The organism is Flavobacterium sp. AED (assembly GCF_000812945.1).
Lineage (GTDB): Bacteria > Bacteroidota > Bacteroidia > Flavobacteriales > Flavobacteriaceae > Flavobacterium.
Genome location: NZ_JSYM01000001.1, coordinates 634,388 through 865,073 on the forward strand (window position 1 = coordinate 634,388; position 230,686 = coordinate 865,073).

Annotated in this window: 206 protein-coding genes, 1 tRNA gene, 1 other RNA gene and 1 pseudogene (1 of these 209 only partly in view); 94 read left to right on the forward strand and 115 right to left on the reverse strand. The window is 32.8% G+C overall.

What is annotated here, in order from left to right:
* Positions 1-440 precede the first annotated feature (440 nt).
* From OA85_RS02890 to OA85_RS02905, 4 genes are all read left to right on the forward strand, one after another.
* Positions 441-926 carry a histidine phosphatase family protein gene (locus tag OA85_RS02890; protein ID WP_039107998.1) on the forward strand — a complete coding sequence of 162 codons (486 nt, stop codon included), beginning with the start codon at positions 441-443 and terminating at the stop codon, positions 924-926.
* Between the two features lie 5 nt (positions 927-931).
* Entirely contained in the window at positions 932-3,001 is a 2,070-nt protein-coding gene (gene ppk1 / locus OA85_RS02895) for a polyphosphate kinase 1 (RefSeq protein WP_039107999.1), read from the forward strand.
* 68 nt (positions 3,002-3,069) lie between these two features.
* A complete protein-coding gene (locus OA85_RS02900) occupies positions 3,070-3,960 on the forward strand; it encodes a Ppx/GppA phosphatase family protein (RefSeq protein ID WP_039108000.1) in 891 nt (296 codons plus the stop codon).
* Positions 3,961-3,968: 8 nt separating this feature from the next.
* Positions 3,969-4,550: a TMEM175 family protein gene (locus OA85_RS02905; RefSeq protein WP_039108001.1), complete on the forward strand. Its 582-nt coding sequence runs from the start codon at positions 3,969-3,971 to the stop codon at positions 4,548-4,550.
* 22 nt (positions 4,551-4,572) lie between these two features.
* On the opposite strand, the gene OA85_RS02910 is transcribed toward OA85_RS02905, so the two are convergent.
* From OA85_RS02910 to OA85_RS02925, 4 genes are all read right to left on the reverse strand, one after another.
* Complete coding sequence (locus OA85_RS02910) at positions 4,573-4,947, reverse strand: DNA polymerase III (RefSeq protein ID WP_231557071.1); 375 nt, start codon at positions 4,945-4,947, stop codon at positions 4,573-4,575.
* A 278-nt stretch (positions 4,948-5,225) separates the two neighbouring features.
* A complete protein-coding gene (dnaX, locus tag OA85_RS02915; protein ID WP_039108003.1) occupies positions 5,226-6,311 on the reverse strand; it encodes a DNA polymerase III subunit gamma/tau in 1,086 nt (361 codons plus the stop codon).
* 236 nt (positions 6,312-6,547) lie between these two features.
* Positions 6,548-7,660, reverse strand: coding sequence for a class I SAM-dependent methyltransferase (locus OA85_RS02920; protein WP_039108004.1), 1,113 nt, complete (start codon positions 7,658-7,660; stop codon positions 6,548-6,550).
* 98 nt (positions 7,661-7,758) lie between these two features.
* Positions 7,759-8,058 (reverse strand): hypothetical protein, encoded by a 300-nt coding sequence (locus OA85_RS02925; protein WP_039108005.1) that lies wholly within the window; start codon positions 8,056-8,058, stop codon positions 7,759-7,761.
* A 119-nt stretch (positions 8,059-8,177) separates the two neighbouring features.
* Here OA85_RS02925 and rnpB point away from each other — a divergent pair.
* Positions 8,178-8,495, forward strand: an RNA gene (rnpB, locus tag OA85_RS17000) — RNase P RNA component class A.
* A gap of 178 nt (positions 8,496-8,673) precedes the next feature.
* Positions 8,674-9,594: a ketopantoate reductase family protein gene (locus OA85_RS02930; protein ID WP_039108006.1), complete on the forward strand. Its 921-nt coding sequence runs from the start codon at positions 8,674-8,676 to the stop codon at positions 9,592-9,594.
* 9 nt (positions 9,595-9,603) lie between these two features.
* Here the strand turns inward: OA85_RS02930 and OA85_RS02935 are convergent, their stop codons facing one another.
* Together OA85_RS02935 and OA85_RS02940 are read right to left on the reverse strand one after the other, a co-directional pair.
* Positions 9,604-10,293, reverse strand: a complete 690-nt coding sequence (locus OA85_RS02935) for a response regulator transcription factor (protein WP_039108007.1) — start codon at positions 10,291-10,293, stop codon at positions 9,604-9,606.
* An 11-nt stretch (positions 10,294-10,304) separates the two neighbouring features.
* A complete protein-coding gene (locus OA85_RS02940; RefSeq protein ID WP_039108008.1) occupies positions 10,305-11,663 on the reverse strand; it encodes a sensor histidine kinase KdpD in 1,359 nt (452 codons plus the stop codon).
* A gap of 137 nt (positions 11,664-11,800) precedes the next feature.
* Between OA85_RS02940 and OA85_RS02945 the strand changes: the two genes are divergently transcribed.
* A complete protein-coding gene (locus OA85_RS02945; protein ID WP_039108010.1) occupies positions 11,801-13,915 on the forward strand; it encodes an outer membrane beta-barrel family protein in 2,115 nt (704 codons plus the stop codon).
* A 78-nt stretch (positions 13,916-13,993) separates the two neighbouring features.
* Here the strand turns inward: OA85_RS02945 and OA85_RS02950 are convergent, their stop codons facing one another.
* Together OA85_RS02950 and OA85_RS02955 are read right to left on the reverse strand one after the other, a co-directional pair.
* A complete protein-coding gene (locus OA85_RS02950) occupies positions 13,994-14,590 on the reverse strand; it encodes an RsmD family RNA methyltransferase (protein ID WP_039108011.1) in 597 nt (198 codons plus the stop codon).
* Positions 14,587-15,408, reverse strand: coding sequence for a DUF3822 family protein (locus OA85_RS02955; RefSeq protein ID WP_039108012.1), 822 nt, complete (start codon positions 15,406-15,408; stop codon positions 14,587-14,589). The genes OA85_RS02950 and OA85_RS02955 overlap by 4 nt, the downstream gene beginning before the upstream one ends.
* Positions 15,409-15,561: 153 nt before the next feature.
* On the opposite strand from OA85_RS02955, the gene OA85_RS02960 reads away from it, so the two are divergent.
* From OA85_RS02960 to OA85_RS02990, 7 genes are all read left to right on the forward strand, one after another.
* Entirely contained in the window at positions 15,562-16,983 is a 1,422-nt protein-coding gene (locus OA85_RS02960; protein ID WP_039108013.1) for an ATP-dependent RecD-like DNA helicase, read from the forward strand.
* A 20-nt stretch (positions 16,984-17,003) separates the two neighbouring features.
* The gene (ygiD, locus tag OA85_RS02965; protein ID WP_039108014.1) at positions 17,004-17,834 is read left to right on the forward strand and encodes a 4,5-DOPA dioxygenase extradiol; all 831 of its coding nucleotides are present in this window, start codon (positions 17,004-17,006) and stop codon (positions 17,832-17,834) included.
* Positions 17,835-17,915: 81 nt separating this feature from the next.
* Positions 17,916-18,416 (forward strand): hypothetical protein, encoded by a 501-nt coding sequence (locus OA85_RS02970; protein ID WP_039108015.1) that lies wholly within the window; start codon positions 17,916-17,918, stop codon positions 18,414-18,416.
* A gap of 48 nt (positions 18,417-18,464) precedes the next feature.
* A complete protein-coding gene (locus OA85_RS02975) occupies positions 18,465-19,145 on the forward strand; it encodes a GNAT family N-acetyltransferase (RefSeq protein ID WP_156129404.1) in 681 nt (226 codons plus the stop codon).
* A gap of 78 nt (positions 19,146-19,223) precedes the next feature.
* Positions 19,224-19,949, forward strand: a complete 726-nt coding sequence (kdsB, locus tag OA85_RS02980; protein ID WP_039108016.1) for a 3-deoxy-manno-octulosonate cytidylyltransferase — start codon at positions 19,224-19,226, stop codon at positions 19,947-19,949.
* A gap of 194 nt (positions 19,950-20,143) precedes the next feature.
* Complete coding sequence (locus tag OA85_RS02985; RefSeq protein ID WP_039108017.1) at positions 20,144-21,457, forward strand: pitrilysin family protein; 1,314 nt, start codon at positions 20,144-20,146, stop codon at positions 21,455-21,457.
* A gap of 4 nt (positions 21,458-21,461) precedes the next feature.
* The gene (locus OA85_RS02990) at positions 21,462-22,862 is read left to right on the forward strand and encodes a pitrilysin family protein (protein ID WP_039108018.1); all 1,401 of its coding nucleotides are present in this window, start codon (positions 21,462-21,464) and stop codon (positions 22,860-22,862) included.
* Positions 22,863-22,989: 127 nt separating this feature from the next.
* Here OA85_RS02990 and OA85_RS02995 read toward each other — a convergent pair whose 3' ends face one another.
* The 23 genes from OA85_RS02995 to OA85_RS03110 form a co-directional block, all read right to left on the reverse strand.
* Positions 22,990-23,655, reverse strand: a complete 666-nt coding sequence (locus OA85_RS02995) for a spermidine synthase (protein ID WP_039108019.1) — start codon at positions 23,653-23,655, stop codon at positions 22,990-22,992.
* A gap of 319 nt (positions 23,656-23,974) precedes the next feature.
* Positions 23,975-24,934 carry a fumarylacetoacetate hydrolase family protein gene (locus OA85_RS03000; RefSeq protein WP_039108020.1) on the reverse strand — a complete coding sequence of 320 codons (960 nt, stop codon included), beginning with the start codon at positions 24,932-24,934 and terminating at the stop codon, positions 23,975-23,977.
* 10 nt (positions 24,935-24,944) lie between these two features.
* On the reverse strand, positions 24,945-26,084 hold the full coding sequence (locus tag OA85_RS03005; RefSeq protein WP_039108021.1) for an FAD-dependent monooxygenase: 1,140 nt from the start codon (positions 26,082-26,084) through the stop codon (positions 24,945-24,947).
* Positions 26,085-26,108: 24 nt separating this feature from the next.
* A complete protein-coding gene (locus OA85_RS03010) occupies positions 26,109-27,224 on the reverse strand; it encodes a S9 family peptidase (protein ID WP_039108022.1) in 1,116 nt (371 codons plus the stop codon).
* Positions 27,225-27,319: 95 nt separating this feature from the next.
* Positions 27,320-28,309, reverse strand: coding sequence for a VOC family protein (locus OA85_RS03015; protein WP_039108023.1), 990 nt, complete (start codon positions 28,307-28,309; stop codon positions 27,320-27,322).
* Positions 28,310-28,467: 158 nt separating this feature from the next.
* Complete coding sequence (locus tag OA85_RS03020; protein ID WP_039108024.1) at positions 28,468-29,235, reverse strand: SDR family oxidoreductase; 768 nt, start codon at positions 29,233-29,235, stop codon at positions 28,468-28,470.
* A gap of 34 nt (positions 29,236-29,269) precedes the next feature.
* The gene (locus tag OA85_RS03025; RefSeq protein WP_039108025.1) at positions 29,270-30,040 is read right to left on the reverse strand and encodes an SDR family NAD(P)-dependent oxidoreductase; all 771 of its coding nucleotides are present in this window, start codon (positions 30,038-30,040) and stop codon (positions 29,270-29,272) included.
* 142 nt (positions 30,041-30,182) lie between these two features.
* Positions 30,183-30,671, reverse strand: coding sequence for a cupin domain-containing protein (locus OA85_RS03030; protein ID WP_039108026.1), 489 nt, complete (start codon positions 30,669-30,671; stop codon positions 30,183-30,185).
* A gap of 15 nt (positions 30,672-30,686) precedes the next feature.
* Positions 30,687-30,998, reverse strand: coding sequence for a DUF3861 domain-containing protein (locus tag OA85_RS03035; RefSeq protein WP_039108027.1), 312 nt, complete (start codon positions 30,996-30,998; stop codon positions 30,687-30,689).
* Between the two features lie 64 nt (positions 30,999-31,062).
* On the reverse strand, positions 31,063-32,661 hold the full coding sequence (locus tag OA85_RS03040) for a glycoside hydrolase family 43 protein (protein WP_039108028.1): 1,599 nt from the start codon (positions 32,659-32,661) through the stop codon (positions 31,063-31,065).
* Between the two features lie 12 nt (positions 32,662-32,673).
* Positions 32,674-34,983: a glycoside hydrolase family 3 C-terminal domain-containing protein gene (locus OA85_RS03045; protein WP_039108030.1), complete on the reverse strand. Its 2,310-nt coding sequence runs from the start codon at positions 34,981-34,983 to the stop codon at positions 32,674-32,676.
* 50 nt (positions 34,984-35,033) lie between these two features.
* On the reverse strand, positions 35,034-35,903 hold the full coding sequence (locus OA85_RS03050; RefSeq protein WP_039108032.1) for an alpha/beta hydrolase: 870 nt from the start codon (positions 35,901-35,903) through the stop codon (positions 35,034-35,036).
* An 18-nt stretch (positions 35,904-35,921) separates the two neighbouring features.
* On the reverse strand, positions 35,922-37,370 hold the full coding sequence (locus OA85_RS03055; RefSeq protein WP_197056049.1) for a glycoside hydrolase family 1 protein: 1,449 nt from the start codon (positions 37,368-37,370) through the stop codon (positions 35,922-35,924).
* 87 nt (positions 37,371-37,457) lie between these two features.
* Positions 37,458-38,690, reverse strand: a complete 1,233-nt coding sequence (locus OA85_RS03060) for an MFS transporter (protein ID WP_052257130.1) — start codon at positions 38,688-38,690, stop codon at positions 37,458-37,460.
* Between the two features lie 40 nt (positions 38,691-38,730).
* Positions 38,731-41,583 carry a TonB-dependent receptor domain-containing protein gene (locus tag OA85_RS03065; protein ID WP_039108033.1) on the reverse strand — a complete coding sequence of 951 codons (2,853 nt, stop codon included), beginning with the start codon at positions 41,581-41,583 and terminating at the stop codon, positions 38,731-38,733.
* Between the two features lie 733 nt (positions 41,584-42,316).
* Entirely contained in the window at positions 42,317-42,628 is a 312-nt protein-coding gene (locus tag OA85_RS03070) for a Dabb family protein (protein WP_039108034.1), read from the reverse strand.
* A complete protein-coding gene (locus OA85_RS17470; RefSeq protein ID WP_052257131.1) occupies positions 42,625-44,349 on the reverse strand; it encodes a TIM barrel protein in 1,725 nt (574 codons plus the stop codon). The genes OA85_RS03070 and OA85_RS17470 overlap by 4 nt, the downstream gene beginning before the upstream one ends.
* A 131-nt stretch (positions 44,350-44,480) precedes the next feature.
* Positions 44,481-45,389, reverse strand: coding sequence for an AraC family transcriptional regulator (locus tag OA85_RS03085; RefSeq protein ID WP_039108035.1), 909 nt, complete (start codon positions 45,387-45,389; stop codon positions 44,481-44,483).
* Positions 45,390-45,425: 36 nt separating this feature from the next.
* Positions 45,426-46,181 (reverse strand): cyclase family protein, encoded by a 756-nt coding sequence (locus OA85_RS03090; protein ID WP_039108036.1) that lies wholly within the window; start codon positions 46,179-46,181, stop codon positions 45,426-45,428.
* A 73-nt stretch (positions 46,182-46,254) separates the two neighbouring features.
* The gene (locus tag OA85_RS03095) at positions 46,255-46,995 is read right to left on the reverse strand and encodes an SDR family NAD(P)-dependent oxidoreductase (RefSeq protein WP_039108037.1); all 741 of its coding nucleotides are present in this window, start codon (positions 46,993-46,995) and stop codon (positions 46,255-46,257) included.
* Between the two features lies 1 nt (position 46,996).
* A complete protein-coding gene (hisD, locus tag OA85_RS03100) occupies positions 46,997-48,292 on the reverse strand; it encodes a histidinol dehydrogenase (protein ID WP_039108038.1) in 1,296 nt (431 codons plus the stop codon).
* Between the two features lie 7 nt (positions 48,293-48,299).
* Positions 48,300-48,596, reverse strand: a complete 297-nt coding sequence (locus tag OA85_RS03105) for an antibiotic biosynthesis monooxygenase (RefSeq protein ID WP_039108039.1) — start codon at positions 48,594-48,596, stop codon at positions 48,300-48,302.
* A gap of 225 nt (positions 48,597-48,821) precedes the next feature.
* Entirely contained in the window at positions 48,822-49,715 is an 894-nt protein-coding gene (locus OA85_RS03110; protein WP_039108040.1) for a helix-turn-helix domain-containing protein, read from the reverse strand.
* A gap of 153 nt (positions 49,716-49,868) precedes the next feature.
* Between OA85_RS03110 and pcaH the strand changes: the two genes are divergently transcribed.
* The 10 genes and pseudogenes from pcaH to OA85_RS03155 all read left to right on the forward strand — a co-directional run bounded on the left by pcaH (position 49,869) and on the right by OA85_RS03155 (position 60,485).
* Entirely contained in the window at positions 49,869-50,576 is a 708-nt protein-coding gene (pcaH, locus tag OA85_RS03115) for a protocatechuate 3,4-dioxygenase subunit beta (RefSeq protein ID WP_039108041.1), read from the forward strand.
* 29 nt (positions 50,577-50,605) lie between these two features.
* Positions 50,606-51,124: a hypothetical protein gene (locus tag OA85_RS03120; protein WP_197056050.1), complete on the forward strand. Its 519-nt coding sequence runs from the start codon at positions 50,606-50,608 to the stop codon at positions 51,122-51,124.
* Positions 51,125-51,146: 22 nt separating this feature from the next.
* A complete protein-coding gene (gene pcaB, locus OA85_RS03125; RefSeq protein ID WP_039108043.1) occupies positions 51,147-52,457 on the forward strand; it encodes a 3-carboxy-cis,cis-muconate cycloisomerase in 1,311 nt (436 codons plus the stop codon).
* A gap of 6 nt (positions 52,458-52,463) precedes the next feature.
* Positions 52,464-53,204, forward strand: a pseudogene (gene pcaD / locus OA85_RS03130) (3-oxoadipate enol-lactonase); the annotation flags it as partial.
* A gap of 3 nt (positions 53,205-53,207) precedes the next feature.
* Positions 53,208-53,588: a 4-carboxymuconolactone decarboxylase gene (gene pcaC, locus OA85_RS17755; protein WP_369699880.1), complete on the forward strand. Its 381-nt coding sequence runs from the start codon at positions 53,208-53,210 to the stop codon at positions 53,586-53,588.
* A gap of 20 nt (positions 53,589-53,608) precedes the next feature.
* Complete coding sequence (locus tag OA85_RS03135; RefSeq protein WP_197056051.1) at positions 53,609-54,799, forward strand: 4-hydroxybenzoate 3-monooxygenase; 1,191 nt, start codon at positions 53,609-53,611, stop codon at positions 54,797-54,799.
* A gap of 55 nt (positions 54,800-54,854) precedes the next feature.
* Positions 54,855-56,201 (forward strand): 3-oxoacid CoA-transferase, encoded by a 1,347-nt coding sequence (locus tag OA85_RS17155; protein WP_082014108.1) that lies wholly within the window; start codon positions 54,855-54,857, stop codon positions 56,199-56,201.
* 6 nt (positions 56,202-56,207) lie between these two features.
* Positions 56,208-57,425 carry a 3-oxoadipyl-CoA thiolase gene (pcaF, locus tag OA85_RS03145; protein ID WP_039108045.1) on the forward strand — a complete coding sequence of 406 codons (1,218 nt, stop codon included), beginning with the start codon at positions 56,208-56,210 and terminating at the stop codon, positions 57,423-57,425.
* A 59-nt stretch (positions 57,426-57,484) separates the two neighbouring features.
* The gene (locus tag OA85_RS03150; protein ID WP_039108046.1) at positions 57,485-59,779 is read left to right on the forward strand and encodes an NADP-dependent malic enzyme; all 2,295 of its coding nucleotides are present in this window, start codon (positions 57,485-57,487) and stop codon (positions 59,777-59,779) included.
* A gap of 154 nt (positions 59,780-59,933) precedes the next feature.
* Positions 59,934-60,485, forward strand: a complete 552-nt coding sequence (locus tag OA85_RS03155) for a 1-acyl-sn-glycerol-3-phosphate acyltransferase (protein WP_039108047.1) — start codon at positions 59,934-59,936, stop codon at positions 60,483-60,485.
* A 62-nt stretch (positions 60,486-60,547) separates the two neighbouring features.
* Here the strand turns inward: OA85_RS03155 and OA85_RS03160 are convergent, their stop codons facing one another.
* The gene (locus OA85_RS03160; RefSeq protein ID WP_039108049.1) at positions 60,548-61,024 is read right to left on the reverse strand and encodes a helix-turn-helix transcriptional regulator; all 477 of its coding nucleotides are present in this window, start codon (positions 61,022-61,024) and stop codon (positions 60,548-60,550) included.
* Positions 61,025-61,335: 311 nt separating this feature from the next.
* Here OA85_RS03160 and OA85_RS03165 point away from each other — a divergent pair, with 311 nt between their 5' ends.
* The 4 genes from OA85_RS03165 (at position 61,336) to OA85_RS03180 (ending at position 66,256) form a co-directional block, all read left to right on the forward strand.
* Entirely contained in the window at positions 61,336-62,490 is a 1,155-nt protein-coding gene (locus OA85_RS03165) for a M14 metallopeptidase family protein (protein ID WP_039108050.1), read from the forward strand.
* Between the two features lie 77 nt (positions 62,491-62,567).
* Positions 62,568-63,047, forward strand: coding sequence for an Lrp/AsnC family transcriptional regulator (locus OA85_RS03170; protein ID WP_035672404.1), 480 nt, complete (start codon positions 62,568-62,570; stop codon positions 63,045-63,047).
* Between the two features lie 96 nt (positions 63,048-63,143).
* Positions 63,144-65,729, forward strand: coding sequence for a phosphoenolpyruvate carboxylase (locus tag OA85_RS03175; RefSeq protein ID WP_039108051.1), 2,586 nt, complete (start codon positions 63,144-63,146; stop codon positions 65,727-65,729).
* An 11-nt stretch (positions 65,730-65,740) separates the two neighbouring features.
* Positions 65,741-66,256, forward strand: coding sequence for a DinB family protein (locus tag OA85_RS03180; RefSeq protein WP_039108052.1), 516 nt, complete (start codon positions 65,741-65,743; stop codon positions 66,254-66,256).
* Position 66,257: 1 nt separating this feature from the next.
* On the opposite strand, the gene OA85_RS03185 is transcribed toward OA85_RS03180, so the two are convergent.
* From OA85_RS03185 to aroB, 6 genes are all read right to left on the reverse strand, one after another.
* Complete coding sequence (locus OA85_RS03185; RefSeq protein ID WP_039108053.1) at positions 66,258-66,734, reverse strand: DNA-deoxyinosine glycosylase; 477 nt, start codon at positions 66,732-66,734, stop codon at positions 66,258-66,260.
* Positions 66,735-66,742: 8 nt separating this feature from the next.
* Positions 66,743-68,854 (reverse strand): DNA helicase RecQ, encoded by a 2,112-nt coding sequence (gene recQ, locus OA85_RS03190; protein ID WP_039108054.1) that lies wholly within the window; start codon positions 68,852-68,854, stop codon positions 66,743-66,745.
* 82 nt (positions 68,855-68,936) lie between these two features.
* Positions 68,937-69,347, reverse strand: a complete 411-nt coding sequence (locus tag OA85_RS17335) for a hypothetical protein (protein WP_039108055.1) — start codon at positions 69,345-69,347, stop codon at positions 68,937-68,939.
* Positions 69,348-69,356: 9 nt separating this feature from the next.
* Positions 69,357-70,328, reverse strand: coding sequence for a deoxyhypusine synthase family protein (locus OA85_RS03200; RefSeq protein ID WP_035672419.1), 972 nt, complete (start codon positions 70,326-70,328; stop codon positions 69,357-69,359).
* Positions 70,329-70,420: 92 nt separating this feature from the next.
* Positions 70,421-71,821 carry a decarboxylase gene (locus OA85_RS03205; RefSeq protein ID WP_039108056.1) on the reverse strand — a complete coding sequence of 467 codons (1,401 nt, stop codon included), beginning with the start codon at positions 71,819-71,821 and terminating at the stop codon, positions 70,421-70,423.
* A gap of 290 nt (positions 71,822-72,111) precedes the next feature.
* Positions 72,112-73,179, reverse strand: a complete 1,068-nt coding sequence (gene aroB, locus OA85_RS03215; protein ID WP_039108058.1) for a 3-dehydroquinate synthase — start codon at positions 73,177-73,179, stop codon at positions 72,112-72,114.
* A 92-nt stretch (positions 73,180-73,271) separates the two neighbouring features.
* Between aroB and OA85_RS03220 the strand changes: the two genes are divergently transcribed.
* Positions 73,272-74,441: a proline dehydrogenase family protein gene (locus OA85_RS03220; protein ID WP_039108059.1), complete on the forward strand. Its 1,170-nt coding sequence runs from the start codon at positions 73,272-73,274 to the stop codon at positions 74,439-74,441.
* A 95-nt stretch (positions 74,442-74,536) separates the two neighbouring features.
* Here OA85_RS03220 and OA85_RS03225 read toward each other — a convergent pair whose 3' ends face one another.
* Entirely contained in the window at positions 74,537-76,324 is a 1,788-nt protein-coding gene (locus OA85_RS03225; protein WP_039108060.1) for an ABC transporter ATP-binding protein, read from the reverse strand.
* Positions 76,325-76,537: 213 nt separating this feature from the next.
* On the opposite strand from OA85_RS03225, the gene OA85_RS03230 reads away from it, so the two are divergent.
* The 4 genes from OA85_RS03230 to OA85_RS03245 all read left to right on the forward strand — a co-directional run bounded on the left by OA85_RS03230 (position 76,538) and on the right by OA85_RS03245 (position 77,932).
* Positions 76,538-76,615 (forward strand) — tRNA-Val (locus tag OA85_RS03230).
* Between the two features lie 103 nt (positions 76,616-76,718).
* Positions 76,719-77,192 carry a GNAT family N-acetyltransferase gene (locus tag OA85_RS03235; protein ID WP_039109326.1) on the forward strand — a complete coding sequence of 158 codons (474 nt, stop codon included), beginning with the start codon at positions 76,719-76,721 and terminating at the stop codon, positions 77,190-77,192.
* A gap of 101 nt (positions 77,193-77,293) precedes the next feature.
* Positions 77,294-77,644, forward strand: coding sequence for a hypothetical protein (locus OA85_RS03240; protein WP_039109328.1), 351 nt, complete (start codon positions 77,294-77,296; stop codon positions 77,642-77,644).
* A 6-nt stretch (positions 77,645-77,650) separates the two neighbouring features.
* Positions 77,651-77,932, forward strand: coding sequence for a hypothetical protein (locus OA85_RS03245; RefSeq protein ID WP_039108061.1), 282 nt, complete (start codon positions 77,651-77,653; stop codon positions 77,930-77,932).
* Between the two features lie 26 nt (positions 77,933-77,958).
* Here OA85_RS03245 and OA85_RS03250 read toward each other — a convergent pair whose 3' ends face one another.
* From OA85_RS03250 to OA85_RS03260, 3 genes are all read right to left on the reverse strand, one after another.
* Positions 77,959-79,416: an NAD(P)/FAD-dependent oxidoreductase gene (locus OA85_RS03250; protein WP_039108063.1), complete on the reverse strand. Its 1,458-nt coding sequence runs from the start codon at positions 79,414-79,416 to the stop codon at positions 77,959-77,961.
* Positions 79,417-79,631: 215 nt separating this feature from the next.
* On the reverse strand, positions 79,632-80,966 hold the full coding sequence (locus OA85_RS03255) for a PAS domain-containing sensor histidine kinase (RefSeq protein WP_039108064.1): 1,335 nt from the start codon (positions 80,964-80,966) through the stop codon (positions 79,632-79,634).
* Position 80,967: 1 nt separating this feature from the next.
* On the reverse strand, positions 80,968-82,317 hold the full coding sequence (locus OA85_RS03260) for a sigma-54 dependent transcriptional regulator (protein WP_039108065.1): 1,350 nt from the start codon (positions 82,315-82,317) through the stop codon (positions 80,968-80,970).
* Positions 82,318-82,457: 140 nt separating this feature from the next.
* Between OA85_RS03260 and OA85_RS03265 the strand changes: the two genes are divergently transcribed.
* The 6 genes from OA85_RS03265 (at position 82,458) to OA85_RS03290 (ending at position 93,129) form a co-directional block, all read left to right on the forward strand.
* Positions 82,458-83,696, forward strand: a complete 1,239-nt coding sequence (locus OA85_RS03265) for an efflux RND transporter periplasmic adaptor subunit (RefSeq protein ID WP_156129405.1) — start codon at positions 82,458-82,460, stop codon at positions 83,694-83,696.
* A gap of 46 nt (positions 83,697-83,742) precedes the next feature.
* Positions 83,743-84,444 carry an ABC transporter ATP-binding protein gene (locus OA85_RS03270; RefSeq protein WP_039108067.1) on the forward strand — a complete coding sequence of 234 codons (702 nt, stop codon included), beginning with the start codon at positions 83,743-83,745 and terminating at the stop codon, positions 84,442-84,444.
* Between the two features lie 115 nt (positions 84,445-84,559).
* Positions 84,560-86,983 (forward strand): ABC transporter permease, encoded by a 2,424-nt coding sequence (locus OA85_RS03275; protein WP_039108068.1) that lies wholly within the window; start codon positions 84,560-84,562, stop codon positions 86,981-86,983.
* 2 nt (positions 86,984-86,985) lie between these two features.
* A complete protein-coding gene (locus OA85_RS03280; protein WP_039108069.1) occupies positions 86,986-89,415 on the forward strand; it encodes an ABC transporter permease in 2,430 nt (809 codons plus the stop codon).
* 2 nt (positions 89,416-89,417) lie between these two features.
* A complete protein-coding gene (locus tag OA85_RS03285) occupies positions 89,418-91,838 on the forward strand; it encodes an ABC transporter permease (protein WP_039108070.1) in 2,421 nt (806 codons plus the stop codon).
* Positions 91,831-93,129 carry a TolC family protein gene (locus OA85_RS03290; RefSeq protein ID WP_039108072.1) on the forward strand — a complete coding sequence of 433 codons (1,299 nt, stop codon included), beginning with the start codon at positions 91,831-91,833 and terminating at the stop codon, positions 93,127-93,129. The genes OA85_RS03285 and OA85_RS03290 overlap by 8 nt, the downstream gene beginning before the upstream one ends.
* A 46-nt stretch (positions 93,130-93,175) precedes the next feature.
* Here OA85_RS03290 and OA85_RS03295 read toward each other — a convergent pair whose 3' ends face one another.
* The 7 genes from OA85_RS03295 to OA85_RS03325 all read right to left on the reverse strand — a co-directional run bounded on the left by OA85_RS03295 (position 93,176) and on the right by OA85_RS03325 (position 98,895).
* A complete protein-coding gene (locus OA85_RS03295) occupies positions 93,176-94,108 on the reverse strand; it encodes a hypothetical protein (protein WP_039108073.1) in 933 nt (310 codons plus the stop codon).
* 20 nt (positions 94,109-94,128) lie between these two features.
* Positions 94,129-94,980, reverse strand: coding sequence for a substrate-binding domain-containing protein (locus OA85_RS03300; RefSeq protein ID WP_039108074.1), 852 nt, complete (start codon positions 94,978-94,980; stop codon positions 94,129-94,131).
* Between the two features lie 5 nt (positions 94,981-94,985).
* Positions 94,986-95,219, reverse strand: coding sequence for a hypothetical protein (locus OA85_RS03305; RefSeq protein WP_039108075.1), 234 nt, complete (start codon positions 95,217-95,219; stop codon positions 94,986-94,988).
* Between the two features lie 113 nt (positions 95,220-95,332).
* Positions 95,333-96,457: an SDR family oxidoreductase gene (locus tag OA85_RS03310; RefSeq protein WP_039108076.1), complete on the reverse strand. Its 1,125-nt coding sequence runs from the start codon at positions 96,455-96,457 to the stop codon at positions 95,333-95,335.
* A gap of 97 nt (positions 96,458-96,554) precedes the next feature.
* Positions 96,555-97,424, reverse strand: a complete 870-nt coding sequence (locus OA85_RS03315; RefSeq protein WP_039108077.1) for a nucleoside phosphorylase — start codon at positions 97,422-97,424, stop codon at positions 96,555-96,557.
* A 52-nt stretch (positions 97,425-97,476) separates the two neighbouring features.
* Positions 97,477-97,806: a translation initiation factor gene (locus OA85_RS03320; RefSeq protein WP_039109329.1), complete on the reverse strand. Its 330-nt coding sequence runs from the start codon at positions 97,804-97,806 to the stop codon at positions 97,477-97,479.
* Positions 97,807-97,944: 138 nt separating this feature from the next.
* Complete coding sequence (locus OA85_RS03325) at positions 97,945-98,895, reverse strand: isopenicillin N synthase family oxygenase (RefSeq protein ID WP_039108078.1); 951 nt, start codon at positions 98,893-98,895, stop codon at positions 97,945-97,947.
* Positions 98,896-99,069: 174 nt separating this feature from the next.
* Between OA85_RS03325 and OA85_RS03330 the strand changes: the two genes are divergently transcribed.
* Positions 99,070-101,046 (forward strand): thiamine pyrophosphate-dependent enzyme, encoded by a 1,977-nt coding sequence (locus tag OA85_RS03330; protein WP_039108079.1) that lies wholly within the window; start codon positions 99,070-99,072, stop codon positions 101,044-101,046.
* 216 nt (positions 101,047-101,262) lie between these two features.
* On the opposite strand, the gene OA85_RS03340 is transcribed toward OA85_RS03330, so the two are convergent.
* Positions 101,263-102,156, reverse strand: coding sequence for a LysR family transcriptional regulator (locus OA85_RS03340; protein WP_039108082.1), 894 nt, complete (start codon positions 102,154-102,156; stop codon positions 101,263-101,265).
* A 96-nt stretch (positions 102,157-102,252) separates the two neighbouring features.
* On the opposite strand from OA85_RS03340, the gene OA85_RS03345 reads away from it, so the two are divergent.
* Complete coding sequence (locus tag OA85_RS03345; protein WP_039108083.1) at positions 102,253-102,846, forward strand: NAD(P)H-dependent oxidoreductase; 594 nt, start codon at positions 102,253-102,255, stop codon at positions 102,844-102,846.
* 2 nt (positions 102,847-102,848) lie between these two features.
* Positions 102,849-103,139, forward strand: a complete 291-nt coding sequence (locus tag OA85_RS03350) for a putative quinol monooxygenase (RefSeq protein WP_039108084.1) — start codon at positions 102,849-102,851, stop codon at positions 103,137-103,139.
* Positions 103,140-103,286: 147 nt separating this feature from the next.
* Here the strand turns inward: OA85_RS03350 and OA85_RS03355 are convergent, their stop codons facing one another.
* Positions 103,287-104,831 (reverse strand): hypothetical protein, encoded by a 1,545-nt coding sequence (locus OA85_RS03355; RefSeq protein ID WP_039108085.1) that lies wholly within the window; start codon positions 104,829-104,831, stop codon positions 103,287-103,289.
* 154 nt (positions 104,832-104,985) lie between these two features.
* Here OA85_RS03355 and OA85_RS03360 point away from each other — a divergent pair, with 154 nt between their 5' ends.
* The 14 genes from OA85_RS03360 to OA85_RS03425 all read left to right on the forward strand — a co-directional run bounded on the left by OA85_RS03360 (position 104,986) and on the right by OA85_RS03425 (position 121,271).
* Complete coding sequence (locus OA85_RS03360; protein ID WP_082014141.1) at positions 104,986-106,161, forward strand: 2-isopropylmalate synthase; 1,176 nt, start codon at positions 104,986-104,988, stop codon at positions 106,159-106,161.
* A 45-nt stretch (positions 106,162-106,206) separates the two neighbouring features.
* Positions 106,207-107,322, forward strand: a complete 1,116-nt coding sequence (leuB, locus tag OA85_RS03365; protein WP_035672497.1) for a 3-isopropylmalate dehydrogenase — start codon at positions 106,207-106,209, stop codon at positions 107,320-107,322.
* Between the two features lie 270 nt (positions 107,323-107,592).
* Complete coding sequence (gene ilvD / locus OA85_RS03370; RefSeq protein ID WP_039108086.1) at positions 107,593-109,266, forward strand: dihydroxy-acid dehydratase; 1,674 nt, start codon at positions 107,593-107,595, stop codon at positions 109,264-109,266.
* Positions 109,267-109,415: 149 nt separating this feature from the next.
* Positions 109,416-111,110 (forward strand): biosynthetic-type acetolactate synthase large subunit, encoded by a 1,695-nt coding sequence (gene ilvB, locus OA85_RS03375; RefSeq protein WP_039108087.1) that lies wholly within the window; start codon positions 109,416-109,418, stop codon positions 111,108-111,110.
* Between the two features lie 4 nt (positions 111,111-111,114).
* Positions 111,115-111,636 (forward strand): acetolactate synthase small subunit, encoded by a 522-nt coding sequence (gene ilvN / locus OA85_RS03380; RefSeq protein WP_039108088.1) that lies wholly within the window; start codon positions 111,115-111,117, stop codon positions 111,634-111,636.
* Between the two features lie 88 nt (positions 111,637-111,724).
* Complete coding sequence (gene ilvC, locus OA85_RS03385; protein WP_039108089.1) at positions 111,725-113,194, forward strand: ketol-acid reductoisomerase; 1,470 nt, start codon at positions 111,725-111,727, stop codon at positions 113,192-113,194.
* A gap of 483 nt (positions 113,195-113,677) precedes the next feature.
* Positions 113,678-115,585: an acetate--CoA ligase gene (acs, locus tag OA85_RS03390; protein ID WP_039108090.1), complete on the forward strand. Its 1,908-nt coding sequence runs from the start codon at positions 113,678-113,680 to the stop codon at positions 115,583-115,585.
* Positions 115,586-115,743: 158 nt separating this feature from the next.
* Positions 115,744-116,874 carry an NAD(P)/FAD-dependent oxidoreductase gene (locus OA85_RS03395; RefSeq protein WP_039108091.1) on the forward strand — a complete coding sequence of 377 codons (1,131 nt, stop codon included), beginning with the start codon at positions 115,744-115,746 and terminating at the stop codon, positions 116,872-116,874.
* Positions 116,875-117,588: a methyltransferase domain-containing protein gene (locus tag OA85_RS03400; protein ID WP_039108092.1), complete on the forward strand. Its 714-nt coding sequence runs from the start codon at positions 116,875-116,877 to the stop codon at positions 117,586-117,588. It abuts the gene before it with no gap.
* On the forward strand, positions 117,585-118,637 hold the full coding sequence (locus OA85_RS03405) for a type III polyketide synthase (protein WP_039108093.1): 1,053 nt from the start codon (positions 117,585-117,587) through the stop codon (positions 118,635-118,637). Before OA85_RS03400 ends, OA85_RS03405 begins: the two co-directional genes overlap by 4 nt.
* Positions 118,638-118,670: 33 nt before the next feature.
* Positions 118,671-119,099: a 3-hydroxyacyl-ACP dehydratase FabZ family protein gene (locus tag OA85_RS03410; protein WP_039108094.1), complete on the forward strand. Its 429-nt coding sequence runs from the start codon at positions 118,671-118,673 to the stop codon at positions 119,097-119,099.
* 54 nt (positions 119,100-119,153) lie between these two features.
* Positions 119,154-120,422 carry a beta-ketoacyl synthase gene (locus OA85_RS03415; protein ID WP_039108095.1) on the forward strand — a complete coding sequence of 423 codons (1,269 nt, stop codon included), beginning with the start codon at positions 119,154-119,156 and terminating at the stop codon, positions 120,420-120,422.
* A gap of 106 nt (positions 120,423-120,528) precedes the next feature.
* On the forward strand, positions 120,529-120,783 hold the full coding sequence (locus tag OA85_RS03420; protein WP_039108096.1) for an acyl carrier protein: 255 nt from the start codon (positions 120,529-120,531) through the stop codon (positions 120,781-120,783).
* Positions 120,780-121,271 (forward strand): 4'-phosphopantetheinyl transferase superfamily protein, encoded by a 492-nt coding sequence (locus OA85_RS03425; RefSeq protein ID WP_039108097.1) that lies wholly within the window; start codon positions 120,780-120,782, stop codon positions 121,269-121,271. The genes OA85_RS03420 and OA85_RS03425 overlap by 4 nt, the downstream gene beginning before the upstream one ends.
* Before the next feature lie 42 nt (positions 121,272-121,313).
* On the opposite strand, the gene OA85_RS03430 is transcribed toward OA85_RS03425, so the two are convergent.
* Both OA85_RS03430 and OA85_RS03435 read right to left on the reverse strand, forming a co-directional pair.
* Positions 121,314-121,910 (reverse strand): PolC-type DNA polymerase III, encoded by a 597-nt coding sequence (locus OA85_RS03430; RefSeq protein ID WP_039108098.1) that lies wholly within the window; start codon positions 121,908-121,910, stop codon positions 121,314-121,316.
* A gap of 2 nt (positions 121,911-121,912) precedes the next feature.
* Positions 121,913-123,829 carry a DUF294 nucleotidyltransferase-like domain-containing protein gene (locus OA85_RS03435; protein WP_039108099.1) on the reverse strand — a complete coding sequence of 639 codons (1,917 nt, stop codon included), beginning with the start codon at positions 123,827-123,829 and terminating at the stop codon, positions 121,913-121,915.
* A gap of 186 nt (positions 123,830-124,015) precedes the next feature.
* Here OA85_RS03435 and OA85_RS03440 point away from each other — a divergent pair, with 186 nt between their 5' ends.
* Positions 124,016-124,513 carry a DUF2911 domain-containing protein gene (locus OA85_RS03440; RefSeq protein WP_039108100.1) on the forward strand — a complete coding sequence of 166 codons (498 nt, stop codon included), beginning with the start codon at positions 124,016-124,018 and terminating at the stop codon, positions 124,511-124,513.
* A 297-nt stretch (positions 124,514-124,810) separates the two neighbouring features.
* A complete protein-coding gene (locus OA85_RS03445) occupies positions 124,811-125,236 on the forward strand; it encodes a hypothetical protein (protein WP_156129406.1) in 426 nt (141 codons plus the stop codon).
* 123 nt (positions 125,237-125,359) lie between these two features.
* Here the strand turns inward: OA85_RS03445 and fucP are convergent, their stop codons facing one another.
* From fucP to OA85_RS03465, 4 genes are all read right to left on the reverse strand, one after another.
* Positions 125,360-126,724: an L-fucose:H+ symporter permease gene (fucP, locus tag OA85_RS03450; protein ID WP_039108102.1), complete on the reverse strand. Its 1,365-nt coding sequence runs from the start codon at positions 126,722-126,724 to the stop codon at positions 125,360-125,362.
* 8 nt (positions 126,725-126,732) lie between these two features.
* Complete coding sequence (locus tag OA85_RS03455; RefSeq protein WP_039108103.1) at positions 126,733-127,677, reverse strand: carbohydrate kinase; 945 nt, start codon at positions 127,675-127,677, stop codon at positions 126,733-126,735.
* Between the two features lie 64 nt (positions 127,678-127,741).
* The gene (locus OA85_RS03460; protein WP_039108104.1) at positions 127,742-128,587 is read right to left on the reverse strand and encodes a sugar phosphate isomerase/epimerase; all 846 of its coding nucleotides are present in this window, start codon (positions 128,585-128,587) and stop codon (positions 127,742-127,744) included.
* A gap of 46 nt (positions 128,588-128,633) precedes the next feature.
* The gene (locus OA85_RS03465; RefSeq protein WP_039108105.1) at positions 128,634-130,016 is read right to left on the reverse strand and encodes a carbohydrate porin; all 1,383 of its coding nucleotides are present in this window, start codon (positions 130,014-130,016) and stop codon (positions 128,634-128,636) included.
* 472 nt (positions 130,017-130,488) lie between these two features.
* On the opposite strand from OA85_RS03465, the gene OA85_RS03475 reads away from it, so the two are divergent.
* Entirely contained in the window at positions 130,489-131,226 is a 738-nt protein-coding gene (locus OA85_RS03475; RefSeq protein WP_039108107.1) for an NUDIX domain-containing protein, read from the forward strand.
* A gap of 149 nt (positions 131,227-131,375) precedes the next feature.
* Here the strand turns inward: OA85_RS03475 and OA85_RS03480 are convergent, their stop codons facing one another.
* From OA85_RS03480 to OA85_RS03495, 4 genes are all read right to left on the reverse strand, one after another.
* The gene (locus OA85_RS03480; protein WP_039108108.1) at positions 131,376-132,248 is read right to left on the reverse strand and encodes a hypothetical protein; all 873 of its coding nucleotides are present in this window, start codon (positions 132,246-132,248) and stop codon (positions 131,376-131,378) included.
* A 73-nt stretch (positions 132,249-132,321) separates the two neighbouring features.
* The gene (locus tag OA85_RS03485) at positions 132,322-132,747 is read right to left on the reverse strand and encodes a hypothetical protein (RefSeq protein ID WP_039108109.1); all 426 of its coding nucleotides are present in this window, start codon (positions 132,745-132,747) and stop codon (positions 132,322-132,324) included.
* Positions 132,748-132,853: 106 nt separating this feature from the next.
* Positions 132,854-133,333, reverse strand: a complete 480-nt coding sequence (locus tag OA85_RS03490) for a hypothetical protein (protein WP_039108110.1) — start codon at positions 133,331-133,333, stop codon at positions 132,854-132,856.
* A 43-nt stretch (positions 133,334-133,376) separates the two neighbouring features.
* Entirely contained in the window at positions 133,377-133,943 is a 567-nt protein-coding gene (locus tag OA85_RS03495) for an RNA polymerase sigma factor (protein ID WP_039108111.1), read from the reverse strand.
* A 300-nt stretch (positions 133,944-134,243) separates the two neighbouring features.
* On the opposite strand from OA85_RS03495, the gene OA85_RS03500 reads away from it, so the two are divergent.
* Positions 134,244-135,473 carry a multidrug effflux MFS transporter gene (locus OA85_RS03500; RefSeq protein ID WP_039109334.1) on the forward strand — a complete coding sequence of 410 codons (1,230 nt, stop codon included), beginning with the start codon at positions 134,244-134,246 and terminating at the stop codon, positions 135,471-135,473.
* A 13-nt stretch (positions 135,474-135,486) separates the two neighbouring features.
* On the opposite strand, the gene OA85_RS03505 is transcribed toward OA85_RS03500, so the two are convergent.
* The 4 genes from OA85_RS03505 to OA85_RS03520 form a co-directional block, all read right to left on the reverse strand.
* Entirely contained in the window at positions 135,487-136,767 is a 1,281-nt protein-coding gene (locus tag OA85_RS03505) for an NAD(P)/FAD-dependent oxidoreductase (RefSeq protein WP_039108112.1), read from the reverse strand.
* A 488-nt stretch (positions 136,768-137,255) separates the two neighbouring features.
* A complete protein-coding gene (locus tag OA85_RS03510) occupies positions 137,256-138,593 on the reverse strand; it encodes a DEAD/DEAH box helicase (RefSeq protein WP_039108113.1) in 1,338 nt (445 codons plus the stop codon).
* A 141-nt stretch (positions 138,594-138,734) separates the two neighbouring features.
* Positions 138,735-140,279: a DEAD/DEAH box helicase gene (locus OA85_RS03515; protein ID WP_039108114.1), complete on the reverse strand. Its 1,545-nt coding sequence runs from the start codon at positions 140,277-140,279 to the stop codon at positions 138,735-138,737.
* Between the two features lie 108 nt (positions 140,280-140,387).
* A complete protein-coding gene (locus OA85_RS03520; protein ID WP_039108115.1) occupies positions 140,388-140,915 on the reverse strand; it encodes a DUF6155 family protein in 528 nt (175 codons plus the stop codon).
* Between the two features lie 148 nt (positions 140,916-141,063).
* Between OA85_RS03520 and OA85_RS03525 the strand changes: the two genes are divergently transcribed.
* The 3 genes from OA85_RS03525 to OA85_RS03535 are packed head-to-tail and all read left to right on the forward strand — an operon-like array spanning position 141,064 to position 143,005.
* Positions 141,064-141,348, forward strand: a complete 285-nt coding sequence (locus tag OA85_RS03525) for a DUF3817 domain-containing protein (RefSeq protein WP_039109336.1) — start codon at positions 141,064-141,066, stop codon at positions 141,346-141,348.
* Positions 141,341-142,594, forward strand: coding sequence for a mechanosensitive ion channel family protein (locus OA85_RS03530; RefSeq protein WP_039108116.1), 1,254 nt, complete (start codon positions 141,341-141,343; stop codon positions 142,592-142,594). Before OA85_RS03525 ends, OA85_RS03530 begins: the two co-directional genes overlap by 8 nt.
* Before the next feature lie 18 nt (positions 142,595-142,612).
* Positions 142,613-143,005, forward strand: coding sequence for an ACT domain-containing protein (locus OA85_RS03535; protein ID WP_039108117.1), 393 nt, complete (start codon positions 142,613-142,615; stop codon positions 143,003-143,005).
* A 19-nt stretch (positions 143,006-143,024) separates the two neighbouring features.
* Here OA85_RS03535 and OA85_RS03540 read toward each other — a convergent pair whose 3' ends face one another.
* On the reverse strand, positions 143,025-143,408 hold the full coding sequence (locus OA85_RS03540; RefSeq protein ID WP_035672571.1) for an acyl-CoA thioesterase: 384 nt from the start codon (positions 143,406-143,408) through the stop codon (positions 143,025-143,027).
* Between the two features lie 69 nt (positions 143,409-143,477).
* Here OA85_RS03540 and OA85_RS03545 point away from each other — a divergent pair, with 69 nt between their 5' ends.
* The 15 genes from OA85_RS03545 (at position 143,478) to OA85_RS03615 (ending at position 159,542) form a co-directional block, all read left to right on the forward strand.
* On the forward strand, positions 143,478-143,882 hold the full coding sequence (locus OA85_RS03545; protein ID WP_039109337.1) for a hypothetical protein: 405 nt from the start codon (positions 143,478-143,480) through the stop codon (positions 143,880-143,882).
* Between the two features lie 229 nt (positions 143,883-144,111).
* Positions 144,112-144,825, forward strand: a complete 714-nt coding sequence (locus OA85_RS03550; protein ID WP_039108118.1) for an esterase family protein — start codon at positions 144,112-144,114, stop codon at positions 144,823-144,825.
* Positions 144,826-144,880: 55 nt separating this feature from the next.
* Positions 144,881-145,828: a RimK family alpha-L-glutamate ligase gene (locus OA85_RS03555; protein ID WP_039108119.1), complete on the forward strand. Its 948-nt coding sequence runs from the start codon at positions 144,881-144,883 to the stop codon at positions 145,826-145,828.
* A gap of 168 nt (positions 145,829-145,996) precedes the next feature.
* The gene (locus OA85_RS03560; protein WP_039108120.1) at positions 145,997-147,103 is read left to right on the forward strand and encodes a carboxylate-amine ligase; all 1,107 of its coding nucleotides are present in this window, start codon (positions 145,997-145,999) and stop codon (positions 147,101-147,103) included.
* Positions 147,104-147,144: 41 nt separating this feature from the next.
* Positions 147,145-147,975 carry a type 1 glutamine amidotransferase gene (locus OA85_RS03565; RefSeq protein ID WP_039108121.1) on the forward strand — a complete coding sequence of 277 codons (831 nt, stop codon included), beginning with the start codon at positions 147,145-147,147 and terminating at the stop codon, positions 147,973-147,975.
* A 15-nt stretch (positions 147,976-147,990) separates the two neighbouring features.
* A complete protein-coding gene (locus OA85_RS03570; protein WP_039108122.1) occupies positions 147,991-149,181 on the forward strand; it encodes a hypothetical protein in 1,191 nt (396 codons plus the stop codon).
* A 359-nt stretch (positions 149,182-149,540) separates the two neighbouring features.
* Positions 149,541-150,101 (forward strand): gluconate 2-dehydrogenase subunit 3 family protein, encoded by a 561-nt coding sequence (locus OA85_RS03575; RefSeq protein ID WP_039108123.1) that lies wholly within the window; start codon positions 149,541-149,543, stop codon positions 150,099-150,101.
* 107 nt (positions 150,102-150,208) lie between these two features.
* Positions 150,209-151,912 carry a GMC oxidoreductase gene (locus tag OA85_RS03580; RefSeq protein ID WP_035672590.1) on the forward strand — a complete coding sequence of 568 codons (1,704 nt, stop codon included), beginning with the start codon at positions 150,209-150,211 and terminating at the stop codon, positions 151,910-151,912.
* Between the two features lie 10 nt (positions 151,913-151,922).
* The gene (locus OA85_RS03585) at positions 151,923-153,086 is read left to right on the forward strand and encodes a Gfo/Idh/MocA family protein (RefSeq protein ID WP_039108124.1); all 1,164 of its coding nucleotides are present in this window, start codon (positions 151,923-151,925) and stop codon (positions 153,084-153,086) included.
* Between the two features lie 32 nt (positions 153,087-153,118).
* The gene (locus OA85_RS03590; RefSeq protein WP_039108125.1) at positions 153,119-154,171 is read left to right on the forward strand and encodes a sugar phosphate isomerase/epimerase; all 1,053 of its coding nucleotides are present in this window, start codon (positions 153,119-153,121) and stop codon (positions 154,169-154,171) included.
* A gap of 85 nt (positions 154,172-154,256) precedes the next feature.
* Positions 154,257-155,723, forward strand: a complete 1,467-nt coding sequence (locus tag OA85_RS03595; protein ID WP_052257134.1) for a Gfo/Idh/MocA family protein — start codon at positions 154,257-154,259, stop codon at positions 155,721-155,723.
* Between the two features lie 58 nt (positions 155,724-155,781).
* Entirely contained in the window at positions 155,782-156,426 is a 645-nt protein-coding gene (locus OA85_RS03600; protein ID WP_231557072.1) for a DUF1080 domain-containing protein, read from the forward strand.
* A gap of 77 nt (positions 156,427-156,503) precedes the next feature.
* Positions 156,504-157,742: a nucleoside permease gene (locus OA85_RS03605; RefSeq protein ID WP_039108127.1), complete on the forward strand. Its 1,239-nt coding sequence runs from the start codon at positions 156,504-156,506 to the stop codon at positions 157,740-157,742.
* Positions 157,743-157,753: 11 nt separating this feature from the next.
* Positions 157,754-158,647, forward strand: a complete 894-nt coding sequence (locus OA85_RS03610) for a hydroxypyruvate isomerase family protein (protein WP_039108128.1) — start codon at positions 157,754-157,756, stop codon at positions 158,645-158,647.
* A gap of 19 nt (positions 158,648-158,666) precedes the next feature.
* Positions 158,667-159,542 (forward strand): sugar phosphate isomerase/epimerase, encoded by an 876-nt coding sequence (locus OA85_RS03615; RefSeq protein WP_039108129.1) that lies wholly within the window; start codon positions 158,667-158,669, stop codon positions 159,540-159,542.
* Between the two features lie 55 nt (positions 159,543-159,597).
* On the opposite strand, the gene OA85_RS03620 is transcribed toward OA85_RS03615, so the two are convergent.
* Positions 159,598-160,593 carry a phytanoyl-CoA dioxygenase family protein gene (locus tag OA85_RS03620; RefSeq protein ID WP_039108130.1) on the reverse strand — a complete coding sequence of 332 codons (996 nt, stop codon included), beginning with the start codon at positions 160,591-160,593 and terminating at the stop codon, positions 159,598-159,600.
* A gap of 156 nt (positions 160,594-160,749) precedes the next feature.
* On the opposite strand from OA85_RS03620, the gene OA85_RS03625 reads away from it, so the two are divergent.
* Entirely contained in the window at positions 160,750-161,586 is an 837-nt protein-coding gene (locus OA85_RS03625) for an AraC family transcriptional regulator (RefSeq protein ID WP_039108131.1), read from the forward strand.
* Between the two features lie 50 nt (positions 161,587-161,636).
* Here the strand turns inward: OA85_RS03625 and OA85_RS03630 are convergent, their stop codons facing one another.
* The 20 genes from OA85_RS03630 to OA85_RS03725 all read right to left on the reverse strand — a co-directional run bounded on the left by OA85_RS03630 (position 161,637) and on the right by OA85_RS03725 (position 185,243).
* Positions 161,637-163,292 carry a M1 family metallopeptidase gene (locus OA85_RS03630; RefSeq protein WP_039108132.1) on the reverse strand — a complete coding sequence of 552 codons (1,656 nt, stop codon included), beginning with the start codon at positions 163,290-163,292 and terminating at the stop codon, positions 161,637-161,639.
* A 54-nt stretch (positions 163,293-163,346) separates the two neighbouring features.
* On the reverse strand, positions 163,347-164,561 hold the full coding sequence (locus tag OA85_RS03635; RefSeq protein ID WP_039108133.1) for an acetyl-CoA carboxylase biotin carboxylase subunit family protein: 1,215 nt from the start codon (positions 164,559-164,561) through the stop codon (positions 163,347-163,349).
* A 3-nt stretch (positions 164,562-164,564) separates the two neighbouring features.
* Positions 164,565-165,998: a M17 family metallopeptidase gene (locus OA85_RS03640; protein WP_039108134.1), complete on the reverse strand. Its 1,434-nt coding sequence runs from the start codon at positions 165,996-165,998 to the stop codon at positions 164,565-164,567.
* 55 nt (positions 165,999-166,053) lie between these two features.
* A complete protein-coding gene (locus tag OA85_RS03645) occupies positions 166,054-167,199 on the reverse strand; it encodes an alpha/beta hydrolase (protein WP_231557073.1) in 1,146 nt (381 codons plus the stop codon).
* Between the two features lie 128 nt (positions 167,200-167,327).
* Positions 167,328-167,927, reverse strand: a complete 600-nt coding sequence (gene hisIE, locus OA85_RS03650) for a bifunctional phosphoribosyl-AMP cyclohydrolase/phosphoribosyl-ATP diphosphatase HisIE (protein ID WP_039108135.1) — start codon at positions 167,925-167,927, stop codon at positions 167,328-167,330.
* A gap of 98 nt (positions 167,928-168,025) precedes the next feature.
* A complete protein-coding gene (gene hisF, locus OA85_RS03655; protein ID WP_039108136.1) occupies positions 168,026-168,781 on the reverse strand; it encodes an imidazole glycerol phosphate synthase subunit HisF in 756 nt (251 codons plus the stop codon).
* A 33-nt stretch (positions 168,782-168,814) separates the two neighbouring features.
* On the reverse strand, positions 168,815-169,174 hold the full coding sequence (locus OA85_RS03660) for a four helix bundle protein (protein WP_039108137.1): 360 nt from the start codon (positions 169,172-169,174) through the stop codon (positions 168,815-168,817).
* A gap of 9 nt (positions 169,175-169,183) precedes the next feature.
* Positions 169,184-169,915, reverse strand: a complete 732-nt coding sequence (gene hisA, locus OA85_RS03665; protein WP_029286473.1) for a 1-(5-phosphoribosyl)-5-[(5-phosphoribosylamino)methylideneamino]imidazole-4-carboxamide isomerase — start codon at positions 169,913-169,915, stop codon at positions 169,184-169,186.
* A 36-nt stretch (positions 169,916-169,951) separates the two neighbouring features.
* The gene (gene hisH / locus OA85_RS03670) at positions 169,952-170,533 is read right to left on the reverse strand and encodes an imidazole glycerol phosphate synthase subunit HisH (RefSeq protein WP_039108138.1); all 582 of its coding nucleotides are present in this window, start codon (positions 170,531-170,533) and stop codon (positions 169,952-169,954) included.
* A gap of 58 nt (positions 170,534-170,591) precedes the next feature.
* Positions 170,592-171,179: a GNAT family N-acetyltransferase gene (locus tag OA85_RS03675; protein WP_039108139.1), complete on the reverse strand. Its 588-nt coding sequence runs from the start codon at positions 171,177-171,179 to the stop codon at positions 170,592-170,594.
* Between the two features lie 15 nt (positions 171,180-171,194).
* Positions 171,195-172,331, reverse strand: a complete 1,137-nt coding sequence (hisB, locus tag OA85_RS03680) for a bifunctional histidinol-phosphatase/imidazoleglycerol-phosphate dehydratase HisB (protein WP_039108140.1) — start codon at positions 172,329-172,331, stop codon at positions 171,195-171,197.
* Between the two features lie 16 nt (positions 172,332-172,347).
* Positions 172,348-173,403 carry a histidinol-phosphate transaminase gene (gene hisC / locus OA85_RS03685; protein WP_039108141.1) on the reverse strand — a complete coding sequence of 352 codons (1,056 nt, stop codon included), beginning with the start codon at positions 173,401-173,403 and terminating at the stop codon, positions 172,348-172,350.
* Entirely contained in the window at positions 173,393-174,685 is a 1,293-nt protein-coding gene (gene hisD, locus OA85_RS03690) for a histidinol dehydrogenase (protein ID WP_039108142.1), read from the reverse strand. Before hisD (OA85_RS03690) ends, hisC begins: the two co-directional genes overlap by 11 nt.
* Before the next feature lie 88 nt (positions 174,686-174,773).
* On the reverse strand, positions 174,774-175,631 hold the full coding sequence (gene hisG, locus OA85_RS03695) for an ATP phosphoribosyltransferase (protein WP_039108143.1): 858 nt from the start codon (positions 175,629-175,631) through the stop codon (positions 174,774-174,776).
* Positions 175,632-175,921: 290 nt separating this feature from the next.
* Positions 175,922-176,452, reverse strand: a complete 531-nt coding sequence (locus tag OA85_RS03700) for a hypothetical protein (RefSeq protein ID WP_039108144.1) — start codon at positions 176,450-176,452, stop codon at positions 175,922-175,924.
* A 72-nt stretch (positions 176,453-176,524) separates the two neighbouring features.
* Entirely contained in the window at positions 176,525-177,643 is a 1,119-nt protein-coding gene (locus OA85_RS03705; RefSeq protein WP_039108145.1) for a VIT1/CCC1 transporter family protein, read from the reverse strand.
* Positions 177,644-177,650: 7 nt separating this feature from the next.
* Positions 177,651-178,769 (reverse strand): efflux RND transporter periplasmic adaptor subunit, encoded by a 1,119-nt coding sequence (locus tag OA85_RS03710; protein WP_039108146.1) that lies wholly within the window; start codon positions 178,767-178,769, stop codon positions 177,651-177,653.
* Between the two features lie 9 nt (positions 178,770-178,778).
* Complete coding sequence (locus OA85_RS03715; RefSeq protein WP_039108147.1) at positions 178,779-183,122, reverse strand: CusA/CzcA family heavy metal efflux RND transporter; 4,344 nt, start codon at positions 183,120-183,122, stop codon at positions 178,779-178,781.
* Positions 183,123-183,195: 73 nt separating this feature from the next.
* Positions 183,196-184,575, reverse strand: coding sequence for a cell wall metabolism sensor histidine kinase WalK (locus OA85_RS03720; RefSeq protein WP_039108148.1), 1,380 nt, complete (start codon positions 184,573-184,575; stop codon positions 183,196-183,198).
* Positions 184,576-184,580: 5 nt separating this feature from the next.
* Positions 184,581-185,243, reverse strand: coding sequence for a response regulator transcription factor (locus OA85_RS03725; RefSeq protein WP_039108149.1), 663 nt, complete (start codon positions 185,241-185,243; stop codon positions 184,581-184,583).
* Between the two features lie 201 nt (positions 185,244-185,444).
* On the opposite strand from OA85_RS03725, the gene OA85_RS03730 reads away from it, so the two are divergent.
* Positions 185,445-187,544, forward strand: a complete 2,100-nt coding sequence (locus OA85_RS03730) for an LTA synthase family protein (RefSeq protein ID WP_039108150.1) — start codon at positions 185,445-185,447, stop codon at positions 187,542-187,544.
* Positions 187,545-187,600: 56 nt separating this feature from the next.
* Here the strand turns inward: OA85_RS03730 and OA85_RS03735 are convergent, their stop codons facing one another.
* A complete protein-coding gene (locus tag OA85_RS03735) occupies positions 187,601-188,599 on the reverse strand; it encodes a zinc dependent phospholipase C family protein (protein ID WP_039108151.1) in 999 nt (332 codons plus the stop codon).
* A gap of 95 nt (positions 188,600-188,694) precedes the next feature.
* On the opposite strand from OA85_RS03735, the gene OA85_RS03740 reads away from it, so the two are divergent.
* A complete protein-coding gene (locus tag OA85_RS03740) occupies positions 188,695-189,426 on the forward strand; it encodes a YoaK family protein (RefSeq protein WP_039108152.1) in 732 nt (243 codons plus the stop codon).
* Between the two features lie 21 nt (positions 189,427-189,447).
* On the opposite strand, the gene OA85_RS03745 is transcribed toward OA85_RS03740, so the two are convergent.
* The 19 genes from OA85_RS03745 to OA85_RS03830 all read right to left on the reverse strand — a co-directional run bounded on the left by OA85_RS03745 (position 189,448) and on the right by OA85_RS03830 (position 208,934).
* The gene (locus OA85_RS03745) at positions 189,448-190,365 is read right to left on the reverse strand and encodes a YeiH family protein (RefSeq protein WP_369699881.1); all 918 of its coding nucleotides are present in this window, start codon (positions 190,363-190,365) and stop codon (positions 189,448-189,450) included.
* 135 nt (positions 190,366-190,500) lie between these two features.
* Positions 190,501-191,397: a LysR family transcriptional regulator gene (locus OA85_RS03750; RefSeq protein WP_039108154.1), complete on the reverse strand. Its 897-nt coding sequence runs from the start codon at positions 191,395-191,397 to the stop codon at positions 190,501-190,503.
* 31 nt (positions 191,398-191,428) lie between these two features.
* Complete coding sequence (locus OA85_RS03755) at positions 191,429-193,456, reverse strand: hypothetical protein (protein ID WP_039108155.1); 2,028 nt, start codon at positions 193,454-193,456, stop codon at positions 191,429-191,431.
* A gap of 67 nt (positions 193,457-193,523) precedes the next feature.
* On the reverse strand, positions 193,524-194,270 hold the full coding sequence (gene fabG / locus OA85_RS03760; protein WP_035672321.1) for a 3-oxoacyl-[acyl-carrier-protein] reductase: 747 nt from the start codon (positions 194,268-194,270) through the stop codon (positions 193,524-193,526).
* A gap of 261 nt (positions 194,271-194,531) precedes the next feature.
* A complete protein-coding gene (locus OA85_RS03765; protein WP_039108156.1) occupies positions 194,532-197,231 on the reverse strand; it encodes a T9SS type A sorting domain-containing protein in 2,700 nt (899 codons plus the stop codon).
* A 138-nt stretch (positions 197,232-197,369) separates the two neighbouring features.
* Entirely contained in the window at positions 197,370-197,792 is a 423-nt protein-coding gene (locus OA85_RS03770; protein ID WP_039108157.1) for a hypothetical protein, read from the reverse strand.
* Between the two features lie 216 nt (positions 197,793-198,008).
* Positions 198,009-198,881 (reverse strand): succinate--CoA ligase subunit alpha, encoded by an 873-nt coding sequence (gene sucD, locus OA85_RS03775; protein ID WP_035672307.1) that lies wholly within the window; start codon positions 198,879-198,881, stop codon positions 198,009-198,011.
* Between the two features lie 86 nt (positions 198,882-198,967).
* A complete protein-coding gene (locus OA85_RS03780; protein ID WP_039108158.1) occupies positions 198,968-199,330 on the reverse strand; it encodes a hypothetical protein in 363 nt (120 codons plus the stop codon).
* 1 nt (position 199,331) lies between these two features.
* Positions 199,332-200,261 (reverse strand): UDP-3-O-(3-hydroxymyristoyl)glucosamine N-acyltransferase, encoded by a 930-nt coding sequence (locus OA85_RS03785; protein WP_039108159.1) that lies wholly within the window; start codon positions 200,259-200,261, stop codon positions 199,332-199,334.
* A gap of 69 nt (positions 200,262-200,330) precedes the next feature.
* On the reverse strand, positions 200,331-200,897 hold the full coding sequence (gene efp / locus OA85_RS03790; RefSeq protein WP_039108160.1) for an elongation factor P: 567 nt from the start codon (positions 200,895-200,897) through the stop codon (positions 200,331-200,333).
* A 134-nt stretch (positions 200,898-201,031) separates the two neighbouring features.
* Positions 201,032-201,817: an acyl-ACP--UDP-N-acetylglucosamine O-acyltransferase gene (gene lpxA, locus OA85_RS03795; protein ID WP_035672295.1), complete on the reverse strand. Its 786-nt coding sequence runs from the start codon at positions 201,815-201,817 to the stop codon at positions 201,032-201,034.
* 84 nt (positions 201,818-201,901) lie between these two features.
* Positions 201,902-203,290 (reverse strand): bifunctional UDP-3-O-[3-hydroxymyristoyl] N-acetylglucosamine deacetylase/3-hydroxyacyl-ACP dehydratase, encoded by a 1,389-nt coding sequence (locus tag OA85_RS03800; RefSeq protein ID WP_039109340.1) that lies wholly within the window; start codon positions 203,288-203,290, stop codon positions 201,902-201,904.
* Positions 203,283-204,326: a UDP-3-O-(3-hydroxymyristoyl)glucosamine N-acyltransferase gene (gene lpxD, locus OA85_RS03805; RefSeq protein ID WP_039108161.1), complete on the reverse strand. Its 1,044-nt coding sequence runs from the start codon at positions 204,324-204,326 to the stop codon at positions 203,283-203,285. Before lpxD ends, OA85_RS03800 begins: the two co-directional genes overlap by 8 nt.
* A 40-nt stretch (positions 204,327-204,366) precedes the next feature.
* Entirely contained in the window at positions 204,367-205,596 is a 1,230-nt protein-coding gene (locus tag OA85_RS03810) for an HD domain-containing protein (protein WP_039108162.1), read from the reverse strand.
* A gap of 150 nt (positions 205,597-205,746) precedes the next feature.
* Positions 205,747-206,541 (reverse strand): DUF1080 domain-containing protein, encoded by a 795-nt coding sequence (locus OA85_RS03815; RefSeq protein WP_039108163.1) that lies wholly within the window; start codon positions 206,539-206,541, stop codon positions 205,747-205,749.
* An 84-nt stretch (positions 206,542-206,625) separates the two neighbouring features.
* Entirely contained in the window at positions 206,626-207,750 is a 1,125-nt protein-coding gene (gene chrA / locus OA85_RS03820) for a chromate efflux transporter (protein WP_039108165.1), read from the reverse strand.
* Entirely contained in the window at positions 207,737-208,231 is a 495-nt protein-coding gene (locus tag OA85_RS03825; RefSeq protein WP_052257135.1) for a hypothetical protein, read from the reverse strand. The genes chrA and OA85_RS03825 overlap by 14 nt, the downstream gene beginning before the upstream one ends.
* A gap of 160 nt (positions 208,232-208,391) precedes the next feature.
* The gene (locus OA85_RS17340; RefSeq protein ID WP_156129407.1) at positions 208,392-208,559 is read right to left on the reverse strand and encodes a FeoB-associated Cys-rich membrane protein; all 168 of its coding nucleotides are present in this window, start codon (positions 208,557-208,559) and stop codon (positions 208,392-208,394) included.
* A gap of 96 nt (positions 208,560-208,655) precedes the next feature.
* On the reverse strand, positions 208,656-208,934 hold the full coding sequence (locus OA85_RS03830) for a toxin-antitoxin system YwqK family antitoxin (RefSeq protein ID WP_039108166.1): 279 nt from the start codon (positions 208,932-208,934) through the stop codon (positions 208,656-208,658).
* A gap of 479 nt (positions 208,935-209,413) precedes the next feature.
* Between OA85_RS03830 and OA85_RS03840 the strand changes: the two genes are divergently transcribed.
* The 5 genes from OA85_RS03840 to OA85_RS03860 all read left to right on the forward strand — a co-directional run bounded on the left by OA85_RS03840 (position 209,414) and on the right by OA85_RS03860 (position 213,636).
* Positions 209,414-210,967 carry a bifunctional response regulator/alkaline phosphatase family protein gene (locus OA85_RS03840; RefSeq protein WP_039108168.1) on the forward strand — a complete coding sequence of 518 codons (1,554 nt, stop codon included), beginning with the start codon at positions 209,414-209,416 and terminating at the stop codon, positions 210,965-210,967.
* A gap of 73 nt (positions 210,968-211,040) precedes the next feature.
* Positions 211,041-211,448: a tRNA (adenosine(37)-N6)-threonylcarbamoyltransferase complex ATPase subunit type 1 TsaE gene (tsaE, locus tag OA85_RS03845; RefSeq protein WP_039108169.1), complete on the forward strand. Its 408-nt coding sequence runs from the start codon at positions 211,041-211,043 to the stop codon at positions 211,446-211,448.
* 11 nt (positions 211,449-211,459) lie between these two features.
* The gene (locus OA85_RS03850) at positions 211,460-211,933 is read left to right on the forward strand and encodes a GNAT family N-acetyltransferase (RefSeq protein ID WP_039108170.1); all 474 of its coding nucleotides are present in this window, start codon (positions 211,460-211,462) and stop codon (positions 211,931-211,933) included.
* Positions 211,934-212,025: 92 nt separating this feature from the next.
* Positions 212,026-213,225 (forward strand): alanine dehydrogenase, encoded by a 1,200-nt coding sequence (locus tag OA85_RS03855; protein ID WP_039108171.1) that lies wholly within the window; start codon positions 212,026-212,028, stop codon positions 213,223-213,225.
* A 36-nt stretch (positions 213,226-213,261) separates the two neighbouring features.
* Positions 213,262-213,636: a DUF4258 domain-containing protein gene (locus OA85_RS03860; RefSeq protein ID WP_039108172.1), complete on the forward strand. Its 375-nt coding sequence runs from the start codon at positions 213,262-213,264 to the stop codon at positions 213,634-213,636.
* Between the two features lie 354 nt (positions 213,637-213,990).
* Here OA85_RS03860 and ung read toward each other — a convergent pair whose 3' ends face one another.
* Positions 213,991-214,671: a uracil-DNA glycosylase gene (ung, locus tag OA85_RS03865; RefSeq protein WP_039108173.1), complete on the reverse strand. Its 681-nt coding sequence runs from the start codon at positions 214,669-214,671 to the stop codon at positions 213,991-213,993.
* A 112-nt stretch (positions 214,672-214,783) separates the two neighbouring features.
* Here ung and OA85_RS03870 point away from each other — a divergent pair, with 112 nt between their 5' ends.
* The 3 genes from OA85_RS03870 (at position 214,784) to OA85_RS17700 (ending at position 217,698) form a co-directional block, all read left to right on the forward strand.
* Positions 214,784-216,949, forward strand: a complete 2,166-nt coding sequence (locus OA85_RS03870; RefSeq protein WP_039108174.1) for a DNA mismatch repair protein MutS — start codon at positions 214,784-214,786, stop codon at positions 216,947-216,949.
* A 130-nt stretch (positions 216,950-217,079) separates the two neighbouring features.
* Positions 217,080-217,496 carry a thiol-disulfide oxidoreductase DCC family protein gene (locus tag OA85_RS03875; RefSeq protein ID WP_039108175.1) on the forward strand — a complete coding sequence of 139 codons (417 nt, stop codon included), beginning with the start codon at positions 217,080-217,082 and terminating at the stop codon, positions 217,494-217,496.
* 76 nt (positions 217,497-217,572) lie between these two features.
* Positions 217,573-217,698 (forward strand): hypothetical protein, encoded by a 126-nt coding sequence (locus OA85_RS17700; protein ID WP_255350536.1) that lies wholly within the window; start codon positions 217,573-217,575, stop codon positions 217,696-217,698.
* Between the two features lie 67 nt (positions 217,699-217,765).
* On the opposite strand, the gene ettA is transcribed toward OA85_RS17700, so the two are convergent.
* The 3 genes from ettA to holA form a co-directional block, all read right to left on the reverse strand.
* Complete coding sequence (ettA, locus tag OA85_RS03880; RefSeq protein WP_039108176.1) at positions 217,766-219,460, reverse strand: energy-dependent translational throttle protein EttA; 1,695 nt, start codon at positions 219,458-219,460, stop codon at positions 217,766-217,768.
* A gap of 43 nt (positions 219,461-219,503) precedes the next feature.
* Complete coding sequence (locus OA85_RS03885; RefSeq protein WP_039108177.1) at positions 219,504-219,686, reverse strand: CAL67264 family membrane protein; 183 nt, start codon at positions 219,684-219,686, stop codon at positions 219,504-219,506.
* 73 nt (positions 219,687-219,759) lie between these two features.
* Positions 219,760-220,764, reverse strand: a complete 1,005-nt coding sequence (gene holA / locus OA85_RS03890) for a DNA polymerase III subunit delta (protein WP_039108179.1) — start codon at positions 220,762-220,764, stop codon at positions 219,760-219,762.
* 91 nt (positions 220,765-220,855) lie between these two features.
* Here holA and OA85_RS03895 point away from each other — a divergent pair, with 91 nt between their 5' ends.
* From OA85_RS03895 to OA85_RS03905, 3 genes are all read left to right on the forward strand, one after another.
* Positions 220,856-221,302 (forward strand): type I restriction enzyme HsdR N-terminal domain-containing protein, encoded by a 447-nt coding sequence (locus OA85_RS03895; RefSeq protein ID WP_039108180.1) that lies wholly within the window; start codon positions 220,856-220,858, stop codon positions 221,300-221,302.
* Positions 221,303-221,366: 64 nt separating this feature from the next.
* Positions 221,367-222,353 (forward strand): glycosyltransferase family 2 protein, encoded by a 987-nt coding sequence (locus OA85_RS03900; RefSeq protein WP_039108181.1) that lies wholly within the window; start codon positions 221,367-221,369, stop codon positions 222,351-222,353.
* A gap of 74 nt (positions 222,354-222,427) precedes the next feature.
* A complete protein-coding gene (locus OA85_RS03905) occupies positions 222,428-223,261 on the forward strand; it encodes an OmpA family protein (RefSeq protein ID WP_039108182.1) in 834 nt (277 codons plus the stop codon).
* Between the two features lie 133 nt (positions 223,262-223,394).
* Here the strand turns inward: OA85_RS03905 and OA85_RS03910 are convergent, their stop codons facing one another.
* The 3 genes from OA85_RS03910 to OA85_RS03920 all read right to left on the reverse strand — a co-directional run bounded on the left by OA85_RS03910 (position 223,395) and on the right by OA85_RS03920 (position 227,319).
* On the reverse strand, positions 223,395-224,015 hold the full coding sequence (locus tag OA85_RS03910) for an L-threonylcarbamoyladenylate synthase (protein WP_039108183.1): 621 nt from the start codon (positions 224,013-224,015) through the stop codon (positions 223,395-223,397).
* Between the two features lie 81 nt (positions 224,016-224,096).
* Entirely contained in the window at positions 224,097-226,433 is a 2,337-nt protein-coding gene (locus OA85_RS03915; RefSeq protein WP_039108184.1) for an ATP-dependent helicase, read from the reverse strand.
* Between the two features lie 118 nt (positions 226,434-226,551).
* A complete protein-coding gene (locus tag OA85_RS03920) occupies positions 226,552-227,319 on the reverse strand; it encodes a TSUP family transporter (protein ID WP_039109342.1) in 768 nt (255 codons plus the stop codon).
* Between the two features lie 131 nt (positions 227,320-227,450).
* On the opposite strand from OA85_RS03920, the gene OA85_RS03925 reads away from it, so the two are divergent.
* Entirely contained in the window at positions 227,451-227,972 is a 522-nt protein-coding gene (locus OA85_RS03925; protein WP_039108185.1) for a hypothetical protein, read from the forward strand.
* A 159-nt stretch (positions 227,973-228,131) separates the two neighbouring features.
* Here the strand turns inward: OA85_RS03925 and OA85_RS03930 are convergent, their stop codons facing one another.
* Positions 228,132-230,195: a M1 family metallopeptidase gene (locus OA85_RS03930; protein ID WP_039108186.1), complete on the reverse strand. Its 2,064-nt coding sequence runs from the start codon at positions 230,193-230,195 to the stop codon at positions 228,132-228,134.
* A gap of 104 nt (positions 230,196-230,299) precedes the next feature.
* Between OA85_RS03930 and OA85_RS03935 the strand changes: the two genes are divergently transcribed.
* On the forward strand, positions 230,300-230,686 hold the 5' portion of the coding sequence (locus OA85_RS03935; RefSeq protein WP_039109343.1) for a diphthine--ammonia ligase. It continues 351 nt past the right edge of the window; the window shows 387 of its 738 coding nt (coding positions 1-387); it begins with the start codon at positions 230,300-230,302; its stop codon lies beyond the right edge, outside the window.

Consider the following 230,686-nt stretch of genomic DNA (forward strand, 5'->3'; position numbering starts at 1 on the left):
TACTTACATAAAATTATTATTTACAATTTTATCTTTAAACAACCTAAATACTCGTTGAAACGACATTTCTTGTTAAAAAATAATAATAAAAGATGTTATAATGAATATTTCTGATTTATTTTTTACTTAAACTGATGATGAGTGTTAAAAATTTAACAATTCAAAGCTATATTTTTTATTTTTTATTAACAAATAAAAAAGACGATTAAATGCATAAATATCGGATTAAGTGCATTTTTTGATAAATTAAGCTAGGAATAATCTTATTTAAGTTATTTTTAGAAACAATTTTGCTTCAATTTTTTTTGTAAGAAAAATAATTTAAAATTATTTTTCTATTTCAAAATAGTATTTTAATAAAAATTAGAATTAAAAAAAAAATTGTAATTTGTAATCTCAAAAAAACTGACAAAAATATTTTTATATAAAAAAATAGAAGCATGAAAAACTTAATATTAATTCGGCATGCGAAGTCAAGTTGGGAGGCTCCATTACATGATAAAGATAGACCTTTAACAAATCAAGGAATGAAAGATGCACACCTTGTTTCCTCACATATTAGTGATTTTATCCCTAAAACGTATATGATTTGGAGTAGTTCGGCAGAAAGAGCCTCGGAAACGGCAGTAATTTTTGCGCAAAACATATCATATCCCATAGAATGCATTGATTATAAAGACGAGCTTTACACCTTTGATGAAAATAAATTAGAAAAAGTTATTAAATCTTGTGACAATGGTATAGAAAGTGTGATTCTTTTTGGACATAACGAGGCTATTACAAATTTTGTTAATAAATTTGGAGATGCTTTTATTAATAATGTTCCTACAGCTGGATTTGTGTCTTTACAATTTGACACCGACAACTGGGATAGGATTAAAAAAGGCAAAACAAAAAAAATAATATTTCCCAAAGAATTAAAATAAAAAAAGTGTTAGAACATAAATATATTGATAGAGAAAAAAGTTGGTTAGCATTCAATGCAAGAGTACTTCAAGAAGCCGCAGATGATTCAGTACCGTTATTGGATAGATTACGATTTTTAGGTATTTTTTCGAATAATATGGATGAATTTTTCAGAGTTCGTTTTGCCGCTATCAGAAGATTAAGTCTCTCAGGGATATCCGGAGAGAAATATTTAGGTGGGATATCAGCGCAACAATTAGTAAAAGATATCACCGAAATAGTAATTCAGCAACAATCCGAAAGTCTACGTATTTTAAATATTATAGAGGCAAAATTAGAGACGGAAAACATATTTATTATAAATGAAAATGAAATCTCCAGAGAACAGGAAAATTATTTAAAAGATTTTTTTATTCAAAAATTAAGTCCGGAATTAGTGACCATTATATTAAATGATTTAGCTGAATTTCCTTTGTTGAAAGATACTTTAGGATATTTGGCTGTAAAATTGGTTATGAATCATACCTCTGAAGTTCGATATGCAGTTATTGAAATTCCAAAAACAATTAATCGATTTGTTGTTTTGCCTTCTAATAATGAAAAACAATATGTGATTCTTCTTGATGATGTGATTAGACATAATTTGAAAAGTATCTTTAATATTTTCGATTACCAAAGTGTTTCAGCGCATATGATTAAAATTACCAGAGATGCGCAATTAGACATCGATAGTGATTTGAGTAAAAGTATGATTGAAAAAATTTCTACAAGTGTAAAAGACAGAAGAATAGGAGAGCCGGTTCGTTTTATTTATGACCAGTTGATAGAAAAAGATACACTTCAATTTTTTCTCGATAAGATGAAAATTGTTACTACTGACAGTATTATTCCTGGTGGTAGATATCATAATAGACGTGATTATATGAATTTTCCAAATCTGGGCAGATTCGATTTATTGTACCAAACTAATGAACCTTTGCCGATTCCTGGATTAAGTCTCGAAGGAAGTATATTAGAAAAAATTAGTACTAAAGATTATCTTTTAAATGCGCCTTATCAATCTTTTTCTTATCTCACTAAATTTTTACGGGAAGCGGCTCTTGATCCAAAAGTAACTTCTATAAAAATTACGTTATACCGATTGGCAAAAAATTCTCAAATTATAAGTTCACTTATAAATGCTGCCAAAAATGGAAAAAAAGTGACTGTTCAAATCGAATTACAAGCTCGTTTTGATGAAGCTTCTAATATTTCGTATGCAGAACAAATGAAAACGGAAGGAATTGAACTTATTTTTGGAATAAAAGGACTAAAAGTTCACAGTAAAATATGTGTTATTGAAAGAACCGAGAATGATAAAATCAAACGTTATGGTTTTATTTCTACCGGAAATTTTAATGAATCAACGGCAAAAGTATATACTGATGTGACTCTTTTTACAAGTCACCAACAAATTCTAAAAGACATTACAAAAATTTTCGAATTTTTCGATATTAATTATAGAGTACATCGATACAAACATCTTATAGTTTCTCCTCATTACACCCGAACTAGATTTTATAAACTGATAGATCGAGAAATTTTACATGCTTCAGCGGGAAGAAAGACACATATAAAATTAAAAATGAATAGTTTATCAGATTTTAAAATGATTGATAAATTATATGAAGCCAGTAATGCAGGAGTAAAAATACAACTGGAAATTAGAGGTATTTGTTCATTGATACCTGGAATTCCTGGGATGAGTGAAAACATTGAAGCAATAAGTATTGTGGATAATTATCTGGAACATTCCAGAATTTATATTTTTGGGAATGCCGGACAAACGGAGGTTTACATTTCCTCAGCGGATTTTATGACTAGAAATCTGGATGGTCGTGTAGAAGTTACTTGCCCTATTTATGATCAGGAAATTAAAAATGAACTCATTGATAATTTCGATTTAGGTTGGAAAGGAAATGTAAAAGCGAGATATCATTCTTATAAATTAGATAATAAATATAGAGTAAGAAATCACAATCCAGTTTTTAGAGCGCAATTAGAAACGTATAAATATTATCGAAATAAAATTGACGTTTTAGAAGAAATTGTTTAAAAAGTGGTTTCATATTTGCTATTGTCCTCGAATAAAATAAGAAACTAAATTCAAATCATAAATTAAGAATGATTAAATTAAAAAAATATGCTGCAATAGACATCGGTTCAAATGCGATGCGTCTATTGGTTGTAAACATAGTTGAACAAGAAGGAAAAGAACCACAATTTAATAAAAGTTCCCTTGTACGTGTACCAATTCGTTTGGGACAAGATGCTTTTACGGTAGGTGAAATTTCTCAAGAGAATATGGAAAGAATGTGTGACGCCATGAAAGCATTTAATCTATTAATGAAAGTGCATAAAGTAGAACGTTATATGGCATTTGCAACTTCGGCGATGCGTGAAGCCTATAATGGCAAAGAAGTTGTGGCAATGATTAAGAAAAAAGCAGATATCAAAATAGAAATCATCGATGGGAAAAAGGAAGCAGCAATAATCGCTTCTACTGATTTGCATCATTTATTAAAAACTGATCAAACGTATCTTTTTGTGGATGTTGGTGGTGGGAGTACTGAATTTACCTTGTTTTCTAATGGTAAGATGATAAATTCCAGATCATTCAAAGCGGGAACAGTTCGGTTGTTGAATGATATGGTTTGTGATGTTGTTTGGGATGAAATTGAAAAATGGATAAAAACAAATACTCTAGAATATGATGAAGTTACTTTGATAGGTTCTGGGGGAAACATTAACAAACTTTTTAAAATGTCTGGGAAAATTCAGGAAAAACCTTTGTCTTATATTTATATGAATTCCCAGTATGCTTTCTTGAATTCTCTTTCTTACGAACAAAGAATTTCAGAATTAGGATTGAATCCAGATCGTGCCGATGTAATTCTTCCAGCGACCAGAATTTATCTAAATGCGATGAAATGGAGTGGAGCTAGAAATATATATGTACCTAAAATTGGACTTTCGGATGGTATAGTAAAAGCCATGTATTACGGTAAAATATAAATTTTAAAATGAATAAAAATAGACTTGAAGCTTTTAGTGATGGAGTTTTGGCTATCATAATTACCATTATGATACTGGAAATAAAAGTTCCAGAAGGAGAAAATTTTAGCGATTTGCTATCCCTTTTCCCTAAATTTATAAGCTACATATTGAGTTTTGTTTATGTAGGCATATACTGGAATAATCATCATCACATGCTGCAAAGTGTTACTAAAGTAAATGGTAAAATTCTTTGGGCAAATCTTCATTTGTTATTTTGGTTGTCACTAATTCCAGTTTCTACAGGATGGATGGGGGAACATAATTTTGCTAAAGCTACCATTACATTGTATGGAGTAATTCTGTTTTTCGCAGCAGTAGCCTTTTGGTTTCTTCAAAATATAATTATATCTAGTGAAGGAGAAAATTCTATATTGGCAAAAGCACTTGGAAAAAATTTTAAAGGGAAAATATCAAACCTTTTGTACCTAAGCGCAATAGTAATTTCCTTTTTTTATGAAATGCTAGCTGCTTCAATTTATATTATAGTAGCAATAATTTGGCTAGTGCCTGATAAAAGAATTGAAAAAGTTATCAATTCAAAGGAATGAGATAATTTTTTATTGCATAAGATTATACATCTAAATCTAATCCAAATGTTGTTCGTAAGAGTTCAATATTTGGATTTATTTCAAGAAGCCTGTTGTATCGGTCTTGGTCATTAAAGCTTCTTTTGATTTCAACACTTTCATTTACAATAACGTCTATAGTAATATCATGATTGTGTAAATGACCTTTCAAATGCCCTAAAAGTCCATTCAATTCTTTTTCAAAATCCAATTTAGAACCTTCATTTGGCAATTCAATCGTGATGGCAGTTCCGTTTAATTTAGGATCGTTGATAAGTAATAACGATTCCATAATTTTATATCCTTTGTCCCCTAAACGTTGTGCATATTTATTCCAATACAATAACATTTCCGTTTCGGTAAAAGATTCCGTTGGCAAATGAACAGCTTCTTTTACTATTCCTTTATTGCTTTCTTCTAATGCTTTTTTTGCACGAATACTAGCTAATGAAAAAGCAGAAACCTTTGGTTCATTATATTGTGGAATGTCAATTTTTACTGCAGGAGTTGGAACTGGAATTGCAGGGGTACTAACTATAGCTTCCGGCTCTTTTTCTTGAACTGTCGCTGCAATTAGAGTGTTTGCACTACTTTCTACTTTAGCTTTTGGACTTTCTACAATTGAGTAATCGTTCTTTCTAAAATAAGTAGGAGGAATTATAAATTGCTCAACTTTTTTTTTTCTCCATCAAAAGTGATAGAGGCAAGTTGCATCAGACAAAGTTCAACAAGAAGTCGTTGATTTTGACTCAGTTTGTATTTTAAATCACAATCATTTGCAATTTCGATTCCTTTTAAAAGAAAGTCTTGGCTGCATTTTTGTGCTTGCACGCCATACATTTGTTGCGCTTGTTCTCCAACTTCTAATAAAGATAAAGTAGAAGGTGTTTTAGAAACCAATAAATCTCTAAAATGGGAAGCTAATCCGGATACAAAATGATGCGCATCAAATCCTTTGGCAAGGATTTCATTGAAAGCGATTAATAAATCTGGGATTTTATTTTCCAGAATCAAATCAGTTACATTGATGTATGTTTCGTAATCCAAAACATTTAAATTCTCCGTAACGGCTTGACGTGTTAAATCTTTTCCGCAAAAAGAAACTACTCGGTCAAAAATAGACAAAGCATCACGCATCGCTCCATCCGCTTTTTGTGCAATAATATGCAAAGCATCATCTTCGAAATTTACACCTTGGCTGGTGGCAACTTCGGCAAGATGTTCTTTGGCATCTTTTACAGTAATTCTTTTGAAATCAAATATCTGACAACGAGAAAGTATCGTTGGAATAATTTTATGTTTTTCGGTCGTGGCCAATATAAAAATGGCATGCTTTGGCGGTTCTTCCAGTGTTTTCAAGAAAGCATTGAAAGCTGCCGAAGACAACATGTGTACCTCATCAATAATATACACTTTGTATTGTCCCGTTTGTGGCGGAATACGGACTTGGTCAATTAAATTCCTGATATCATCAACAGAATTGTTTGAAGCAGCATCTAATTCGAAAACATTAAAAGCGAAATCTTCATTTGGATCATCATATCCTGGCTGATTAATTTTTCGGGCCAGAATACGGGCGCAAGTTGTTTTACCAACCCCACGAGGTCCTGTAAATAATAGGGCAGAAGCAAGGTGATTGCTTTCTATGGCATTCAATAAAGTATTGGTAATGGCTTTTTGCCCTACAACATCTTTAAATGTTTGAGGACGATATTTACGTGCCGATACTACAAATTGTTCCATAGAATTTTTATTCGAAAGCAAATATAGGTTTTAATTTAATGATGGAAAAATTTGCAGCTTGAAAGATTTTATAATTTTTCAAATGGTTTTTAGTTCCCAAATTCCCTAGCCCAGATAAAAGTGGAAATCCTTGTGAGCCGGGGTTCGGCGAATAAGATTGCAGCGGATAGCTGGAAATTGCTCCTAATAAATTGTAATTTCAAAAATATCAAATATTTCGAAATCTGATAGGATTGTTAACTAAGAACGGTTCTTGATGAATTCGAAAGTTTTAAACCAGATAGTTGATATTCAGGTACTCCTTTTTGTTGTATCAATACTTTGAATTTCATTCCCATATCGATCAGTAATCTATAATTAATAAGTGATTCTTGCATGGCCAATGCCAAATTATTTGAGTTGTTATTTAAAATTGAATTTTGATATTCTTTGATACCCAGTGCCAATAAAAATTGTGCCTGATCCACGATTCCACAACTATCCATTCCGAATTGCGAACCCCAATGCGATATTGCTGAAAAGTTGATGTGCGTTGTTATGTCTTGTTGTCCAATAAATTGATATGGATTGTCGTTTTTGTGGTGTTTGTAATAGCATAAAAGCGTACCGAAACTCCTACGACTGTTGTATAATTCAGATGATAATGAACCATAATCGATGGTAATTACATACCCTTTTTGTAAATATTGAGAAACTTCCTTAATCCAAGATACGGCCTCCAAATTAATTTCGGTGCGAAATCCTTCTGGCAATTGTACTTTTAATGCAGTTAAATAATCGGTGAGTTCTTTTTTTGCAGGTTTCAGAATTTCAATAAATTCCTCTTTATAGTCTACGAACACTTCTTTAAGTTCTTTTTCCATAATTACCTGATGAATGGAGAAATTATCAATCAATTCATTGGATAAAATACAGCCGTTTATTTCAGGAATATCTTGAATGGAGTTATACCAGTTTACTTTTTCATGCAAGTGTTTCTTTTGTATTTCCCGCATGCTGGCACTTTTCTCGATAATGCAATAGGTTACGTTTTTATATAAAGAGTTATTATTCTTGAGATAGTCTAAAATATCATGACACAATAATCCTGTACCGGCACCATATTCAACAATTTTAAAAGGTTTTTTTTCTAAGTTTAGCCACATTTCTTCTATTTGGCGCGCAATCATAGCTCCAAAAGCGGCAGTAAGATTGGCACTGGTGTAAAAGTCACCGTCCGCCCCAATCTTGTTTTGAGCAGAATTATAATATCCCAATTCCGGATAATATAATGCCATCTCCATAAAATCCCGAAAAGATATTGGACCTTCTTTTTTGATTCGTTCTATTATTATTTCGGAAAGCAACATGGGATTTATAAATTAAATCATGAAGTTTTTCTGATAAATAAATTACAAATAGCCTTTATAAAACTAAAAAAAGAGGCCGAAATAAACCAAATATATTTTTATTTGTTTCTTCCTTTAATGCTGATTTCATTCAAAACTCTTGCCGCATCATTCTCTGAATTTGCCGCAAAACCAGCTACAAAAACTCCTTTTTTACCGGAACTGGATTTTATACCGTAAACAGTTGCTTCATCATCAGGACTACTATCTCCTTCGTATCGATAGATGTGTTCGATTTCATAGCGATGTGGGTTTTTGATAATGTCTTCCTCATGAAGATTAAAATCAAACGTAAATCCCATTTCACTCAAGTCATCTAAGGCTTTAGAAACACTGGCATAATGATATATGTTTGACATAATAGTAGATTTATGGTTAATGCTTAAAGGTAACTATTTTATTATGAATTCATTGTCAAAGAGTTGTTAAAGTAAATAATCTAAAACCAAAATAAAGGATTATAATGTTGTAAATTCGCACCGCAGACCGCCTTATCGTCGTTTTGAGCAATCAAAAGGGAGGAAAGTCCGGACACCATAGGGAAGCATAACGGGTAACGCCCGTCGGGTTGAGCAATCAATTCAGGACAAGTGCAACAGAAAGTATGTACAGGTAATGCTGTAGTGAAACCAGGTAAACTCTATGCGGTGAAATATCAAGTATATCAGCATTTAAGGGCTTCTCGTCCGTTGTTGAAGGGTAGATAGCTTGAGTCCCGTAGTAATACGGGATCTAGATAAATGATAAGGCTCCGATTTATCGGGGACAGAATCCGGCTTATAGGTCTGCATTTTTTTATTTTTTTGCCGCAAAGGCGCAAAAACACTACCTTTTTTTCTCTCCTTTTTATACTTTATATTTTTAGAATTATTTGCCAATAACTCAATTTCTTTGAGCCTTCGTACCTTTGTGGCAAGTTTGATTAATTATCTTTGTGGTTCACTTTGAATATTGATTTATAATAGACTTATACTATGAGAACAAGAATAGGAATTTTAGGATTGGGTGGAGTAGGTGGTTATTTCGGAGGATTATTGGCCAAAGCTTACCTTGATTCTGATACAATAGAAATCATATTTATTGCTCGTGGTGAAACCCAAAAAATAATAGCCCAAAATGGATTAAAAATTATTTCTGATACTAATGAAGTTATTGTTTTTCCAAATTTAGTTTCTAACGATCCAGAAGAAATAGGGGGACTGGATTACCTTATTTGCGCTACTAAAACCTATGATATCGAATCCAGTTTTGAATCTATAAAAAACTGTATTACTCCAGATACGGTAATTTTTCCTTTATATAATGGTGTTGATGCTACGGAACGCATACAATCGTTATTTCCTAAAACTACCGTATTACAAGGTTGTGTTTACATTGTTTCGATGATTGAATCGCCAGGGATTATCAAGAAAATTGGTCACTATGAAAAATTATTTTTTGGCTCAAAAACTGCGTCAATTTCAAAATTAAATCAATTGCAATCCATTTTCGAAAAGGCTGCTATCGAAAGTTATCTAGTTGAAAACATCGAAGAAACGGTTTGGGAAAAATTTATTTTTATTTCAGCCTTGGCTTCGGCTACTTCGTATTTGAATCAGAATATTGGAGGAATTTTAAAGAATCCTGCTAACAAATCAATTTATATTTCATTGCTAAATGAGATTAGTGCAGTCGCTGCCGCAAAAGAATTAGCGATGCCAAATGATATTATTGCACAAACGATTGTCAAACTGGAAAAATCTCCGCAAGATGCCACTTCATCGATGCACAGGGATTTGTTGGCTGGTAGAAATACCGAAGTAGTTTCCTTGACAGAATATGTGGTAAAGGAAGGTTTAAAATACGGTGTTGCAACACCAATATATCAAATGATTTTAGAGAAGTTGATGGGATAAAAAGAAATTTTAGTTTTCAATCTTAAATTCTAACCCAATATTCCGAACGCTTTCAATACTGATTCGAGAATCATCTTTGAAATATTTTCGAATTTTACTGATATAGACATCCATGCTTCTTCCCGAAAAGAAATCGTCATTGCCCCAAATCGCTTTTAGGATTTGTTCTCTTTTTATCATTTGATTTTTATAGATGTAAAAAAAATGAATGAGAGCCGCTTCTTTCTCTGTAAGTTGTTGTATTTTAATACTGTTTTTTAAGGACAGACGTTTCGTGTCGAATACATAAGAACCAATTGGCAATTCATCTATTTTTGAAAAAAGAGTTTGTTTTTGTTGACTTCTTTTTAAGATATTATTCAATCGTAAAACAAGTTCTTCCGCCTCAAAAGGTTTAGCAATATAATCATCGGCACCTAATTTTAATCCAATGATTTTGTCCTCTTTTAGCTTTCTTGCCGTTAGAAAAATGAAAGGAATTTCAGGATTGATTTTGATGATTTTTTCGGCAAGAGTAAACCCATCCATTTTTGGCATCATGACATCAAAAACACAAATATCAAAGGTCTCCGATTGGAAAATAACCAATGCTTCTTCTCCGTTTTGTGCCCAAGTTACTTCATACTCATACAACTCTAAATATTGTTTTAGAACACTTGCAAAATCAAAATCGTCTTCGGCTAAAAGTATTTTTTTCAATTGTGAATATATTAGACTTTAAACATAATAGTAAAAACAGCGCCTTTTCCTAAATCACTGATAACCGCGACTGAACCTTGATGTGCTTTTATAATTTGATTTACATAATAAAGTCCTAATCCCAGTCCCTTAGTATCATGCAAATTGCCTTGCTCAACTCTATAAAATTTATCAAATAATAAAGAATGCTTATTTTTAGCAATCCCAATTCCATTGTCTTTAATACTGATGTTAAATTGGTTTTGGATTAATTCTGTTTTAATGGTGATAGTGGTGCTGCCATATTTCACTGCATTTTCAAGTACATTTTGAATGGCAGTTGTTAAATGGAATTGGTCTAATGACAAAGTTGTTTTTGAAGTATTGAAGTCTGTTATGAGATTGATTTTAGGGTTTGAAATTTTGAAATCTCCAATAATTGTGTTCAAAAAAATATCCGAATCAATTGCTTCTTTTCGTAATTCAATTTCGTTTTCACCCAATGAATTTGACATTACTTGGTCAATCAAATTTTGCAAACGATTATTTTGACGTGTAATTGTATGAAGAATAGTGTTGAATTGGACTTCATTGTCCCGAATGTCTTTTCGTTCCAATATTTTAGTGGAAATCCCCAAAGTGGTCAATGGTGTTTTGAGTTCGTGGGTGATGTTATTGATAAAATCAGTTTTAACATCATTTACCTTTTTTTGTTTTATTAATGCTTTGATAGCTATTACGAAAAGAGTGATTAAGGTTAGAATTGAAAGTAGGGATAAAAATAAAACCATTCTCATTCTTTTTAGAATTATGGTTTCCCAATCCATTACAGAAACATACATAGAATCTTCAGTAAGCAATTTATAATCCTGCATTTGTGAAGAGCCACTGGTTGTTCCAACATAATTTCGGACTAAAAAGGCATTATCCAAAGAAGCTAAATTTCCATATAATTTATTTTTTATAAGTGGTTTTTCTGAAAAAATAGTGTCTGTTTTTTTTCGACTGTTATAAATGATAAACTTGTTAAGGACAATGGCAAAATCTATTAAGATATTTGGAATTTCTCTTTCAAATTTAAGCTGTAATTTTCGGGTCAATTCGCCTCTGAATTGATTTTGAAGCAAAGCACTTTTAATTTTAAATTTGGTTTTTTTATCACGAATATAATGCTCCGCTAACTGTTTATAAAGCAAGTCTTTTTTGTTGACAATCGTCGAATCAATATCGCTATAATCATTTGAAATAGTAGCAATTTCCTCTTTAATTTCCGAATGAAACTGAGCCACTTTATAATCGTAAGTTGTTTTTACCAAATAACATTGCACAACCGATAACGCTATCAAAGCGATGACAGAAAACGCAATTAATAAATTGATTCGTTGTTTCATTTGTTAAAAAATACAATTCAAAAATAAGTCTTTTATTATTCAATTTAGTCATTAACCTCGCATTAACCTTCGATTAACTTATGTAGTGTGTATTTAGAAGCATTTTTGCAATGTTTTGAACATAATTACAATTTTACATGAAAAGAACCACTGGAATTAAATATAGCATCATTGCAATTTGTCTCTTTATATCAGGATTTGGATATGGACAAAGCGGAACTCCAAAAGACAGTATTTCTACCAAATTAAACGAAGTAATTGTAAGTGGCCAAAGTAAATTGTTTACCAACAAAAATGGAAATATTAAAGTTGACATCGCCAATTCTATTTATAATTCAATTCCTAATACAATAGATTTATTGGCAAAATTACCCAATATTCAAGTTAGTGCTGATAAGGAAAACATTACGATTATAGGAAAAGGAAATCCTTTGATTTACATCGATAATCAAAAAGTAGGAATGAATGATTTGAATACCTTATCAGTTGATGCAATTAAAACTATTGAAATTATTAATAATCCATCTTCTAAATATGAAGCATCGGGAAGAGCAGTTATTTTAATTACCAGAAAGTTTAGTAAAAAAGAGGGTTTCCAAACTACTTTATCTGAAGTGGCATCTTTTAAAAAACATTTCAATAATTATTTAGGAATTAATTCGAGTTTAAAGAAAAACAAATTCGAGTTTAAAGCTAATTTTAACTACAATCAAATTAAAGTTTGGGAAAGTAACGGCAATGATTTTGAGATTCCATCGAATGCTATTATTTCAAATTATTTGGTTACAGCAGTTACGAAACGACCACAATTTATTTTTGGAGGTGGTGTTTTCTATAAAATTAATGAAGATGATTATTTGTCTTTAAATTTTAACAGAAGAACTCAAAAAGACATTTTTAATATTATAACTGATACCTATAATGAGCAGCAAAGTACAATTAATACAGTCAATACTTTTAATGCTAATGACGAATATAGAAACTTTTCTAATGGATTTTTAAACTACAATCATAAAATAAAAAGTATCGATGGGGTTTTATTTTCGGGTTTTCAATATTCTAAGTTCAATCAGGAAGTTGCCAGCATAATTTCTAATAATTATAATAATACCGGTTTTCAACTATCACAAAATAGAAATCAAAAAATAAGTATTGGAGTTTTTTCGGGAAGATCTGATTTCGAAAAAGAGTTTAAAAATAAAATGAAGTTGGAACTTGGAACACTTTACCTTCAGGCAAATTCTAACACTAACTTTTTAGTAGAAAATGTAAATCCAAGCAGTACAATAAATTCAGATTATAAATATATAGAAAAGAACATTGCTATTTATTCCCAACTTTCCGGAAGCATCAAAAAAGTAAATTATTCCTTTGGTTTGAGAGCGGAAAATACCATTGCAAAAGGGAAATATCAATCAGAAAAGGCTTTATTAATCGATAAAAATTACATCAATCTATTTCCAAAAGCTACAGTCGAAATTCCGATAGACAGTACAAATACAATTAATTTCAATTATGCTAAAAGTATTTTAAGACCTAACTTTTCGACTACAAGTCAAGTTTCAGCATATATAAATCCCTATTTTGTTTGGTCTAATAATATCAATCTGGATCCAACAATTACGGATGAAGTTGCTTTAAGTTATCAGTATAAAGACAAATCGGTAAAAGTGAGCTATAACAAAATTAACAATCCGGTTTATTACGGTTCTTCTTATGATACTTCTCAAAACATATTGACTTTCAAAACCACAAATTTTCAGAAAGAAACCAGTTTTAATTTAGAATTTACGCTTCCATTTAAACATAAATTTTGGACAACAACCAATACTTTAAATTTTTCCTTGAGTAAAATTGAAGATAAGCAAGCCATTTTAAATGATGTCAAACCATATTTATATTACTATTCTAATCATTCGTTCCAATTGCCAAAAGGAATAAAAGTAGCATTAACAGGTTGGGGTTTGACAAGACAACAGCAAGGAGTTTTTGAAAGAAGTGCTTTGTTTACAATGAATTTTGCAGTTTCTAAAACGCTCTTTAAACACTTTGATTGTGCAATAAATTATAATGATATTTTCAGGCAAATGAAATTTTATGAAAATTTTACTATTAACAATATATCCGCAAAAGGAATTTATTATACCGATTCAAATTTAGTTTCCTTTTCAGTAAAATATTCCTTTGGAAAAATAAAAAACACTGAATTTAAGGAGAAAAATATTGATGAAAACTCGAGTAGAATTCGATAGATTAAATTTTTTGGACTTAATAAAAACAGAAAAGCTCTTGTTATTACAAGAGCTTTTCTGTTTAATATATTATCGAAATTATTCTTCTTCACCATCGTTTTGGTCTGATTCACTTTCAGAATCTTCTTTATCACCAGAACCAATTTCGAAGAAACTAAAAATAGAACCTCCGTAACTTTTTTGGAACGAAAAGTGAATCATGTGATCTAGTTTGGTATATTTTGAATGTTCGATTACCATCATTCCTTCTTCATTAAGCAATTCTTTTTCGAAAACTAATAAGATAATTTTCTCGAAAGTCTTTTGATCTAATGCATAAGGTGGGTCAGCAAAAATAATATCATAAGACGTTTTGCATCTTTCTAAATAGGTAAAAACATCACTTTTGGTAGCTGCAATATTAAAATCATATTCGGCTGCGACTTGCTTAATGAATTTTACACAACCAAAATCACCATCAACAGAGGTAATCGGCGTGCTTCCTCTGGAGGCAAATTCGTAACTGATATTTCCGGTTCCGGAGAATAAATCTAATATTTTTAGTCCTTCAAAACTGAAATGGTTGTTCAAAACATTGAATAATGCTTCTTTAGACATATCGGTAGTGGGACGAACGGGTAAGCCTTTTGGTGGAAAAATGCGTCTTCCTTTGTATTTTCCTGAAATGATTCTCATGAGTTGAAAAGTATAAAATGATTTCTGTTTTCGGCCTCAGAAAAATAATTGTTCCATCGCAAATCTTCCACATCTATGAGGGAAACGTTACGAATGTATTTGTAAGCGATTTTAAAATAATCACTTTCGGCATCAATATTTCCGATTAATTCCAATGGGAAGTTTTCGGGATTTAAATTCAATTGTTCGGCAGTAAATAAGATGTAATACAAGAAATCTTCTGGCGTGTTGTAATCAAAAGAATTGAAAAGCAATAATTTTTGGTTCTGAACCACAATGATTTCAAAATGACCAGAATTGATGTGAATGAACATCTTTTTCTCATCCTTATTTTTGGAGGCAACCAAAAGTTTCGAAACCAAAATACTATTGGCATGCTTGTAATCAAAAGAACCAAATTGGTCAATAAAAAAATTATTGATATTCACATACGGAATATAAACCGCATTCATTTGATAGTTTGGAATTTCATCAAAAGCAAAAAAATCAGTTTCAAAAACCTTGGTATTGTATTGCAAATAACTTCCTAAAAAGTTCTCATCAAAAAGAGCTGTGGGAACAAAAGTAGAAAGATTATTATTGTGAATAACTAAAATTTCATCATACGAATCCTTTAATTCCGGATAATCCCGAAATGCATCACCAAACAATTCTTCAATTTTTGTGGCTTTATGAAACGTATCAAAATGCACTTCGTTAAATGAAGTTACGGTATTGTTTAGCGTGTCAAAACAACAAAAAGAAAGCCCAGTCAAGGAAACTTGAATGGACAGTTTTTTATATTTTTTTTCGGTGATGTTCGTATTTTGTATTGACATAATTTGATTTTCAATCCATTTCTACCTTATATATAGTACAAGAATTAAATGCGGTCACAAACTTACAATTTTTTTTGATTCTAATGCCAATTTATGCGATTGCCTCGATTTTCATACTTATATTTGATGTTCATTTATAGCAATCAACTTCACATGAATTCCTCCTTGTTTTACAGTCTTTTACAAAGAAAATTTCCTTTTCAGCCCACTTATAAACAAGATATTTTTTTTCAAAAAATCGCTATTTTTTTAACCGAAGCCGATAATAAGACCATTTTCGTCTTAAAAGGATATGCAGGAACTGGAAAAACAACCGTTATTTCTACGATTGTAAATAGTTTATTGGACATCAATAAAAAATATGTCTTGTTGGCGCCAACTGGTCGTGCAGCAAAAGTGATTGCTAATTATTCGAACAAACCTGCTTTTACGATTCATAAAAAAATCTACTTTCCCAAGAAATCTTCCGGTGGTGGCGTTTCGTTTACGTTGCAACAAAACAAACACAAGAATACGATTTTCATAGTCGATGAAGCTTCGATGATTTCGGATACCAATTCCGATTCTAAGTTATATGAAAACGGTTCTTTATTGGATGATTTGATTTCGTATGTATATTCGGGAACTAATTGCAAAATGATATTATTGGGTGATACCGCTCAGTTGCCTCCGGTGAATTTGGATATTAGTCCCGCTTTGGACATTCGTACTTTGGGAATGAATTATGATAAGGAAATAGAACATATCGAATTGGACGAAGTCATGCGTCAGGAAGAAAGTTCCGGGATTTTGCATAACGCAACCGAACTTCGGGAGTTATTGAAAGATTCCTTTATCGATGAATTCAAATTTGATATCAAAAAATTTAAAGATATTGTTCGGTTGACCGATGGGTATGATATTCAGGATGCCATCAATTCCGCCTACAGTAATTACAGTATTGAAGATACCGCTTTTATTGTTCGTTCCAATAAAAGAGCGAATCAATATAATGAGCAAATCAGAACTAAAATCCTCGATAAAGAAAGCGAACTCTCAACCGGAGATTTCTTGATGGTGGTAAAGAACAATTATTTTTGGTTGAAAGATTCTGATGAGGCGGGTTTTATTGCCAATGGTGATATTATCGAAATATTGGAAATTTTCAATATCAAAGAATTATATGGTTTTAAGTTTGCCAAAGTAAAAATACGAATGATTGATTATCCCAATCAGATTCCGTTTGAAACGGTATTGTTAATGGACACCATAAAAAGCGAATCGCCATCTTTAACCTATGAAGAATCCAACCGATTGTATCAGGAAGTCTTGAAAGATTACGAAGGCGAAACCAAATTCCAAAAATTCCAAAAAGTAAAAGCCAACGAATATTTCAACGGTTTACAAGTGAAATTCTCGTATGCAATTACGTGTCATAAATCACAAGGTGGACAATGGAATACTGTTTTTATAGAACAACCGTATTTACCGGATGGAATTAATAGAGATTACATTCGCTGGTTGTACACTGCAATGACCCGAGCAAAAAATAAATTATATTTGATAGGCTTTAAGGATGAAAATTTTGTAGAGTAATTTTTTTAAAAAATATTGAAATGAATACATTAAACGACTTACATAAAATTTCAGGTTCTTTTTCGAATACCGAAAAAATGCCGGTGCTGTTTTTAGGACATGGAAGTCCGATGAACGCGATTGAGGAAAATCAGTTTGTGACTGGTTTTCGAAACTTGGCTAAAACTTTACCGCAACCGAATGCCATTTTGTGTATTTCGGCGCATTGGTTTACCAAAGGAACCAAAGTTACCGCAATGGAAATGCCAAGAACGATTCACGACTTTGGAGGTTTTCCGCAAGCGTTATTTGATGTGCAATATCCAGCGAAAGGAAGTCCTGAATTAGCGATAGACACCAAACAATTATTGTCGCCGGTAGAAGTAGAGCTAGACGAACATTGGGGTTTGGATCACGGTGCTTGGAGTGTCATTAAACATTTATATCCCGAAGCGAATGTTCCCGTAATTCAGTTGAGTATTGATTATACAAAATCCGGGCAATACCATTTTGAGTTGGCTCAGAAATTAAGTGCGTTGCGTACCAAAGGAATCCTGATTGTAGGCAGCGGAAATATTGTGCATAATTTAAGATTGGTCGATTATCATAATTTCGATAAAGACAATTACGGGTACGATTGGGCAATTGAAGCAAAGGAAACAATAAACAATTATTTAATGGATGGAAATTTTCAACCATTGATTGATTTTGAAAAACAAAACAAAGCATTTCAATTAGCGATTCCTACGCCAGAACATTATTTACCTTTAATATACACGCTGGGATTAAAAGGAAAATCCGAAGAGCTGAGTTTGTTTAATGATAAGTTATTGGCGGGTTCTTTGAGTATGACTTCGATGAAGATTATGTAGGATATTTTTGTGAGAATAAATCTCACTTATTAATTTGTTGATATTATAATAATGAATTAGTGGTTAGTTAAAAAAATAACAATGAAGAAAATAATTTGTTTACTACTTCTAATTTCTTTTAAAATATCATACTGTCAAAATATAAAACCGAATGATATAGAAATTAAAATTTTGAAAATCGATAAATTACAACAACAAAGTAAATTAGAGATTTTAGGAATTGATGATATGAAAACTTGCGGTGGAAATTTAATAGGGTATTTTTATAATAACAAATTAGTGCTTTTAATTTCTCAAAATGGTGGAGAGACTGGAACAATAACAAATAAATATTATCTTGAGAACAATAAAATAATAAAAATTGAGAATTTGGAATATTATGCATTTATGAATAATAATTCAAATGCTCACACATCAAAGACAAAAAAAATTATAGAAAAAAAAGAGTTTTACTTTACTCCTAAAATATTTATTAAAAAGAGTTTTAAGAAAGAAAAAATAATTACTTATTCTGATGAACAAATAATTACTTGTGGAAAAAATATGATTAAATTATTGAATGAAAGAAAAACAATAAACTAAATATTACTATTATCATTAACAATAAAACCAACCTTCAAAACAATTATTGTGAAAATACAAGACGATAAAAAATTAGATAATCCAGTTTGGTTTTCGGTATCAGAAACGCATCAAAGTTTTGCTGTAGATTATGGCAGTGTAAAATTCTATCATCCGGATTATTGTCCGTTTGGTGGTTTTGAAAAAGCAAATGCGATTGTAAAGTCTATCGATGAATATTCTGAGATGGTTGATAGTTTTTTTATTGTTGGAGAAAAGCCTGAACTTTCAAATCTATTAAAGTTAAATAAAGAATTGGTTTGCTTTCAAATGATTGTTTACAATCCAATCGATATTGTAATTAATGATACAATCGTAAAACTCACAGAGGAACATATTGATGCTTTATATGAGTTGGTGAATTTGGTCCAACCGGGATATTTTAAAAGGAAAACCGCTTTATTAGGTAATTATTACGGAATTTTCAAAAATGAGGAACTTGTTGCCGTGACAGGTGAGCGCATGCAAATGAATGATTTTATTGAAGTCAGCGCTGTAGTTACACATCCCAATCATACCGGAAAAGGATACGCTAAACAATTAGTTGCTCATGTTGTAAATGAAGTTTTCAACCAAAATAAAACTCCTTTTTTACATGTGATTGAAGATAATCGTGGAGCAATACAATTGTATGAGAAATTGGGTTTTACAATTAGACGAAAAATTAGTTTTTGGAATATCACAAAGTAAACTTAGGTTGATAATTAAGAACAATTTTGTAAATCCTAAAAACATACTAACTTAGCGCTTTAGCAATTCCATATAAAAATGAAAATAATAGCAGTCATTCCCGCCCGTTACGCTTCGACCCGATTTCCCGCTAAACTAATGCAGGATTTAGGTGGCAAAACGGTCATTTTAAGAACCTATGAAGCAGCCATAAACATGCAATTGTTTGATGATGTTTTTGTGGTAACCGATTCCGATTTAATTTATGATGAAATCGTTTCTCATGGTGGAAAAGCCATTCGAAGCATCAAAGAACATGAATCGGGGAGTGATCGAATTGCGGAAGCAGTCGAAAATCTGGATGTTGATATTGTAATCAATGTACAAGGTGACGAACCATTTATTGATGCAGAACCTTTGGCAAAAGTGATTGAAGTTTTTAAAAATGATTTGGATAAAAAAGTGGATTTAGCTTCGTTGATGCGTGAAATTACAAATGAAGACGATATTAATAATCCCAATAATGTAAAAGTCGTGGTGGATCAAAACGGATTCGCTTTGTACTTTTCACGTTCGGTAATTCCATATCCAAGAGAGAAAAATGTGGGCGTTCGTTATATGCAACACATCGGGATTTATGCCTTTAGAAAACAAGCCTTATTGGATTTTTACAGTTTACCGATGAAATCATTGGAAGCATCCGAAAAACTGGAGCAATTACGCTATTTAGAATTTGGAAAACGAATCAAAATGGTCGAAACCACTCATGTTGGAATCGGAATTGATACTCCGGAAGATTTAGAAAAAGCAAGAAAAATGCTTTAAGAATAACCATGAATTCACGAATTTTTTTAAACTTTATTTGGAAAATTACGTGAATTCGAGGTATAATAGTTTGTTAGCATTTACTAAATCATTCCTTTTATTGTTATAAATAAATCCTCATTTAAAGGTATTGTTATAAAATTTTAAATAGTCAATAAAATGTAGTAGTTTTAGCCTAACTAATTTATTGACTTATGAAAAAAATAATGCTCCATCTTATTCTTTTGGGATCCATTTATGGACATGCACAAATGAAAGCAGATGATGTAAAAACGTTTACTCTTACAAACGGAATGAAGTTTCTGGTTGTGGAAGATTTCTCTATTCCAAATGCCAATATGTATTTGTTTTATAAGGTGGGAAGCCGAAACGAATACCAAGGCATCACTGGACTTTCCCATTTTTTTGAACACATGATGTTCAATGGAGCTAAAAAATATGGTCCCAAACTCTTTGACCAAACTATGGAATTTAACGGGGGCGCTAATAATGCCTATACTACTGAAAATGTTACGGTATATTCTAACTGGTTTCCAGCATCAGCATCTGAAGTTATATTTGATCTTGAAGGCGATAGAATTTCCAGTTTGAGCATTGATCCTACTATGGTAGAAAGTGAAAGAGGTGTGGTTTTAAGTGAGCGTCGTACCGGCCTTGAAAATTCTCCATGGCGTCTATTGTCACAGTCTATGCAGGCGACTGCTTTTCAGGAACATCCGTACCATTGGCCCGTTATAGGCTATGAAGATGATATGAAAAACTGGACCCAACAAGATTTGGAACGCTATTTTAAAACCTATTATGCTCCAAATAACTGCGTAGTTGTAGTTTCTGGTGCTATCAAAATGGAGAAAGTGAAGGAATTTGCTAAAAAATATCTTGAAATTATTCCGGCACAACCTGCTCCGCCTAAAGTTCATATTGTAGAGCCTGCCCAAACAGGGGAACGTAGAATAGTTGTTAAAAAAGAAGTGGCCACTCCATACCTAATGATTGGCTATCATACACCAGAGTCAAAAAATGCGGATTATTATGCATTGAATATTCTTAGTTCAGTTCTTTCAAGTGGAAATTCATCACGATTGTATGCTTCACTCGTAGATCAAAAACAATTGGCTACTCAAGTATTTACTGATTTTGGAGATAGTTTTGATCCTAAACTTTTCAATTTCTATGCTGTTGCCAATAAAGATGTTAAAGAGACTGATTTAGAGCAAGCGATTTATATTGAAATTGAAAAAATAAAAAAGGATGGCATCAGTGAAACAGAACTTCAGAAAATAAAAAATCAGAAACTGATGGAATTTTACTCCCAAGTAGAAACTATCGATGGAAAGTCTAATAATATAGGTACTTACGAAGTGTTTTTTGGAGATTATAGAAAAATGTTTGACGCACCAGCCAACTATAATAAAATTAACGTAGCTGATGTGCAAAATGTTGCAAAAAAATATTTTACAAAAAGTAACAGAACCGTAGGTGTATTAAAAACAAATGTAGAAGATTAACTTTATGAAACAGATCAACCAAAAACTCATGATATTCTGCCTACTGGTGATTACTAGTATGAACCTATCAGCGCAGAACTTTAAATTACCAAGTTACACTACTTTTAAATTGCCAAACGGACTTACTGTTAACCTTATGGAACAACACGATGTCCCCGTTATCAGCGTTTCAGTAATTCTTCCAGCCGGTGCAATCTATGACTATAATAAAGCTGGTTTAGCATCATTGACTGCTACAGCACTTAAACATGGTACTAAAAACTTCACGAAGATAAAATTAGATGAAGAATTGGATTTTATAGGAGCTGATGTAAATACGTATGCTTCAAAAGAATTTTCTGGGCTTTCTTCGAAATTTGCAGCTAAGGATAAAGAAAAAGTACTCGGTATCATTAAAGAAATACTATTGAATCCAGTTTTTGATGCTTCCGAGTTTGAAAAAGAGAAAAGCCGTTTATTAGTTACATTGGAACAACAAAAAGAAAGTCCAAGATCAGTAATAGGAGCCTATTTTGATTCCCTTTTGTACGGAAATCATGCCTATGGAAATACTATAAATGGAAGTAATACAACGGTTAGCAAATTAACAGTCAATGATGTTAAAGATTTTTATAAAACAAATTATAAACCGAATAATGCTGTTATAAGTGTTGTTGGGGATTTTGTTTCGAATGAAATGAAAGCTAAACTAACCAAGTTGTTTTCGGGTTGGGAAAAATCAGCAAAGGACGAAGAAAATCCAGCATCAAAAATGATTAACATTCCTACCGAAAATAAGGTATTGTTAGTGAATAAAGGAGATGCCAAGGAGACAACATTTTATATTGGTGCACCAGGTGTGAATCGAAATAATCCAGATTATGTAGCTATTGATGTAGTTAACACCTTATTTGGAGGACGTTTTACTTCCATGTTAAACGATGAACTAAGAGTAAATTCTGGGTTGACTTATGGAGCTTCAAGTAGATTTAATGCTTTAAAGAATGGAGGTTCTTTTGTGATTAGCACTTTTACTGCTGTTAAAACGACGGAGCCAGCAATTGATAAAGCTTTGGAAGTATTAAATAAATTGCATACAAACGGTATTGATGAAAAAGCATTGAGTTCTGCCAAAAACTATGTGAAAGGACAGTTCCCTCCACGATATGAAACTACAGATCAATTAGCGAACTTACTATCTCAAATGTTTTGGTATAATTTTGATAAATCGTTTATCGATAATTTTGAAAAAAATGTTGATAGCTTAGATTTGGCAAAAGCAAACCAAATTATTGCTAAATATTTTCCTAAGGATAAGTTGCAATTTGTATTAGTAGGAAAATCAGAAGATATTAAAAAGATTGCTGAAAAATATGGAAAAGTGACTGAACTGGAAATAAAAGATGATATAAAGAAAGTGAATTAAGAAAATAAAAATAGGGGATTAGGTTTCCCTATTTTTTTGAAATAAATTTATATTTGAAAAAAAACGCAGATTCACGGATTTAATTAACAATCTATGAATCTGCGTTTGTATTTAATAGTAGCAGTTTTTATTTTAATTTTTCAATTACGATTAATTCATTGTGTATTTCAATTCGGGGTATGGTTCTTATTTTGAATTGATTTTCATAAAATTCAGAAACATATTTTTGATTTCTTATATTTTGTGTTTCATTCAAAATCATCGTATTGAAAAGAATGAAACCTCGACTTTTTAAAAGAAAGCAGATGCGGTTGATGAAAAAGGTTTCAAATAAAAAATTGGGCATTGCAGTATCTTGGAAGATATCAATTATAATCAAATCGTATTTATTTTTGGTTTTCAAAACAAATTCAAAGGCATCTTCAATAACAATATCAAGTTGGGGTATTTTATCTAAGGCAAAATATTTATTAGCTACCTTAATTATATCGGAATCAATTTCAACTCCGGTTATTTTTCCTTTAAATTTAATTTCATCAACTAATGTTTTAATAACGCTGCCTCCGGCTACTCCTAAAACAAGAATATGTTCCATAGCCGCTATTTTTTCAAAGCCAATGTTTTTTAATCCTATCCTTAAAATACGTTGTAGACTTCCATACGAATAATTGGCATTTTCAGAATCTAAAACTAACTCTCCATTTGCCCAAGTCACTTCGATTGATTTACTCAATGAAGATTTTGATTGATAAATTTTTATTGGAATGAGGTAACTGAATATTTTTTTAATCATTTGTGACAGTTTTACTCAAAACATATTTGAGCTGTAATACTATTTAACGTAAGATATTTCTAGTTATTATTAAAGCTAATTACTAATACTTCACAAAAGTAAAATAACCAAGTAAACTAATTCTTATAAATTACTTTTTCGACTTTGTACAAATATATTGATTATTCCAGTATTGTTATACATTATGATGCGGTCAAATGTATATTAATTACTTAATGGAATAAAATAAAATTACATGATTTTAAAGCAAAAAAAATACCTAAAACAACAAGTGATTTAGGTATTTTCGAACTAAATTGAAAATATTTATTTGAACAGCTTAAACTACTGTATTTTTTAAAATTCCGATTCCTTCAATCTCCAGTTCCACAACATCTCCAGGTTCTAAAGGGCGGTGAACTGAAAAATTATTTTCTATCAAACTTCCCCAACCTACAGTACCAGACCCTAAGATATCGCCAGGCATAAGATTTACATTGTTTTCTGAGGCGCGTTCCATCATTTGTGGAAAAGTCCAATGAACGGTTTTATAGTTTCCTTCGCATATTGTTTCTCCATTAATTCTTGAAGTCATTTTAATATCAAAACGATCAGTTGTGCTTTTTGGCATAGCCAAATGTTCTGGATGCAATTCCCTTGAAATACTGCAACGGTATTTTTCAAACTCATCTTTGGTAACGATGCAAGGTCCAATGGCATTAGCGAAATCCTTTCCTTTATGTGGGCCAAGTGGTACAGTCATTTCATGTTTTTGGATGGCGCGGGCAGTCCAGTCATTAAAAACCGTGTAACCAAAAATATAATCATCAGCATTTTCGGCTTTAATGTCTTTTCCTTTCTTACCAATTATGACAGCCATTTCTAATTCGATGTCGAGCTTAGTTTCATTATCAGGACGAAGAATGTTATCTTCAGGTCCATAAATAGCTTGATGGTTTGTGAAATAAAAAATAGGTATTTCATACCAAGCTGCTCCAACCGTATGACCGAAAGATTTGGATGCATTAAGCATGTGTTGTTCAAAACCTATATAATCTCTAAAACTTCTTGGATTTGGTAAAGGAGCCAAAAGGGTTACTTCTTCTAATGTATAGTGTGGAGGAACAGCTTCTAAATTGTTGTTTTTTATAATTTTATAATAATCTTCATGGTCATCAATAAAACTCAACATATCATTAGGCAATCGTTGATCTGCTTTTTGCATTTCAACCACGCCATTATCTTTAAGCCAACCAATGTTAGTTTGCCCTTTATTATTCTTAAAAGTTACTAATTTCATTTTTATTTTTTTAAATAGGTTGTGCCAACATTCCAGTAGTTTTCCCCATAGTAGCACCAATATTTGCGTTTTCAGGCAATTTTTGACCAGAAAACTCCATTAATTCCCATTCTCCTAATTTTTCAGAACTTTCAACAACCATTTTACAGCGATCGTATCTTCGTTTCATAAATCTTGTGAATATAGCTTGTGCACCATCTTGTTTTTTTATTTCTTCGGCTAATACCACCGCATCTTCAATAGCCAATGCTGCGCCTGATCCTAATTGCGGAATCGTTGCATGGGCAGCATCACCAATAATAATAACATTTCCTTTATGCCAAGGTGCTGGAAGATTCAAAGTCTCTAATGGTCTATAGTTTACCAATTTTGGATCGACTACCTGATCGATTAACTCTTGTATCATAGGAATAGGATATTCTTCCATATATGACTGTAGCTTTGGAATCATTTGATCCTCTTTAATAAAAGGATTGTCAGCTCCTTCTGCAGAAACTACAAAGACGTAGCAACTGTCTTCGGTCATAGGAATTATTCCTAATTTACTTTTTTTACCAAAATAGATGTATCCTGTATCTAAATCCTTAGGTCTTTTAAAAGCATAGCGCCAGTTAGATAATCCAACATAGTTGGGTTTTGATTCCCCAAAAATTAAGTTTCTAACTTTAGAGTTTATACCGTCTCCACCAATAAGAAGATCATAACTGCCAGTTGTTCCGTCTGAAAAAACAATGTCAACACCATCTTCTTTATCTGTAATTGAATCTACTGTAAGACCCAAGCGGTATTTTACACCTAGTTCAATACTGCGTTCTAATAATATATCATGTAAAACTCTGCGTGAAATTCCATTATGACTTGGAAAACGCCCAATAGGATCTGTACCGGCTTCAGCGATTTGATGGCCAGTTGCTGTACACATTTTTACTTTTGGATAAGGTGATCCTCTTCTTAGGGCTTCATCAGCAACACCTAAGGCATCTAACGCTCTTAGGGCATTTGCTTGTTGTATAATACCTACACCATAGACATCGAATTTAGGTAGTATTTCAGCAATCTCGACTTCTATACCAATTTGTCTTAATGCAATACCTGCAGACTGACCGCCGATACCACCACCAACAATAAGGACCTTCTCTATAGTTTTCATATTATAAGTTGTTTGAGATTAATACTATTCTTTTAACTTTTTGGCTACCCAATCATACATATTGAAAGTTCGGGTAAAATCGTCTACGCAACAATGTTGAGAACCACTTTCTTCTTTTGGAATTACTTCTAAAACATGTTCACAAATTAAAGCTTTATCTACATTATAAGCATGTTCAACAAAGTTTTGACGGTCATCACCACCATGAAGAATATACGTTGGCATGGATATCTTTTCAGCGATTCCATTTTCAAGTGTATAGCCTTTTAATTTTTCAAGAACTTCTTCAAAGCTTGCTGCGTCCATAATATGCATCACTATTTCTGCCAATGGATGTTTTGCATTTCGACCAGCCCATACTTGGTAATACGACCATACAGCACCAAATATCATGCAAACTTTGAAACGGGGCTCAAATGCGGCACAACGCGCTGCCATATATCCTCCCATGGATACTGCACCAATACCAATACTAGTGGTGTCTACGTGATCTTTTAGGTTGGCTAAGGACCAATCTAAAACAGCTGTTCCAGCCACTTCGTAATCAAAACGCGAATGAATATGATTTAGTCTTAATGAAGCTCCTTGACCAGGTCCATCCATAGCCAAAAGTGCAATGCCTCTTTCGTTAAGATGTTGCGATATACCAAAATATAATTCTTCAGCTAAGCTATCTAAGCCTCCAAACATTATCATCATTGGAGGGTTCTTAACTCCTTCCGGAGCAAATAAATACCCAGGTAAAAAAGCCCCTTCAAAAGGCACTTCTACTTGTAAAGGTTTGTTTTTGAAGTATTTAATAGCTCTAATAAAAGCTTCTCTAGCTTTTAAATAAGTCGATAGTTTTCTGTCATCTCCAAGCTCCATAAAGAACTCAGCAGTACGTAAATAGTTGAATGCTCTTAGGTAGGTACGACTTGCAGAAATGAACGAATTATTAATTTCGAAATTTTCTCCAAGATCATAAACTTGCTCCCCTTTTTTTAACCAAGCGATATTGAAGCTCTCTCTATTAGATGGATCAATTTCGCTAGCAACTTCTAGTATTTCAGCAAATTCTCCACCGCCATAATGCGCTTGAGTTAATGCTCTGTTCACTTGATAGGAGGGCATATATTGCCCCGGAAAATAATGCCACATAGCTTTGTTTTTTTTAATTTTGTTTGTAGTGTTATTCTAAATTGAAAACACCCTTTTCATTTTATTATAAATAGGAATAACTTAATTATACCAATTTATACATCTGCAGGTTTTACAACACCGTCTGTTAATCCTAATTTTTTACCTTTTGCCATTTCTGCAAATGGATTTGCTGAACCCCAAGCATCATTTGGATTATCTTTTAAATAATGAACATCTAAATGATCCGGCGCAAAAACTAAACGGGCACAAGCATAAAATTCAAATAAGATTCCACTTCCAGGATCAACGATATAAATAAAGAATCCCTCATCTGCTTTATGACGCGTAGGCGCTCCCATAACACTTTTATATCCTTTTTCAATAAAATAATCTAAGGCTAATAAAACTTCTTCACGGCTGTCTACGTTCCAACAAATATGATTTAAAACTGCTTCGTTTTCGTCAATATTTGGATCTGAGAAAATAGCAATATCGTGAGAAAGATTTCCAATAGTCCATAAACCACCAATAGGCGGAATTTCATCAGCAATACGTATTTCGTCAGGATTGTTTAATCCTAAGCCTTGCCAAAATTTCTTTTCATCGGCATATTTTCCTTTGGCAACCATATAGGTTACGTGGTCCAATCGGCGTGGATTAGCTCCTTTAAGACGATTACTGGAGTATCGGTCAGCATAAATACTACCTCTTTCTCCTTCTTCTTTCAACCAAACTACATCCCAAAAGACTTCATGAATATGACCTTCCGGAGATTTAAAACGATAGGCTTTTCCATGTCCCAAATCGCCATCGTCCCAGCCAATACCAGCTCCAATACTCTCTAAATAAGTTACTACTTCTTCTAAAGCTTCTGGACTATCAGCACGCCAGCCTAAATGTCCTAAACCTGATTTTTCACTTTGTGTAAGTTTTAAGGTATGATGAAAATAATCTCCCCAAGCTCTTAAATATACAGAGTTTTTCTCTCTTCCTGTTTCATCCATTCCTACTACATCGCGAAAAAATTCTACAGATTTGTTTAAATCTGTAGTTAAAACTTCTACGTGAGCTAATTGTGAAAAATAATGTGGATTCTTTGCCATTTTTATTTTTATTTATTGGTTTTTTTATAGTATGTGTAATTTATTTTACAAAAATAAAATGATTTATAAATGTGAGTGAATCAATTATATTCTATTGCTATTCAAAATCAATTATTTTTGATTTCTTGTGCGCTTATTATGCTATTTTTGTATTCTTTTTATGCAAATGCACCACCATCAACCGCCATAGCATGCCCCGTTATAAAGGAAGATTGATCCGAACACATCCACAAAGCCACATCTGCTACTTCTTGTGGTTGTCCCATTCTTTTCATTCTTTGTAGGTTTATTGCTTTTTCAAGTGCTTCCGGATTGTGTGCCAATTTTCTTCGACCTTCCATAATCATTGGCGTTTCAATGGCTGTGGGACAAATAGCATTGATACGAATGTTTTTGGTAGCATTTTCTATGGCAGCACTTTTTACAATTCCGATGACCCCATGTTTAGAAGCTGAATACGGAACATTATCGGGTTGTCCCACTAATCCTGCTGCTGAGGATACACATACAATGTTTCCGCCACCTTGTTTTAGCATTTCAATCAATTGATATTTTACACAATACCAAGTCCCCGTTAAGTTGATATTGATTTGTTGCAACCAAGCCTCTTCAGGATATTCATGGGTTGGTAATGATAGTGTTCCTGCTATTCCTGCTGAGTTTACAGCACAATCCAATCGACCAAACGTAGCAATTGTTTGTTGTATCAAGTTTTCTACTTCTTCTCTTTTAGAAATATCACACTTCACGAATAGTACTTGTTGTCCTAAAGCTATTATTTCTTGAACTACAAGTGCTCCAGCTTGCACATTCACATCCGAAACAACTACTTTGGCTCCTTCTTTTGCAAAAGAGAGTGCAGTTGCTTTGCCTATTCCTGATGAAGCACCGGTAACTAAGCAAACTTTATTTTCAAATCTTTTCATCTTTTTATGTTCTAAAACGTTTTTCTATTCAAAATCAATTCCCATCGCTAATGCTTGTTCCACCATCAATGATTATATTCTGGCCACTGATAAATCCACCTGCTTTTGATGCTAGCATAAGTGCCACACCCGCGACTTCTTCCACTTTTCCAATTCTTCGTAACGGAGTCAGTAAGATTCTTTTTTCCATGACTTGAGGATTTTGGGTTAAAGGTTTTGCAAATTCGGTATCAATTACGCCAGGAGAAATTGCATTTACCCGAATATTATCAGGTCCAAATTCCACAGCAAGATTGCGTGCTAATTGTGCTAATCCCGCTTTTGAAATACCATATAATCCCAAATTCTTATTACCTCTTACACTGGATAAACTCGCCAGATAAATAATGGAACCGTCTTTTTGGGCCTGCATATTTGGGATTATTTTTTGGGTTAAGTAAATGGCTTTTTTTAAATTAATCTGCATTGTTTTTTCAAAATTTTCAGAGTCGATATCCAAAAAAGAACCCGGAATCGCTATACCGACACAATTAACTAAAATGTCTATGGTACCTATTTTTTCTTCACACTTAAAAATTAACGTATCTATTTCTTCTTTTTTTGAAACATCACAAGGAATTGTTATTGCATTGATTCCTTTATTTTGAAATTCTGTTTGAGTTGATAAACATCCTTTTTCATCATTGCTTGACACGATTACTGTGGCACCATGAATACCTAAAAGTTCCGCAATGGCTTTACCCATACCGTTTGAAGCACCTGTTATTAAAGCTACTTTCCCAGTTAAATCAAATAAGGTTTTCATTTCTAAAATGTTGTTTGTTTATCTGTCATCATGTTTTAAGAATAGAGTGTAGTGTCTTTTAGATTTGCCATCGATAGTTTAAGTTTTCATTTGTTGGACTAGATTCTAAATAAAAGTTAGACTTCATGTTTTTTATAGAATACTAATGTTGCATATATTCAGGAAGTGGTATTCCGTTCATCTCGTATGGTTTTGCCTCAATGAGTACAAAAACAATTCGGCAAACTTCAGTTTCACTTGGATTTTTCCATTTGTGTACTGTGCCGCGTTGAATTATAATTTCTCCGGCACCAATTCTCTTCGAAACTTTATTTTCTAATTCAAGTTCGATTTCACCGCTAATTATAATTCCATAATCGATGCTATCCGTTCGGTGAAGTGGGGAAGAAGCTCCTGGTAACATATCTACAATACGAATCACTGAACCTCCTTTTAGAGTTGTGCCAGCATCTCTTTTGGCACCATCTGTTTCATCATTGCAATCAGCAGGGACAGTAGCGGTTGTCCACAATGTAGTCATCGCAGCGTCGCCAGTTGGGATAATAATGGTTTCAAATTCTTCGTCGGAAGTAAATACTGCAATGCCTTCGGAAGTATGACCGGTTACAACTCTTCTAATTGGTATATTCATTTTGCTTTTATTTTATTAGTCTTCGTTTTGAGTTGGAGTTGACTTTAGCTTTTTCATAAACTCGCTGAAAGCAGGTCTAAATTCACTAAAAAGCGCATTATCTCTGTTTTTCAGCATTACTTCGCTAAACATTTTTAATCCAATCGCAAATTCTACGGCTTGATTTTCAGTCTGAAAAATATTTCTTTGTTTCATCCTTTCAACAATAGTAAAAATATTATCATGATTGTCAAATTCTAATTCGATTGGAGTATAGATGGTATCATCAACTTTTGCTGTTACCAAAAGTTCTAGTTTCAACTTGTATTTGTTTGTTCTTTTTTCCATTTTTTTTGTTTTTTATAAAGGTTGATTCTGAGTAAAATGTAATGGTATGTTTTTCCTGTAATTTCTATTCAACAACTTTATAAGTGAAATTCTTAAAATCAGCCGCCGCTTTAGATTTCACATTATTTCCTGTAGCATACAAACCAATATATACACCCGTAAAACCTCCTGCCGTTTCTGTACTCAAATATTTTGTTTCTACTTTTCCGAGATCGGTTGTGGGATTATTGGCTTGCGAAAAACCAAATTCATAAAACGCTGGAGTTCCAGAAATAGTTAGATTTACAGTGCCTTTTTTTAAGGGTATTCGCTTTTCAATGGTGTTAATTTTACCAATGTTATAGGCTAAAACCAGTTCACGTTCTTTTCCTATTTTTCGAATGAATAGTTTGTAATTGTGTAACCCATCTTTGTATAGCGTAATTCCGGCTTCTTCATTTTCGGTGATAGGATTAAAATCAATTGTGGTCGTAGCATTAAAATTAAAATGTTGCTGTCTTCTGCCTACAAAGGTCACTCCTGGATTTTTACTCAATGATTTTTCACTTCCATACAATCTTAAATACCCTTTGCGTTCCAAAAGGGAGTAGTTTTGAGGAATGGGATTATTGATGTAATTCCATTCGAAACCTAATTTTTCTCCAGAGAAATTATCGTTCTGATTGTAGGTTTTCATTTTTATTTCTCCGGGAAGTTTTTCTACTTTCATATCCAAAGCAATGGAACCAGTTCCATTTACAACTGGCCATTCGTTTGGATTCCAAACCACGGGAGCCAAAAAAGTTTCTCTGCCTAAAATTTGGTGGTCGTTTAATGGTCTAAAACCCAATGCTACCATAAACCAAGAACCATCATTAGTTTGGACTAAATCGGCGTGACCAGTTCCTTGAATTGGATTGTTTTCTTCATTTGCATTAGCGTGTGTCAGGATAGGATTTGCCAGATTAGATTCATAAGATCCCCAAATATTTTTGCTTCTGGCAATGGTAACTTTGTGTCCATATTCTGTTCCGCCTTCGGCAATCATTAAATAATAGAAACCGTCTTTTTTGTACAAATGTGGTCCTTCTGGGTATTTTCCGCCAGTTCCTTTCCAAATCGTTACAGGCTCTGAAAGTAGTTTTCCAGTAGCTAAATCTATTTCGGACATCACAATCCGATTTTTTATAGCTCCCCAATTTTGCGCAGACGTGACATAGACTTTCCCATTATCATCAAAAAACAAACTAGGGTCAATTCCAGGAGTGGCAATCCAAATAGGATTTGACCAAGGCCCAGCTGGATTTTTTGCAGTTACATAGAAATTTCCTTTGTCGGTAATATTAGTCGTTATCATATAAAACAAACCATTATTATATCGGATGGTTGGTGCAAAAATGCCCAAAGTAGTTTGCGCTTTCGCCAATGGCAATTGTTCTTCTCTATCTAAAACATACCCAATTTGTTCCCAGTTGACCAAATTGGTACTGTGAAAAATAGGCACCCCTGGAAAATAACCAAAACTGCTGTTTACCATATAATAATCGTCCTGCACCTTACAGATACTTGGATCTGGATAAAATCCGGGCAATACGGGATTTTGATAGTGTACTTGACCATAAACGACTACTTGTAATAATAACAAAAGTAGCGTTGGGATTATTTTGGTTTTAGAAGAAATCATTTTAGTCTTTGTTTATTTTTTACTTGTGCTCATTAGTATATCTTTTTTCAAACTAAACTCTTTTGTTTGTTTGATATCCAATGAAGAAGTTCCCATTCGAATCGTATATTTTCCTGCTTCGGCTATCCAAGAAGAAAGAGCAGGATCATAAGAAGCTAATTCGCTTGGAGTAAGGGTAAAGCTGATGGTTTGTGATTCGTTTGGCTGTAATAGTTTTGTTTTTGCAAATCCTTTCAACTCTTCGGATGGTTTTTTTAATTTTTCTGAAGGAGCATTTAGATACAATTGTGCCACTTCTTTTCCAGCTACTTTTCCCGTATTTTTGATGGTAATGGTTGCGGTAATTTTATTCTCAAAAGTTGATGAACTGAGTTGAATAGCACCATAAGAAAATTGGGTATAACTTAAACCAAAACCAAATTCGTAAGCTGTTTTTACCTTTTTAGTGTTGTAATAGCGATAGCCCACATAAATATCATCATCATAAGTTATCTCGGCAGGATAAGTTGGCATTACAGGATCGAGTGTTTCTCCTTCCTTAAGCGGAAGTTGTTTTCCTGGAAAATTTCCGGCTGAAGGTACGTCGGTGTAGGAAATAGGAAATGTAGCCGTTAATTTTCCTGATGGGTTTACTTTACCCGATAGTATATCGGCTATGGCATTACCACCTTCCATACCCGGTTGCCAAGCCATCAAAAGAGCATCAACCAAAGGACTCCAACTCGCCATTTCAAGAACACCACCAGCATTGATAACCACAATAACTTTTTTATTTTTTGCATGAAAAGATTCCGAAAGTGTTTTAAGTGTTTGCTTTTCAGCATCAGTTAAATTGAAATCATTTTCTACTTTACGGTCTTTAGATTCACCGGATATTCTACCAATTGTGATAATAGCAATATCAGAATTAGCTGCTGATGCTATAATCATCTCGTTTTTAACATCCATTTCTTTAATAGAAAAAGGATTAAAAACGTCCATAAATGAAGGAGCTGGTTTTTTGGCGTTTTCTGCTTTTACATAATCTTCATAAGTAGATTTGGCATTTTGTTGCAGTTTGAATCCAGAATTCAGTAAACCTTCGTCAAGAGAGATGGTATATTTTTTTACTACATCGCCACTACCTGTTCCTCCCGCAATAATGTCATAAGATGCGTTGCCAAATAAGGCAATAGTACTGGATTTTGGTAGTGGCAAAGCATTATTGTTTTTTAACAAAACCATTCCTTCAGCTGCTACCATTCTAGAAACAGCTGCATTTGCTTTTAAATCAGGTTCATTTGTATAATTATACTTTTTGAAAGTAATGGATTTTACAATAAGATTTAAAACGCGTTCCACACTCAGATCTAAATCAGTCATAGCAAGCGAGCCGTTTTTTACCGCATTGCTAATGGTTTGTACTTGATCTGGCCTTCCCGGCATTTGTAAATCATTTCCAGCTGCTAGAGAAATTGCCGCATTTTGTCCCGCAAACCAATCACTCATTACCATTCCTTTAAAACCCCATTCTTTACGTAAAATCTTAGTTATTAAATCTTTGCTTTCAGAGGTATGGGTGCCATTTATTAGATTGTATGAAGTCATCAACGTCCACGGATTTGATTTTTTGACGGCTATTTCAAAACCTTTTAGATAGATTTCTCTTAAAGCACGTTCGCTTACAATCGTGTTCAATTTCATTCTATTGGTTTCGGTATTATTAGCTGCAAAATGTTTTATGGAAACTCCAATACCATATTTCTGAATACCATTGGTAACAGCAGCTGCAATAGTTCCCGAAAGAAAGGGGTCTTCAGAATAGTACTCGAAATTTCGACCTCCCAAAGGATTTCTTTGTATGTTAAAAGCAGGAGTTAATACAATATCGATTCCATAATCCTTAGCTTCACGACCTAATATTTCACCCACCTTTTTTGTCATGATGGTATCCCAAGTGCTGGCTAATAAAGTACCAATTGGAATGGCTGTAGCGTATTTTGGTTTGGCATTGGTTAAATCCATAAAATGAATTCCAGCCGGTCCGTCCGACAGGGTAATGCTAGGAATTCCTAAACGGTTTATAGCGTGTGTTCTACCAGATGTACCCGGAACTTTCGGTGTAATTTTGTCGTCTTCGGGATCATTAGGAGGCAATAATCCTGCTGGCGCTCCCGGAATATACATACCCATTCCGACCACCAACTTGACTTTTTCTTCAAGAGTCAAAGCTTTGATAACTTGTTTTATATTGTTTTTGTTTAATTGTGGTAATTGTTTTTCTTGTGCCGAAACCATTAAGTTGAGGCAAGCAAAACAAATCATTAGAAGGAACTTTTTCATGATGTAGTATTTGATTTAAATGAAATATGAACACTAATTATGGTGATGTGCTACAACATTCCTTGCAGTTTCAACCATTCGCCAAAACGGTCTATCCAGCTGTCAACAGGTAAATTCTGTTTACGCATTCCAAAACCATGACCTCCTTTGGAGTAAATATGCAATTCTGCTGATTTTCTTGCGGCTAACCAATCGCTATAAGTTTTTACACTATTTGGGGCTAAACCCAATTGGTCATCTGAAGCGGCTGCAATAAATAGAGGAGGAGCATCTGCTGGAACAATTGTATTTTTTAAAGCTCCTGTATAGGCGTAAATTGGGGCTGCAAAATCTGGACGATTGCTTCCTTTCGAATTGAAAACGGTGCCAATTGCTACAGTTCCTCCAGCCGAGAAACCTATAATTCCGATTCTGTTTTTCTCAATATTAAACTCAGCTGCATGATCTCTCACATATTGTATTGCAGTTAATCCATCGGCAATAGCCAGAGTGACAATGGGAGCATTGATGGAATCTAATTTTTTTCTATTTTCGAATAATGGAAAAAGCTCTTTTACGGGGTCGTCGGTTTCACTTTTTACGAGTCGGTATTTTAAGACAAATGCCGTTATTCCTTTTGAATTTAACCATTTGGCTACCTCAATTCCTTCACTGTTTATAGATAAAGTATGAAAACCACCTCCTGGACAAATAATCATAGCAGTTCCGTTTGACAAAGTTTTGTCCGGTGCATACATCGTAAGTGTGGATTGTGAAACATTGTACACCACTTGGGTTTGAAATGTCTGTGAAAACATTTCTTTTTCCTGCCAATTCCAGTTTTCTGAACCGGGTGCTTTCCCCTGATAGAGAGGAATCGTTTTTTGGGCATTTGAAATAAATGCGATAAATAATACAACTAGAAAGGTTTTATTTTTCATTATAATCGATGCTAATTATTAATTTTTATACTGTTGAATTAATTTTTGATACTCATAAAAACTTTGTTTTGGGATGCGTTCTTGGGTTTCGAAATCAACGTAGATTAGTCCAAAGCGTTTGGTGTATCCAAAAACCCATTCGAAATTATCCCAACCACTCCAAGGAAAATACCCAATTAGGTTTACACCATTTGCTTTAGCTTTTAGCGCAGCGGCTATATGACGTTTGATAAAATCAGCACGAAGCGGGTCTTTTACAATAGGTTTTGCTTTCAAATCTTCCCCTTCAAAACCAGCACCATTTTCAGTAATCATCATTTTTGGACTACCATAATCATTTTTTATTCTTGTTAATAAATTGTATAATTCATCTGGTCTTACGGGACCATTGTGCGATTTTACTTTATCGGTGTTATTGTCCATCCAAGTACTGGCAAAAGGCGCTTTTTCATCATAATTCACTAATGCTGGGGCGTAATAATTAATTCCTAAAAAATCAGGTTTAGTTTCAGCTAGTATTTTCATTTCAGATCCTGAAGGTTGAAAGGAAGGATCGTATTTTTGAACTGAATCAACTACTTGCTGTGGGTAATTCCCTTTAAATAAGCCGTCCAAAAAGAACTTGTTTAAAAGTTTATCTTCAAATTCACTCGCTTTTAAATCTTTAGGATTATTTGAATCTAAAGGCAAACATGGCGATAGATTTAAAGTCATTCCTATTTGTCCTTTTAAATTCATTTCATGATACATTTTGGTAACTGCTGCGTTTGCCAATAATTGGCGATGTGCTTTTTGAATACCTTTAGCAAAACGAACGGTATTTGGTTCTTTACTTTGCTCCATATTGATTAGGTATTCAGCAACCATGAATTCAATATAAGGTTCATTGAAAGTGATGAAATACTTTACTTTTTTACCATAACGTTTCAAAACAACTTCGGCATAATTTTTATACCAATTGATCATTTCTGGATTTCCCCAACCTCCTTTTTGTACTAAAGCAAAGGGATAATCAAAATGATACAATGTAATAACTGGTTCAATTCCGGCCGCTTTTAAATCATCGATAAGAAGGTCGTAATGCGCCAAGCCTTTTTCGTTTACTGCTCCAGTGCCATCAGGGATAATTCGGCTCCAGTCTAATGAAAAACGATAGGAATTCACGCCAAGTTTTTTCATTAATTGAATGTCTTTTAAGTATTGCGTTCGGTCATACATATTGATGGCTACATTTCCCGTTTGTTTTTGACCAATTAAAAACTGGGTAACGCCCACTTTATTGGTTAGGAAATCCCATTTCGATTCACCTTTTCCATCTTCTTGGAAACCACCTTCTACTTGATAAGCAGCTGAAGCAATTCCCCATAGAAAAGGTTTTTTATTTGTTTTTTTCTGCGCTTCTGTTTTTTCCTTACATCCTATTAAACATACAAATGCTATCATTAGAATTGAAATACGTTTTGTCATTTGTTTTGATTTTTGATTTTTTTTTATAATGAGTAACAGATAGTTTTTTTGATACTATTACTGTTTTATTTTTTTGATGCTAAAAAGCTATAGGACGGTTTCAATTTCTGAAAAGCTTTCTTTTTTACTAAAGCTTTTGTTACTTTCGAGTAATTTTGAAACAAAAAACAAACCTAATACAGCCATTACGGCAGATACCCAAAGAAAGGCAGATGGATCTATTTTATCCGAAAGTACTCCAGATATTGCAGGGATAATCACGCCTCCTACAATCTCTCCTATACCCATAACTAAGCCCATTGCTTTAGCACGCAAATGGATTGGTACTCCTTCTGAAGGGATTACTGCAGCAACCATAGCGATACAGCCCATCGCTAAATAGCTAATAAACATAGCAGGAAGTTGTAGCGCAGATCCGCTAAGGAAATGTACGGTAAAAGGGTATAAAATCCCTAGACCCATAAAAATAAACATGATGGGTTTACGACCAAATCGATCAGAAAGACCTGAAACAAGTACAGAACCTATCAATCCTGATAATCCTAAGAGTCCCATAGTTTTTCCCATTTCATCTGCTGACATTCCCTGTACTTCTATAAAATATTTTGAGATAAAAGGGAGTGTTGCAAACCACCAACCAAAAACACAACAAGCCAATGGGATTCCCCATTTTATATTGTTATACTGTACTAGTTCAGAAAAATTAATTGTTGAATTGGTTTTGTTTTCTGTACTTTCTGCAGTTGGTTTTTTGATATAACGCCAAGCTAATAGCGCTAAAATTAAACCTGGGATTCCCGCAATATAAAATGCTTTTCTCCAACCCATACTCTCAGCAATGGCTACAAGTATAACGGGTGCTAAAATGGAACCAAAAAGTGCTGCTCCAACTCCTTGTAGAATACCTGCATTGAGTCCCAATCGATTTGGAGAAGATTCTCTTTCAACAAAATTTTGTGCAAGAGGGATTACCGCACCTTCAGAAAAACCCATTACAAATCGAGCTATAAATAGCGTTGCAAATGACAAGGCTACTCCTGATCCGAAAGAGCAAATTGAAAAAGTGATTACTGTAATTAGGAAAACCAATTTTTTTCGATTTTTTGCTTCTGCCCATGCCACAGTAAAATAGCTTGAAAAAGCCCATGCTAATGAAAGAGACCCAGCTAGTAATCCTATTTGGGTGTCATTCAAAACTAAGTCTTTTGCTATATAGGGCATAAGAAAATTAAGTGCTAAACGGTCAAAAAACAGGCAGCCAAATACGAGTGCCATTAGGGTAACCATTCCATTTTCGTAGGTAAAAAATTTATTTTTCATATAAGATAAAATAATCCCCCTTTCGGGGGATTTAGATTAATTAAAATTTATAAGAAGCGGTCAAGAAAAAAGCTCTAGGCATACTTCCTTGAGTTGAATAAACTGCATTAGGATTAGCATCGATGTATGCTTTTGAAAATCCTTGACGATCTAAAGCTGCCGGGAATCCACCTGGTCCAGACCAACCCATTACACCATAGGTATTCAAAAGATTATTGACATTGGCTTGAAGTCCAAATTTTTTGCTAAAATCATAACCAAAAGTTAAGTCTAATGTGGTGAATGCAGGCATTTTGAATGCATTTTGTACATTGGCTTGTCTTGCTCCCATGTAACTTACATTTAAGGAACTGTAGAATTTGTTTATATTGTAGTTTGGACTAATGTTGAATATTAAACGAGCGTTGTTATCCGTTTCATTTCCTGATAAATCTTGTAAGACATCATCACTTGGTCCGTCAGCGTTGGCAATCCATGTAGTGTATTTTGTTGCTTTTGAATTTTGTACAGTTGCACCTGCTCTTATTCCAAACTGATCTGTTATAGCAAAATTACTTTCTAATTCTACACCGAAAGTTTTAAAAGTATTGAATTGGTTAAGCGGATTGTAATTGGTACCATTAGTATTAGTAAATGTTTGCGAAGTAGCTACATTACTCAATATACTGTAAAACGGTGTAACGAATACTTTTACCTTTGGAGTGCTTATTTTATATCCCGCCTCAATTTGTTCTACTTGTTGCGCATACGCTTTGGTATTGTCAATAAGAAATTGTGAGCTTTGGTTTAAATAAAAATTGATATCCGGAGATTTTTTACCATTGGTGTAACGTACATAAACCGCTTGATTATCACTTAATTTATAGTTTAATCCACCGGAGAAGGAAACTGTATTTACAGTGTTATCAATTTTTAAATGCGTACCTTCTTTTCCTCCAAAATTATCGTAGATGGTCAAAGGATTACTATCAAGACCAGCTGATTCTGCATTGATTGCGGCTTTTGAATTAAAACCGGCAACGTTCAACGATTCATATCGGATACCCCAGTCAAAATTTAATTTGTCTGATATTTTCCAATCATGACCAAAAAATACTGAAGCTTGTTTTTGTCTTAATGAAGAGATATCAGCTCCGCCACTTCCAGGAATTTGTACTCCATTAGGATCGGTTACTTCATAGGTTTTTCCATCAAAACCATTTAAAGTTATGTCTACTAAATGCGGTTGGTCTTGCATAGTACCCAATGCAATACCAAAATCTTGAGCTCCTCCAATTCGGTCTACTTTTGAATTTCCGTAAAAACCTCCTAAAATGAAATTCATATTTTTTACTTTTTTACTAATGCTGAAATTATCCATAAACTCATTACTTTTAGTTTCAGAATAAAAAAGTGGTAAAAAGAATAATGAGTTTTTCTGAACATTGGAACCAGGAAAATTGTTGTTTGGTCCCGGGATAAAATTGAATCCTGCAAAATTTCCGTTGATGATATTAGGCGCTTGCGTAACAGTCCCTAAAACTTGTCCATTTACACGATCTGTAAATGTGTATGTTCCGAATTTTCCCAAAAGATGTGGAATAGCATAAAACAGAAAACTATCAGTAGCAAAAGGGGTAACAACAGCAGGGGTATTGTTCACTATTTGATTTTTTTGCAAACGCGCATCATTTTTTAACGTAAATCCATTTCCAAGATTATGGCTCCAGTTCATACCAACAGATTTTTGTTGGGTATGGATTTTATCAGTAGATTTGAATGTTCTGCTTGAGTTATCATTAATAGGAATCTCCATGGTTAATTTTGGAAGATAATACGAGTCTGTAGATGAAAAACCAGCAGGGATTTTCGGGTCATTCCAACCTATTGTAGGAGTGAATTCGGCTACGGCATTTTTGTCGTCCAATAGTTTAGCATATACTTTAATAGTACCATTTTTATATTTATTAACGATATTAGCTCTAAATTGTCCTCCATTATTCATAGGATAACCTAGCGCTCTTGCTCCATCAGATTCTCTGTAAAAACCACTTAAATTATAAGTTAAAGAGCCTGATTTACTTAATGCTCCACCTAAATTAAGGTCAGTTCTGTAATAAGGATTTTTAAAATTACCTTCCAATCCAAATTTCGATCTTATTTCTCCGGCAAAAGTTTTTCCACCTTCCTTTGATACATAATTAAAGATTCCTCCTGGTGCATTTGCTCCTAAAATTGATGCTGTTCCACCTTTTACAGCTTCTATTTTTGCAGTTCCGGCATCAGGTCTTAGGTAATAATCTACTCCTAGATTAAGGTTGGTAACGGGCAAACCATCTTCTTGCATTGATACATAATAATACCCATTGGCATTATCAATTGAACCAGCTGAAATACCTCTGGAATACACGGTATTCTGTACTTCACCTCTTGCTTGGTTTACGTAAACACCTGGTATATTTTTCAATAAATCGCCCGCACTTGTTGCTGCTGTTCTTTCAATTTGTTTGGTACTCATTGTAGAAATTGCAACAGAAGATTGCATTCTGGTGCGTTTGTCAAATACTCCTGTCACCACAACTTCATCCAAAGCGGCTTGATCATCTTGTAATGCAATGCTTAATTTGCTTGTTTGTGGGATTTTTATAGTAATTTTTTGGGTTATAAATCCTATGTATGAAATAACGATTTTATAGGTTCCATTCGCTATATTTTCGATAACAAAATCTCCATTAGCATCCGTTACCGTATTTTTATTATTTCCTTCTATAATGATTGAGGAACTTGCTAAACCTAAACCCTTGGAATCCGTAACAGTCCCTTGGATTTTTCCTTCTTGGGCAAACAAATTAGCGCTACAAGTAGTGATTACTATAATAAGGAAGATTCTCCTTATAATTTGCGTTGTTTTCATAATTTTCACCTTTTTTTAATTATATTAGTTTTTTTTAGTTACATAAAATATATATATGATAATATTTTACATTACAAAGATGGGATACAAAAAACAGATCTGTTAATCAAAAAAAGGCTACTACTATTCAAAATCAACACATTTGGTTGAAAAAATAGAAAAAGGAGTCGTTTTTTTAATCCCATCCAGAGTTTCGAATTTGTTTTTGATGGGAATTAGAAAATACTATAAAAACAGATTTTATTAATTCGTGCATTTTTGGATATATGTACATTTTTACATGTTTTTTATTTATCTATATAATTGTTAATAAGTTAGTTGTGTTGTTTTGTTATTTGTGTTGTTTTTGATTTTGGATTCTGGCTTTGGTTCTGTTGAAAAAAGAGAAGAGGTTACTAATTACACGAATTATTAAATGTGTTTTTTAATTTTATGTAGGTTATGTAAACTATTCAAAATAAATTCACTCCTGAATTTAATTTCTTATGTAGTTGATGTGATGGAGAAATCATTATAAGCTACATTAAAGTAAAGTCTTTTTTTGTTAAGTAAAAAAAGGGCGAATCCTAATTAATTGGATTCCCCCTTTTTTTAATAAAACTATTTTTTTTATAATACGATCTACTTTATAGATAAAAGAGTTATTTCACTTGATAAAACGTAAGATTATTTATAAGATTAAAAAAAATTACCTCTGATGAATTCTCATTTTTAGACAAGTTTTTTACGGTAGTTATTTTAATTTAGAAATGTCAATAATTGACTCATAATCTATTTCTAAAAAATCCTCCACCATTTTTAACCAATAATTTTGAATAAATAATTTGTGGTTTGGATGATTATTATAACTTTCGTAAGTTTTATAATTATCAAATTCCATTGATAAACCAAACTCAAACTTATTTTTAGAACTTGTTTGTTTTAATGCTTTAAATTTTTGTACACCTGGAATTTGAGATAATTCAAAAGCAGCTTTAAAAAAATCTTCTTTTTCTATTTCAGAAATAGCTGATTTGAATTTAAAAATTACGGAATGATCTATCATTTTTTTTTAATTGAATTGCTATTCATTAATTTGTTATAATAATCAATAGATTGATTGATGGCTTTATTAACACTTGAGTTTTCATCATCTTCAATATCGCTTTCAAGAATGATGTTGCCGTTAAAATGTTGGCGTTTTAATTCCTTAAAAACAGCAGGATAATCAATTATGCCAGCTCCTAAAGGAACATCTTTTAATTCAGGGTCATTGTAGGCTGTAATATCTTTTAAATGAAGAGCAATAATATGACCTTCTAGTTTTTTTAATGCCTCTACAGGGTTTATACCGCTTTTAGGATAGTGACCTAAGTCTGGACAAGCTCCTAAATTAGGGTATTTTTTTAAAGCGACTAACAAAGTATCAGGATTCCAAAAAGAGCTAACACCTTTCCAATGGTTGTGAATAGCTAATTTAATTCCATAAATCCCAGCTAAACTATCAACAGTTTTTAACATTTCAGGAGCTGGTTCGGCGGCAATGTATTTAGCGTTTAATCCTTTTGCAATTTCAAAATCTCTAATCCATTCTTTTACTGTTTTTCCACCAGTAGCATAAATAGATTCCATTTTTAACCCTTTGTTTTTAATCATTGCATCTATTTTTTTGATGCCAGAAGGAGATAGGTTCATTACCAAAGAATCGTTAAATTCTTTTCCTGCTTTGCTAAAAGTAAAACCTTCAATATATTTTAATCCTGTATTAGCAGCTTCATCTAGTTGTTTGCTAACAGAAGAGGTTAGAAATCGTTCTTTACTTTTCTCTTTTTCTTCAGCTGAAGGGGTGTGAAATGCCCATAAAGAAACTCCAAATTTCCAACCAGGAGTTGGGTCTAATGCAGCAATTTTTTTGATATCATTAGGGAAGTCAGTAATTTCTTGAATAGTAATGTCTTTATAAAATACTTCTGCACCTTCTGATTGTAATAGGATTTTTCCTTTGGTCAATGGAGTTGTTGATTTGTCAACATTCTGAACACCTGCATTTTGTAAAGCCATCACAACATGACCGTTCACTAAATATATTGCCGAACTGCCGATGGTATATAAATCTACGGTTGTCCATTTGGTAGTATCACTTTCAAAATCTTGAGAGCGGCTCACTGCGTTATTAAGAGTAGGTGAGTACCCTCCCATAAGTTGGAAAGCTGCATTGGTATCCCATTTTTTATCACTAACTCTTACATCAGCAAATGGTCGCAGAGAAAAATCTTTATTGGCTACTAAAAATAAATCGCCAGTTGTTTTTTCGGCAATCTGTAATTCAAGTCCCATCATGAATACATTCCAAAGACCGTCTTCATTTGTGCCGATAAGGTGAAACATGATGCCACAATCTTTTGGTAAATCTAGACGAGGTGCCCATTTTTTTGAGCCCCATTTATACTTTAATTGCAAATGATAATTAGTATATTCTGATTTGGTGGTCAGTCCGCCATAAATTTCGCCAGAAACCTTTAAAACTTTTTCGTTATTAATAGTCACAACTTTGAAGACTTCTTTGGGGTCATTCATGCCTAGAGGTGTTCCATCCATTCCATTTCCTTTTATAGTGCCTTCCGGTAAACCCTTGACACTTGTATGTGGAACGCCCAGCCATTTATACCAATAACTCAAATTTTTATCTAAAAGATTGATAGGTTTGTTTTTTGTTTGTGATTGACTATTTATTGTCATAGAAAGGCATAAAATTACCGTGAAGGCAATTGCTTTTACTGTTTTCATAAATTTGTATTTTCTTTGATTAAATTGGTTGTTTTAGTTGGGAAATAAATTGGGTAGTAAAATTTTATTAGTCAAAATTGAGGATTAAAAACCAACTTAGTTAATCAAAAAAAGGCTACTACTATTCAAAATCAACACATTTGTAGATATTCCATTGGTGTTTGGCCAGTTTGTTTTTTGAAAAAACGAGCAAAGTTGCTCGGATTTTGATCGCAGAGTTTTATAGCGATTTCGGAGATGTGCAAATCGGAATATTTCAGGAGGGTTTTTGCTTCTAAAACCAGCATTTCTTTCAGTAAATCTTGTGCAGTTTTATCGGTACATGTTTTGACACATTTGTTCAGATAATTTGGTGTAATGTTCAGTATTTTAGCGTAATCTGAAATATTTTGATATTTATAGATGTGCTGTCCTAATGCATTTTTATAACGTTCCGTGATTTCAAAAAAGGAGTTTTTGGTTTTCTTGATCTGAAGTGGGATTTCTTTTTTTAGGGCTTCAAAAATCACCAATAAATTATAAGAAACAAGGTTTTTATTGGCTGTGTTTTCTTCTTTATACAATTCAAGCAATCTATTCAAAATAAACTCTATGTTGTTTAATGTGCTTTCAGACATCTGAATCACGGGATTCGACTGAAATTGAAAAAAAGGAAATTGTTCGCTAAGGTAATTTTTAGGTAAATAATCGAATATTTTTTCATCGAAATGAAGATAAAATCCTTCTGCATCATCGCTAATCATTTCGTGCTGGGTAATTTGATGGGCAGGTAAAAAAAAGATAGAAGAAGGACCAAACTCATATTTGTTTAGTCCTTTACTTCTTTTTGAAATTCCTTTTTTTAGAAATATAAAATCATGTACTGTTTTACGATGTGGTAAAACCTGAAAACTGGATTTATTCGAGATATCTTCCAATCTATTGATGTGGTATTCTTGATGAGTCTGACTAGACATAAAAGGCCTCCAAGTTGTAGTATGAGAATGAAAATTATTCATTTCAGAAGGTATCAGCGTTGGGATGTACTCTTTAGTAGTCATGATTTTTTTATATTTTAATAAAGTTACAAAAAAATATTATTCAATTATCGCAACTGCTCTTGTCCAACCAGCACTAGCTCCTTTTATTTTTGCAGGAAAGCAAGCTACTTTAAAACCAAATGAAGGTAAGGCTTCTAAATTGGCTAATTTTTCTATTTGGCAATATTCTTTTTCAATTCCAACATAGTGGGCTTGCCAGATAATTCCCGGACGTGGATTGTTTCTAAAATCTTCTGCTTGAATATGCAATGGAATATCCCAACCCCAACCGTCAGTTCCCATTACTTTTATTCCTTGGTCAATTAACCAGTGTGTCGCTTTTGCGGAAGCGCCCACATGAATGCGTACAAAATCAGCATCGTGAATGCGTTTGTCAGCATCACAACGAATTAAAACAATATCAAAAGGTTTTAATGTATAGTTTATAGCGGCTAATTTTTCGATTAAATCTTCTGGTTCAAACATGTAACCGTCTGGTTTATCAGTAAAATCAAGAACAACTCCATCGTGGAAAAACCAATCTAAAGGCATTTCGTCAATCGTGCGGGAAGGTTTCCCTTCGCAAGTTGGATAATAATGATAAGGCGCATCCACGTGAGTACCACAATGACTAGTTACCGTTAGGAGTTCTCCTGCAGGGCCGTTTCCTTCGATGAATACATCTGTTAATCCATGGAATAGTTTTCCACCCATTTTTTGAGCTCCTTCTTTGTGGTCTTCATAAATGATTGTAGTTGGTAACGGTTCTTTTATTTCTTCAGAAATTGTAACGGAAAGATCTATTATTTTCATGTTGTATTTTTTTAAAATTTAATTTTTAAATTGTATTCCTTCGAATAATTTTTCGACTTTAGATTGTTTTTTTTTATTTTAAAAGTCTTCCACCATCAACAGTTATAATATTACCTGTTGAGAACGTTAGTTGAGTTGCAACTGAAAATACAGCATTGGCCACATCTTCACCTAAAGCAAATCTTCCTAAAGGCGTATGCTCTTTTTGAGTTTTCAAAAAAACGGGGTCCATCGTAGCAGTATATTCTCCTTCAACGAATCCTGGCGATACGGAGACTACTCTTATTTTTGGTGCCAATGCTCTTGCTAAAGAACGCGTCATTGAATCCAAAGCAGCTTTTGAGGCACAATAAGCAACATTACTTCCTGTGCCAAAAATTCCTGCAATGGAAGAAATATTTACGATTAGTCCAGTGGCTTCTGTTGATTTTTGCAACAAATCTTTAAAAGCTCTTGCCATAGCAAAAGAACCTCTAAAATTAGTTTGCATGATTCTATCAATCCATTCGTCTGTTAATCCTTCAAGATCATCGTGTGGAACCGGAGTAGTAACACCTGCATTATTCACCAGAACATCTAGTTTGGCGTACTTCTCTTCAACGAATACTTTAAAGGCTTTTACTTTTTGCGAATCTGTTGTTGGAGCATGAAAAAAAGCATGATTTCCTTCTGGTAAAGTTGCAATGAATGCCTCGGCTCTTTGTGAATTAGAGTTGTAACTAATGATGACATCAAAATCGTTTTCGGCAAATTTTCGACAAATCGACGAACCTATTTCGCCAGAACCACCTGTAACTAGAACCGTTTTACGCATATTATTTTATTTCTATTTCAGCATTTTTATATCTTCTCACTCGAATATCCGCTTGTTCTTTGTGTCCCCAGAAATTTTCTATTGCACACAAACGAGAACAATATTCACCAATCATGGCACTGGCTTCCGGTGTTCTAATTTCCTGATACGAACAAGTTTTCATGAATTTTCCAACCCATAATCCGCCGGTGTATTTTGCTCCGTGTTTTGTAGGTAACGTGTGATTGGTTCCAATTACTTTATCACCGTAAGCAACATTAGTATATTTCCCTAAAAACAAAGCACCAAAATTAGTCATGTGTTTCAAGAAGTATCTTGGGTCTGCGGTCATTACCTGAACGTGTTCACTGGCAATTCTATCGGCTTCGGCTACCATTTCATCAACAGTGTCAACTAGGATAATTTGTCCATAATCTCTCCAAGAAATACTGGCTACATCTGCTGTCGGTAACGTTTTTAGTTGTCTTTCTACTTCTGCCAAAGTTTCGTAGGCTAATTTCTCTGAATTGGTCAATAAAATGGATGGAGATGTTGGTCCATGTTCTGCTTGTCCCAATAAATCAACAGCACAAATTTCAGCATCGGAAGTTTCATCAGCAATTACTAAAGTTTCTGTTGGACCAGCCAACAAATCAATCCCTATTTTTCCGAATAATTGTCTTTTGGCTTCGGCGACATAAGAGTTTCCGGGACCAACAATCATATCTACAGATTCGATTGTTTCGGTTCCAATTCCCATAGCAGCAATGGCTTGAATACCTCCCAATAAATAGATTTCATCGGCGCCAGCCATATACATTGCGGCAACAGTTGCAGCAGGAATCTGTCCATTAATAGGTGGTGTACAAGCAATAACGCGTTTTACTCCGGCTACTTTTGCGGTAAGTACACTCATGTGGGCTGAGGCAACCATTGGGTAACGACCACCAGGAATGTAACAACCTACGCTGTTTACGGGTACATTTCTATGACCAAGAAAAACGCCCGGAAGTGTTTCTACTTCAATATCATGCATAGAATTTTTTTGATGTTGCGCAAAATTCCTAACCTGTGTTTGTGCAAATCTGATGTCTTCTAAAACTTGTTCTGGAACACGGCTTATAATTTCTTCGATTGTTTCTTTTGAAAGCAGAAAACTTGCTGGCGACCATTTGTCAAATTTTTCAGATAAAGATCGAACAGCGGTGTCGCCACCATTTTTTACTTCTTCTAATACGTTTTCAACAATTTCTCTAACTTTTTTGTCATTAGATTCTGCTTCAAATAATGCGATTCCTTCTTTAATTATTCGTTTCATGGGTGAATTATATTTTATTGATGGTTTGAAAATGTTCTGCAATAGGTGGATTTTGAAAATGGGGTGATAAAACAGCTCTCCATTGGGTAAATAAAGGAGATTCCCGGAAACCAATGGTATGGTCTTCGAGTGTTTCCCATTGTATTAATATCACAAATTTGGTTGGGATTTCGATGCAATGTTGGAATTCTAATCCAAGAAAGCCTTTGGATTTTGAGACCACTAATTTGGCTTCCTCAAAGGCAGTTGTAAAAGCGGTTTGTGATTGCTCTTTTATGTCAAAAGTTGCTATTTCTAAAATCATATCTATAATAATGGAGTTAAAATAAATGTATTAGTTAATTTAAAAACTTGATTTTTTATACAATCAATAATTAATCAAAGTATTTTTTACAAAATTCTTAAAAATTAATACAGGAAGAGAATCATTTAAACGCTAGAAATAATCAAAATCAATCATTTTTATCGTTTTAACTTAATTTTAAAACGATTGAGTATTCAATTTTAAAGAATAACGGTAAGAAATAGACTAATTACTATCTTTTTGGCTATTATTGCTTCTAAAAATATTAGGAGAAAGACCGGTTTGTTTTTTAAACAATCGGGAAAAATAGGCAGGATCTTTAAAATTCAGTAAATAGGAGATTTCAGAGATGGAATAGGAGGAGTACAATAGGTATTTTTTTGCTTCGGTAATACAATATTCATGCACGACCTGTAAGGCTGTTTTTTGTACCAAAGTCTGGCAAATTCGGTTTAAATGAACGGGAGTAATTCGCAATTCATTCGCATACTCTTTTATGAGTTTCGATTCGGGTAATGTTTTTTTAATCAGTTTTTGAAAAGCATGAAAATAACCTAATGTTCTATTATTAGATAGTTCTTTTTGGTCTTCAAAGGTGTTGTTTAAATGATGTAGTCCTATAAAGAATAATTGAAATAGTGATTGAAGACTGATTTGTTTATAGATACTACTTTCAAAAATCGTTTTAGTTATTTTATTTTTAAGGTAAATAAAATCATTTAAATCTTGGTTGTCCAAACTGAAACTGTACTGTTTTACTTTGTTTAATTCCAATAAAATAAGTGGCGTGTTTTTAAAAATAGTTTCAATGAATTGTTCTGAAATGGTAAACACTTCTCCAATTACATCTGACTGAAATTCAAAGCCATGAAAGGTATTTGTGGGGATTAAAAGAATGCAAGGAGCTTTCAAATTTATTCTTTTGTTGTCTTGAATTAAGACGCCTTCACCAGAAGAAATAATAAAAATTTGGAATAAATCCGTGTGTAAGTGAACGTTAATTTCCCAATTATACAATTTGCTTCGGGTTGCCAATAATTCATGGTGCACAAAGTCACCAAAATCACGTTGATTATTGTCACCATAGAGTCCTTTGTAATTGAGAAGATTTTTTTTCATGGTCGTTTTGCGATTACAATAGTATCAATTTTTTTTGAAACAAAAATATAAAATGTTTCTTTTGTGCAAGAATATATAAAGATAGTCCAAAATTGTAATCCTCACTTCGAATACATTTGTTTCATAGATTTTTATAACTAGTAATACTATTATATGAGTGATTTTATAGAAAGCTCTTTTGATATAGAAGTGCAGCCATCGTTTTTGTATCCAGAATATACATCGACAATTTTGCGTGCGCCGAGTAAACCTTTGATTGTTTTGAAGAAATCGTTGGCAGAAAAAACGGGGCCACTTTTTGAGGATTTTAATTTGGGAATTTTAGATCATGATTTGACTAAAAATGCAATCAAAAACGGAGAACCAATAGGCGAACGTATTGTAGTTCATGGAAAAGTAATGAATGAAAAAGGACAACCAATACCGCATACGCTGATTGAAATTTGGCAAGCCAATGCTGCGGGTCGGTATGTGCATAAAGTGGACCAACATGATGCGCCCTTAGATCCTAATTTCTTAGGAACTGGGCGTTGCATGACCGACTCCGAAGGGAATTATAAATTTTACACCATCAAGCCCGGTGCTTATCCATGGGGAAATCACCTTAATGCTTGGCGTCCCAATCACATTCATTTTTCGTTATTTGGCAACGAAATCTCCAGCCGATTAATCACACAAATGTATTTTCCTGGTGATCCATTATTGCAATATGATCCTATTTATCAAGCTGTAAAAGCGAAAGGTAGAGAACTATTGATTTCAAAATTCGATTTAGATAGTACCGAACCTAATTTTGCGCTTGGGTATCGTTTTGATATCGTTTTAAGGGGAAATCAGGCAACACCATTTGAAAATAGATAAGAAATTCCATAGAAATAATGAATAGTAAAATGTTACAAACACCTTCACAAACCGTTGGTCCTTATTTCGCTTATGGACTTGCACCAGAGCAATATTCCTATGATTTCAAAAGTTTAGTAGGAAATCGCATCTCTGATAAAACCTCGGATTTGATAACAATAAAAGGGAAAATTTTCGATGGTGAAAATAATCCTGTTCCTGATGCGATGATAGAACTTTGGCAAAATGACGGAGCAAATCAATTTTTTGGTAGATTTGGTACAGGAACGGATGCTGAAAATCATTTTATTTTTGAAACGATAAAGCCAAAATCGGTTGATGGTCAAGCTCCTTACGTCACTCTTATTATATTTATGCGTGGACAATTAATTCATTCATATACAAGGGTTTACTTTTCTGATGAAGAAGTATTAAATGAACAGGATTCTATTTTAAATACGATTGCTTCGGAGAGAAGAAATACCATTATTGCCCAGAAAAAAGAAGGATTTTACGAGTTAGATATTTATATGCAAGGCGAAAAGGAGACTGTTTTCTTTGCTATTTAGCAATTAATTTTAAAACATATTTATGAGCTTATACACCCAATTATTTTATTCGAAAGAAGTAGATGTGATGTTTTCGGATTCGGAAGCTATCGCACAAATGCTACGTGTTGAAGTGGCTTTGGCGGAAGCCCAAGCAAATAAAGGGTTGTTTTCTAAAGCTATTTCAGAAACAATAAAAGCGAATTGTGTTACTTCTGAAATAGATATTGATAAACTTAAAATTGAGATAGCACTTGGGGGAAATGCTGCGATTCCTTTGGTAAAACAATTGACACAAATTGTAAAAAAGAAAGATACTGAAGCGGCAAAATTTATTCATTTGGGAGCAACAAGCCAAGATATTGTGGACACCGCAATGGTTTTGCAAATACATGAATATATCGTTTGGTTGGATTATAAAATCAATCTTTTAGAAGAACAATTAATTGCATTAACCATCAAGCATCGTGAAACCATCATGATAGGACGCACGCTTTTGCAACAGGCAAAACCTACAACTTTTGGATTTAAAACGGCAGGTTGGTTAGCAGCTGTTACAAGAAGCAAACAGCGTTTGCAAGAAATTCAGAAACGAGTTTTAGTAGTTCAATTGGGTGGAGCAGTAGGGAATGGAAATACAAATATTTCAACTGAAATTCAAGAAGAATTTGCCCGTTTATTAGATTTAGCACCTTCTTTTACTTGGCATTCGCACCGAGACAATTTGGCTGAAATAGCAAGTGTTTTGGGAATCTTAAGTGGAAGTTTAGGAAAAATAGCCAAGGATATTTCATTGTTAATGCAAACGGAAGTTGCAGAAGTTTTTGAAGGTGCAGCTGATGGAAAAGGCGGATCAAGTACGATGCCCCACAAACGGAATCCAGTTACTTGTGCCGCGATATTGGCGAATACGAATCGGTTGCCACATTTGGTTGCCACGATACTTTCGGCAATGCCCCAAGAACAGGAACGTTCAGCTGGTTTATGGCATTCAGAATGGGAAGTCTTGACAGAAATTATGCAATTAACGGCCGGTTCTGCTGAAAAAAGTATTGCATTAATCGAAGGATTGGAAGTTGATGAAAACCGAATGCTAGCCAATCTTGAATTGACCAAAGGTTTAATCTATGCCGAAAATTTAGCTTTGGCATTAGCCCAAAAAATAGGCAAGTCCGCTGCGCATGAATGGATCGAAAATGCGTGTAAAAAAGCGATTCAGGAAAAGAAACATTTAAAAGAAGTGGTGCTCGAAATGAATATCGAAATAGCCGATTTAGATTCGTTACTCGACCCAAAAAAATCGATTGGATTAAGTCTTGAATTAATCGACCAAGTTGTAAAGAAATACCAATAAACGGAGATGAAAACAAATTATAAAATAACGGGAACGCCAAATAGTCCGGTTTTAGTTTTTTCTAATTCCTTGGGTGCCGATATGGGAATGTGGGAGGAATTGGTTCCTTTCTTGTTGCCTTATTTTCGAGTGCTGCAATACGATACCCGCGGACATGGTGGAAGTGAAGTTACTGAAAGTCCATATACAATTGATATATTGGGAAATGACGTTATTGACTTATTAAATGAGTTGAAGATAGAAAAGGCATATTTCTGTGGTCTTTCGATGGGTGGATTAATTGGACAATGGCTAGGAATTCATCATCCTAATCGAATTATAAAACTGATTATAAGCAATACCGATGCTAAAATTGGAACAACGGAAACTTGGAACGAGAGAATCAATACCATCACCATAGATGGAATGCAAGCTATTGTTGACGGGACTATGGAACGTTGGTTTACCGATGATTTTAGAGAAAAAAATCCAAGCAGAATTGCTGAAATTAAAGCTGTTTTTCTTAAAAATAATGCACTTGGATACACCAATAGTTGTGCTGCGATAAGAGATGCTGATCTTAGAGACCATTTGCATAAAATCACCACTGAAACTTTAGTTATTACTGGAGATGAGGATGCAGTTACCAATGTAACACAAGCCGAAGAATTGGTAAAAAACATTCCAAATGCAAGTCTAAAAGTACTTCCTGCACGTCATTTATCAAGCACGGAACTTCCAGAAGAATATGCTGAAATACTCATCGATTTTATTGTGGGGGAAAGCACTTTCGAAAAAGGAATGCACGTACGGCGCACTGTTTTGGGAGATGCTCATGTCAATAAAGCGAATGAAAACTTAAATGAATTTAATGGGGAGTTCCAAAATTTCATCTCCAATTATGCTTGGGGCGAAATCTGGACTCGGCCAGGATTATCAAAACACAATAGAAGCCTTATTACCATTGCTATGCTAATTGCCTTAAACCGAAAAGCAGAATTACAAATGCATATCAAAGCGGCTTTTAATAATGGAGTTTCCAAGGATGAAATCAAAGAAGTGATTATGCAATCGGCTTTGTATTGTGGCTTACCGGCTGCCAATGAAGCGATTCATACTGCTGAAGAGGTATTTAGAGAAAATAAAAAATAGACCAAAAGACACTTTAAAAAATGAAAAATATTAAAACTCAGGTTGGCATCATCGGTGCTGGCCCGGCTGGACTTACGCTTGCAATTTGGCTTAAAAAAAATGGAATTGAAGCCGTAATCATTGAACGTCAAAGTCGTATCTATATAGAATCTCGTGTGAGAGCAGGATTATTAGAACAAAATACAGTAGACATTTTTAAAGATTTAGGTGTAGCTGATCGTCTTGTGGAAGAAGGATTAGAACATCATGGTGTTTATTTAAGTTTTAATGGAAAACGAGTAAGAGTACCTTTTGACGAACTTACAGGTGGTCGTAAAATCACTATTTATGGTCAACAAGAAGTTGTAAAAGATCTTACTGAGGCTTGGCTTTCTTCAGGCGGGAAAATTTATTTTGAAGCACAAGCGGAAAAAATTGAAGATTTCGAAACTAATAACCCAAAAATTTATTTTCAACACGAAGGAGAACAAGGCGTAATTGATTGTGATTTTGCTATGGCTTGCGACGGATTTCATGGTTTAGGCAGAAAAACATTGCCTAAAGAAAGCTATAATGAATTTACGCACACCTATCCTTTTAGTTGGTTGGGAATTCTTGCTCATGTTGCTCCATCATCAGAAGAATTGATTTATGCCTATCATGAAAATGGTTTTGCACTTTCTAGTCTTCGCTCTGAAGAAGTGAGTCGTTTGTACCTTCAAGTTGATAATGATGATACGCTGGAAAACTGGTCTGACGAACGCATTTGGGAGGAATTGGCAATTCGTTTGGGAACTGAAGGATGGGAATTGAAATCGGGTCCTATTTTCGAAAAAAGTATTACACCTATGCGCGGTTACATGATTGATAACTTGCAATATGGAAGATTGTTTTTAGCAGGTGATTCGGCTCATATAGTGCCGCCGACAGGAGGAAAAGGACTCAATTTAGCGGTTGCAGATGTCAAACATTTAGTGGATGGATTGGTTGATTTTTATAAAAATAATTCAATGAAAGCGCTGGATGGTTATACTAAAACAGCTCTAAAACGAATTTGGCGTGCACAGGATTTTTCGAATTTTATGACGGCTCTTTTCCATAAACAAGAAGAGCACGGTTCTTTTCAATACAGCATGCAACAAGCTAAATTTGATTATATAGCGATCTCTAAAGCGTATGCTACGACCATTGCCGAGAATTATGTAGGATTGCCTTTTGAAGCTTTCGAATAAAATTTTTGTTTTAAAAACTGCATTCCATTTATAAAATTATTTTACAAAAAAAGAAATGAAACAAGTTCCTATTATAGATTTACACACGGCTGCTAAAATGGTGAAAGAAGGAGACACACTTCTTCAAGGCGGTTTTGGAATGACAGGCAACCCTGTTCACCTGATGCATGCGCTTGCCGAAATTGGTACAAAAAACTTAACCTTTATTGGTAATAATACTGGTGAAGCCGGTCTTGGAGGTGGGCGTTTATTGAGAAATGGACAACTTAAAAAAATGATTGGTTCGTTTTTTACGTCTAATCCAGATGCTGTAAAAGCAGCACAAACGGGTCAGGTTGCTTATGAACTTTTGCCACAAGGAACATTAGCCGAAGCGATTCGAGCAGGTGGAGCAGGAATAGGCGGTTTTTATACGCCAACATCAGCAGGAACACTAATTGCCGAGGGTAGAGAAACCAAAATAATTGATAATGTGGAACAGGTTTTTATCAAAGGAATTCGGGGAAATGTAGCCTTTATTCGTGCATGGAGAGCAGATACCGCTGGGAATTTGCAGTACCGAATGACCGAAAATAATTTTAATAAAGCGATGGCAACCGCTGCTGATTTGGTCATTGCCGAAGTCGAAGAAATTGTTCCCGTAGGTGAAATTGCACCTGAATTTGTACATACGCAAGGTTGTTTTGTTGATTATTTGGTCGAAGCCAAAATTACTTTGGAAGACTTAGGAAGCTCGGCTTCGGTTTCGACTTCCAAAAAAGTAGATGAAAGCCGAATGTATATGGCGAAACGAGCTTTGGCAGAATTAAAAAAAGGAGATGTGGTGAATTTAGGTATCGGAATTCCAACATTGGTAGCCGATTTAATAACCGATGAACACGGGATTATCTTGCATACCGAAAACGGAATGTTAGGCGTAGGTCCAGTTCCAACTGACGGTGGTGGTGCAATGGATTATCCAGTAAATGCGGGTAAAATTCCTGTAACTGCACTCAAAGGAAGCAGTTATTTTGATAGTGCCGATTCCTTTGCAATGATTCGTGGAGGGCATGTGGATACTGCGATTATGGGGGGGTTAGAAGTGGATGAATTTGCTAATTTAGCTAATTGGGCTGTTCCTGGAAAACCTTTATTGGGTGTTGGTGGGGCAATGGATTTAGCTAAAGGAGCTAAACGATTAATCATCACCATGACACATTCGAATCCTGATGGTTCTTCTAAGATAGTTCCAAAATGTATATTACCGCTTACTGCATCGGATGTGGTGGATTTAGTGATAACTGATTTAGCTGTTTTTTCTTTTAACGAAGGAAAACTGACCTTAATCGAAATTATGCCGGGTAGTTCTCTAGAAGAAGTACGCGCTAAAACGACAGCGAAATTTATTGAAAAATTAAATTAGAAAATTATGAATAAATCGTATATCATAGATGCCATTCGAACGCCGATAGGTAGTTTTGGAGGAAGTTTATCCACTGTAAGAGCGGATGATTTGGCGGCATTAACCATCCAAGAATTAGTAAAAAGAAACCCGAATATTCCTGTAGAAATGATTGACGAGGTGATTTTGGGAAACCATAATCAGGCAGGGGAAGACAATAGAAATGTGGCTCGAATGGCTACTTTATTGGCAGGATTGCCTTTTACGGTTCCGGCTCAAACGGTCAATCGTCTTTGTGCTTCGGGGATGTCAGCGGTTATAGATGCTTCACGCAGTATTCAGGTGGGTGATGCCGATATTATGATTGCAGGCGGTATGGAACACATGACACGTAGTCCTTGGGTTATATCTAAGACTTCGAAGCCTTTTGGGAATGATGCCAAGATGTTTGATTCCAGTTTTGGATGGCGTTTTGTAAATCCCAAGATGGAAGCAATGTACGGCACGGATGCGATGGGAATTACGGCGGAAAATTTAGTCGGAATGTATAACATAAGTCGGGAAGATCAGGATTTATTTGCCTATAATTCGCAACAAAAAGCATTTGCAGCACAACAAAACGGACGATTTGATGAAGAAATAATTGCAGTAGAGCTGACAGATAAAAAAGGAATTGTTACTTTGTTTTCTAAAGATGAATTTATAAAAGGAAACACTTCTCTGGAAAAACTAGCGACTTTAAGAGCTGCTTTCAAGCAAGATGGAGGAAGTGTAACTGCGGGTAATGCAGCGGGTCTTAATGATGGTTCAGCCGCGTTATTTTTAGCTTCTGAAAAAGCCATAAAAGAATATAATCTGAAACCATTAGCCAGAATTGTTTCTTCGGCAATTGTAGGTGTAGAGCCTAGAATAATGGGAATTGGACCTGTAGGCGCTACTCAAAAAGCACTTCAAAAAGCAGGATTGACATTAGATAATATTGACATTATAGAATTGAATGAGGCTTTTGCAGCCCAAGCTTTGGCCTGTACCAGAGCATTGGGTTTAGCGGATAATGACGCAAGAGTCAATCCAAATGGAGGAGCAATTGCACTCGGACATCCGTTAGGAATGTCAGGAACTCGTTTGATTCAAACTGCCGCAATCGAACTTCAAAAACAAAATAAAAGATATGCATTGTGTACGATGTGTATTGGTGTGGGAATGGGTTATGCTGTGATTATCGAAAATGTGAATGTAAAATAGTTATTAAAAGAAATTTGCCTATTTAATTTTAAAGAATGCACTACTAAATAATACCAATTATGAGTAACGAAAAATTAAGAAGTGAAGCTTTGGCTTACCATGCCAAACCACAACCAGGAAAGATAAAAATTGTACCAACAAAACCGTATGCTACCCAACGAGATTTGGGATTAGCGTATTCGCCAGGAGTGGCAGAGCCTTGCTTAGAGATACATAAAAATAAGGATGATGTCTATAAATATACTGCAAAAGGAAATCTTGTTGCGGTGATTACCAATGGAACAGCCGTTTTGGGATTAGGGGATATTGGTCCTGAAGCTTCAAAGCCGGTAATGGAAGGTAAGTGCTTGTTGTTTAAGATTTTTGCTGATATTGATAGTATTGATATTGAATTGGATACTAAAGATATTGATAAGTTCATTGAAACGGTAAAAATTATGGCTCCTACTTTTGGAGGAATCAATTTGGAAGACATCAAAGCACCGGAAGCTTTTGAAATCGAAAGAAGATTAAAAGAAGAATTGGATATTCCGGTGATGCACGATGATCAACATGGAACGGCTATTATATCGGCAGCAGCCTTATTGAATGCATTGGAAATAACCAAGAAAAAAATAGAAGAAGTTCGCATCGTAATCAGTGGAGCAGGTGCAGCCGCAGTTTCTTGTACCAAATTATACAAAGCTTTTGGCGCCAGTGCCAAGAATATTGTAATGCTTGATAGCAAAGGAGTCATTCGAAGTGACAGAGAAAATTTATCTGCCGAAAAGCTAGAATTTGCAACGGACAGAAAGATTGACACGCTGGAAGAGGCTATGGTTGATGCAGATGTTTTCATAGGACTTTCGGTTGCTGATGTGGTAAATCCAGAGATGTTGCTTGCTATGGCAAAAGATCCTATTGTTTTTGCAATGGCGAATCCAGATCCTGAAATTGCGTATGATTTGGCGGTAAGCACAAGAAAAGATATTATTATGGCAACCGGTCGTTCGGATCATCCGAATCAGGTGAATAATGTGTTGGGATTTCCGTTTATTTTTAGAGGAGCACTAGATGTAAGAGCGACCAAAATAAATGAGGAGATGAAAATGGCTGCTGTAAAAGCTTTGGCCGATTTGACTAGAGAAGCGGTTCCAGAGCAAGTGAATATCGCTTATGGAGAAACTCGTCTTACTTTTGGAAGAGATTATATTATTCCAAAACCATTTGACCCCAGATTGATTTCGTCAATTCCTCCGGCTGTCGCCAAAGCGGCTATGGAAAGTGGTGTTGCCAAGATGCCTATTACCGATTGGGACAAGTATAGAGAAGAATTGTTGCAGCGTTCCGGGAATGATAATAAAGTGGTGCGCATGTTGCATAGCCGAGCCAGAATGAATGCTAAGAAAATAGTTTTTGCGGAAGCAGACCATTTGGATGTGTTGAAAGCAGCCCAAATTGTTTCTGATGAAGGAATTGCAATTCCAATATTATTAGGGAATAGAGAAACGATACTAGAATTAAAAAAGGAAATCGAATTTGATGCTGATGTTCTAATAATTGATACTAATGCTGAAGAATCGTATGAAGTGAGAAATCAATATGCCACTAAATTCTGGAATAACAGAAAAAGAAGTGGTGTGACGCTTTACGGTGCACAAATAAAAATGAGGTCCCGCAATTATTTTGGTGCGATGATGGTACTTGAAGGAGATGCAGACGGAATGATATCAGGGTATTCCAGAGCATATCCTACGGTGGTTAAACCAATATTTGAAGTTATAGGAAAAGCTTCTAATGTAAAAAAAGTAGCAACCGTAAACATTTTGACAACCGAAAGAGGTCCTATGTTTTTAGCGGATACTGCAATAAATATTGATCCTACTGCGGAAGAATTAGCTGATATTGCTCAAATGACAGCTAATGTAGCGACCACTTTTGGTTTTGATCCCGTTATGGCGATGTTATCCTATTCTAATTTTGGTTCTTCGGTACATCCTCATGCCACTAAAGTGAGAGAAGCCGTTGGAATTTTGCATGCTAAAAAGCCGGACTTGGTTGTGGATGGAGACATACAATCTGATTTTGCGTTGAATACGGACTTGTTGCAAAGTAAATTCCCGTTTTCTAAATTGGCTGGTAAAAAAGTAAATACCTTAATTTTTCCAAATTTAGAATCGGCAAATATTACGTATAAATTAATGAAAGAACTGAATAAGTCGGATTCTATTGGTCCAATAATTATGGGCCTTAGTAAATCAGTTCATATCCTTCAATTAGGAGCAAGCGTAAATGAAATCGTTAATATGACTGCTGTAGCGGTGATTGATGTGCAAGAAAGGGAAAAAAGAAAGAAAGCAAAATTGAATGTTTAGAGAATAGATTTTTTAGAAACAGTTCATTATTTTGATAAAATGAATATAATAACGATAAAACCTCAAGAGCTTCTTGAGGTTTTTTTTAGAATTTTATGTGTTTTAAATTATAAATAGATATTAATTATTTATTTTGTACAAAAGATAAGGAGTGATGAAGAAACAATTTTATAAATGGATATTTTTCAAGCTCATGGGTTGGAAAATAGTTGGAACAATTGATGCAGATATAAAAAAATGTGTAATGATGGTTATGCCGCATACTAGTGCGCATGATTTTTATTTGGGTATTTTCACCAGAGGAATAACTGGCTTAGAAATGAACTGGGTTGGAAAAAAAGAATTGTTTCGTTTTCCTTTCGGGATTTATTTTAGATACATGGGAGGAGAGCCTTTGGATAGAACAGGTGGATTGAATAAAGTAGATTCTATTGCAGCTATTTTTCAAAGAAAAGAAATTTTCCGACTTGCCGTTGCTCCAGAAGGAACCCGTAAAAAAGTAACCGAACTAAAAACAGGATTTTATTACATTGCACTAAAAGCAAATGTTCCAATAATTCCTGTTGCTTTTGATTTTGGAAAAAAAGAAGTTAATTTAGGAAATCTATTAATTCCTTCAGGAAATTTAGAAGCTGATATGCTTATTTTGAAAAAACATTATTTAGGAGTTGAAGGTAAAATTCCTGAAAAAGGGTTTAAGGAATAAATTAAATCTTTTTTTTAATAAAAAATAACAAGACTATTTATTATTATAAATCGTTCTGAAAATTAATCTGGAACATAACTTTTAAAAGTTCCATTTTTATAAAAGATGACAATCTTATCAATTTCACTCGAAAAAGATTCTTTTGCTATATTTTGACTTTCCATTTTTTTTGCTTCCAAAGCATTTATTGGATTTGTGTCTTTTATTTCTGAGAATAAATTTTCAGGAATAATTTCGTTGTTTAATGGAGTAGGGATATTTTGCTTTATAACTTCTTCAAATACATTTTCTTTGGTATTGATGTGTGCGGTATTTTTTGGAAACGTTCCTTTTCCATTCAAAATCCAATACAAATCAACATCAGGAAAAACGTCTAAAATTTTAAGGATAAAATCCAGACTAGGTTTGTTTCTTCCCGAAAGTAGGTGAGACAAACTCGAACGCTGAACGCCAATTTTATCAGCAAAAGAAGAAGCATTCAGACCGTAATAATCCAGTATAATTTCTAGTCTTTTTATAAAATCGTCTATGTTTACCATTGTAAATTGTGATTAATAATAATCTATTTACAAATGTAACTAAATTAAGTGAAAGCGCCAAAATTACAAGTGTAAATAGTATTTATTGGAGTATTTTTATTAATGTTTTAATATAGATAAAAACATTTAATTAATTGATAAATAATAATTTAACTTGTATCTTTAATTAAGGTAACATTTGTCAATTATAAAGAGCTTATCTTAGAGTAAGCAATATGAAAAACTGTTTACATCATTGAAACAATTCAAATTCCACTTGTTTACAAATGTAAATATAAAGATGTTTACTTTTGTAAATCAAATAATATAGTATGAATTTAGAACAATTATTCAATCAATATAAAGAAGAATCTATCCACGGTCGTTACGTCACTTTAGATTCAATTGAACCTTTATTACAAAAATTAAACACCAATAATCAACTGAAAATTATTGGGAAATCAGTTCTTGAAAAGTCTATTTATTCCTATCAAATTGGTGAAGGTAAAACTAGAATTTTTCTTTGGTCTCAAATGCACGGAAATGAAAGTACAACCACGAAAGCACTTTTTGACTTTTTAAATGTATTAAATAGTGGGTCGGATTTGGCGAAACAATTGCTTAATGCTTTTACTTTTTGCAGTATTCCAATGTTGAATCCTGACGGAGCAACTTTATATACGCGTGAAAATGCTAATAAAGTAGATTTAAATAGGGATTCTCAAGACCTTTCTCAGCCTGAAAGTAAGATATTGCGACAAACTTTCGAAACTTTCAAGCCAGATTATTGCTTTAATCTTCATGATCAACGTACTATATTTGGAGTTAGTGATACTGGTAAACCAGCGACATTGTCATTTTTAGCGCCATCTTATAATGAAGAGCGAGAAATCAATGATTCGAGATTGAAGGCTATAAATCTAATTGCGGCTATAAACGATGTGTTGCAACAATATTTGCCGAATCAAATAGGGCGTTTTGATGATTCGTTCAATATAAATTGCATAGGAGATACTTTTCAGCATTTAGGCGTGCCTACTTTGTTGTTTGAAGCGGGACATTTTGCGAATGATTACGAGAGAGAAGTAACTCGGAAATTTGTCTTCATGGCGCTAATTTCGAGTTTTACGTCACTTTGCGAAAACGTTATAGTTAGCAATGGAATTAACAAATATTTGAATATTCCTCAAAATAAAGTCGTTTTTTATGATTTTATGTATAAAAACATCAGAATAAATTATGATGGTATCGAAAAAATCACCAATTTTGCATCACAATACAAAGAAGAGTTATTTGAAAATCAGATTTGTTTTAACGCCTATATTTCACAAATTGGCGAATTAGAAAATCATTTCGGTCATTATGAGTATGATGCTAAAGGAGCGCTATATAAAGATGACTATGATAATTTTCCGAAATTAAATCAAAAAGCTGATTTTTGCTTAGATAATAACATAAAATTTGTTAACGGAATGATAAAAATATAATATTTATATCGTTTTATTAATTTTTATGTATATTTTTATACTTTGTAATAGCAATTATTAATATTAATTAAAGAAATATGAGTAAGTTTCGTTTAGATGAAGTAGATCACCAGATATTAGATATGTTGATTGACAATACAAGGGTTCCGTTTACAGATATCGCAAAAAAATTGTTGATTTCTGCAGGAACAGTGCATGTTAGAGTAAAAAAAATGGAAGATGCCGGAATTATAATGGGATCTTCATTAGTTCTTGATTATGATAAATTAGGATATTCTTTCATTGCATATGTAGGTGTATTTCTTAATAATACTTCTCAAACAAAATTTGTTTTAGAGCGTATTAACGAAATTCCTTACGTAACAGTTGCGTCTGTAACAACGGGAAAATTTAATATTTTCTGTAAAATTAGAGCTAAAGATACGAAACATGCTAAAGATGTTATCTTTATGATTGATGATATAGAAGGAGTTTACAGAACTGAAACTATGATTTCTCTTGAAGAAAGTATAAATGATAAGAAGCGCTTGATGCATACTATTTTCAAAAATATGTAATTAATCTTGAACGCTATATTTTAAAATATAACCTCAAGTTTATTCTTGGGGTTTTTTTATGATAAATTGACTAACTAAACCAACTACAACTAAATTATGTACACGCTGCCTAAAATAGAACGTTTCAATCAAGACGTTCTTTCTAAATATCACATTTATAATAGTGTTTTTATTACATTACCTTTTGATTCTATAGACAATACTGGTGTTTTGCTTCCTTTGTTTACGGATGTTTGTGATACTGGTTTTAAGAAGCAAGAAACTCCTAAAGAGATTGTTGATTTTTTTGCTAAAAGATATTTGCATAGCGCCTCTGAAACAGAGAAAATTGATTTGATGTTTCGTTTTATTCAATACATTGAAAGACAGATTGTTTTGTTTGATGCTATTGAAGATGCTGCTTTTCCTGTAGTTAATAATATGGAAGGAAGAGGTTCTTTAAGAGATATTAAAGAAAAATCAGAAGCGAAAGAGAAGGAAGAAGAGTTGATAGATTTCTTGGAGAATTTTAATGTAAGAACTGTTTTGACAGCTCATCCTACGCAATTTTATCCGGGTGCAGTATTAGGTATTATTAATGATTTAACGGATGCTATCCGTCAAAATAATTTACTTGACATTAAACAATTGTTAGCTCAATTAGGGAAAACTCCTTTTATCCAAAATGAAAAACCGAATCCTTTTGATGAAGCGGTAAGTTTGATTTGGTATCTTGAAAATGTATTTTATAAAACTTCTGGAGATATGGTTCATTATCTTCAAAAGAATATTTTTAATGGAAATTCAATTAAGAATCCATTAATTAAACTTGGATTTTGGCCAGGTGGAGATCGTGATGGAAATCCATTTGTAACAACAGGTATTACTTTGAAGGTCGCAGAACGTTTGAGAACTTCTATATTAAAATGTTATTACATTGAAATGAGAAATTTAAAACGTAAGTTAACTTTCTCAGGTGTAGATGTTTTAGTTTCAGAACTTGAACATAAACTTTATCGCTCTGTTTTTTATTCAACAGGAGATATTTTTATCACTTTGGACGAATTTAAGTCACAGTTGAAAAAAATAAAACAAATAATCATAGACCAACACCAATCATTATATCTTGATGAGTTAGATTCTTTGTTGATTAAAGTGAATTTATTTGGTTTTCATTTTGCCTCTTTAGACATTCGTCAAAATAGCAAAATTCATGATGCTGTTTTTAATGATGTTGTTGAATTTTATTTGAATTCAGACCCAGCTGTTTTTCCTGAGAATTATTTTGAATTATCAGAAGAGGAGAAATTTACAGTTCTCTCTAATACTAAAGGAGATTTAGATCCAAATGTTTTCAATAATGAAATGACTAAATCAACTATTGAGTCAATTCAAGCTATAAAAACAATCCAAGAGAAGAATGGTGAATTTGGTGCAAATCGTTATATCATAAGTAATAATGAAAGTGCGCTTAATGTAATGGAGACTTTTGCGTTATTCCGTTTGAGCAATTGGGAAAACCCATCGGTTGATATTATTCCGCTTTTTGAATCAGTTGATGATTTACAAAATGCGCATGCTATCATGGAGAAATTATATACCAATCCGGCTTATGCTAAACATTTGACAAATAGAAATAACAAGCAGACAATAATGCTCGGTTTTTCTGACGGTACAAAAGATGGTGGTTATTTAATGGCAAACTGGAGTATTTATAAAGCTAAAGAAGAGCTTACTGAAATCTCCAGAAAATACGGTATAAAAGCTATTTTCTTTGATGGTCGTGGTGGTCCGCCAGCTCGTGGTGGAGGAAAAACACATAAATTCTATGCTTCGTTAGGTCCAAATATTGAAAATAATGAGATTCAAGTAACAGTACAAGGACAAACGATAAGTTCTAATTTTGGAACTTTAGATTCTTGTCGTTATAATTTGGAGAATTTATTGAGTGCGGGTGTAACGAATCAAGTTTTTAGCAAAGGTCAGAATGAATTATCAACTAACGAGAAAGATATTTTAGACCAATTAGCTGAATTAGGATATGAAAAATACTTGAGTTTCAAGAATCATCCTAAATTCATTCCATATTTGGAACAGATGAGTACTTTGAAATATTATGCTAAAACTAATATTGGAAGCCGTCCATCAAAAAGAAGTAAATCAGAAAGTTTGGATTTTGCAGACTTGAGAGCAATTCCCTTTGTAGGTTCTTGGAGTCAATTGAAGCAAAATGTTCCTGGATTTTTTGGAGTAGGATCTGCTTTGAAGCATTTTGAAGATACGAATCAATGGAATAAAGTTCAGGATTTATATGACAACTCTTTGTTCTTTAAAACTTTGTTGGAAAATAGTATGATGTCATTGGCAAAATCATTTTTCCCATTAACAGCTTACATGAAAAAAGACCCTGAATTTGGTGCTTTTTGGCAAATTATCTATGATGAATTTTTGGAAACAAAACGTTTGCTTTTGAAAATTGCGGGTCATAAAGAATTAATGGAGAATTATCCTGATGGTAAAGCATCAATACAAATAAGAGAGCGTATTGTATTGCCATTGTTAACGATACAACAATATGCTTTATTGAGAATTAATGAAATTAATAAAGAGAAAAATCCTGATGTAGACTTGATTAAAGTGTATGAGAAAATTGTAACACGTTCTCTTTTTGGAAATACAAACGCAAGTAGAAATTCAGCTTAATTGAAAAAATAATGAAAACAGATCAATTGCCTGTTAGTGAATATTCTGAATTTAACGCAACTTATATTAGAGCTGCGGGAAATGTTGATATGATTGAAGAATTGGAAATTTGTCTTCACGATTTTATTCGTTTTGTACAAAATATCCCAATGGATAAGTTTGATTACAGATATGCCGAAGGGAAGTGGACTATCAAAGATATTATCCAACACATCATTGATACAGAACGTATTTTTGCTTATCGTGCGTTGCGAATTTCCAGAAATGATAAAACGCCATTGCCTGGTTTTGAAGAAAATGATTATGTCGCTAACACGAATGCTAACGATAGAAATATTCAAGACTTATTAGCAGAATTATCGGCGGTTAGGCATTCAAATTTGTTTCTTTTTAAAAGTTTTTCCGAAGAACAATTAAAAAGAATTGGGACTGCTTCTAATACGTCTATTTCAGTTCGTGCAATAGGCTTTATTCTTATTGGTCATCAAAAACACCATCAAAAAGTTTTTCAAGAAAGATATTTATAGATTATTCGAAACAAGTTGACCAGATTTTCAACTTGTTTTCAAAAGACATTGTATTAGCAGGACTAGTTGAAGGCATCACATAATACGTGATGCCTTTTATTTGTCCGAATTTTTTTAGAAAATATTTATGACTTTCTTTTCCATTAAAGATGATTTTAGTGATTGCTGGAAATTTTTTAAACAACGATTCAAAATCATTTTCTTTTTGATTTTTAATATGAATATCTAAACTTCCTTTTCTTTCGCAATTTTCCAATACATCCCACAATCCAATTTTATTTTTTTGCAATAACAGAATCTTTTCTTCGAAAATTTCTGACACAGGTAAATTACCCAGTTGTGTGTACATTATTTTCCAAAAATGGTTTCTTTTATGTGCATAATATTCCTGTTTTTCAAGAGAAGCTATGCCAGGCATGGTTCCCAAAATCAAAATTTCAGTTTGAGAATTTACAAATGGAGGAAATGAATTTATCATACTAATTTTTAAAATACAGCATTTTCTTTTTCTAGTATAGCCAATGCCAATCGTATTTTTCCGTAATCTATTTTTTCTTCAAAATAATCAAAATAGGGTTTCAAGGTATTTGGAGATTCTAGTTTTATTTGAGCTTCAGCAATTTGAGATACTTCTTCTTTAGATATAAACGGATTTAGATCTATAGCTGCTCCGTCAACATATAATTTGGCTAAATGAGACATAATGGTACTTAATCCTAATTTTCGCTTTTGAGAAATTTCTTCAACAGATAATCCGTTTTGGTATAAATCTAATGTTGCTGCATATGTTGTGGCTTCTTTCTTTTTTTTAACAACTTTAGATTTTTGAAAATCAATTATAGCTTTTATAAAGGCGTCACCATATTTTTCCAGTTTAGCTTTCCCAACGCCATCAATTGCTAATAATTCGGGATCACTCATAGGTCTTTCGGTTTCCATTTGGCGTAAAGCCGCATCACTAAAAATTACATAAGCAGGAACAGATTCCTCTTTGGAAATTTCATAGCGTAGTTTTCGTAACGTATCAAATAATGAATTAGCAGTAGATTTACTTTTTACTTCTTTGACTTCTTGTTTGTCGATGCTGATTTTCTGAACAGTAGTTAGTTGTACTTTTTCTCCTTCAAACAATACTTTTTTTGCAAAAGCGGTTAATCTAATTTTGTTTTGTTGATGAAACGCAATTTCGCAATATCCCAGATTGATAAGTTGGATTAAATATTGATTCCAATCAAACCAGGAAAGATCAGTGCCAACACCATAAGTTTTAAGATTTTGATACTCTTTTTCGTAAATATATGCATTTTTTGAACCACGCAAGAAGTCAATGATAACGGGTAATGGTTCTGTTTCCTGCAAACGAATAATCGCCGATAATGCTTTTTGAGCAATTACAGTTCCGTCAAAAAAGGAAGGTGGGTTTTTGCAAATATCACAATTCCCACAGTTCTCCGTAACGAGTTCTCCAAAATAGGAAAGCAATATTTTTCTGCGACAACTTAAGGCATCTGCATATTGTTTCATTCTTTCGAGTTTTGCTAGTTGTACTTCGGCATTCAAGCCTTGAGAAGCAAATTTTTGTAATTGAATAACATCACCGTAGCTTTCAAACAATACCGTTTCAGATGGTAATCCATCCCGACCGGCACGACCAATTTCTTGATAATAACCTTCGATGTTTTTAGGTAAATTATAATGAATTACCCAACGAACATTTGATTTGTCAATTCCCATTCCAAAAGCTATTGTAGCACAAACCACTTGGCAATCATCATTAATGAACTCGTCTTGGGTTTTGGAACGAATTTTATTGTCTAAACCAGCGTGATATGCTTTTGCATTTATTCCTATTTTTTGTAATTTTTCAGCAAGTTCTTCTGTTGTTTTTCGGCTTAAGCAATATATTATTCCTGATTCATTTGGCTTTTCTTGGATGAAATCGATAATCTGTTTTACTCGGTCTAAAGCTGGCCGAACTTCTAAACTCAGATTTTTTCTGTCAAAAGATGCTACGAATATTTTAGGATTGATTAAATTTAATTGTTCGCTAATATCCTTACGGGTAGCTTTATCAGCCGTTGCAGTTAAAGCTAAGATTGGAGTAGAAGGGAAGCGGTTTTTTAGATAACCCAAGTTAGTGTATGCAGGACGAAAATCATGTCCCCAAGCCGAAATGCAATGGGCTTCGTCAATAGCGATAAGACTTATAGTTAAACTATTGAAAATGTTATCAAGATAAGAAAGGCTTTCTGGTGCAATGTAAACTAACTTTATAACGTTCGATTTTAAGCTTTCAATATAAAATTGACGTTCGTCTTCAGTTTGACTACTATTTATAAAACAGGCGGCAATACCATTTGCTTTCAAACTATCGACTTGATCTTTCATCAAAGCAATTAGTGGCGAAATTACGATTGTTATTCCTGGTAAAATTAAAGCTGGTAATTGAAAACAAATTGATTTACCACCACCGGTTGGCATAATTGCCAAAGTATCATAGCCAGATAGGACACCGTTTATTATGTCTTCCTGATTGGGTCTGAATTTTTCAAAACCAAAATTTTCCTTGAGTTTGGCATGTAAGATTTGTTGATTCATTTTGGCGTATATTTTGTATTCTAAATTAACAAAAAAAGGAACTCGTTGTGAGTTCCTTTTTTATTTTTATCGAAAAATTGAATTAATCTTCATCGTCATCATCATCTTCGTCTGATGAATCTTTTTCCTCTGCATCATCATCATCGTCGTCACCATCATCTCCACTATCTTTGTCAGGCTTATCAAGATTTTCATCTTCATCGTCATCGTCAACTGAATCATCATCGTCAAGTTCAAGTCCGCTGATTGGTTCGATAACGTCATCTATTTCATCATCCTCATCGTAATTTTCAATTCTGTCGGCTAATTTAGTGCTGACTTTTACTAAATAAATGGTGTCTTCAGTCCGCACTTCAACGGCTTCTATTAATTCATTTTTAGCATTTCTAAAACGGATAATGTTTGAATCATCATATCCTTCAGGAAATTTTTCTACCAAAAGGTTTAAAATTTCATTTGTAAGTTTTGCGTAATCAACTATTACTCTTTTCATAAAGTTATTCTATAAATCTAATAAATAAGCGAAAATTAAAGGTGCCACAATTGTAGCATCGGACTCAATAATAAACTTAGGAGTTTTAATATCTAATTTACCCCAAGTAATTTTTTCATTCGGTACCGCTCCAGAATAAGAACCATAACTGGTTGTTGAATCTGAAATCTGACAAAAATAACTCCAAAAAGGAATGTCATGCATTTCCATATCTTGGTACAACATTGGTACTACACATATTGGAAAATCTCCTGCAATACCTCCACCAATTTGGAAAAAACCTACACCATTAGTACTGTTTTTTGGATACCAATCAGACAAGAAAACCATGTATTCAATGCCGGATTTCATTGTTGATGCTTTTAATTCACCTTTGATTACATAAGAGGCAAATATATTTCCCATTGTACTATCTTCCCAACCTGGTACAATAATAGGTAAATTTTTCTCAGCAGCTGCATACATCCAGCTGTCTTTTAAGTCAATTTCATAATATTCTTCAAGAACGCCGGAAAGCAACATTTTATACATAAATTCATGTGGAAAATATCTTTCACCTTTATCATCAGCATCTTTCCAGATTTTATAAATATGCTTTTGCAAACGACGGAATGCTTCGTGTTCAGGAATGCAAGTATCGGTAACTCGGTTTAAACCTCTTTCTAGTAAATCCCACTCATCTTGAGGAGTTAAATCTCTATAATTTGGAACTCTTTCATAATGAGAATGAGCTACTAAATTCATAATGTCTTCTTCAAGATTTGCTCCTGTACAAGAAATAATTTGAACTTTATCCTGACGAATTATTTCGGCAAAAATCTTTCCAATCTCTGCTGTACTCATAGCTCCAGCCATGCTCACCATCATTTTAGCACCGTTGGCTAATTGTTGTTCATATGCCTTAGCTGCGTCAACTAAAGATGCAGAGTTGAAATGCAAGTAATGCTTCTCGATAAACTGACTGATTGGTCCTTTGCTCATTTTTTTAAATTTAAAGATTTAAAAATCGAAACATTGAATTTGTATTTCAAATTTAACGAATTTTTAAATTGACTAATTGTATAATTAAGAATTTATTTTTTGTCGTAACCTAATATTTTTAAAACATCATCGGAGGTTTGTTGTTCGGAGAAAACCTCAGTTGCCAAAATTCCATTTTCATCTCTATCTATCAGTATGTGTTTAGGTTGTGGAATTAAGCAATGGTGTAAACCACCATATCCACCTATTGTTTCCTGATAAGCTCCGGTATTGAAAAATCCAATATATAATGGTTTTTCTTTGTTATATTTTGGCAAATATATAGCGTTCATATTTTGCTCTGAATTGTAATAATCATCACTATCACAGGTCATCCCGCCTAATAAGACTCTTTCGTAAGTGTCATTCCAGCGATTTATAGCTAACATGATGAAACGCTTGTTAATAGCCCATGTATCTGGCAAAGTTGTGATAAAAGAGGAATCAATCATATTCCATTTTTCTCTATCATTTTGTTGTTTTTGATACAAAATCTGATAAATTGCGCCACCGCTTTCGCCAACAGTAAACGAACCAAATTCTGTAAAGATATTTGGAACATCAACTTCTGCTTCATCACAAGCTATTTTTATTTGATTGATAATCTCATCAATCATATATTGGTAATCGTACTCAAATGTCAATGAATTCTTGATAGGAAAACCACCACCAATATTTAATCCATCAAGAGTAGGGCATTCTTTTTTAAGCGCGACATATACTTTGATACATTTTACTAATTCATTCCAATAATAGGCATTGTCATTTATACCTGTATTAATAAAAAAGTGCAACATTTTAAGTTCCAAGCTTTTATTTTCTTTTATCTCTTTTTTGTAAAAAGGAACAATGTTTTTGTATCCAATTCCTAATCTTGAAGTATAAAACTCAAACTTAGGTTCCTCTTCAGCTGCAATACGGATTCCAATTTTGAATTTTCCTTTTATTTGAGCTTGAAGTAAATCCAGTTCTTCATAATTATCAATAATTGGAATTGCATTTTTATGACCGTTATTTACTAATCTTGCAATGTTCTCAATATATTGATCTCTTTTGAAACCATTACAAATTACATAAGTACTTTTGTTGATTTTTCCATTTTCCAATAAATTTTCAACAATATTGATGTCAAAAGCAGAGGATGTTTCAATATGGATATTATTTTTGAAAGCCTCATTCATTATAAATTCAAAATGAGAACTTTTTGTGCAATAGCAATAGTAATATTTAGCCTCATATTTATTTTTTTCCATTGATTTACGAAACCAGCTTTTGGCTTTGTTAATGTTATTGGAAATTTGAGGTAAATAGGTAAATTTTAATGGTGTACCATATTTTTCTACGAGTTTCATCAAGTCTATATTGTGAAACTGAAGATTGTCTTTGTTTAATGTAAATTCTTCTTGTGGAAAGTAATAGGTTTGATTTATTAAATCAGAATATTTTGTATTCATTTGTTTTTCAGTATTTTAGATTAAATATATGTAAAAAATAATTAATCTAAAATTCAAACTCTGATATTTGCATAAATTATTTGAAGCTTTTCATGGTCTGATTTCAAATATTGAAAAATATCAAAACTAAAGTTCCCTTTGATAGAATAAAAACGTTTCAATATTCTTAAAAAAGACATATTGTTTCGGTTTTTCTTAGAACTATAATTTCTCTTGTTTTGACTTTTTTTCATCGCAGCAAATGTAAAAAATATTATATACGTAATGCAATCCTTTTTATAAAAAAATAATTAAGATTTATAATCCAGAAACGCTTTAAGAATTAATTCATTTTCAACTGATTGATTGATTTTTATTTTCCCGATACCTTCAATTAATGCAAACTGGATGTTACCATACTCATTTTTTTTGTCGTGAATAAGTAATTCTAAAATAGGTTCGATATCATTTTCTTCAAAAACAATGTCGTCGTATATACTCTTAATACTCGATTTTATTTGGAAATATTCCTCTTGATTGATCAAGTTTTTATTCCATGAAATGTAACTTTCCAATATCATCCCAACAGCAATTGCCTCACCGTGTAATAAAGTTGTCTTGTTTTCATTCTCCAGAAAATAGCTTTCAATGGCATGTCCTAAAGTATGACCAAAATTTAATGCTTTTCGGATATTTTTCTCAGTTGGATCTTGTTTTACAATTTCATTTTTTATTTCGACAGAACGATATATTAATTCATCAAAATCAGCAAAATCGATGGCTTTCAAATCTAGAAATTGCTCCCAATATGCTGCGTCGTATATCAAGCCGTGTTTCAGCATTTCGGCAAGACCGGAACGCATTTCATTTTGTGGTGATGTGTTAAGGTATTGTGTATCAATAAGAACCATTTTAGGAACATTGATAACTCCAATTTGGTTTTTTAAATTTCCTAAATCAACACCATTTTTTCCACCAACAGAAGCATCAACCATGGATAATAAAGTAGTAGGTATATGAATAAAATCAACTCCTCTCTTGAATGTTGAAGCCACAAAACCACCTAAATCGGTAACAACGCCGCCACCTAAATTAAGTACTAGGCTTTTTCTATCAGCACCAAGCTCAGTTAATACATTCCAAATTTGGACACAAGTTTCTATATTCTTATTGTGTTCTCCTGCTTCAAACTCAATAATTTCAATAGTAAGATCAGTTTCTAAAAAGGGAAGAAATTTTGGTAAACAAAATTCATTTGTATTGTTGTCTACAATAATAAATAGGTTAGAATACTTGTTCTCTTTTAAATGAAGGTTTAATGCTTCATATCCTTTTTCGTTGAAATGAATTGGATAACTGTTGGCTTGAATTGATTGCATCTTTATTGATTAATTGAAAGGGCAAAATAAGGTAATTTTTGGGGAATAATATTCAAAACTCTATCTATATTTGTACAAAAATATCACAAATAATGGAAAAAATATTCAATAATACACAAGTTGCGTTTGCATTAAAAAGCGATACCGAACTCGATAGAGCTTATTTTCTTTTCAAAATGATTGATAATCAGCCTTTAGTTCGAATTGGAACTGCGGTTACTAATTTTGCACTGAAAGCAAATCTTCCTGTTGAAGGTTTAATTCGTGCCACCGTTTTTGACCATTTTTGTGGCGGAGTAAATGAGGTTGATTGCCTTTCTGTAGTAGATAAAATGTTTACTAAAGGAGTTTCTTCTGTATTGGATTATTCTGTAGAAGGTAAAGAGGAAGAAGATCAGTTTGATGCTGCATTGGAAATGACTTTAAAAACGATTGAATTTGCCAAAGAGCGTAAAGCAATACCTTTTGCAGTTTTTAAACCAACAGGTTTTGGACGTTTTGAGTTGTATGAGAAACTTGGAGAAAAACAAACATTAACTGCAGAAGAGCAGGCAGAATGGAATAGAGTAGTGGAGCGTTTTGATTTGGTTTGTAAAGATGCTCATTCTAAAGACGTAGCACTTCTTATTGACGGTGAAGAAAGTTGGATGCAAGATGCAGCCGATGATTTAGTTACCGATATGATGCGTAAATACAATAAAGAAAAGCCAATTGTTTTCAATACGTTGCAAATGTATCGTTGGGATCGTTTGGATTATTTGAAAAAATTACATGAACAGGCAAATAAAGAAGGCTTCTTCATAGGAATGAAATTGGTTCGTGGTGCTTATATGGAAAAAGAAATTGCACGTGCTGAAGAGAAAGGCTACCCGTCACCAATATGTGCTTCAAAAGAGGCTACAGATGAAAATTATGATGCTGCAGTACACTATATGATTGATCATTTAGATACGATGTCTATTTTTGCAGGAACCCATAATGAGGAAAGTACCTATATGTTAATGGAATTAATGCAAGAGAAAGGAATTAAATCAAACGATGACAGAATCTGGTTTGGTCAATTGTACGGAATGAGCGATAATATCAGTTACAATTTAGCCGCTAATGGTTATAATGTTGCTAAATACCTCCCTTTTGGTCCAGTTAAAGATGTGATGCCGTACTTGATTCGTCGTGCCGAAGAAAACACTTCAGTTGCTGGGCAAACCAGTCGGGAATTATCAATGATAAAAGCGGAACGTAACAGAAGAAAGGGGAAGTAGAAATCAGTTTTTAGTACTCAGTTTAAAATGTTTGCATAAAAAACTCCATTCGCTTTTGCTAAATGGAGTTTTTTTATGCAGAACATTTATGAAGTTTAAGAATTACTAAACTGTAAATTGCTTAAATTCTTATACATACCATTTTCTAAAGCAATCAGTTCCTGGTGTGTTCCTTGCTCTGTAATTTTCCCATTATCAAGAACTAAAATTTGATCTGCGCTTCTTATAGTCGAAAGACGATGCGCAATAATAATACTCGTTCTACCTTCCATCAAGATTTCTAAAGCTTCCTGAACTAATTTTTCACTTTCACTGTCTAATGAAGATGTGGCTTCATCCAAAATCAAAATACTTGGATTTTTTAGCAATGCTCTCGCAATAGCAATACGTTGTCTTTGTCCACCAGAAAGTTTAATTCCTCTTTCCCCCACAATAGTTTCGAATTTTTCTGGGAAACTTTCAATGAAATTTAAAGCATTTGCTTGTTTTGCTGCCAGAAGAATTTCTGCTTCGGTAGCATCTGGTTTTCCGTAGGCAATATTTTCTTTGATGGTTCCACCAAATAAAATTACATCTTGAGGTACAATACTCATATTTCCTCGAAGATTTTCTAAATCATAATCGTAAATATTTTTCTCGTCCACCAATATTTCTCCACTATCAATATTATAAAAACGCAATAATAAAGAAGCAATAGTTGATTTTCCGGTTCCACTTGGACCTACAATCGCTATTTTTTGACCATAATTAGCAGTGAAACTAACATCTTTCAACACTTTGATTTCTTTTCTCGAATGATAACTGAACGCTACATTCTTGAAAGTGACATTCCCTTTTATTTTATGTGCAGCCGATGCATTTTGAATTGAATTGATTTTTTCAGGAGTTTCATCCAATAATTCAAAAACACGTTCGGTTGCACCAATCGCCTTTTGGATTTGTGCATAAAGTTCTGCAATTCCTCCAAAAGAGGCACCTACAAATGTAGAGTATAATACAAATGAAATTAATTGTCCTACGCTCATCTCTCCGCTAATGCTCAAACGAACGCCAAACCAAACTACGGCAACAATGGCTCCAAAAAGACAGAAAATAATGAATGAAGCAAAGTAACCTCGGTATTTTCCTCCTTTGATGGCAATTTTAACCACTTCTTTTATTTTGCCATTATAACGGGCAATTTCATACCATTCATTGGCGAAAGCCTTAACAATAGTAATTCCTTGCATGGTTTCTTCAACAATAACCTGACTTTCAGCAACTTTGTCTTGAACGTTTTTCGAATATTTTCTGATAAATCGTCCAAAAATAACTGCAGCAACTGCCACAAGCGGAACAACAGACAACATCAACAACGTTAATTTGATACTTTCATTCGCCAATAAAAGAACACCGCCAATAATTAAAATGAATTGTCTTAAGAATTCAGCTATAGTGGAAGTTAGGGTATCTTGTATTTGGGTTATATCAGAACTGATTCTGCTGTTCAATTCACCAACACGTTTTTGCGAAAAGAATGACATGGGTAACTTTACCAAATTGCTATACAAAGCTAGTCTAAGATTGGCTAACGTATGTTCCGTAAAATTGACAAATAATGACAATCTGAAAAAGGAAAAAATAGATTGAAAAAATAAAATAACAACTAATCCCAAGGCAATATAATTCGCCTGTGCATTATCTTTATTTTTCACACAGTCGATAAGCATTCCCATTAATTTAGGGAAAGCAAGTGCGGTTGCACCTGTTAGCAGTAAAAAAACTAAACCTACATAAAATTTCCAACGATGATTTCCTGCATATTGAAATATTAGAGTTGCTTTAGTAAGTGAACTTGCGGTAATTTTTGATTTTGGTAAATCATTTTCTTTAAACCTTGCCATTATTTATAATTTATTGTCACAAATGTAAGACTATAACACCTCAATACAAAAAAATAGTATGGTTTCATCCTGTATTTAAAGTGCTATTAGCGAGTACGAAAGAGAATTATTGCTATTTTTTATTTTATTTTTTTACTATTTCACTTGTAAATACGATTTCTAGGTGTATATTTGCACTCGCAATAAGGAAATGAAAATTACTAAATTGTACTAGGGCGATTAGCTCAGCTGGTTCAGAGCACCTCGTTTACACCGAGGGGGTCGGGGGTTCGAACCCCTCATCGCCCACCAAGAAACTCCATTAGAAATAATGGAGTTTTTTATTATTTTATTTTTTCCCAACTTTAGATTTGAACCAAGAACTTCGGTAGATAATCTAAATTATTTTTTTTTAATGGAAAAACAGATTAAATATCATTTAGCCGAAAGTGAACAAGATTTTGAAAAATGCAAAGATATTATAATTGAATATCTTGATATATTGGGTATTGATCTTGCATATATGAATTTGCCGAATGAATTTGCAAAAATGACGAAGATGTATGGTGCAAATGAAGGAGCACTTTTTTTTGCTTTAGATAACGAAGAAATTGTTGGTTGTGTAGGTGTTAGAAGAGTAGAAAATGAAATTGCTGAACTTAAAAGGCTTTATGTTAGAGATTCTTATAGAGGATATAAAATAGGTGTTACACTTCTTCAAAAAGCACTAGAATCGGCTCGTAGTCTTGGTTATAAAAAAATAAGACTTGATGTTATTCCAACTTTACAAAAAGCGAAGGAGCTATACATCTCGTTTGGATTTTATGAAATAATACCATATTTCAGCAATCCAGTAGAAGGAACAACTTATATGGAAAAGCTTTTATAAGAACAACATAAAAAGAAAATAGATCTAATTTTTTTATCAATTGATACAGATTTAAGTTTTGTAGCTTTAAGTATTAATTAAATACTCCCGCTAAGAAAGTTATGAAAAAGGTGCAAAAAAATATTAATCCTTGGAACGAAATACCTCTAGAAGATTATGAAAATCATATGTCTCATAATTCAGTTGGGCAATTAGAAGTTTTGAATTCATTGACCAAGAAATATTTAAATAACATAGAACCTAAAACTTGCCTTTTTTTAGGAGTTGCAGGTGGAAATGGTTTAGAACATATTGATAATAATGTTACCGAGAATGTAATTGGTATCGATATTAATCAGGACTATCTCAATACGGCTCACGAAAGATATCACGATAAAATACCTTCTTTAAATCTTATAAATTTTAATATTACCACCGATGCCAAAGTATTTTGTAAAGCTGATTTTATATAGGCAGCTTTGGTATTAGAATATACAGGTATTGATAAGGCTTTAGAATTTTCAATAAACAATCTTCAAACTGGTGGAAATCTTATAGTATCGATACAATCAAATAACGGTGTGCAATCAGTGAGCCAGTCAGGAATTGCAAGCGTTCTAAAAGTAGGGTCAATTTTTCAGCTTGTAGATCCAGATATTCTTGTAATTGAAGCAAAAAAAAGGGGACTAAGACTTATTGAAAATGAAGAGTCTTTTTTTCCAAATGGAAAATCCTTAAAGACTTTTCACTTCATAAGCTAAATATTGAAAGAATTTAAGCACTTTGTTTATACGTCTTTTTTCTTCAGACACCGTCCTCTCGGCTCATCACCCTCATGAAGCACAATTTTGGAATGTAGGAACAGCGCAGCTTCGGCTGAATCTTTCACTTTGGTAGCAGAGCGTTCTAACATTTCTGCTTCAAATTCAGTTAATACACTTTCCCTTATTCCAGCTTTTCTCCATTCAGATAAAGGTCGGCATTCTCTTGAAATCCTGCGAGCCAGTTTGAGTGCGTCCAGCAGCGCTTGATTCGCCCCTTGTCCTTTGAATGGACTCATTGGGTGAGCAGCATCTCCAATCAAAGTCACTTTTCCCGCTTTTTCCAGTAATTCTGAACTAAGTAATTCCCGATCATAAACAGGATAGCCAGAAATTTGAGCTTCTAAAGTCGTTGCTAATATTTCAGGTATAGGGCTGTGCCACTGTGTTCTGCGACAGGCTTCTTCTTTGAGTGCTTGAGGTCCTTGAGCGCTTAATGCCTTAGCCTCTTTTTCTGACATTGGGAAGCTAAGCTGCCACATCACCGAGTCTGACGTATAAGGCATTATATAGATTCGTTCATTGCCATTGGCGGTTTGGAATACAGTGGCCGAGTCCAGTAAAGAACTATTCAGCCCTTCGAGAGCACTCAAAGGACAAATGCCCAATATCACAATACAATTGAGGTAACGTAAAGGGGTAATAGCATCACCAATCAACAGCTTACGTACTGAACTACGAATACCATCAGCTCCAACCACTAGATCTGCTTTGACGCTTTTTATTTTCCCGTCTACTTGAAAAGTCAGATTAACACCTTCACCCACGCATGCTGCAAAATCTACTAACTGATGTCCCCACTGTACAGCGTTATGTCCGCCGAGTTGTTCAATCAAGGCTAATCGTAAAGATTGCCGTGCAATATGTATGTTGGTTCGTTTTTGAAATGTTTTCGCATCTGACGGTATCCACTTTCGGATGCCCCATTCACCGATTACTTTTCCTGCTGTAGTATGAACCACATGTCTTGTTGAAATCACTCCTTCTTCTAATGAAAAAATACCTAATCCCTCAATCGCTTTGCTAGCTTGTTGGAGCGTGAGTCCGTAGCCCTGGGACCGAGCATCAAAATTGCTATCGCGCTCATAAAGAGTGAAAGGGATTCCGCGATGCAAACAAGCTACAGCCAGAGCAACTCCTCCTATACCACCACCTATAATAGCAAGGTGTGGGTAGTTTTCTTTATCCGCTACAGGAGGACTGGAAGCATGAATCAAACCAGATCCCGAACAATCCAAGCAGGAGTGTAGATGACCCTTAGGACGAACTGGAGCTATTCCTTCACCATTTGTTTTTTCAAATTGTTCGAATGCCATCTGGTAGCGGAGTCGTGCTTTATTGCTGAGTCCTCGACTTTTTTTACCGCGTCCCTTACATTCCAGACAAATAGTCCAGCTTGCTTCTTCATTTTCTACTTTTTTCACTTCTTCTTCATTTAACTTGGTCTTGACTGCTCTCTAGAATAAAAACTTAGCCAATACAATTGATGCTGGACCAAATAGTAAAGTAGTGATTATGATTTTCAGCGTTTTGCCGCTTGTAGCAGATCCGCAAATTTAAGACAAAAGATTACCAGTACAAAACTACTTTAGAGTTTAGGGAGAAACCCCAAATACAAGCTGAATAATAATTATTACAATTAATTGTCAACCAGACAAATTACAAAAGTGGTTTTTTCATCATCATTTCTATACGCAAGATAGCCGCCATGAGCCTCAACAATGCTTTTGGACAACGTTAATCCAATTCCGGCACCTTCTTTTCGAGTAGTGAAAAATGGCAAGAATATTTTGCTTTCTATTTCTTTTTCAATGCCTTTTCCAGTATCGGTAATCATAATAAAAGTTCTCTTTTCTTTGACTTCCGCGGAAATAATAATCTGTTTATTTAGCGTTTCTTTCAAAGTATAAATGCAATTCGTCAAAAGATTAATCAATACTTGCTCCATTTGTTGCGGATCAATATTTAGCCTGCGGTCGAAAGCAATTGTATTGAGAACTTCTATTTGTTCTTGCTTAAAAATGGGCGCCATTATTTGAAAACAGTTTTCAATCCATTTTGATAATTCTATTTTTTCTTTTTTGGGAGAGGGCAACATGGCTAGTTTGCGATAACTTTCTACAAATTGTTGTAAATGGTCGCTTCGTCTCAACATCGTGGCAACACTACTTTTCATATCATCTAAATCTTCTGCTGAAATGGTTTCCTGCTGTACCAAATCCTGTAAATTCTGGGATAATGAGCGAATAGGAGTAATCGAATTTAAAAGTTCATGTGAAATCACCTTCATCAAATTAATCCAAGCCTCTTTTTCTTTTTTCTCGATTACATTTTGAATCGAATCCAGCAAAACAATAAAATAATCCCGATTGTAAATTTCACTTCTCGACGTTTGCATCACAAATGTTTGCGTGTCTTGCTGATTAACGCGGATCTCTAATGACGTTTTGATTTCCTGAAAATTCTGTTCCTCCATAATTTTACATAGCGAAGGCAAGTGATTTTTTAGATACTTCCATTTGGAGACTTTTGGCACATCAAAATGCTTGGAAAAATAATCATTCATCAAAAAAATATTCCAGTCGTTTCCTTCTTTTTGCAGAATAATAATTCCCGTTTCAATATTGTTTAAAATAGAACGATACACAATATCTTTTGAAACCTGCTCATTTTCTTTGTTTTTCAGTGTTTCATACAACTTGAATAAGTTGGAATAGTTTTGATACGATTTATGTTTTGAAAAATCGGATGTAAAATCATTTTGCAAAATTGAAGTAATCGTTCTGTCATAAAGCAAAAAGGCATTTTTGATGTAAAAATATATTTCAACTAGGAGCAGAAAAATAATAAGAAGACTAAATACTGCTGTAAAAACCAATTCTTTTTGAAAAAGAAAGATGGAAATTCCAGCAACGAAAAGAATAAAAATCAATCGAACAAAAAGTAGTTGGTATATTTTCCAGGATGTAAACATATTAATTGGTGCTGATGTTATATTTTTCTAAACGACGGTATAAGGATGCTCTTGACAATCCTAGTTCTTCAGCGGTTTTACTGATGTTATTGTTATTCTTAAGCAGGATTTTTTCGATAGCAGATTTTTCTACAGCCGAAAGCTGAATATCCTCTTGATTATCCTCGTAAGTTGTTATTTGTTCCAAATCCAAATCGGAAACAGTAATATGATTGTTCTCACAAAGAATCACGGCACGTTCTATTCTGTTTTCCATTTCCCGAATGTTTCCGTTCCAAGCGTGCTTTGCTATTTGTTCCAATGCTTTTTCGTCAAAAATGATTTCCTCTCGGGAGTATTTATCAATCATTTTTTGCAAAAGATAGTGCGCCAAAGGGATTTTATCTTCGTTTCGTTCCCGTAATGGAGGCAAGACGATTTCCATAGTGTTGATGCGATAGTACAAATCTTCACGAAAATTTTTATCGGTAACTTCTTGTTTTAAATCCATGTTAGTAGCCGTGATAATGCGAACATTCAACGGTCTAGCTTTTGATTCTCCCAATCGGGTTACTGTTTTGGTTTGAATAACCTGTAAGAGTTTAGATTGTAAATGCAACGGAACATTTCCTATTTCGTCCAAAAATATAGTCCCGTTTTGAGCCATTTCAAAACGTCCGGGAGTGTCGATTTTAGCATCTGTAAAAGCACCTTTGGCATAACCGAATAATTCGCTTTCAAAAATATTCGAATTCAACGAACCCAAATCAACATGAATAAAAGGGTTATTTTTTCGCTCTGATTGACGGTAAATATGATGTGACAAAACATATTTACCAGTTCCGTTCTCTCCAAGTATTAAAACATTAGCATCGGTTTTAGCAACTTTATCTGCCAAAGAATACGCCTTTTTTATAACATCCGAATTACCGACGAAAAAATCATCGGAACTCTCAATAGTATTTGGTTTCTTTTGATCTTTCCGGCTTTTATCGACAGCTTGCTTAACAACGCTAAGTAATTTTTCGTTTTCCCAAGGCTTTAAAATATAATCAAAAGCACCCGATTTTAAGCCTTCTACAGCCGTTTCAACCTTGCCAAAAGCGGTCATCAAAATAACAACGGTTTTAGGCGAAAGTGTTTTTATTTCTTTTAATAAATACAAACCTTCTTTTCCATCCTCAAATCCTATTCTGTAATTCATATCCAGCAAAACGACATCTATTGTGTTTTGTGCTACTAATTCAACTACATTTTTCGGGTTATTGAGCGTATAAATGTTCTCAAAATACTTTTTAAGGAGCATTTTGGAAGCAAAAAGAATGTCTTCTTGGTCGTCTATAACTAATATTGAGGCGTTGGTCTTCTTCATTACTGTTCGGTTTCGGACAAAAGGTGTTCAATAATGAACACTATTAAAATTGTATTAAAAATAAAAACTTAAAAATAAGGCTGTTACAATGTTTAAGTTTTTGGCACGAAAATCTCTTTATGCTTATCAAATCATCAACAATGGACACCGTAATCACAAGTAAAACTAACAAAAATAAGTATCTTTTAATCGCTTTGCCAATTATCTTACTCTTTGGGTATTTTGTCTTTACTTCTGCAACCAAAAAAAGAAGTTTTAACGTAAAAAAAACTGAAATCACGATTAAGACAGTTGAAAATGATTTTTTTGAAGACTTCATGTCCTTTCAAGCAAAAGCTATTCCTTTAAATTCAATGTTAATTAATATCATTGAAGGCGGGGCCGTTCAGGAAATATTTGTCGAAAATGGCGATATGGTTATCAAGGGACAACCGTTGGCAAGATTATACAATCCTAATGCAGAACTGGCGTATATGCAACAGGAAACAGCGATTATCGAACAAATCAATAATTTGAACAAAGCCAAACTTGATTTAAGAAATCAAGAGTTGAATTTAGAAAAAGACTTGATTGCCATTGAACACGATTATCTCGATGCCAAAAATTTATTCGAATTGAACAAGAAACTTTTTGAACAAGAAATACTTTCTAAAAACGAATGGGAAAAGACTCAAGAGAACTATCGTTTCCAAAAAGAGCGAATGAACATTATCAAACAAAGTGTCAAAAAAGAAAAACTAGCAAATCAAGTACAAATTGGACAACTCAATCAATCTATTGGTTTCATGAATAAAAGTTTGGATATTTTGAGAATGAATAAAAAGAATTTTCTAATTATAGCACCAATTTCCGGAAGACTTTCTTCATTCGAACCGATACTCGGAAAAACCTATTCGCAAAACACGAGCATCGGTTTTATTGATGATAGAAAAGGGTATAAATTAGTAGCTGATGTTGATGAGTTTTATTTGGATAAAATTGCAGAGCAACAAAAAGGAACTGTGGATTTTGAAAGCAAAATCATCGAAGTTCAAATAACCAAAGTAATTCCCGAAATCAAAAATGGAAGATTTCAAGTGGAATTGGATTTTGTTTCCTCTGAAAAACTGGATTTAAAACAAGGATTGAGTTTTGGGGTAAAATTAAATCTGTCGGAAAAAACAAAGACGGTAGTACTTTCGAAAGGAAGTTTTAATGAAGAGACCAGCGGTAAATGGATTTTTGTACTCAATGGCAATAAAGCAGAAAGAAGACCAATCAAACTGGGGAGAGAAAATCCGTTGTATTATGAAGTCCTTGATGGGTTAAAAGCCGGCGAAAAAGTAATAACGTCATCATATAAAGATTATAAACAGGTAGAAATATTAAATTTAGAATAAGAAATAATTATATAAAAATATCATCAATCAAAAAACGAATAATATTATGATTCAAATTAAAAACCTTTCAAAAGTATTTAGAACTGAAGAAGTAGAAACTATGGCACTAGGTGAAGTTTCTTTAACCATTAATCAAGGCGATTTCGTTTCGATTATGGGGCCATCAGGAAGCGGAAAATCAACTTTATTGAATATTGTTGGATTATTGGACAGTGCTTCGAGCGGAAGCTATCAGTTGTTAAACCAAGAAATGATTGGACTAAAAGAGAAAGAAAAATCGAAAGCAAGAAAAGAAAATATTGGTTTTATTTTTCAGAATTTCAATTTGATTGACGAGTTATCGGTTTATGACAATATCGAATTGCCATTAATTTATAATAAAGTTCCATCTTCTGACAGAAAGAAAAAAGTGGAAGCAATTGCCGAAAAATTAGGGATCTCACACCGATTAAAACATTATCCACAGCAACTTTCCGGAGGACAGCAACAGCGTGTAGCGGTTGCCAGAGCTTTGATTAACGACCCGAAAATTATTCTTGCCGATGAACCAACAGGAAATCTGGACAGTAAAAACGGAAACGAAGTAATGGAATTGCTTACCGATTTACATTCCAACGGTGCCACAATTTTGATGGTTACACACTCAGATTATGACGCTTCTTTTTCGGAAAAAATTATTTTGATGAAAGATGGAGTAATCCTTTCGGAAAAAACAAATAGTCGCAATGTTGATGTTTTTAAAGTATAGAAATGATAAGTATCCTAATATCAATAATTATAATCGTTTTTGAGATGCTTTGCCAAATTCTTTTGTAAACATCTTAACCTTTTCATCAAATCAAAATTAAAACAATCAAAAAGGCATGGTACTCAACTGGATTAAAATATTTATTTACCACTTAAAGCAAAACAAGCTGTTTTCTTTTCTCAACGTTTTGGGATTAAGTATTGGAATCGCAGGATTGATTTTCGCCATTTTATATTGGAATGACGAACAAAGTTATAACGCTTGGAATCCAGAAAAAGAAAGCATATTTCAAGTTGTAAATGATCAACCCAGATCTGGCTTTTTGGCTTACAATGTTATTCCTTTAGGAAAAACTCTAAAACAAAATTCTACTGAAGTTGAATCTTATTGTAATTTTCAACCTGGTTACAACGGAGCACTTATTGTATATAAAGACAAGAAAGAAGTTGTTCAGAAAATTCTAAAATCGGAAGGCAATTTTTTCTTCTTTTTTCCTTTCCAATTTACAAATGGAAGCGCAAAAACAGCTTTGAAAAACAAAAATAATGTTGCGATTTCTGAGCAAACAGCAGAGCTTTTATTTGGCAGTGAAAATCCAATGGGCGAATCAATAAAAATTGGCGAAATGAATTGCGTTGTTGGCGGCGTTTATAAAATTTCTGAAAAATCTTCTGTCACGCCTTCAGTGGTTTTACGTGAAGAATTTGAAGAAAATGTCAAAAAAAATGTTGAAAATTGGCAAAGTCATACTAGTTTTTTAGTTATAAAATTAAAAAATCCAGAACGAAAAGAAGCGATTGAAAAGCAGATTTTGAATATTTACATAGAAAAACAAGCAAAAAAAGCAGCGAAAGAAAAAGGAATTTCGACGGAAGATTACATCAAAAATTTTGGTTTAGACAAACCTTATTTAGAATCTTTGGAAACCGCCAGATTGCATTCAAAAGTAGTTAACGGTTATCCAGAAGGAAGTGGTAATTATCAATTTTTGCTTATTATGCTTGGCTTGTCGATCTTTATTTTAATTCTTTCTATTGTGAATTATATAAATCTCGCCACAGCAAATGCCATAAAACGAGCAAAAGAAGTTGGCGTTCGTAAAATTATTGGTGCTGCAAAATCACAAATCGTTTTTCAATTTGTATTGGAAACCGTGATTACAACGTCCTTTGCTGTACTTTTTGCTTTGGTAATTGTTGAACTTTTCTTACCCTATTACAATCAGTTTTTATCTAAAGAATTGGTCATGTACAGCGGTCAATTTTATATCCAATTGCTTCTTGTTTTTATAATCACAGTTCTTTTTGCCGGAATTTTTCCTGCAATTTACATTTCAAATTTTGAAGTCCTAAGCGTTTTGAAAGGAAATTTCAGCCGAAGTAAAAAAGGAATCTGGCTCAGAAATTCCATGCTTATTATGCAATTTGCAATAGCTTCTTTTTTCATTATAGGATCTTACATCGTCTTTCAGCAAGTGAATTTTATGATTAATAAAGAACTTGGATTTAAAGGAAATCAAGTCTTAAATATCAATTTTAACGAACCAAAAAAGCCAAAAGATTTTGATATGATTCAAAACGAATTATTGAAAATAAAAGGTGTTGAGAAAGTTTCGGCAGGTAATTTTTCTTTTGGATATGGTGGTTATTTCTCTTCCGTTTTTGCCTACAAAGGAAAAGACGTTGAAGTTGATAATATGTCAATGGAATTTGGGATGCTGGACTTGATGAATATTAAAATTGTTGAAGGAAGAGATATTTCGCCAAAATTTGCTTCGGATACAATCAGTTCAGTACTTGTGAACCAATCAGCGGTAAAAATGATGGGTGAAAAGAATCCAATTGGAAAAGAATTTGACATTAGAGATGATGGCGAAAATCCTGGAATACGAAGATTAAAAATTGTTGGGATTGTTCAAAATTTTAATGTTTATGGACCTCAGAAAGAAATTCCTCCGATGCTATTTTACCATTTGAAAACTATTTCAGAAAGTAGTTTTTTAAGCCGACTTTATGTAAAAATAAATCCAAGAAATAGTGAAGAAACGATTTCGGAAATAGAAAAATTTTGGACAAAAAAAATCGACACTCGTTATCCTTTTTCGTATGATTTTGTTGATAAAAATTTTGCCCGAACGTATAGCGACTACATCAGTCAAAGAAACCTTTTTTCGCTGTTAAATATCGTCGTTATCTTAATTGCACTTTTTGGATTATTCTGCCTAGCTTCATTTTCTATCGAAAGGCGCATGAAAGAAATTGCCATAAGAAAAACGCTGGGTGCCGAAACGAATGTTTTATTGAAAGAATTGTCAAAACAATACATTGTTTTCTGTATCATTGGATTTCTAATTACGCTGTTTCCAACTTATTATTTACTCAACAAATGGTTAGAGAATTTTGCTTATCGAATTGAAATTTCCATTTATCCATTTCTAATTGGATATATTGTTTTGCAATCATTAACATTATTGGTGGTGCTTTCGAGAGCGCATCAGGCAACAAGAATGAATGTTTTAAAATACTTAAAATACGAATAATCATGCTAAAAAATTGGACAAATATATTTTTATATCACATCAAAAAGAACAAGCTTTTTACAGCTTTGAATATTTTGGGTTTGAGTATTGGAATTGCGGGATTAATTTTTGCTTTACTTTATTGGAATGATGAGAAGAGTTACAATGATTGGAATCCTGAAAAAGGGAATGTTTTTCAGGTTTTGGTCGATATTGGAGAGAACGAAGCAGGAGCAAATACTCCAGTTACTATTGAACCATTCTTAAAAAATGAGCCTAATATTGAAAAGATGATGTACTGCGAAAATTGGTACGAATCCCCACTTTATAAATATAAAGGCAAAAAAATTATTATTCAAAAATTGTTTAACGCTGAAAATGATTTCTTTGATTTTTTTCCTTTTGAGTTTCTTCAGGGAAATCCAAAAACGGTATTGCAAAATGAAAATAGTATTGCTATGAAACAAGAAACGGCGATACAATTTTTTGGAACAGAAAATCCTATTGGGAAACAAATTCAATATGAAAATCAAATTCTAACCGTAACCGCTGTATATAAAATTACCGGTAATTCATCGATTGCTCCTGATGCAGTAGTGAACAATATGAAAAGAAGGATTAATCAAGATAAAGATAATTGGGGAAATTTTAATAATGGTTGGTTTATCAAGTTAAAAGACCCTTCAAAAGCGAATGAAATTTCGAAAAAAATCACTTCAATTTACTATCAAAATAAAATAGTTAAAGAAGCAAAAGGAGAAGGAATCAGTCCAAAAGAATTTGAATCAAAATATGGTCATTTTAATTTCATATTAGAACCTCTTTCAGTTTCCAGATTACATTCTAAAGGACAAGGAATGCCTGAAGGGAATGGAAATTACCAATTTTTACTGATAATGGTTGGATTGTCTATTTTAATTTTGATATTATCTATAGTCAATTATATCAATCTGGCAACAGCAAATGCTATTCGTCGAGCAAAAGAAGTAGGTGTGCGAAAAATTGTTGGTGCTTCAAAAGCTGAAATAGTCAAACAGTTTTTGTTTGAAACTATAATTACTGTTTCGATTTCTATTTTGCTGGCCTTGGTTATTGTTGAACTGTCATTACCATATTATAATGAGTTTTTAGATAAAAAATTAATCATTTATGGAAACCAATTTTATCTCCAAACTATTTTCATTTTTATAATTACTGTGGTTTGTGCAGGCGTTTTTCCAGCGATATATGTATCTAATTTTGAAACTTTAAAAGTGTTGAAAGGGAATTTTGGAAGAAGTAAAAGTGGTGTCTGGCTTCGGAACGGAATGTTAATTCTGCAATTTGGCATTGCTTCCTTCTTCATTATCGGTTCTTATATTGTGTACGAGCAAGTACGCTATCTAGCCAATAAAAACTTAGGATTTTCAGGGGAACAGGTTTTAGAAATTTTTTATTACAAACCTGAGGCCATTCGTAACGCGAAAAATTCAGAACAGCAGATATTTGATCGATACACCACTATCAAAAATGAAATTTTAAAAATAGAAGGAGTAGAGCAAGTAGCAACCGGAGCATTCAAGTTTGGTGGGGGAAATGATTCTTCTTCGAGTTTTAGTTATAAAGGCAATAATATTCAAGGTCAAAATTTGGCAGTTGATTTTGGGATGCTTGAAATGATGAAAATTGAAATGGCACAAGGCCGTTATATGGATCCAAAAATCGCTTCAGATACTATAAATTCGATGATGGTCAATGAAACCGCTTTAAAGATAATGAACGAGAAAAATCCAATTGGTAAAATTGTCGATTGGAATGGTAATAAACTCAAAATTATTGGTGTCGTAAAAGACTTCAGCCTTTATAATCCACAAGGGAATGTACCTCCAATGGTCTTTTTTCACTTCAAAACAATTGGCTGGATGATTGGAAATATACAACATATCTACGTAAAAGTGAAAGCTGAAAATACAGAGCAAACTATTGCAGCTATTGAAAAATTCTGGATTAAAAATGTGGATTCAGATTATCCATTTCAATATGATTTTATTGATAAAAGTTATATGCGAACTTATAAAACCTATGTAAAACAGAAGAACCTGTTTACATTATTAAATGTAATTGTAATTGGCATCGCTCTCTTCGGATTATTCTCTTTGGCTTCGTATTCGATACAAAGACGAATGAAAGAAATTGCTATTCGAAAAACGCTTGGTGCCGAAACAAATGTTTTACTTAAAGAATTATCCAAACAATACATCATTTATTGTGTCATAGGATTTTTGATTGCCTTATTTCCAGCCTATTATTTACTCAACAAATGGTTGGAGAATTTCGCTTACAGAATAGATATTTCAATCTATCCTTTTTTAATTGGATTTGTAGCTTTACTGTCCTTAACCCTAATAGTGGTACTTTCAAGAGCTTATCAAGCCACAAGAGTAGATGTTTTATACTATTTAAAATACGAATAACCATGCTGAAAAATTGGATTAACATATTTATTTACCATCTTAAAAACAACAAGTTATTTTCAGCTTTGAATGTTTTAGGATTGGCAATAGGAATTGCGGGATTAATTTTTGCTTTGCTGTATTGGAACGACGAACAAAGCTATGATGCTTGGAATCCTGAAAAAGAAAAAGTCTATCAGGTATTGGTAAAATTGACTGATATGCCAATTATGGCAGAACATCCGGCGCGATTGAAACCTCATTTAGAAAAAGACACAAATGTTGAAACTATTGTTTTTGCTGACGATTGGTATCAAAATGACAAAATTATTTACAACGGTAAGAAAACTTTAGTAGATAAAATCATCAATACCGAGCGTGATTTCTTTTCTCTTTTTCCTTTTAAAATGATTCAAGGAAATGCGATTTCAGCATTGAAAGATAATACAAGCATTGCAATTTCTGAAAATCTTTCTAAGCGAGTATTTGGTAATGAAAATCCAATTGGCAAACAAATCAAATGCTTTGATACTATGTTTACAGTTCGTGCTGTATATCGCATTCCAGGTAATTCTTCAATTGCCCCGGATGTTGTGGTGAACACTTTGAAAAATATAATGGATTCAGAAAAACAATACGGTCTTTTTTCATTAAAAATTCTCTTAAAACTAAAAGATCCTTCAAAAGTGGAAAGTACAAGAAAAATGCTGGAAAAAGCGTACTACGATGAAGGAATAGTAAAAACGGCAAAAGAAGCCGGCTTTACTCCAGAGGAAATGACGAAGAAATTAGGGCATTTTACAGTTTTCATGGAACCGCTTTCACAAGCCAGATTGCATTCGAGTATAGATGGTTATCCGGAAGGTCGGGGCAATTATCAGTTTCTAATAATTATGGCTGGATTATCTATTTTGATACTCTTTTTATCGATTGTTAATTATATCAATTTGGCTACCGCCAATGCCATAAAACGAGCGAAAGAAGTAGGTGTTCGCAAAATTTCGGGCGCATCAAAAGGCAATATTATCAGGCAGTTTGTTTTTGAAACGATTCTGATCAGTTCTTTTTCGATTCTATTGTCTTTGGTAATTGTTGAATTGGTTTTGCCTTATTATAATGCCTTTTTAGGTAAAAATTTAAAAATTATTGGCACTCAGTTTTATTTAGAACTGATTGTAATATTCATTCTTACAATTTTGGCTGCGGGAATATTTCCGGCTATTTATGTTTCTAATTTTGAAACCTTAAAAGTGCTGAAAGGAAATTTTGGAAGAAGTAAAAGTGGCGTTTGGTTGCGCAACGGAATGTTAGTTTTTCAGTTTGCCATTGCAACATTTTTCATTATTGGATCTCATATTGTTTATCAGCAAGTCAACTATTTAATTAATAAAGATTTGGGTTTCAGAGGAGATCAGGTAATTGCAATCAACTTAAATTTCCCTAATTCAGATTATGAAGTAGAAAACCCCGGACTAAACATTTACAACAAATACACTACTATTAAACAAGAGTTGGCAAAAATAAAAGGAGTTGAAAACAGTTCAACAGCTCTTATGTCTTTTGACGGTTCGGATAATTCAGTAGGTCCGGTATTGTATAAGGATGTACTTTTTAAAGAGCGTACGGTTGCAATAGATTATGATTTTTTACAAATGATGAAGATAAAAGTTATAAAAGGCAGGGGACTTGAAAAAAAATATGCTTCTGACACTATTTCTTCGGTACTAATTAATGAAACTGCTCAAAAATTGATGAGCATGAAGGATGCTTTGGGACAGGAAATTAGCATTAGAAAAAGAAAATTAAAAATCATTGGAATAGTTAAAGATTTCAATTTATTGAGCCCCGAAGCCGAAGTTCCACCAATGTGCTTTTATCATCCTAAAACTGTGGGTATTGCTCAAAATATAGGTAAGGTTTACGTGAAATTAAAATCGGATAATGTTGAAAATACAATAGCCGATATCGAGAAATTATGGAGTTCTGTGGATACCGAATATCCTTTTAAATATGATTTTGTAGACAAACAATACGCAAGGACTTATGAAGAATATGTAAAACAAAAAAATCTTTTTTCATTGTTGAATGTAGTGGTAATTCTAATTGCTCTTTTCGGATTATTTGCTTTGGCTTCCTATTCGATACAAAGGCGAATGAAAGAAATTGCAATCCGAAAAACACTTGGAGCAGATACTACTGTTTTGTTGAAAGAGTTATCAAAACAATATATTTTGTATTGTATAATTGGGTTTTTAATAGCCTTATTTCCAGTGTATTATTTATTAAACAAATGGCTTGAAAATTTCGCCTTTAGGATAGATATAGCTGTATTTCCATTCGTATTTGGATTTATAATCTTATTAGTTTTAACACTAATAATTGTGTTATCAAGAGCTTATCAAGCAACAAAAACAGACATATTGAAATATTTAAAATATGAATAATAGAATCGTTTTAACAGTAGTCTTTATACTATTTTGTGCTTTTGCAAGCGGCCAGGAAAATCCTTGGTCGCTTACAAAGTGTATGGAAATGGGGTTTCAGAATAATATCGAAATAAAAATCAGACAGCTAGAAATTAAAAGAACACAGAAGTCACAAAACTCCGTTTTAAATCGAATGTTGCCAACGATCAATTTATATGGTGAACAAGGTTATAATTTTGGTTCTACCATTGATCCTTCAACAAACGGAAGGATAAGTTCTAATTTGCAAAATAATAATTTTTATGGCAATGCCCGAACAAATCTAATTGATTTCAGTGCTTTTGCAAATGCTCAAAAAGATAAAATAAATATTGAATTGGCTAAAGCCGAGAAAGATGTTGTAGAAAATGAATATAAATTACAGCTTTTAGAAAGCTATTATCAGGCACTTTACACTCAAGAATTATTAAAAATTCAAAAAGAGCAACTCAAACAAACTATTTTCAACTTGGACAGAGTAACGAAAGAAGTCGCCATTGGGAGTAAACCTCAAAGTGATTTGTATGATATGCAATTGAGCTTTTCGGAGGAAGAAAATAGAAATTTGGAAACTGAACAGTTGTATGCAATTAAAAAAACGCAATTATTTCAATTAATGAATGTTACTAATGTTGCAACTGATAAAGTGGTTTTGGAGCTCTATTTGAACGAAGCAACAACTGACGCTATTGAAAAGATAGTATATAATCCTAAAATAAAGCTTGCTGAACTCCATTATCAAAATAGTTTGAAGTCGATAAGCTTAGAAAGAGCTAGTAATTTGCCCACATTGTCAGCTTATTATGGATATTCCACTTTTTATTATAAAACTTTAAATCAAGTGAACACAGATAGTTTTAAGAATCAATTAGAAAACAACAGAAGTCAACAAATAGGTATGCAGTTGAATGTTCCTGTTTTTAATGGCTTTAGAAATAATAAAAAAATCAGTGCATCAAAAATAGTAAGTGATAAGGTAAAACTGGTCTTAGAGCAAGAAAAACAACAATTAGACAAACAAGTCGTTTTAGAAGAACAAAACAAAAGAAATTATTTGGAACTTCAGAATAAATTGATAGAAAAACTAAGATATGCCAAAGCTTCACTAATTACTACGCAAGCAAAGTTTATAAGTGGAAAAATAGAAGCGGTTTTATATTCCACTGTGAAAAACCAATTGCTGACGGCTGAGTATGAAGTGTTGAAAAACAATCTTCAACTGCAATATATTGACCTGAAAATAAATCTGTTGAAAAATAATGTTTTATAAAAAATGAAGCCTAGAATTTAAAGTATTTACAATTCTTAATATAGTTTTATTCTAAAGTTAATGCCCCCAGAATTTCTTCGGATAAAAACGGTCCACCTGGATAAGTAGCTGTATAGTCGAGATTCATCCATATTTGACCACGTTCATCGATGTGATAATGAAGTTGTTTCTCGTTACTTTCATTTACAAACAAAACATTTTTAATTAGAAAATTTACTTTTTCTAAATCTTTTTGGGAGCCAATTAATATTTCGGGATAAATATGTCCTTTAGTATGAATTAATCGGGGAGTTCCACCAATTGCTCTGACACTTGCTGCCATTAAGATGGAATGATCATCGCAATCGCCTGAAAAATAGTCTAATGATTCACTGGCAGATGCAATATAATCCCCATCTTTAGGATCACTCACATAATTCCATCGATGATTTATTTCTTTAAATACAGCAAAACATTGAATAATAGTTCTGTAATCAGAATATCCCTTTACATTTTTGAAATATTTAGTTGTTGCCATAATCGCAAAATTCCTCACTTTTGGATTCTGATATTCTATGGCATTAATGATTTTTGATTTATTAGGAAACGGAAGCAGTTTGGCAATGATTATGTCCTGCGGATACGGATTGTACGACATGGAATACATCATTGAATTATAGTCTTCAAAAACACTGTTGAAACCATAATTCCCAATCACGGAACCATAAATTAAGACCAGTAAATACAAAAGAATGCAAATAAGAATAATTGTTCGAAGAAATCTCAAGATTAATTGTATTGATACTACGATGAGTAGGAACAAAATGATTCGGTCAATATTAAAAAACCAATTGGGATTAATTAGGTTTTGATGTACAATTATAAAAACCGGAATCGCAATTAATATGTTTAAGACAAAAATAATAACGTCATCCCAGGGTTTTTTGACCTGAAATTTTTGTTTAATACCTTGAAAAGTAATTTTTTTTATTTTTATCATAATAACATAAAAACAGAAATCTAGACTGCTTTTACAATTGCATCAAAAGTACCTTTTTTATCGATAATTTTAAGTTGAAATAATTGATTTTGAATTTTGTTTAACACTTTCTCTGTTAAAGGTTTTTGTGACCATTGCGTTAAAGAAAGCCATTCCTGAATATCGTCTATTTTTTGATTGTAATTTGACGCTAAAATTTTGTCAATACTAGGAATGTCTTTAAATTCTAGAGTTGTTTGATTGATGATTTCTAAAATTTTAGAAATGATTTTTGGATCTTTTTCTAAAACTTCATCCCGAATAGCAATTACAAAACAAGGCCAAGGCGTAGGGCAGTCGCCAACTCTGCGGAAAATTCCTTTGTCAACAAGTGGTTTTGTCATGAAACGTTCCCACATAAAATAATCAGCAGTTCCGTTTGTCAAAGCTTCAACCGCGCCATCAATGGTATTTACAATTTCAAACTGCAGATTATCCGTTTTCCAACCTTGATTATCAGCATTGACATATGCCATTAATTGCGAACCAGAACCTAATCTGGAAATTGCCACTTTGGTATTTTCTAGATCAGCTACCGTTTTATAATTGGAGTTTGCAGCTACGTGAATCCCCCAAATTAAAGGACTTTCTACATAAACCTGAACAATTTTACTAGGATTCCCGGCAACGATATCTTTTACGATTCCTTCGGTTAGGATTACGGCAATATCAGTTTCCCCATCACGAAGCATTTGGCACATTTTACCGGTTCCTTCAGGAACGTCAGTCCATTGTAAATCGATATTTTCTTTTTCGAAATCTCCGTTTTCGATGCTTAAATGCCAAGGAAGATTAAAATGTTCAGGAACTCCAGCTATTTTTATTGTTGTCATTTTTATTAAAATATTTTTTGAATAATTATTATTAAAACAAAAAAGAAAATACCTCCTATTATTTTGTTGTTAAATTGATGTCCCATTTCGTCATAATAATTAGCATTTTTTTTTGGACCATATAAATATTCATCAAAAGTAAATTTATCTTTATTTGATAAAGTTCTCCAAATGGTTCCAAATATCCATCTAATTGAAGCTCCAATAAAATTAAAAAATATTCTACCAAAATAATTCATAAATATTTTTTTATCGTCAATCGTTTTAACTAGCCTCGATGAAAACGTAAATCCTATTGTGCCGGGGTTCGGCGCAATAAATTGCAGTGTACAGCGGGAATTAGCTCCTGAAATTACACATTAATATCTTTAAAATTATTCACTCTTGCATAACGAATCATATTGGTAAACGCTTCTTGGTCCAGTTTTGGTATTTCAAGAATAGAGTTCAATAAGGCAGTATCGTATTCGTTGGCAGCAGTTGTAAAATAGGGACTTAAATGCTTACCAATACTTTCATAATACAATTTTTCAATGACGTTTTTATATTTGAAATCTAAAGGATTTTGTATTAAAGTGAAATTGGTGTATCCCACCTCTTTCATAATCAACTGTAATCCATTTATCATATTGAAACTTTTATTATTTACAATATTAAGTTGTTCAATATCTTCTCTTTCGAATGTGTTTACAATCACTTTTGCGACATAATCGACAGGAATAATGTTCAAACCTGTTTCTTCATTGACGATAAAACGAACATTTTCTTGTTCGCCTTTTCGTTGGGAAGTAAAGTGAAAGAATTTTGCCAAAAGATAAAAAACCATGTATTTCGGAATGAAATATTGGTTTTCGGTTCCCAGCATTTTACCTCCAATAACACTTGGACGGAGAATTTGGAAGGGTAAACCTATTTTTTGGCATTCTTGGGCTATAAAATTTTCCGAATGGAATTTGGCATTTTCATACGCATTGCGATGCTCTGGTTTAAAACTTAAACTATGAAAATCATTATCAATTACTCCTTTTCGGATTCCTGATGAAAAAGCAGTTCCTATATAGATGAACTTTTTTATAAAGGGATGAAATATATTGAAAAGTGATTTTGTGATTGTAGTATTTTCATCAAAAATTTTCTCTCGTAGCTCTTCATCTGTAGATAAATTCACGTATCCAGCCGAATGAATAAAATAAGCACCTTTTATTTGGTTTGGAAAAGTATCTTGAATTGAAGCTAAATCCGTATCGATGATTTCGATATATTCGTGCAGATTTGACAGCCCTTTTTCTTTTATGATTTTAGGAGTGTAACTACTGGATAAGAGTTCGTTTATTCTATCTAAAGCGGAGTTTTTTCCTTTATTTCTTGCGATAAGAAAAAGTTTTCCGTCAATTTTATTGTTGATAAAAAGTTCCAGAATTTCATACATAATATGAGAACCTAAAACTCCTGTAGCACCTGTAAGTATTATTTTCATTATTGGATTGTTCTAAAAAACAAATGTAGTTTTAAAAAAATTAAAGTAGAACTTTTTTAAAACTACAAATGGATGAGATTTTGAAAATTAGAACGTTTTACCCTAAAGCAATTTTATCTAATGTATATGCAATCAATTCATCGACCGCTTTATATGGATCTTCACTAAAAGTTCCCGAAGCCCGATTGGCAATTATAGCGTTTAACGATAACGCATTATGTCCTAAAAGAGCCGAAAGTCCATATATAGCTGCTGTTTCCATCTCTAAGTTTGTGATTTGGTTGTCACCAAATTTAAAATTATCCATTTTAGAATTCAATGCTTCATCTTGAATATTTAGTCGCAACACACGCCCTTGTGGACCGTAAAAACCTCCGGCAGTTGCTGTAATTCCTTTATGCATTTTGTCGCTTTCAATCATTTTTTCCAGTGACGAAGAACACGAAATTACATACGGTTTCCCTTTTCGCAAATCCCAATTGGTGTGTTTTATAAAAGCTTCTTCCATTTCAATATTCGAAACTTCGTCAATTAAATAGGAGCGGAGCATGTTGTCCAAGCCTAATCCAAATTTAGACATCACAAAACTATCCACGGGAATATCTGCCTGTAAAGAGCCGGAAGTCCCAATACGGATGATGTTTAATGAAGTTAGATTTTCTTTTGGTTGACGGGTTTTCAAATCAATATTAACCAAAGCATCCAATTCGTTCATGACAATATCAATATTATCTGGACCAATTCCCGTTGACATCACAGTAATTCTCTTTCCTTTGAAAATTCCGGTTTGGGTTTTGAACTCTCTTTTTTGAGCAGAAAATTCGATACTGTCAAAAAAATGTGTGATTTTTTCGACACGATTTTGGTCACCTACAAAGATGATATCATGCGCAATATTTTCCGGTTTTAAATTCAAATGGTATACACTGCCATCTGGATTTAATATTAATTCTGATGATTGAATCATTATTTTTTTGTTTAAAGTTTAAGGTTTACAGTTGCTCAACTGAACCTTTTTCCTAGCCTCCAACACGTTTTACTTTAAAGCCTTTTTCTTTTAAAATAGTCATGATTTTATCCCGATAATCGCCTTGTATAATGATGGAATCCTCTTTAAAAGTTCCACCAACACTTAATTTGGTTTTGATTTCTTTGGCAAGAATTTTAAAATCCTCATCTGTTCCTTCGTAGCCCTCGATTATAGTTGTAGCTTTTCCTTTTCGTTTTTCGAATTTGCAAATCATAGGTTCTTTTTGAACGTATAATTCGTGGGCAACTTCTTCAATTGCTTCTTCAGGAGATGGTTCGTGATCCGGAAAAAGGTTTTTTAATTGGTCTTTTAAGTCCATAATTTTAAAATTAATTTTATTTAAAACCATTTATAAATTTAGAATATAAAGTTCATTTTCTTAATTTCTAAAGAGTAAAAAACAAAAGACATTAAGTATACACTCAATGTCTTTTAGTATTTGACGTAAATTTAAGTTTTATTTTTTAATAAGTCCCAAATCTACTAAACGTTCGTATAAATAAGCTCCTGCAGTAATATCTTCAAATTTCTTTGGGTTTTCTGCATCAATACAGTTCTCCAAACAATCTAATTTCATATCACTTACCGGATGCATAAAAAACGGAATAGAATAACGTGAAGTTCCCCATAATTCTCTCGGAGGATTTACTACTTGATGAATCGTAGATTTTAACTTGTTATTGGTATGACGCGATAACATATCGCCCACATTAATTACCAATTCGTCAGGTTCAGCAATGGCATCAATCCATTCACCATCATGATTTTGAACTTGTAACCCTCTTCCTTGCGCTCCCATCAATAAAGTAATCAAATTGATATCGCCATGAGCAGCCGCACGAATGGCATTGGCTGGCTCAGAAGTAATAGGTGGATAATGAATAGGTCTTAAGATTGAATTTCCATCTTTGGCATAATTGTCAAAATAAAATTCATCCAAACCAAGATGCAAAGCCAAAGCTCTCAGGACATAAACACCTGTTTTTTCCAGCATTTGGTAGGCTTCTTTACCTACCACATTAAAACGAGGCAATTCTTTTACTTCAACATTTTCAGGGTATTCTGAAGCATATTTGGAATCTTTGGATACATATTGCCCAAAATGCCAAAACTCTTTTAAATCCCCTTCTTTTCTGCCTTTGGCGTGCTCAGTTCCAAAAGAAACATAGCCTCTTTGTCCGCCAATTCCAGGAATTTCATAACTACGCTTTGTTTCCAATGGCAAAGTGAAAAAATTTCTGATTTCACCATACAATTCATCAACCAACTGGTCGCCTAAAAAATGCCCTTTGAGTGCTACGAAGCCAATATCTTCAAATGCACTTCCGATTTCATTTACAAATTTTTGTTTACGTTTCGGGTCGTCCGAAAGGAAATCACGCAAGTCAACACTAGGAATGTTTTGCATACTTTTAAAATATTTTTTTATAACTTACAACGTCTAAAAACCTTGCAGATACAAATGTAAAGAATAATTTTATATCTGTATTTTAAAAATCACAAACAAAATAAAAAAATATAACAAAATAATACTAAACTGTTATATTTTTTTATCTTTGAACCATATAATAAAACCGAAAAAATGACTTTTGACCGAAAAAATCTTACTGACGATCAATTATTAGATTTATATAAAAGAATACTGAAGCCAAGACTGATAGAAGAAAAAATGTTGATACTAATTCGTCAGGGAAAAGTATCCAAATGGTTTTCAGGGATTGGACAAGAGGCTATTTCTGTAGGAGTTACGGCAGTTTTAGATTCTGATGAGTATATTTTACCAATGCACAGAAATCTAGGTGTTTTTACAGGAAGAAACATTCCATTGTACCGATTGTTTTCACAATGGCAGGGCAAAGCCAATGGTTTTACTAAAGGCCGTGATCGAAGTTTTCACTTTGGAACCCAACAATATAAGATTATTGGAATGATTTCGCATTTAGGACCTCAATTAGGAGTTGCAGACGGAATCGCTTTGGCCAATAAACTTAAGAAAAACGGAAAAGTTACCGCTGTTTTTACTGGTGAAGGCGCTACCAGTGAAGGTGATTTTCATGAAGCTTTAAATATTGCTTCCGTTTGGGAATTGCCAGTTATGTTTGTAATAGAGAATAATGGTTACGGACTATCGACACCTACAAATGAACAATACCGTTGCGAAAACCTAGCCGATAAAGGAAAAGGATATGGAATGGAAAGCCATATTATTGATGGTAATAATATTCTGGAAGTCTATAATTTGTTATCTGAATTGAAAGCTTCGATGAAAGAAAATCCACGTCCTGTTTTATTGGAATTCAAAACCTTCAGAATGCGCGGACATGAAGAGGCGAGTGGCACTAAATATGTTCCACAAGAGTTAATGGATATGTGGGCAATCAAAGATCCAGTGGAAAATTATAAAAAATATTTGACCGAAAACGGAATTCTTACAGCCGATTTTGACGCGGCTTTACATGCTGAAATAAAGGCAACCATTGATGAGAGTTTAGCTGTTGCCAATGCGGAGCCTGAGATCGAAGCTACATTAAGTGAAGAATTAAATGATGTTTATAAACCATATACATTCGAGAAAGTTAAACCATCAGAAGAAAAAGAAAATATTCGTTTTATTGATGCCATTTCTACTAGTTTGAGGCAATCAATGGAACGTCATGAAAATTCTGTTATCATGGGCCAAGATATTGCTGAATATGGTGGTGCTTTCAAAATTACCGATGGTTTTGTAGCGCAGTTTGGCAAAGAGCGGGTTATCAATACACCTATTTGTGAAAGTGCAGTGGTTTCGGCTGGAATGGGATTATCGATTAATGGATACAAAGCGATTGTGGAAATGCAATTTGCTGATTTTGTTTCAACAGGATTCAATCCAATTGTGAATTTATTGGCCAAATCACATTACCGTTGGTTAGAAAAGGCTGATGTTGTGGTAAGGATGCCTTGCGGTGGCGGAACACAAGCTGGTCCATTTCATTCGCAAACCAATGAAGCTTGGTTTACCAAAACACCAGGTTTAAAAGTAGTTTATCCCGCATTTCCATATGATGCCAAAGGGCTTTTAAATACTTCTATAAACGATCCGAATCCAGTATTATTCTTTGAACACAAGCAATTGTACAGAAGCGTTTACCAAGACGTTCCTACCAATTATTATACAATTCCATTAGGAAAAGCGGCTTTATTGAAAGAAGGAAATCAGGTTACTATAATTTCCTTTGGTGCAGCGGTACATTGGGCTTTGGAAACGTTAGCTAAAAACCCTGAAATCTCAGCTGATTTACTCGATTTAAGAACCTTACAACCTTTGGATACAGAAGCAATTTTCGCATCGGTAAAGAAAACAGGAAGGGTAGTGATTTATCAGGAAGACAGTATGTTTGGCGGAATTGCCAGCGATATTTCGGCAATGATAATGGAAAATTGTTTCAAATACCTTGATGCTCCTGTAAAACGCGTGGCGAGTTTAGACACGCCAATTCCATTTACAAAAGCATTGGAAGATCAATATTTGCCGAAAGGCAGATTCGAAAATGATTTGAAAGAATTATTGAATTACTAATATTTGAACTTAATAGAATTAGGTTATTTTTAGAATCAAAACTCTAAAAATAACCTAATATCCAATAGATTATTATAAAAATAATAATTGTTCCAAAACAGCCACCACCTAATTTTTTGGCGCCGTAACCTGCAAGTATCGTTTTGAAAAATCCATTCATAATTTCAATTGTTAAGTGTTCTTTAAAAGTAATGAATATTTTTTAAACGCAGTGTTTTAGTTCAGTTCCATAAATATTTTCTTAATCAGCGCTATTTCTTCCTGATACATTGTTTTTTTTCTGGTTGCAAAATAGAGTGTGTTTTTTAGTGGAGTTTTTCCTTCCCAAATCATTTTAATGGAACCATTATCAATTTCTTTTCGGCAAAGAAAATCAGGAACAACAGCCAGTCCCTTGCCACTGCTCAAACAACGCACGATAGAATTTAGATTAGGAACAATATAATTAGGTCTGAAATCTGGGTATTTATTAAAATTTAACTGCCAAAAACGTCGTAAATGTTCCATATCTCCAGTGGTTCCATACCATTTTTGTTGTTTTAACCAAAGTTCAATTTCTTCTATACTTTCATTTTTTTCTATTGAATTGAATTCCAAATTATCAATTTCGCTACCGCCAACAAGTACAATAGTTTCGGAAGAAAATACCTGATATTCAATCGTGTTTTTGATCACCATCTGTGGCGTAATGATTAAATCTAGAATCCCTTTTTCTAAACTTTCCACCATTTCCGGATATTCACCAAACTGAATGATAACATTAAATGGCAAGGTTGAAATATACTGTTCCAGAGTAATTTGAAAAGTTTCAAAACACATACCTACACTTATCGTAGGGGTATTTTTCTCGGTACTTCTTTGAAAATTTTTTTCGGCTTCTTCCAGTTTGGTTAATGCTTCAATTATAAAATTATAAAGTACTTTTCCTTTTTCGGTAGGAACCATTTTTCGGCCTGTTCGGTCAAATAATTTATAACCCACATAGTTTTCCAAAGAACTCAAATGTAAACTCACTCCTGGTTGGGAAATAAATAAGACTTCTGCGGCACTAGTCAACGTTCCTGTTTTATAAACCGCTTTAAAGGTGCGATACCATTCTAAATTCACCATAGCTATTATAATTATGATACAAAGGTATGAATTATGTTATTTTAATAATAGGTTTTCTCGTTCTAACTTTGCATCATCAAATTAAAAATACAAATCATGACAAAAATATTTATAATTAATGGCGGACAAAAGTTTGGCCATTCCGGAGGTAGATTCAATGAAACCATTTCGAACGAAACCTTGAATTTTTTCAAAAACAATAACGATTTTGAAATAAAAACAACAAATATCAATGACGATTACAATCCTGCTGCAGAAGTTGATAAATTTGTTTGGGCAGATGTAATCATCTATCACACACCAATATGGTGGTTTCAATTGCCTCACGGATTTAAAAAATACATAGATGTGGTTTTTACTGAAGGTCACGCAAAAGGGATTTACAAAAGTGATGGACGATCTTCAGAAAATCCAACGATTAATTATGGAACAGGAGGAATGCTTCATGGCAAAAAATATATGTTAACCACATCTTGGAATGCGCCAAAAGAAGCTTTTACTTTGCCAGGAGAATTTTTTAACCAGCACAGCGTTGATGAAGGACCATTATTTGGTTTTCACAGAATGAATGCTTTTACAGGAATGAAACCATTGCAAAGTATGCATTTTCATGATATTGAAAAAAATGCGGATGTAGACAATGATATTAAATTGTATCATAAACATTTAACACAACTATTTTTAAATTAATTATGACAATAAATCTAACAGTAATCATAAAAAGCAAACCGGAAAGTATAGAGACATTGAAATCTCTTTTACTTGATATAGTTCAAAATTCCATAAAAGAAGCCGCTTGTCTTCAATATGATTTGCATCAAAGTCATAATGAACCAAGCACCTTTATTTTTCATGAGATTTGGGAAAATCAAGACGGATTGGATAATCATAATCGACAGTCTTACATTCAGTCGTTTTTCGAAAATTCGAAACTACTTTTACAGGAAACACCGATTCTTTATAAAACAGAGAAATTAGGATAATAAAATGGCTATCAGAAATGATAGTCTTTTTTTTGCCAATGATTATTTATTGAGAAAATAAATTTGCAAAATGCGCTGTATTTGAAGATATTATAAAAAAATAATAATAAAAGGAGGTTTATAACCTCCTTTTTATGGCATACAATCTTATCGATTACTCAATTTTGCTTTTTCCTTAATGATATCACTGATTTTTCGGTTTTCAATTTTACTTTCGAGCCAAGAGATAATATCAAGATAAAGAAAAGCTCTTTTTTCGTAAGTATTTTTTTCCAATTCGATAAATCGCTCTCTCATTTTTACAAACTCTTTTTTGATATCACTAGGGTAAATAGAGTTTAGGTTTTTCATGAATCGCATAATTTCCTTTTGAACCTCATGTAAGTCATTCATTTTCAATAAAAACTTGTAGGTATTTTTCAATTGGTTTTCTAAGTAATAATCTTTGCCTAATTCGTAATGAGCTATCAGACAAAGAATCCTAGAAAAGCACATTAAATCTTCCCGCATTGAAAGATTTTTGTTATTTATGATTTTTTCTAAATAAAATATACATTCATTATATTTTTCATTACCAAAATAAATAGAAGCGATTTTATAGTAAAACAACATTTCGTGATGTTCATCAAGATGTTCACTATGTAATTTTAATTTGTCTAAAATTTCGGGAATTAAGTATTCACTTTCAGCAAAAGTGCCTTCTAAAATATGATAATTTAATTTGTTATTGTACAAATACAAAAATGATAAAGAAGCTATATTATCATTCACCGGAAAACGAGGATCACTGATAGTCTCTTCGAGTAAAACCAAATATTTTTTAAAATTTGATTTGTATTTAAGCATGTATAAAGACTCCAATAAATAATGGTTTCCTTTGAGGAAAAACACTGGATTTAGATAAATCATATTGGGGTTATCATAAAAAAGATTAACCCATTTGTAAGCATATTTATAACTGGCTAAAAAGTCCTGCACTAAGAAGCTATGCCAAAGATTGGCATTATAAAACCAGTATTTTTCACGAAATCCAAATTTTTTCTCGTCAAATTTAGAAATGTGTTTATTGAAATAGTCGTCTATATATTTATACTCCTCGTCACTCTTTACATAACCTGTTTTGAGCATAATACCGTATAACTGCAGCGATAAATTGGATAATTTACTGGAAATAGTATTGCGATAATTCAATTCTTTGGCCTGAATAACTAACTCATCGGCGCGTCCTTGAATACTTCGCGTAATGTATTGTGATTCAATTAGTTTTTCGAATTCTACAATCTCATACGCCATGAGTTTTTCGTCATTTTCTAATGCCAGAATCTTTGTTTTATCCAAAATTTTTAAACTTTGCTTGTACAAACCTTTATTGTACAATATAGCTGCAAAATCAATTTGCTCTCTTAGTTGATAGCGAATATTTTGACTCGGAATATTCAATCGAATACTCACTAAAATTTGTTTGTATAAATAGGACTTCAGGTTGGATAATTGTACTTTTTTAATGATACCGCTTTTCAAAATAAGTTTCTCATCATACACTTCTGATTTATCTAAAATATTGAATAATTCGATGAATTTTGTATTTGAACTTGTCTCGAGTCGGCTCGCAAAAATCTTAAATTGTCTTTTTTCAGACTTTGAAAGGGATTTTATTAATACAAATAAGAAATCTTTTTGATGGTTAGCCATTGTAAAATATTGTGGTCTAATTGTTTGTTAATCAATATATTATAAAGTTTTAATTCTCTTTATAAGCAGTATATTTCGTTAAAATGAGTTTTATATTAAAGTAATGAAATATAAATTTGTTATCGAGATGTGAAATTACATTAAATAAATGAAAATGAATAGAGAGAAAGTTCAAATTTTTGATACCACTTTAAGAGATGGAGAACAGGTCCCAGGATGTAAACTAGATACCAATCAAAAACTCGTTATAGCAAATCGCCTAGACGAAATGGGTGTTGACATTATTGAAGCTGGTTTTCCTGTTTCTAGTCCAGGTGATTTTTTATCTGTTTCTGAAATTAGTAAAATTGTAAAAAATGCAACTGTTTGTGGTTTAACCAGAGCAGTGAAAAATGATATAGATGTTGCTGCAGCTGCTTTAAAACATGCTAAAAAACCACGTATTCATACTGGAATTGGAACTTCAAATTCACATATAATACACAAATTAAATACTACTAGAGAAGATATTATCGCTAGAGCAAAATTTGCTGTTTCACATGCTAAATCGTATGTCGAAGATGTAGAATTTTATGCTGAAGATGCTGGTAGAACTGATAATGATTTCTTGGCAAGAGTTTGTGAAGAAGTAATAAAATCAGGTGCTACAGTACTTAATATTCCTGATACTACCGGGTATTGCTTACCGGAAGAATATGGTGCTAAAATAAAATACCTAAAAGAAAACGTAAAAGGTATTGAAAATGTTATTCTTTCTTGCCATTGTCATAATGATTTAGGAATGGCAACTGCTAATTCTATTGCTGGTGCGGTAAACGGAGCAAGACAAATAGAATGTACTATAAATGGAATAGGAGAAAGAGCCGGAAACACTGCACTTGAAGAAGTGGTAATGATTTTTAAACAACATCCTTATTTAAATCTATATACTGATATCAATACGAAACAGTTGAATGAAATGAGTCGTTTGGTTTCTGAAAGTATGGGAATGATGGTGCAACCAAATAAAGCGATTGTTGGTGCTAATGCTTTTGCACACAGTTCAGGAATTCATCAGGACGGTGTGATTAAAAACAGAGCAACTTATGAAATCATGGATCCTTTGGATGTAGGTGTCAATGAGTCTTCAATAGTTCTTACTGCTAGAAGTGGTAGAGCAGCATTGGCATACAGAGCAAAAAAAGTAGGATATGAACTTACTAAAGTACAATTGGATGTAGTTTATATTGAGTTCTTAAAATTTGCCGATATCAAAAAAGAAGTTTTAGATGATGATATTCATCAAATTATTGAAGCTTGTAAAATACAAAGTGATTTAATAAGAAGTTAATAAAAGCACTATTTACAATAGTATAATTATATAAAAAACTAAACCATGAATTTAAAAATAGCAGTATTGCCAGGAGACGGAATAGGACCAGAGGTGACCTTACAGGCAAAGAAAGCTTTATATGCTATAGGTGTGGTATATGATCATGAATTTGTTTTTGAAGATGCTCTTATGGGAGCTGTTGCCATAGATAAAACCGGAAACCCTCTTCCGGAACAAACGCTTAATCTTTGTCTTAATACGGATGCAGTTTTGTTTGGCGCTATTGGTGATCCAAAATACGACAACAATCCCAGTGCTAAAGTTCGTCCGGAGCAAGGTTTATTAAAATTGAGAAAAGAATTAGGTCTTTTTGCAAATATCCGACCTATAAAACCATATAAGTCATTATTAGATTCTTCTCCTTTAAAAAGAGAAATAATCGAAGGTGCTGATTTTACTATTTTCAGAGAACTTACCGGAGGTGTTTATTTTGGCGAGAAAAAATTGAACGATGCTGGTACAATAGCTTCTGATTTATGCGAATATTCAGAAGAAGAAATCACCAGAATTACTCATTTGGCTTTTAAAGCTGCGCAAAATAGACGTAAAAAAGTAACGATGGTGGATAAAGCTAATGTGCTTGAAACTTCTCGTTTATGGAGAAAAGTAGTTAAAACAGTAAGCGAAAATTATCCTGATGTACTATTGGATTTTCTTTTTGTTGATAATGCTGCGATGCAAATCATCTTAAATCCAAAACAATTTGATGTCATTTTGACCGAAAATTTATTTGGAGATATATTATCTGATGAAGCCAGTGTAATTACAGGTTCTATAGGATTATTGGCTTCGGCATCATTAGGAAATAAAAATGCGCTTTTTGAACCTATTCATGGTTCTTATCCGCAAGCAAAAGGGAAAAACATAGCTAATCCAATTGCTTCCATATTATCAGCAGCAATGCTTTTAGAACATTTTGGACTTCATAAAGAAGCTAAAAAAGTGTATGAGGCAGTAGAAAAAGCGATTGAATATAATGTTGTGACAGTAGATTTGAAAGCAGATTCAAAATTTGGTACGAACGAAGTTGGAGATTTTATTTCGAATGTCATTTTAAGCAAAGATGATTTATATTTTAAAAGTGACAATGTCCAAATAGGACAATCGACTATTGTTTAACAAAACAATGATCAAAGTGCATTTAATAATTGAAAAGTGCTTATAATTTTAAGGTTGTATTTTTTTGTTCTGTTTGTTTTTCATACTTTTGAAGCAAATAAAAAAAATGAAAATCGTAACTATTATTTCTTCAATTATTAATGTCAATGTGGTAATCACATGTGCAGTAGGAATGTTATAGATATAATTAAAAAAATATTTAAAACCTTCCAATTATTTTGGAAGGTTTTTTTTTGGAATAAATTTAAAAAATACAGAAACAATCATATAATGGAATTAAATAAATACAGCAAAACAATCACCCAAGACGAAACACAGCCAGCTTCTCAAGCAATGTTTTACGGAATTGGCTTGACAGAAGAGGATCTTAAAAAAGCGCAGGTAGGAATTGTGAGTATGGGTTACGACGGAAATCCTTGTAACATGCACTTAAACGATTTGGCTAAAGATATTAAGACTGGCGTCTGGAAAGAAGATTTAGTGGGTTTGATTTTTAATACTATTGGTGTAAGTGACGGTATTTCTAATGGTAATGATGGAATGCGTTTTTCTTTGGTTTCTCGTGATGTAATTGCGGATTCTATTGAAACAGTTATGGGAGCGCAATGGTATGATGGTATGATTGCTGTTCCAGGTTGTGATAAAAATATGCCAGGAGCGCTAATGGCTATGGGTAGAGTAAATCGCCCTTCTATTATGGTTTACGGAGGATCAATTCACCCAGGAAAATGGAAAGGTGAAGATTTGAATATTGTTTCTGCTTTTGAAGCATTAGGAAAAAAATTCAGCAATTCTATTACACCTGAAGATTTCAAAGGAGTAATACAAAATGCTTGTCCCGGTGCAGGTGCTTGTGGTGGAATGTACACTGCTAACACGATGTCATCAGCAATTGAAGCATTAGGAATGAGTTTGCCTTACAGTTCTTCTAATCCTGCTTTGAGTCCGGAAAAGAAACAAGAATGTGCTGATGCTGGTAAAGCAATCAAAATATTACTAGAAAAAGATATTAAGCCTAGAGATATCATGACTCGTAAAGCATTTGAAAATGCAATTACTATGGTAGCAGTTTTAGGTGGTTCAACAAATGCAGTGATGCACTTAATTGCAATGGCTCACGCTGTAGGTATTGAACTCACATTAAAAGATTTTCAGGATATCAGCGATAAAACACCATTATTAGCCGACTTGAAACCAAGTGGTAAATACTTAATGGAAGATTTACATAATGTAGGAGGTGTTCCAGCGGTAATGAAATATTTATTAAAAGAAGGTTTCTTACACGGTGAATGTTTGACAGTAACAGGTAAAACAATAGCGGAGAATTTAGCTTCAATTCCTGATTTACATGATGGTCAAGAAGTGATTCATGAAATCCAAAAAGCATTGAAAGCTACTGGAAATATTCAAATTCTATACGGAAACTTAGCTTCAGAAGGTTGTGTAGCTAAAATTAGCGGAAAAGAAGGAGAGTTTTTTGAAGGTACAGCAGTAGTTTATGAAAATGAAAAAGATGTAATTAAAGGAATACAAGGAGGTGAAGTTAAGCCTGGAAACGTAGTGATTATTCGTTACTGTGGTCCAAAAGGTGGCCCTGGTATGTCTGAAATGTTAAAACCAACATCTGCTATTATGGGAGCTGGTTTAGGAAGTACTGTCGCTTTGATTACTGACGGACGTTTCTCTGGAGGTTCTCACGGTTTTGTGGTAGGACACGTTACTCCAGAAGCCTATGAAGGTGGAGGAATTGCATTGATAGAAAACGGTGATGTGATTACAATTGATGCTGTGAAAAACACTATCAATATGAAAATATCTGACGAAGAATTGGCAAAACGTAAAGCCAACTGGGTTCAACCAGAATCACCAATTAAACAAGGAGTGTTACTTAAATATATGCGTTCGGTCTCCAGTGCCTCTGAAGGATGTGTAACCGATAAATAATCCCCCTAAATCCCGAAGGGGAAATATAAAATAGGGTTTGGACTTTTATTTGAAAGTAAAAAATAAGAATACTATATCAATCTCAGATGTCTCTCTTTTTTAGAGCCCCGAAGTTTCGGGAGAGATGAGAAAAAATAATAAACGTACCCATGGGAACAAATAAAATATCAGGCGCAGAAGCCGTTATTAGATGCTTATTAGAAGAAGGAGTAGACCTAGTTTATGGTTATCCAGGAGGTGCCATAATGCCGGTTTACGACGAATTATATAAATTTCAAGATCAATTACAGCATGTTTTAGTACGTCACGAACAAGGTGCTACACATGCCGCTCAAGGATTTGCAAGAGCAACAGGAAAAGTTGGAGTTGCAATAGCTACTTCAGGCCCTGGAGCAACAAATCTTGTAACTGGAATTGCCGATGCTCAAATTGATTCAACACCAATGGTTTGTATTACAGGTCAGGTAGGGAAACATTTATTGGGTTCAGATGCGTTTCAGGAAACTGATATTATTGGAATTTCGACTCCAGTAACCAAATGGAATTATCAAATTACCGAGGCACATGAAATACCTGAAATCATTGCAAAAGCATTTTATATTGCAAGATCAGGTCGTCCAGGTCCAGTTTTAATTGATATTACAAAAAATGCTCAATTTGACGAAATTGAATTTAGTTATAAAAAATGTACTAGCATTAGAAGTTATAATCCTAAGCCAACTTTAGACATTGAAAAAATTGCAGCGGCTGCGGAACTCATTAATAATGCAAAAAAACCATATATCGTTTTTGGTCAGGGAATTATTCTTAGCGAAGCGGAAGAACAATTAAAAGCATTAGTTGAAAAATCTGGAATTCCTGCTGCTTGGACTATTTTAGGACTTTCGGCATTGCCAACAGATCATCCCTTAAATGTAGGAATGTTAGGAATGCACGGAAATTACGGACCTAATCTATTAACAAACGAATGTGATGTTTTGATTGCACTTGGAATGCGTTTTGACGACCGTGTGACTGGAAATTTAGCCACTTATGCAAAACAAGCCAAAGTTATTCACTTCGAAATTGATCCGTCGGAGATAGATAAAAATGTAAAAACAACTGTGGCCGTTTTAGCTGATGTCAAAGAATCGCTAACTGCCTTACTTCCTTTAATCAAAAGTAATACACACGAATCTTGGCACAATGAGTTCAAGGAAATGTATAAAATTGAACTAGAAGAGGTAATCAATGACGAGTTAAAACCTAAGAAAGAAGGAATTTCTATGGGTGAAACTATCGAAATGATTAACAAACATTCTAAAGGGGATGCTATAATTGTACCTGATGTAGGACAACACCAGATGTTTGCCTGTCGTTATGCTAAATTTAATTCGACAAAAAGCATCATTAATTCCGGAGGTTTAGGAACGATGGGATTTGCTTTACCGGCTGCTATTGGTGCCAAAATGGGAATGCCGGAACGTGAAGTGGTTGCTATTATTGGAGATGGTGGTTTTCAAATGACTATTCAGGAATTAGGAACTATTTTTCAAACTAAAGTTCCTGTAAAAATTGTTGTTTTGAACAACGAATTTTTAGGAATGGTGCGTCAGTGGCAACAATTGTTTTTTGACAAAAGATATGCTTCTACGGAGATGATCAATCCTAATTTTATAGCGATTGCTGAAGGTTATTATATTAAAGCAAAAAAAGTAACCAAAAGAGAAGATTTAGATGCGGCCGTTGCTGAAATGATGGCTTCAAAAGAATCGTACTTCCTTGAAGTTATGGTAGAAAAAGAAAATAATGTATTCCCAATGATTCCAACTGGAGCATCGGTTTCTGAGATGAGATTAAGTTAATATTATGGAAAATAAAACATTCACCATTTCTGTTTATTCAGAAAACAACGTTGGCTTATTAAACAGAATATCAGGAATATTCTTGAAACGCCATATCAATATATTAAGTCTAAATGTATCCGAATCAGAAATAGAAAATGTTTCCAGATTCATCATTGTAGTGGATACAACTGAAAAATGGGTGAAAAATATTGTAGGTCAAATCGAAAAACAAATCGAAGTAATCAAAGCATTTTATCATGTTGATGAAGAAACTATTTTCTTAGAAAGTGCTTTATTCAAAATACATTCGAGTTTGTTATTTGATGAAAGACAAATACAAAACATCATTAAAGAAAGTCATTCGGAAATCGTCACAGTATCAAGAGACTTTTTTGTGATTTCAAAATCTGGAAGACGCTCTGAGATTGAAGAACTATATGAAAAATTAAAACCTTTCGGAATCATGCAATTTGTACGTTCAGGGAGAATATCGGTTTCCAAAGAAAAAATGGAAATATCAACTTTATTAGAAGAGCTTAAATAGAATTCATTTTGCAGTAACACTTTATAGAGCGCTATTGCAGCAATCAAAATTTCAAGTATTAAATTTTAAAATCATTAAATAAAAAAAGATGGCAAATTATTTCAATTCATTACCACTTAGATTACAATTAGAACAATTAGGCGTTTGCGAATTCATGGATCAATCAGAATTTACAAATGGTATAGCAGCATTAGCAGGAAAAAAAGTAGTTATCGTAGGTTGTGGAGCTCAAGGTTTGAACCAAGGTTTGAACATGAGAGATTCAGGTTTAGATATTTCTTACGCATTGCGTGCAGAAGCAATTGCTCAAAAAAGAGCTTCTTATATGAATGCTGCTGATAATGGTTTCAAAGTGGGAACGTATGAAGAATTAATTCCAACTGCTGATTTGGTTTGTAACCTTACTCCAGATAAACAACATACTGCTGTAGTAACAGCAATCATGCCTTTGATGAAAAACGGTTCAACATTAGCGTATTCTCATGGTTTCAATATTGTAGAAGAAGGAATGCAAATTCGTAAAGACATCACTGTAATTATGTGTGCTCCTAAATGTCCAGGATCTGAGGTTCGTGAAGAATATAAAAGAGGTTTTGGTGTACCAACTTTAATTGCAGTTCACCCTGAAAACAATCCAAACGGTGAAGGTTTTGAACAAGCAAAAGCGTATGCAGTTGCTACTGGAGGACATAGAGCAGGAGTTTTGAACTCTTCATTTGTTGCTGAAGTAAAATCGGATTTAATGGGAGAACAAACCATTCTTTGTGGAATGTTACAAACAGGTTCAATTTTATGTTTCGACAAAATGGTTGAAAAAGGAATCGAGCCAGCTTATGCTTCAAAATTAATTCAATACGGTTGGGAAACTATAACTGAAGCTTTGAAACATGGTGGAATTACAAATATGATGGATCGTCTTTCAAATCCTGCAAAAATCGAAGCTTATGAAATTTCGGAAGAATTGAAAGATATCATGCGTCCATTATTCCAAAAACATCAAGACGATATCATTTCTGGAGAATTTTCAAGAAACATGATGATTGACTGGGACAATAATGATGTTAATTTATTGACTTGGAGAGCTGCAACTGCAGAAACTAATTTTGAAAAAACGGCTCCAACAGCAGCTCATATTTCAGAGCAAGAATATTTTGACAATGGTGTTTTGATGATTGCTATGGTTAAAGCAGGTGTAGAATTGGCTTTCGAAACTATGACACAATCAGGAATTATTGAAGAATCAGCTTACTACGAATCTTTACATGAATTGCCTTTGATTGCTAATACAGTAGCAAGAAAAAAATTATATGAAATGAACAGAATCATTTCGGATACTGCAGAATACGGTTGTTATTTGTTTGATCATGCTTGTAAGCCTTTATTGGTTGATTTTATGAAAACGGTAGAAACAAACATAATTGGGAAACCATTCTCAACTTCTAATGGAGTAGATAATGCAGTACTTATTGCGGTAAATAAAAGTATTCGTCAACATCCTATTGAAGAAGTAGGAGAGTGGTTGAGAGAATCTATGACTGCAATGAAAAAAATAGGATAATAAAAATTAGGAATTACCACACAAGAGGGTGTGTTGGGATTTGCATTATATCATTTGAATCCATAATATTTTGAATTAGTAAGCACTTATTAAAAGAAAAGAGGATATAGATGCATATTACATTCACTTAACTTCCAACAAGCTGAGAGTTAAGTGAAGTAATTCCTTTATTTAAAATAGAATTAGAAACTACCTTTATATATTAAAATGTATTAAAGAGGTCTCTAATTGAAGTTGTAATAAAGCACTTTTTTTATTGCAAAAATTATTTGTTGTTAAATTTTGTTGAGATAAAAGGCGGGGTAGGAAATCTATCTCGCTTTTTTTGTTTGTATCAAAATTTCAAAAAAAAGTAAAAAACGAACAAGTTATCATTAAAAAGTTATTTTTTTTATTTAATATTTAAATTTCTATAGGAATTTATAATTTAAATAATTTTAAGAATAGCTTGAGATTTAATACTTTTATAAAAAATTAAAAAACATGAGCTACTATAAAATTGATAATTTAGAACAATATTTTAAACATTATAATAAATCAGTTCGTGAGCCCAGAAAATTTTGGGGCAAAATAGCAGAAGAAAATTTTACTTGGTACCAACAATGGGATAAAGTTGTCGATTTTAATATGGCTGAAGCCGAAGTAAAATGGTTTACGGAAGCTAAAGTGAATATGACCAAAAACTGTATCGACAGACATCTTGCTAAAAGAGGTGAAAAGTCGGCTATTATTTTTGAGCCAAATGACCCAACAGAAACTGCTTTACATATAACCTATAATGAATTACACCAACGCGTTTGTAAAATGGCAAACGTATTGCGAGAACAAGGCATAAAAAAAGGAGATCGTGTTTGTATTTATTTACCAATGATTCCTGAACTTGCCATAACAACTTTGGCTTGTGCCAGAATTGGAGCTATCCATTCGGTTGTTTTTGCAGGATTCTCGGCTTCGGCAGTTGCAACAAGAATTAACGATAGCGAATGTAAAATGGTCATCACGTCAGATGGTGGTTATCGTGGAAATAAAACTATTGATTTAAAAGGAATAATTGATGAAGCATTGACAAATTGCCCTTCTGTTTCAAATGTTTTGGTAGTTAAAAGAACGAATACTAATATAGAGATGAAAGAAGGTCGTGACCAATGGTTGCAACCGCTTTTAGACGAAGCTTCAGATAACAATGTCGCTGAAATTATGGATGCCGAAGATCCTTTATTTATTCTTTATACTTCTGGTTCAACCGGAAAACCAAAAGGAATGGTACATACTACAGCAGGATATATGGTTTATACTGCTTACACGTTTAAAAATGTTTTTAATCATGAAGAAAATGACATTTTTTGGTGTACCGCTGATATAGGTTGGATTACTGGACATTCGTATGCTTTATATGGTCCATTATTGAATGGTGGGACAACCGTTATTTTTGAAGGCGTTCCTTCTTATCCTGATTTTAGTCGTTTCTGGGAAATTATCGAAAAACATAAAGTTACCCAGTTTTACACTGCACCAACGGCTATTCGTGCTTTAGCAAAAGAAAGCTTAGAATATGTACAAAAATTCCCTTTAAAATCATTAAAAGTAATCGGTTCAGTAGGGGAGCCAATTAATGAAGAAGCTTGGCACTGGTATAATGACCATGTTGGAGATAAAAGATGTCCCGTTGTTGATACGTGGTGGCAAACTGAAACGGGTGGAATTATGATTTCTCCAATCGCTTTTGTGACGCCAACTAAACCAACTTATGCTACTTTGCCATTACCAGGGATTCAACCGGTATTAATGGACGAAAAACGAAATGAAATAGAAGGTAATCAAGTGGTAGGTAGTTTGTGTATTAAATTTCCATGGCCAGGAATTGCGAGAACAATTTGGGGCAATCACCAGCGATATATAGATACTTATTTTTCTACTTTTCCAGGAAAATATTTCACTGGAGATGGTGCTTTGCGTGATGAAGTGGGCTATTACAGAATTACAGGTCGTGTAGATGATGTTGTTATTGTTTCAGGACACAATTTAGGAACAGCACCTATTGAAGACGCTATTAATGAGCATCCTGCAGTTGCTGAATCAGCCATTGTAGGTTTCCCTCATGATGTAAAAGGAAATGCATTATACGGTTTTGTTATTCTAAAAGAAACTGGAGAAACAAGAAATAAAGAAAATCTTATCAAAGAAATAAATCAGCATATATCAGATCATATCGGTCCAATTGCTAAGTTAGATAAAATTCAATTTGTTTCCGGTTTACCAAAAACCCGTTCCGGAAAAATCATGCGTAGAATTTTACGTAAAATAGCCGAAGGAGATTATTCGAATTTTGGAGATACTACAACATTATTAAATCCTGAAATTGTAGAAGAAATAAAAGAAGGAAAATTGTAAATTAAAAAAAAGCTGTTTGTAATCAAACAGCTTTTTTTTTCGCCTTAATTCTAATACAACATTCAACATTTCTTGATAAAAAACAATAATTAATTATGTAAGTTTTTTATTAAATATCATAACTACATTAATAAACAAATCCATAAATTTACTTCAGTATGAAAAATAAGGAAGTCTTAATTATTGGTGGCGGTTTAGCAGGTTTGACAGCTGCAATTCATTTATCCAAAATTGGATTTCAAGTTACTGTTGTAGAAAAAAATAAATTTCCAAAACATAAAGTTTGTGGAGAATATATTTCCAATGAAGTTTTACCTTATCTTAATTGGCTTGATTTAAAAATAGCTGATTTACATCCTACATCGATTATAAAACTTGAGCTTTCGACAGTTAAAGGAAAGACAATTAATAGTACTTTGCCTCTTGGTGGATTTGGAATTAGCCGTTATTCACTTGATGAATATTTATATAAAAAAGCAATTGTAAATGGTTGCAAAATTATTCAGGATTTAGTTGAAGGAATAGTTTTTGAGGATGATACATTTACCGTTACAACTTCAAATAAAACTATTTTAAAAGCTAAAATTGTAATTGGAGCTTTTGGTAAACGCTCTATTATTGATCAAAAACTAAATCGTAATTTTATTCAGAAGAAATCACCATGGCTGGCTGTCAAAGGCCATTATTCAGGACATTTTCCCAGTGATTTGGTTGGATTGCATAACTTTAAAGGTGGTTATTGTGGTGTTTCAAAAGTAGAAGATGATGTTATTAATATTTGTTATTTAGCAGATTACGAAACTTTCAAGAAGTTTAAAAACGTTGAAGAATATCAAAATAAAGTAGTTTCTCAAAACCCACATTTAAAAACAATTTTCGAAAAAAGTGACTTGCTTTTCGAAAAACCATTAACAATAAGCCAAATTTCATTCGAAAAAAAACAAGCTGTTGAAAATCATATTTTGATGATTGGAGATACTGCCGGACTAATTCATCCTTTGTGTGGAAATGGAATGGCAATGGCTATTCATAGTGCTAAAATTGTTTCTGAATTAGTGGAGAAATATTGCAATGATGAAATCAAGTCCAGAAACGAATTAGAAAAAAAATACATTAAGGAGTGGCGTTCTAATTTTAGTCAAAGATTAAAAATAGGGAGATTTTTAGCTAATCTTTTGCAAAAGCAAAAACTCTCAGGTATATTAATGCGTATATTGATTGCATTTCCGTTTTTATTGCCGAAAATTATAAAAAAAACGCATGGAAAACCTATAATTTTAAGCTCATAAATGTTTATAAACACCAAATACAGAACGGACGAACCTGAAACCATGGATGATTTTGCTATGGAAGGAGAAATCTTACGGGATGCCTTAGACAAAATTGCACAAATCAATCGGCTTTTAGGCGGAAACCTATTAACTTTACGAGGTGTTCAGGATTTGATTAAGGATATTTCAAAATCAAATGAAATAAGAATTGTTGATGTAGGTTGTGGTAATGGAGACATGTTACGCACATTGGCGGATTTTGGATTAAAAAATAATCTTAAATTTCAATTAATTGGTATTGATGCTAATAATTTCACGATCAATCATGCGCAAAAATTATCTAAAAAATATTCTAATATATCGTACCAATGTGAAGATATATTTGATAAACCTTTTCAAGAATTAAAATATGATATTGTACTGTGTACTTTGACCTTACATCATTTTAAAAACAATGAAATAGTCCATTTATTGAACGTGTTTAATACCAATTCGAATGTTGGAATTGTTATAAATGATTTACAAAGGAGTTCAGTAGCTTATCGGTTATTTCAGGCATTATGTTTTGTTTTTCGATTAAATGATATGTCACGGGAAGATGGATTAATTTCAATTTTAAGAGGTTTTAAAAAAGAAGAATTGATTCATTTCTCTCAAAAATTAAATTTTAACAACTATAAAATTCATTGGAAATGGGCTTTTCGCTACCAGTGGATAATTTCGAAAATATGAGTGTAAAAATAAAAACCGTTGCAAAACAATTACCGAAGTACTCCAGAACAACGGAAGAAATTATTCCATTTTTGGATGCCTGGTTAGTAGGACAAGACGAACGTTTCATCAGAAAAGTAAAGAAAATTTTTGAAGGTGCTGCAGTTGATAAACGGTATTCTATTATGGATCCAATTGAAGTCTTCACGAAAACTTCTTTTGAGGAAAGAAATGATATTTATGTTCGGGAGGTAATTGATTTAGGTGAAAAAGTATTAGAAAAAGCATTGAAAAAGGCCAATTGGAATCCCGAAGATTTAGATTACATTATTACGGTAAGTTGTACTGGAATTATGATTCCGTCATTGGATGCTTATTTGATTAATAAATTAAAATTACGTCAAGACATAGTTAGGCTTCCAGTAACTGAAATGGGTTGTGCCGCCGGGATTTCGGGAATTATTTATGCTAAAAATTTCTTGCAGGCTAATCCTGGAAAACGGGCTGCAGTTATTGCAGTTGAAAGCCCAACAGCAACATTTCAATTAGATGATTTTTCGATGGCCAATATTGTAAGCGCAGCTATTTTTGGTGATGGTGCAGCTTGCGTTTTGCTTTCTTCCCATCAGGATGACGAAGGTCCAGAAATTCTAGCTGAAGAAATGTATCATTTTTATGATAACATTCAGATGATGGGTTTTAAGCTCACGAACTCTGGTTTACAAATGGTATTGGATATTGAAGTTCCTGAAACTATTGCGTCACATTTTCCGGATATCATTAATCCATTTTTAGAAAAGAATACCGAAACTATTGAAACTATTGATCATTTAGTTTTTCATCCTGGTGGAAAAAAAATTGTTCAAACGGTTGAACGTTTATTTTCTGATTTAGGAAAAAACATTGACGACACAAAAGAAGTGTTACGATTGTATGGAAACATGTCAAGTGCGACTGTTTTGTATGTTTTAGAACGAATTATGGACAGCAAACCTAAAAAAGGAGAGAAAGGATTAATGTTGAGTTTTGGTCCGGGATTTTCGGCGCAACGTGTTTTATTGCAGTTTTAGTCACTTAAGACCCAAATAGGGGAATAAAAAACTATGAGAAAAGAAGAAATCATATCAAAATTACCCTATTCTAAACCTTTTCTGTTTGTTGATGAAATAATCAATGTCAATGAAAATGGAGTTGAAGGTTCTTATACATTTGATGAAACGTTAGATTTTTATAAAGGTCATTTTAAAGACAATCCAGTAACCCCAGGGGTGATTTTAACCGAAGTTATGGCACAAATAGGGTTAGTTTGTTTGGGTATTTTTTTGTTAAATGATACATTAAATAAAACTACTTCAATTGCTTTAACATCAGTAGAAATAGAATTTTTGAAACCTGTTTTCCCAAATGAAAAAGTAATAGTGATTTCAGAAAAAATATATTTTAGATTTGGAAAATTAAAATGTAAAGTGAAAATGATAAATGAAAAAGGAAAAGACGTTTGTATGGGAACCATAGCAGGAATGATAGTTTAAGATTGAAAATTAGATTAAAAAAAATCAGCAGAAACTGAAATAAATTCAGCATAAATGGAAAAACGTGTCGTAATTACAGGACTTGGTGTTGTTGCTCCAAATGGAGTAGGACTTGACGCTTTTACTCATGCCATAAAAAATGGAATTTCGGGAATTAAACATGATTCTGAATTAGAAAGACTGCAGTTTTCTTGTCAGATTGCTGGAAAACCTGAAATTTCCACTGAATTAGCATTGCAGTATTTTTCGGAATTAGAGTTAAGAAATTTCAATTCAACGGGAATTTTATATGGTGTAATTGCAGGAATTGATGCTTGGAAAGATGCGGGTTTATCATTAGAAATTAATGAAGAACCGGATTGGGATAGCGGAACTATTTTTGGAACAGGAACTTCCGGAATTGATAAATTTCGTGAAAGTATTTATAAAATTGATGATTTTCAAACCCGAAGATTAGGAAGTACAGCTGTGGCACAAACGATGAATAGCGGTGTGAGTGCTTATTTAGGAGGAAAATTAGGATTAGGAAATCAAGTCACTACCAATTCTTCGGCATGTACAACAGGAACCGAAAGTATTCTTATGGCCTATGAGCGGATAAAATCAGGACAGGCAAAACGCATTTTAGCAGGAAGTACAAGTGATTCTGGACCCTATATTTGGGGAGGATTTGACGCTATGAAAGTCTGTACATTCAAACATAATAAAAGTCCGGAACAAGGCTCAAGACCTATGAGTGAGAGTGCTTCTGGATTTGTTCCGGGAAGTGGAGCAGGGGCTTTAGTCTTGGAAGATTTAGAAAGTGCATTGGCTCGAGGTGCTAAAATCTACGCAGAAATTTTGGGAGGAAATATAAATTCTGGAGGTCAACGCGGATTAGGAAGTATGACTGCTCCAAATCCGAGAGCCGTTCAAAAATGTATTAAAAAGGCTATTGAAAGTGCTGGAATTTCAGCTAATGACATTGACGCTATAAACGGTCATTTGACAGCCACATCCAAAGATAGTTTAGAGATTCAGAATTGGAGTGAAGCTTTGGACAGAAAAGGAAAAGATTTCCCCTATATAAACTCCTTGAAATCAATGGTAGGACATTGTTTGTCAGCAGCGGGAAGTATAGAAAGTGTTGCCTCAGTATTGCAATTAAAAGAAGGATTTGTTTTTCCCAATATCAATTGTGAAGATTTGAATTCCGAAATTACGTCACTAATTGACGAATCAAGAATTCCGATACGATTGATTGAAAAAGAGATAAATATTATTGCCAAAGCCAGTTTTGGTTTTGGAGATGTGAACGGTTGTGTAATTTTTAAAAGATATTAATCCCATCCCCAGCCCTTCCCAAAGGGAAGGGAGCCGAAACCGAAAATATAAGTGTTAATTTTATAAAACCTATTTAGAAATTACCCTAATTAAAAATAAACAAACTATGGATAAACAAGAAATAATTGAGAAATTAAAAAATATTATTAAGCCTTATGTTCAAAATCAAGAGGCTTTTGATAATCTTACGGAGAACACAGATTTTATTAACGATTTAAAAATCAATTCCGCTAATTTAGTTGACGTGATTTTAGATATTGAAGAAGAATTTAATCTTATAATTGATAATGAATCCATGGAAAAAATGCTTGATTTAAAAGCAGCTATGACGATAATTGAAACTAAACTAGCTGAAAAGTGATTGGCAATGATATTGTAGATTTGGCTTTAGCACGAAAAGAAAGCAACTGGAAACGGAAAGGCTTTTTAGATAAAATCTTCACTCAAAATGAGCAATTATTAATTTCGAATGCTATAAATCCTGAAGTACTGGTTTGGAATTTATGGTCAAGAAAGGAAGCGGCTTACAAAATCTACAATAGAGAATCAGGAATCCGAGCATATTTACCTTTACAATTAGAGTGTCATTATGAGAATGAAACTTTGGGGACAGTTACTTGTAATGGAAATACGTATTTCACACAAACAATTATTTCAGAGGAATTTATTCACTCTATTGCAGTTGCAAAAAAAGAATATTTTAATGCAATTAAGGCTTTAAATTTGGAAGTTGAAATCAGTAAAATAAATGGAATTCCTTTTATAATTGATAGTCAAACCCAAAAAGCCAATCCAGTTTCGATTAGTCATCATGGGCGTTTTTGGAAAGGTATAAAGTTGTTCTGCTAATTAGATCTTTTAAAGATTTCAATTACTGAATCTGGGAATCAATTACTTTATCCCCAATCTAGATTTTAATTTTAAAAAAAGTAAAGCAATTTTGTATGCATCCTCAGAAGATGAATTTCTGTCACTTTTTGGAATTTTATAAATATCACATAATTCGTCCAGAGAAAATTGTCGATCATTAATATCTTGAAGTTTTCGATACATTACATCAACATCTAAAGCTTCATTTTTTAATCGGCTGCAATCTAATCTTTCAAGGGCTGCGTTAATCATTTCTACATCAAAATCGATATGATGTCCCACTAAAACAGCGTTTCCTATAAAATCTATTAAAGACTGTATAGCTTCAGATTCTCCAAGCTTTTTCATTTTACTTTCAACTATAAATTCATTTGAAAGTCCGTTATCGTGCAAAAATTTATATTGCAATAAAACAGTTTCAAAACTATCTCCAATAATGATACTATTATTGACTACCGCAAAAGAACCAATTGACAATATAACATCTTTAACGGGGTTTAAGCCTGATGTTTCAGTTGATAAAATAACAAAACGGTTCGATTTTTTTTCAAATTTTGAAACATACGTTTTCCAAAATTCAGGGTGTTCTTTATTAATATTTTTAAGCCAGTCTAGCATAGTTATGAAAATTGTGTAAGTTGAAATTTACTTTTAATTAACTCTTCCAATTCTTTCATTGGAGCAAAAGCATTTTTCAATTTCTCTTTATCAATTTTTGATAATTCGTTCAAATTTATAAACTGACCCGAATTGTCATTTTTTAAACCCTCTAATGCTCTGAATTTTGATAATGTCAAAAAGGCTTCTGCACAATTAAGATAAATCTCTGCATTTTTGGCATCAGTAATCGCTAATTGTTTGAATCGTAAGTAGGTATTGTTAATTCCTTTTACATTGAAGTTTAGAATAAACAAACGGGCTCCATCTATCAGTGGCATTAATGCACGCGTCTTTATATCAAATTTATCTTTATTAGGACCTTCCTCTTCAACTATGAATTTTTTGAAAAAACTTAAAGGAGAATTTTTCTTTAGCGCATCATTTCCTAAGAAATCAAAAAACAGTGTGTTGTTTTGTGCATTTTTGAAAACAATATTACCAATAGCTTCTTCGATTTTTTGTTCTCCAAAAGCAATTTCATAATCAAAAAATATACTGCTTAAATCATTACTGTTTTCACCTGGAGTATTCATCCAGCTGTTGTATTGTTTTGTCCAGTCAGTCAGGGATTTACACCAAAGCATATTGCTTCCCATGTGTCCATTAGGACATAATTCATAACCTACTTTTTCCAGAGTTGCGGTTGTTTTTTTTCCTAATTTAAGAAAATAATCTTTCACATCTCTATATTTATCCGGCGTGACATCTTCAAAAATTAAAATACTATCCTGATCTGTTAATAATAGTTGTTCTTTTCGTCCCTGACTACCAATACTTAACCAAGCAAAACGAGCAGGAGGGGAGCCTAAATCTAAAATAGATAATTCGACAGAACGTTTAATTATTGCCATATTAATTTCGCTGGCAATATTATTTACATGAGAAAGAGGAATATTTTTATGAATTGAATTTTGAATAAGATCTGAAAGGCGCTCCCGTATTTGTTTTAAATCTTTGGGAGCCTGAGAACGTTTTATTTCTTTTATTAATACACCGGGATTACTGGCTTGTGCAACAATTAAATCTCTTTCGGAAATAATCCCTTTTATTGAAGACTGATTAGTCCCGTCTTGTGTAACGCATAAATGAGTGACATTGTGCTTTAACATCAGTAATTGTGCTTCTGCAAGAGAAACATTTTCTAAAACTGTTATGACAGGGGAAGACATTATTTTATCTACTGAAATTGTTATTGGAAATCGACCAGTAGCAATTTTTGAACGCATATCAGTATCAGTAACAATACCAACAGGAATTGTGTTATCGCATACAATAATATTGTTCATTAAGGTTTCAGTCATGAGTTGTGCAACATCCTGAACAATAGTGTTTTTTGTTGTAATTAAAGGGGAATTGTTATACGATAAAGACTGAAAGTATTGCATTTCTGATTGCTGATCTGAATAGAAAACATTGTCAGAAATAAGTTTTCCGTTTAGATTTTCTTTGTCTTTTGGATTTCGTGTATTAGTAGCAAAACTCTCTAATAAAAAGTTCAAAACTTCAGAATTATTAGCGACAAAAGGACGGAAAGTAGCTATAGGTATGGCGTAAATAATACTTTCTTCTCTGGCTTTAGCAGTCATCATATAGTTGTTTTTGGCAAAAAACGGACGTAAACCAAAAATATCTCCTTCATGACATTTGTTTAATAATGTTTCTTCAGCATCAGCTATAACTGATAAATTGATAACTCCCGAAGCTACAACGTAAAAGCTATCGTGTAAAACATCATTAATTTGAAACAATACTTTATGTTTTTCTAAATTTACCACGCGAATACTTGTAGCAATTTCAGATAATTCTTGAAAAGTCAAGTGATTAAATGGTGGATATTCCTTTAAAAAATCAGCAATGTGCTCAGCAATTGTATTCATATTTTTTGGCAAATAAATAAAGTATTGTTTGTAAAAATAATAAATTAAACAATTATAATACTGTCAATGATGTAGTAAAACAAATAAATTATACAATCCTTATTTTTTTCTTAAAATTAGTAAGAATTTATATAAATTAAATAAAGTTATTTTAAGTTTGTAATCATAACTAAAACATTTTAAATCATGAGATTACTTAAAAAAATACCCTTTTTAGCCTTTGCATTATTGTTTGTTAATTTTTTAAATGCTCAAGAGAAAGCAAGCCCGGCGGCTGTTGCAACAGGGAAAATTAATGGTGCTACAATTAGTATAAATTATAGCAGTCCTTCAGTTAAGGGAAGACAAATTTGGGGTGGATTAGTGCCATTTAATGAGGTTTGGCGTGCTGGAGCAAATGAAGCAACCACTTTTGAAACTGATAAAGAACTTACTATTGAAGGATCAAAATTACCTGCAGGGAAATATTCTTTTTTTGTTATACCAAATGAAAAAGAATGTGTTATCATTTTTAATAAAGAAGCTAAACAATGGGGAGCTTATAAAGATAAAGAAGATCAACTAAGAGTTACAGTAAAACAAAAAGTTGCAAATGCAACAGCTGAGAAATTAGTTTACACAATAAATAAAGATAACATTGTTTTAAGCTGGGAAAATTGGAACATACCATTTTCAGTTAAATAATTTGTTCTAAAGTATTATAATAAAAAAAGCATTACTGAAAGTTAATGCTTTTTTTATTTAATAGCAATTGTTAGCTTTAGATGCTTTATTAAAATTCTATTTTACATAATATAAATTATAATGCAATTTTGTGGGTATAATCTTAACCTATAAAAATGTCACTAAAAAGAAGTTCTTTAGAAAAATTTATTACTTGTGGTACTTGAAAAATTGTGAATAAGTTAAATTTTGGCATTATCTTTGAAATAATTTTATAAATATTTAACCTACAAAAAAATCATTATGAAAAAAATTACCTTGTTACTTATTATGCTTACCGCTTTTTGTTATGCTCAAGATAAACCAGATGGAACTACTTTAGAGGAATATAATTATATGACTAAAGGTTATAAAATTCAAATATCTTCTGGTCTTGATGTAAAAAGAGGCTATCGCATTGATGACGTTACAAGCTATCCTACTCCCTTATATGATTTTAAATTCAAATCTTTAGTTCGTGAGAAAGATGGTGTTTCTGCTGGTTTAATTCTTATAGCAACTTCTAAAATGTGGAGTAATGTTTATTATTTGGCTATTCCTATTAATAATGCTGATTTAATGAAGTCCTTTAATAAAGATGTTGACCTATGGGATGAATCAATGACTACAGCATACTCTGAGGCTTCGACTTTTTTAATGTCTGAGCTTTTTAGGATTTATTCGACACCCAAATCCGTAAAATAAAAGCTAATAAATAATTATTATAATTTTTCGAATAAATTTAAGTGCTTTGTCTACAGTTTTTAATTTTAAAAGAAACGAACAATATCATTAACTGTTCGTTTCTTTTATAATGAAAAATTCTAATTAAACTACTGCGTCTACAATTACGTTAGCCTTTTCAATTACACTCTTTTTAGATGATTTATAAGTGCTATAACCATATAAAGTAACAACAGCCAAACAGATTAAAGGTAAAATAAACGAAAAATTTACTTCAGGAATAAATCCAAAAATTTTCAAATCTGAAAACCCAGGTCCTCCCCAATCTAATATACTTGCTTGCAATAATGGCATTAATGCTCCACCTACAATTGCCATAACCAAACCTGAAGATCCAATTTTAGCTTCATCTCCCATATCTTTTAAAGCAATCCCATAGATTGTAGGAAACATAATTGACATGAAAATTGATACTGAAATTAATGAAATCAATCCAGGTATTCCTTGTAATAGTATTGCTCCAGATACACAAATCATTCCTCCAACACCAAAATATATTAGCATTTTTGAAGGATTTATATTTTTCATCATAGCTGTACCTATCCATCTTCCTGATAAAAATAATAACATTGCTCCAATATTGTAGTTTGTTGCAGTTATATGTAGTCCAAATGTATGATTGATATTATCAACATATTGGTACATAAAAGTCCAACATAATATTTGTGCACCTACGTAAAATGCTTGCGCAATTACTCCATTTTTATAATTTTTGTTAGCTAATAATTTTTTGAATGATTCAGATATAGACATTTTTTCTTCATGAACCGTTTTTGGCATTTTAGTAAAGATGATAATAATCAAAATGGCTAATACAAAAATTCCTAATCCGATATAAGGAATGCTAATAATATTTAAATCATGTTCTCTAATAGATGCTAATTCACCTGAAGATAAGGCTTTGAATGTTTCCGGCGTATAACTATTTGATTTTATGCTTCCAATAACCAATTGCTGTGCCAACACTAATCCTGTTATAGCTCCAATTGGATTGAATGCTTGAGCTAAATTTAAACGTTGTGTTGCCGTTTCGTTGTTGCCTAAGAATAAAATCAAAGGATTTGATGTTGTCTCCAAAAAGGCCAAACCACAAGTAATTACCCAAAGTGAAACAAGAAAAAAAGTATAATTTTGATAATGAGCTGCAGGATAAAACAAAAAGGCTCCAGTTGCATATAAAATAAGGCCTAATATAATTCCTGATTTGTAACTGTATTTTCTAATAAAAAGTGCAGCTGGAAAAGCCATAAAAAAGTAACCAAAATAGAACGCCATTTGAACAAATGATGCCTGCAAATTGGAGAGTTCAGGCATTACCTTTTTAAAAGTAGATACCATCGGAGCTGTTAATTCATTTGCTATTCCCCAAAGGGCAAATAATATGGTTATTATGATAAATTGAAAGACTAATTCTTTGCTGACTATGGGAATTTTTTTGAATTGATTCATGGTTAAGTTTAATTAATTGTTTGAAATGTGTTTGATTTTTTTACATCAGAATTAGTGTGTTCAAAACCACATAAAAAATCCTCTATTTCTGATTGCAGAATTACTGGATTGGCACCTTCGTTTTGAGCGACAATAGCGCCTACAGCACTAGCAAAATTAATTGCATATTGAGGGTCTTCTCCATTGAGCAACATTATGATTAATGAAGCTAAAAAAGAATCTCCAGAACCCACAGTATCGACTACATTTACTTTGAAGCCACAATTATGATAAAAAGTGTCATTACAATATAATACTGCTCCATGAGATCCTAAAGTAACACAGACCGTATCAGTGTTGGTTTCCTTTGCAATAAATTTAATATTTTGCTCTAATGACTTTTTATTTGAATTTAAATCCTCGCAAATTTCATTTAACTCATCATCATTAAACTTTATAAAATCAGCTGCATGCAATAAATCCAAAACATTTTTCTTGGTATAATGCGGCACTCTTAAATTTACATCAAATATTTTATATTTCGCAACAGCTAAAAGTTGTTCCAGCGTATTTCTGGAAACCGAATCTCTAGAAGATAAACTTCCATAAACAAAAAAGTCTGCTGCTTCAACTATTGAAATATTCTCGTTTGAACTTTCAATTTTGTCCCATGCTGATGGATAATTGATATCATACGAAGCATTTCCTTTTTCATTCAAAATAACGTTGACTAAACCTGTTGGATAAGTATTCTTTACTTGAACGGCATCGGTGTTAATACCCGAAAGACTTAAATAATCTATTAACTCTTTCCCGTTCGTATCTTTCCCTACTCCACTGATAACGGAAACCTCCCCTCCTAGCGAATTTAGTCTTGAAGCTACATTTAGTGGTGCTCCGCCAATTTTTTTGTGTTCAAGAAATACATCAAAAAGGATTTCTCCAAAACAAACACCGTTTAATTTTTTTTTCATTTTTTTTGCGATTTTTTGTGTAAAACAATATATTTAGGTAATTAATTTGGGTATTATTTAATGATTAAGGATACCATTTATCGACCATTTTTCTCATAAATTCAAGGCTGCCTTTAGCAAGATCTTCCGAATTGTATTTTGAAGGTCTCCACAAAGAAGTTGGACCTACTAGTTCTTTAATTTGTGAAGAAAAATTTTCAAGAACTAATGGACCTTGATAGTTAATTACTGCCAAAGCTTTAAAAAAATCATCCCAATGTACGTTGCCTTCGCCAGTCATACCACGATCGCTTTCGGTTATATGTACGTGTTTCAATTTGTTTCCTGCACGAATAATGGGGTCATAAAAATTCCTTTCTTCAATATTCATATGAAAAGTATCTAGATGCAATCCAATATTATTTGTTCCAATAGCTTCAATCAGATCTAAAACTTCATCTGCAGCTGTAAATACATAGCTTTCGTACCGATTAATTGGTTCGGGAGCAATTGTGATGTTGCGCTTGTTGGCATAATCTGCGACTTCGGTAAATACTTGTTGAAGGATTGTCTTTTCTTCTTTTGTACAAGGATTTCCTGTAAATGTTCCAATGGAAGAATGCAATACACCTCCTAAAAAATCACCATCCATTTCAGCCACTTTATCAACAGCTGATTTTATAAGCGATGTGGCTTGGTCTGGATATAAAGGAATGTGACAGTTCGCTGGTAAATTCAACGTACAACGCCCTAAAATACCTTTGTTGTCAAGTAGTTTCTTTGTTGTTTTAGCATCGAAATCTAATGAAGTCGGTAAAATAATTTCAAGCATATCAAAACCATATTCCGCAGTTTTTTCTATTGCAAAACGACCTCCTTCGGCACTCCATTTGGGGATAAATGATAAAATTGTTGTTCCAAATATTGGCATATTTATATAATTTTAAATTTATTTTTATTTTACAGATTCCTAATTTTTAAAATAACCACCATTCTGTTTTTACTCCAATATATGAACCCCAACTTTTTTGGTTCACTTGTAAATAAGGAGAATAATTATGATCACGGGCGTAATCGTTGTAGTGAGCCAGCGTGTAAACAAGACGAATGTGAGGACGACTCCAAGGGTCTTTTTTGCCTAATGGTACAATGGTTGGAGCAAAAGAAAATTTCCACATATTGGCTTCTGGATTATCTCCATCTTTTCGTACGGCATAATGTACTTCTTCAATTAAGTGCAACCACTTTGTTATATAAAAGAAACTTCTGAAGCCCACTACAAAATCTGTTTTTTGGTTATACAATTGATTTCCGTTGAAGTATTCGTCAGTATTTGTACTGGCAGAACCCCCTTTACTTTTTGTAAAAACACCATATCCATTGATACTGAATTTTTGTGAAAGGTTTAGCAGAAAATGTTCCACCATTGTAAAGGAATACGCATTACTATATTTTCCCTCTGAATCTGGCGCACCATAGGTTGCCCAAGTAAAAGTGTTTCCGTTATCACCTCCATTTGCAATTCCGGAACCATATCGAACAGAAAACTGATTGAAAGAACCCGGTAAAGCTGTTTTTAGCGGATTATTATATTTAATTCCAGCTACCCAGCCATTATCGGATGGATAATTTTTAGAAGCATTTTTTGAGTTGGCAGAAACATAATGAAATTCACCTAAAAGTTTAATTACATTATCATTTTTCAAGTGAATACTGTGTTCTCCAATCCAAACCATGCGTTGGCGAATAGCAGGATTTGTTGCGCCAGCAACGGTAACTTGATAATTATAAGGATAAACACCGGTTGAATCAGATGAAGCTGGCATCAACAGGGTTAGTTCCGTATTTTTATGACTTACGCCAAATCCTTGCGCTGAATGATCATCAAAATAAAAATAATCACTGATGTGAATATCATCGTAGCGGCGAAAACGAGATCCTACCCAAGCAGACCATTTGCTTCCCATAATATTTCTTGCTTCGATATAAGCTTCGGGAAGGATAAAAGTCAAACCATTATTGGAACGGGTACTTACATTACCTACAAACTGTCCGTTGGCGGAATACATTCCTAAACGCATCTGGAAAGTCACGTTTGTACTGTCTTTTCCAATAATCTTAGGAGTGAAATGTATCGCTGGTAATATATCGATATAGTCAGCCTGCTCCATGCGTCCTCCTAACGAACCTTGACCAGACAGATTCAAAGGTTTCCACATATTTCCTTCGCCATTTGGAGAAAGACCAACTCCGATGCGACCCGTTGTACCTAATAAAAAATTTGAATTAGTTATTACGACTTGTGAATATGTCTGTATGGATGCTATTGAGAAAAAAAGTATAAAAATTGCTTTTTGCATTAGGCGTATATTAAAAAATTTAGTGTTAAAAAGGTTTGTTAAGTGTTTCAAAAGTTGATTAAACGTTTGGTAGATTTATTAAATAGTTTCTTTTTTAGTGCTTCTGATGTATTTGATACTCTTGTTGATTTGTTGCATAAAATTTGGACTTTTAATTTATATTATCGATTTTTAATATTAAGCGTCATTTTGAATATTATTTTTCAAATGTATTATATTTTTTTAATTTATAATAAAAAATATCAAATAAATATTTATTTACATCATTTTTAAGTCTAATTATATGATTTTTTAATAAATATTAATTATTTTGTTATGTATTTAATATAACGTTATAATGACGTTTATTGTTAAAATTGAAGTATATTATGCTAAATATATTATTACAAATAAATCATTAGTTTTGTAGTATTAAAAGGTTGTGTAAAACCGTACAATCTTTCAAAAAACTAATTATATTCTTTGTTATCTTATGATGCCTCAAATAATTCCAAATATATCTGTAGACTGCGTCGTTTTTGGGTTTGACGCAAATACAAAATCACTAAACGTATTATTGATAAAACGTTATTTAGAATCTAAAGAAAATCACGAACCACTGGTTAACGATTATGTTCTAACAGGATATCATACGTTCGAGAATGAAACTATAGATGATACTGCTACTAGAGTCTTGAAGGAGTTGACAGGACTTGATAATGTATATAAAAAACAATTTAAAGTTTTTGGAGACCCAAATCGATTGATGAATGAAAAAGATGTTATTTGGGCAAAAAATGAAAATTTTAATCAACGGACGATAACCATAGCCTATTATTTTTTATTGAAAACGCAAGAAGTTACTTTAGAAAATAATCAACATAATCCGCAATGGTTTCCTGTGAATGATTTACCGGAATTAGGATTTGACCACAGGGATATTATCAATGAAGCGTATGCCGATTTAAAGGAAAAAGCATTGTACAAACCTATCATTTTTGAACTTTTACCAGATAAATTTACCTTCAAAGAATTACAGGATACCTATGAATCTATACTAGGAAATGGAATCGATAATCGGAATTTTAGGAGAAAACTGCTAACAAAGAAATACATAATTGAGCTGGATGAAAAACAAGTGGGAGTTTCAAAAAGACCTTCTCAACTTTTTATGTTTAGTAAAGATGTTTATCAAAAAATATATAAAGAAACATACTTAATCAATATTTAAAAACCTCCTGGATTGTGATTATTTGGAATAAAAAATATTTGTAACAAAAAAAGTCGGTTCAATCTATAAATAGATTGAACCGACTTTTTTTAATTATTTTTTCAACAAATATCTAACTATTTAATTTAATGAAACTTCTCGTTTAATTATTATAAATCAATCAGGTATGCCATAGAAAAATTAAAATAACTAGTATTTTTCAAATTAGATTCCTCCCCTATTGGAGTGGGGAAATTAATATTATAACCTAGTTGAAAATCAAAAGAATTAGCACTAAATTCTAAAGGTAAACTTAGCTGTGTATTTATGAGACCAAAAACATTATTTTTTGTAATATCTGTAATTAATTGCCCGTTTTGAACGTAACTTCTAGCAAGTTCAATAGTTTGATCACCAGCTATAATACTTATTTGTGGCTTCAAATCTAACTGCGTTTTTTTTGTTTTTAATAGTTTAAAGGTAATATAACTAGTTGAAGCTACCTGAAATGATTGCTCATTTCCAAACAAATAGGATCCTGATAACTGTGTCCCTAAAGTTTTTTTCTTATTTCGAATACCTATCCCTAAACTAATATCATTGCTGAAAGCATTATCAAGACCATTATTGTAAAAATATCTTGTATAAGATGCATAATATTTAAATGTCTTTTCTTTACCAAAACTTTTTCCATAACCTAAGGTTGCAGTGGTTAAATCCCATTTTGGTTCAAACTCACTGTAGTAAATCCCAGAAATGTTTGCATAAATTCCTGAGGAATGTAGATAGGTTATTTTTGGACTTACATTATATTGTTTGATCCCAATATCGCGTCCCGAAAAATAAGTATCGTTATTATAATTTACTGAAAGATATAAAAATTGATACTTCGTGAATGAAGCCAAAACATCATCTATAATTTGATCTTTTTCAAAAAAGCTATCAATTACATCATTTGTCTGTTTGTCTTTAGTTGATGTCTCTTGAGAAAAAGAAATAAACACTCCTGAAAGGCATAAAAATAGGGCTGGATATTTTTTCATTTAGATATAAAATTAAAAAGTAAGTGATTGAAAAATTCAACCACTTACTTGTATTATAAAATATAAAATAAATTTAATTTCGTCTTACATTACGGCCTCTTGACTCTTTTGCCGCTTCACTAATTTTCACACCATTTTGAGCATGTATTTGTTGACGTTGTTCACTAGTTAGTGTGTTTCTAAATTCTTCTTTAAGAGCTTTAGCACTTTCTCTATTTTCAGCTAAAATATTTTTTTGAGCTTCTGTAAATGTCTTTACTAAAGCTGCATGTTGTTGTTCTTTACTCAAAGACGGATCAGCTAAAATAGCTTGTTGTTCTGCTGTAAGGGAAGCTTTGAATGCTTCTCTGTTAGCTGTCATTAAATCACGTTGTTCTTGTACTAGTTTTTGTTGTTCAGTTGTAAAAGTAGTGATTGTAGTACTTTTTTGAGCTTCAACATTAGAAATTCCTAAAAAAAGCATAAATGCGATTGCCGTAATTGTTTTTAATGATTTCATCTTTAATTTTTTTTATTGATATTAATATATTTGTTTTTTGAACGTTCTTTTGGTTAGACCCAAACTTTTTAAAAAAGTTTTAAACTTTTAGTAAAATAATCTAATTTTAGATGTCTTCTAACATATAGTTGACTACATATTCATCAATTTCTGCATCTTCAACAAATAGTGATTTCACTAAAACATCATTCTCTTTAAGCATAATGTTTTTAGTATTTAATTTGTCATCTTTCAATCCCGGATTAGTATCTGATAATACTAAAGGAGAATTTCCAGTTTCCAGTCGATGGATAGTATCGGATACAGCTATTGGAATTTGATTCATCTTTGAATAAGAATATTGGTTATAAATCTTTAAACCAAAAAACAAAGCGATAGCAGCTGCCATTGTCAATATTATTCTTTTTCTATAAAGAAGAATTAGCTTTGGTTGTTTTTTATTTAAAACCGTATTCAAAATTTCATTTTTAGATTGTGAAAAATAATCTTCCGGTATTTTTAACCCTAAATCTTCTTTATGAATCGTAGTTAATTTTTCATCATTCAATTGATGCGATTTTAAATCTTCGTTTTTATTTAGTTCCATGATATTAGTAAATAATTTTAGAATATGGATTTTTATTTTTTAATTAGACCTCTTTTACGGGTAAAAGTTCAATATTTGAAATGTTCATTTCAATATGTTTTACGGAATTATAGTATGACGTTTTTAATGTTCCTTCCTTTATTCCCAAAATATCAGCTATTTCCCGAAATTTTAAATCATCATAATATTTCATATTAAATATTTGCCTTTGTTTTTCAGGTAATTCTGAAAGAATACTTTGTAATTTTAACTGAAGTTCATTTCCTTCAAAAAAAGAATCCTCTATCAAATTGTCCAGATATTTTCTATTTACATCATCTATTGAAATATGATTTTTATTTTGGTTTTGTTCTAAAAAACGAAGAGATTCATTATACGCAATTTTATGCATCCAAGTATATAAAGAACTTTGTTGCGAGAAATTGGGCAAGCTTTTATATATTCTTATAAAAGTATTTTGCATTACATCATCTGCATTTTCATGAGTAACAACTAATTTTCGGATATGCCAATACAACCTCACTTGATAAAGTTCAAGTAATTGTTTGAAAGCTTCATCTTTTTGATTATCACTAATTAACTTACCTATGAAATCTGCTTCGTTAGCCAATATTTAATTAATTTAAATTTTAATATTTCTCCAAAGGAGTAGTTAAACTTCTTTTTTATAATTATTAGACCCTTAAAGTTGAATAAAGTTTGGACTGATTAAAACTATTTTTCAAAAATTAAAAATAATTACAATTCATAGATCTTTTTTAATAAAAATTCTTCATGCTATTATTTTAGAGTTAAATATTTAACCCATATAAATTTATCAAATCTAATTGTAAAATCAACCAATAAAACAACTCTTAAATATTTACCTTTGCAAAAAATTAAAAAAAGCAATTTGATGACCAATAAATCAATCACAAAAACAAAATATATAAAATTAATCCTAATTTTAGGGTCATTAACAGCGCTTGGTCCTTTTTCAATTGACATGTATTTGCCTGGTTTTGCTGGAATTGCAAAAGACTTGAATACTTCGGTTGCTAATGTTTCCATGACATTGTCGAGTTATTTTATCGGGATTTCCGCAGGACAATTACTTTATGGGCCATTATTAGACCGTTTTGGCAGAAAAAAGCCTTTATTTATAGGATTGTTAGTTTACATTGTAGCATCATTAGGTTGTGTTTTTGTAACAGATATTGATACATTTATTGGTTTACGTTTTATTCAGGCTATAGGCAGTTGTGCAGCAACAGTAGCTTCAGTTTCTATGGTTCGGGATTTATTTCCTGTCAAAGATATTCCTAAAGTATTCTCTTTATTGATGCTAGTTGTTGGGCTTTCACCAATGTTAGCACCTACAATTGGAGGTTATATAACAGCTGATTATGGTTGGCATACTGTCTTTTTTATATTAATGTGTATGGGCGTTTTAATTCTTTTGGCGGCTCAAACGGGCTTACCAAATACTTTTAAACCGGACACTTCAATTTCATTAAAACCAAGACCAATTATTACAAACTTTATCAGTATTGTTAAAGAGCCTCAGTTTTATACGTATGCGTTTACAGGAGCTATCGCTTTCTCAGGGTTGTTTACTTATGTAGCTGCTTCTCCGATTCTATTCATGGATATTTTCAAAGTGGATGCTAAAACCTACGGATGGATATTTGCTTTTATGTCGTTAAGTTTTATAGGCGCCAGTCAACTTAATTCATTATTATTGAGAAAATTCACCAGTGAGAAAATGATTTATGGTGCATTAATTACACAATCAATCGTCAGTATTTTATTCCTCATTTTGGCAATGAATGGTTTTTTGGGTTTATATGAAACCATTGCTATGCTATTCTTATTCTTAGGTTGTTTAGGCATATCAAATCCAAATACAGCAGGACTTACGCTTGCTCCTTTCTCAAGAAATGCGGGAAGTGCTTCGGCTTTAATGGGCGCTATTCAGTTAGGATTGGGAGCTTTGGCATCTTTTGCAGTGGGGGTTTTTGTAAAAGATTCTATGTTACCTATGGTTATAATTATGACCGTTACAACAATTTTGGCACTAATCATTTTGATTTTTGGAAAACGAACCATAAAAAAAACTATTGCAACTTCTCATGATGAAGGAATTGCAATAGTTCATTAATTAAGGGTTTAATCTATTCTTGTTTTGCGTCTGATTTTACTTTTTTATCAGGTCTGATAATCATACGCAAAGATTGATCTTTTGCAAAATAAGCAATCATCCAATTGAAGAATGTTTTTATTCTGTTACGATACGTTATCAATGAAATGAGGTGAATGAATAGCCATATTACCCAGGCAAAAAATCCTTTGAAATGCATTTTGGGTTTAGGTAAATCAACTACAGCCTTATTTTTCCCTATAATAGCCATAGATCCTTTATCGTTATATTTGAAGGGTTTTAATGGCTTGTTTAGATTCATTGACTTAAAGTTATTTGCTAAATTTATTCCTTGTTGAATAGCGACTTGTGCCACTTGAGGATGTCCATTAGGAAAATCTGCATCTGTAAGTTGGATACAAGTATCTCCTATAGCGAAGATATTTTCAGTACCATTAACTTTATTAAAAGCATCGGTAGCCATTCTTTTTCCGCGACCATAACTTTCAGTTGGAATTCCTTCGAAAACTTTTGCCGAAACTCCTGCAGCCCAAATTAAATTTTTGGTTTGAATCGTTTCGCCATTAGAGAAATACACCGTATCATCAATATAATCAGTAACCGTATTATTTAATTTTACTACAACGCCTAATTTTGTTAGCGCTTCCAGTGTGTCTTCCTGGGAAGCTTTACTCATTGGCGATAATACGGCATTGGCTCCATCAACCAGATAGATATTACTGGCAGTAGTGCTTAATTCAGGATATTCTTTTAGCAAAATATTTTTACGCATCTCAGCAAACATTCCTGAAACTTCAACACCTGTAGGACCGCCACCGGCAACTACAATGGTTAACAGTTTTCTACGTTCGCGGATATCTTTGCAAATGGCAGCTTTTTCTAAATTTTTAAGCAATGTATTACGCATCACAATGGCATCATTCAGCGTTTTCATTGGAATAGCATTTTTCTTTACGTTTTCCATTCCAAAATAACTCGTTTCAGCACCTGTGGCGAAAACTAAGTAATCGTATGTTAATTCCCCATTGTTAAGAATAATTTTATTTTCTGAAGGGTTTACTTTTAATAAATTTCCCAGACGGAATTGCAGATTTTTTTTACCGGAAAAAAATTTTCGGAAAGGGTAACTGATACTGGAGGGTTCTAAAAAAGCGGTAGCAACCTGATAAATAAGTGGTGGAAAGAAATTATAATTGTTTTTGTCTACGAGCGTTACATTGACTCCTTTTTCATTTACTAATTCTTTAGCAAGATTTAATCCTGCAAATCCTCCTCCGATGATAACAATTTCCATATAATGATTTTAATATAGTTTTATAAAAATAATTGTTATAAAATTACAAAAATTATAGAGGAGACTCGAATAATAAGTATTAAAAATGGGTTAAAAAAGCAGCGATTTTACTAGTGTTTTCGGGGTTTTTTTATTTTATTCTCAACGAAAACGATAGCGTTGAAAAGCTTGATAGTGTCTGTTTTGTTTTTGTTAAGCAGAAGTATCCTTTTTTATTTAAACACAAAATTCTCTAATGTACTATAAAATTGAGTGGTGCATATTAATTCATTTCCGTAGTCAATTTTTATTAGTTTTCTCTTTTTTTAATTGGGTCGAGCGATATAGATTTAAAAGGTTTTTCCAGAATTGATCTACATGTTCTACCGATAAGAAAATCATTGTATTGTTTATCCAATTTTAAATATAGATTTTTTACAAAAAAAAACCATTGCATTACTTTAAAAAGTAATGCAATGGTTTTGTAAATGTATATAGAAAAGAATTTTTTACTTCTTTTTAAGTTTTTTAACGGGTTTTTCTAAAGGCTCATTTTTATTTTGAAGAATATAATTTGCCAATAATTTTTCAATTAATTCATCTTTAGTCAAATGATGAAAAACCGTTTTTATTTTTTCTTTTAATTCTGGTGCAACATCGTGGTTGGGCTTTGTTTTGAAAATTTGTTTGGCCCACAATAAGGTGTTGTTTTCTTCGATGCTGGCAACAGTTGGTTTTTTGAACTGACTAAATTTAATTCCTAATTCTTTTTCGAAATCAGCAATTTCCGTCACTTCTTCTGGTTGTAAAACCGTCAAAGAAAGTCCCTTTGCTCCTGCTCTTGCGGTTCTTCCGCTACGATGAACATAAGCTTCGTAAACGTCCGGTAAATGATAATTAACAACATAAGATATTTCCTTTACGTCAATTCCTCTTGCTGCTAAATCAGTGGCGACTAATATATTGATATGTCCTTCACGGAATTGCTCCATGATTCTGTCTCGAATTCCTTGTGATAAACTTCCGTGTAATGCTCCTGATGAAAACCGGTTGATGGCTAAGTTTTTAGCTAATTTATTGACAGCGGCTTTCGTTTTACAAAAAATAATTCCACGTTCTCCTTCTTTTGTATTTAAGAAATGCATCAAAACATCTAGTTTTTCTATGGGATCCACCACAATATATTCGTGGTCAATGCCTTGATTTCCTACTGTTTCCATATTAGCACTAACTTGAACTATGTTTTTGTTTAAGTAGTTTTGAATCAGTTGTTTTATGGTTCCTGGCATTGTTGCCGAAAATAAAAAAGTATTGTGAGTTGCAGGTAATTCGGCGATGATTTCGTCTAAACCTTCTTTTAATATGGTAACCATTTCATCGGCTTCATCAAGCACGAGGAATCTGGTTTCTTTTAAGTTTATAGCTTTGCGCTGAATCAAATCTATTAAACGTCCAGGTGTTGCCACCACAATATGTGTAGGCAATGTAAGTCGTTCTATTTGTGGTTTGATTGGAATTCCTCCACAAGTTGCTGCAATAGAAACTTCGGGAAGGAATTTAGCAAAAGATTCTAAATTCTTAAAGATTTGTTGTCCTAATTCTCTTGTTGGTACAAGAATTACTGCTTGTATAACAGATAAATTGGTATCTATTAATTGTAAAATGGGTAATCCAAAAGCCGCTGTTTTTCCAGTACCCGTTTTAGCAAGTCCAACCAGATCCGTTGTATTTGATAAAAGCAACGGAATTGTTTTTTGTTGAATTTCTGTTGGGACAGTAAATTTCAATTCATTTATTGCTTTTAATATGGGAGTTGAAATTCCTAAATCAGAGAATTGCTTTGGCATTTTTTTGAATTTTATAATTTTATAAAAAAGTTATTTTGTAAACGGTAATTTTTAGCCCTGATGGAAACGACATCCTGTTGTGGCGGGGTTCGCCACAACAGATATAGTGTACAGCGGGATTAGCTCCTTGAAAAGAAAATATTAATCTTCGTCAGGTTCGTTCATGATTTTCTCACGATATTTTTTTCCAGTTAACAAAACCAGTTTTAATTTGTAATCATCAACAAGCCACTCGCGGTAATTTTTACTACATTGGCTCAAACATTTAGAATAGCGTTTGATGCGACAATCAATATCGTCATCTAACAGTTTTCCTAATGCTTTAGCTTCTTGCAAAGTCTCCGAATTATCAACACACATGGCAGCATGCTGGTCCAACGATTTTTCCAGCACTTCTTTTGAGCGTAAATTTTGTTTAATGATGAGTTTATGTTCTTCATCGACATCAAAAGTTACCACTTCTGTTTTGCTGAATTTTTCGCGTACATCAGGTGGCATATTGTATTTGAAATACAACTCAATTTCCGTATCGTCACGTAAATTTTCCAGGTAAAACTCTGGTGATTTAAAGATATGTTGCCAGTTTACCGGCTCACTCCATAGTCCAAATCGTGCTGCATTATTTCCTAAATCGATAACGTTAAAAGTATCTTTATTAGGCAGTTTTCTAGAACCTCGACCAATCATTTGATAATATAATGTCAACGATTTTGTCGCTCTATTTAAAATTATTGTTTCTACAGTAGGCTCATCAAAACCGGTGGTAAGAATTCCAACCGATGTTAAAATAGCATCAGGTGTATGCTTAAACCAATGTAAAATATCTTTTCTTTCTTCGTTATTACTAGTATTGTCCAAGTGACGAATCGCATAACCGGCTTCTCTAAAAGTTTCATATACATATAAAGAGGTATTGATACCATTGTTGAAAATCAAGGTTTTCTTGCCTAGAGATTTTTCTGTATAAGCATGCAATAATTTTTCTTGCATGGCCATATTCGTATATAAATCATCCGATGATTTAACGGTATAATCCCCATTAATACCTACTTTTAATGAGGTCAAACCTACATCATAGCTATAGGTTACTGCTTTGGCCAAAAAACCATTTGCAATCAAAGAACTAATAGTGTCTCCTACGATTAATTCATCGTAGCTTTCATGCATTGGCAATTTAATATTCGAACTTAAAGGCGTTGCGGTAACTCCTAATATAAAGGCATTTTTGAATGAACTTAATAATTTTCTGAAAGAGTTGTAATGCGCCTCATCGATGATTACCAATCCTACATTATCTAAATGTAATTTTTCGTCATTGATTCTGTTTTTTAAAGTTTCCACCATGGCAACAAAACAAGAATAATCGTTTTGATCCGGAAGTTCTTTTACTTTACTGTTGATGATTTTGTTTTTCACATCAAAACCCTTCAACATTTTTGAAGTTTGCTTACACAACTCAATTCGGTGGGTTAAAACAACCACCTTTTTATCATGTTGTGATAAATAACGACGTACAATTTCAGAAAACACTACTGTTTTCCCACCACCAGTAGGCAATTGGTATAATAAATGATGTTGTGGCGGTGCATTATCTATGCGTTCAAAAATGGCGTCAATGTCGCCTTTTTGATATGCATAAAGTTCTTTTTTGTCTTCGATTTCTATTTCTAAAGTGTTTTGGGACATTGCTTATTGTTGGATTTTTGCAAAAATACGCCTAAAAAACAGTTTAATTGTCAATTTTAATTAAAAAAAAAACGATTGATTAAATAAAATTGAATTATGCAGCATCCTTTAATATTCAAATCGTTCTATAACTGCATTGAATTCGGGTTCATTGTACCATTTTTGCTTAATAGTTTCGTTATGAATGGCTATTATTCTTGTTTTGAAGTCATTAAGAATTCCATTAGCAATCAAGAAAATGACTGCTTGTTCGAAAGAATTGAACATACTTTTGAAAAATAAGTCTTGTTTTATAATATGCTCCGAGGAGAATGTTTGTGCAATTTCAATATTATAAAGCATTACATCAGCAATTATGAAAGGGTCTACTCCCAAGAGCGTGAAATGCTTGATGTATTTTTGGGCAACGGAACGCCTCATTTTTGGTTTGCTTCGTCTTCCTGCTTTTTTTAAAGGGTAATATTCATTTGAAATTTTGAGTTTGCATTCCTGCAAAAGCGTTTCTTCCTTTGGATTGAAAACAAAATTATAATAGACTTTTACGGGACTAAATTTCTCGTACAATTCGATAATCTGTTCTTCGAGTTGTTCCTTATTAAGTTCAGCTAAGTATTTTTTTAAATCGCGTTTGCTCATTATCAAAGTTTAAGAATACAAAAGTAAATTACTTTAGGAATGAATGCTTCCAAAATCAATGATAATACTTAATTTTGCCATAAATAAAGCATTAAGAACGTTTCTTTGGCTCTTTATTTTTTACTTTTATACCTCAAATTTAATTTTTATGCTCAAATTTTTTAAGATTGTTGCCATTCTCGAAGGAGTTTCCTATTTGGTTTTATTTTCAAATATGCTTATTGTAAAACCTACCAATTTAGTGCTATACAAAACACTTTTATTTCCAATAGGAATGGCTCACGGAGTGTTATTTATTACCTACATTATATTAGCAGTGCTATTGAAATTTAAAGAAAATTGGGACTTTAAAAAATTTGGAATTATCGGTCTTGCATCAATAATTCCTCTTGGTACTTTTTACATGGAAAAGAAATACTTGAAAAATGTATAAATTCATAGAAAAAATATTCACTTTTCTATATCCTATATTACGGAAAATAGGATTTGGGAGTAGTTTTTCAAGCTATCTAAGTTTGATTATTAATATTGCCTTACTATGTGCAATAGCTTATGGTATATACATACTTTTCAGACTTATTTTGGTTACCTTGATGATCGTTGTTGCCAAGAGAACAAAAACTAAGTTTGATGATTTATTGGTAACTAACAAAACGGCAAAATACATCGCCCATTTAATTCCGCTATTGTTTATTTACAAATCAGTTCCTATAATTTTAGATCGTTTTGAATACTGGGAAGGTGTTTTTGGTAAATTGGTAGGAATCTATATTGTAATGCTAGTGCTGTGGATTATACGAACTATCTTCAATGCATTAAGAGACTATTTAAAGTTAAAACCAAGATACAGTGATAAACCTATTGATAGCTTTATTCAGGTTATTATGATTGTGCTTTGGATGGTTGGAATCACAGTTATAATTTCGAAGCTATTTGATATCGATCAAAAAGAACTGTTGACCATTTTAGGAGCGGTTTCAGCTGTAATTATTTTGATTTTCAGAGATACAATTTTAGGGTTTGTATCTAGTGTCCAGGTATCTATAAATGATATGGTTCGTATTGGCGATTGGATTACGATGGATAAATTTGGAGCTGATGGAGTTGTAATTGAAATTAATCTGGCTACTGTAAAAGTTCGAAATTTCGATAATACCACTACCACTATTCCTACGTACAGTTTGAGTTCTGATTCGTTTCAAAACTGGCGAGGCATGCTTAATTCTGATGGGAGACGTATAAAAAGACACATTCTTATTAAAACAAGCAGTATTCGATTTTTAGAAGAAGCCGAATTAAACGAATTAAAAAAAATTCAACTGATTTCAGATTATATTGATACTAGAAAATTAGAAATTGATACTTTTAATTCTAGTAATAAAATCGATAAATCATTGGCTATCAATGGTCGGAATTTGACAAATTTAGGCCTGTTTAGAAAATACATTACCCAATATCTTCATCATTATCCGGGATTAAATAAAGACATGTTAATGCTTTGTCGTCAATTGCAATCTACTTCTCATGGTGTTCCTCTTGAAGTTTATGCCTTTTCGCATGACAAACGATTTGAAAATTATGAATACATCATGTCTGATATATTTGATCATATCATTGCTTCCGTAAAATATTTCGATTTAGAGATTTTTGAAGGAATCAATGAAAGTACAACAAATTAAAAATATTAAGGAATATAAATGAGCGGAGAAAAAGACTTAGAAAAGTTACTTAAAACAATGAAACCAGAACATATTTCAGGAGAATATGTTTTTTGTGTGATTCATGATTTGACAAATCTAAATCTTAACGATATCATTATGACATTCAAAGAGCAGGAAGGCACCACAATAGTAATCAAGAAGGAATTTGCCGATAGTCTAAAACTAGAATATTCTTTTATTGCTTCTTGGATTACTTTAACGGTTCATTCTTCTCTGGAAGCTGTGGGATTAACCGCAGCTTTTTCTAGTGCCCTTTCACAGGAAGGGATTAGTTGTAATGTGATAGCCGCTTTTTATCACGATCATATTTTTGTAGATAAAAAAGACACTGATAAAGCAATGGAAATCCTTAATCGATTTTCAAATTAAAAGCGAAAATCTACCCTAATTACAAACGATCCTTTACAAATTCAATTTCTGTTTTCCCGTGTGCTTTTGGTTTTCCATCAGCGCCCAAACTTACCATTGTAGTATGGTCAATTGTGATAATTGTTTCTCGTGTCATCATATTTCGAGCTTCACATTTTAGCGTAAGTGAAGAATTTCCAAATTTTACAACATCAATACCAATTTCTATAATATCGCCTTGTTTTGCTGAACTTCTAAAGTTGATTTCAGACATATGTTTAGTGACAATTCTTGTGTTTTCTAATTGAATAATGGTGTACAAAGCCAATTCTTCATCAATCCAAGCTAATAATTTACCTCCAAATAAGGTTCCGTTTGGGTTTAAATCTTCTGGTTTTACCCATTTTCTAGTGTGAAATCTCATAATTTTTCTTTATATCTGCAAAAATAAACTTTTCTTATGGCTATTTTCTTTATTTTTAAAGAAAAAACCATGAACGAACGCGATACTTTTTTAAAAGAATTCCGAGGACAAACAATAGGTTCTGTAACGATCCAATCTTCAACAGAAGAATCATTTCAAAATGAAGTGCTTAGGCCAATTTTGAAATTGCAAAATGATTTATTTATAGCTTCATTCATTAATTATGTAGCAAAAAATAAAGCTGATTTTTATGGTTATACTACCGAAAAAAAATTATCGGTTATAGAAAATGCTATTCAAAAAGACATCAAGTTTAGAAATGCCTTAAAAGGAATGATAATCGCATTATTTACAGCGGATGAATATGCTGATTACATAAAAAATTCCTCTAATATCAACAAAAGGATGATGAGTATGCTTATCGAAAGATTAAAAAGTCAAGTCCAATTCTTTGAGATTAATCAAAACATATAATCCGATTTATTTTTTGGAGTTCATTCAAAGGCACTATTTAGAAATTGCGATATGTTAAATCGACTTAATTTGTTGTCTATAATTTAAAAAATAGACGCTTATTGATGTAAATATTACAATTTAATTATGATTTAATAATCGCAATGTTTTTTATAATAAATATTAGTTAAGTAAAATTATTTATGCTATTCGCTTGGATTTTTTCATTATAATTGTTAAAAATAAAGTTATGAAGGAAGAATATTTCAAATGGCATTCACCCAATCTGGGTAGAGATATTGAAATGCTGGTTTTTGGACATGCGGGATATCCTGTAATCTTATTTCCTACTTCCATGGGCAGTTTCCATGAAAATAAAGATATGGGATTGATTGATTCTGCAAAATGGTATATTGAACAAGGTTTAATCCAAATATTTTGTCCAGACAGTATCGATAAAGACAGTTTTTACAATAAACAAATTCATCCTGTACATCGCATAGAAAATCACGTTAGATATGACAAAATGATTTGTCATGAAATCGTTGAAAAAGTAAAAAATAATACTTCTTCCGGTAAAGTTGTTGTTGCGGGTTGCAGTTTTGGCGGGTATCATGCCGCTAATTTTGCTTTTCGACATCCGGGTTATGTGAGTCATATGTTTTCCATGAGTGGTGCTTATAATATCAAGAGTTTTTTGGATGGTTTTCATAATGATGATGTTTTTTATAACAGTCCTGAAGATTATTTATACGGACTCGATGACCATGAATTGTGGAATATGGATATCGTTCTTGGAACTTCAAATTGGGACATTTGTTTTGATGCAAATCTAAAATTAAGTAAAGTTTTAAGTGACAGAAACATACATCACTGGCTGGATATTCGTCAGGAGCGAAAACACGATTGGCCTGTTTGGCAAGAAATGTTTCCTCATTATTTATCAAGAATTAAATTTTTCTAGCCCTACCACCAAAGGGAAAACAAAATGAAATTAAGTAATTTATAAACGTATCAAGATGAAAAAAATAGGAATTTTATTTGGAATGGAAGATACCTTTCCGCAAGCATTTATAGATCGTGTAAACTCAAAAAATGAAAAAGGAATCATTGCTGAAGCAGTTGCTATTGAAAAAGTAGTTCAAAATCAAGATGGAGAATATGCTGTAATTATTGACCGAATTTCACAAGATGTTCCTTTTTATCGTGCTTATTTGAAAAATGCGGCCTTAACAGGAACTAACGTTATCAACAATCCTTTTTGGTGGAGCGCTGACGATAAGTTTTTCAATAACGCTTTGGCAGACACTCTTGGAGTCCCATTACCAAATACAGTGATTCTTCCTTCAGCAGAACACCCTACGGATACCACCGGAAAATCATTCCGCAATTTAAAATACCCAATGGATTGGGAAGGAATCTTTGAATATATAGGATTTCCTGCTTATATGAAACCGTATGCAGGAGGTGGTTGGAAAAACGTATACCGATTGGAAAACAAAGAAGAGTTTTGGGAAAAGCATCAGGAAACAGGGCAGTTAGTGATGATGTTGCAAGAAGAAATTGTCTTTACAGAATATTTCAGAGTATATTGTTTGGGTTGTAAAGCGGTTCGAATTATGCAATATGAACCTAGAAATCCACATCATTTACGTTATGTGATTGATGGACCACCGGTTGACAAAAAATTATTAGCGACTATAAAAGATTATACTTTACGTCTTTGTAAAGGATTGGGATATGATTTTAACACGGTTGAATTTGCTGTTCGTGATGGGATTCCTTATGCGATAGATTTTGGGAATCCTGCTCCTGACGCTGAATTGACTTCGGTAGGTGCCGAAAATTTTGAATGGGTGGTTGAAGAAGCTGCAAAAATGGCTATTGCTGCTGCAAAAAAACAAAAGCCAGGTAAAATTAATCTTACTTGGGGAACTTTTATTAAAGACGCCGTAGCTGTAAAATAAAAATTATAGATAAACGGAATTGCCTAGCCCCGATTACTTCACTTAATTTTCATTTTCATCGGAGTTCAATGAACTTCGTTTGCAGTGAAAATCCTTTCTATTACTGATTTTTTTCAGGAATAGAAAGATTGAAACGAAAAGCGGGAAATAGCTCCTAAAAAAAAAATAATGAAAAAATTACCAGTTTTTACACTTGGTGTAGAAGAAGAATATCAAATTATTGATCCTGTAACAAGGGATTTGCGTTCGCATTTGTCTAAAATTGTGGACGGTGCCAAAATAATTTTAAATGAACAGGTAAAGGCCGAAATGCACCAATCAGTGGTGGAAGTAGGTACTAATATTTGTAATAGTGTTAATGATGCCAAAAATGAAATAAAATTTTTACGTTCCAAAATCGTTGAATTAGCCGATAAACAAGATTTGATTGTGGGTGGTGCCGGGACGCATCCTTTTTCGAAATGGCAGGACCAGCCTATTACTGATGATCCTCGTTATCATGATATTGTAAATGAATTGCAGGATGCGGCACGTTCTAATTTAATTTTTGGGATGCATTGTCATGTGGGGATTGAAAACCGTGAAATTGGATTGCAATTAATGAATCAGGCGACCTATTTCTTGCCCCATATTTTTGCGCTTTCTACAAATTCTCCTTTTTGGGAAGGAAGACAAACGGGCTATAAATCCTTTAGAACTAAAGTTTTTGATAAATTTCCAAGAACTGGATTGCCAGAATATTTTGATTCGGTGGGATCGTATGAGAATTATTTAGAGACATTGGTAAAGACCAATTGTATTGATAATCCGAAGAAAATTTGGTGGGATTTACGTTTGCACCCATTTTATAATACAATCGAATTCCGGATTTGTGACATGTGCTTAACTGTAGATGAAACAATTTGTATCGTTGCGATTATTCAGGCAATTGTAGCTAAACTCTACAAATTGAACATGAACAATACCAGTTTTAACATTTATCGATTAGCATTGATAAAAGAAAATAAATTTCGTGCTGCACGTTATGGAATTGACAATAATATGATTGATTTTGGATTGCAAAAAGAAGTGGAAACTAAGATGCTTATTTTGGAATTGCTAGATTTTATTGATGATGTTGTAGATGAATTGGGAAGTCGTGAAGATATTAATTACGTACATGAAATTTTGAAAAATGGAACTGGAGCAGATAAACAATTAGCTGTTTTTGAAGAAACGGGAGATCTTTGCAGAGTCGTTGACTTTATAACTGGTGAATTTACCAAGGGATTATAAAATATAAATTATCTTTGTACATTCTTTTTTAAAAATAGGTTATGTCCAATAAAATTATAAAAATTGCGCTTTTAGATATGTATAACGGTGAACCTAATCAAGGTATGCGTTGTATTATTGATGTAGTGAATCGATTTAGTCCAGTTGTGAGTTTTGAAATATTCGATGTTCGTGTAAAATGTGAATTGCCGGATATTAATAGCTTTGATATTTATATTTCAACTGGAGGACCGGGAAATCCATTAATAGGTGATGGAAATTGGGACGTGAAATATTATGAATTCATTGATTCGTTGAACAAATGGAACAATGAAAATGCAATTAAAAAACATGTACTATTCATTTGTCACTCTTTTCAAATGGCATGCTTGCATTTTGGATTAGCTACAGTGACCAAAAGAAACGATACATCTTTTGGTGTTATGACCATTCATAAAACTAAAGAAGGACTTGTTGATCCTCTTTTTGAAGGATTAGCAGATCCTTTCTATGCGATTGATTCCAGAGATTATCAGGTGGTACAACCTAAGTTGAGTATTTTTGCAAAAAAAGGGGCCAAAATTATTTCTTTAGAGAAAATTAGGGATCATGTACAATATGAACGTGCAATTATGGCAGTTCGTTTTACTGACTATTTTGTAGGTACTCAATTTCACCCAGAAGCGGATCCTATTAGCTTTGTCTCACATTTGAGAAACAAAGAAGCAAAAGAGAAAATCAGAGCTATGAAAGGGAAAAGAAAGTTTAGAAATATGCTGGAAGATTTATTGGATGATGATAAAATATACAGAACCAATGAAACTTTGATTCCAAATTTCCTTCGAATAGCGATTAATGACTTGATGAAAACAAAGAAAATGCTTTCTAATTAATACAATCCATTCCAAATGATTTCAAAATATCGGGAGTTATTTAATGCTCAATTTACAGAAAAAAAATATCAAGAACTTAAAGATGATATTGCTTCCGATTTTAATTATATGCCAACTTTCCGATTGGGTGAAACTCCTTTTTTTATTTCAAATGAATTAAAATCACAATTGATTGAAGGTAGTAATGAGGTTATAGCTTTAATTCAAGACAAATCGTTTAAATCACTTACAAATAAATCATTAGAACTTAATCATAAAGTTCCAAATGAAGATGAACATACAACTTTTCTAGCTATTGATTTTGGAATTTGCGAAGAAGACGGAGTGATTGTCCCTAAACTGATTGAAGTGCAAGGATTTCCTTCTTTGTACAATTATCAAATTAATTTGTACGAAAAATTTAAGAATCAATATCCTTTTCTTAGCGAATTAACCCCTTTTATTAATAACATTGAACCACAAGAATATCTCAATATTCTTGAAGAAGCGATTTGTGATAATCATCCCAAAGAAAATGTTATTCTTCTTGAAATAGAACCAGAAAAGCAAAACACAAAAATTGATTTTTATTATTGCCGAAGAGATATTGGTATACCAATAGTTTGTGTTACTGAGCTCATAAAAAAAGGAAAACAATTATTCTACAAAAACGAAAAAGGCGAAGAAATTCTTGTAAAACGAATCTATAATCGGGTTATTTTTGATGAATTGGATTTACGAACTGATTTGAAATTAAATTTCCATTTTTCAGATGAGCTTGATGTAGAATGGGCTGGTCATCCCAATTGGTTTTTTAGAATCAGTAAATTTATTTTACCTTTCCTAAAAGGAAAATATTTTATAGAAACCACATTATTAAGTGACTTGGCAGCAATTCCTGAGGATTTAGAAAATTATGTCCTAAAACCTTTGTTTTCTTTTTCAGGAACGGGCGTCATTTTTCATGTAAAGAAAGAAGATATCGAAGCGGTAGTTGAAAAAGAACTTTATATTCTCCAAAAAAAGGTTAATTATATTCCAATTGTTCAATCTCCTGATGGAAAAGTAAAAGCTGAAGTTCGTATGCTTTGTATTTGGAAAAAAGAAGATACAGCTCCTACTCTACTTTGTAACTTAGTACGATTGAGTCGCGGTGAAATGATAGGTGTGAAATTTAATAAAGATAAGGATTGGGTTGGTGGTACTTTGGGGTTATTTGAACGCTGATCTTTTTAAATAGTATTTCGACAGTTAAAACGTCATTTTAACGCATTGACATTTGAATAAAACGTTTTAGTTAATCTACTTGTAGTTTAAAACTTACAAAAAAATCAAATATTCCCTTTTTCAGAAAAAAAAGTACCTCTACTTTGTCTGAAAAAAATCAATTTTTTATAATTTTTATTGATTAGAGATAGTGTTTGATGATTTTTTTAAATCTATTTCCTTAATAATTTACAAATTATTGAATTCTGTCAATAATTTAACATTAAAAAAATGAATCTGTCTTATTTTTATTTATTATTGTATTGTTATAATAAATGCATAATATTCAACAAATAGTAATACTTTTAATAATTTAGTAAATGGATAGACGTAGAGCAATCAAAAACTTGGCATTGGTGCTGGGAGGTGTTATCTCAGCAACAACAGTTGGAATTTTAATTAAAGATTATGTAATTCCTGACAACGAGAATAGTAAAGTATCATTTTCACCTACAGACGAAGCTCTTTTAGCTGAATTTGCAGATATAATTATTCCAACTACAAAAGCAGCACCCGGAGCTAAAGCGGCCGGTTTAGGAGCTTTTATCCCTATGATGATTAATGAATGTTATCCAGCTGATTTACAACAAACTTTTGCTTCTGGAATGAAAGAGATGGAAGAAAAATGTCAAAAAGAATACAGCAAAAATTTCATCTCTCTTTCACCTGAAGAGCGTGTTAAAATAATGGAGCATTTAAGAACGGAATCACTTGTAGACGTAAAAAAACCTTCATTTTTCATTATAGCTAGAGACTTAACAATTTTAGGGTATTTTTCATCAGAAATTGGTTGTACTCAAGCACGTGAATATATTGCAGTTCCTGGTAGATATGATGGAAATGCAGATTACAAACCGGGTCAAAAAGCTTGGGCTACATAGAAATCAATTGGCAAAATAAAATCCTTTTTTATAAATGTTTTAGGATTTTATAACATTAATTTTTTCGAAATATTATCTTCAAATTAACCTAATAGAACTCCTCTAGAATGAATATAAATTCAAATTTAAAAGAAGAAAATACTTATGACGCAATTGTTGTAGGTTCAGGAATAAGTGGTGGTTGGGCCGCAAAAGAACTAACTGAAAAAGGATTAAGAGTCTTGATGTTAGAACGCGGAATGAACATCGAACACATAAAAGATTACGATTCGGCCATGAAAAATCCATGGGAATTTAAGCATGCCGGAAAAATGACCGAAGAGCAAAAAAGAACGCATCCTGTTCAAACAAGAGATTACCCATATAGTGAAGCAAATGAAAAATGGTGGGTAAATGATTTAGAATGCCCATATACTGAAGATAAACGTTTTGACTGGTACAGAGGTTTTCATGTAGGTGGAAAATCCTTAATGTGGGGACGTCAAAGTTACCGTTTAAGTGATCATAATTTTGAAGATAATGCCAAAGATGGTCATGGTAATGACTGGCCTATTCGTTATAAAGATATTTCCCCTTGGTATGATTATGCAGAAAAATTTGCAGGAATAAGTGGACAAGCAGAAAATTGGCCTCTTTTACCTGACGGTATATTTTTACCACCAATGGATTTGAACTGTGTTGAGAAATCCGTTAAGGAAAGAATGGAAAAGCATTATAAAGGAACACGTATTCTTACGATTGGGCGTACAGCAAATTTGACTGTTCCTCATAATGGTCGTGGAAATTGTCAATATAGAAATTTATGCAGCCGTGGTTGTCCGTTTGGCGCTTATTTCAGTACACAATCTGCTACACTTCCTGCTGCTATGGCAACTAAAAGATTAACGGTAAGACCTTACTCTATTGTAAATCATATCATTTATGATAAAGATACCAAGAAAGCAAAAGGAGTTATGGTGATTGATGCAGAAACTAATGAAACAATGGAGTTTTATGCTAAAATTGTTTTTGTAAATGGTTCTACTTTAGGCTCAACATTTATTTTATTAAATTCAACTTCAGAAGCTCATCCAGAAGGATTAGGTAATGCCAGTGGTCAATTAGGACATAACTTAATGGATCATCATTTCCGTTGTGGTGCTTCAGGAAAAGCTGAAGGTTTTGAAGATAAATATACTTATGGCCGAAGAGCTAATGGTATTTATGTTCCTAGATATCAAAATATAGGAAATGATAAAAGAGACTATTTAAGAGGTTTTGGTTATCAAGGTGGTGCCAGTAGAAATCCTTGGCATGAAGAAGTTGCAGAATTAGCTTTTGGTGGAGATTTTAAAGACAAAATGAGTCTTCCGGCTGATACATGGAATATGGGATTAGGTGGTTTTGGGGAGATGTTGCCTTATTATGAAAACAAAGTGTACATCAATCATGATAAAAAAGACAAATGGGGTCAACCGGTATTAGCTATTGATTGTGAATACAAAGAAAATGAGAAAAAAATGCGTATTGACATGATGAATGATGCAGCAGAAATGCTTGAAGCATCAGGAATTAAAAATGTAGAAACGTATGATAATGAATGTTATCCTGGAATGGCTATCCACGAAATGGGAACTGCCAGAATGGGTAATGACCCTAAAACTTCTGTTCTAAATAAATGGAACCAAATGCATGAAGTTAATAATGTATTTGTAACAGATGGTTCTTGTATGCCATCAATTGCTTGCCAAAATCCATCATTGACCTTTATGGCATTAACGGCTAGAGCTTGTGATTATGCAGTAAAAGAATTAAAAAAAGGGAATATTTAGTATACAAAAGATGAATAGAAAATTAAAAATGGGTATGGTCGGTGGTGGCCAAGATGCTTTTATAGGTGCCATTCACCGCTTAGCCGCCAATATGGATGGACTTATAGAATTAAGTTGTGGTGCATTGAGTATAAAACCAGAAACCGCAATTGCATCAGGAAAAGCCTTGTTTCTTCCAGAATCAAGAACATACCTAACTTATGAAGAAATGTTTAAAGCTGAAGCAGCATTGCCAGCTAATGAGCGAATGGATTTTGTGACTATTGTTACTCCCAATTTTGCGCATTTTGCACCTGCCATGATGGCTTTAGATTATGGCTTTAATGTCGTAATCGAAAAACCAATCACTTTTTCATTAGAAGAAGCCAAACTTTTGGAACAAAAAATAAAAGAAACAGGATTAATCCTTTGTTTGACACATACTTATTCCGGTTACCCAATGGTAAAACAGGCAAAAGCTATGGTAAGAGAGGGCAAACTAGGAAAGATAAGAAAAGTTTGGGTAGAATACCCTCAAGGATGGTTGAGTAAACTATCTGAAAGAGAAGGTAATGCACAAGCTGCTTGGAGAACTGACCCTACAAAGGCAGGGAAAAGTTCTGTAATGGGAGACATTGGTACTCATGCAGCTCATTTAGCAGAATATATTACAGGTTCTAAGATTACAGATGTCTGTGCGGAATTAAATACATTAGTTGAAGGACGTGTAATGGATGATGATGGAGCCGTAATGTTAAAATTTGATAATGGTTCCAAAGGTGTTTTAATGGCCTCTCAAGTTGCTGCAGGAGAAGAAAATGCTTTAAGAATAAGGGTTTATGGTGAAAAAGGTGGAATCGAATGGTTGCAACACGATCCCAATACTTTAATTGTAAGATGGTTAGATGAGCCTGCTCAAATTCTAAGAGCTGGTAGCAATTATGGACATTTATCCTCATTTGCTACCCATAATTGTCGTACTCCTGGAGGACATCCAGAGGGATATTTAGAAGCATTTGCTAATATCTATCGCAATTTTGCATTAACACTAGGTTGTAAATTAGATGGTAAAGAGCCTACTCCTGAAATGTTAGATTTCCCTTCTGTTGAAGATGGTTTAAGAGGTATGGCATTTATTGATAACGTAGTAGTTTCAGCACATTCAGATAAAAAATGGACTCCTTACGTTTTGTAGTAAGGGTATTCATAAAAAATTAAAATAAATAAATGACAACAATACAAGGTCCTGCAGTATTTTTAGCTCAGTTTATTGGCGATGAAGCTCCTTTTAATTCCTTAGATGGGATTTGTAAATGGGCTGCCGATTTAGGTTTTAAAGGTATTCAAATGCCAACATTAGATACTCGATTCATCGATTTACAAAAAGCAGCTGAAAGTAAAACGTATGCTGACGAATTAAAAGGTACCATTGCTTCTTACGGATTAGAAATCACTGAATTATCAACTCATTTACAAGGTCAATTAGTGGCGGTTCATCCTGCTTACGATGATTTTTTTGATGCTTTTGCACCAAAAAATGTGCATGGAAATTCAAAAGCAAGACAAGAATGGGCTGTTCAACAATTAAAATATGCTGCAAAAGCATCTTATAATTTAGGCTTAAATGCACACGCCACTTTCAGCGGTTCATTGCTTTGGCAGTATTTTCATCCATGGCCACAACGTCCTCCGGGTTTAGTGGAAGATGGATTTGCTGAATTAGCAAAACGCTGGTTGCCTATCTTAAATGAATTTGATCAAAACGGTGTTGATCTTTGTTATGAAATTCATCCCGGAGAAGATTTATTTGACGGTGAAACATATGAAATGTTCTTAAAAGCGGTAAATAATCACTCCAGAGCTTGTATTTTATACGACCCTTCCCATTTTGTTTTACAACAATTAGACTATATCCAGTATATTGATTTCTATCATGAACGAATAAAAGCATTTCATGTTAAGGATGCCGAGTTTAATCCAACTGGAAAACAAGGCACTTTTGGAGGATACCAAAGTTGGGCAAATCGTGCAGGACGCTATCGTTCACCTGGTGATGGGCAAATTGATTTTAAAACCATTTTCAGCAAATTAGCACAGTATGATTATAAAGGCTGGGCAGTTATGGAATGGGAATGTTGTATTAAAAATCAAGAAGATGGTGCACGTGAAGGTGCTGAATTTATAAAAAAACATATTATAAAAGTAACTGATAAAGCTTTCGATGATTTTGCTGCAGTTGAAACTGACAAAGCATTCAATATGAAAAATTTAGGATTATAAAACAATCCAAAATGTAGTTAAATTAGATAATAATTCGAAGACAAATAGACTTTCTGTATTTCATAATAAAAACAAACATCTTATAATGGATATTAAAAAAGAAGACGATAAAGAGAATAAAATCATAACAAACCGTCGTGATTTTATAAAAACTAGTGCTATAGCTGCTGCAGCATTTATGATTGTTCCCAGACATGTTTTGGGAAGAGGATTTGTAGCTCCAAGCGATCGTTTATTAATTGCCAGTATAGGTGTGGGTGGGAAAGGACAATCTGATATTGCTATGTTTGATAAAAGTGGAAAAGCAAATATTTCTTTTCTATGTGATGTTGATGATCGAAGAGCTGCTAAGAGTGTTGCAGCTTTTCCTAAAGCCAAATACTATAAAGATTGGCGAGAAATGTTTGATAAAGAACATAAAAATTTTGATGCTGTTTCAGTAGCTACACCAGACCATAATCATGCAATACAAACCCTTGCAGCAATGCAATTAGGTAAGCATGTTTATGTTCAAAAACCATTAACGCATGACATTTATGAAGCTCGTATTTTAACGCAAGCTGCAAAAAAATACAAAGTGGTAACCCAAATGGGGAATCAAGGTGCATCAAACGATGGAACCCGAATAATGAAGGAATGGTATGAAGCCGATTTAATTGGAGATGTTCATACTGTTTATGCTTGGACTGACCGCCCAGTTTGGCCACAAGGTATCCCCTGGCCTACTACAAAAGCAGAAATTCCAAAAGAATTAGATTGGGATTTATGGTTAGGAACTGCTCCAAAAAGAGATTATGTAGATAAACTAGTTCCTTTCAACTGGCGTGGATGGTGGGATTACGGCACTGGCGCATTAGGAGATATGGGTTGTCACTTGATTGAAGCTCCTTTTAGCGTATTAAACTTAAAATATGCTAAGGATGTGCAATGTAGCGTTGGATCTGTCTATGTTGATGAATTTAAAAGAGGTTACTTTCCACAAAGTTGCCCGCCTTCAAGCCATGTGACGCTAACCTTTCCTAAAACTAATAAAACGAATGGTGATGTAACTTTACATTGGATGGATGGAGGAATTCAACCTGAAAGACCATTGGAATTAGAACCAAATGAAATTTTTGGAGATGGTGGAAACGGTACTTTATTTGTTGGTACAAAAGGAAAAATGATGTGTGATACTTATGGAATGAACCCTCGTTTGCTTCCTTTGACAAGAAATCAAAATATAAATGTTGCCCAAAAATATAATCGAGTTATTGATGGATCTAATGGCCATTATAAACAATGGGTAGAAGCTGCAATTGCAGGTCATGGTAAACAAGAATTAAGTTCTCCTTTTGAAATCGCTGGTCCTTTAACCGAGGCGTTATTAATGGCTAATTTAGCTATTAGAGGGTATGATATTCAAAAAGAAACAATTGGTAAAACGAAATATCCAGGTCGTTCAGTAAAATTACTGTGGGACAATGATGCTATGAAAATTACAAATTTTGATGATGTTAATCAATTTGTAAAACGAGAATATCGTCAGGGTTGGAATGATTTAACTTTGTAAAATACTTAAAGCAATCATCATGATAAAAAAAATCCTAAGTTTATTAACATTAATAGTAATGGTACAAATAACAAATGCCCAAAATGAGTTTAAACCACTTTTTGATGGAAAAACCACCAAAGGCTGGCATACTTACGGCAAAAGTACAGTAGGTACCGCTTGGAAAGTTGAAGATGGTACATTGCATTTTGACCCATCTGCAACTACAAATAATCAGGGAGGAGATATTGTAACGGATAATGAATATACTAATTTTCATTTAAAATTGGAATGGAAAGTAGTACCAAAATCGAATAGCGGAATTATATTCTACATTCATGAAGATCCTAAAAAGTATAAGAATACTTATGAAACTGGTTTAGAAATGCAGGTTTTAGATAATGATGGACATCCTGATGGTAAAATAAGTAAACATAGAGCTGGCAATTTATATGATTTAATAAAAAGTGATATTGAGCCCGTTAAACCTGTTGGAGAATGGAATACTGTTGAAATAATTAGTGATAATGGCCAACTTACTTTCAAATTGAATGAGGTGGTTGTTGTAAAAACAACCCTTTGGGATGACAATTGGAAATCACTTATTGCTGGAAGTAAATTTGCTTCTTGGAAAAGTTTTGGAACCTTTAAAACTGGAAAAATTGCCTTACAAGATCATGGTGAAAATGTCTGGTATAGAAATATTGTAATTAAAGAATTATAATTCAGCCAAATTATTTGTTCCGAATTAATATTAAAAATAAAAACTATAAACGATTTATATTAACTAACCTAAAACCAATGAATACCACAATCCGAATTAAATTATCTGTAATGATGTTCCTAGAATTTTTTATCTGGGGTGCATGGTTTGTAACACTAGGAACTTTCCTGGCAAGTAATTTACATGCTTCAGGTTCAGAAACTGCCGCTGTTTTTTCAACACAATCCTGGGGTGCAATTATCGCTCCTTTTATTATTGGTTTGATTGCAGACCGCTATTTTAATGCTGAGAAAATTTTAGGGATTCTTCATCTTATTGGCGCATTTTTGATGTATAAAATGTATGTTTCAGATGATGTTACTGTTTTTTATTCTTATGTTTTAGGATATATGATTTTATATATGCCAACACTGGCACTGGTAAATTCAGTTGCTTTTAATCAAATGAAAGATCCTGAAAAAGAATTTGCAAATATTAGAGTTTGGGGAACCATTGGTTGGATTTTAGCTGGGTTATCTATCAGTTTCCTGTTTCATTGGGATTCAGCTGAAGGCGTTACTCAGGGATTATTAAAAAACACTTTTCTTTTAGCAGGAATCGCTGCTTTAGTTTTAGGAATATTTAGTTTTTCATTGCCCAAAACACCCCCGAAAGTAAGTGACGAAAAAATTAAAATTGGAGATATTATTGGTCTTGATGCTTTAAAACTTTTAAAAGATAAAAACTTTGCAATATTTTTTATATCATCAATTCTTATTTGTATTCCATTAGCATTTTACTATCAAAATGCACATCCATTTTTGACTGAAGCTGGAGTTGAAAATCCAACAGGAAAAATGGCCATTGGACAAATATCCGAAGCATTATTCCTATTATTAATTCCAGTATTTTTCAGCCGTTTTGGTTTTAAGAAAACCATTTTATTAGGAATGTTGGCTTGGGCTATTCGTTATGTTTTGTTTGCTTATGGTAATGGAAGCGATTTGAGTTTTATGCTTATAATAGGTATTGCTTTACACGGTATTTGCTATGATTTCTTTTTTGTATCAGGTCAAATATACACCAACTCAAAAGCAGGTGAAAAATATAAAAGTGCTGCACAAGGTTTGATTACACTAGCTACTTATGGTGTAGGTATGTTAATAGGTTTTGGTGTCGCAGGCTGGATAACGGATAATTATAAAACACTTGATGGAGCCATTGATTGGAGAATGGTTTGGATTATTCCAGCAGGTATCGCTTTAGGTGTGTTTTTACTTTTTGCACTTTTATTTAATGATAAAAGTAAAACAGAAAATGAAATTACAGCAGTATAAAAACAAAATATATGAGTACTAATTTAAATAGAAGATCGGTTATAAAAGGAATTCTAGCCGGTACAGCCGCAATGAGTATTCCAACTGGTTTTTCTGCTTTGGCTATGCCAAAAAATGAAACTGATATGGCGTCTAATTTTTTAAAGGGTAACATAAATCATTCTGTTGCAAGATGGTGTTTTAACGATTTTGACATAGAAAATCTTTGCATTGAAGTAAAAAAACTGGGAATTACAGGTATTGATTTGGTTGGACCTAAAGATTGGCCTACATTGAAAAAGTATGATTTAGTATCTACCATGTGCAATGGAGCTGAAATTAATTTAGTTGATGGTTTCAACGATGTCAAATTTCATGAAACACTGATAAAGAATTATACGGAAATGATTCCGCTAGTGGCGAAAGCAGGATATAAAAATCTAATTTGCTTTAGCGGAAGCAGAAGAGGAATAACAGATGAAGAAGGTTGGAATAATTGCGTAATTGGTTTGCAAAAACTAATCCCATTGGCAGAAAAACATAATGTAACTCTGGTAATGGAACTTTTAAATAGCAAAATAGATCATCATGATTATCAATGCGATAAAACATTTTGGGGAGTTGAATTGGCAAAGCGTTTGAATTCTGAAAATTTTAAATTGCTTTACGATATTTATCATATGCAAATTGACGAAGGTGATGTGATTCGAAACATCACTGATAATCATGAATATATTGCACATTTTCATACAGCTGGCGTTCCTGGCCGACATGAAATTGATGAAACACAGGAACTTAATTACCCGGCAATAATGAGAGCTATTGCCAAAACAGGTTACAAAGGATTTGTAGGTCAAGAGTTTATTCCTATAAATCCAAACAAACTAGCCTCCTTAAAACAGGCTATTACAATATGTGATATTTAACTAATTAAAAAAATAACTAATGATAAAAAGAAGAGATTTTTTAATAAATAGCGGTTTGGCATTGGGAGCATTAGCTATTGCTCCTTCATTTGCATTTGCTTCAAAAAAGAGACCGATTGGAATTCAATTATGGACGCTAAGAGATACTTTACCTAAAGATGTCAAAGGTGTATTAGCCCAAGTTGGAAAAGTAGGATTTAATGAAGTAGAAACTTTTGGTTATTCTCCAAGTAATGGTTTTTTTGGTACTTCAGTAAAAGATTTTAAATCGATGTTGTGTGATAATGGTTTAAAGGCTACCAGTAATCATTTTGATTTCAATGGATATATAGAAAATGGCTCAACAGAAGCTATTAAGTCTTATGTTGAGACAGCTAATATTTTAGGAAGTGATTACATTACGGTACCTTATATAGTACAAAACTTAAGAGGAAAAAGTAGTGATGATTATAAAAAATTAGCATCAAAAATAAATCAGGCTGCAGAAATTTGTAAAGCTTCCGGTTTAAAATTAGCGTATCACAATCATGATTTTGAATTTGAAAAATTTGAATCTACTACAGGTTATGAGATTTTATTAAATAATACAGATAAAAACTTAGTTGATTTTGAAATGGATTTATACTGGGTAGTTCGTTCTGGAAATAATCCATTGCAATTATTTAAGGAACATCCAGGACGTTTTAAAATGTGGCATGTAAAAGATATGGACAAAATAAATCCAGATTTTAATGCTGAAATTGGAACTGGTTCGATAGATTTTAAAGCTATTTTTGCTGAAGCTGAACTTTCTGGAATGAAACGTTTCTTTTTGGAACATGAATCTAATTACAAACCCAATCCAATAGAATCTGCAGCGGTAAGTTACAATTACATCAAAAATAACTTAATATAATATTCTAAAAAAATATAGTTATATAAAAAAAGGGATACTCAGTATCCCTTTTTTATTACCATTTTGTTACTCCTAATAATTTTTCGCCTAATTCACTCAATTTGGCTGTTTCATATTTAGTTTGTTCCCAATTACGAGGATCTCCAGGAAATGCATATCCTTCCGGTGCAATTCGGTTTTGCCAAGAATTAATTCGCCATTGGCGTAATTCTTCATTATCCTCTTCAGCTGGCATCATAGAAATGTATTGCGCCATTCTTACTTTATCTTTTGTAATATTTGGACGTATTCCATGAGGTTGTGTACTATTAAAAATTAATAAATCACCCGCTTCCATTTTTACTTTTACAAATTTATCTTGCAGTCCGGTAACATCTGGTTTGAAACGATTTCTATCTTCGGGTTGTGTTAATTTCCAGGTGTCATAATTTCGATATAAATCAGGAATACATTGAAATCCCCCCATGTTTTCATCAGTTTGGTCTGCTAAAGCAAGTACACCTTGTACGTTTTGTGGTTTTGTTTCTGGATCATAATCCCAATGTATGAATCCTTTGAAATCAAAACCGGGTCTAATTGGCAAATTGAGATTGGCTCTATCTATTGTAACCCATAATTTTTCTGTTCCCCAAATGTCTACAAATGCATCATACACTTTTTGCATTTGTCGGTTATCCCATTGGTATTGATGATTGTATACTTCAACCATACCACTATTTGTAAGTTCTTTCATTTGCATTTCGGCTCTGGGTGGAGCGTACCAAGTTTCAGGATCATTTTGATTTTTTTCTTCAAATTCCCATAAAAAATCTGCCATCTTTTTAGCATTTTCTTTTGGCACAGCGTTTTTTATTACAATGTATCCATTCTCGATCCAAAATTTCCAATCTTCTTCTGTTAGTAAACGTAATGGTTTCCCATTTGAACGATCATTTAATTTAGATGTACTGGATTTTGCTGTTGATGGATTCCCCGGAATATCTTTGTGAGCATTATTTGGCGCCATTGTAGGAGTCATAGTCGGTGTCATTGATTTATCATTCTTTTCCATTGTTCTGATATTTAGTGTTATTACTAATTCAAAATTAGAAAAAGTGAAGGCTAAATACTTTCACAAAATTTACTGCTATTTGTACAATATTGATTTATTTAGTACATTTAATCAGAGATATGTATATTTTTGAACAATTATAGAGTTTATCAAGGTATGAAGATAGTTTTTGAAGATATAAAAAGATTAGCTGGAAGTTCATTTAGAATCTTAGTTAATCCAAAACTGAATGATTTTTATTATTGGCATTTTCATCCCGAATTTGAATTGACTTTTATTGTTGCGCCAAATGGAACCAGACGTGTGGGAAATCATGTGAGTGATTTTGAAGGAAGTGATTTGGTTTTTATAGGTTCCAATATTCCTCATTTGAATTTTGACTACGGAATTAAAACGGAATATGAAAAAGTAGTTTTACAGATAAAAGAAGATTTTTTCAAAAATGATTTTATTACAACACCTGAATTAGCTTCCATTTATCAATTATTTGAAAACTCAAAAAAGGTAGTTAGTTTTCATGGAGATATAAAGGGTAAAGTTGGAAAAAGACTTCAGAAAATTCACCTTTTATCTCATTTTGAACAATTTATAGAAGTGCTGTCTTTATTTCAAATTTTAGCAACATCAAATGAAATGACTCTTTTACATGATAAGCCATTTGAAAACCTATATAATAATAAAGAGCAGTTAAGATTAAAAGTAGTCTATAAATTTATAGAAAACAACTATCAAAGGGCTGTTTCTATTGAAGAAATTGCAAAGCTGACTCATTTATCTAAAGCTGCTTTTTGTCGTTATTTTAAGAAAATGACACGCTTGACGTTTACTGAATTTCTGAATCAATATCGAATTGAACAAGCTAAAAGACTTTTGCAAAGTGATAAAAATGTAACTGAAACTTGTTACGAATGTGGTTTTGAAAGCCTGTCTTATTTTAATCGTATTTTCAAAAAAGTAGTGGGTGAAAATCCGATTCAGTTTAAGAAAAGATAAAAGGATGTGTTTCCAATTATATTTGAAAAACACATCCTTTTATTTATTTTTTATTCCGTTATATTAAATCCTGCAACATAAAAATTTTTGTCTATTTCTAATTTTGAATTTTCAGTTTTAGCAGGGATAGCCGTCCATTCCGTTTCTGGTTTCAGTAATTCTTCTTTTCCATTCAAAGTTACTTTAACGGGCATATTAAAATTAGGAACGCAATTCGTCCAACGGTAGCCAAGATGATTATCCTTGAAAAAATATTCTAATGTTGGAATTCTGGTATCTCTCAAATATTGGTTGAAGAATGGATTTAACTCTATTCCAACTTGTTGACTTAAGTAATCTTCGATTTGCTTGGTAGTAACTGTTTGATGATAAAAAGTACTGTTCAAACCTCTTAAAATAGTTGTCCATTTAACATCATCATTGACAATTTGACGCAAAGTGTGTAACATATTAGCCCCTTTATAATACATGTCACTGGAGCCTTCATTGTTTACATCATAGTTACCAATAATTGGTTTATCATTTGCAATATTTTTTCTAATTCCTCTTACGTAAGTATATCCCGCTTCCTTGCCATAATAATATTCCAGAAAAAGACTTTCAGAATAATCTGTAAAACTTTCATGTATCCACATGTCAGCAATATCTTTATAAGTGATATTATTAGCAAACCACTCGTGTCCCGATTCATGAATAATGATGTAATCAAACTTTAAACCCCACCCCGTTCCACTTAAATCTCTTCCTAAATATCCATTTTTAAAACCATTTCCGTATGTTACACTACTTTGATGTTCCATCCCTAAATAAGGAGCTTCAACTAGTTTATAGCTGTCTTCATAAAATGGATAAGGTCCAAACCAATGTTCGAAAGCTTTCAACATTCTCGGTACGTCTTGAAATTGCTTTTTTGCTTTGGTAAGATTGTCTCTCAAAACATAATAAGTACAATCCAAATCTCCTTTTTCTCCTTTAAATTTTTCTGAAAAAGTAACGTAATCACCAATATTTATATTTACTCCATAGTTATTGATGGGATTTGATACAAACCAATTGTATGTTTTCGTTCCGTCTTTCATTTGTTTGACGCTTTGCAAACGACCATTGGAAACATCTGTCAAACCTTTTGGAACATTCACGCTAATAAGCATACTCTCTACTTCATCATACATATGGTCTTTGTTAGGCCACCAAACGCTGGCACCTAATCCTTGACAAGAAGAAGCTATAAAAGGATTCCCATTACTGTCTTTTTTCCAGGTTATACCACCATCCCAAGGTGGATTTACAGCAACCTTAGGTTTTCCTCCGTAAAACACAGTAAGTTCTTTTGTTGAACCTATTTTTTGTGGAGCTATCAATTCAATAAAAAAAGCATTTCCTTCTCTATTGAATTTTAAAGTTACGCCATCCTGAATGACTTTGTATATCTCCATTGGATTCTGCAAATCAATTTGCATCCTATAGTATTCTTGTACCACTTGATATCGTATGGTATTAGAACCAGTAATAGTACTATCGGCAGGATTTACCTTTACATCAAGATGATAGTATTTCACATCCCACCAAGCTCTTTCTTTAGTAATACTACCTCGTAATGAATCTTGTCTTGTGAATACTTGCTCTTTATGTCCAAGAAGCCCTTGTGCATTAGCATTATTAGAAATGAAAAATGCAATAAAAATAATGCTGAAATATTTTTTCATAAATTTGAAACTTAGAAATAAAATATAAATTAATTTTTACAAATAAATGAAATATTAATGCAATTTAGAAACTGAATTTTGCTCTACTACCGCTGTAAAATCAGTAGCTAAGCGATTTCCATAATCTTCTAATAGCTCTAAAACTCTTTCCTTTTTATCCGATTTTACAATCAATCCTGCATGATATTCCAATGGAACCCTAAAACAAACTTCTGAATCTGAAAATGATGATAAATCAGGATGCTGAAATTTGGACAAAGTCAGAACAATACCAGCATATTCTTTTTTTACTTTTGGTAAAGTATATTTGATCTCTTTTACCAACGCATTTTCAATTGCGGCCCACTCCTTCCATAAATTAATATTGGAAGCCTCAGCAACCATTTCTGCCAGATGCGCTCCACCTACTCGGGATGATGTTTCCAGAAAATAGATTTGTCCATCATCCTTGCATTTTATAAATTCAGTATGAGCGGCACCATGTTTCAATCCAAAGCCTTTCAATACTTGTTCATTTATCTTTTTGATGGCTTTGTCATCTTCAGAATCATAAGGAATATTGGCAGAACGAAAAACACCTCCGCCTTGTGAAATTTCCATTGGCGTAGCTAAATATTTTGAAGTCAAACTAAAGATTACTTTACTATCCGAAATCAAACTATCACAATGATACACATCGCCTGGTTTGAATTGCTCCAATAAATACTTGAATCTATTATTCCCCATTTCGTTTATGTGAATCCATAAACTCTCTTTGTCATATACTTTTATAATCCCTGTCGCCGAAGCTTCAGAGCGTGGTTTTAAAACCCACGGAGCTTCAATCGTATCAGCAAAAGTATTGATGTCATGATCATTAAATAACGAACAAAAAGCAGGAATTGGAATACCGCAACTTTTCGCTCTCATGCGCATAGCGAGTTTATCCCTAAAATAACGTCCGGTGGTTTGTCCCATTCCGTCAATACGAAGATTTTCCCTGAGATATGTTGCTTTTTCCACATCATAATCATCGAGAGCTACTATGGCATCAATTTTTGTAGACTTCATGAAATTACCAACACCCAATAATAAATGCTCTAAATTCCAATCAACATCTTGACCTTCCATATAAAAAATCTCATCAATATATTGATGTGGCCATGGTTTGTCTCTCAGTTTTTCACTTGTCACTAAATAGACTTTGTTGCCTGATTTTTTTAAATTAATTAAAAAATCGGCACCCTTAAAATAATTTGAAATACAAAGGAAGGTTTTAGAGTTTTCCATACGTTATAAATTTTCTATGAACTTAGTTAATAAATGAACTCCATACCCTGTTGCATGTTTACTTTTAGCAAATTCATCATCGCCAAATGCCACTCCTGCAACGTCAAGGTGTGCCCAAGCTTTATGCTCTTGGGTAAAATATTCTAAAAATTTTGCTGCGCTTATTGCTCCAGCAACTGGTTTTCCGCTATAATTTTTTACATCAGCTATATCGCTTTCAATGTCTGATTTATAAACATCCCAAAGTGGTAAAGGCCACAAACGCTCTCCAATTGCATCTCCATTTTCTTGTAATTTCTTAGCCATTTCTTCATTATTGGTAAACAAAGCACCACATTCATAACCAAAAGTACCAACGCTACTTCCTGTAAGTGTAGCGATATCAACAATATATTCCGGTTTAAAATTTTTAATCAAATACGATAATCCATCGGCTAAAACAAGTCGGCCTTCGGCATCCGTATCAATAATTTCTATCGAATGTCCACTGTAACTATGAATCACATCACTAGGTAAAAAGGACTTACTGTCAACCGAATTTTCGGCACAAGGAACAATAGCAGTTACTTTCACTGGCAATTGCAAATCGGCTATAAGTTGCATGGCTCCTAGTACTGCGCCACCGCCAGCCATATCACATTTCATGTGAACCATTCCTGCTGTTTTTATATTTAATCCGCCAGTATCGAAGGTTATTCCTTTTCCCACTAATCCAACATGTTTTATGTGTTCCACTTGGGTTGCAGGAGTGTAATTCATAATGATAAATTGAGGCTCATTTTCACTTCCTTTTCCTACCGCTAAAAATGCGCCAAGACCTGCAATTTTTGAAGCTTCATAACCGAGGACTTCTACATCAAATCCATATTTTTCTCCAGTCTCTTTAGCCCAATTCGCCAAATATTTTGGATTAATGGTATTGGGTGGTAAATCGACCAAATTATAAGTTGCTAATTGTGCTTTGGCTATTTTAATTCCTTTTTTGGCTGTAGCCAAATAATCTTTTTCAGAAACCAGATTCAAAGTAAAATCCGGATCTAAAAAAGGATGTTCCTTTTTCTCTGTTTTAAAATGACCTAAATCATAGGTTCCTAAAAGCAAACCTGAAACGATGGCTTCAACCTGATCCTGAGTGAATTGTTCCGGTATAACTAAAGCGACATTCGAACTGAAATTATCTTTTTGTTTCGATGAGATCCGACGGAAAATAGTTTTTAAAGATTTATAGTCTATCGCTTTTCCTAAGCCAATAAAAATATAAGTATTGTCATTTTTTTCGGCTAAATAGTGGGTGTCTTTTTTACCAAAAAAAACTTTGGAAGCAATTTCTAATCCATTAAATGCGATGGGAACAATACTTTTTGAGTACGTTTCAAAAGCCGGAATTAAAATTGTTCCTGAAAAATTATCTAAGTTTACTACTGTACTTGTTTTCATTTGTTCTTTTAATTTTTTTTTCGCTTATTGATTGAAGACACTTTAAATAATGTATCTATGTTTTTTTTGTATTAAAAAACAACCATTCAATTGCTTTAGGAAATTCATCACTCCAATAGGTTTCGCTATGTTTCCCTTGTCTATTGATACTTAAATTAATCTTTGATTTGTCTTTTACAAATTCGCTTAAAATCAAATCTTTTTGAAACTTTTTTACGTGTTCAATCATTGTTGCACTTTCATCTCCACCAGCATACAAATAGATTTTTGTATCTGCTGAATTAGCTTTTTCAGCATTGATTTTTAATTCTGGAACGACCCAAAGTGATGGTGAAAAAATCATTAACTTCCCATAAACTTCGGGGTTTCTCAAACCACTAAAAATACTGATTAATCCACCCATAGAGCTCCCTCCTATACCAGTAAATTCTCGTTCTTTTTTAGTTCTAAAATTACTGTCTACATATGGTTTTAGCGTATCAGTCACAAATCGAATGTATTTTTTACCTTGACCTTTTCCCAATACAGTTTTCCCAACATTATACTCTTTTATACGATCTTCCTCGGCATGTTCTATAGCGATTATTATAATTTTTCCAATTTTATATTCTGACATAACTGCCAGTTTTTTATCAATTTCCCAATTGCCAAATTCGGCTGCTTCATTGAATAAATTTTGGGCATCCTGCAAATACATAACTGGATAACTTTCACTTGAATTGTCATAATCATGAGGTAATAAGGCCCAAATTTTCCTTGTTTTGTTAAGTTGCGGAATTATAAATTCATCTGAAATCAATTGAACTTGCGGTAAAAAAGATTGCTTAAAAGGCAACCAGTTCTTTCTCCATCTGGCTACGTGTTCTTTTTGAATGCCAGTATAATTATTTGTTGAACGGTTTTCAGTACGATTTCCACGACTGTCAATTTCTACTTCACTCCAATCCCCTTTCGTAAATTTATACAAAAGCTCGACAGGATAATCAAAATCATGTGGAAATTTATAATGATACAAACCAATACCAATTTTCTCCATTATGAATTCTTTGTCCTGAGTGCGCCATTGATTAAAATTCCCTGAAATATAAACGGGTCTCGCATCATCTTCATCAGTTGTAAGGATTATATGCAGCCCTGTATTTAGAATCGGATTATTTATTTCTTCGGTAAATGTGGTATTGTCTGAATTCATCACTTGCATTGACTACTTATATTTTAAAAATAAATAGTAAATATAGTCGATTGCGATTTGAAATAAAAGAAAAAAGAAAACCCAATAGCAAATGAATTTCCTATTGGGTTTGTATGGGGAAAAATTATTAAATGATTTTACTTTTGGCGACTTTTTAAAACTTCCACAACATCATTTAGCTTAAATCCTTTGGCTTGTAACAATATAAGGTAATGGAAAAGCAAATCAGCACTTTCGCTCAAAAACAAATCATCATTATCATCTTTGGCTTCGATAACTACTTCAATGGCTTCCTCACCTACTTTTTGGGCAATTTTGTTCATTCCTAATTTAAATAATGAAGCAACATAGCTCTTTTCAGAATCCGCATTTTCTCTTCGAAGTTGGATTGTATCTTCTAAATTCGAAATAAAGCCATAATCAGCTTTGTTTTCATCAGCCCAACACGTATCTGTACCTTTATGGCATGTTGGTCCTTCAGGCTTTACCTGTATCAATAAAGTATCATTATCGCAGTCGTTTTTGATGTCAATCAGATTCAGGAAATTGCCACTTTCTTCGCCTTTTGTCCAAAGCCTTTGTTTGGTACGACTATAAAAAGTAACTTTTTTAGTATCAACCGTTTTTTGATATGCTTCGGCGTTCATGAAACCCAACATCAAAACCGTTTTGGTTTCGCTATCTTGAATTATGGCAGGAATTAATCCGTCTGTGTTTTTTGAGAAATCTATATTCATTTTTTTTTAAGTATTAAGGTGTAAGTATTAAGGTGTGAGTATTAAGGTGCAAGTATTAAGCAATTCAAACTTAATAATTCATACTTAAGACTTATTACTTAAATACGTACTTCGATATTGTTGTTTTTAAGTTCTTTTTTTAATGTTTTGATTTCAATTTCTTTAAAATGAAATACACTTGCTGCCAATGCTGCGTCAGCTTTTCCTTCCAGAAAAGTATCTACAAAATGCTGCATGTTTCCCGCACCACCAGAAGCAATAATAGGAATATTAACTAACTCCGAAAGTGTAGCCAAAGCTTCATTGGCAAACCCGTTTTTAGTTCCGTCATTATCCATTGATGTGAATAAGATTTCGCCCGCACCTCTTTGTTCCACTTCCTTTGCCCAATCAAATAAATTCAATTCGGTAGGCACTTTTCCGCCCACTAAATGAACAATCCATTGCCCATTAATTTGTTTGGCATCAATCGCAACAACGACACATTGACTTCCAAATTTTTGTGCTAAATCATTTATCAACTGAGGGTTTTTCACAGCCGATGAATTAATGGAAACTTTGTCTGCTCCGTTTTGTAACAATACTTCAACATCACTAACTGATGAAATTCCACCACCAACAGTAAACGGAATATTAATAGTTGAAGCGACTTTACGAACCAAATCAACTAAGGTTTTTCTTCTTTCTTCTGTTGCCGAAATATCCAAAAAAACCAATTCGTCTGCACCTTCATCCGAATATATTTTGGCTAATTCCACCGGATCTCCAGCATCACGCAAGTCCACAAAATTAACACCTTTTACGGTTCTTCCGTTTTTTATATCGAGACAGGGAATAATTCTTTTTGTTAACATCTAAATTAAGTATTAAATTGTAAGGATGAATTATTAAGTTTTTTTGATATTATTTTTAGAAGTAATAATTATGCTTTTTATTAATTTTAAAACTTCGACACCATCATTATTTAAACTTAAAAATTCTTCATTTGAAATATAACTTGTTGCTTGTAAGAGTTCAAGCCAATATAATGTTTCATCTGCTTCTTTTTGAGAAATACCCATTTTATGAATAAAATCAGCTTTGCTTTCTGCGTTTTTAGCTTCTCTAATATTTGCACCTACAGAAGTTCCTGAACGTAAAATTTGTTTACTCATTACGTATTCACTTCTAGTATTTAAAGTTTTATATAAATTAACAATTCTAATGGCAAAAGAAAAACTTTTTATTTTTATTACATCTTCACTCATACTTAATACTTAATAATTCATACTTAAAACATATTGTTCCAATTGTTTCAATGAAATTCTACCTTCGTAAATTGCTTTTCCTATTATTGTTCCTTCACAACCTAATTCAGCCAGTCTTGGTAATTCGTCAAAAGTAGAAATTCCTCCTGAAGCAATTAGTTTAATACCTTTAGCTTCTGCCAAAATTTTAGCGTATAAATCAAACGATGGTCCTTCAAGCATACCGTCTTTGGCAATATCCGTACAAATTACGTACTGAATTCCCTTGCTTTGATAATCTTGTATAAAAGGAATCAAGTCTTCATTAGAATCTTCTAACCAACCCGAAACGGCTACTTTTTCATTGTTAGCATCTGCTCCCAAAATGATTTTATCAGAACCATACTCAGTAATCCATTTTTCGAATAGTTCTCTGTTTTTGACAGCAATACTTCCGCCGGTAATTTGATTTGCACCACTTTCAAAAGCAATTTTCAAATCAGAATCCGATTTTAATCCACCGCCAAAATCAATTTTCAATTTGGTTTGTGTAGCTATTTGCTCCAGTATTTTATAATTCACAATTTGGCTTGACTTTGCTCCGTCTAAATCAACCAAATGCAAGTATTCAATTCCGTGTGCCTCGAATGACTTCGCCACTTCAAGCGGATTTTCATTGTATATAATTTTGGTATTGTAATCGCCTTTTGACAAGCGGACACATTTTCCTTCTATGATATCTATTGCGGGTATTATTCTCATTATAATTTAGTTTAAAAGAAAACTTAAAGACTCAACTTAAAGTTTTAAAAAATTAGCCAAAATTTGTTCTCCAATATCGCCACTTTTTTCTGGATGAAATTGTGTTCCATAGAAATTATCTTTCTGTAAAGCTGAGGCGTATTCTACTTCATAATCTGTTGTAGCAATTGCTTCGGGACAATTTGGCACATAAAAACTATGCACCAAATACATGTATTCGTTTTCATTAATGCCGTTAAACAATGGTGATTTCAAATTATAAATTTGGTTCCAACCCATTTGTGGCACTTTTACTTTTGGTGTGAATTTAATTACATCGACATCAAAAATTTCCAACCCTTTTGTATTTCCTTCTTCTGATTTGTTGCACATCAATTGCATGCCCAGACATATTCCTAAAACGGGTTGTTTCAAGGTTGGAATCAAAGTTTCCAAGCCACTTTCTAAAAGCATTTTCATTGCTGAACTTGCTTCACCAACACCTGGAAAAATAACTTTATCGGCTGCCTTTATTTCATCTGGATTATTACTCAAAACCGCTTTGAATCCTAATCTTTCGATGGCAAACATAATGCTTTGAATATTTCCTGCGCCGTAATTTATGATTACTATTTTCATGTTTTATATTACTCTTAACTCGCTTTCAAAATCGTTCTAGCTTGTCAATTTATTATTTCTAAAGATATTCCGAAAAATATTGCTCTTTACTATTTTGCCAATCTTCTTTTATAATGCTGTAATAAACATCATCTTTACTTTTTCCCAAAGAATCTATATAATTATTTCTAAAAATTCCTTCTTGAATAGCACCTAGTTTTTCAATCGCTTTTTGGGATCTACTATTTTCTAAATCAGCACTGAATTGAATTCGTCTTAAACCAATTTGTTCAAATCCGTATTTAAGTAATTCAAATTTACACGCTTTATTTAAACCTGTTCCTTGAAATTTTTTGCCATACCATGTCCAACCGATTTCAAGTTTTTGACTATTAAAATTGATATTTCCAAAACTAGTGCTTCCTGCAATTTCATTGGTTAATTTGTCAATAATCAAAAAAGAGTACGCTGTTTTTGAATGTTTTTCTAGGGTATCTTTGATGTAATTATTAAAATCATTTTCTGTTTTAACATACATCCCCATAAACTCCCAAATAGCATTATCAAAAATTATAGTTCTTAGCTCTTCTGTTTTTTCATTTGAAAATGGAATTAAAAGTACTCTGTGATTTTCAAGTTGAATTTGTTTATTCAAAAAATCTTTCATTATCTAATTAAATTTTTATAGCATTCCTTTTGTACTTGGCAAAATCATCTTCTCCGTATCACGTTTTACTGCTACTTTTATTGCTTTTGCAAAAGCTTTAAAAATGGCTTCAATCTTGTGATGTTCGTTCGTTCCTTCTGCCTTGATATTAATGTTTGCTTTAGCACCATCCGAAAACGATTTGAAGAAATGATAGAACATCTCCGTAGGCATTTTTCCTACCATTTCGCGTTTGAATTCAGTTTCCCAAACCAACCAGTTTCTGCCTCCAAAATCAATCGCAACTTGCGCTAAACAATCGTCCATTGGCAAACAAAAACCGTAACGTTCTATTCCTAATTTATTCCCTAAGGCTTTTGCAAAGACTTCTCCAAGTGCAATCGCAGTGTCTTCAATAGTGTGGTGTTCATCGACTTCTAAATCTCCTTTTACTAGGATTTCTAAATCCATTTGTCCGTGACGGGCAATTTGGTCCAGCATGTGGTCGAAGAAAGCAATTCCAGTTTCGATTTTACTTTTTCCGGTTCCGTCAAGGTTTAAGTTGATGTAAATATCCGTTTCGTTTGTTTTTCTTTCAATTGAAGCAGAACGTTCTTCTAATTTCAAAAACTCATAAATTACTTTCCAATCTGTAGTTTGTAAAGCAATAACGGAGTCCAATTCTTCTCTTTTTGAAGCAATTTCAGCACTTCCCAAAGCTTCGTCCGTGTTGATAAAAATAGCTTTTGAACCCAAGTTTTTTGCTAATTCCACGTCAGTTATTCTATCTCCGATTACGAATGAATTCTCTAAATCATATTCTGGATTATCAATATATTTTGTCAACAAACCCGTTGCAGGTTTGCGAGTTGGTGCATTCTCGTGCGGAAATGTTTTATCAATTAATACTTCTTTGAAAACAACTCCTTCATTTTCAAAAGCTTTCATAATTAAATTATGAACGGGCCAAAAGTTAATTTCTGGATGAGAATTAGTTCCTAAACCATCTTGATTCGTAACCATTACGAGTTCAAAATCTAGTTCTAAAGCAATTTTACCAAGGTATTGAAATGCTTTAGGATAAAATTCTAATTTTTCGAAACTGTCTAATTGATAATCATTTGGTTCTAAAACCATTGTTCCGTCACGATCTATAAAAAGTATTTTTTTCATTATATTATTATTTAAACTAAGCGTTTAGGCTTTGTAATGCTGCTATTAATTTTTTGTTTTCTATTTCGGTTCCAACGGTCAAGCGTAAACAATTATCACATAATGGTTGGGTAGTTCTATTTCTAATGACGATTCCTTTACCAATCAATTCATCATATCTTTTATTGGCATCATCCACTTTTATCAGAATAAAATTGGCTTCGGTTGGATAGATAATATTAACAAAATCTACATTAAGTAATACTTTAAGTAATTTATCTCTTTGTTCTATTATAGATTCAATTTCAGATTTTATTTTTTCTGAATTAGCTAACCTATCCAAAGCTCTTTTTTGAGTTAGCTCATTCACATTATATGGTGGTTTTATTTTATTTAAAACCGAAATTACTTCCGCAGAAGCATAACAAATTCCCAAACGTATTCCCGCTAAACCATACGCTTTTGATAGTGTTTGAGTAATCACCAAATTAGGATATTCGTCTAATTCATTGATCCAGCTTTCCTTTTCTGAAAAGTCAATATACGCTTCGTCAATTACAACCAAACCATTGAAGTTTTTTAACAAATAGGCTACGCTTTCATCCGAAAATGAATTACCGGTTGGGTTATTTGGTGAACACAAAAAGATGATTTTTGTAGTTGAATCAACAGCTTCCATGATTTTCTCAATTTGCGGTTGAAAATCCTCTGAGAGTAAAATTTCTTTATTATCAACTGCATTGATATTAGCCAAAACACCATACATTCCGTATGTTGGAGGCAAAGTAATTACGTTATCTGTTTTTGGTTCACAAAAAGCTCTGAATAATAAATCCAACACTTCATCACTTCCGTTACCCAATAATATTTGATTCGTTTTGACATTTCTTTGTTTTGCCAAAATTCCTTTTACACTCATTTGCTGTGGATCCGGATACCTGTTCACTCCATTTTCAAACGGATTTTCATTAGCATCCAAAAAAATCATATCAGCAGTATCAAAATCCTCAAATTCATCACGCGCCGAAGAATAGGGTTTTAATTGCTTTACGTTTTCTCTAACTATATTATTTATATTGAAATTATTTTCCATTTTCAATTGCTTTTAATCGTAATGTAACAGCATTTTTGTGCGCTTGTAATCCTTCGGCTTCAGCCATGATTTCAATTGCTTTTCCTATATTTTGTATTCCTTTTTTGGTTATTTTTTGAAAAGTCATCGCTTTCGTAAAACTATCCAGATTTACACCACTATAATTTTTGGCATAACCATTTGTTGGTAAAGTATGATTAGTTCCTGATGCATAATCACCAGCACTTTCAGGTGTATAATTACCTATAAAAACGGAACCCGCATTATGAACGCCATTGCTATAAAAATCATCAAATTCAGAACAAATAATAAAGTGTTCCGGGCCATATTCATTGATTAATTCTAAGGCAATGGTATCGTTTTCTACAAAAATCAATTTAGAATTAGCAATTGCTTTTTCAGCAATCGTTTTTCTTGGAAGTAAATCCATTTGTATTTGAACTTCATTTTCAACGGCATCAATTAATTTTTTTGATGTGGAAACTAAAATTACCTGACTATCAGCTCCGTGTTCTGCTTGAGACAATAAATCAGATGCTACAAAAGCTGGAACAGCAGTATCATCTGCAACAATTAATAATTCAGATGGACCGGCAGGCATATCGATTGCCACGCCAAATTGTGTTGCCAATTGTTTAGCTACCGTCACAAATTGATTTCCAGGGCCAAATATTTTATATACTTTAGGAATCGTTTCTGTTCCAAAAGTCATTCCGGCAATAGCTTGAATCCCTCCTACTTTCAAAATTTTAGTTACACCACATAAATTTGCAGCATACAAAATAGCTGGATTTATATTTCCGTTTTTATCCGGAGGAGAACACAAAACAATTTCGTTACAACCTGCTATTTCTGCGGGTACGGCAAGCATTAATACGGTAGAAAATAATGGAGCGGTTCCTCCAGGAATATATAATCCTATTTTTTGGATTGGTCTTTTTTCCTGCCAACAATTTACTCCTTCAATAGTTTCTACTGCTACTCTTTCTGTTTTTTGAGCAGAATGGAATTTTTTTATGTTTGACTTTGCCAGTTGAATTGCTTCTTTTAATTCGGAAGAAATGGATGCAATAGCCGCTTCAATTTCAGCTTTAGAAACCTCTAACTTTTCGATTGATGCACCGTCAAAAAGCGACGTGTATTTTGCAACAGCAACATCACCTTTTTTTTGTACTTCCTTGAAAATTTCTTTTACTGTTGCTTCAATATCATTAACAGTCTTAGTAGGTCTCTCTAAAATGGAAGACCAAGTTTCTGGTTTTGGATTGTATATTTTATTCATTGTATTGTTTTTAACCGCAAAGTTCACAAAGGTTTTTTGCAAAGTTCGTAATGAATTCTTAAATAGAATACGTTATAATTTAAAACTTTTAAAGGACCATTTTCTCAATAGGACAAACTAAAATTCCTTCGGCTCCAGCTTCTTTTAATTGATCAATAACATCCCAAAAACGATCTTCTTCAATAACGGTGTGTACACTTGACCAACCTTCTTGTGCCAGAGGCATTACGGTTGGACTTTTTAATACTGGCAAAATTTTATTGATAAGCTCGATTTTATCATTTGGTACATTCATCAAAATGTATTTTGATTTACGCGCTCTTAAAACGGATTGGATTCTGAATTGCAATTTGTTTAAAATAGCTTTATTTTCAGTTGTTATTTTTGGAGAAATAGCCAAAACTGCTTCACTTTTAAAAATAACTTCTACTTCTTTTAAATTATTTTTAAACAAAGTACTACCGCTAGAAACAATATCCACAATCGCATCGGCAAGACCAATATTTGGAGCTATTTCTACCGAACCTGAAATCTGGTGCAAATCAACAGTTACATTTTTAGAATTAAAAAAGTCTAAAACAGTATTTGGATATGAAGTAGCAATTCGCAATCCATCCAAATCTTTTACCGAATTGTATTGGAAATTTTTAGGTACTGCTACCGAAACTTTGCATTTAGAAAAACCTAATTTTTCCGCAACTTCAATATTTTTTCCTTTTTCAACCAAAAGATTATCTCCAACAATTGCTGCATCTACAACTCCATCAATTAAGTATTGAGGAATATCGGAGTTTCTTAAGTACAACACTTCTAAAGGAAAATTAGAAGCTGATGCTTTAAGTTGGTCATTTCCATTGTTTATAGAAATTCCACAATCTTTTAGAATTTGGATACTGTCTTCGTTTAAACGACCTGATTTTTGAATTGCAATTTTTAGTGTACTCATTTTTGTTTAGTTTTTGTTTTTTTGTTTAGAATATTATGATTGAGTACAAATATTAGGCAATAAAAAACCCGCTTGATGTACTCAAACGGGTTTTTAGATTATGATGATTTACACACATAACATTAACACATCGCTTGAGAGCAATAATGAAAATGATGATGATGTAATTTATTTGTTAACATGTTTTGTGTAATTGTATTGATCTTAAATTCTTCTGCAAATATAAGAGATAAATGATTTATAATCCAATTTTTAATTTAACTTAAAGTCATTTTATTGTTAAATTAATACTATCTATCGTATTCTTTTGGCTCTGATTTATTAGAAACAGGAGCTTCTTTTTCTGAATCAACACTATTTTTAACAGCTGAATCGACACTCTCTTCTCTAATTTCAGTGTGACGAATTTCACCACCTGAAGTTCCAACTAAAGTTGTTAAATAGACACCTACAATTGCCACAATAACCGCTACAAAAGAGATAAATTTAGCTTTAGAATGTTTTTTTATATTTAAAACGATTCCTAAAATTGAAATGGCTCCAAGTAAATACAATACGATTGCCAGTTTTTCGGCTATTTCTTCATGTTCGTGAATTATTCTTTTCCCAATATTAGGCATATCTTCAACCAACTCTTCTGCTCCATCACCTGTTGCCATACTTGCAAGAGCAAAAAGTGCAGCAACAATGAATAAAACATAAGCGGTATTTTTTACCGAATTATTCTTTAAAATAATTCCGATTATTAAAATTCCAAGGCCAAAAATGGTCCCGATAATTGGAAAATGGTTAACGACCATGTGCAAGTGAGCATCATTCATAATATAATTTGTTTAAGGTTTAAAAGTTAGTACAATAATATCGATTTTATTCGAAACATAATTATTTCATTTTTATCCAGCTAATGAAACACCTATTAAAGAACCAATTCCGTAAGTTACCGCAGCTGCAACCAATCCGAAAGATACTTGCCTTAGCCCAGAGAACACAATGCTTTTTCCTGTTAATAAGGTTATTGCAGCACCTATCCCAAAAAGGCCGACAACACTACTTCCAACACTCAATAGAATCGCATTTTTTCCGTCTAAAAACATAAAAGGATACAATGGTATAATCGCCCCGATTGAAAATAAGACAAAAGAAGCTATAGCTGCTTCCCAAGCAGAACCACCTAATTCTTCTTTATCAATACCTAATTCTTCAGTAATGATTGCATCTATGGCTGTTTGCGGATTTTCGAATGCCTTTTCAGCTAATTTTTTAGCTTCTTCAATATTCATTCCTTTGGCCTGATACAATAAGACCAGTTCCTTTTTCTCTTCTTCGGGTGACGCTTCCAGTTCTTCTGTTTCTAAGTCAATTTGCCTTTGGTTTAGTTCTCTGGAACTTTGTACCGAAAGCCATTCACCCAAAGCCATTGAAATTGCTCCCGCCAAAAGTCCTGCAATCCCAGTTAATAATATCGTATTATTAGAAACTGCCGCACCAGCAACTCCCATAACTAAACTCATATTAGAAACCAATCCATCATTAGAACCTAAAACTGCAGCCCGTAATGCATTACCGCCAACCGATTTATGTCTGCTTTCAAATTTAGATAAAAAACTACCTGAAACATTTAGTGCTGCATTGTTGTTTACGGCTTCAATAATATTGAGGTGATTGTGTTCAAAACCTGTTGGCTTTTCTCCGCTTTCAATTTTGTTTTTTATTGCATTAACCGCAAATTGTTTTTCTATGCTTGAAAGGCTGCTAATAATAGAAGTGTACCCAAAGTATTTGCCCAGTTTCAATTGAAATTTAGCTCTTCCTGAAGGTAAAGGCATTTTGTAATTCGGCTCAAAAGTTAATACTTTATCTAGCATGTGTTTAGCATGACCTTTTTCTATATCTGATAATCCTCGTAAAACTCTTGTAAGATTATCATCTGATTGAATTGCTGCAATACTATCATACAAAAAAGCAGTATCTACTTCTGTTTGTAATTGATCTTTTAGTTTGTTTAAATCCATATTTATTTTAATTGACTAAATCAAAAACTCCTTTTGTTAATATTTTTGAAGATGAATTAATTGTGCTATTAGGCAAAATTTCAACAAATTCTCCAGATTTTTCTCCTGTAGTAACCGCTATTTTTTTGAAAGAATATTTATTGTTGCTATCAGTCTTCAATAAAAGTACGAAATTTTTGTTGTTTTCAGTGATAATTGCATCGGTTGGTACTGCTAAAGCTTTTTTAGAATCTACTATAATTTCAGCTTCGACAAACATTCCTGTTAGTAATTTTTGTTTAATGGCATCATCTAAATGTCCATGAATATTAATAGTTCTATCATTCCCCTCAATTGATTTTCCTACCAAATGTACTTCGGCATTAAATTCTTCTTTTGAAGCTTCAGGTACTTGAAATTTAATTTTCTGTCCTATTTTAACTTTCAAAATATCTTTTTCAAAAACGGCTAATTCTAAATGCAAATGGTCTGTATCAACAATCTCCAAAATAACATCTGATGGACTCATAAGCATTCCCACATTGGCATTCATAATCACAATATCTCCTGAAATAGGGGAAAAAATAGTTATGATTGAGGTCAACTTCCCTTTCTCAACCTGAGATGGATTGATGTTTAGCAGTACTAATTTGGCCTTTAAACTCTGATGCATCGCTTTAGCACGTCGGTACTCGCTTTCTGCTTTTAAGTAGTTTTTTTGTGAGGTTATTTTTTCGTCATACAATGTTTTTTGACGTTCGTATTCTGATTTTAAATATTTGATTTGCTCCGCTACTTCCAAATAATCTTTTTGAATATCTAAAAATTCCGTGTTTTCCAATGTCAATAAAGCCTGACCTTTAGTCACTTTGTCGCCAACTAAAAGTTTTGTTGATTTAACATAACCACCAATAAAAGTAGTGACTTTTGCCCTGTTTTGTGGCGGAACATCAATTCTCCCCGAAGCTTTAACTGTTACGTCAAAGTCTTGTTCAGTAGGACTGGAAATTTCCATTCCTGAAGATTGAAATTGCTCTTTTGTGGCTGTTATAAAACCGTCGTCTTTTGGGGTTGGCTCTTCCGTTTTGGTTTCTTTGCAAGAAAATAAAATAAAGGATAAAGCGACTATATAAATTGATTTTTTCATTTGTAAATATTAAAAATTAAGGTATTCTAAATCTAATTGCGTCTTGTTGAATTGTAAAATAGTGTCCAAATAGTCTACTTGAATCGTAGTAGCATTTTCTAAACTCTGGATGTATTGAAAAAAATCAATTTCACCATTTTTGTAGCTGCTATTGGCGACTTTGATAATTTCATCAGATAATTTTTTACCATATTGATTGTAATAATTAATGGCTTCTAGGTATTTAGCTAATTCATTATTTTTTTGAGCAATATATTTATCAATTTTCAGCTCTTCGTTTTGCTTTTGTTGTTCCCAACTTTGTAATTCTAACTGAGCAACTTTAGTTTTAGAAACATTCCCAGAAAATAATATTGGTACAGCCAAACCAACTTGAAAACCATACAACGATTGTGACAAACCGTTATTTTTACCTTGAAAATAATCCACATTTATATCAGGCAGCCAATGTTGTTTTTGCAAATTAATTTGATTTTTATAATTTTCAGTAACACTTTCTAAATAAGTAGAATAGTATAATTTACTTGTTTCGTTAGTTAAATTATTAATTGGTGTTATTATTTTATTTTTTATTTCAATTTTTTCTTCTGTTTGCACCAAAGATTGCAACATTTCATACTGTGCTTTTTTATCATTCTCAATTTGAATGAGCATCGTTCTAATTTTTCTAAATTTAGATTGAGCTGTAATTTTCTCCAGATAATTCGTTTCTCCCAATTCAAAACGCCTGTCGCTGGCTTTAGAAAAATTTTGGTACAAACTATCTAAATAGTGATACAAAACTGCTTGGTTTTGTAAATAAACAATGTGATAATACAGATTTGAAACGCCAAAAGCGAGTTTGTTTTTTTGAATATCAAAATTGGCTTTTTCTTTATCATATTCAGCTGAATACACCTTTTTTTGTGCTCCATAAACTGTTGGGAAAGCAAATCGTTGTTGTACTCCAAAGACTTTTAAAGGTTCATTGTTTAAAGCTAAATTATTTTGGTCATAACTGTAATAAATATTGGTTTTGTCAAATGTATAAGCCGTTTTTATGTTCTCTTTCATTTTGGTCACCTGCAACTGGGCCGATTTCAAGCCTTTGTTGTTTTCGATTGCTTTATTGATTAAATTTTTCAATTCTGGTTCATTAGTATTTGAATTTTGAGCAAAAGCCATTGATGAAGCCAATAATAAGAGCATGATATAAGTTGCTTTATTATGCTTAAATTTAGCTTTCTTAAATTCTTTTCCATCAAAAACTTTATACAAAACAGGTAAAACGACCATGGTTAAAATAGTTGCCGTAAACAAACCGCCAATAACTACCGTTGCTAATGGACGCTGTACCTCTGCCCCTGCTGATGAAGAAATAGCCATTGGTAAAAAACCTAATGCAGCTGCTGAAGCGGTCAATAATACCGGACGCAATCTATCGGTTGTGCCTTTTAGAATCAATTCATCCATATCTTTCATTTCTCCGTTGTGTTTTAATTCTTTAAAATGCTCTATAAGTACAATTCCATTCAGAACCGCAATTCCAAAAAGCGCAATAAAACCAACACCTGCCGAGATACTAAAAGGTAAATCTCTAATCCATAAGAACAGTATGCCTCCTACTGCTGAAAGCGGTATCGCGGTATAAACCATTAATGCTTCTTTGATGGTTCCAAAAGCAAAATATAGAAGAATAAAAATCAGCAATAAGGCAATAGGGACTGCAATCATTAATCTGGCTTTTGCACTTTGAAGATTTTCGAATTGGCCACCATATTTTACATAATAACCCACAGGAAGTTTGATTTTTGCATCAACAATTTTTTGAATATCAGCCACTACACTTTGTAAATCACGATTTCGAACATTGATGCCCACAACAATTCTACGATTTGTATTGTCTCTGGAAATTTTGGCAGGACCTTCTGTATATTCAATTGACGCTAATTCGCTCAACGGAATTTGTTCTCCGTTTGGTATTGAAACATATAGGTTTCGTAAATCTTCTATATCAGTACGTTTTGTTTTATTCAAACGAATAACCATATCAAAACGCTTTTCTCCTTCGAAGACATTTCCAACTATTTTTCCCGCAAAACCAAGCGCAATTGTTTCATTCAAATCCGCAATATTTAAACCATAACGGGCAATTTTTGAACGATCATAAACTACAGCCATCTGAGGTAGTCCTTCTGTCTTTTCGACAATTATATCAGATGCTCCTTCGACATTTTTAATAGCAACTTTAATTTCATGAGCCTTTTGTGCCAAGACATTTAAATCCTCTCCAAATATTTTAATTGCAACATCTGAGCGTGTTCCTGAAATTAATTCATTGAAACGCATTTCTATGGGTTGTGTAAACTCAATGTCCATATTTGGAATTTGCTTTTCAATAGCGCTTTTAATTTTGTCGGCCAATTCATCTTTACTGGAAGCCGAAACCCATTCTGATTTTGGTTTTAGCTTCACAATAACATCACTTTCTTCCATTGACATTGGATCTGTTGGGACTTCGGCAGCACCAATTCTGCTGACTACTTGCTGTACTTCGGGAAAATTTTTGAGAATTATTTTTTCGATTTTTGTCGTTGTTGCAATAGTTTTTGTCAATGAAGTTCCTGTTTTAAGAACGGGTTGAATCACAAAATCACCTTCGTCTAGCGTTGGGATAAATTCTCCTCCCATTGTTGTAAATAAAGCGATTGCCATAAATAATAATCCAATTGCACCATACATTACTTTTTTGGTATTGGCCAAAGCCCAAATAATTATAGGCACATAAAAGGAGTTTAATTTTTGGATTAATCGGTTCGAAAAGGAATTCGGATTTTCTATTGTAGGTTTTAAAAACAACGAAGAAACAACAGGAACATAAGTAAAACAAAATATCATGGCTCCAACCAAAGCAAAACTAAATGTCATTGTCATAGGTTTGAACATTTTACCTTCGATACCTGATAAAGAAAGAATTGGAATAAAAACAATCAAAATAATCAATTGACCAAAAATAGCTGAATTCATCATTTTGGAAGCACTTTTATACGTGATTTGGTCAATTTCCAGCTGACGCTCTTCTTTGGACAAATTTCCAAGATTTGCAGATTTACTAGCGATTTGAAAGGCAATAAATTCAACAATAATAACAGCTCCGTCTATTATAATTCCAAAATCAATTGCTCCCAAGCTCATCAAATTAGCATCTATCCCAAAAATATTCATCAATGAAATTGCAAATAATAGACACAATGGAATTACAGAAGCCACAACCAAACCGGAGCGCCAGTTTCCTAACAATAAAACCACTACAAAAATCACAATAAGACATCCTAAAATAAGGTTTTCGGCAACTGTTAAAGTAGTCTTCCCCACTAATTCACTTCTTTCCAAAAAGCCGTTAATATAAACGCCTTGCGGCAAATGTTTTTGAATTTCGGTAACTCTGTCTTGTACATCTGAAATAACTTGTTTCGAGTTTCCTCCTTTTAGCATCATGACTTGTCCCAAAACTTTTTCGCCTTCACCGTTTCCAGTAATTGCTCCAAAACGATTAGCATTTCCGTAACGAACTTGCGCCAGATTTTTGACATAAACAGGCAAACCATTTACGTTCTTAACAACTATATTTTCAATATCCTGAATTGATTTTACCTTTCCTTCGGCCCGAATAAAATAGCTTTGATTTACTTTTTCGATGTAAGCACCACCAGCGATACTGTTATTTTTTTCTAATGCCGTAAAAATATCACCAGTAGTAATATTCATTGCTTTTAAGCTGGAAGGCAATATGGCAATTTCATATTGTTTTAGATAACCACCCCAGGTATTTATCTCTACAACGCCTTTAATTCCTGATAATTGTCGTTTCACCACCCAATCCTGAAGTGTTCTCAAATCAGTAACGGAGTATTGATTTTTGAATTCAGGTTTTACTTCTAGTGTATATTGATAGATTTCCCCTAATCCTGTCGTAATTGGTCCCATTTCGGGAGTACCAAAACCTTCTGGAATCTTTTCAGTTGCAGCTTTGATTTTCTCTGCGATTAATTGTCGGGGAAGATAGGTTCCTAAATCGTCTTCAAAAACTATCGTAACTACTGATAATCCGAATTTTGAAATGGAACGAATTTCTTTAACTCCAGGTAAATTAGCCATTTCAATTTCAACGGGATACGTTATAAACTGCTCAATATCTTGTGTTGAAAGATTATGGGAAGTTGTAATTACCTGAACCTGATTGTTAGTAACATCAGGAACTGCACCTATAGAAATTTGGAAAACAGAAAATAATCCGAATAAAAAAACTCCTATCGTAAAGAGTAAAACTATGAGTTTGTTTTTTAAGCTGAAAGCAATAATTTTTTCGAGCATTTTAATCTTTTTTTTATTATACAAAAGTAAAATGAAAAAGGAATTTGTAGCTTAAGAACTACTTAAGATATGCTTATTGAAAACTTAAGAATATGGTAGTTCCAATATTTTCCTGGCTTGAGATTTTGATATCAATATTTAGCAAAGCGCATAGTCTTTTTACAATTGACAAACCTAATCCAGTTCCTTTAATTTCAATATGTTCATTTGATCTTGAACGATAAAATTGATCAAAAACCTTGAGTAAATCCTCAGAAGGAATTCCTATGCCATAATCGGTAATTTGGCATTCAACGTTACCATAATTATCTGAAATATTGAGTTTTAAATTAGAATTTTCCTTAGAATACTTTAAAGCATTTGAAATCAAATTATTAATAATTATCGATACTAAATAATCATCACTTTTTATATAATACTCTTTTTTAAAATCGAATGAAACATGAATATTTTTAGATTGTATCTTATTCGAATATCGGGAAATTGTATCTAAGATTACTCCATTTAAATAAACTTTTTCAATTTTTAAACTTTGTCTTTGGTTTTCAAATCGAGCCAATAATAGCAGTTGATCTACTATACTATTCAAACGATCGACTTCGTTAACGCAAAAATTAATTTTATCCTCATATTCCTCATGATTTCGAGGTTTTCTAATCAAAACTTCTAAAGTTCCTTTAATTATTGTCAATGGAGTTCTTAATTCATGGGAAGCATCTGATGTAAATTGTTTTTCTCTTTCGATTGTATTTTCAATTCTATCTAACAAATTATTGATGGTTTCCGAAAGGATATAAAGTTCATCTTTATTTTGTGGTAAAGGAATCCTGGATTTCAAATTGTCTTTTGTAATAACATTTGACGTTTCAATAATAGAATTTATCGGTTTTATACTTCTTCCAGCTATAAATCGGGCTATAATGAAGAGTAAAATTAGAATTATTGGGTACGAAATTAAAAGTGTATTTGATAGGTTTTTGAGTACCATTTGAGCATCTTCAAGTGACATTGCAATGACCAAATATCCTTTTTTATTTGAATTCTGATAAATTGGAACCTGAATTTGACGAATTGACTTGTTTACTAATTTCGTGTCAAAAAACTGATTATCAGTCGCGTTTTTATTAAATTTTAAAGATTTAATTTTTAGATTCGGTGATTTTTCTCCAATTAATCCATGCATGTCATAAAACTGAACAAAAACAGGATTTATTGCAATTGTATTATGTTCTCTTTCAAGCCATTCATGATCATGGGTAAGACCTATGTGATCCTGAATTATTTCAATTTCAGTTAAATGCTTACTTACTTCACTTTTAATATCATTATTAATATGACTGTAGACGCTATACTTTACAATAGAGAATATCCCAAAAAAAACAACAAAAATTAATAAAGCTGTAGTTATGATATAGTTAAAAGCGATTCTATTTTTGAAAGAAAGTGTTCCCATTTGTATTAATCATTAGCAATATATCCAACACCGCGTATGGTTTTTATAAAATCTTCTTCAATTTTTAAATTTAGCTTTTTGCGAATGGAATTCATAAAAACATCAATTACTCCCGTATCATATTCAAAATGAATATCCCATACATCTTCAATAATTTGGGTTCTGGTACAAACTTTTCCTTTGTTTTTTACTAAATAATGCAGCAATTGAAATTCGCGTTGTGTCAAGTTAACTTCATTGGCATTGACTGAAACAAGATGTTTAACAACATCAATTTCAATTGCACCAAGACTAAGTATTTCTACTTCTTTTTGATTTCTAAAATGAATTTTAATTCGTTCCAAAAGTTCATCGAAACTAAATGGTTTTTTGATATAATCATTCGCTCCGGCTTTTAAACCTTCAATAGTTTCCTGAATGGTATCTTTGGCAGTCAAAAAAAGAATAGGCGTTTCCGTATTTTTCAACCGAATCGCTTTACATAATTCTAATCCAGTCATTTTTGGAAGCATCCAATCTAATAAAATCAAGTCGAAATTCTCCTTTTGAATTAATTCAAACCCTTTCAAACCATCTAAAGCACTTGTAATCCGATAGCCTTCTTCCTCCAACCCTTGTTGAAGAAATTGAATAATCCCGATTTCATCTTCTACTATTAAAATGTGCATTTCTTTTTATTTAATTCTATTTGAATGTAATCTAAGCAGCAAACTATCTAAAGATGCGATTATAATTACAAATTTAGTTTAAAATAAATGTCAATTTTATAATTTGATCAACTTCTTAAGCCAAAATTAAGAATGGAATACACCTAGTACTTAATGCTTTTATTGTTTCAAATTACTATTTTTGTAAAAAAATAACTCCTAATGACGCTTTCAAAAAAGTTTTCTCCATTTTACAATCTTATGCTTTTTTATATTATTGTAAGCATCGTTTTAAGAATAGTATTACTATTTCATCCCATTACCCAAAGCTCATTTGGTTTTCTTGATATTATTAAAATATTTGGATTTGGACTAATCTCTGATTTTTTCATTTTTGTACTGGTTAGCGGTTTTTTATGGTTGTATCTTATTTTTATATCTAATTCAAAGTACTTGCAACCATATGGTTATGTCTTTTTCGGATTGTTAGTTGCCTTGTTGTTGTACGTTTCATTTGGCAATACCATTCTTAATGAATATGGAGGTGCTTTGCCAACAATTGGGATTGCTTTTATAGCTATAAAAACAATTTTATTTGGTTTGTTACTTTTTTTGCCAAAATACCGAAGCCAAATTAGATTCTGGTTGTTCTCGTTTGTCATTTTCTTATACGTAGTTTTGATTTTGCAAAATGGAATTAGTGAGTACTTTTTCTGGAATGAATTTGGTGTAAAATACAATTTCATCGCCGTAAATTATTTGGTTTACACCAATGAAGTTATCGGGAATATTATGCAGTCGTATCCAGTTATTCCTATATTTAGCGCACTTTTTATTGTTTCAGGTTTAATAACCTACGTGATTGTGAGACGTTCAAAAGCTTATATAGAAAGCATTCCAACATTTGTACAAAAAATACAATTATCGGGAATTTATCTGGCTTTATTTGGACTCTCTTTAATGGCAATACCTTTTTTATCCGCTCAGGAAAATTCTCAAAATATTTTCACGAATGAATTAGAAGCAAATGGAATTTATAAGTTCTTTTTAGCCTTTAAAAACAGTGAATTAGACTATTTCAAATTCTACAAAACACTCCCAGAAAAAGAAGCTTATGCGTTATTGCAAGAACAAATCCCTGGAATTTCAGGTGAAACTTCTTTGCGAAAAATTCAAAGCGTTGCTGCAGAAAACCATAAAAATGTGGTGTTAATAACTATCGAAAGTTATAGCGCTGATTTTATGAAAATGTACGGAAACGATCAAAATCTTACGCCGTTCTTGGATAGTTTAGCTACAAAAAGTTTGTTGTTTACGAATCTTTACGCTGTTGGGAATAGAACAGTTCGTGGTCTTGAAGCGGTTACTTTGTGTTTCCCTCCTACTGCTGGCGAAAGTGTAGTAAAAAGAGAAGATAATAAAAACAAATTTTCGACCGGAAACATCTTTAAACAAAAAGGATACAATGTAAAATTCCTTTATGGTGGTGATGCTTTTTTTGATAATATGGAAGATTTCTATACTGGAAACGGTTATGGAATTGAAGATAAAAAAACATTCACTCCTGAAGAAATTACTTTTGCAAATGTATGGGGCGTTTGTGACGAGGATATGTACAACAAAGCTATCAAGATAATGAATGGGGAAGCAAAGGAAAATAAGCCGTTCTTTAATCATATTATGACGGTTAGTAATCACAGGCCATTTACGTATCCGAATAATAAAATTGATATTCCCGGAGATGCAAAATCTCGTGATGGTGGCGTAAAATATACTGATTTTGCTATGAAGAAATTCTTCGAAATGGCGAGCAAACAACCTTGGTTTGCAAATACTGTATTTGTTATTCTTGCAGATCATTGTGCTTCCAGTGCTGGAAAAACAGAACTTCCTGTTGATAAATACAGAATTCCGGCGATGATTTACAGTCCTGGTTATGTTCAGCCAAAGCATTACACGAATTTGATGTCACAAATCGATATTATGCCTACGTTATTTGGATTGTTGAATTTCAATTATCAAAGTAAATTCTATGGTGAGGACGTTTTAAAATCAGACTATAAACCAAGAGCTTTAATTGCAACATATCAGGATTTAGGATTGATAAAAGATAATGTTTTGACGATTATTTCACCAAAACAGCAAGTGAAGCAATTTCAATTGACATTAAAAAAAGATCAAAAAACAGCTCCTGATTTTCAAATTTATTACGACCAAAACCCTTTGATAAAAGAAAGAACTGATTTAGTAAACCAAACCATTTCCTATTACCAAACGGCTTCGGATATGTTGAAGAAAAAGAAATATCAGAAAATTAATTAGCATAAAAAAACGGGTAAGAGACTAATCTTACCCGTTTTTTATTTTAGATTTTAAAATTATTCCTTATCGTTTACTAAACCAAAAAGTACTCCTTTTTTAAATAATTTGGAATCTTGTTTTAACCCTTTTTTATTGCGTTTGGTAAGTGCTTCAGTATCTAAATTACTTAAATCCGGTTTTCCTGCATTTACCCAAGCGGTATACCAAAAACTAGCTGTAGCAGTAATTGCTTTTTTCATTTGATTTTCAACCATCCCATTCAACTCTTGGTGAAATTTAGTGGCATAATCATCCGAATATAAAACGCCATTGTATTTGTTTTTTAAAATGGTTCCAGCATCGTCAACGACATACATTTTGTTTTCTGGAGTCGTAGTTCTTAATTTTTTATCTGCAGCCAATAAAGTAGCAACTAAGCTATGGGTATCAAAAATAATATCCCAAGTTGCTTGGTCAACATTTTCAATATATTTTCCTTCATCAGCATTTAGTTTATAGTTCTTAACAAACAATTCAGGCAAACGGCTTTCCCATAAAGAATGAATTCCTTTTTGATTGGTATTTTGACCATCATGATTGTCAGAAGTATGCAAAGGCATATGTGCATCTCCTATGTAATGTCCAAGTTCTGCTGCTATAAATAGAATTTCGTTTTTTCTTTTCTCTTTAAAGACCTTAGTTAATTTGCCCATCATTTCTTGAATGTACCAAGGCAATGTTCCATTTTTTGATAAAAATTTCTCATCGTATTTTTTCTTTGCAGCTTCCATTGTTTTAGGAAAGCTGTCAACGCTTCCAAAATTCTCCATGTCAAAATAATGGCGAGGTCCTTCGGCTTTATCATTCAATATAGATTTTCTTAAATCTGGAACTGTCGATTCTTGAGTGATGAAATCGATATGATTGTAGAAAAAAGTTTGCAATGGTTTTGGAAGTGCCATTACCGCGGCTCTATTGATTCGTTCATGGCCAACAACACCCCATGATAACAGCAAAAAAGCAATTCCAATTGTAGATAACCCAATAAGTGTAGGTTTAATTTTAAAATTTTTCATTATATTTATTTATTAGTACTGCAAATGTATTTTTTTTAAATATAATTCAATGAAATCTGGTTTAAGATTATGTTAATTTAAAGAAATTAATTAAAATGTTTCGTCACAAAGGAAAAAACAGAACTTTTATTCACAATTTGCGTTTAGCAACCTTGCTGTCCTTCGTGGCTGGTATTGTTAATATTACTGGAGTTTTGGCGGTAAAAACATTGACAACTAATGTCACAGGACACTTTGCTTATTTTGCTGAAGAATTGATGCTTAACAATTATTCAGCTGCAATAACTTTTTTTATTTTTACCATATTTTTCTTGATTGGGGCATTTACTTCTAACTTTTTATCCGAATTAGTCTCAGGGAAATATCCCGATTTGTCTCATGTTGTGCCCATTTCTTTGGAGATTTTAGTTTTAACTGGTGTTGCCCTTTTTGGAGCTCCATCTGATATTTCTATTTTCGAAGGTAAAATAATCGCTTTTTTTATGCTTTTTGCTATGGGTATTCAAAATTCCCTGGTAACAAAAATATCACAGGCAACAGTCCGAACAACCCATTTAACAGGTCTTTTTACTGATTTAGGAATCGAATTGTCTCAATTATTTTTTTATAAAAAAGCAGATGAAGTAACAAAATTGAAAACGAGTATTTATTTACGCTTTTCAATCATTTCCTTCTTTTTTATTGGCTGTGTTTCCGGAGGATTTATGTATCAAAAAATGGAATTAAAAACACTTTTAATCGCTTCCTTTTTTCTGTTTGTTGCTCTTTTTTATGATTATTTAAGACTCACTTATTTTGCCATCAAAAGAAAGAAATTTAATCATTAATATTGTTTTAAATATTCCTTTCTAATTAAGATACATAATGGTTAACAGTGTTCCAATTGCTATAAATATCCAAAGTAAAAGACCTTGAAACAAAGGTTTTACTCCAACTGATTTCAAAATATTCCTATTCAATCCTGCTCCAATTAAAAACAAAGTTAGCGTGAGTCCAATTTTGGCAATTGAAACCAAATATGGGGCAACTATAGCCGTTTGTGGAACATAAGTATTCATTGCCATTGCCAAAATAAATAATCCAATAAAATAGGGAATTTTGATTTTGCTGGATTTATTTTTGAAAATAACAGCGGTAATTAAAGCTACCGGAATAATCCATAAGGCTCGGGCTAGTTTTACAGTTGTGGCTATTTGCAATGCTTCTGGTCCAAATTTACTGGCTGCACCAACCACGGAACTTGTGTCATGAATAGCAATGGCACACCATAATCCAAACTCTTTTTGTGATAAATCCAACCAGTGTCCCACAGCTGGAAATAAAAATAAAGCAACCGAATTCAAAATAAATATTACTCCTAAAGCTATGGAAGTTTGTTTTTCATCTGATTTAATAACCGGTGCAATGGCTGCAATCGCACTTCCGCCACAAATTGCTGTTCCGCATGAAATCAGATGAGAAGTTTTCTTTTCAATTTTCAGCCATTTTCCCAGAAATGTTCCTAAAATTAGAGTACTGAAAATAGATGCAATAGTAAATATAAAACCTTCCTTACCTGCCGATAAAGCACTGTTAACATTCATTCCAAAACCTAAACCTACTACAGAAACCTGCAAAAGAATATTCGTTGCTTTATGGTTCAGATGTAAAAAAGGATGTCCAGAAAGATTCGCTACAATCAGTCCTAACAATAAAGCAATTGGTGTCGAAACAACAGAAATCATGCAAAACAATAGCAGTGTAACAAAAATAATTTGCTGCTGCATTGCACTTATTTTAAAAAATAGGGGTGATTGCTTTTGAATTGCTTTTTGATTTGGTTCCATTGTAAAGTAATTGAATTATTACTAAACAAAGGTGGATGGATTAATCTGTATTAACTAATCGCAAAAAACAATCTGCTATAACTTTAAATTATAATGACTTGATATGTTTTTTATAAATAATTCTGATAATGCATCAACCTTTCCTTGCAAAGTAATGATATAAAAAAAGCGTTCAATCACAAAATCATCAATATCTAGAATAACTAATTCGTTATTTTTAAGCTCTTTTTCTATAGCGTGGATAGAAATAAAAGCAACACAATCGGAATTCATTAAATAGGATTTTATACTTTCCGGGCTTCCCAACTGCATTTCAATTTTTAATTGCGAAAGATTGATTCCAAAAGATTTCAAGGCGTGTTCAATAACTTCAAGTGTTCCAGAACCATGTTCCCGAGTTACAAATCGCAAGTCTTTCAAATCCTCTAAAGTAATTTGTCCTTTGTTTTTCAAAGGATTGGTATTATTACAAACCAAAACTAATTCGTCTTTTAAAAACTCGGTGTATTTTATAGATTGATTTTTAGACTGTCCTTCTACAATTCCTATTTCAATCTCTTTATTCAGTAATGCCTTTTCGATTTGCTCTGTATTTCCGTTCAGTAGATTTACTTTTATATCCTGCAATTTTTGATGAAAGCGGGCCAAAAGAGGCGGAATTATATATTGAGAAATTGTTGTGCTGGCTCCTAATCGAAGTAATCCTTTTTGCTGATTGATTAGTGCACTCATGTCAAAATCAATTTCTCTATAGACTTCAAATATATTTTTAGTGTGCTTCAGCAATACTTCACCGGCATTGGTAAGTGAAATTTTCGAACCGTTTCTTTCAAAAAGTTTGATTTTATATTGTTCTTCCAGCTCTTGAATATGCTTAGAAATGGCAGGTTGCGTAATGAATAATTCCGTTGCGGCTTTTGTAAAACTTAATCTATTGGCGACAGTAAAAAATACTTTTAATCTAAAATCCATGATTTATATTTTTATTAAATGGAATTTAAATTTACAACAATCCGTTATATTTTCTAACAAACCATTCGGTTGAAAGAAAAATCGAAATTAAAACAAGTAACCAAACCCAATCAATCAAAGGTGTTTTGGTCATAGTATTCTTTTGAACGGCTTTGTATTCTTCATTATCCAAAAGTGATTTTATTAACCCTTCAATTTGATCCGGAAAATAGACTTTTCCTTGTGTTTGCAAAGCTAATTGTGTCAATTTTTCTACATCTGGGTTAACAAATTGTTTTTCTATATCAAAATCTAGTATTTCAAAATGATTGGAATAGGTAGTTTTTGAATTCAATTCTTTCACCGAAAAATTATAATTCCCAGCTGTAAGTCCGTCAAGATTGACTTTATAGGAATTATTACTTTTTAATAAATCGTAATTTTTAGTTTGTTTGGTTTTAGTATTAGTTACAGCAATTGTCAAACGAGCTTTCTCATCAAACTCATAGTTTTTATTGAAATATTGTGCGGAAATCTCAATTGCTTCTCCTGAATTATAGAAACTTTCATGGGCAACAACCAATGATTTTTTTGAATTGTTAGAAGCCAAATACTGGATAATCTTGTCTATAAATATATCAAACTTATCAAAAGACTGGTTGTCGATATGACTTTGTAAACGCCATTTCCAACTATTCTCCCCTAAAAAATAAGCCGTTCTTTTGCCTTGATTTTCAGTAAAAGCCAATAAAGGTGCATTAGTATCAATGTTTCTTATTTTGGAAGAAAGCAATACCGAAACGTTTCCATTTGTAGTTATATTTCCAAAAGGATTTTGCAAAGGAGGGAAATTTTCGAAACCAATATTATCAATCGCAAAGAGATTAAATTGAGAATTAAATGCCGCCAAATAATCTTCTTTTTGACCACTCATTTTGAAGGATAAATTATTCTGTTGTTGATTCAAAAAATTGAAATCTGTATTATTTCCTGTAATAATGAATGTGTTGATTCCAGCTAATTTAGCAGCATCAAAAACCGATTTAAATTCAGTTGTAGGTTGGTATAAAATTAAAACATTGTAATCTTGTAATGTTTTGATATCATTAGGTTTAATTAAGGTTACTTTGCGTTGTGCATTAGTTTCAATTGCATGTTTCAAGGCACCAATATCCGGATGATTAATAGCCGAAATAATAGCGATATTCGTTTTCTGGTCAATGACTTCAACGGCAAAATTCTTGGTATTATTATAGGTGTTTTTTTCTTTTTCTTTAGATGAAATCGTGGCTTTAAAAACTTGTAAGCCTACTTTATTAGCGGGTAAAAGTACATTGACAACAGCTGTTTTTTTCGATGGCGAAAATGAAATAGGTTGTTTACTAAAAACCGAATTCCCTTGTGAAATAATAAAATCCGCAGTTACATTTTTGGTTCCTGAATAGTGCAAAAAGGCTTCTACAGGGAACTTGTTTTTGTAAAAAGCATATTTATTGACATTCAGTTGGTCAATTTTAAAATCTAAAAAAGTGGTTGTATCGCCTACAATTAATGGGAATATTTTATTAACTGAATCAAAACCATAAACATAATCGTTACCCGAAGTTTGATTTCCGTCAGTAATAATTACGGTTGGAAAAATTACATTTTTATTAATGCTTTTCAGGTTTTTGGCTACGGCATCGAGATTGGTTTGCGCTCCTTTAAAATCAAATTTTTCCGATTGTTGAAATTCACCATCAAATTGATACGATTGAATATCAAATTTATGTTGTAATGCTGCATTCGAAATCAATTTTTGATACAATTCTGATACTTTTTCATTAGCATTCAAGAACGAAATGGAACTGGAGTTATCAACAACAATTGGTAACGGTGTTTTTACAGTTTCCAGCGTATTTTTAGTTATTATTGGATTAATCAACAGCAATAATATTCCAAAAATAGACATGAAACGCAAAAAAGCCAAAAACAAACTAACTGTAGATTTGTTTTTGGCTTTGTATAAATAGTGGTAAAATGACAAACTACCGGCTACTACTAAAGAAAGTATTATTAATAAAATAGTAGTTCTTGTCATTTTTTATTCGTTTAGTCATCAATCTGCAGTAATCAGTTACTGAATACTGAAAACTGATTCCTGTTTTTTAGGTAAGCATTCCACCACAAACATTCATAACCTGTCCGGTTACATAAGCACTCATATCTGATGCAAAGAAAAGACACGCATTCGCAACATCTTCAGTTGTTCCACCACGTTTCAACGGAATTCCGTCTCTCCATCCTTTCACGACATCTTCGTTTAATTTAGCAGTCATTTCTGTTTCTATAAATCCTGGAGCAATTACATTACAACGAATATTACGAGAACCTAATTCCAAAGCTACTGATTTTGAAAAACCAATAACTCCTGCTTTAGAAGCCGCATAATTGGTTTGACCCGCATTTCCCTTTACTCCTACTACTGAACTCATATTGATTATTGACCCTGAACGTTGTTTTAAGAAAGTTCTTTGAATCGCTTTGGTCATATTAAAAACCGATTTCAAATTAACATCAATTACTTGATCGAAATCTCCTTCAGACATACGCATCAAAAGGTTGTCTTTAGTAATTCCAGCGTTGTTTATTAGAATATCAACAGTTCCAAATTCAGCTAAAACTGCATCTACAAATGTTTGTGCTTCATTAAAATCGGCAGCATTTGATTGATATCCTTTAGCTTTAATTCCTAAAGCGTTCAATTCATTTTCAAGAGCCAAAGCTGATTCTACTGACGAACTATAAGTAAATGCAACATTTGCACCGTGTTTCGCAAAAACTTCTGCAATTCCTTTTCCAATTCCGCGGCTTGCACCTGTAATTATGGCAACTTTTCCTTCTAGTAATTTCATGTTCTAAAATTAGTTTAATTTTTATTTGTAGCTATTCCTGCTATTCGTTTCAATCTTTTATATTTTAAAGAAAAACATAAAAGGATTTCCACTGCTATCAGGGCTATTTTACACCCGTCAAATATAGCAATAATTGTGGTTTGAAAAAAAATTACAAACCCAATAACATTTAAACAGCTATAGTTTTCTGTATTAATTATTTAAAAAATAAAATCAGGCATATTAATTAATTATTCTATTAGATAAAGTAACATTTGAAACTTAATTTTTAATAATCTTTGTACTTGAAGTCCCTTTATCCGTATTCATTTTCAATAAATAATTTCCAGTTGTTAGTTTAGAAAAATCAATTTTTGAAATGTTTTTTGCATTTGGAATGGCAATAACCAATTGTCCCAAAATATCATAAATAGCCATCGACTCTACTTCAATTGTATTTTGCACATCAATATTCAAAATATTATTTACAGGATTTGGATACACATTAAAATAATCAGCAAACTCAAAATCTGAAATACCTAATGTTTTGAAAGTAGATGTTGCTTTATTAGTCAGAATCGGGAAATTATAGTCAAAATAAATATTCGCTTCATTAGTAAAAGAATCGCCTACAAGAAGAGTTGGCAGCGTTTTGATTTTAAAAGCAATGTAACCATCATTTGTTGCATTATCAAAAGGGAGATTGATATTTTCAAAGATAAATTCCACTTTGTTACCATCGGATATTTTGGTAATGAAGTCATGACTGGCTTTGGTTGGAACTAAAGTTGAAATATCAAATTTGGTTAAATCGATCAAATCTTTTACCACAATATTTTGGGCTAGATAAGTTCCCGTATTTTCAAAACGAATTAAATAATGCACATATTCCCCTATCAAACTTGGAGTAATTACATCTCCTTCCAAGCAGGTTTTATCATTTGGGTCAAAAGAACCCACAACTGTTTGTCTAAAATCAAAAGTGTTATCAATTGGCTTTTCGTCAGTTTCTAATGAATTGATTGTTGTGGTATATCTTAAAATATCTCCATTATTTACCGCTGGTGTTTCTGCAGGAGTATTCACGTTTAACGTAAGAGAAATTTCTCTGGTTTCAAACGGTGCCAAATTGGTAAAATTCCAAGATAAGTTATTCATTGTTTGGCTAGAAGGAACTGGACTTGCTGAAACTAAATCTAAAACTGCATCGTTAAAAGTTTGATTTACAGAGCCAGATTGTATACTATTTCCCTTGTTTTTATAAATGATTTTATACTTAGTATCAAAACCGGGTCTCGCAGCTTCTAATGGAATTAAAGTAATTTCTAAATCTTTATGGGAAGCAATTGGAGTGATACAAAAGTCCTGAATAAATGGACTCGTTTCTGTTGGAAAACTAACATTTACTGATGTTGGTGAAATTTTAAAATAGTCAAAATTCTCTAATATTGGAGTAATTGTATAAGTACCTTCTTGCACTTTTAGAGCATAATTTCCCGATGAATCGGATATTACAGTTCCTGTTGTAGTTCCATCAGTAATGGTAAATTTAATATTTGCAGCAGCAATATCTGATGCGTCACAACCATTATTATTACTATCTAATCTATTCTTTCCTTGAATAGTATAATTTACACCTCCTGAATTATAGGAACAATAACTACCCACTGCACAATTAGTATAATTATAACCTGAAATTTTTTGAGAAATAGCTTCTAATTCGGTTTCATCCCCACAAATGTATTGTAGTTTTGGACAGTTATAAAAATTTCTGCCATCTAACTGAATATTTGGTAAATCAGTTTCTAAAAAAGTTAGATCTTCAATTGTTCCGTTTTTTAAACTAATGAATTCTAAATTAGGGCAATTGGAAACATTTATTCCATTAAGATTTTTTAAGCTACTTAAATCAAGTGAAGTAACCAGTGTATATCCAATCCATAATTTTTGGAGATTTGGTATTTTCGAATAGTCTAAAGGTGCTAATGGATTATGACCTGCGTACAATTCTTCTAAATTAGTTGAATTAGATAAATCAATAGTAGTTATTTCATTTTTCCAAAATCCTAAATATTTAAGCTCAGGTAATCCTGATACATCTATACTTGATAATTGATTACCTCCACATTCTAAATCCGTTAAATTGGTTTGTCCAGTTAAATCCAAAGAAGAAATTTTATTTGAATTGCAATTTAAAGCATGAAGATTACTTAATCCTGATACGTTTAAACTTGTTAATTGGTTTCCACTGCAAAATAAATTTGTAAGATTGTCTAAACCAGTCAAATCTAATAAAGTCAATTGATTATCAGAACATTCTAAATAGGACAACTGACTTAGATTAGCAACATTCAAATTGACTAAATTATTTTTGTAACAATCTAGAGACCTAAGACTACTATTCTGATTTGATAAATCCAATGTGGAAATTTTATTATTTTGGCATTGTAAAACATCTAAATTACTTATACCGGTTAAATCCAGTCCAGTTAATAGATTGTCATTACATTGCAATACATAAAGATTATCTGTTCCCGTTAGATTTAAACTGATTAATTGATTTTCATCGCATCCCAAAGAAGTTAAACTAATTAATCCTGAAATATTTAGATTTGTTATGAGATTAGTAGAACAAAACAAACTGTCTAGTTTGGTCAGCTTACTGACATCTAAACTAGTTAATTTATTATCTGTACACTGTAAAATAATAAGATTTGTAAAGAATTCAATACCTGATAAATTTGAAATTTCGAAATTATTAAGGTACAAATTGGAGACGTTTAAGGCTTCGCTTATTTGAATTTCTCCATCGCTATTGGTATCAATAATCATTGAATTGCCAGCACTATTTGTTGCAATTGAATTAAAAGTACTGGCGTTTAATAATTTTGCTTTAAAATTTGCATCAGGAATAGTAATAATCTGTGCACTCGCAATTGAAAATAAGCTAAAAGTTAAAAATAGAAAGTAGAATTTTTTCATTTATATTTATTTTTAATGTAAATATAAAAAAATAAATAGATTTTTCTTACTAAATTAATTTAAAATAAAATAAAAAGCTCTCAATTCCAATGTTTTAGAACTGAGAGCCTTTTGCATATTATATTAAAATTTAGCTATCTAAAAAGCTACATTCCATTTTGGCAATCTTCCATTTTCATCAAGGAAGTTTTGTAAAACTTGTCCTTCTACGAATGTTGGTATTGCTTTCGTTTTATCGTTGAATGTTTCGTACCAAACCACTTCAAGTGTACTGATATCTTCGGTTTTCATTTGTGCTGGCCAAGAATATTTTCTTCCTGTTTTTGCAAATTGGTGTCCTTCTACAATTTTATCTTTTAAACCACCATTTTTAATTTTCAAAGTTCCGTTGTTCTGAACAGTTCCGGTAGAACCAACCATAATTAACTCTTTTTCATCCCCAACTGAATATACTAAAAACACTCCAGATCCTTCTGAGGCATTGCATACTTCTTCTAAACTATCGTCTATAGTAAATGAAAACTGATTGCTAACTTTGAATTTTTTTAACTCTTTGTACATATTATTTTATTTTTATGTGAATTGGCTTCGGCAAAAAAATACCCCACAAAATCGTGAGGCCCATTAGAAACCATTCGTTTATGTTTGCTCTTATTAGGATTACATCTGAAAAAACAGATCAATTTAATAAAGTGCAAAGATATTTCTTTAATTCAATTTATAATAAAAAAGCCCCACAAATTGTGAGGCTTTTAAAATATTTAATTCTAGGTTAGATTAACCTAAAACTTCTTTTACTTTTTTACCAATTTCAGCTGGAGAATCCACAACGTGAATACCACATTCTCTCATGATTTGTTTTTTAGCTTCAGCAGTATCGTCAGATCCCCCAACAATCGCACCTGCATGTCCCATTGTACGTCCTGGAGGAGCTGTAACTCCTGCAATGAATCCTACAACTGGTTTACGGTTTCCATCGGCTTTAATCCAATGAGCAGCATCAGCTTCTAATTGTCCACCTATTTCACCTATCATTACGATACATTCTGTTTCTGGGTCGTTCATTAATAATTCTACTGCTTCTTTTGTAGTAGTTCCAATGATTGGATCTCCACCAATACCAATTGCAGTAGTAATTCCTAATCCTTGTTTTACTACTTGGTCAGCTGCTTCGTATGTTAATGTTCCTGATTTAGAAACAATTCCAACAGTTCCTTTTTTGAAAACAAAACCTGGCATAATACCAACTTTTGCTTCTCCAGGAGTAATTATTCCTGGACAGTTAGGTCCTATTAATCTAGCATTTCTTTCTTTAACATAACTATTTGCTTTAATCATGTCAGCTACAGGAATTCCTTCCGTAATTGCAATAATTACTTTTATTCCTGCATCAGCTGCTTCCATAATTGCATCAGCAGCAAAAGCTGGCGGTACAAAAATGATAGTTGTATCAGCTCCTGCTTGTTCTACAGCATCTTTTACAGTATTAAAAACAGGTCTGTCTAAGTGAGTGGTCCCACCTTTTCCCGGAGTTACACCACCAACAACGTTAGTACCGTACTCAATCATTTGAGAAGCATGGAAAGTTCCTTCACTTCCTGTAAATCCTTGAACAATTATTTTGGAATCTTTATTAACTAAAACACTCATGATATATATTTTATGTAGTTTTTAAAATTGTGATGCAAAAGTAAGGTTTTGTAAATTATTTTGAAGCCTTTTTTTGTCAAAATATATTATGATAATTGACTCATTTGATACCCTCTAAACAATTTATTATCTTTTATTTGCCAAATTGTTATAAAATGCGCTAATAACATTTCTTCTCTTGGATTTTCTATTGTTTTCACAAAATGAGAATACCGTACCGAAATTAAATCTTTATCTGCAATAATATGGCTTATTCTAACTTTAGAACGAACATATGCTTTATTTAAATCATTGGATAAATTAAGTAAAGATTCATAATTGAGTTTAATAAATCCTTTACTGCTATTCCATTCAACGATTACGTCTGGATGCAAAAAATCTTTCATCACTTCACTATCAATTAGTGCATCAGATTTATAAAATTTCTGAACAATTTCTTTAGCAGACATATTATTTTAGTTTATTTAAAATTTCTGGTATCTTCTTGATATTGGCCAACTGCTTTAATTTCTCTCTTGATTCTTCAATTGGTGTCCCAAAATAAGATTTACCGCCTTCCACTGATTTTGTAACGCCTGTTTGACCAAGTATGACAGCCTTCGCTCCTATTGTAATTCCGCTGGTAGTCCCTACTTGTCCCCAAATAGTAACTTCATCTTCAATAATCACGCAACCTGCAATTCCAGTTTGTGAAGCAATTAAACATTTTTTTCCAATCACAGTATCATGACCTACATGTACCTGATTGTCGATTTTTGTACCTTCGCCAATAGTAGTATCACCTGTAACTCCTTTATCGATGGTACACAGTGCACCTATTCCCACATTGTCTTTAATAACCACTCTTCCTCCAGAAAGTAATTGATCGTATCCTTCGGGGCGTTTTTTATAATAAAAAGCGTCCGCACCCAAAACCGTTCCTGCATGAATGATTACATTATTTCCAATTACGGTATAATCATAAATTGATACATTGGAATGGATTAAACAATTTTCTCCAATAACAACATGATTTCCGATAAAGCTATTAGGCTGAATTACAGTTCCTGAACCTATTGAAGCTGAAGAAGCTATTGAAACATTAGAAAATTGAAAAGGTTTGAAATAATTCGTTAATTTATTGAAATCTCTAAATGGATCATCCGAAATCAACAATGCTTTTCCCTCTGGACATGCTACATTTTTATTTATTAAAACTATAGTAGCCGCTGAATTTAATGCTTTATCGTAATACTTGGGGTGATCCACAAAAACTATATCTCCAGATTCGACAACATGAATTTCATTCATTCCTGAAACAGGAAAATTAGCATCACCAACATATTCACAGTTGATGATATTTGCAATTTCTTCTAAAGAGTAAATTTTTTGGAATTTCATAAATTTAATATTCGGTATTCAATGTTCAGTATTCAGCTTGACAACAAACTGAATACTAAAAATTGTAATTTACTCTTTTACACGTTCCATGTAAGAACCTGATGTAGTATCGATTTTAATTTTGTCTCCTTCATTAATAAACAAAGGAACATTTACAGTTGCACCCGTTTCAACAGTTGCTGATTTTGTTGCATTTGTAGCAGTATTTCCTTTAATTCCTGGTTCCGCATAAGTCACTTCAAGAATAACAGATGCTGGCATATCTACAGAAAGAGGTAAATCAGTTTCTGTATTGATACTTACCATTACATTTTCTCCTTCTTTCAATAAATCTGGTGAATCTAAAATGTTTTTATTTAAAGTAATTTGTTCAAAAGTTTCTGTATTCATAAAATGAAAATCATCACCTTCTGGATATAAAAACTGAAATTTATGGTTTTCTACTCTAACTTCTTCAATTTTATGCCCCGCAGAAAAAGTATTGTCCAATACTTTTCCGTTAGTAAGACTTCTAAGTTTTGTTCGAACAAAAGCAGGACCTTTACCTGGTTTAACGTGAAGAAATTCTATGATTTTGTATATATCATTGTTGTATTTTATACACAATCCGTTTTTAATATCTGATGTAGATGCCATTTTTATGTTTATTTGTTTTCCCCACCCCAACCCTCCCCGAAGGGGAGGGAGACTGGATGGAAATGTGTTACTTAATTATTTTTATATTTTTACGTTTCTATCTCCCTCCCCTTCGGGGAGGGCTGGGTTGGGGATTAATAATTCCCTGAATATCCTTTCATTATTCCTCTTGACGAATTTCTGATAAAATCAATAATTTCATCTCTTTCCGTAGTAGCTTCCATCTCAGCTTCGATAATATCTAATGCCTGAGAAGTATTATAATTTTTCTGATATAAAATTCTATAAATATCTTGAATTTCTCTTATTTTTTCAGTTGCAAAACCACGTCTTCTTAATCCAACAGAATTAATTCCAACATATGATAAAGGTTCTTTAGCCGCTTTAGTATAAGGCGGAACGTCTTTTCTTACCAAAGAACCACCTGAAATCATTGCATGATCTCCGATACTAATAAATTGATGAATTGCTGCCAAACCACCAATAACTGCAAATTTGCCTACTGTAACGTGACCAGCCAAAGCTACTCCATTGACAATAATAGCATTATCACCTATGTGACAATCGTGAGCTATGTGGGCTGTTGCCATTACTAGACAATTGTTACCTAAAGTAGTTTGTCCGGATGCAATTGTACCTCTATTAATAGTTACACACTCTCTAATGGTGCAATTATCGCCAATTATCGCTAAAGAATCTTCTCCTCCAAACTTTAAATCCTGAGGAACCGCCGAGATTACTGCTCCAGGGAAAATATTACAATTCTTTCCAATTCTTGCGCCTTCCATAATGGTAACATTCGAACCTATCCAAGTTCCATCTCCAATAACTACATTATTATGAATGGTTGTAAAAGGTTCAATGACTACATTTTTGGCGATTTTAGCGCCAGGATGAACATATGCTAATGGTTGATTCATCTGCTTTTTTGTTTTTATATTTATTAGAGAAAAAAATAAATCACTTGCTCTTTTCAAACGAAGTAATATTTTTTTAATCTAAATCTATTGTTTTTTGGCAATTTGTGCCATTAACTCTGCCTCAGCAACTAGTTTCCCATTTGCGTAAGCATTCGCTTGCATATGACAAATTCCTCTTCTGATTGGTGTTATTAAATCACATTTAAAAATTAAAGTATCACCAGGTAACACTTTGTGTTTGAATTTGACATTATCAATTTTCATAAAATAAGTCAAATAATTTTCTGGGTCAGGAACCGTACTCAAGACAAGAATTCCACCAGTTTGAGCCATAGCTTCAACAATTAAAACACCTGGCATAACTGGAGCTTCCGGGAAATGTCCAACAAAGAAATTTTCATTCATTGTTACGTTTTTCATACCCACAACATGACTTTCAGACATTTCTATAATTCTATCAATCAATAAAAATGGAGGTCTGTGAGGGAGAACAGCCATAATTTTATGAATGTCCATTAAAGGTTCTTGATGTAAATCATAAACAGGAACAAAATTTCTTTGTTCGATTTTTATAATTTTAGCCATTTTTTTTGCAAATTGAGTATTCACAAAATGTCCTGGTTTATTGGCAATTACTTTACCTTGAATTCTAGTTCCTATTAAAGCTAAATCACCTACTACATCAAGTAATTTGTGTCTTGCAGCTTCATTTGGATAATGTAAAGTAAGATTATCTAAAATACCATTTGGTTTAACGGTTATTTCATCTTTTCCAAAAGCGATTTTCAAATTTTCCATTGTTGCTGCCGATATTTCTTTATCTACATACACAATGGCATTATTCAAATCACCTCCCTTAATTAAACCATTTTCTAACAATGATTCTAATTCATGCAAAAAACTAAAGGTTCTGGACTCCGATATTTCAGTTTTAAAATCAGAAATACTTTTCATCGTAGCATTTTGGGTTCCTAAAATTTTAGTACCAAAATCCACCATAGCAGTAACAGAATAATGATCGTTAGGCATCACTAAAATTTCACTTCCAGTAGCTTCATCAGTAAAAGAAATAACTTCTTTTACAACATATACATTTCTTTTAGCACTTTGTTCTTCTATTCCGGCTTCCTCAATAGCTGCTACAAAATACTTAGACGAACCATCCATTATAGGTAGTTCAGAAGCATTTAATTCAATAATGACATTGTCTAAATCGCAACCAATTAACGCAGCCAAAACATGTTCAGGTGTTTGTATTTTCACCCCTAGTTTTTCTAAATTGGTTCCTCTTTGTGTATTTACAACATAATTTGCATCAGCTTCAATAATAGGTTGTCCTTCTAGATCTACTCGAACAAAAGTGAAACCATTATTGACTGGAGCAGGTTTAAAAGTCATTGTAACTTCTTTTCCTGTGTGTAATCCAACTCCAGTTAGTGAGATTTCTGTTTTGATGGTCTTCTGTTTAACCATTTTTTCCATTTTTTTGGTTTAATATTTGTTTTTTTAATTCTTCTATTTCCGCAACAATTTTAGGTAAATTCTTGAAATGAACATAGGATTTACTAAAATCGTTGTAACCAAATGCGGGGCTTCCTTGCAAGACTTCATCATCTTTTATATTCCTTCCTACGCCTGATTGAGCTTGAATTCTAACATTATTCCCAATGGTCAAATGCCCTGAAATCCCTACCTGACCACCAATCATACAATTTTTGCCAATTTTTGTAGAACCCGCAACTCCCGTTTGTGCAGCAATTACAGTATTCTCACCAATCTCGACATTATGCGCAATCTGAATTTGATTGTCAAGCTTCACTCCTTTTCTTATAATCGTAGATCCCATTGTAGCCCTGTCAACAGTAGTACAAGAACCAATGTCGACATTATCTTCAATAATAACATTCCCTATTTGTGGAATTTTAGTATAAGTACCATCTGGATTTGGTGCAAAACCAAATCCATCCGCACCTATAATTGCTCCTGAATGTATGGTACAATTATTCCCAATAACGGTCTCCGAATAGATTTTTGCGCCAGCGAATAATATTACATTATCGCCCACAACAACATTATCTCCAAGGAAACAATTAGGGTAAATTTTTACATTTTCTCCTAAAACCACATTTTGACCAACATAACTAAAACTACCAAGATATAAATTATCTCCGTATTTTACACTTTGTGAAAGGAATGACGGTTGCTCAATCCCCGTTTTATTTAACTTTACTTGATTGTAAAATTCTAATAATTTTGAAAATGAAGCATAAGCATCTTGCACTTTTATTAAGGTAGTTGTAATTTGCGATTCAGGTACAAAAGTATCATTAACAATTGTTACTGTAGCTTTTGTAGTATATATATAATTAAGATATTTAGGGTTTGATAAAAAAGTAAGTGAACCCTCAGCACCTTCTTCGATTTTAGACAATCTAAAAACTTCTGCCATGGGATTCCCAACAACTTCTCCTTCTAAAATCCCTGCTATTTGTTCTGCTGTAAATTTCATTGCGACAAAAATATAAAAAAATAGATTTTAAATGTTCATTTTATACAAGTTGTTTTGGGAAACATATATAATATTTAGTCACCAATTTAGATAACGATTTTAAATTCAGCTGATCAGAAGATTCTATAACATCTTCAATTGTTCTGTCTTTTTTCAAAATCCGTATGGGTTCCGCTTCTTTACTGTAGGCTTGGTTCTTTATTTTACCTTTGAAAATAAAATAATTAGCCTCCAATAAAGAAATATTATTTTCCAATGCAAAACGTTCTTTCAAAGGTTGTAACTCTTCAATATCAACTTTTTCACTGGTTAATTTTATTTTTAATAAATCACGATTAACAATCATTTTACTCAATGATGACAGTATAAAATCATCCTGTTTTTGCCAAGATTTTAAAGCACTTATAATATCAAAATCATCCAATTGAGAAAATAAATCTAAATTTTCAGTGTCAAAAGTGTCTAAGGTAACTCTATTTTGCATAAAAAACAGCAACGGTTCGCTACAAGGCAATTGGATTCCTTTTAATGTTAGTTCTTTGGCACGTTTTAAGACTTTCGTCAAAATTAACTCCGCCACTAAACTCGTTTTGTGTAAATACGCCTGCCAATACATTAAGCGTCTGGACATTAAAAACTTCTCTACTGAGTAAATTCCTTTCTCTTCAATGACCAAGAAATCATCCACCACATTCATCATTTGAATCAGTCGCTCTGAATTTACATTTCCTTCAGCCACACCCGAATAAAAACTGTCTCGTTTCAGGTAATCCATTCGGTCCATATCCAATTGGCTCGAAATCAATTGCAACATAAATTTCCTGTCATATTCTCCCTTAAAAACCTGAATAGCTAAACTCAACTGACCGTCAAATTCAACATTCAACTGGTTCATAAACAACAATGATATTTCTTCATGATGAACATCTTCAACAATGCTCTTTTCCATTGCATGCGAAAACGGTCCGTGACCTATATCGTGTAATAAAATAGCAATATACAAAGCATTTTCCTCTTCTGAAGAAATCAAAACGCCTTTAAAACGCAATACGTCAACTGCTTTTTGCATCAGGTGCATACAACCTAAAGCATGATGGAAACGAGTGTGATTCGCTCCAGGATAAACCAAATACGATAAGCCCATTTGGGAAATACGGCGCAAACGCTGAAAATAAGGATGCTGAACTAAATCGTAAATTAAGGCATTGGGGATGGTAATAAACCCATAAATGGGATCATTGAATATTTTTAGCTTATTGATTTGACTCACTATAACTTTATTTTTTTGGTGAACAAATATAAGGAAATTAGACTTTAAAACAGAAAACGTTTGTTAGAACGATTTTGAATCAAATAAAATAGACGTTCCTGTTCGTACAAATACTAAAAAAGGAGAGTTTTTAGCTCTCCTTCATTGTTTTTAAAGTTTTCTAATCCAGATATTTCTGAATTGCGTTTTGCAACCATGTTCTTGTAACGCAATTACATCTTCACCATGTGATAACGGATAATTATGTAAACCAATATAAAGTGTTAACCCACTGATAGTAGCATTGTTTTGAACTAAAACGCCATTATGCAAAACTGTTATTCTTGCTGGAGCATCTAGTCTTCCATCAGCTTTAAAACGCGGCGCAGTATAGACAATATCGTACGTATTCCATTCTAAAGGCGCTTTCATTGCATTGACTAAAGGCGGTACATCTTTATAAATACTTCCAGCTTGACCATTGCTATAAGTTCTGTTGTTATAAGAATCCAATACTTGAAGTTCGTATCTGTTTTGTAAAAATATACCACTGTTTCCTCTCCATTGTCCGCCATCAACAACTGCATCTGGCGCGCTCCACTCAACATGCAATTGACAATCTCCAAATTGCATTTTAGTTTGAATCGCTCCTGAACCCGGCACGACTTCCATATAATCCTTATCTACTATTTTCCAAGCGGCTGGCTGCGTTATGTCTTTTTGACTCACCCATTGATCTAAGTTTTTACCATCAAATAACACAATGGCGTCTGAAGGAGCATCACCCATTTTTTTAGCTGGTGTTATTACTTTTACCTGCGGTTCCCAAATCTCAGTCATTTCAGGTTTCATAGTCATTGGCGACACGGCTGGCGGTGTGTCAACATAATCATGTTGTGCCATAGCAACAGTCACAGAAAACAAAGCGATACTTAAAAAATAGTTGCTAATTTTATTCGATTTCATAAATAATTTGGTTTAGTTTCATAAAAGTATAAATTTAGAATAAAATCGTTCTGTTTTACACACAGTTGTAAAAAAATATTTTTTTTATACAAATGTCAAAATGTAACCCAGCATGGAACCTCCCGAAACTATAAAAACACTATTTAATTTTTTATAATTAAAAGTAATTAAAATGCTTATAACTGTAATTAAAATGGTTCGCCAATCTGTAATTACATCCGAACCCATTTGAAAACAAATGGCAACAATTATGGCTATGGAAGCCACATTTACTGCATCAAGAAATACCGAAAATGGTTTTGAATCCCTCATTTTTTTAACCAATGGATTCAGCAGGGCGACAAATAGAAAGGAAGGTAAAAAGATTCCAATTGTAGCAACGATTGCTCCCGATAATCCATTCATTTGATACCCAATAAATGTTACCGATGAAAAAACAGGGCCGGGTGTGAACTGCCCTACTGCAATAGCATCGATTAATGTTGTTCTGGAGAGTAATCCTTTTGAAACTAATTCGGCATCGAGAAAAGCAAACAGCACATAACCGCTTCCGTATAGAATAGCTCCAATTTTTAGAAATACCAGAAATAAATTCAAGTTTGTTGTTGAAACTACAGTTGTTTTTGAAAGCTGAAACAGTGAAATTGGAATGAAATTATTCGTATTCATTGTATTATTTCTCATGGATGAAATTAATAACGCAACAATTCCAGCACCAAACATGATGCAGATTTGATTGTAATTTAGAATTGCCAACGCAATAGTTATCAATCCAATTATCCCTAGTTCAAGTGTTTTTAAAGATTTCTTGGCAAGCGGAAAAATAGCCATTAGTATTATTGCAATTATGGCCGGTTTTATTCCATAAATGAACGGTTGCATTTCTGGAAGTTGTCCGTATTTTTTATAAAGCCAAGCGAAACAGCCCGTTATTAGAACCGCCGGAAAGATGAAGCAAAATCCAGCCACAATCAAGCCTTTCCATCCCGCTCTTTCGTGCCCGATGTGAATCGCCATTTCGGTACTGTTGGGTCCGGGAATTAAATTAGTGGCTCCAATTAAGTCTAGAAAATGCTGTTCACTAATCCACTTTTTTTTACCAACCACCTCTTCCTGCATCATTGCAATATGAACCGCTGGACCACCAAAACCGATTATTCCAAGTTTTAAAAATAGTTTGGCAAGTTCTTTTATTTTATTCTCGTTCATTTAATCTAAAATCTTGATTGCTAAAAGGTGGAGTTTCTGGAATTTTGATTACATTGTATTCGTGTTTAGTTTCTTGATGACACGTATTGCACGAATTGGTCAAATTTATATAATCTTTTTGAAATGCCTTTTGATTTTTTTGCTGAATCGAATTACTGATGCTGTTCATTGCGGGGTCAATTATTCCAAGTGATTTTGTCTCCGGTCTGTCCTTGCAGTATTGTTGTATTCCTTCTAAATTTTCTTTGATTTCGTTAATTTCAAAATCAGCCAATTTCCAATTTTTATTTTGTCCTGCAAACCAAAGTTTAGCATGATGAATTTGTATAACAGTCATAAATTCACCAAAACCCGGTTTATAGGTTTTTGAAAGTTTGATTTTTAAACTGTCGATACGATTTTGCAACACTTGGTTTTTCTCAATTGGTTTATTGCATGAAAAAAAGAAAACTGATAAAGCAAGAAATAAACTATTTTTCATATTTAAGAATTTTTAAAGATTAAAATACAAAGACAGGATTTTTAATTCTTGTACATTAGTAAAAGGAAATTTATAATAATTTCACAAAGAAATTACCACCTTTTTATAATACGATTAAAATTATTGCTCTGCGTTAAAATAGTGGTTAAAACAACCGCAATCAATACTCTTCATCTTCATCTCGTTCTGATTCCTTTCTAATTGTAGTATCCGTATTAAAGAACTTCGTTACGTCTTTTTTATCCTTCTGATTCTTTTTAATTAAGTATCGAATTAAAGCAATTGCACAAACCAAAACTGCGGCTATAATAATCCAATTTATTTCCATTTTCTAAGTTTTTAGTAAAATTACTGAGTTATAAATAATTAAATTTCAGAAAATAGGCTTAAGTTACATTTTCATGACTTTACCATTATTTAACAATCATTTTTTAATGATTTTATCGTTTTCAAAAGTCTCTTGATATTCTACTTGATCGTTTCTGTCATAGCGAATCCAAGAGCCATTTTTCTTACTGTTTTTGAAATTTCCAACTTGCCACAATTGCTCGGTCTCCCGATAAAACAGCCACTCTCCTTCCATCAGTCCATTAATAAAAGTACCTTTCGCTTTCATTTTTCCATTTTTGAAAAAATAAGTCAATTTATCCCCAACTAACTCATGGGTTATTTGTCCGTTTAGGTAGTATTTTTTATCTAACATTTGAATTTAATTATATTTTTTATTTTCACAAACTGTCTGCAAACTTATTGGTCTTACAAAATTATCCCAATCACCTAAATTCGACTAGATTAGTCTGATAAACACTATATTTAATTTACACGAATTTATAAAAAAACAACTGCAAATAATCGAAAGTTCCATTTATTTCCTGAAACTTTTCGTATCTAAATAGTAGCTCTAAAACCAAATCGTTCTCACAACTGCGTGAGGGATGGAAGCGGCATCCTTTCCTTTTTTCTTTAAAAAGGAAAGATACAGCGTACAGCCCGACCCGGACGGAGTTTACGGAGGATGGGGCACGCCCGGAAACAATTTCAATGCAAAAAATTCCTATCTTTGTTTAGGAATACGAACAACTATTGCACGAAAAATTATCATAATATTAGCAACTAACCGTTGCAAAAAACAGTAAATTGGCACTTTCAATTACTACTTTTGAACACTTGTTAATACGAATTATGGATAAAATAAAAATACTTTGGGTAGATGATGAAATCGACCTTTTAAAGCCACATATATTGTTTCTGGAAAAGAAAAATTACGAAGTTACTACTTGTAATAACGGTCGTGATGCGGTTGATATTTTTGAGGAAAACAATTTTGACATTGTTTTCCTGGATGAAAATATGCCTGGAATGAGTGGTCTGGAAACGCTGTCGGAAATGAAGGAGAAAAAATCTTCGGTTCCCATGATTATGATTACCAAAAGTGAGGAGGAATACATCATGGAGGAAGCGATTGGCTCTAAAATTGCCGATTATTTAATCAAACCCGTAAATCCGAATCAGATTTTGTTGAGTTTGAAGAAAAATCTGGATCATTCCCGATTGATTTCGCAAAAAACAACCTTGGATTATCAGAAGGAATTTAGAAAAATTACCATGGAAATGGCGATGGTGAATTCCTATGAAGACTGGATTGAATTGTATAAGAAATTGATTTTTTGGGAACTCGAATTAGAGAATATCAACGATCAAAGTATGGTTGAAATTCTAGAATCCCAAAAAACGGAAGCCAATTCGCAATTTGGGAAATTCATTGAGCGTAATTATGAAGATTGGTTTAAACCAAAAGCGGATAAACCAGTGCAATCGCACACTTTATTTAGAGAATTAGTGGTTCCTGAAATTGTTAAAAAAGACAAACCAATTTTGTTTGTGGTGATTGATAATTTGCGTTACGATCAATGGAAAGCCTTTGAAAGTGTGGTGAGTAATTATTATAAACTGGAAAAAGAAGTTCCGTATTACGCGATTTTGCCAACGGCTACACAATATGCTAGAAATGCTATTTTCTCTGGTTTGACGCCACTGGAGATGGAAAAACAGTTTCCACAATATTGGAAAAATGATCCAGAAGAAGGCGGAAAAAACCTGTATGAAGCAGAGTTTTTGTCGGCACAATTGAAACGTTTGGGATTGCATATTAAGGAAGATTATTTCAAAATTACGAATCTTGCCGGAGGTAAAAAACTCGTTGAAGGTTTTAAAGCGTTAAAAAATAACGATTTGGTCACCGTGGTTTACAATTTTGTAGACATGCTTTCACACGCCAAAACTGAAATGGATGTGGTAAAAGAACTTGCTTCCGACGATAAAGCATATCGCTCATTGACGTTGAGTTGGTTTAAAAATTCTCCGTTGTTGGAAATTATCCAACAGGCACAAAAAATGGGTTTCAAGTTGATTTTAACTACGGATCACGGAACTATAAACGTGAAAAATCCATCGAAAGTGGTGGGTGATAAAAATACCAGTTTGAATTTGCGTTACAAAACAGGACGCAGTTTGACTTACGAACACAAAGATGTTTATGCAGTGAAAGAACCAAAAAATATTGGTTTACCAACGATAAATATGAGTAGTTCTTATATTTTTGCAAAAAATGATTTGTTTTTGGCGTATGTCAACAATTACAATCATTATGTGAGTTATTACAAAAATACGTATCAGCATGGTGGAATTTCATTGGAAGAAATGATTATTCCTTTTTTAGTTTTTAACCCTAAATAGGATTTTTTTTTAGTCTCAGTTTTCAGTTTTCGGTGCAACCTTAAACTTTAAAATTTAAACAAATTTAAAAGTAATGAATGTTATTTTTTCTTTAGATCAACTCGAGGAAGTTGCACAAAAAATCATAGTCGAAAACCCAAACAAAGTGATTCTTTTTCATGGAGAAATGGGTGTTGGGAAAACCACATTAATCAAACAGTTGTGTAAAACCCTGGGAGTTATAGGAGCTACGAGTAGTCCAACTTTTTCTTTAGTTAATGAATACCAAACGACTAACAATCAAATCGTTTATCATTTTGATTTTTACAGATTGAATCATGAAGTTGAAGCGTTAGACATGGGCGTTGATGATTATTTGTATTCCGGAAATTGGTGTTTTATAGAATGGGCGGAGAAGATTCCGAATTTGATTCCTGAAACCCATTCTGTCATTACGATTACCCTACTTCCCGATGGAAAACGTGCTTTAGAATTAAGATAAAACAATTACGTATGAGTTTAGAAAATACAGTTGAAATTATACCTTTTACCACAGCTTTAACGGAGCCTATAAAAACCTTGAATATAGAATGGCTCAAGAAATATTTCAAGGTGGAGCCCAAAGATGAAATCGTATTATCGAATCCCCAAGGCGAAATCATCGACAAAGGCGGAATGATTTTTTATGCAAAATACAATGACAAAATCATTGGCACGGTTTCCTTAATAAAAATCGACGACACCACATTTGAATTGAGTAAAATGGCGGTTACCGACGGGGTTCAAGGATTGGGAATAGGAAAAAAACTGATGGTTCATTGTATGGATATCGCTGAAGAGAAAGGAATTAAAAAACTTATTTTATATTCGAACAGAAAATTACTGCCAGCAATCCATTTGTATGAAAAATTTGGTTTTGTAGAAATATCTTTAGAAGATGGTGTTTACGAAAGAGCTGATATTAAAATGGAAAGAATCATCCGTTAATTTAAATTTAAGCTCGAACGCACTTTCAGCCAACTCAATTGCCTTTTTCTAAAACTTTTTCCGTAAATTGTACCCTAAATTTCACAGCACTAATGCCAATAACGATAACACCATTCACTAAACAGCAGTTATTACCTCAAGAAGAAAAACTCGAGATACGAAGACGGAAAAGCGACCTTTTTATTGGAATTCCAAAAGAAACCAGTTATCAAGAACGCCGTATTTGTCTGACTCCTGATGCTGTAAATACACTAACTTATCATGGCCATCGGGTAATGATTGAAGCTGGTGCAGGTGAAAGTTCCAGTTATTCGGATAAAGAATATTTTGAAGCAGGAGCCGAAATTACTAATGATACCAAAAAGGTATTTAGTTGCCCCATGATATTGAAAGTAGAGCCCGCTACCCTAGCCGAAATCGAAATGATGAATCAGAAAGCGATTTTGATATCAGCAATTCAATTGAAAACAAGAAAAAAAGCTTATTTTGAGGCTTTAACCAAAAAGAAAATCACAGCACTTGCCTTTGAATACATAAAAGATGAAGACGGTACCTATCCGGCAGTCAAATCATTGAGTGAAATTGCAGGAACTGCCTCAATTTTAATTGCAGCCGAGTTAATGATTACCAATGAATTTGGAAAAGGATTATTATTCGGAAATATTACTGGCGTTCCTCCCACTGAAGTTGTTATTTTAGGCGCAGGAACCGTTGGAGAATTTGCCGCTAAAACAGCCATTGGTTTGGGCGCGACGGTTAAAGTATTTGACAATTCGATTACCAAATTACGCCGACTGCAAAATAATTTAAATCAACGCGTTTTTACTTCTACTATTCAACCTAAATCGTTACTGAAAGCATTAAGACGCTGTGATGTCGCTATTGGCGCCATGAGAGGCATGGAACGTTGCCCAGTTGTAGTAACGGAAACTATGGTAGAATACATGAAAAAAGGAGCCGTTATCGTAGATGTAAGCATTGATACCGGTGGTTGCTTTGAGACTTCGGAAGTGACTTCACATGAAAAACCAACCTTTATTAAGAATAATGTTTTGCACTATTGTGTCCCCAATATCCCTTCCCGTTACTCAAAAACGGCTTCGTTATCCATTAGCAATATCATCACTCCTTATTTGTTGCAAATTGCTGAAGATGGCGGAATTGAAAGCGCTTTACGATGCAATAAAGGATTAAAAAACGGAGTTTATCTCTATCATGGGATTCTTACCAATAAAGCAATTGGCGATTGGTTTGATTTACCTATTAACGATATCAATTTAATTGTTTTTTAAGCAAACTTTCTTTTACCTTTGCCAAAAATTTAAAACATGAAATTCGTACATCGTTTTGCTTATTATCTTATTGGTTTAATATTAGGATTGTTTTTTGTAGCCGCTATTTTTAGTGGAAAAGATACCCGTTGCAATTATTTTCCAAATGCAAGAGTATTGAATGATTTAAGAAATAAACCTTTTGGTTATTCTGAAAAAGCATCCCAAATATTAGCCGAAAAGTGGATTGATACCATTGATATAAAAAACACGTTGCAATACGGCGATGTTGACTTTGACAAAAGCAATACCGAATTTGGTAAACGTAAAATATACGTGATTGAAGGTAAAACCTTGAAAGGTCAAGAAATTATCCTAAAAATAAAAAACGAAGAAAGCAAAGCTACTTTAGAAGAAATAATTAAGAAATAGATTTAATTAATTATTGTTATTTAGGACTTAATTCTACAAATAACACGATTTGAATTTGGGCGTGACCCTACGTAAAAACTTCGGGTCGTGCTGTACGTTCCCGCTTTTTTTCAAGAGGCTAAAACGCCTTTCAAAAAAGAGCTCCACTACCATCACTCACGCAAAGCAATATAAAACAATTATTTACATATTCAACCGATATTACTATCCTTAATACTACAGATTTAAAATATTCCACAAATTAGAGAAACGTAAGTTAGATTTATTAGGGAAAATCCGTGGAAATCTTTTAAATCTGTGAAAAAAAAAAACAATGTTAGTCCGCAAAGTGAACTGTAATACTAAACAACTGCATTAATCAACTGAAATCCAACTGATTGTTTCTATTCCATTTTGTTTCAAATAGTCGTTTGTTTTGCTAAAATGCTTATTCCCAAACCATTTTCCCTGATTCGCACTCATTGGCGATGGATGCCCGGATTCTAAAACTAAATGTTTGTTTCGGTCAATTTTAAGTCCTTTTTTATGGGCAAAATTACCCCAAAGTAAAAATACCACATGTTCTTTTTCATCCGAAATTTTCTGGATTACGGCATCTGTAAAAAGGTTCCATTTTAAATGTTTATGGCTGTTTGGATTATCTTCTCTCACTGTCAGTGAAGCATTCAAAAGCAAAACACCCTGTTTCGCCCAAGCTTCTAGATTACCGGAAGTGGGCATAAAAATAGTTCCCAAATCATCACTCATTTCGCGGAAAATATTGCGTAAAGAAGGCGGAATCCTGACTCCGTCATTTACAGAGAAACACAAACCATTGGCTTCGCCTTTTCCATGATACGGATCTTGGCCAATAATAACCACTTTTACATCTTTGAAGCTGCAATAGTTAAAAGCCGCAAAAATCAAATCTTTCGGAGGATAGCAAGTATGAATTTTATATTCTTCTTCAACGGTTTCCATTAAATCCTGAAAATAGGGTTTCTGGATTTCGTCTGATAAAATAGATTGCCATTCTGGATTGAGATTGATTTGCATGTAAATTATTTTGCCGTAAAGTTCGCAAAGTTTTTCGCAAAGTCGGCTAAAAAATTAATGCATTTCACTTTGAATCTTTGTAACTTTGAAACTTTACAACTTAGCTTATAAAATGATATCCATCACCGAAAAAACGTTACAAGATTTACAATTCCCAACCGTTCTCGATACTATTTCGACGATTTGTAATACTGATATTGGAAAACAAAAAGCATTAGAAATCACTCCTTTTAAAGATAAGGAAACCTTGATGCAAGCATTAATGCAAACATCGGAATATGTTTCCTCTTTCCAGAATAACAATGCCATCCCTAATCATGGTTTTGATGCTATAACGCATGAAATTAAATTTCTTGCTATAGAAGATAGCTTTCTTGAAGTGGGTAGTTTTAGAAAAATTGCCACCATTTCATCAACCGCTAATTTCTTGTTGAATTTCTTGAAAAAATTTGAAGATTATTATCTCAACTTAAACACAAGAGCTTCACAAGTTGAATTTACCAAAGATATCATCACTATGGTCGATGAAGTAGTCGATAAATATGGCGAAATAAAAGACAATGCCTCACCTGATTTATTGGATATTCGTAGGAATATGAATGTAGTTCGTGGCAAAGTCAATCAGAGTTTTGGTACTGCATTAACGCAATACAATGCTTTGGGATATTTAGATGACATTAAGGAAAGTTTCGTTCAAAACAGACGAGTATTAGCCGTTCTTGCCATGTATCGTCGTAAAGTAAAAGGGTCAATTCTGGGCAGTTCTAAAACGGGAAGCATTGCGTATATCGAACCGGAAACGACACTCAAATATTCCCGTGAACTAAGCAATTTAGAATACGAGGAAAAAGAGGAAATCACCCGAATACTAAAGCAATTATCAAATAAAATTCGTCCTTTTTTACCACTACTAATTCAATATCAGGAATTTTTAAGTGACATTGACGTGATTGCTGCAAAAGCTAAATATGCTAATAAAATTAATGGAATTTTGCCAACAATTACGGAGGATCGCCGACTCTATTTTAGAGATGCTTACCATCCTATTTTGTATTTGAATAACAAGCAGAAAAATGAAATTACACATCCGCAGACTATTGAATTAAATCAGGAAAGTAGAATCATTGTGATTTCAGGCCCAAATGCCGGAGGAAAAACCATTTCATTGAAAACGGTTGGATTGCTCCAATTGATGCTGCAATCCGGAATGTTGATTCCGGTACACGAACGCAGTGAAACGTTTTTGTTTGATCGTATTTTAACAGATATCGGAGATAATCAATCTATTGAAAATCATTTAAGTACCTACAGTTACCGATTGAAAAACATGAACTACTTTCTAAAGAAGTGTAATAAAAAAACCATGTTCCTGATTGATGAATTTGGTACCGGTTCTGATCCTGAATTAGGTGGTGCATTAGCCGAAATTTTCCTAGAAGAGTTTTACCATCGGGAAGCCTTCGGAATTATTACAACGCATTATTCGAATTTAAAAATTCTTGCTAATGAATTGCCTTATGCAACCAATGCCAATATGCTTTTTGACGAAAAAACATTAGAACCTTTATACAAGTTAGTTTTAGGACAAGCTGGAAGTTCTTTTACATTTGAAGTAGCCTTAAAAAACGGAATTCCATTTAGTTTAATAAATCGCGCTAAAAAGAAAATTGAAGTTGGAAAAGTACGTTTTGACAAAACGATTGCCACACTCCAAAAAGAGCGTTCAAAAATGGAAAAAACGTCGCAAACACTCAAAGAAGAGGAAACAAAAGCGCGTGAAGAAGGCAAGAAAATGGAAAACATCAATGTGAAAATCAAGCAAAAACTGGAAAGCTATCAGGAATTATATGACAGCAATCAGAAAACGATTTACATTGGTCAAAAAATAGAAGATATAGCCGAGAAATATTTTAATAACAAAAACAAAAAAGACCTGATTGGGGAGTTTTTGAAAATTATTGAAATCGAAAATTCCAAACGTAAAAAAGCAACGCCTAAAGAGGCCAAAGCTATTATTGAAAAGAAAAAAGAAGTTATACAAGAAATCACTGTTCATGTAGAAGAAATTCGTCAGGAAAAGAAAGAAAAGAAACTAAAACCTGTAGTTGTAAAACCAAAAGCCATTCTTAAAGTTGGTGATCGTGTCCGAATGCTAGACGGAAAATCAGTAGGAAGCATTGATAAGATTGAAAAGAACAAAGCTGTAGTGAATTATGGTGTGTTTACTTCGAAAGTAAGCTTAGAGGAATTGGAATTCGTAGAAGCGGGTAAGAAGTAAATTTCAGATTGCAGACTTTAGTTCACAGGTTGAAGTCTCAGTAGATGTTTTGTCATTCCGACGAAGGAGGAATCACATTAAGTTGAGTAACATCAAACGTTAAACATTTTTTAAAACACTAAACAAAAATATGCTAAACCTTCCTAAAGATAAAAAAATAATCCTCTTTGATGGCGTTTGTAATCTCTGCAATTCGGCTGTACAATTCATCCTTAAACAGGACAAAAAAGATATTTTTAGGTTTGTGGCACTACAATCTTATTTAGGTCAAGAAATCATTAAATACATTGGAATCGATGCTAAAAACATTGATAGTATAATTCTCTACCAGCCCGGAATAGCATATTACTACAAATCAGAAGCTGCTTTAGAAATTGCGAAAAGTTTAGGTGGGATTTATTATTTTGGAACTTTATTTTCTATTTTACCTACATCCTTTAATAATTACATTTACGATTATATCGCTAAAAACCGCTACAAATGGTATGGAAAAAAAGAAAGCTGTATGATTCCTACAAAGGAACTTCAAGCTAAGTTTTTAGAATAAAATTATTAATTATGATAATTATCATTCATTACTTTTAACAGTAATTCTATATTTGACCAACCTTAAAATTTGAATTATGAAAGATACATCACTTTTTTCTTGGGATAACGGTTCATTTATAATGATTATTGTATTCGGTTTGGTAATAATAGGATTAGTTGCCGCTGTTTTAATAATGATGAATTCTGATAAAAAGAAATAATCGCACAAAAAAGAGGATGCCTTTATGGGACATCCTCTTGATGATATTAACGATATTTGAAATAGAATTAACTTCTGATTAATTTTCTGTATTTTAATCGTTTCGGAGTTAAATCACCCCCCAAACGTTTCTTCTTATTCTCTTCGTATTCAGAGAAACCTCCTTCAAAATAATACACTTCAGAATTTCCTTCAAAAGCTAGAATGTGTGTACAAATTCTGTCCAAAAACCATCTGTCGTGAGAAATAACTACCGCACAACCTGCAAAATTTTCCAAACCTTCTTCTAATGCACGAAGCGTATTAATGTCCAAATCATTCGTAGGCTCATCTAATAAAAGAACGTTTCCTTCTTCTTTCAAAGTCATAGCAAGATGCAAACGGTTGCGTTCTCCTCCTGAAAGTGTTGATACTTTTTTGTTTTGATCGCTTCCTCCAAAATTAAATCGGCTTAAATAAGCTCTGGAATTCACCTGTCTACCACCCATCATAATCAATTCCTGACCATCACAAAAGTTTTCCCAAATGGATTTATCAGGATTAATATTAGAATGCGCTTGATCTACATATGCGATTTTCACTGTTTCACCAATGGCAAACTCCCCTGCATCAGGTTTTTCTTCACCCATAATCATTCTGAAAATCGTTGATTTACCAGCTCCGTTTGGCCCGATAATCCCAACAATACCAGCTTGAGGCAGTGTAAAATTCAAATTATCATATAATAATTTATCCCCATAGGCTTTTGCAACACCTTTGGCTTCAATTACATTGGTTCCTAAACGAGGTCCGTTTGGAATATAGATTTCTAGATTTTCATCTAATGCTTTTTGATCTTCATTTAGCAATTTATCGTAATTCTGTAAACGCGCTTTTTGTTTTGTTTGACGACCTTTGGCTCCTTGACGAACCCAGTCCAACTCTCTTTCTAAATTTTTTCTACGTTTAGAAGCTACTTTTTCTTCTAATGCCATTCTGCTTGATTTTTGATCCAACCAAGAAGAGTAGTTTCCTTTCCAAGGAATTCCTTCTCCTCTATCTAACTCTAAAATCCAACCTGCAACATTATCCAAGAAGTATCTATCGTGAGTTACAGCGATAACTGTTCCAGCATATTGAGCTAAATGTTGTTCCAACCAAAGAACACTTTCGGCATCCAAGTGATTCGTAGGCTCATCCAAAAGCAAAACGTCTGGTTGTTGTAACAACAAACGACATAAAGCCACGCGACGACGTTCACCTCCAGAAAGATTTTTAATTGGCGTATCAGCATCCGGAGTACGTAACGCATCCATAGCTATTTCTAATTTAGTATCGATTTCCCAAGCTCCAAGCGCATCAATTTTATCTTGCAATAACGCTTGGCGGTCCATCAATTTTTCCATTTTATCGGCATCTTCGTAAACCTCCGGAAGACCAAAGCTATCGTTGATTTTATTGAATTCGTCTAATACTGCCATTGTTTCAGCAACTCCTTCTCTTACAATCTCAATAACCGTTTTACTATCATCTAAAATAGGTTCTTGCTCTAAATAACCAACCGTGTAACCAGGTGCAAACACCACATCACCTTGGTAGTTTTTATCAACACCCGCAATAATTTTTAATAAAGAAGATTTTCCTGAACCATTTAAACCCAAAATACCAATTTTAGCTCCGTAAAAGAAACTCAAATAGATGTTTTTAAGTACTGGTTTATCTGCTCCTTGATACGTTTTACTCAATTTTGACATTGAGAATATTACTTTCTTATCGTCTGCCATTATTTTTAATTTAAAAATTTAAAATTCAACATTAAAATTATTATTATAATCTGCCCTTAAGTGAACTGAACACCCATGCATTAGCTAAAAAGCCAACACCTACTGCTGCAAATCCCCATCCGGAAACATCGCTATATCTGAAAGCCCCTAATCCTATTAAGAGTAATCCCATAAGTATCATTATTAGTGTAGCCCATCCTAAAACAGTGTTTTTATTCATTCCCATAATTGTGGTATTTATTTTAATCCCAATCCCGAAGTCTTGGAATTGGAGTGCAAATATCGGAAATTTTTACCCTTTAATTAAATATTTTATAAAGCATTTCTCTTAACAAATCGGATTGTGACAACGCATTCGCGCCAACACCTTTACTTTTTACATCAATGTCTCTTAAAGCTCCAACTATTTGACTCACTTTTTTCATGGGATAATTCTTCAAAGCCACATCATATTCTTTCAAAAAGAAAGGGTTTACGCCTAATACTGCCGCTACATTTTTTGGGTTCTTGTCTTTTAATCCGTGGTATTTTAACAATTGGATAAAAAATCCAAACACCAAGCTCGTTGTGACCACCATTGGATTATCTTTTGGATTTTGGGCAAAATTTTCGGCAATCGTATAAGCTTTTAGTTGGTTTCGTTCTCCCAGTGCTTTTCGCAATTCAAAAACATTAAAATCTTTGCTGAAACCTATATTTTCCTCAATATGCTTTGGAGTTATTGTACTTCCAGCAGGCAGGATAATCTGTAATTTTTCGAGTTCATTATTTATTTTGCTCAAATCAGTTCCTAAAAACTCCACTAACATGGCATTTGCTTTAGGTTCAATCGAATATTTTTTTCCTGCTAAAACGCGTTTAATCCACTCGCCTACTTGGTTTTCGTACAATTTTTTACTTTCATAAACGATACCATGCTTTGCTAATAGCTTGGTCAATTTTTTACGTTTATCCAACGTTTTATATTTGTAACAAAAAACCAAAACAGTTGATGACATTGGGTTTTCGGCATAACTTTCCAATTTATCAATCGTCCGAATCAAATCTTGTGCTTCTTTTACAATCACAACTTGGCGCTCTGCCATCATTGGATACCTTTTAGCGGTTGAAATAATATCTTCTATTGAAACATCTCTTCCGTATAAAACGGTTTGATTAAAGCCTTTTTCCTCTTCGGTTAATACTTTTTCTTCTATATAATCAGATAATTTGTCAATATAATAAGGTTCTTCTCCCATCAAAAAATAGATGGGTTTGATGTTGCCGCTTTTTATATCATTTACAATTTTTACAACCTCGTCCATTTCTTTTTGTTTAAAGTTTGAAGTTTAAAGTTTGTTACTTCGAATGAAATTTTAAACTTTAAATTTTAAACTTATTTAATACTTTTGCTTTATGCAAAAACTAAATTTTCAACTTTATAACTTTCGGTTCAAAAATAGCGAAAATAAAGTCTCCATTTTTGATGAAATAAGGAAAAAATTTATCATTCTTACTCCCGAAGAATGGGTTCGTCAGCATGTAGTTCAGTTTTTATTGGAAGAAAAAAAATATCCTAAATCATTGATAAATGTAGAAAAAGTTCTAAAAGTCAATGGCTTGCGCAAAAGATACGATGTGGTCGTTTTCAATACTGATGGTTCTATTTTCATTTTAATCGAATGCAAAGCACCCGAAATAAAAATTGCACAAGCGACTTTCGACCAAATTGCCCGTTATAATATGACTATGAAAGCCCAATTTTTGATGGTGACCAATGGATTGAATCATTACTTTTGTCAAATGGATTTTGAAAACGAGAAATATGCTTTTCTAGAGAATCTGCCAAATTATAATAGTTAGATTATTAGAATCTAAAATGTCTAAAAATCTAAAAATCTAAAAATCTAAAAATCTAAAAATCTAAATGAAAATAGCTGTTGTAATACTCAACTGGAACGGAGTACAATTATTAGAACAATTTTTACCTTCGGTACTGCAATATTCACCCGAAGCTACTATATATATCGCAGATAATGCTTCAACTGATGATTCCATTTCATTTGTTTTGGCTAATTTCTCATCTGTTAAAATTGTGAAAAACGACATCAATTTAGGTTTTGCCGGCGGTTATAATGAAGCATTGAAACATATTGATGCCGAGATTTACGCTTTAGTCAATTCTGATATTGAAGTTACTGAAAATTGGCTGCAGCCTATTCTTAAAACTTTCGAAAATGAAACCGAAACTGCTATTATACAACCAAAAATTTTAGATTTTAAACGTAAAGAATATTTTGAATATGCTGGTGCTGCGGGAGGTTTTATTGATGAATATGGATATCCTTATTGTCGTGGACGTATTTTTGATACTTTAGAAAAAGATAACGGACAATACAATGATAATTGTGAGATATTTTGGGCTTCTGGAGCTTGTTTTTTTATTCGAAGCTCGGTTTATAAGGAATTAAAAGGTTTTGATGCCGATTTTTTTGCCCATCAGGAAGAAATTGATTTATGCTGGCGTGCAATCAATAAAGGATACAAAATAAAATATAATTCGGAATCTATTGTTTATCATGTTGGCGGAGCTACTTTGCAACAAGGAAATCCAAAGAAAACGTATTTGAATTTTAGAAATTCCTTATTAATGTTGACTAAAAATTTACCTAAAAATAAATTGTACTGGATTCTATTTTGCAGGATGATTCTGGATGGAATTGCCGGATTGCAATTCCTTTCTAAAGGAAAATTCAATCATTTTTTAGCAATATTAAAGGCACATGGTTCATTTTATCTATTGTTTTTAAGTAATTTAAAAAAGAGAGAGAAATTTCAATCAAAAAAATACTACAATACAAAAAGCATCGTTTGTTCCTATTACATTAACAATGGCAAGGTTTTTGCAAAATAATTTTAACATTAATTTATGTATAACTTCTAAAATTTAAAAACTAAATTTACAAATCAAATCTTTAAAAAAAAATTATGAGAAAAATAGTAATTGCCTTATCAGTATTGGCTCTTTTAACTTCTTGTGTTTCTAAAAAGAAATACACTGACTTAGAAGCCAGAAACAAAGAAACCCAAGATTTATTGAATTCTGCTACCGTAAAATTAAATTCTTGCTTGGAAGAAAAAGCGGGACTTTCAGCTACTGTAGCCGGTTTAAAAGAACACAATCAAACACTGATCAATACGTCTAAAGACATGACGGTATTGACCACTAAAGGGGCTGAAAATATTGAGAAAGCTTTAGAATCTATCAAAGAAAAAGATTTGAAAATCAGCAGAATGCAAGATGCATTAACTAAAAAAGACAGTGTTACTCTTGCTGTTGTTACTAGTTTAAAAAGTGCTGTTGGAATTTCTGACCCGGATATCGAAATAAATGTTGAAAAAGGAGTTGTATTTATCTCTATTGCAGACAAATTGTTATTTAAAACTGGAAGTTATGATGTAACAGACAGAGCAAAAGGAGTTTTAGCTAAAGTAGCTAAAGTTGTTAATGACAAACCAGATTTTGAATGTATGGTTGAAGGACATACTGATAATGTACCTTACAATGGTTCAGGAATTTTATTGGACAACTGGGATTTAAGTGTGAAACGTTCTACTTCTATAATTCGTGTATTAACGAATCAATTAGGTGTTAAACCAGAGCAATTAATTGCAGCAGGAAGAAGTTCTTATGTTCCTTTAGTTGCTAATGATTCTGCTGAAAACAGAGCCCGTAACAGAAGAACTCGTATTGTTGTATTGCCAAAAATCGATCAGTTCTACGATATGATTGAAAAAGAAATGAAAAAACAACAAAAATAAAAAGTATGCAATGAACAGTAATTAGTGTTCAGGTTACATCTAATATGAAAACGTCTCGATAATTCGAGACGTTTTTTTTATGCAAATTTTAGGAAGATATTTAAAATTCTTAATCTGAAAGCTGAATACTCGTTTACAAAATATCCAAACTTCCTTTTCCTTCTCTGACTACAATTGGTTCATCCCCAGATAAATCAATAATAGTAGAGCCTATATTATCTCCATAACCACCATCAATAACAACATCAACTAAATTTTGCCATTTCTCGAAAATAAGTTCCGGATCAGTGGTGTATTCTATTACATCATCATCATCGTGAATCGAAGTAGAAACAATTGGATTGCCTAATTGGCGTACAATTTCAAGTGCAATCGAATTATCAGGAACCCTAATACCAACTGTTGTTTTCTTTTTGAATTCTTTTGGTAAGTTATTATTTCCCGGTAAAATAAAGGTATAAGGTCCTGGCAAAACTCTTTTTAATAATTTAAAAGTAGCGGTATCAATTTGCTTCACATAATCAGATATATTACTCAAATCATGGCAAATGAAAGAAAAATTAGCTTTGTCCAGCTTAATTCCTTTTATCTTAGCGATACGTTCAAGTGCTTTTGTATTGGTAATATCGCAGCCCAATCCGTAAACGGTATCTGTTGGATAAATTACTAATCCGCCATCTTTAAGAACTTTAACTACTTTAGCAATTGCCGCTTCGTTAGGTTTGTCTGCGTATATTTTTATAAATTGAGCCATTTTTTTAATTTAAAGTTAAAAAATTTAAGATTTAAAGTTCTTCTAAAAGACAAATTGAAACCATAAACTTAAAAACAAATTTTATCCTATAATATCCAGTTTTGCAAATCGCAATAATAATTTCTTTATTCCACCCACTTCAAACTTGATTTCTGCTTTTTTATCAGCACCTACGCCTTCCAAGTTGACGACTTGTCCTTTCCCAAAGCGTTCGTGCATAACCACATTTCCTGCAACCAATTTATTATCAAATAAATTCGCACTTCCAGAAGAAGCAGTATTACTAGAAACTGGTTTCAATTTACGAATATTTATATCCGATTTGGGTTCGTTATCGATAACATGTTTTGGAGGTGTACTTCCTATTGGTTTTGCCAAACGCAATTTGGATTTATCCACATCGCCAAAAACATCACTATCAATCATTGGTTTATAACGGTAATTATTTTCAGGAGGAGTTATATATTCTAAATACTGACTGTCGATTTCCTCAATAAAACGCGAAGGTTCGCTATCAGTTAATTTCCCCCAACGGTAACGGGATTGTGCGTACGTCAAATAGGCTTGATGTTCCGCTCTTGTTAAAGCTACATAAAACAAGCGACGTTCTTCTTCCAGTTCGCTTCTGGTGCTCATACTCATGGCACTTGGAAATAAATCCTCTTCCATTCCTACCACGAAAACATGAGGAAATTCCAATCCTTTGGCTAAGTGAATCGTCATCAATGCTACACGATCTTCATCACTGGTATCTTTATCTAAATCTGTCGCCAAAGCAACATCTTCCATAAACTCAGATAGTGCCCCACGTGAGCCATCAACTTCTTTTTGTCCTTCTGTAAAATCCTTGATACCGTTTAATAATTCCTCAATATTCTGAATTTTAGCCATTCCCTCAGGAGTTGCATCTTTCTTTAATTCCTGAACTAATCCCGTTTTCTTGGCAACATGATCGGTGATGTAAAAAGCATCCTGATTTTCATTTATAGCTTGAAAACTCTGAATCATAGTAACAAAATCAAGTAATTTTTGTTTCGTTCCTGAATTCAGTTTTAAGTCAATTCGCTCAATATTTTGCATGACTTCAAAAATGGAACGTTTGTAATGATTGGCTGCAATGGTTAATTTTTCGATAGTAGTATTACCAATTCCACGAGCTGGATAATTGATTACTCGCACTAATGCTTCTTCATCTTTTGGATTGATAACCAATCGTAAATAACACAATACATCCTTCACTTCTTTCCTTTGGTAAAATGAAAGTCCGCCGTAAATTCGGTACGGAATATCTCTTTTTCTCAACGCATCTTCCATCGCACGAGATTGTGCATTAGTACGATACAAAATAGCAAAAGCGCCATTATTCAACTGGTTTTGCATTTTTTGCTCCCAAATGGTACTCGCAACAAATCGGCCTTCCTCGTTATCGGTTAAACTGCGGTGTACTTTTATTTTTGGACCAAAATCATTGGCTGTCCAAACAATTTTATCAAGCTTGACTTTATTTTTATCGATGATGGTATTTGCCGCTTCTACAATATTTTTTGTTGAACGGTAGTTCTGTTCCAATCTAAAGGTTTTCACCCCTTCATAATCTTTCTGAAAATTCAGGATATTGTTGATGTTTGCCCCACGAAAGGCATAGATACTTTGTGCATCATCGCCTACCACACAGATATTCTGAAATTTATCAGACAATGCTCTAACAATCAAATATTGGGAGTGATTCGTATCTTGGTACTCATCCACCAATATGTAACGGAAACGGTTTTGATATTTAGCCAAAACTTCCGGAAAACGAGTCAACAACTCATTAGTTTTCAATAATAAATCATCAAAATCCATTGCTCCTGCTTTGAAACATCGGTCTACATAATTCTGATAAATTTCCCCCATTCTAGGTTTTTTAGACATGGCATCGGCTTCTTGCAAATCAGGGTCATTAAAATATGCTTTTACTGTAATCAAACTATTTTTGAAATTGGAAATTCTGCTTAAAACCTGTTTTGGTTTGTACACATCTCGGTCCAATTGCATTTCCTTAATAATTCCAGAAATTGCACGAAGTGAATCCTGGGAATCATATATGGTAAAATTCGAAGGATAGCCTAAATGTTCCGCTTCTGAACGAAGAATTCTAGCAAAAACCGAGTGAAAGGTTCCCATCCAAAGATTTTTGGCTTCGCCAGCACCTACAATATCAGAGATACGTTTTTTCATTTCTCGAGCTGCTTTGTTGGTAAAAGTCAGAGATAAAATGCTAAACGCATCTACTCCCTGATTCATCAAATAGGCAATTCTTATGGTCAACACCCGCGTTTTACCAGAACCTGCTCCTGCAATAATTATCATAGGACCGTCTTTTTGTAAAACGGGCTCACGTTGCGCTTCGTTAAGTTGATCGATATATTTATGCATGGAAATTTTTAAATTATGTTATGCAAAAATAGCGATTTTGAATGAGGTTTTAAGTACCAAAAAACAACAATTGGCTAATTCATTTTGCTATTCGTTTTAATAAGACATTCTGTATTTTTTATTTGAAAAACACATCGTAGGCAAATCGAAATAATGTACCGATTACAACAACCAAAAAGAAAATCCGTATGAAACTATTTCCTTTATTTATGGCTAGTTTCGCTCCAGTCCATCCGCCAAAAGCATTACTGGCAGCCATCGGTATGGCTATTGCCCAAATAATTTTGCCTTTCAAAATAAACAGACAAATGGAACCAAAGTTAGTCGACAGATTCACCATTTTAGCATTTGCGGAAGCATGTAAAAAATCAAATCCCATGATAGCGATAAACGCAACCACTAGAAAACTACCCGTTCCAGGACCAATAAACCCATCATATAAACCCACTACAAAACTGATTGCAATAGCATTTAAGATTTGTGTTCTGGGAGAATGCGTTTTTTCAACATGTTGCCCAAAATTCTTCTTCGCGTAGGTATAAACAACTAAAAATGAAAGGACAACCAGTAATAATGGTTTCATAAAATCATTACTCACATACGTCAATAATGTAGAACCTAAAAATGCCGAAGGAAAAGCCAAAAGCATCATGATTCCTAGCAATTTCCAGTTCATATCGACCTTTTTAAGATATTGATAGGCCGCAAAAGAGGTACCGCTGAAAGCAGGAACTTTTAAGGTTCCAATAACTGTTGAAACTGGCAAATTAGGTAATAATATCAACCCCATAGGCGTTTGTATCAGTCCGCCACCGCCAACAATTGCATCTATAAATCCTGCAGCAAATGCAGCTAAACAAAGTAAAACTAATACGTACGTTTCCATTCCAATAATCGAGATTAAATATTCAGGTATAAATGGTAAAAATACTACTCGAATTGATTTATTGCTAATAAAATCAAGTTGATTTGTAGTCAAAAAAGTATATTTTTGCTTTAATAAATATTAAAAGCAAAATGGAATCATTACCTATAATAGAATTACTAAGTTATACTTTACCAGCAGTTGTTACAGGGGTTGTGGCCTATTATTTTTTTGATCTTCATACTAAAAACGAAGAAGGAAGACGCCGTTATTTATTACACAAAGAAGCACAAAAGAATGCTTTACCTTTACGGTTGCAAGCATTTGAACGCATGACATTGTATATGGAACGTATCAATCCTACAAAATTATTGATTCGAATTGCTCCTCTTTCACAAGATAAAAATGAGTATGAAAATCTTATAATTGCACAAATCGAACAGGAATTTGAGCATAATTTGACACAACAAATTTATATGTCTGATGAATGTTGGACCATTATTGTGACAGCAAAAAATACTACTATTCAAATGATTCGTAAGGCCAATATGAGTGACCGTGTGGATAGCGCTGATAAATTGCGTGAAGTGCTTTTGAATGATTTAATGGAAAAACAATCTCCAAGTAATGCGGCTTTGGCGTATATCAAAAACGAAGTGGGACAATTGTGGTAGGATAGTAGCACCATCTATTTTGTTTTACTCCAACAAAATTCAATAATAAAACAATTTCTTAAATGAACTTATATTCCTTACATGGTTAGTATTTATAACCATGTAAGGAATATAAGTTCATTTAAGTTAAAAAAATCTATGTTTAATAGATCTAAACCTTTATTCTTTCAATAACCGATTCAATTGAAATTGTTCGCTTTCATTTAAATTCGGCATAATCCTTTCGAAAGAAACTCTCATTGTAGTATTCTTCAATAACCTTCTAATGTTATCTCTTCCAAATTTCGAAAACTGCCACATGTGATGCGTTGTAGCTTTCACCAAATTTTGCAATACTTCATCATTGATAATATTAAAAGCAAGCAGTTTTTCTAAAGCATCTTGACGAATGGTTGCTTCAAAATTAGACGATGAATAATTAATTAATTCATCAACCAATTGTTCTTTATTTATTGAATAATTGGGTGTTGACAATGCTAACGACAACCATAATGTTCGCAAGTTATAATCACTAAAACCGATCCAATCTTTTGATTTATCCAAATATCGAGCGCGTTGTTCCGGAAAATTATTCCATAAATTATATAATGCTATTTCTTGTGTTTGATAGGATTTATCATCCAATAAAGTTACATATTGCGCTCTAAAATTTTCAGGAATTTCATTTACTGTAGCCGCAACCGCTTGACGAACTTGTACGTTTTTGGTTTCCAAAGCCAACGTTAAAAGGGTGACTTTGTCTTCAAATTTTTCTGGTTTCAATTGATTAACAATTGCTTCTTTTACTAAAAAATACACATCCGATTGTACTGTTTTAATAAAAAAATCTTCTTTCTCTGGTAAGGGTTTATTTTTTAATTTTTCTATTTCAAACAATATTTTAATTACCTTATTTTTATTTAATAAAACGTTAGCCTGTTGTGTATTAAAAACAGTTGTTTCAAGCCATGCTTTACTAAAATTATTCAAGTCATAATCAGATACTTTTTTAATTTCAGCAAAAAAATCATGCGTGTTTACCGTTTGAAATGAATGTTTTTTCAAATAGGATTTTACCGCTTTTTTAAATGCTTTGTCTCCTATTGCATCATGCAAAACAAATAATGCCCAAGCTCCTTTTTGATAGAAAGTCAACGAACTGGCTTTGGCATTCAAAACTGGAATTGTATCTGTTGTGGAAGCAAACTTTAATTGTTGCGCCGATTCATATAATTTGGAATAAAAATAATCTTCACCGTAAATTTCCTTTTCGGCTAATAGCGCATAATAGGTTGAAAAACCTTCCTGAAGCCAATGATGCTTACTACTTTCGGCAGTGACTAAATTACCAAACCATTGGTGCGCCAATTCATGTGCATTGACATTCGTATAGTTTCGGTCTTCAAAACCTGTTGAATCTACAACATATCGGGTGGAGAATAAAGTTGCCGAAGTATTTTCCATTCCGGCATACAAAAAATCACGAACGGGAGCTTGTTTGTATATTCCCCAAGAGTACTTTACTCCTATTTCTTTTTCCAAAAAATCAAATAACTGCTTTGAATACCGATACGTCGGTTCAAATTTAAATTTGTCTTTGGATTCATAGTACATTTCTAAAGGAATTCCCGATTTTGATTTCTGTGTTTGTTTTTCAAATTTCCCGATAGCAAGCATCAGTAAATAAGAGCTCATCGGTTTTTGCATATTGAATTTCCAATACGTCATCGAATTATTATTTACTTTACTTTTTAAAATCCCGTTAGAAATCACTTGATATTTTGAATCAACAACAACTTCTAAATTAAAGATTACTTTCTCTTTGACATCATCAAAACTTGGAAACCAATTGCTGGTGTTTTTTCCTTGTCCCTGCGTCCAAATTTGCACATTATCATTCTCTTCAGAACCAACGAAATACAAGGCTTGCTTTGGCTTAGCAACATAATTAAAACTAATATTATTTGTTCCTTTTTTGAAGGACGAAATCAGTAAAATTTGCTTTCCATTTGTAGTAAATTGAATTTCTTTTTGATTCAATTCTACATCAGAAAAATCCATATTTTGCGCGTCAATTTTAATGGTATCTGTTGCTTTTAAAACATCAAACCAATAACTAACTGCTCCTCTAACCGATTTATCTTTAGGATTAATTGTTATTTGCCCATGAACCAATTTAAAATCAACAAATTGAGTTTGTTTGGCGAATGTTATTGTAGATAGTAAAAGAAAAAGGTATTTCATTGATTACAAAGATTAAAACTAAGGTTTTCAAAGTTACAAAGGTTTACCAAACTAATAGTACAAATTTTGTAAGTTTACCCCCAGAAAACCTCAAGAAAATCCCATTGAAAAAGAAAGCCCTATTTAATTGGAGTAGCGGAAAAGATTCTGCGCTTGCCTTATACAAAACATTACAAAATTCAGAATTCGAAATTACCTGTTTGCTTACAAGTGTAAACCAACAATTCCAACGCATTTCCATGCATGGCGTTCGGGTAGAATTATTGGAACAACAAGCCAAAAGTATTGGATTGCCACTTGAAATCATGCAAATTCCTGAAATGCCCACAATGGAAGTCTATGAAAAAGTCATGCAGGAAACATTGGCAAAACTAAAAAATCAAGGCGTTATACATTCTATTTTTGGAGATATATTTCTGGAAGATTTGCGCAAATACCGAGAAGACAAATTAGCCGAAATAGGCTTCGAAGGCGTTTTCCCGCTTTGGAAA

Excerpts from the sequence above, each read along its gene's own strand:
- OA85_RS02890 (WP_039107998.1), top strand. The coding sequence starts at position 441 with ATGAAAAACTTAATATTAATTCGGCATGCGAAGTCAAGTTGGGAGGCT.
- OA85_RS02900 (WP_039108000.1), top strand. The coding sequence starts at position 3,070 with ATGATTAAATTAAAAAAATATGCTGCAATAGACATCGGTTCAAATGCG.
- OA85_RS02905 (WP_039108001.1), top strand. The coding sequence starts at position 3,969 with ATGAATAAAAATAGACTTGAAGCTTTTAGTGATGGAGTTTTGGCTATC.
- dnaX (WP_039108003.1), bottom strand. The coding sequence starts at position 6,311 with ATGGAACAATTTGTAGTATCGGCACGTAAATATCGTCCTCAAACATTT.
- OA85_RS02920 (WP_039108004.1), bottom strand. The coding sequence starts at position 7,660 with ATGTTGCTTTCCGAAATAATAATAGAACGAATCAAAAAAGAAGGTCCA.
- OA85_RS02925 (WP_039108005.1), bottom strand. The coding sequence starts at position 8,058 with ATGTCAAACATATATCATTATGCCAGTGTTTCTAAAGCCTTAGATGAC.
- OA85_RS02930 (WP_039108006.1), top strand. The coding sequence starts at position 8,674 with ATGAGAACAAGAATAGGAATTTTAGGATTGGGTGGAGTAGGTGGTTAT.
- OA85_RS02940 (WP_039108008.1), bottom strand. The coding sequence starts at position 11,663 with ATGAAACAACGAATCAATTTATTAATTGCGTTTTCTGTCATCGCTTTG.
- OA85_RS02945 (WP_039108010.1), top strand. The coding sequence starts at position 11,801 with ATGAAAAGAACCACTGGAATTAAATATAGCATCATTGCAATTTGTCTC.
- OA85_RS02950 (WP_039108011.1), bottom strand. The coding sequence starts at position 14,590 with ATGAGAATCATTTCAGGAAAATACAAAGGAAGACGCATTTTTCCACCA.
- OA85_RS02955 (WP_039108012.1), bottom strand. The coding sequence starts at position 15,408 with ATGTCAATACAAAATACGAACATCACCGAAAAAAAATATAAAAAACTG.
- OA85_RS02960 (WP_039108013.1), top strand. The coding sequence starts at position 15,562 with ATGAATTCCTCCTTGTTTTACAGTCTTTTACAAAGAAAATTTCCTTTT.
- ygiD (WP_039108014.1), top strand. The coding sequence starts at position 17,004 with ATGAATACATTAAACGACTTACATAAAATTTCAGGTTCTTTTTCGAAT.
- OA85_RS02970 (WP_039108015.1), top strand. The coding sequence starts at position 17,916 with ATGAAGAAAATAATTTGTTTACTACTTCTAATTTCTTTTAAAATATCA.
- kdsB (WP_039108016.1), top strand. The coding sequence starts at position 19,224 with ATGAAAATAATAGCAGTCATTCCCGCCCGTTACGCTTCGACCCGATTT.
- OA85_RS02985 (WP_039108017.1), top strand. The coding sequence starts at position 20,144 with ATGAAAAAAATAATGCTCCATCTTATTCTTTTGGGATCCATTTATGGA.
- OA85_RS02990 (WP_039108018.1), top strand. The coding sequence starts at position 21,462 with ATGAAACAGATCAACCAAAAACTCATGATATTCTGCCTACTGGTGATT.
- OA85_RS02995 (WP_039108019.1), bottom strand. The coding sequence starts at position 23,655 with ATGATTAAAAAAATATTCAGTTACCTCATTCCAATAAAAATTTATCAA.
- OA85_RS03000 (WP_039108020.1), bottom strand. The coding sequence starts at position 24,934 with ATGAAATTAGTAACTTTTAAGAATAATAAAGGGCAAACTAACATTGGT.
- OA85_RS03005 (WP_039108021.1), bottom strand. The coding sequence starts at position 26,084 with ATGAAAACTATAGAGAAGGTCCTTATTGTTGGTGGTGGTATCGGCGGT.
- OA85_RS03010 (WP_039108022.1), bottom strand. The coding sequence starts at position 27,224 with ATGTGGCATTATTTTCCGGGGCAATATATGCCCTCCTATCAAGTGAAC.
- OA85_RS03015 (WP_039108023.1), bottom strand. The coding sequence starts at position 28,309 with ATGGCAAAGAATCCACATTATTTTTCACAATTAGCTCACGTAGAAGTT.
- OA85_RS03020 (WP_039108024.1), bottom strand. The coding sequence starts at position 29,235 with ATGAAAAGATTTGAAAATAAAGTTTGCTTAGTTACCGGTGCTTCATCA.
- OA85_RS03025 (WP_039108025.1), bottom strand. The coding sequence starts at position 30,040 with ATGAAAACCTTATTTGATTTAACTGGGAAAGTAGCTTTAATAACAGGT.
- OA85_RS03030 (WP_039108026.1), bottom strand. The coding sequence starts at position 30,671 with ATGAATATACCAATTAGAAGAGTTGTAACCGGTCATACTTCCGAAGGC.
- OA85_RS03035 (WP_039108027.1), bottom strand. The coding sequence starts at position 30,998 with ATGGAAAAAAGAACAAACAAATACAAGTTGAAACTAGAACTTTTGGTA.
- OA85_RS03040 (WP_039108028.1), bottom strand. The coding sequence starts at position 32,661 with ATGATTTCTTCTAAAACCAAAATAATCCCAACGCTACTTTTGTTATTA.
- OA85_RS03045 (WP_039108030.1), bottom strand. The coding sequence starts at position 34,983 with ATGAAAAAGTTCCTTCTAATGATTTGTTTTGCTTGCCTCAACTTAATG.
- OA85_RS03050 (WP_039108032.1), bottom strand. The coding sequence starts at position 35,903 with ATGAAAAATAAAACCTTTCTAGTTGTATTATTTATCGCATTTATTTCA.
- OA85_RS03055 (WP_197056049.1), bottom strand. The coding sequence starts at position 37,370 with ATGACAAAACGTATTTCAATTCTAATGATAGCATTTGTATGTTTAATA.
- OA85_RS03060 (WP_052257130.1), bottom strand. The coding sequence starts at position 38,690 with ATGAAAAATAAATTTTTTACCTACGAAAATGGAATGGTTACCCTAATG.
- OA85_RS03065 (WP_039108033.1), bottom strand. The coding sequence starts at position 41,583 with ATGAAAACAACGCAAATTATAAGGAGAATCTTCCTTATTATAGTAATC.
- OA85_RS03070 (WP_039108034.1), bottom strand. The coding sequence starts at position 42,628 with ATGATAGATCATTCCGTAATTTTTAAATTCAAATCAGCTATTTCTGAA.
- OA85_RS17470 (WP_052257131.1), bottom strand. The coding sequence starts at position 44,349 with ATGAAAACAGTAAAAGCAATTGCCTTCACGGTAATTTTATGCCTTTCT.
- OA85_RS03085 (WP_039108035.1), bottom strand. The coding sequence starts at position 45,389 with ATGACTACTAAAGAGTACATCCCAACGCTGATACCTTCTGAAATGAAT.
- OA85_RS03090 (WP_039108036.1), bottom strand. The coding sequence starts at position 46,181 with ATGAAAATAATAGATCTTTCCGTTACAATTTCTGAAGAAATAAAAGAA.
- OA85_RS03095 (WP_039108037.1), bottom strand. The coding sequence starts at position 46,995 with ATGCGTAAAACGGTTCTAGTTACAGGTGGTTCTGGCGAAATAGGTTCG.
- hisD (WP_039108038.1), bottom strand. The coding sequence starts at position 48,292 with ATGAAACGAATAATTAAAGAAGGAATCGCATTATTTGAAGCAGAATCT.
- OA85_RS03105 (WP_039108039.1), bottom strand. The coding sequence starts at position 48,596 with ATGATTTTAGAAATAGCAACTTTTGACATAAAAGAGCAATCACAAACC.
- OA85_RS03110 (WP_039108040.1), bottom strand. The coding sequence starts at position 49,715 with ATGAAAAAAAATCTTCTCAATTACAAAGGACTCTATGGTGACAATAAT.
- pcaH (WP_039108041.1), top strand. The coding sequence starts at position 49,869 with ATGAGTGATTTTATAGAAAGCTCTTTTGATATAGAAGTGCAGCCATCG.
- OA85_RS03120 (WP_197056050.1), top strand. The coding sequence starts at position 50,606 with ATGTTACAAACACCTTCACAAACCGTTGGTCCTTATTTCGCTTATGGA.
- pcaB (WP_039108043.1), top strand. The coding sequence starts at position 51,147 with ATGAGCTTATACACCCAATTATTTTATTCGAAAGAAGTAGATGTGATG.
- OA85_RS03135 (WP_197056051.1), top strand. The coding sequence starts at position 53,609 with ATGAAAAATATTAAAACTCAGGTTGGCATCATCGGTGCTGGCCCGGCT.
- OA85_RS17155 (WP_082014108.1), top strand. The coding sequence starts at position 54,855 with ATGAAACAAGTTCCTATTATAGATTTACACACGGCTGCTAAAATGGTG.
- pcaF (WP_039108045.1), top strand. The coding sequence starts at position 56,208 with ATGAATAAATCGTATATCATAGATGCCATTCGAACGCCGATAGGTAGT.
- OA85_RS03150 (WP_039108046.1), top strand. The coding sequence starts at position 57,485 with ATGAGTAACGAAAAATTAAGAAGTGAAGCTTTGGCTTACCATGCCAAA.
- OA85_RS03155 (WP_039108047.1), top strand. The coding sequence starts at position 59,934 with ATGAAGAAACAATTTTATAAATGGATATTTTTCAAGCTCATGGGTTGG.
- OA85_RS03160 (WP_039108049.1), bottom strand. The coding sequence starts at position 61,024 with ATGGTAAACATAGACGATTTTATAAAAAGACTAGAAATTATACTGGAT.
- OA85_RS03165 (WP_039108050.1), top strand. The coding sequence starts at position 61,336 with ATGAATTTAGAACAATTATTCAATCAATATAAAGAAGAATCTATCCAC.
- OA85_RS03170 (WP_035672404.1), top strand. The coding sequence starts at position 62,568 with ATGAGTAAGTTTCGTTTAGATGAAGTAGATCACCAGATATTAGATATG.
- OA85_RS03175 (WP_039108051.1), top strand. The coding sequence starts at position 63,144 with ATGTACACGCTGCCTAAAATAGAACGTTTCAATCAAGACGTTCTTTCT.
- OA85_RS03180 (WP_039108052.1), top strand. The coding sequence starts at position 65,741 with ATGAAAACAGATCAATTGCCTGTTAGTGAATATTCTGAATTTAACGCA.
- OA85_RS03185 (WP_039108053.1), bottom strand. The coding sequence starts at position 66,734 with ATGATAAATTCATTTCCTCCATTTGTAAATTCTCAAACTGAAATTTTG.
- recQ (WP_039108054.1), bottom strand. The coding sequence starts at position 68,854 with ATGAATCAACAAATCTTACATGCCAAACTCAAGGAAAATTTTGGTTTT.
- OA85_RS17335 (WP_039108055.1), bottom strand. The coding sequence starts at position 69,347 with ATGAAAAGAGTAATAGTTGATTACGCAAAACTTACAAATGAAATTTTA.
- OA85_RS03200 (WP_035672419.1), bottom strand. The coding sequence starts at position 70,328 with ATGAGCAAAGGACCAATCAGTCAGTTTATCGAGAAGCATTACTTGCAT.
- OA85_RS03205 (WP_039108056.1), bottom strand. The coding sequence starts at position 71,821 with ATGAATACAAAATATTCTGATTTAATAAATCAAACCTATTACTTTCCA.
- aroB (WP_039108058.1), bottom strand. The coding sequence starts at position 73,179 with ATGCAATCAATTCAAGCCAACAGTTATCCAATTCATTTCAACGAAAAA.
- OA85_RS03220 (WP_039108059.1), top strand. The coding sequence starts at position 73,272 with ATGGAAAAAATATTCAATAATACACAAGTTGCGTTTGCATTAAAAAGC.
- OA85_RS03225 (WP_039108060.1), bottom strand. The coding sequence starts at position 76,324 with ATGGCAAGGTTTAAAGAAAATGATTTACCAAAATCAAAAATTACCGCA.
- OA85_RS03235 (WP_039109326.1), top strand. The coding sequence starts at position 76,719 with ATGGAAAAACAGATTAAATATCATTTAGCCGAAAGTGAACAAGATTTT.
- OA85_RS03240 (WP_039109328.1), top strand. The coding sequence starts at position 77,294 with ATGAAAAAGGTGCAAAAAAATATTAATCCTTGGAACGAAATACCTCTA.
- OA85_RS03255 (WP_039108064.1), bottom strand. The coding sequence starts at position 80,966 with ATGTTTACATCCTGGAAAATATACCAACTACTTTTTGTTCGATTGATT.
- OA85_RS03260 (WP_039108065.1), bottom strand. The coding sequence starts at position 82,317 with ATGAAGAAGACCAACGCCTCAATATTAGTTATAGACGACCAAGAAGAC.
- OA85_RS03265 (WP_156129405.1), top strand. The coding sequence starts at position 82,458 with ATGGACACCGTAATCACAAGTAAAACTAACAAAAATAAGTATCTTTTA.
- OA85_RS03270 (WP_039108067.1), top strand. The coding sequence starts at position 83,743 with ATGATTCAAATTAAAAACCTTTCAAAAGTATTTAGAACTGAAGAAGTA.
- OA85_RS03275 (WP_039108068.1), top strand. The coding sequence starts at position 84,560 with ATGGTACTCAACTGGATTAAAATATTTATTTACCACTTAAAGCAAAAC.
- OA85_RS03280 (WP_039108069.1), top strand. The coding sequence starts at position 86,986 with ATGCTAAAAAATTGGACAAATATATTTTTATATCACATCAAAAAGAAC.
- OA85_RS03285 (WP_039108070.1), top strand. The coding sequence starts at position 89,418 with ATGCTGAAAAATTGGATTAACATATTTATTTACCATCTTAAAAACAAC.
- OA85_RS03290 (WP_039108072.1), top strand. The coding sequence starts at position 91,831 with ATGAATAATAGAATCGTTTTAACAGTAGTCTTTATACTATTTTGTGCT.
- OA85_RS03295 (WP_039108073.1), bottom strand. The coding sequence starts at position 94,108 with ATGATAAAAATAAAAAAAATTACTTTTCAAGGTATTAAACAAAAATTT.
- OA85_RS03300 (WP_039108074.1), bottom strand. The coding sequence starts at position 94,980 with ATGACAACAATAAAAATAGCTGGAGTTCCTGAACATTTTAATCTTCCT.
- OA85_RS03305 (WP_039108075.1), bottom strand. The coding sequence starts at position 95,219 with ATGAATTATTTTGGTAGAATATTTTTTAATTTTATTGGAGCTTCAATT.
- OA85_RS03310 (WP_039108076.1), bottom strand. The coding sequence starts at position 96,457 with ATGAAAATAATACTTACAGGTGCTACAGGAGTTTTAGGTTCTCATATT.
- OA85_RS03315 (WP_039108077.1), bottom strand. The coding sequence starts at position 97,424 with ATGATTCAATCATCAGAATTAATATTAAATCCAGATGGCAGTGTATAC.
- OA85_RS03320 (WP_039109329.1), bottom strand. The coding sequence starts at position 97,806 with ATGGACTTAAAAGACCAATTAAAAAACCTTTTTCCGGATCACGAACCA.
- OA85_RS03325 (WP_039108078.1), bottom strand. The coding sequence starts at position 98,895 with ATGCAAAACATTCCTAGTGTTGACTTGCGTGATTTCCTTTCGGACGAC.
- OA85_RS03330 (WP_039108079.1), top strand. The coding sequence starts at position 99,070 with ATGACTTTTGACCGAAAAAATCTTACTGACGATCAATTATTAGATTTA.
- OA85_RS03340 (WP_039108082.1), bottom strand. The coding sequence starts at position 102,156 with ATGGTGAATTTAGAATGGTATCGCACCTTTAAAGCGGTTTATAAAACA.
- OA85_RS03345 (WP_039108083.1), top strand. The coding sequence starts at position 102,253 with ATGACAAAAATATTTATAATTAATGGCGGACAAAAGTTTGGCCATTCC.
- OA85_RS03350 (WP_039108084.1), top strand. The coding sequence starts at position 102,849 with ATGACAATAAATCTAACAGTAATCATAAAAAGCAAACCGGAAAGTATA.
- OA85_RS03355 (WP_039108085.1), bottom strand. The coding sequence starts at position 104,831 with ATGGCTAACCATCAAAAAGATTTCTTATTTGTATTAATAAAATCCCTT.
- OA85_RS03360 (WP_082014141.1), top strand. The coding sequence starts at position 104,986 with ATGAATAGAGAGAAAGTTCAAATTTTTGATACCACTTTAAGAGATGGA.
- leuB (WP_035672497.1), top strand. The coding sequence starts at position 106,207 with ATGAATTTAAAAATAGCAGTATTGCCAGGAGACGGAATAGGACCAGAG.
- ilvD (WP_039108086.1), top strand. The coding sequence starts at position 107,593 with ATGGAATTAAATAAATACAGCAAAACAATCACCCAAGACGAAACACAG.
- ilvB (WP_039108087.1), top strand. The coding sequence starts at position 109,416 with ATGGGAACAAATAAAATATCAGGCGCAGAAGCCGTTATTAGATGCTTA.
- ilvN (WP_039108088.1), top strand. The coding sequence starts at position 111,115 with ATGGAAAATAAAACATTCACCATTTCTGTTTATTCAGAAAACAACGTT.
- ilvC (WP_039108089.1), top strand. The coding sequence starts at position 111,725 with ATGGCAAATTATTTCAATTCATTACCACTTAGATTACAATTAGAACAA.
- acs (WP_039108090.1), top strand. The coding sequence starts at position 113,678 with ATGAGCTACTATAAAATTGATAATTTAGAACAATATTTTAAACATTAT.
- OA85_RS03395 (WP_039108091.1), top strand. The coding sequence starts at position 115,744 with ATGAAAAATAAGGAAGTCTTAATTATTGGTGGCGGTTTAGCAGGTTTG.
- OA85_RS03400 (WP_039108092.1), top strand. The coding sequence starts at position 116,875 with ATGTTTATAAACACCAAATACAGAACGGACGAACCTGAAACCATGGAT.
- OA85_RS03405 (WP_039108093.1), top strand. The coding sequence starts at position 117,585 with ATGAGTGTAAAAATAAAAACCGTTGCAAAACAATTACCGAAGTACTCC.
- OA85_RS03410 (WP_039108094.1), top strand. The coding sequence starts at position 118,671 with ATGAGAAAAGAAGAAATCATATCAAAATTACCCTATTCTAAACCTTTT.
- OA85_RS03415 (WP_039108095.1), top strand. The coding sequence starts at position 119,154 with ATGGAAAAACGTGTCGTAATTACAGGACTTGGTGTTGTTGCTCCAAAT.
- OA85_RS03420 (WP_039108096.1), top strand. The coding sequence starts at position 120,529 with ATGGATAAACAAGAAATAATTGAGAAATTAAAAAATATTATTAAGCCT.
- OA85_RS03430 (WP_039108098.1), bottom strand. The coding sequence starts at position 121,910 with ATGCTAGACTGGCTTAAAAATATTAATAAAGAACACCCTGAATTTTGG.
- OA85_RS03435 (WP_039108099.1), bottom strand. The coding sequence starts at position 123,829 with ATGAATACAATTGCTGAGCACATTGCTGATTTTTTAAAGGAATATCCA.
- OA85_RS03440 (WP_039108100.1), top strand. The coding sequence starts at position 124,016 with ATGAGATTACTTAAAAAAATACCCTTTTTAGCCTTTGCATTATTGTTT.
- fucP (WP_039108102.1), bottom strand. The coding sequence starts at position 126,724 with ATGAATCAATTCAAAAAAATTCCCATAGTCAGCAAAGAATTAGTCTTT.
- OA85_RS03455 (WP_039108103.1), bottom strand. The coding sequence starts at position 127,677 with ATGAAAAAAAAATTAAACGGTGTTTGTTTTGGAGAAATCCTTTTTGAT.
- OA85_RS03460 (WP_039108104.1), bottom strand. The coding sequence starts at position 128,587 with ATGCCAATATTTGGAACAACAATTTTATCATTTATCCCCAAATGGAGT.
- OA85_RS03465 (WP_039108105.1), bottom strand. The coding sequence starts at position 130,016 with ATGCAAAAAGCAATTTTTATACTTTTTTTCTCAATAGCATCCATACAG.
- OA85_RS03475 (WP_039108107.1), top strand. The coding sequence starts at position 130,489 with ATGATGCCTCAAATAATTCCAAATATATCTGTAGACTGCGTCGTTTTT.
- OA85_RS03480 (WP_039108108.1), bottom strand. The coding sequence starts at position 132,248 with ATGAAAAAATATCCAGCCCTATTTTTATGCCTTTCAGGAGTGTTTATT.
- OA85_RS03485 (WP_039108109.1), bottom strand. The coding sequence starts at position 132,747 with ATGAAATCATTAAAAACAATTACGGCAATCGCATTTATGCTTTTTTTA.
- OA85_RS03490 (WP_039108110.1), bottom strand. The coding sequence starts at position 133,333 with ATGGAACTAAATAAAAACGAAGATTTAAAATCGCATCAATTGAATGAT.
- OA85_RS03505 (WP_039108112.1), bottom strand. The coding sequence starts at position 136,767 with ATGGAAATTGTTATCATCGGAGGAGGATTTGCAGGATTAAATCTTGCT.
- OA85_RS03510 (WP_039108113.1), bottom strand. The coding sequence starts at position 138,593 with ATGCCAAAGCAATTCTCTGATTTAGGAATTTCAACTCCCATATTAAAA.
- OA85_RS03515 (WP_039108114.1), bottom strand. The coding sequence starts at position 140,279 with ATGTCCCAAAACACTTTAGAAATAGAAATCGAAGACAAAAAAGAACTT.
- OA85_RS03520 (WP_039108115.1), bottom strand. The coding sequence starts at position 140,915 with ATGAGCAAACGCGATTTAAAAAAATACTTAGCTGAACTTAATAAGGAA.
- OA85_RS03525 (WP_039109336.1), top strand. The coding sequence starts at position 141,064 with ATGCTCAAATTTTTTAAGATTGTTGCCATTCTCGAAGGAGTTTCCTAT.
- OA85_RS03530 (WP_039108116.1), top strand. The coding sequence starts at position 141,341 with ATGTATAAATTCATAGAAAAAATATTCACTTTTCTATATCCTATATTA.
- OA85_RS03535 (WP_039108117.1), top strand. The coding sequence starts at position 142,613 with ATGAGCGGAGAAAAAGACTTAGAAAAGTTACTTAAAACAATGAAACCA.
- OA85_RS03540 (WP_035672571.1), bottom strand. The coding sequence starts at position 143,408 with ATGAGATTTCACACTAGAAAATGGGTAAAACCAGAAGATTTAAACCCA.
- OA85_RS03545 (WP_039109337.1), top strand. The coding sequence starts at position 143,478 with ATGAACGAACGCGATACTTTTTTAAAAGAATTCCGAGGACAAACAATA.
- OA85_RS03550 (WP_039108118.1), top strand. The coding sequence starts at position 144,112 with ATGAAGGAAGAATATTTCAAATGGCATTCACCCAATCTGGGTAGAGAT.
- OA85_RS03555 (WP_039108119.1), top strand. The coding sequence starts at position 144,881 with ATGAAAAAAATAGGAATTTTATTTGGAATGGAAGATACCTTTCCGCAA.
- OA85_RS03560 (WP_039108120.1), top strand. The coding sequence starts at position 145,997 with ATGAAAAAATTACCAGTTTTTACACTTGGTGTAGAAGAAGAATATCAA.
- OA85_RS03565 (WP_039108121.1), top strand. The coding sequence starts at position 147,145 with ATGTCCAATAAAATTATAAAAATTGCGCTTTTAGATATGTATAACGGT.
- OA85_RS03570 (WP_039108122.1), top strand. The coding sequence starts at position 147,991 with ATGATTTCAAAATATCGGGAGTTATTTAATGCTCAATTTACAGAAAAA.
- OA85_RS03575 (WP_039108123.1), top strand. The coding sequence starts at position 149,541 with ATGGATAGACGTAGAGCAATCAAAAACTTGGCATTGGTGCTGGGAGGT.
- OA85_RS03580 (WP_035672590.1), top strand. The coding sequence starts at position 150,209 with ATGAATATAAATTCAAATTTAAAAGAAGAAAATACTTATGACGCAATT.
- OA85_RS03585 (WP_039108124.1), top strand. The coding sequence starts at position 151,923 with ATGAATAGAAAATTAAAAATGGGTATGGTCGGTGGTGGCCAAGATGCT.
- OA85_RS03590 (WP_039108125.1), top strand. The coding sequence starts at position 153,119 with ATGACAACAATACAAGGTCCTGCAGTATTTTTAGCTCAGTTTATTGGC.
- OA85_RS03595 (WP_052257134.1), top strand. The coding sequence starts at position 154,257 with ATGGATATTAAAAAAGAAGACGATAAAGAGAATAAAATCATAACAAAC.
- OA85_RS03600 (WP_231557072.1), top strand. The coding sequence starts at position 155,782 with ATGGTACAAATAACAAATGCCCAAAATGAGTTTAAACCACTTTTTGAT.
- OA85_RS03605 (WP_039108127.1), top strand. The coding sequence starts at position 156,504 with ATGAATACCACAATCCGAATTAAATTATCTGTAATGATGTTCCTAGAA.
- OA85_RS03610 (WP_039108128.1), top strand. The coding sequence starts at position 157,754 with ATGAGTACTAATTTAAATAGAAGATCGGTTATAAAAGGAATTCTAGCC.
- OA85_RS03615 (WP_039108129.1), top strand. The coding sequence starts at position 158,667 with ATGATAAAAAGAAGAGATTTTTTAATAAATAGCGGTTTGGCATTGGGA.
- OA85_RS03620 (WP_039108130.1), bottom strand. The coding sequence starts at position 160,593 with ATGGAAAAGAATGATAAATCAATGACACCGACTATGACTCCTACAATG.
- OA85_RS03625 (WP_039108131.1), top strand. The coding sequence starts at position 160,750 with ATGAAGATAGTTTTTGAAGATATAAAAAGATTAGCTGGAAGTTCATTT.
- OA85_RS03630 (WP_039108132.1), bottom strand. The coding sequence starts at position 163,292 with ATGAAAAAATATTTCAGCATTATTTTTATTGCATTTTTCATTTCTAAT.
- OA85_RS03635 (WP_039108133.1), bottom strand. The coding sequence starts at position 164,561 with ATGGAAAACTCTAAAACCTTCCTTTGTATTTCAAATTATTTTAAGGGT.
- OA85_RS03640 (WP_039108134.1), bottom strand. The coding sequence starts at position 165,998 with ATGAAAACAAGTACAGTAGTAAACTTAGATAATTTTTCAGGAACAATT.
- OA85_RS03645 (WP_231557073.1), bottom strand. The coding sequence starts at position 167,199 with ATGCAAGTGATGAATTCAGACAATACCACATTTACCGAAGAAATAAAT.
- hisIE (WP_039108135.1), bottom strand. The coding sequence starts at position 167,927 with ATGAATATAGATTTCTCAAAAAACACAGACGGATTAATTCCTGCCATA.
- hisF (WP_039108136.1), bottom strand. The coding sequence starts at position 168,781 with ATGTTAACAAAAAGAATTATTCCCTGTCTCGATATAAAAAACGGAAGA.
- OA85_RS03660 (WP_039108137.1), bottom strand. The coding sequence starts at position 169,174 with ATGAGTGAAGATGTAATAAAAATAAAAAGTTTTTCTTTTGCCATTAGA.
- hisA (WP_029286473.1), bottom strand. The coding sequence starts at position 169,915 with ATGAGAATAATACCCGCAATAGATATCATAGAAGGAAAATGTGTCCGC.
- hisH (WP_039108138.1), bottom strand. The coding sequence starts at position 170,533 with ATGAAAATAGTAATCATAAATTACGGCGCAGGAAATATTCAAAGCATT.
- OA85_RS03675 (WP_039108139.1), bottom strand. The coding sequence starts at position 171,179 with ATGAAAGATTTTTTGAATAAACAAATTCAACTTGAAAATCACAGAGTA.
- hisB (WP_039108140.1), bottom strand. The coding sequence starts at position 172,331 with ATGAAAAAAATACTTTTTATAGATCGTGACGGAACAATGGTTTTAGAA.
- hisC (WP_039108141.1), bottom strand. The coding sequence starts at position 173,403 with ATGGAAAATAATTTCAATATAAATAATATAGTTAGAGAAAACGTAAAG.
- hisD (WP_039108142.1), bottom strand. The coding sequence starts at position 174,685 with ATGAATAAAATATACAATCCAAAACCAGAAACTTGGTCTTCCATTTTA.
- hisG (WP_039108143.1), bottom strand. The coding sequence starts at position 175,631 with ATGAGTACACTAAAAATTGCAATTCAAAAATCAGGTCGTTTAAACGAA.
- OA85_RS03700 (WP_039108144.1), bottom strand. The coding sequence starts at position 176,452 with ATGAATGATGCTCACTTGCACATGGTCGTTAACCATTTTCCAATTATC.
- OA85_RS03705 (WP_039108145.1), bottom strand. The coding sequence starts at position 177,643 with ATGGATTTAAACAAACTAAAAGATCAATTACAAACAGAAGTAGATACT.
- OA85_RS03710 (WP_039108146.1), bottom strand. The coding sequence starts at position 178,769 with ATGAAAAAATCAATTTATATAGTCGCTTTATCCTTTATTTTATTTTCT.
- OA85_RS03715 (WP_039108147.1), bottom strand. The coding sequence starts at position 183,122 with ATGCTCGAAAAAATTATTGCTTTCAGCTTAAAAAACAAACTCATAGTT.
- OA85_RS03720 (WP_039108148.1), bottom strand. The coding sequence starts at position 184,575 with ATGGGAACACTTTCTTTCAAAAATAGAATCGCTTTTAACTATATCATA.
- OA85_RS03725 (WP_039108149.1), bottom strand. The coding sequence starts at position 185,243 with ATGCACATTTTAATAGTAGAAGATGAAATCGGGATTATTCAATTTCTT.
- OA85_RS03730 (WP_039108150.1), top strand. The coding sequence starts at position 185,445 with ATGACGCTTTCAAAAAAGTTTTCTCCATTTTACAATCTTATGCTTTTT.
- OA85_RS03735 (WP_039108151.1), bottom strand. The coding sequence starts at position 188,599 with ATGAAAAATTTTAAAATTAAACCTACACTTATTGGGTTATCTACAATT.
- OA85_RS03740 (WP_039108152.1), top strand. The coding sequence starts at position 188,695 with ATGTTTCGTCACAAAGGAAAAAACAGAACTTTTATTCACAATTTGCGT.
- OA85_RS03745 (WP_369699881.1), bottom strand. The coding sequence starts at position 190,365 with ATGCAGCAGCAAATTATTTTTGTTACACTGCTATTGTTTTGCATGATT.
- OA85_RS03750 (WP_039108154.1), bottom strand. The coding sequence starts at position 191,397 with ATGGATTTTAGATTAAAAGTATTTTTTACTGTCGCCAATAGATTAAGT.
- OA85_RS03755 (WP_039108155.1), bottom strand. The coding sequence starts at position 193,456 with ATGACAAGAACTACTATTTTATTAATAATACTTTCTTTAGTAGTAGCC.
- fabG (WP_035672321.1), bottom strand. The coding sequence starts at position 194,270 with ATGAAATTACTAGAAGGAAAAGTTGCCATAATTACAGGTGCAAGCCGC.
- OA85_RS03765 (WP_039108156.1), bottom strand. The coding sequence starts at position 197,231 with ATGAAAAAATTCTACTTTCTATTTTTAACTTTTAGCTTATTTTCAATT.
- OA85_RS03770 (WP_039108157.1), bottom strand. The coding sequence starts at position 197,792 with ATGTACAAAGAGTTAAAAAAATTCAAAGTTAGCAATCAGTTTTCATTT.
- sucD (WP_035672307.1), bottom strand. The coding sequence starts at position 198,881 with ATGAGTGTTTTAGTTAATAAAGATTCCAAAATAATTGTTCAAGGATTT.
- OA85_RS03780 (WP_039108158.1), bottom strand. The coding sequence starts at position 199,330 with ATGTCTGCTAAAGAAATTGTTCAGAAATTTTATAAATCTGATGCACTA.
- OA85_RS03785 (WP_039108159.1), bottom strand. The coding sequence starts at position 200,261 with ATGAAATTCCAAAAAATTTACTCTTTAGAAGAAATTGCAAATATCATC.
- efp (WP_039108160.1), bottom strand. The coding sequence starts at position 200,897 with ATGGCATCTACATCAGATATTAAAAACGGATTGTGTATAAAATACAAC.
- lpxA (WP_035672295.1), bottom strand. The coding sequence starts at position 201,817 with ATGAATCAACCATTAGCATATGTTCATCCTGGCGCTAAAATCGCCAAA.
- OA85_RS03800 (WP_039109340.1), bottom strand. The coding sequence starts at position 203,290 with ATGGTTAAACAGAAGACCATCAAAACAGAAATCTCACTAACTGGAGTT.
- lpxD (WP_039108161.1), bottom strand. The coding sequence starts at position 204,326 with ATGAAATTTACAGCAGAACAAATAGCAGGGATTTTAGAAGGAGAAGTT.
- OA85_RS03815 (WP_039108163.1), bottom strand. The coding sequence starts at position 206,541 with ATGAAATCGAATAAAATTAGCAACTATTTTTTAAGTATCGCTTTGTTT.
- chrA (WP_039108165.1), bottom strand. The coding sequence starts at position 207,750 with ATGAACGAGAATAAAATAAAAGAACTTGCCAAACTATTTTTAAAACTT.
- OA85_RS03825 (WP_052257135.1), bottom strand. The coding sequence starts at position 208,231 with ATGAAAAATAGTTTATTTCTTGCTTTATCAGTTTTCTTTTTTTCATGC.
- OA85_RS17340 (WP_156129407.1), bottom strand. The coding sequence starts at position 208,559 with ATGGAAATAAATTGGATTATTATAGCCGCAGTTTTGGTTTGTGCAATT.
- OA85_RS03830 (WP_039108166.1), bottom strand. The coding sequence starts at position 208,934 with ATGTTAGATAAAAAATACTACCTAAACGGACAAATAACCCATGAGTTA.
- OA85_RS03840 (WP_039108168.1), top strand. The coding sequence starts at position 209,414 with ATGGATAAAATAAAAATACTTTGGGTAGATGATGAAATCGACCTTTTA.
- tsaE (WP_039108169.1), top strand. The coding sequence starts at position 211,041 with ATGAATGTTATTTTTTCTTTAGATCAACTCGAGGAAGTTGCACAAAAA.
- OA85_RS03850 (WP_039108170.1), top strand. The coding sequence starts at position 211,460 with ATGAGTTTAGAAAATACAGTTGAAATTATACCTTTTACCACAGCTTTA.
- OA85_RS03855 (WP_039108171.1), top strand. The coding sequence starts at position 212,026 with ATGCCAATAACGATAACACCATTCACTAAACAGCAGTTATTACCTCAA.
- OA85_RS03860 (WP_039108172.1), top strand. The coding sequence starts at position 213,262 with ATGAAATTCGTACATCGTTTTGCTTATTATCTTATTGGTTTAATATTA.
- ung (WP_039108173.1), bottom strand. The coding sequence starts at position 214,671 with ATGCAAATCAATCTCAATCCAGAATGGCAATCTATTTTATCAGACGAA.
- OA85_RS03870 (WP_039108174.1), top strand. The coding sequence starts at position 214,784 with ATGATATCCATCACCGAAAAAACGTTACAAGATTTACAATTCCCAACC.
- OA85_RS03875 (WP_039108175.1), top strand. The coding sequence starts at position 217,080 with ATGCTAAACCTTCCTAAAGATAAAAAAATAATCCTCTTTGATGGCGTT.
- OA85_RS17700 (WP_255350536.1), top strand. The coding sequence starts at position 217,573 with ATGAAAGATACATCACTTTTTTCTTGGGATAACGGTTCATTTATAATG.
- ettA (WP_039108176.1), bottom strand. The coding sequence starts at position 219,460 with ATGGCAGACGATAAGAAAGTAATATTCTCAATGTCAAAATTGAGTAAA.
- OA85_RS03885 (WP_039108177.1), bottom strand. The coding sequence starts at position 219,686 with ATGGGAATGAATAAAAACACTGTTTTAGGATGGGCTACACTAATAATG.
- holA (WP_039108179.1), bottom strand. The coding sequence starts at position 220,764 with ATGGACGAGGTTGTAAAAATTGTAAATGATATAAAAAGCGGCAACATC.
- OA85_RS03895 (WP_039108180.1), top strand. The coding sequence starts at position 220,856 with ATGCAAAAACTAAATTTTCAACTTTATAACTTTCGGTTCAAAAATAGC.
- OA85_RS03900 (WP_039108181.1), top strand. The coding sequence starts at position 221,367 with ATGAAAATAGCTGTTGTAATACTCAACTGGAACGGAGTACAATTATTA.
- OA85_RS03905 (WP_039108182.1), top strand. The coding sequence starts at position 222,428 with ATGAGAAAAATAGTAATTGCCTTATCAGTATTGGCTCTTTTAACTTCT.
- OA85_RS03910 (WP_039108183.1), bottom strand. The coding sequence starts at position 224,015 with ATGGCTCAATTTATAAAAATATACGCAGACAAACCTAACGAAGCGGCA.
- OA85_RS03915 (WP_039108184.1), bottom strand. The coding sequence starts at position 226,433 with ATGCATAAATATATCGATCAACTTAACGAAGCGCAACGTGAGCCCGTT.
- OA85_RS03920 (WP_039109342.1), bottom strand. The coding sequence starts at position 227,319 with ATGGAAACGTACGTATTAGTTTTACTTTGTTTAGCTGCATTTGCTGCA.
- OA85_RS03925 (WP_039108185.1), top strand. The coding sequence starts at position 227,451 with ATGGAATCATTACCTATAATAGAATTACTAAGTTATACTTTACCAGCA.
- OA85_RS03930 (WP_039108186.1), bottom strand. The coding sequence starts at position 230,195 with ATGAAATACCTTTTTCTTTTACTATCTACAATAACATTCGCCAAACAA.